The organism is Acidimicrobiales bacterium, from assembly GCA_040219515.1.
GTDB lineage: Bacteria > Actinomycetota > Acidimicrobiia > Acidimicrobiales > Aldehydirespiratoraceae > JAJRXC01.
Window position 1 is genome coordinate 56,390 of the sequence record JAVJSI010000005.1, and the last position, 228,058, is coordinate 284,447.

Annotated in this window: 229 protein-coding genes and 1 pseudogene (2 of these 230 cut by a window edge); 130 read left to right on the top strand and 100 right to left on the bottom strand. The window is 68.3% G+C overall.

Annotation, left to right across the window (positions count from 1 at the left end; genetic code table 11):
- Positions 1-1,151, top strand: partial view of a DUF4397 domain-containing protein gene (locus RIB98_02800; GenBank protein ID MEQ8839882.1) — the 3' portion only. The gene continues 658 nt to the left of window position 1, outside the view; only the last 1,151 of its 1,809 coding nucleotides appear in the window; its start codon lies beyond the left edge, outside the window; it ends in the stop codon at positions 1,149-1,151.
- Between the two features lie 81 nt (positions 1,152-1,232).
- Here RIB98_02800 and RIB98_02805 read toward each other — a convergent pair whose 3' ends face one another.
- Positions 1,233-2,072 (bottom strand): enoyl-CoA hydratase/isomerase family protein, encoded by an 840-nt coding sequence (locus RIB98_02805; protein ID MEQ8839883.1) that lies wholly within the window; start codon positions 2,070-2,072, stop codon positions 1,233-1,235.
- A 97-nt stretch (positions 2,073-2,169) separates the two neighbouring features.
- Between RIB98_02805 and RIB98_02810 the strand changes: the two genes are divergently transcribed.
- The 6 genes from RIB98_02810 (at position 2,170) to RIB98_02835 (ending at position 9,232) form a co-directional block, all read left to right on the top strand.
- The gene (locus tag RIB98_02810) at positions 2,170-3,864 is read left to right on the top strand and encodes a DEAD/DEAH box helicase (protein ID MEQ8839884.1); all 1,695 of its coding nucleotides are present in this window, start codon (positions 2,170-2,172) and stop codon (positions 3,862-3,864) included.
- Between the two features lie 212 nt (positions 3,865-4,076).
- Complete coding sequence (locus RIB98_02815; protein ID MEQ8839885.1) at positions 4,077-4,334, top strand: hypothetical protein; 258 nt, start codon at positions 4,077-4,079, stop codon at positions 4,332-4,334.
- A gap of 67 nt (positions 4,335-4,401) precedes the next feature.
- Positions 4,402-5,163 carry an SDR family NAD(P)-dependent oxidoreductase gene (locus RIB98_02820; protein ID MEQ8839886.1) on the top strand — a complete coding sequence of 254 codons (762 nt, stop codon included), beginning with the start codon at positions 4,402-4,404 and terminating at the stop codon, positions 5,161-5,163.
- Entirely contained in the window at positions 5,151-6,293 is a 1,143-nt protein-coding gene (gene galK, locus RIB98_02825) for a galactokinase (protein MEQ8839887.1), read from the top strand. The genes RIB98_02820 and galK overlap by 13 nt, the downstream gene beginning before the upstream one ends.
- Positions 6,290-7,621 carry an alpha-glucosidase/alpha-galactosidase gene (locus RIB98_02830; protein ID MEQ8839888.1) on the top strand — a complete coding sequence of 444 codons (1,332 nt, stop codon included), beginning with the start codon at positions 6,290-6,292 and terminating at the stop codon, positions 7,619-7,621. The genes galK and RIB98_02830 overlap by 4 nt, the downstream gene beginning before the upstream one ends.
- Positions 7,622-7,669: 48 nt before the next feature.
- Positions 7,670-9,232 (top strand): acyl-CoA synthetase, encoded by a 1,563-nt coding sequence (locus tag RIB98_02835; GenBank protein ID MEQ8839889.1) that lies wholly within the window; start codon positions 7,670-7,672, stop codon positions 9,230-9,232.
- A gap of 105 nt (positions 9,233-9,337) precedes the next feature.
- On the opposite strand, the gene RIB98_02840 is transcribed toward RIB98_02835, so the two are convergent.
- The 3 genes from RIB98_02840 to RIB98_02850 are packed head-to-tail and all read right to left on the bottom strand — an operon-like array spanning position 9,338 to position 12,564.
- Positions 9,338-9,655 carry a hypothetical protein gene (locus RIB98_02840; protein ID MEQ8839890.1) on the bottom strand — a complete coding sequence of 106 codons (318 nt, stop codon included), beginning with the start codon at positions 9,653-9,655 and terminating at the stop codon, positions 9,338-9,340.
- On the bottom strand, positions 9,652-11,205 hold the full coding sequence (locus RIB98_02845; GenBank protein MEQ8839891.1) for an S-layer homology domain-containing protein: 1,554 nt from the start codon (positions 11,203-11,205) through the stop codon (positions 9,652-9,654). The genes RIB98_02840 and RIB98_02845 overlap by 4 nt, the downstream gene beginning before the upstream one ends.
- 39 nt (positions 11,206-11,244) lie before the next feature.
- A complete protein-coding gene (locus RIB98_02850) occupies positions 11,245-12,564 on the bottom strand; it encodes a cytochrome P450 (GenBank protein ID MEQ8839892.1) in 1,320 nt (439 codons plus the stop codon).
- 62 nt (positions 12,565-12,626) lie between these two features.
- Here RIB98_02850 and RIB98_02855 point away from each other — a divergent pair, with 62 nt between their 5' ends.
- Positions 12,627-13,172, top strand: coding sequence for a MarR family transcriptional regulator (locus tag RIB98_02855; GenBank protein MEQ8839893.1), 546 nt, complete (start codon positions 12,627-12,629; stop codon positions 13,170-13,172).
- A gap of 24 nt (positions 13,173-13,196) precedes the next feature.
- Here the strand turns inward: RIB98_02855 and RIB98_02860 are convergent, their stop codons facing one another.
- Entirely contained in the window at positions 13,197-16,778 is a 3,582-nt protein-coding gene (locus tag RIB98_02860; protein MEQ8839894.1) for a UvrD-helicase domain-containing protein, read from the bottom strand.
- The gene (locus RIB98_02865) at positions 16,775-20,002 is read right to left on the bottom strand and encodes a PD-(D/E)XK nuclease family protein (GenBank protein ID MEQ8839895.1); all 3,228 of its coding nucleotides are present in this window, start codon (positions 20,000-20,002) and stop codon (positions 16,775-16,777) included. The genes RIB98_02860 and RIB98_02865 overlap by 4 nt, the downstream gene beginning before the upstream one ends.
- Before the next feature lie 82 nt (positions 20,003-20,084).
- Here RIB98_02865 and RIB98_02870 point away from each other — a divergent pair, with 82 nt between their 5' ends.
- On the top strand, positions 20,085-21,311 hold the full coding sequence (locus RIB98_02870) for an MFS transporter (GenBank protein ID MEQ8839896.1): 1,227 nt from the start codon (positions 20,085-20,087) through the stop codon (positions 21,309-21,311).
- Positions 21,312-21,333: 22 nt separating this feature from the next.
- Here RIB98_02870 and RIB98_02875 read toward each other — a convergent pair whose 3' ends face one another.
- On the bottom strand, positions 21,334-23,925 hold the full coding sequence (locus RIB98_02875) for a penicillin acylase family protein (protein MEQ8839897.1): 2,592 nt from the start codon (positions 23,923-23,925) through the stop codon (positions 21,334-21,336).
- A 49-nt stretch (positions 23,926-23,974) separates the two neighbouring features.
- Between RIB98_02875 and RIB98_02880 the strand changes: the two genes are divergently transcribed.
- Complete coding sequence (locus RIB98_02880) at positions 23,975-24,367, top strand: hypothetical protein (protein MEQ8839898.1); 393 nt, start codon at positions 23,975-23,977, stop codon at positions 24,365-24,367.
- A 3-nt stretch (positions 24,368-24,370) separates the two neighbouring features.
- On the opposite strand, the gene RIB98_02885 is transcribed toward RIB98_02880, so the two are convergent.
- Positions 24,371-25,225, bottom strand: coding sequence for a DUF3097 family protein (locus tag RIB98_02885; protein ID MEQ8839899.1), 855 nt, complete (start codon positions 25,223-25,225; stop codon positions 24,371-24,373).
- Positions 25,226-25,354: 129 nt separating this feature from the next.
- Here RIB98_02885 and RIB98_02890 point away from each other — a divergent pair, with 129 nt between their 5' ends.
- The 19 genes from RIB98_02890 (at position 25,355) to RIB98_02980 (ending at position 48,962) form a co-directional block, all read left to right on the top strand.
- Entirely contained in the window at positions 25,355-27,412 is a 2,058-nt protein-coding gene (locus RIB98_02890) for an isochorismate synthase (GenBank protein MEQ8839900.1), read from the top strand.
- Positions 27,412-29,190, top strand: a complete 1,779-nt coding sequence (gene menD / locus RIB98_02895) for a 2-succinyl-5-enolpyruvyl-6-hydroxy-3-cyclohexene-1-carboxylic-acid synthase (protein ID MEQ8839901.1) — start codon at positions 27,412-27,414, stop codon at positions 29,188-29,190. Before RIB98_02890 ends, menD begins: the two co-directional genes overlap by 1 nt.
- Positions 29,190-31,091: a 2-succinyl-6-hydroxy-2,4-cyclohexadiene-1-carboxylate synthase gene (menH, locus tag RIB98_02900; protein ID MEQ8839902.1), complete on the top strand. Its 1,902-nt coding sequence runs from the start codon at positions 29,190-29,192 to the stop codon at positions 31,089-31,091. Before menD ends, menH begins: the two co-directional genes overlap by 1 nt.
- Before the next feature lie 9 nt (positions 31,092-31,100).
- Positions 31,101-31,706, top strand: a complete 606-nt coding sequence (locus RIB98_02905; protein MEQ8839903.1) for a histidine phosphatase family protein — start codon at positions 31,101-31,103, stop codon at positions 31,704-31,706.
- 6 nt (positions 31,707-31,712) lie between these two features.
- Positions 31,713-32,669: an alcohol dehydrogenase catalytic domain-containing protein gene (locus tag RIB98_02910; GenBank protein ID MEQ8839904.1), complete on the top strand. Its 957-nt coding sequence runs from the start codon at positions 31,713-31,715 to the stop codon at positions 32,667-32,669.
- A 39-nt stretch (positions 32,670-32,708) separates the two neighbouring features.
- A complete protein-coding gene (locus tag RIB98_02915) occupies positions 32,709-33,344 on the top strand; it encodes a histidine phosphatase family protein (protein ID MEQ8839905.1) in 636 nt (211 codons plus the stop codon).
- A gap of 19 nt (positions 33,345-33,363) precedes the next feature.
- Entirely contained in the window at positions 33,364-33,960 is a 597-nt protein-coding gene (locus tag RIB98_02920; GenBank protein MEQ8839906.1) for a hypothetical protein, read from the top strand.
- A gap of 32 nt (positions 33,961-33,992) precedes the next feature.
- Positions 33,993-34,802 carry an alpha/beta hydrolase gene (locus RIB98_02925; protein ID MEQ8839907.1) on the top strand — a complete coding sequence of 270 codons (810 nt, stop codon included), beginning with the start codon at positions 33,993-33,995 and terminating at the stop codon, positions 34,800-34,802.
- The gene (locus RIB98_02930) at positions 34,799-37,402 is read left to right on the top strand and encodes a SpoIIE family protein phosphatase (protein ID MEQ8839908.1); all 2,604 of its coding nucleotides are present in this window, start codon (positions 34,799-34,801) and stop codon (positions 37,400-37,402) included. Before RIB98_02925 ends, RIB98_02930 begins: the two co-directional genes overlap by 4 nt.
- 34 nt (positions 37,403-37,436) lie before the next feature.
- A complete protein-coding gene (locus RIB98_02935) occupies positions 37,437-38,114 on the top strand; it encodes a pentapeptide repeat-containing protein (protein MEQ8839909.1) in 678 nt (225 codons plus the stop codon).
- A gap of 9 nt (positions 38,115-38,123) precedes the next feature.
- Positions 38,124-38,615 carry a VOC family protein gene (locus tag RIB98_02940; GenBank protein ID MEQ8839910.1) on the top strand — a complete coding sequence of 164 codons (492 nt, stop codon included), beginning with the start codon at positions 38,124-38,126 and terminating at the stop codon, positions 38,613-38,615.
- A 43-nt stretch (positions 38,616-38,658) separates the two neighbouring features.
- On the top strand, positions 38,659-39,504 hold the full coding sequence (locus RIB98_02945; protein MEQ8839911.1) for an NTP transferase domain-containing protein: 846 nt from the start codon (positions 38,659-38,661) through the stop codon (positions 39,502-39,504).
- Between the two features lie 83 nt (positions 39,505-39,587).
- Positions 39,588-40,973 (top strand): VWA domain-containing protein, encoded by a 1,386-nt coding sequence (locus RIB98_02950; GenBank protein ID MEQ8839912.1) that lies wholly within the window; start codon positions 39,588-39,590, stop codon positions 40,971-40,973.
- Between the two features lie 215 nt (positions 40,974-41,188).
- Positions 41,189-42,610 (top strand): OB-fold domain-containing protein, encoded by a 1,422-nt coding sequence (locus RIB98_02955; protein ID MEQ8839913.1) that lies wholly within the window; start codon positions 41,189-41,191, stop codon positions 42,608-42,610.
- Positions 42,610-43,803 carry an acetyl-CoA acetyltransferase gene (locus RIB98_02960; GenBank protein MEQ8839914.1) on the top strand — a complete coding sequence of 398 codons (1,194 nt, stop codon included), beginning with the start codon at positions 42,610-42,612 and terminating at the stop codon, positions 43,801-43,803. The genes RIB98_02955 and RIB98_02960 overlap by 1 nt, the downstream gene beginning before the upstream one ends.
- 92 nt (positions 43,804-43,895) lie before the next feature.
- On the top strand, positions 43,896-44,813 hold the full coding sequence (locus RIB98_02965; protein MEQ8839915.1) for an ABC transporter ATP-binding protein: 918 nt from the start codon (positions 43,896-43,898) through the stop codon (positions 44,811-44,813).
- A complete protein-coding gene (locus RIB98_02970; protein MEQ8839916.1) occupies positions 44,810-45,601 on the top strand; it encodes a hypothetical protein in 792 nt (263 codons plus the stop codon). The genes RIB98_02965 and RIB98_02970 overlap by 4 nt, the downstream gene beginning before the upstream one ends.
- An 85-nt stretch (positions 45,602-45,686) precedes the next feature.
- Complete coding sequence (locus tag RIB98_02975) at positions 45,687-48,071, top strand: CoA transferase (GenBank protein ID MEQ8839917.1); 2,385 nt, start codon at positions 45,687-45,689, stop codon at positions 48,069-48,071.
- Positions 48,072-48,962, top strand: coding sequence for an alpha/beta hydrolase (locus tag RIB98_02980; protein MEQ8839918.1), 891 nt, complete (start codon positions 48,072-48,074; stop codon positions 48,960-48,962).
- A 51-nt stretch (positions 48,963-49,013) separates the two neighbouring features.
- Here RIB98_02980 and RIB98_02985 read toward each other — a convergent pair whose 3' ends face one another.
- The gene (locus RIB98_02985) at positions 49,014-50,006 is read right to left on the bottom strand and encodes a DUF6174 domain-containing protein (protein MEQ8839919.1); all 993 of its coding nucleotides are present in this window, start codon (positions 50,004-50,006) and stop codon (positions 49,014-49,016) included.
- A 126-nt stretch (positions 50,007-50,132) separates the two neighbouring features.
- Positions 50,133-51,437, bottom strand: a complete 1,305-nt coding sequence (locus RIB98_02990) for an inositol-3-phosphate synthase (protein MEQ8839920.1) — start codon at positions 51,435-51,437, stop codon at positions 50,133-50,135.
- A gap of 69 nt (positions 51,438-51,506) precedes the next feature.
- Here RIB98_02990 and RIB98_02995 point away from each other — a divergent pair, with 69 nt between their 5' ends.
- The 8 genes from RIB98_02995 (at position 51,507) to RIB98_03030 (ending at position 58,794) form a co-directional block, all read left to right on the top strand.
- Positions 51,507-52,370: a LysR family transcriptional regulator gene (locus RIB98_02995; GenBank protein MEQ8839921.1), complete on the top strand. Its 864-nt coding sequence runs from the start codon at positions 51,507-51,509 to the stop codon at positions 52,368-52,370.
- A 45-nt stretch (positions 52,371-52,415) separates the two neighbouring features.
- Positions 52,416-52,886: a MaoC family dehydratase gene (locus RIB98_03000; GenBank protein MEQ8839922.1), complete on the top strand. Its 471-nt coding sequence runs from the start codon at positions 52,416-52,418 to the stop codon at positions 52,884-52,886.
- 38 nt (positions 52,887-52,924) lie between these two features.
- Positions 52,925-53,728, top strand: a complete 804-nt coding sequence (locus RIB98_03005) for a hypothetical protein (protein MEQ8839923.1) — start codon at positions 52,925-52,927, stop codon at positions 53,726-53,728.
- Entirely contained in the window at positions 53,725-55,281 is a 1,557-nt protein-coding gene (locus RIB98_03010) for an alpha/beta hydrolase (GenBank protein MEQ8839924.1), read from the top strand. Before RIB98_03005 ends, RIB98_03010 begins: the two co-directional genes overlap by 4 nt.
- Before the next feature lie 20 nt (positions 55,282-55,301).
- Complete coding sequence (locus tag RIB98_03015; GenBank protein ID MEQ8839925.1) at positions 55,302-56,090, top strand: SDR family oxidoreductase; 789 nt, start codon at positions 55,302-55,304, stop codon at positions 56,088-56,090.
- A gap of 2 nt (positions 56,091-56,092) precedes the next feature.
- Positions 56,093-56,686, top strand: coding sequence for an NUDIX hydrolase (locus tag RIB98_03020; protein ID MEQ8839926.1), 594 nt, complete (start codon positions 56,093-56,095; stop codon positions 56,684-56,686).
- A gap of 255 nt (positions 56,687-56,941) precedes the next feature.
- Positions 56,942-57,616 carry an MIP/aquaporin family protein gene (locus RIB98_03025; GenBank protein ID MEQ8839927.1) on the top strand — a complete coding sequence of 225 codons (675 nt, stop codon included), beginning with the start codon at positions 56,942-56,944 and terminating at the stop codon, positions 57,614-57,616.
- Positions 57,613-58,794, top strand: a complete 1,182-nt coding sequence (locus RIB98_03030; GenBank protein MEQ8839928.1) for an amidohydrolase family protein — start codon at positions 57,613-57,615, stop codon at positions 58,792-58,794. The genes RIB98_03025 and RIB98_03030 overlap by 4 nt, the downstream gene beginning before the upstream one ends.
- A 120-nt stretch (positions 58,795-58,914) precedes the next feature.
- On the opposite strand, the gene RIB98_03035 is transcribed toward RIB98_03030, so the two are convergent.
- Both RIB98_03035 and RIB98_03040 read right to left on the bottom strand, forming a co-directional pair.
- Positions 58,915-60,132, bottom strand: a complete 1,218-nt coding sequence (locus tag RIB98_03035; protein MEQ8839929.1) for a M20 family metallopeptidase — start codon at positions 60,130-60,132, stop codon at positions 58,915-58,917.
- Between the two features lie 64 nt (positions 60,133-60,196).
- Positions 60,197-61,144, bottom strand: coding sequence for a sensor domain-containing diguanylate cyclase (locus RIB98_03040; protein ID MEQ8839930.1), 948 nt, complete (start codon positions 61,142-61,144; stop codon positions 60,197-60,199).
- Positions 61,145-61,218: 74 nt separating this feature from the next.
- On the opposite strand from RIB98_03040, the gene RIB98_03045 reads away from it, so the two are divergent.
- On the top strand, positions 61,219-61,872 hold the full coding sequence (locus RIB98_03045) for a histidine phosphatase family protein (protein ID MEQ8839931.1): 654 nt from the start codon (positions 61,219-61,221) through the stop codon (positions 61,870-61,872).
- Between the two features lie 12 nt (positions 61,873-61,884).
- On the opposite strand, the gene RIB98_03050 is transcribed toward RIB98_03045, so the two are convergent.
- On the bottom strand, positions 61,885-62,817 hold the full coding sequence (locus RIB98_03050) for a Gmad2 immunoglobulin-like domain-containing protein (GenBank protein ID MEQ8839932.1): 933 nt from the start codon (positions 62,815-62,817) through the stop codon (positions 61,885-61,887).
- Between the two features lie 225 nt (positions 62,818-63,042).
- Between RIB98_03050 and RIB98_03055 the strand changes: the two genes are divergently transcribed.
- Positions 63,043-64,221: an amidohydrolase family protein gene (locus RIB98_03055; GenBank protein ID MEQ8839933.1), complete on the top strand. Its 1,179-nt coding sequence runs from the start codon at positions 63,043-63,045 to the stop codon at positions 64,219-64,221.
- A 28-nt stretch (positions 64,222-64,249) separates the two neighbouring features.
- Here the strand turns inward: RIB98_03055 and RIB98_03060 are convergent, their stop codons facing one another.
- The 6 genes from RIB98_03060 to RIB98_03085 form a co-directional block, all read right to left on the bottom strand.
- Positions 64,250-65,140, bottom strand: a complete 891-nt coding sequence (locus RIB98_03060; protein ID MEQ8839934.1) for a dihydrodipicolinate synthase family protein — start codon at positions 65,138-65,140, stop codon at positions 64,250-64,252.
- A gap of 53 nt (positions 65,141-65,193) precedes the next feature.
- The gene (gene phnE / locus RIB98_03065; GenBank protein MEQ8839935.1) at positions 65,194-66,090 is read right to left on the bottom strand and encodes a phosphonate ABC transporter, permease protein PhnE; all 897 of its coding nucleotides are present in this window, start codon (positions 66,088-66,090) and stop codon (positions 65,194-65,196) included.
- A complete protein-coding gene (gene phnE, locus RIB98_03070; GenBank protein ID MEQ8839936.1) occupies positions 66,090-66,896 on the bottom strand; it encodes a phosphonate ABC transporter, permease protein PhnE in 807 nt (268 codons plus the stop codon). The genes phnE (RIB98_03065) and phnE (RIB98_03070) overlap by 1 nt, the downstream gene beginning before the upstream one ends.
- Positions 66,893-67,666, bottom strand: a complete 774-nt coding sequence (phnC, locus tag RIB98_03075) for a phosphonate ABC transporter ATP-binding protein (GenBank protein MEQ8839937.1) — start codon at positions 67,664-67,666, stop codon at positions 66,893-66,895. Before phnC ends, phnE (RIB98_03070) begins: the two co-directional genes overlap by 4 nt.
- Positions 67,667-67,789: 123 nt before the next feature.
- Entirely contained in the window at positions 67,790-68,878 is a 1,089-nt protein-coding gene (locus RIB98_03080) for a phosphate/phosphite/phosphonate ABC transporter substrate-binding protein (GenBank protein MEQ8839938.1), read from the bottom strand.
- Positions 68,879-68,948: 70 nt separating this feature from the next.
- Positions 68,949-69,527 carry a hypothetical protein gene (locus tag RIB98_03085; protein MEQ8839939.1) on the bottom strand — a complete coding sequence of 193 codons (579 nt, stop codon included), beginning with the start codon at positions 69,525-69,527 and terminating at the stop codon, positions 68,949-68,951.
- A gap of 46 nt (positions 69,528-69,573) precedes the next feature.
- On the opposite strand from RIB98_03085, the gene RIB98_03090 reads away from it, so the two are divergent.
- The 6 genes from RIB98_03090 to RIB98_03115 are packed head-to-tail and all read left to right on the top strand — an operon-like array spanning position 69,574 to position 73,939.
- Positions 69,574-70,233 carry a hypothetical protein gene (locus RIB98_03090; protein MEQ8839940.1) on the top strand — a complete coding sequence of 220 codons (660 nt, stop codon included), beginning with the start codon at positions 69,574-69,576 and terminating at the stop codon, positions 70,231-70,233.
- 38 nt (positions 70,234-70,271) lie between these two features.
- Positions 70,272-70,679: a hypothetical protein gene (locus RIB98_03095; protein ID MEQ8839941.1), complete on the top strand. Its 408-nt coding sequence runs from the start codon at positions 70,272-70,274 to the stop codon at positions 70,677-70,679.
- Positions 70,676-71,296: a DNA-3-methyladenine glycosylase I gene (locus RIB98_03100; GenBank protein MEQ8839942.1), complete on the top strand. Its 621-nt coding sequence runs from the start codon at positions 70,676-70,678 to the stop codon at positions 71,294-71,296. The genes RIB98_03095 and RIB98_03100 overlap by 4 nt, the downstream gene beginning before the upstream one ends.
- A 52-nt stretch (positions 71,297-71,348) precedes the next feature.
- The gene (locus RIB98_03105) at positions 71,349-72,326 is read left to right on the top strand and encodes a hypothetical protein (GenBank protein ID MEQ8839943.1); all 978 of its coding nucleotides are present in this window, start codon (positions 71,349-71,351) and stop codon (positions 72,324-72,326) included.
- Positions 72,327-72,333: 7 nt separating this feature from the next.
- On the top strand, positions 72,334-73,035 hold the full coding sequence (locus RIB98_03110; protein ID MEQ8839944.1) for a hypothetical protein: 702 nt from the start codon (positions 72,334-72,336) through the stop codon (positions 73,033-73,035).
- A 19-nt stretch (positions 73,036-73,054) separates the two neighbouring features.
- Positions 73,055-73,939, top strand: coding sequence for a DMT family transporter (locus RIB98_03115; protein ID MEQ8839945.1), 885 nt, complete (start codon positions 73,055-73,057; stop codon positions 73,937-73,939).
- A gap of 1 nt (position 73,940) precedes the next feature.
- Here RIB98_03115 and RIB98_03120 read toward each other — a convergent pair whose 3' ends face one another.
- From RIB98_03120 to RIB98_03130, 3 genes are read right to left on the bottom strand one after another with little or no spacing between them, the layout of a single operon-like run.
- Positions 73,941-75,047 (bottom strand): hypothetical protein, encoded by a 1,107-nt coding sequence (locus RIB98_03120; protein MEQ8839946.1) that lies wholly within the window; start codon positions 75,045-75,047, stop codon positions 73,941-73,943.
- Positions 75,044-75,838, bottom strand: a complete 795-nt coding sequence (locus tag RIB98_03125) for an SDR family oxidoreductase (protein MEQ8839947.1) — start codon at positions 75,836-75,838, stop codon at positions 75,044-75,046. The genes RIB98_03120 and RIB98_03125 overlap by 4 nt, the downstream gene beginning before the upstream one ends.
- Positions 75,835-77,385, bottom strand: a complete 1,551-nt coding sequence (locus RIB98_03130; GenBank protein MEQ8839948.1) for a long-chain-fatty-acid--CoA ligase — start codon at positions 77,383-77,385, stop codon at positions 75,835-75,837. Before RIB98_03130 ends, RIB98_03125 begins: the two co-directional genes overlap by 4 nt.
- 87 nt (positions 77,386-77,472) lie before the next feature.
- Here RIB98_03130 and RIB98_03135 point away from each other — a divergent pair, with 87 nt between their 5' ends.
- The 6 genes from RIB98_03135 to RIB98_03160 all read left to right on the top strand — a co-directional run bounded on the left by RIB98_03135 (position 77,473) and on the right by RIB98_03160 (position 81,604).
- Entirely contained in the window at positions 77,473-78,126 is a 654-nt protein-coding gene (locus RIB98_03135) for an HAD family phosphatase (GenBank protein MEQ8839949.1), read from the top strand.
- 12 nt (positions 78,127-78,138) lie between these two features.
- Positions 78,139-78,906: an enoyl-CoA hydratase gene (locus RIB98_03140; GenBank protein MEQ8839950.1), complete on the top strand. Its 768-nt coding sequence runs from the start codon at positions 78,139-78,141 to the stop codon at positions 78,904-78,906.
- A gap of 73 nt (positions 78,907-78,979) precedes the next feature.
- A complete protein-coding gene (locus tag RIB98_03145; protein ID MEQ8839951.1) occupies positions 78,980-79,432 on the top strand; it encodes a glycine/sarcosine/betaine reductase selenoprotein B family protein in 453 nt (150 codons plus the stop codon).
- Between the two features lie 24 nt (positions 79,433-79,456).
- The gene (locus RIB98_03150; protein MEQ8839952.1) at positions 79,457-80,134 is read left to right on the top strand and encodes a hypothetical protein; all 678 of its coding nucleotides are present in this window, start codon (positions 79,457-79,459) and stop codon (positions 80,132-80,134) included.
- Positions 80,131-80,745, top strand: a complete 615-nt coding sequence (locus RIB98_03155) for a TetR/AcrR family transcriptional regulator (protein MEQ8839953.1) — start codon at positions 80,131-80,133, stop codon at positions 80,743-80,745. The genes RIB98_03150 and RIB98_03155 overlap by 4 nt, the downstream gene beginning before the upstream one ends.
- Before the next feature lie 28 nt (positions 80,746-80,773).
- Positions 80,774-81,604 (top strand): MBL fold metallo-hydrolase, encoded by an 831-nt coding sequence (locus RIB98_03160; protein ID MEQ8839954.1) that lies wholly within the window; start codon positions 80,774-80,776, stop codon positions 81,602-81,604.
- 16 nt (positions 81,605-81,620) lie between these two features.
- On the opposite strand, the gene RIB98_03165 is transcribed toward RIB98_03160, so the two are convergent.
- Positions 81,621-82,751 (bottom strand): acyl-CoA dehydrogenase family protein, encoded by a 1,131-nt coding sequence (locus tag RIB98_03165; GenBank protein ID MEQ8839955.1) that lies wholly within the window; start codon positions 82,749-82,751, stop codon positions 81,621-81,623.
- Between the two features lie 96 nt (positions 82,752-82,847).
- Between RIB98_03165 and RIB98_03170 the strand changes: the two genes are divergently transcribed.
- Positions 82,848-84,314 (top strand): OB-fold domain-containing protein, encoded by a 1,467-nt coding sequence (locus RIB98_03170; protein MEQ8839956.1) that lies wholly within the window; start codon positions 82,848-82,850, stop codon positions 84,312-84,314.
- Positions 84,315-84,388: 74 nt separating this feature from the next.
- Here the strand turns inward: RIB98_03170 and RIB98_03175 are convergent, their stop codons facing one another.
- From RIB98_03175 to RIB98_03195, 5 genes are read right to left on the bottom strand one after another with little or no spacing between them, the layout of a single operon-like run.
- Positions 84,389-85,018, bottom strand: coding sequence for an MBL fold metallo-hydrolase (locus RIB98_03175; GenBank protein ID MEQ8839957.1), 630 nt, complete (start codon positions 85,016-85,018; stop codon positions 84,389-84,391).
- Positions 85,019-85,020: 2 nt separating this feature from the next.
- On the bottom strand, positions 85,021-86,106 hold the full coding sequence (locus RIB98_03180; protein ID MEQ8839958.1) for an S-(hydroxymethyl)mycothiol dehydrogenase: 1,086 nt from the start codon (positions 86,104-86,106) through the stop codon (positions 85,021-85,023).
- Positions 86,107-86,157: 51 nt separating this feature from the next.
- On the bottom strand, positions 86,158-86,832 hold the full coding sequence (locus RIB98_03185) for a class I SAM-dependent methyltransferase (protein MEQ8839959.1): 675 nt from the start codon (positions 86,830-86,832) through the stop codon (positions 86,158-86,160).
- A gap of 24 nt (positions 86,833-86,856) precedes the next feature.
- Positions 86,857-87,687, bottom strand: coding sequence for a TylF/MycF/NovP-related O-methyltransferase (locus RIB98_03190; GenBank protein ID MEQ8839960.1), 831 nt, complete (start codon positions 87,685-87,687; stop codon positions 86,857-86,859).
- An 11-nt stretch (positions 87,688-87,698) separates the two neighbouring features.
- Complete coding sequence (locus RIB98_03195) at positions 87,699-88,229, bottom strand: GNAT family N-acetyltransferase (GenBank protein MEQ8839961.1); 531 nt, start codon at positions 88,227-88,229, stop codon at positions 87,699-87,701.
- A 41-nt stretch (positions 88,230-88,270) separates the two neighbouring features.
- On the opposite strand from RIB98_03195, the gene RIB98_03200 reads away from it, so the two are divergent.
- On the top strand, positions 88,271-89,092 hold the full coding sequence (locus RIB98_03200) for a thioesterase family protein (protein ID MEQ8839962.1): 822 nt from the start codon (positions 88,271-88,273) through the stop codon (positions 89,090-89,092).
- 102 nt (positions 89,093-89,194) lie between these two features.
- Positions 89,195-90,055 carry an LLM class F420-dependent oxidoreductase gene (locus tag RIB98_03205; GenBank protein ID MEQ8839963.1) on the top strand — a complete coding sequence of 287 codons (861 nt, stop codon included), beginning with the start codon at positions 89,195-89,197 and terminating at the stop codon, positions 90,053-90,055.
- Positions 90,056-90,061: 6 nt separating this feature from the next.
- Here the strand turns inward: RIB98_03205 and RIB98_03210 are convergent, their stop codons facing one another.
- The 5 genes from RIB98_03210 to RIB98_03230 all read right to left on the bottom strand — a co-directional run bounded on the left by RIB98_03210 (position 90,062) and on the right by RIB98_03230 (position 93,691).
- Positions 90,062-90,952, bottom strand: a complete 891-nt coding sequence (locus tag RIB98_03210; protein ID MEQ8839964.1) for an alpha/beta hydrolase — start codon at positions 90,950-90,952, stop codon at positions 90,062-90,064.
- 10 nt (positions 90,953-90,962) lie between these two features.
- Positions 90,963-92,144 carry an MFS transporter gene (locus RIB98_03215; GenBank protein MEQ8839965.1) on the bottom strand — a complete coding sequence of 394 codons (1,182 nt, stop codon included), beginning with the start codon at positions 92,142-92,144 and terminating at the stop codon, positions 90,963-90,965.
- Between the two features lie 17 nt (positions 92,145-92,161).
- Positions 92,162-93,088, bottom strand: a complete 927-nt coding sequence (gluQRS, locus tag RIB98_03220; protein ID MEQ8839966.1) for a tRNA glutamyl-Q(34) synthetase GluQRS — start codon at positions 93,086-93,088, stop codon at positions 92,162-92,164.
- 20 nt (positions 93,089-93,108) lie between these two features.
- Complete coding sequence (locus RIB98_03225; protein ID MEQ8839967.1) at positions 93,109-93,276, bottom strand: hypothetical protein; 168 nt, start codon at positions 93,274-93,276, stop codon at positions 93,109-93,111.
- Between the two features lie 196 nt (positions 93,277-93,472).
- Complete coding sequence (locus tag RIB98_03230) at positions 93,473-93,691, bottom strand: HAD hydrolase family protein (GenBank protein MEQ8839968.1); 219 nt, start codon at positions 93,689-93,691, stop codon at positions 93,473-93,475.
- A gap of 88 nt (positions 93,692-93,779) precedes the next feature.
- Here RIB98_03230 and RIB98_03235 point away from each other — a divergent pair, with 88 nt between their 5' ends.
- On the top strand, positions 93,780-96,113 hold the full coding sequence (locus tag RIB98_03235; protein ID MEQ8839969.1) for a CoA transferase: 2,334 nt from the start codon (positions 93,780-93,782) through the stop codon (positions 96,111-96,113).
- A 38-nt stretch (positions 96,114-96,151) separates the two neighbouring features.
- Entirely contained in the window at positions 96,152-96,883 is a 732-nt protein-coding gene (locus tag RIB98_03240) for a VIT1/CCC1 transporter family protein (GenBank protein ID MEQ8839970.1), read from the top strand.
- On the opposite strand, the gene RIB98_03245 is transcribed toward RIB98_03240, so the two are convergent.
- Positions 96,880-97,437, bottom strand: a complete 558-nt coding sequence (locus RIB98_03245; GenBank protein MEQ8839971.1) for a hypothetical protein — start codon at positions 97,435-97,437, stop codon at positions 96,880-96,882. The genes RIB98_03240 and RIB98_03245 overlap by 4 nt on opposite strands.
- A gap of 346 nt (positions 97,438-97,783) precedes the next feature.
- Here RIB98_03245 and RIB98_03250 point away from each other — a divergent pair, with 346 nt between their 5' ends.
- The 3 genes from RIB98_03250 to RIB98_03260 all read left to right on the top strand — a co-directional run bounded on the left by RIB98_03250 (position 97,784) and on the right by RIB98_03260 (position 100,231).
- On the top strand, positions 97,784-98,101 hold the full coding sequence (locus RIB98_03250; GenBank protein MEQ8839972.1) for a hypothetical protein: 318 nt from the start codon (positions 97,784-97,786) through the stop codon (positions 98,099-98,101).
- A 68-nt stretch (positions 98,102-98,169) separates the two neighbouring features.
- Positions 98,170-99,312: a CaiB/BaiF CoA-transferase family protein gene (locus tag RIB98_03255; protein MEQ8839973.1), complete on the top strand. Its 1,143-nt coding sequence runs from the start codon at positions 98,170-98,172 to the stop codon at positions 99,310-99,312.
- Positions 99,305-100,231 carry a PLP-dependent lyase/thiolase gene (locus RIB98_03260; protein MEQ8839974.1) on the top strand — a complete coding sequence of 309 codons (927 nt, stop codon included), beginning with the start codon at positions 99,305-99,307 and terminating at the stop codon, positions 100,229-100,231. Before RIB98_03255 ends, RIB98_03260 begins: the two co-directional genes overlap by 8 nt.
- Here the strand turns inward: RIB98_03260 and hrpB are convergent, their stop codons facing one another.
- Genes hrpB through RIB98_03285 form a run of 5 tightly spaced genes read right to left on the bottom strand, consistent with a single transcriptional unit; the run spans position 100,232 to position 108,432 of the window.
- The gene (gene hrpB / locus RIB98_03265; protein ID MEQ8839975.1) at positions 100,232-102,712 is read right to left on the bottom strand and encodes an ATP-dependent helicase HrpB; all 2,481 of its coding nucleotides are present in this window, start codon (positions 102,710-102,712) and stop codon (positions 100,232-100,234) included.
- A gap of 10 nt (positions 102,713-102,722) precedes the next feature.
- Positions 102,723-103,391, bottom strand: coding sequence for an alpha/beta fold hydrolase (locus RIB98_03270; GenBank protein ID MEQ8839976.1), 669 nt, complete (start codon positions 103,389-103,391; stop codon positions 102,723-102,725).
- Between the two features lie 11 nt (positions 103,392-103,402).
- Positions 103,403-104,173: an enoyl-CoA hydratase-related protein gene (locus RIB98_03275; GenBank protein ID MEQ8839977.1), complete on the bottom strand. Its 771-nt coding sequence runs from the start codon at positions 104,171-104,173 to the stop codon at positions 103,403-103,405.
- Positions 104,174-104,217: 44 nt separating this feature from the next.
- Positions 104,218-107,649, bottom strand: coding sequence for an EAL domain-containing protein (locus tag RIB98_03280; GenBank protein ID MEQ8839978.1), 3,432 nt, complete (start codon positions 107,647-107,649; stop codon positions 104,218-104,220).
- Between the two features lie 51 nt (positions 107,650-107,700).
- Entirely contained in the window at positions 107,701-108,432 is a 732-nt protein-coding gene (locus RIB98_03285; protein MEQ8839979.1) for a hypothetical protein, read from the bottom strand.
- A gap of 115 nt (positions 108,433-108,547) precedes the next feature.
- Here RIB98_03285 and RIB98_03290 point away from each other — a divergent pair, with 115 nt between their 5' ends.
- The 3 genes from RIB98_03290 to map are packed head-to-tail and all read left to right on the top strand — an operon-like array spanning position 108,548 to position 110,416.
- Positions 108,548-108,958: a hypothetical protein gene (locus RIB98_03290; protein ID MEQ8839980.1), complete on the top strand. Its 411-nt coding sequence runs from the start codon at positions 108,548-108,550 to the stop codon at positions 108,956-108,958.
- 41 nt (positions 108,959-108,999) lie between these two features.
- A complete protein-coding gene (locus RIB98_03295; protein MEQ8839981.1) occupies positions 109,000-109,455 on the top strand; it encodes a MaoC family dehydratase in 456 nt (151 codons plus the stop codon).
- Positions 109,456-109,471: 16 nt separating this feature from the next.
- On the top strand, positions 109,472-110,416 hold the full coding sequence (gene map, locus RIB98_03300) for a type I methionyl aminopeptidase (GenBank protein MEQ8839982.1): 945 nt from the start codon (positions 109,472-109,474) through the stop codon (positions 110,414-110,416).
- 25 nt (positions 110,417-110,441) lie between these two features.
- On the opposite strand, the gene RIB98_03305 is transcribed toward map, so the two are convergent.
- Together RIB98_03305 and RIB98_03310 are read right to left on the bottom strand one after the other, a co-directional pair.
- Positions 110,442-111,896: an RNB domain-containing ribonuclease gene (locus tag RIB98_03305; GenBank protein ID MEQ8839983.1), complete on the bottom strand. Its 1,455-nt coding sequence runs from the start codon at positions 111,894-111,896 to the stop codon at positions 110,442-110,444.
- Between the two features lie 22 nt (positions 111,897-111,918).
- Positions 111,919-113,424: a DUF3048 domain-containing protein gene (locus RIB98_03310; GenBank protein ID MEQ8839984.1), complete on the bottom strand. Its 1,506-nt coding sequence runs from the start codon at positions 113,422-113,424 to the stop codon at positions 111,919-111,921.
- A gap of 76 nt (positions 113,425-113,500) precedes the next feature.
- Between RIB98_03310 and RIB98_03315 the strand changes: the two genes are divergently transcribed.
- Positions 113,501-113,986, top strand: coding sequence for a hypothetical protein (locus RIB98_03315; protein ID MEQ8839985.1), 486 nt, complete (start codon positions 113,501-113,503; stop codon positions 113,984-113,986).
- Here RIB98_03315 and RIB98_03320 read toward each other — a convergent pair.
- The 7 genes from RIB98_03320 to RIB98_03350 all read right to left on the bottom strand — a co-directional run bounded on the left by RIB98_03320 (position 113,971) and on the right by RIB98_03350 (position 119,511).
- Positions 113,971-114,381 (bottom strand): hypothetical protein, encoded by a 411-nt coding sequence (locus RIB98_03320; protein ID MEQ8839986.1) that lies wholly within the window; start codon positions 114,379-114,381, stop codon positions 113,971-113,973. The two genes, RIB98_03315 and RIB98_03320, sit on opposite strands and share 16 nt — an antisense overlap.
- Positions 114,378-115,118 (bottom strand): hypothetical protein, encoded by a 741-nt coding sequence (locus RIB98_03325; protein MEQ8839987.1) that lies wholly within the window; start codon positions 115,116-115,118, stop codon positions 114,378-114,380. The genes RIB98_03320 and RIB98_03325 overlap by 4 nt, the downstream gene beginning before the upstream one ends.
- 2 nt (positions 115,119-115,120) lie before the next feature.
- Positions 115,121-116,050 carry a nucleoside hydrolase gene (locus RIB98_03330; GenBank protein ID MEQ8839988.1) on the bottom strand — a complete coding sequence of 310 codons (930 nt, stop codon included), beginning with the start codon at positions 116,048-116,050 and terminating at the stop codon, positions 115,121-115,123.
- 38 nt (positions 116,051-116,088) lie between these two features.
- On the bottom strand, positions 116,089-116,997 hold the full coding sequence (locus tag RIB98_03335) for a ribokinase (protein ID MEQ8839989.1): 909 nt from the start codon (positions 116,995-116,997) through the stop codon (positions 116,089-116,091).
- A gap of 10 nt (positions 116,998-117,007) precedes the next feature.
- Entirely contained in the window at positions 117,008-118,057 is a 1,050-nt protein-coding gene (locus RIB98_03340; protein ID MEQ8839990.1) for a phosphotransferase family protein, read from the bottom strand.
- An 11-nt stretch (positions 118,058-118,068) separates the two neighbouring features.
- A complete protein-coding gene (locus RIB98_03345) occupies positions 118,069-118,482 on the bottom strand; it encodes a cyclic nucleotide-binding domain-containing protein (GenBank protein MEQ8839991.1) in 414 nt (137 codons plus the stop codon).
- Positions 118,483-118,551: 69 nt separating this feature from the next.
- Positions 118,552-119,511 carry a cyclase family protein gene (locus RIB98_03350; GenBank protein ID MEQ8839992.1) on the bottom strand — a complete coding sequence of 320 codons (960 nt, stop codon included), beginning with the start codon at positions 119,509-119,511 and terminating at the stop codon, positions 118,552-118,554.
- A gap of 71 nt (positions 119,512-119,582) precedes the next feature.
- On the opposite strand from RIB98_03350, the gene RIB98_03355 reads away from it, so the two are divergent.
- Together RIB98_03355 and RIB98_03360 are read left to right on the top strand one after the other, a co-directional pair.
- On the top strand, positions 119,583-120,116 hold the full coding sequence (locus RIB98_03355) for an NfeD family protein (protein ID MEQ8839993.1): 534 nt from the start codon (positions 119,583-119,585) through the stop codon (positions 120,114-120,116).
- A gap of 64 nt (positions 120,117-120,180) precedes the next feature.
- Positions 120,181-121,527: an SPFH domain-containing protein gene (locus RIB98_03360; protein MEQ8839994.1), complete on the top strand. Its 1,347-nt coding sequence runs from the start codon at positions 120,181-120,183 to the stop codon at positions 121,525-121,527.
- Positions 121,528-121,533: 6 nt separating this feature from the next.
- Here RIB98_03360 and RIB98_03365 read toward each other — a convergent pair whose 3' ends face one another.
- Positions 121,534-122,181 carry a Crp/Fnr family transcriptional regulator gene (locus RIB98_03365; GenBank protein ID MEQ8839995.1) on the bottom strand — a complete coding sequence of 216 codons (648 nt, stop codon included), beginning with the start codon at positions 122,179-122,181 and terminating at the stop codon, positions 121,534-121,536.
- 73 nt (positions 122,182-122,254) lie between these two features.
- On the opposite strand from RIB98_03365, the gene RIB98_03370 reads away from it, so the two are divergent.
- Positions 122,255-122,854, top strand: a complete 600-nt coding sequence (locus RIB98_03370) for a TetR family transcriptional regulator (protein ID MEQ8839996.1) — start codon at positions 122,255-122,257, stop codon at positions 122,852-122,854.
- 2 nt (positions 122,855-122,856) lie between these two features.
- Here RIB98_03370 and RIB98_03375 read toward each other — a convergent pair whose 3' ends face one another.
- Entirely contained in the window at positions 122,857-125,028 is a 2,172-nt protein-coding gene (locus tag RIB98_03375; protein MEQ8839997.1) for an EAL domain-containing protein, read from the bottom strand.
- A 288-nt stretch (positions 125,029-125,316) separates the two neighbouring features.
- Between RIB98_03375 and RIB98_03380 the strand changes: the two genes are divergently transcribed.
- The 7 genes from RIB98_03380 to RIB98_03410 all read left to right on the top strand — a co-directional run bounded on the left by RIB98_03380 (position 125,317) and on the right by RIB98_03410 (position 133,054).
- The gene (locus RIB98_03380; protein MEQ8839998.1) at positions 125,317-126,255 is read left to right on the top strand and encodes an SDR family oxidoreductase; all 939 of its coding nucleotides are present in this window, start codon (positions 125,317-125,319) and stop codon (positions 126,253-126,255) included.
- A gap of 11 nt (positions 126,256-126,266) precedes the next feature.
- On the top strand, positions 126,267-127,040 hold the full coding sequence (locus RIB98_03385) for an SDR family oxidoreductase (GenBank protein ID MEQ8839999.1): 774 nt from the start codon (positions 126,267-126,269) through the stop codon (positions 127,038-127,040).
- 169 nt (positions 127,041-127,209) lie between these two features.
- Positions 127,210-128,976: an ABC transporter substrate-binding protein gene (locus RIB98_03390; protein MEQ8840000.1), complete on the top strand. Its 1,767-nt coding sequence runs from the start codon at positions 127,210-127,212 to the stop codon at positions 128,974-128,976.
- A 68-nt stretch (positions 128,977-129,044) separates the two neighbouring features.
- Positions 129,045-130,049: an ABC transporter permease gene (locus RIB98_03395; GenBank protein MEQ8840001.1), complete on the top strand. Its 1,005-nt coding sequence runs from the start codon at positions 129,045-129,047 to the stop codon at positions 130,047-130,049.
- 31 nt (positions 130,050-130,080) lie between these two features.
- Entirely contained in the window at positions 130,081-130,977 is an 897-nt protein-coding gene (locus RIB98_03400; protein ID MEQ8840002.1) for an ABC transporter permease, read from the top strand.
- An 8-nt stretch (positions 130,978-130,985) separates the two neighbouring features.
- Positions 130,986-132,050, top strand: a complete 1,065-nt coding sequence (locus tag RIB98_03405; GenBank protein ID MEQ8840003.1) for an ABC transporter ATP-binding protein — start codon at positions 130,986-130,988, stop codon at positions 132,048-132,050.
- Positions 132,050-133,054, top strand: coding sequence for an ATP-binding cassette domain-containing protein (locus RIB98_03410; GenBank protein ID MEQ8840004.1), 1,005 nt, complete (start codon positions 132,050-132,052; stop codon positions 133,052-133,054). Before RIB98_03405 ends, RIB98_03410 begins: the two co-directional genes overlap by 1 nt.
- A gap of 33 nt (positions 133,055-133,087) precedes the next feature.
- Here RIB98_03410 and RIB98_03415 read toward each other — a convergent pair whose 3' ends face one another.
- From RIB98_03415 to RIB98_03440, 6 genes are read right to left on the bottom strand one after another with little or no spacing between them, the layout of a single operon-like run.
- A complete protein-coding gene (locus RIB98_03415; protein ID MEQ8840005.1) occupies positions 133,088-134,083 on the bottom strand; it encodes an MBL fold metallo-hydrolase in 996 nt (331 codons plus the stop codon).
- Positions 134,083-134,664 (bottom strand): DUF4202 domain-containing protein, encoded by a 582-nt coding sequence (locus tag RIB98_03420; protein MEQ8840006.1) that lies wholly within the window; start codon positions 134,662-134,664, stop codon positions 134,083-134,085. Before RIB98_03420 ends, RIB98_03415 begins: the two co-directional genes overlap by 1 nt.
- A 13-nt stretch (positions 134,665-134,677) precedes the next feature.
- Positions 134,678-136,468, bottom strand: coding sequence for a nitrite/sulfite reductase (locus tag RIB98_03425; protein MEQ8840007.1), 1,791 nt, complete (start codon positions 136,466-136,468; stop codon positions 134,678-134,680).
- The gene (gene cobA, locus RIB98_03430) at positions 136,465-137,229 is read right to left on the bottom strand and encodes a uroporphyrinogen-III C-methyltransferase (protein MEQ8840008.1); all 765 of its coding nucleotides are present in this window, start codon (positions 137,227-137,229) and stop codon (positions 136,465-136,467) included. Before cobA ends, RIB98_03425 begins: the two co-directional genes overlap by 4 nt.
- The gene (locus tag RIB98_03435) at positions 137,226-137,861 is read right to left on the bottom strand and encodes a bifunctional precorrin-2 dehydrogenase/sirohydrochlorin ferrochelatase (GenBank protein MEQ8840009.1); all 636 of its coding nucleotides are present in this window, start codon (positions 137,859-137,861) and stop codon (positions 137,226-137,228) included. The genes cobA and RIB98_03435 overlap by 4 nt, the downstream gene beginning before the upstream one ends.
- Positions 137,858-138,553 carry a phosphoadenylyl-sulfate reductase gene (locus RIB98_03440; GenBank protein MEQ8840010.1) on the bottom strand — a complete coding sequence of 232 codons (696 nt, stop codon included), beginning with the start codon at positions 138,551-138,553 and terminating at the stop codon, positions 137,858-137,860. The genes RIB98_03435 and RIB98_03440 overlap by 4 nt, the downstream gene beginning before the upstream one ends.
- 140 nt (positions 138,554-138,693) lie before the next feature.
- Here RIB98_03440 and RIB98_03445 point away from each other — a divergent pair, with 140 nt between their 5' ends.
- Positions 138,694-138,954 carry a hypothetical protein gene (locus RIB98_03445; GenBank protein MEQ8840011.1) on the top strand — a complete coding sequence of 87 codons (261 nt, stop codon included), beginning with the start codon at positions 138,694-138,696 and terminating at the stop codon, positions 138,952-138,954.
- On the opposite strand, the gene RIB98_03450 is transcribed toward RIB98_03445, so the two are convergent.
- The gene (locus RIB98_03450) at positions 138,951-139,244 is read right to left on the bottom strand and encodes a hypothetical protein (protein MEQ8840012.1); all 294 of its coding nucleotides are present in this window, start codon (positions 139,242-139,244) and stop codon (positions 138,951-138,953) included. The two genes, RIB98_03445 and RIB98_03450, sit on opposite strands and share 4 nt — an antisense overlap.
- Positions 139,241-140,047 (bottom strand): SDR family oxidoreductase, encoded by an 807-nt coding sequence (locus RIB98_03455; protein MEQ8840013.1) that lies wholly within the window; start codon positions 140,045-140,047, stop codon positions 139,241-139,243. Before RIB98_03455 ends, RIB98_03450 begins: the two co-directional genes overlap by 4 nt.
- 109 nt (positions 140,048-140,156) lie before the next feature.
- Here RIB98_03455 and RIB98_03460 point away from each other — a divergent pair, with 109 nt between their 5' ends.
- From RIB98_03460 to RIB98_03475, 4 genes are read left to right on the top strand one after another with little or no spacing between them, the layout of a single operon-like run.
- Entirely contained in the window at positions 140,157-141,017 is an 861-nt protein-coding gene (locus tag RIB98_03460; protein ID MEQ8840014.1) for a CoA-transferase, read from the top strand.
- The gene (locus RIB98_03465) at positions 141,017-141,787 is read left to right on the top strand and encodes a CoA-transferase (GenBank protein ID MEQ8840015.1); all 771 of its coding nucleotides are present in this window, start codon (positions 141,017-141,019) and stop codon (positions 141,785-141,787) included. The genes RIB98_03460 and RIB98_03465 overlap by 1 nt, the downstream gene beginning before the upstream one ends.
- Entirely contained in the window at positions 141,787-142,932 is a 1,146-nt protein-coding gene (locus RIB98_03470; protein MEQ8840016.1) for an acyl-CoA dehydrogenase family protein, read from the top strand. The genes RIB98_03465 and RIB98_03470 overlap by 1 nt, the downstream gene beginning before the upstream one ends.
- Before the next feature lie 4 nt (positions 142,933-142,936).
- Positions 142,937-143,926, top strand: a complete 990-nt coding sequence (locus tag RIB98_03475; protein ID MEQ8840017.1) for an acyl-CoA dehydrogenase family protein — start codon at positions 142,937-142,939, stop codon at positions 143,924-143,926.
- A 28-nt stretch (positions 143,927-143,954) separates the two neighbouring features.
- On the opposite strand, the gene RIB98_03480 is transcribed toward RIB98_03475, so the two are convergent.
- Positions 143,955-144,143 carry a hypothetical protein gene (locus RIB98_03480; protein ID MEQ8840018.1) on the bottom strand — a complete coding sequence of 63 codons (189 nt, stop codon included), beginning with the start codon at positions 144,141-144,143 and terminating at the stop codon, positions 143,955-143,957.
- A gap of 123 nt (positions 144,144-144,266) precedes the next feature.
- Here RIB98_03480 and RIB98_03485 point away from each other — a divergent pair, with 123 nt between their 5' ends.
- A complete protein-coding gene (locus RIB98_03485; GenBank protein ID MEQ8840019.1) occupies positions 144,267-145,595 on the top strand; it encodes a hypothetical protein in 1,329 nt (442 codons plus the stop codon).
- A gap of 37 nt (positions 145,596-145,632) precedes the next feature.
- Here RIB98_03485 and RIB98_03490 read toward each other — a convergent pair whose 3' ends face one another.
- Complete coding sequence (locus RIB98_03490; protein MEQ8840020.1) at positions 145,633-146,523, bottom strand: S-layer homology domain-containing protein; 891 nt, start codon at positions 146,521-146,523, stop codon at positions 145,633-145,635.
- A gap of 254 nt (positions 146,524-146,777) precedes the next feature.
- Between RIB98_03490 and RIB98_03495 the strand changes: the two genes are divergently transcribed.
- From RIB98_03495 to murA, 6 genes are read left to right on the top strand one after another with little or no spacing between them, the layout of a single operon-like run.
- Positions 146,778-147,536, top strand: a complete 759-nt coding sequence (locus RIB98_03495; protein ID MEQ8840021.1) for a hypothetical protein — start codon at positions 146,778-146,780, stop codon at positions 147,534-147,536.
- Positions 147,533-148,105 (top strand): hotdog fold domain-containing protein, encoded by a 573-nt coding sequence (locus RIB98_03500; protein MEQ8840022.1) that lies wholly within the window; start codon positions 147,533-147,535, stop codon positions 148,103-148,105. The genes RIB98_03495 and RIB98_03500 overlap by 4 nt, the downstream gene beginning before the upstream one ends.
- Positions 148,098-148,667: a hypothetical protein gene (locus RIB98_03505; protein ID MEQ8840023.1), complete on the top strand. Its 570-nt coding sequence runs from the start codon at positions 148,098-148,100 to the stop codon at positions 148,665-148,667. Before RIB98_03500 ends, RIB98_03505 begins: the two co-directional genes overlap by 8 nt.
- Before the next feature lie 19 nt (positions 148,668-148,686).
- Positions 148,687-149,349 (top strand): AzlC family ABC transporter permease, encoded by a 663-nt coding sequence (locus RIB98_03510; GenBank protein ID MEQ8840024.1) that lies wholly within the window; start codon positions 148,687-148,689, stop codon positions 149,347-149,349.
- A complete protein-coding gene (locus RIB98_03515; GenBank protein ID MEQ8840025.1) occupies positions 149,346-149,672 on the top strand; it encodes an AzlD domain-containing protein in 327 nt (108 codons plus the stop codon). Before RIB98_03510 ends, RIB98_03515 begins: the two co-directional genes overlap by 4 nt.
- Before the next feature lie 4 nt (positions 149,673-149,676).
- Entirely contained in the window at positions 149,677-150,957 is a 1,281-nt protein-coding gene (gene murA / locus RIB98_03520) for a UDP-N-acetylglucosamine 1-carboxyvinyltransferase (GenBank protein MEQ8840026.1), read from the top strand.
- On the opposite strand, the gene RIB98_03525 is transcribed toward murA, so the two are convergent.
- Positions 150,958-151,107, bottom strand: coding sequence for a hypothetical protein (locus tag RIB98_03525; GenBank protein MEQ8840027.1), 150 nt, complete (start codon positions 151,105-151,107; stop codon positions 150,958-150,960).
- A 154-nt stretch (positions 151,108-151,261) separates the two neighbouring features.
- Between RIB98_03525 and RIB98_03530 the strand changes: the two genes are divergently transcribed.
- Complete coding sequence (locus RIB98_03530; GenBank protein MEQ8840028.1) at positions 151,262-151,522, top strand: NifU family protein; 261 nt, start codon at positions 151,262-151,264, stop codon at positions 151,520-151,522.
- A 16-nt stretch (positions 151,523-151,538) separates the two neighbouring features.
- Here the strand turns inward: RIB98_03530 and otsB are convergent, their stop codons facing one another.
- Positions 151,539-154,106, bottom strand: a complete 2,568-nt coding sequence (gene otsB, locus RIB98_03535) for a trehalose-phosphatase (protein ID MEQ8840029.1) — start codon at positions 154,104-154,106, stop codon at positions 151,539-151,541.
- A gap of 73 nt (positions 154,107-154,179) precedes the next feature.
- On the opposite strand from otsB, the gene RIB98_03540 reads away from it, so the two are divergent.
- Positions 154,180-155,046: a rhomboid family intramembrane serine protease gene (locus tag RIB98_03540; GenBank protein MEQ8840030.1), complete on the top strand. Its 867-nt coding sequence runs from the start codon at positions 154,180-154,182 to the stop codon at positions 155,044-155,046.
- Positions 155,047-155,065: 19 nt separating this feature from the next.
- Here RIB98_03540 and RIB98_03545 read toward each other — a convergent pair whose 3' ends face one another.
- Together RIB98_03545 and RIB98_03550 are read right to left on the bottom strand one after the other, a co-directional pair.
- Positions 155,066-155,512, bottom strand: coding sequence for an SRPBCC family protein (locus RIB98_03545; protein ID MEQ8840031.1), 447 nt, complete (start codon positions 155,510-155,512; stop codon positions 155,066-155,068).
- Between the two features lie 23 nt (positions 155,513-155,535).
- Positions 155,536-156,270: a class I SAM-dependent methyltransferase gene (locus tag RIB98_03550; protein ID MEQ8840032.1), complete on the bottom strand. Its 735-nt coding sequence runs from the start codon at positions 156,268-156,270 to the stop codon at positions 155,536-155,538.
- 48 nt (positions 156,271-156,318) lie between these two features.
- On the opposite strand from RIB98_03550, the gene RIB98_03555 reads away from it, so the two are divergent.
- A complete protein-coding gene (locus RIB98_03555; GenBank protein ID MEQ8840033.1) occupies positions 156,319-157,470 on the top strand; it encodes a cysteine desulfurase family protein in 1,152 nt (383 codons plus the stop codon).
- Between the two features lie 64 nt (positions 157,471-157,534).
- On the opposite strand, the gene RIB98_03560 is transcribed toward RIB98_03555, so the two are convergent.
- Positions 157,535-158,554, bottom strand: a complete 1,020-nt coding sequence (locus tag RIB98_03560) for a beta-ketoacyl-ACP synthase III (GenBank protein ID MEQ8840034.1) — start codon at positions 158,552-158,554, stop codon at positions 157,535-157,537.
- Between the two features lie 23 nt (positions 158,555-158,577).
- On the opposite strand from RIB98_03560, the gene mnmA reads away from it, so the two are divergent.
- Positions 158,578-159,651 carry a tRNA 2-thiouridine(34) synthase MnmA gene (gene mnmA / locus RIB98_03565; GenBank protein MEQ8840035.1) on the top strand — a complete coding sequence of 358 codons (1,074 nt, stop codon included), beginning with the start codon at positions 158,578-158,580 and terminating at the stop codon, positions 159,649-159,651.
- 27 nt (positions 159,652-159,678) lie between these two features.
- On the opposite strand, the gene RIB98_03570 is transcribed toward mnmA, so the two are convergent.
- Positions 159,679-160,569 carry a hypothetical protein gene (locus RIB98_03570; GenBank protein ID MEQ8840036.1) on the bottom strand — a complete coding sequence of 297 codons (891 nt, stop codon included), beginning with the start codon at positions 160,567-160,569 and terminating at the stop codon, positions 159,679-159,681.
- Positions 160,570-160,630: 61 nt separating this feature from the next.
- On the opposite strand from RIB98_03570, the gene ligA reads away from it, so the two are divergent.
- The 3 genes from ligA to RIB98_03585 all read left to right on the top strand — a co-directional run bounded on the left by ligA (position 160,631) and on the right by RIB98_03585 (position 163,618).
- Entirely contained in the window at positions 160,631-162,688 is a 2,058-nt protein-coding gene (ligA, locus tag RIB98_03575) for an NAD-dependent DNA ligase LigA (GenBank protein MEQ8840037.1), read from the top strand.
- 103 nt (positions 162,689-162,791) lie between these two features.
- The gene (locus tag RIB98_03580) at positions 162,792-162,977 is read left to right on the top strand and encodes a hypothetical protein (GenBank protein ID MEQ8840038.1); all 186 of its coding nucleotides are present in this window, start codon (positions 162,792-162,794) and stop codon (positions 162,975-162,977) included.
- Positions 162,974-163,618, top strand: a complete 645-nt coding sequence (locus RIB98_03585; GenBank protein MEQ8840039.1) for an HAD family phosphatase — start codon at positions 162,974-162,976, stop codon at positions 163,616-163,618. The genes RIB98_03580 and RIB98_03585 overlap by 4 nt, the downstream gene beginning before the upstream one ends.
- Here the strand turns inward: RIB98_03585 and RIB98_03590 are convergent.
- The gene (locus RIB98_03590) at positions 163,611-164,036 is read right to left on the bottom strand and encodes a hypothetical protein (GenBank protein MEQ8840040.1); all 426 of its coding nucleotides are present in this window, start codon (positions 164,034-164,036) and stop codon (positions 163,611-163,613) included. The genes RIB98_03585 and RIB98_03590 overlap by 8 nt on opposite strands.
- 85 nt (positions 164,037-164,121) lie before the next feature.
- Here RIB98_03590 and RIB98_03595 point away from each other — a divergent pair, with 85 nt between their 5' ends.
- Positions 164,122-165,978, top strand: coding sequence for a PASTA domain-containing protein (locus RIB98_03595; GenBank protein MEQ8840041.1), 1,857 nt, complete (start codon positions 164,122-164,124; stop codon positions 165,976-165,978).
- Positions 165,979-165,991: 13 nt separating this feature from the next.
- On the opposite strand, the gene RIB98_03600 is transcribed toward RIB98_03595, so the two are convergent.
- Positions 165,992-166,429: a hypothetical protein gene (locus tag RIB98_03600; GenBank protein MEQ8840042.1), complete on the bottom strand. Its 438-nt coding sequence runs from the start codon at positions 166,427-166,429 to the stop codon at positions 165,992-165,994.
- A 57-nt stretch (positions 166,430-166,486) separates the two neighbouring features.
- Here RIB98_03600 and gatC point away from each other — a divergent pair, with 57 nt between their 5' ends.
- Genes gatC through gatB form a run of 3 tightly spaced genes read left to right on the top strand, consistent with a single transcriptional unit; the run spans position 166,487 to position 169,697 of the window.
- Positions 166,487-166,789, top strand: coding sequence for an Asp-tRNA(Asn)/Glu-tRNA(Gln) amidotransferase subunit GatC (gene gatC, locus RIB98_03605; GenBank protein ID MEQ8840043.1), 303 nt, complete (start codon positions 166,487-166,489; stop codon positions 166,787-166,789).
- Positions 166,786-168,225, top strand: a complete 1,440-nt coding sequence (gene gatA, locus RIB98_03610; protein MEQ8840044.1) for an Asp-tRNA(Asn)/Glu-tRNA(Gln) amidotransferase subunit GatA — start codon at positions 166,786-166,788, stop codon at positions 168,223-168,225. The genes gatC and gatA overlap by 4 nt, the downstream gene beginning before the upstream one ends.
- The gene (gene gatB, locus RIB98_03615; GenBank protein MEQ8840045.1) at positions 168,222-169,697 is read left to right on the top strand and encodes an Asp-tRNA(Asn)/Glu-tRNA(Gln) amidotransferase subunit GatB; all 1,476 of its coding nucleotides are present in this window, start codon (positions 168,222-168,224) and stop codon (positions 169,695-169,697) included. Before gatA ends, gatB begins: the two co-directional genes overlap by 4 nt.
- A 14-nt stretch (positions 169,698-169,711) precedes the next feature.
- On the opposite strand, the gene RIB98_03620 is transcribed toward gatB, so the two are convergent.
- Positions 169,712-171,043 (bottom strand): MATE family efflux transporter, encoded by a 1,332-nt coding sequence (locus RIB98_03620; protein MEQ8840046.1) that lies wholly within the window; start codon positions 171,041-171,043, stop codon positions 169,712-169,714.
- 134 nt (positions 171,044-171,177) lie between these two features.
- On the opposite strand from RIB98_03620, the gene RIB98_03625 reads away from it, so the two are divergent.
- Positions 171,178-172,122 carry a hypothetical protein gene (locus tag RIB98_03625; protein MEQ8840047.1) on the top strand — a complete coding sequence of 315 codons (945 nt, stop codon included), beginning with the start codon at positions 171,178-171,180 and terminating at the stop codon, positions 172,120-172,122.
- On the top strand, positions 172,119-174,170 hold the full coding sequence (locus tag RIB98_03630) for an acyltransferase family protein (protein MEQ8840048.1): 2,052 nt from the start codon (positions 172,119-172,121) through the stop codon (positions 174,168-174,170). Before RIB98_03625 ends, RIB98_03630 begins: the two co-directional genes overlap by 4 nt.
- Positions 174,171-174,235: 65 nt before the next feature.
- Here RIB98_03630 and RIB98_03635 read toward each other — a convergent pair whose 3' ends face one another.
- Complete coding sequence (locus tag RIB98_03635; protein ID MEQ8840049.1) at positions 174,236-174,769, bottom strand: hypothetical protein; 534 nt, start codon at positions 174,767-174,769, stop codon at positions 174,236-174,238.
- Between the two features lie 209 nt (positions 174,770-174,978).
- Between RIB98_03635 and RIB98_03640 the strand changes: the two are divergent.
- From RIB98_03640 to ilvC, 3 genes and pseudogenes are all read left to right on the top strand, one after another.
- Positions 174,979-176,760, top strand: a pseudogene (locus RIB98_03640) (acetolactate synthase large subunit).
- Positions 176,757-177,245 carry an acetolactate synthase small subunit gene (ilvN, locus tag RIB98_03645; protein MEQ8840050.1) on the top strand — a complete coding sequence of 163 codons (489 nt, stop codon included), beginning with the start codon at positions 176,757-176,759 and terminating at the stop codon, positions 177,243-177,245. Before RIB98_03640 ends, ilvN begins: the two are co-directional and overlap by 4 nt.
- Before the next feature lie 77 nt (positions 177,246-177,322).
- Entirely contained in the window at positions 177,323-178,357 is a 1,035-nt protein-coding gene (ilvC, locus tag RIB98_03650; GenBank protein MEQ8840051.1) for a ketol-acid reductoisomerase, read from the top strand.
- A 101-nt stretch (positions 178,358-178,458) separates the two neighbouring features.
- On the opposite strand, the gene RIB98_03655 is transcribed toward ilvC, so the two are convergent.
- Positions 178,459-178,851: a hypothetical protein gene (locus tag RIB98_03655; protein MEQ8840052.1), complete on the bottom strand. Its 393-nt coding sequence runs from the start codon at positions 178,849-178,851 to the stop codon at positions 178,459-178,461.
- A gap of 63 nt (positions 178,852-178,914) precedes the next feature.
- Between RIB98_03655 and RIB98_03660 the strand changes: the two genes are divergently transcribed.
- Genes RIB98_03660 through RIB98_03675 form a run of 4 tightly spaced genes read left to right on the top strand, consistent with a single transcriptional unit; the run spans position 178,915 to position 182,447 of the window.
- Positions 178,915-179,526 (top strand): YbhB/YbcL family Raf kinase inhibitor-like protein, encoded by a 612-nt coding sequence (locus RIB98_03660; protein MEQ8840053.1) that lies wholly within the window; start codon positions 178,915-178,917, stop codon positions 179,524-179,526.
- Positions 179,527-179,538: 12 nt separating this feature from the next.
- Positions 179,539-180,441, top strand: a complete 903-nt coding sequence (locus RIB98_03665; protein ID MEQ8840054.1) for an ABC transporter ATP-binding protein — start codon at positions 179,539-179,541, stop codon at positions 180,439-180,441.
- Entirely contained in the window at positions 180,438-181,262 is an 825-nt protein-coding gene (locus tag RIB98_03670; GenBank protein ID MEQ8840055.1) for an ABC transporter permease, read from the top strand. The genes RIB98_03665 and RIB98_03670 overlap by 4 nt, the downstream gene beginning before the upstream one ends.
- Positions 181,263-181,304: 42 nt before the next feature.
- Positions 181,305-182,447, top strand: coding sequence for a hypothetical protein (locus tag RIB98_03675; GenBank protein ID MEQ8840056.1), 1,143 nt, complete (start codon positions 181,305-181,307; stop codon positions 182,445-182,447).
- Here the strand turns inward: RIB98_03675 and RIB98_03680 are convergent.
- The 7 genes from RIB98_03680 to cofC form a co-directional block, all read right to left on the bottom strand.
- A complete protein-coding gene (locus RIB98_03680; protein MEQ8840057.1) occupies positions 182,444-182,587 on the bottom strand; it encodes a hypothetical protein in 144 nt (47 codons plus the stop codon). The two genes, RIB98_03675 and RIB98_03680, sit on opposite strands and share 4 nt — an antisense overlap.
- A gap of 109 nt (positions 182,588-182,696) precedes the next feature.
- A complete protein-coding gene (locus RIB98_03685; GenBank protein MEQ8840058.1) occupies positions 182,697-183,416 on the bottom strand; it encodes a hypothetical protein in 720 nt (239 codons plus the stop codon).
- A 52-nt stretch (positions 183,417-183,468) separates the two neighbouring features.
- Positions 183,469-184,200 carry a hypothetical protein gene (locus RIB98_03690; protein ID MEQ8840059.1) on the bottom strand — a complete coding sequence of 244 codons (732 nt, stop codon included), beginning with the start codon at positions 184,198-184,200 and terminating at the stop codon, positions 183,469-183,471.
- The gene (locus RIB98_03695; protein ID MEQ8840060.1) at positions 184,197-184,505 is read right to left on the bottom strand and encodes a hypothetical protein; all 309 of its coding nucleotides are present in this window, start codon (positions 184,503-184,505) and stop codon (positions 184,197-184,199) included. The genes RIB98_03690 and RIB98_03695 overlap by 4 nt, the downstream gene beginning before the upstream one ends.
- Positions 184,502-185,158, bottom strand: coding sequence for an RNA polymerase sigma factor (locus RIB98_03700; GenBank protein ID MEQ8840061.1), 657 nt, complete (start codon positions 185,156-185,158; stop codon positions 184,502-184,504). The genes RIB98_03695 and RIB98_03700 overlap by 4 nt, the downstream gene beginning before the upstream one ends.
- Positions 185,159-185,399: 241 nt before the next feature.
- Positions 185,400-186,143, bottom strand: coding sequence for a PIG-L deacetylase family protein (locus tag RIB98_03705; GenBank protein MEQ8840062.1), 744 nt, complete (start codon positions 186,141-186,143; stop codon positions 185,400-185,402).
- Between the two features lies 1 nt (position 186,144).
- A complete protein-coding gene (gene cofC / locus RIB98_03710; GenBank protein ID MEQ8840063.1) occupies positions 186,145-186,717 on the bottom strand; it encodes a 2-phospho-L-lactate guanylyltransferase in 573 nt (190 codons plus the stop codon).
- Between the two features lie 56 nt (positions 186,718-186,773).
- Here cofC and RIB98_03715 point away from each other — a divergent pair, with 56 nt between their 5' ends.
- The gene (locus RIB98_03715; GenBank protein ID MEQ8840064.1) at positions 186,774-187,775 is read left to right on the top strand and encodes an NAD(P)H-dependent glycerol-3-phosphate dehydrogenase; all 1,002 of its coding nucleotides are present in this window, start codon (positions 186,774-186,776) and stop codon (positions 187,773-187,775) included.
- Positions 187,775-189,190, top strand: a complete 1,416-nt coding sequence (locus RIB98_03720; GenBank protein MEQ8840065.1) for a hypothetical protein — start codon at positions 187,775-187,777, stop codon at positions 189,188-189,190. The genes RIB98_03715 and RIB98_03720 overlap by 1 nt, the downstream gene beginning before the upstream one ends.
- A gap of 10 nt (positions 189,191-189,200) precedes the next feature.
- On the opposite strand, the gene RIB98_03725 is transcribed toward RIB98_03720, so the two are convergent.
- Positions 189,201-189,506, bottom strand: coding sequence for a hypothetical protein (locus RIB98_03725; protein ID MEQ8840066.1), 306 nt, complete (start codon positions 189,504-189,506; stop codon positions 189,201-189,203).
- A 44-nt stretch (positions 189,507-189,550) separates the two neighbouring features.
- Between RIB98_03725 and RIB98_03730 the strand changes: the two genes are divergently transcribed.
- The 4 genes from RIB98_03730 (at position 189,551) to RIB98_03745 (ending at position 191,503) form a co-directional block, all read left to right on the top strand.
- Positions 189,551-190,252 carry a ribonuclease HII gene (locus RIB98_03730; protein MEQ8840067.1) on the top strand — a complete coding sequence of 234 codons (702 nt, stop codon included), beginning with the start codon at positions 189,551-189,553 and terminating at the stop codon, positions 190,250-190,252.
- A 23-nt stretch (positions 190,253-190,275) separates the two neighbouring features.
- On the top strand, positions 190,276-190,638 hold the full coding sequence (locus RIB98_03735) for a hypothetical protein (GenBank protein MEQ8840068.1): 363 nt from the start codon (positions 190,276-190,278) through the stop codon (positions 190,636-190,638).
- A gap of 13 nt (positions 190,639-190,651) precedes the next feature.
- On the top strand, positions 190,652-190,981 hold the full coding sequence (locus RIB98_03740) for a hypothetical protein (GenBank protein ID MEQ8840069.1): 330 nt from the start codon (positions 190,652-190,654) through the stop codon (positions 190,979-190,981).
- A gap of 93 nt (positions 190,982-191,074) precedes the next feature.
- Entirely contained in the window at positions 191,075-191,503 is a 429-nt protein-coding gene (locus RIB98_03745) for a MarR family winged helix-turn-helix transcriptional regulator (protein MEQ8840070.1), read from the top strand.
- A 24-nt stretch (positions 191,504-191,527) separates the two neighbouring features.
- Here RIB98_03745 and RIB98_03750 read toward each other — a convergent pair whose 3' ends face one another.
- Positions 191,528-191,944 (bottom strand): hypothetical protein, encoded by a 417-nt coding sequence (locus tag RIB98_03750; GenBank protein ID MEQ8840071.1) that lies wholly within the window; start codon positions 191,942-191,944, stop codon positions 191,528-191,530.
- Positions 191,945-192,082: 138 nt separating this feature from the next.
- Between RIB98_03750 and RIB98_03755 the strand changes: the two genes are divergently transcribed.
- Together RIB98_03755 and RIB98_03760 are read left to right on the top strand one after the other, a co-directional pair.
- A complete protein-coding gene (locus RIB98_03755; protein ID MEQ8840072.1) occupies positions 192,083-192,601 on the top strand; it encodes an HTH domain-containing protein in 519 nt (172 codons plus the stop codon).
- Positions 192,602-192,636: 35 nt separating this feature from the next.
- Positions 192,637-193,260, top strand: a complete 624-nt coding sequence (locus tag RIB98_03760; GenBank protein ID MEQ8840073.1) for a hypothetical protein — start codon at positions 192,637-192,639, stop codon at positions 193,258-193,260.
- A gap of 27 nt (positions 193,261-193,287) precedes the next feature.
- Here RIB98_03760 and RIB98_03765 read toward each other — a convergent pair whose 3' ends face one another.
- The 3 genes from RIB98_03765 to RIB98_03775 are packed head-to-tail and all read right to left on the bottom strand — an operon-like array spanning position 193,288 to position 194,646.
- A complete protein-coding gene (locus tag RIB98_03765; protein MEQ8840074.1) occupies positions 193,288-193,815 on the bottom strand; it encodes an SRPBCC domain-containing protein in 528 nt (175 codons plus the stop codon).
- The gene (locus tag RIB98_03770) at positions 193,796-194,182 is read right to left on the bottom strand and encodes a metalloregulator ArsR/SmtB family transcription factor (protein MEQ8840075.1); all 387 of its coding nucleotides are present in this window, start codon (positions 194,180-194,182) and stop codon (positions 193,796-193,798) included. The genes RIB98_03765 and RIB98_03770 overlap by 20 nt, the downstream gene beginning before the upstream one ends.
- A 35-nt stretch (positions 194,183-194,217) precedes the next feature.
- Positions 194,218-194,646, bottom strand: a complete 429-nt coding sequence (locus tag RIB98_03775; protein MEQ8840076.1) for a cyclic nucleotide-binding domain-containing protein — start codon at positions 194,644-194,646, stop codon at positions 194,218-194,220.
- A gap of 130 nt (positions 194,647-194,776) precedes the next feature.
- Here RIB98_03775 and RIB98_03780 point away from each other — a divergent pair, with 130 nt between their 5' ends.
- Positions 194,777-195,199, top strand: coding sequence for a DUF1330 domain-containing protein (locus RIB98_03780; protein ID MEQ8840077.1), 423 nt, complete (start codon positions 194,777-194,779; stop codon positions 195,197-195,199).
- Here RIB98_03780 and RIB98_03785 read toward each other — a convergent pair.
- The gene (locus RIB98_03785; GenBank protein ID MEQ8840078.1) at positions 195,174-195,830 is read right to left on the bottom strand and encodes a TetR/AcrR family transcriptional regulator C-terminal domain-containing protein; all 657 of its coding nucleotides are present in this window, start codon (positions 195,828-195,830) and stop codon (positions 195,174-195,176) included. The two genes, RIB98_03780 and RIB98_03785, sit on opposite strands and share 26 nt — an antisense overlap.
- Positions 195,831-195,908: 78 nt before the next feature.
- Here RIB98_03785 and RIB98_03790 point away from each other — a divergent pair, with 78 nt between their 5' ends.
- On the top strand, positions 195,909-196,913 hold the full coding sequence (locus tag RIB98_03790; GenBank protein MEQ8840079.1) for an NAD(P)-dependent alcohol dehydrogenase: 1,005 nt from the start codon (positions 195,909-195,911) through the stop codon (positions 196,911-196,913).
- Positions 196,914-196,916: 3 nt separating this feature from the next.
- Here RIB98_03790 and RIB98_03795 read toward each other — a convergent pair whose 3' ends face one another.
- Together RIB98_03795 and RIB98_03800 are read right to left on the bottom strand one after the other, a co-directional pair.
- Positions 196,917-197,555, bottom strand: coding sequence for a TrmH family RNA methyltransferase (locus tag RIB98_03795; GenBank protein ID MEQ8840080.1), 639 nt, complete (start codon positions 197,553-197,555; stop codon positions 196,917-196,919).
- Positions 197,555-198,874: a M48 family metalloprotease gene (locus RIB98_03800; GenBank protein MEQ8840081.1), complete on the bottom strand. Its 1,320-nt coding sequence runs from the start codon at positions 198,872-198,874 to the stop codon at positions 197,555-197,557. The genes RIB98_03795 and RIB98_03800 overlap by 1 nt, the downstream gene beginning before the upstream one ends.
- 93 nt (positions 198,875-198,967) lie before the next feature.
- Between RIB98_03800 and RIB98_03805 the strand changes: the two genes are divergently transcribed.
- The 5 genes from RIB98_03805 (at position 198,968) to RIB98_03825 (ending at position 202,491) form a co-directional block, all read left to right on the top strand.
- A complete protein-coding gene (locus tag RIB98_03805) occupies positions 198,968-199,513 on the top strand; it encodes a hypothetical protein (protein MEQ8840082.1) in 546 nt (181 codons plus the stop codon).
- Positions 199,510-200,679, top strand: a complete 1,170-nt coding sequence (locus RIB98_03810) for an S-layer homology domain-containing protein (protein MEQ8840083.1) — start codon at positions 199,510-199,512, stop codon at positions 200,677-200,679. Before RIB98_03805 ends, RIB98_03810 begins: the two co-directional genes overlap by 4 nt.
- Positions 200,676-201,383, top strand: a complete 708-nt coding sequence (locus tag RIB98_03815; protein MEQ8840084.1) for a hypothetical protein — start codon at positions 200,676-200,678, stop codon at positions 201,381-201,383. Before RIB98_03810 ends, RIB98_03815 begins: the two co-directional genes overlap by 4 nt.
- Positions 201,384-201,457: 74 nt before the next feature.
- A complete protein-coding gene (locus RIB98_03820) occupies positions 201,458-202,039 on the top strand; it encodes a hypothetical protein (protein ID MEQ8840085.1) in 582 nt (193 codons plus the stop codon).
- Positions 202,036-202,491, top strand: coding sequence for a hypothetical protein (locus RIB98_03825; GenBank protein MEQ8840086.1), 456 nt, complete (start codon positions 202,036-202,038; stop codon positions 202,489-202,491). Before RIB98_03820 ends, RIB98_03825 begins: the two co-directional genes overlap by 4 nt.
- 81 nt (positions 202,492-202,572) lie before the next feature.
- On the opposite strand, the gene mutM is transcribed toward RIB98_03825, so the two are convergent.
- On the bottom strand, positions 202,573-203,397 hold the full coding sequence (mutM, locus tag RIB98_03830; GenBank protein MEQ8840087.1) for a bifunctional DNA-formamidopyrimidine glycosylase/DNA-(apurinic or apyrimidinic site) lyase: 825 nt from the start codon (positions 203,395-203,397) through the stop codon (positions 202,573-202,575).
- 25 nt (positions 203,398-203,422) lie between these two features.
- Here mutM and RIB98_03835 point away from each other — a divergent pair, with 25 nt between their 5' ends.
- Positions 203,423-204,571 (top strand): hypothetical protein, encoded by a 1,149-nt coding sequence (locus RIB98_03835; GenBank protein MEQ8840088.1) that lies wholly within the window; start codon positions 203,423-203,425, stop codon positions 204,569-204,571.
- Between the two features lie 12 nt (positions 204,572-204,583).
- On the opposite strand, the gene RIB98_03840 is transcribed toward RIB98_03835, so the two are convergent.
- Both RIB98_03840 and RIB98_03845 read right to left on the bottom strand, forming a co-directional pair.
- Positions 204,584-205,834 (bottom strand): DUF445 domain-containing protein, encoded by a 1,251-nt coding sequence (locus tag RIB98_03840; GenBank protein MEQ8840089.1) that lies wholly within the window; start codon positions 205,832-205,834, stop codon positions 204,584-204,586.
- 38 nt (positions 205,835-205,872) lie between these two features.
- A complete protein-coding gene (locus RIB98_03845; protein MEQ8840090.1) occupies positions 205,873-206,727 on the bottom strand; it encodes an NAD-dependent epimerase/dehydratase family protein in 855 nt (284 codons plus the stop codon).
- 88 nt (positions 206,728-206,815) lie between these two features.
- On the opposite strand from RIB98_03845, the gene RIB98_03850 reads away from it, so the two are divergent.
- Positions 206,816-209,236 carry a DNA topoisomerase (ATP-hydrolyzing) gene (locus RIB98_03850; GenBank protein MEQ8840091.1) on the top strand — a complete coding sequence of 807 codons (2,421 nt, stop codon included), beginning with the start codon at positions 206,816-206,818 and terminating at the stop codon, positions 209,234-209,236.
- A 51-nt stretch (positions 209,237-209,287) separates the two neighbouring features.
- On the opposite strand, the gene RIB98_03855 is transcribed toward RIB98_03850, so the two are convergent.
- Both RIB98_03855 and RIB98_03860 read right to left on the bottom strand, forming a co-directional pair.
- Positions 209,288-210,499: an aminotransferase class III-fold pyridoxal phosphate-dependent enzyme gene (locus RIB98_03855; protein MEQ8840092.1), complete on the bottom strand. Its 1,212-nt coding sequence runs from the start codon at positions 210,497-210,499 to the stop codon at positions 209,288-209,290.
- Positions 210,496-211,146, bottom strand: a complete 651-nt coding sequence (locus tag RIB98_03860; protein ID MEQ8840093.1) for a GNAT family N-acetyltransferase — start codon at positions 211,144-211,146, stop codon at positions 210,496-210,498. Before RIB98_03860 ends, RIB98_03855 begins: the two co-directional genes overlap by 4 nt.
- 14 nt (positions 211,147-211,160) lie before the next feature.
- On the opposite strand from RIB98_03860, the gene RIB98_03865 reads away from it, so the two are divergent.
- Complete coding sequence (locus RIB98_03865; protein MEQ8840094.1) at positions 211,161-212,549, top strand: FAD-dependent oxidoreductase; 1,389 nt, start codon at positions 211,161-211,163, stop codon at positions 212,547-212,549.
- A gap of 18 nt (positions 212,550-212,567) precedes the next feature.
- Here the strand turns inward: RIB98_03865 and speB are convergent, their stop codons facing one another.
- From speB to RIB98_03905, 8 genes are all read right to left on the bottom strand, one after another.
- On the bottom strand, positions 212,568-213,518 hold the full coding sequence (speB, locus tag RIB98_03870; protein ID MEQ8840095.1) for an agmatinase: 951 nt from the start codon (positions 213,516-213,518) through the stop codon (positions 212,568-212,570).
- A 12-nt stretch (positions 213,519-213,530) separates the two neighbouring features.
- Positions 213,531-214,652, bottom strand: a complete 1,122-nt coding sequence (locus RIB98_03875; GenBank protein ID MEQ8840096.1) for a spermidine/putrescine ABC transporter substrate-binding protein — start codon at positions 214,650-214,652, stop codon at positions 213,531-213,533.
- Positions 214,653-214,699: 47 nt separating this feature from the next.
- The gene (locus RIB98_03880; protein MEQ8840097.1) at positions 214,700-215,536 is read right to left on the bottom strand and encodes an ABC transporter permease; all 837 of its coding nucleotides are present in this window, start codon (positions 215,534-215,536) and stop codon (positions 214,700-214,702) included.
- Positions 215,533-216,462 (bottom strand): ABC transporter permease, encoded by a 930-nt coding sequence (locus RIB98_03885; protein ID MEQ8840098.1) that lies wholly within the window; start codon positions 216,460-216,462, stop codon positions 215,533-215,535. Before RIB98_03885 ends, RIB98_03880 begins: the two co-directional genes overlap by 4 nt.
- 1 nt (position 216,463) lies before the next feature.
- A complete protein-coding gene (locus tag RIB98_03890) occupies positions 216,464-217,534 on the bottom strand; it encodes an ABC transporter ATP-binding protein (protein ID MEQ8840099.1) in 1,071 nt (356 codons plus the stop codon).
- Positions 217,531-218,661 (bottom strand): C45 family peptidase, encoded by a 1,131-nt coding sequence (locus RIB98_03895; GenBank protein ID MEQ8840100.1) that lies wholly within the window; start codon positions 218,659-218,661, stop codon positions 217,531-217,533. The genes RIB98_03890 and RIB98_03895 overlap by 4 nt, the downstream gene beginning before the upstream one ends.
- 48 nt (positions 218,662-218,709) lie before the next feature.
- A complete protein-coding gene (locus RIB98_03900) occupies positions 218,710-218,952 on the bottom strand; it encodes a hypothetical protein (GenBank protein MEQ8840101.1) in 243 nt (80 codons plus the stop codon).
- Positions 218,953-219,018: 66 nt separating this feature from the next.
- A complete protein-coding gene (locus RIB98_03905) occupies positions 219,019-219,294 on the bottom strand; it encodes a hypothetical protein (protein ID MEQ8840102.1) in 276 nt (91 codons plus the stop codon).
- A 292-nt stretch (positions 219,295-219,586) separates the two neighbouring features.
- On the opposite strand from RIB98_03905, the gene RIB98_03910 reads away from it, so the two are divergent.
- The 7 genes from RIB98_03910 to RIB98_03940 all read left to right on the top strand — a co-directional run bounded on the left by RIB98_03910 (position 219,587) and on the right by RIB98_03940 (position 227,669).
- Positions 219,587-222,430, top strand: a complete 2,844-nt coding sequence (locus RIB98_03910) for a proton-conducting transporter membrane subunit (protein ID MEQ8840103.1) — start codon at positions 219,587-219,589, stop codon at positions 222,428-222,430.
- Positions 222,427-222,855: an NADH-quinone oxidoreductase subunit K gene (locus RIB98_03915; GenBank protein MEQ8840104.1), complete on the top strand. Its 429-nt coding sequence runs from the start codon at positions 222,427-222,429 to the stop codon at positions 222,853-222,855. The genes RIB98_03910 and RIB98_03915 overlap by 4 nt, the downstream gene beginning before the upstream one ends.
- Complete coding sequence (locus RIB98_03920; GenBank protein MEQ8840105.1) at positions 222,852-224,345, top strand: proton-conducting transporter membrane subunit; 1,494 nt, start codon at positions 222,852-222,854, stop codon at positions 224,343-224,345. The genes RIB98_03915 and RIB98_03920 overlap by 4 nt, the downstream gene beginning before the upstream one ends.
- The gene (locus tag RIB98_03925) at positions 224,342-224,875 is read left to right on the top strand and encodes a Na+/H+ antiporter subunit E (protein MEQ8840106.1); all 534 of its coding nucleotides are present in this window, start codon (positions 224,342-224,344) and stop codon (positions 224,873-224,875) included. Before RIB98_03920 ends, RIB98_03925 begins: the two co-directional genes overlap by 4 nt.
- Positions 224,872-225,141 carry a monovalent cation/H+ antiporter complex subunit F gene (locus RIB98_03930; GenBank protein ID MEQ8840107.1) on the top strand — a complete coding sequence of 90 codons (270 nt, stop codon included), beginning with the start codon at positions 224,872-224,874 and terminating at the stop codon, positions 225,139-225,141. Before RIB98_03925 ends, RIB98_03930 begins: the two co-directional genes overlap by 4 nt.
- 13 nt (positions 225,142-225,154) lie before the next feature.
- Positions 225,155-225,487 (top strand): monovalent cation/H(+) antiporter subunit G, encoded by a 333-nt coding sequence (mnhG, locus tag RIB98_03935; protein MEQ8840108.1) that lies wholly within the window; start codon positions 225,155-225,157, stop codon positions 225,485-225,487.
- A gap of 133 nt (positions 225,488-225,620) precedes the next feature.
- Entirely contained in the window at positions 225,621-227,669 is a 2,049-nt protein-coding gene (locus tag RIB98_03940) for an ATP-binding protein (protein MEQ8840109.1), read from the top strand.
- A gap of 5 nt (positions 227,670-227,674) precedes the next feature.
- Here the strand turns inward: RIB98_03940 and RIB98_03945 are convergent, their stop codons facing one another.
- Positions 227,675-228,058, bottom strand: the final stretch of a protein-coding gene (locus RIB98_03945) for a YhjD/YihY/BrkB family envelope integrity protein (protein MEQ8840110.1). It continues 960 nt past the right edge of the window; the window shows 384 of its 1,344 coding nt (coding positions 961-1,344); its start codon lies beyond the right edge, outside the window — the gene reads right to left on this strand; it ends in the stop codon at positions 227,675-227,677.

The following is a 228,058-nucleotide window of genomic DNA, read 5'->3' on the forward strand; positions in this document are numbered from 1 at the left end:
CGATCGGCGAGGGCACCATCGGGGCACCCTCGCAGATCAGTGTCGTGCACGGCGTGCCCGGCCTGACCGTCGACGTCTACGTGGGCGGCGTGCTCCTCCTCGAGGACTTCGCTCCCGCCACCGTCGCCGGACCGGTTCTTCTCCCGGCCGGTACCTATGACATCGAGGTCTTCGCCGCCGATGCCACCTACGAGGCCGGCATGGGTGCCATCTTCGTCGACGACGCAGTGGTCCCTGGCGGGGCCAACATCTCCGTCGTCGCCCACCTCGACGCCGCCGGCGCACCCACTGCGTCGATCTTCGTCAACGACACGTCGGCGATCGCCGACGGTGAGGCCCGCCTCGTCGTGCGCCACACCGCCCAGGCTCCCACCGTCGACGTCCTGACCGGCACGACGAAGTTGGCCGACAGCATCAGTAACGATCCGACCGCCGAATCGCAGCAGGTCGACGTCCCGGCCGGTACCTACCCGGTCACCGTGAACGCGGAGGACGACCCGACCCCGGCCGTTGATCTGGGTGACGTGAGCCTCGCCGAAGGCCAGGCGACCATCGTCTATGCCATCGGGGAGCTGGGCACGTCCTTCGCCGTCGCCGTCCAGTCGATCGTCGGCCTCGCGGCCGACGGTGCGTTCGACGACTCCGGCAGCACGGAGTTCTACAGCGACGACGTGCGGACGCTCCTGCAGCTCGGCATCACCACCGGTACCTCGCCGATCACGTACTCGCCCGACGACTGCGTGACCCGCGGTCAGATGGCGGCCTTCCTGGTCCGCACGCTGAACCTGCCGGCCTCGAGTGTCGACGCCTTCACCGACGACGACGGCACCCGCTTCGAGGACGACATCAACGCCCTCGCAGCATCGGCGATCACCACCGGTACGTCCGCCACGACGTACTCGCCGGACGACTGCGTCACCCGCGAGCAGATGGCGCTGTTCCTGGTCCGTGCGTTCAACGTGCCGGCCTCCGGAACCGACGCCTTCGGCGATGACGATGGCCTCACCGGCGAGCCGGCGATCAACGCTCTCGCCGCGGCCGACATCACCACCGGCACCTCGCCGACGATGTTCTCGCCGACCGACCTGGTGACCCGGGGCCAGATGGCGTCGTTCATCGCCCGATCGCTCGCTCTCGGCTCCCTCGGCTGACCCCGAGCGGCTCTATCCGCCCCCCAACGGAAGCGGCGTCACCCGATCGGGTGACGCCGCTTTCGGCGCGTCTGGTCCTGTTCAGTAGCCCTTCCATTCGGGGCTCCGGCGCTCCCGGAAGCTGGCGACGCCTTCCTCGGAGTCGGCGGTGTAGGTGTTGAGCTCCACCGCCAGTGCCTCGTTCTCCATCATCGTCTTTCGGTCGGTGTCGAGGCTCTGATTGACGAGCCACTTGGTGAACCCGAACGACCGGGTCGGTCCGGCGGCGAGGCGCTCGGCCCACTCCATGGCCGAGTCCATGAGGTCGGCCTGGGGCACGACCTTGTTGGCGAGGCCCCATTCGAGGGCTTTCTCGGCCGGCACGTCCTCGGCGAAGAGCATGAGTTCCATCGTGCGGCGTACGCCGATGATGCGGGGGAGCAGCCACGGGCCCAGCGCGTCGGGTACGAGACCGCGGCGGGCGAAGACCTCGACGAACTTGGCGTTGTCGGCGCAGATGACCAGGTCACAGGCCAGCGCCAGGTGCGCCCCCATGCCGGCGGCCGTGCCGTTGACGGCCGCGATCACGGGAACGTCGCAATCGAGCAGGGCCGGGAACAGGGTGTACTGCCCGTCCATCATCATGCGACGAGGGTCGCCGATCACCCGGTCGGGGATGTCCTCGGCCCGGTCGTTCTCGTAGACGTGGGAGAGGTCGGCGCCGGGGCAGAAGAGCTTCTCGCCCGAGGCGGTGAGAATCACGGCACGAGCCCGATGGTTCACGTTGAACTCGTTGAAGAGGTCACGGATCCGGTTGCGGCACGGCGGGTTGAGGGCGTTGCCCACGTGCGGCCGATCGATGGTGATCACCGCCACCTTTCCGTGGTACTCGAGGCGGATCTCCTCTTCGATGGAGCGGGGGGCATCTTCGGCGCTGGGCATCCGTCGAATCTACCGATGCGGGTGCGCCGCGGTCGCATCGCAGGTGGCTATCGTCGGCCGCCGTGTCATCCCCCGCGCCGGCCCCAGTGGGGGTCCCATGAACCGGAGCATCACGCTTCGCAAGTGGCAGCACTCGGCCATTCGCGACTTCCTCGACAAGGTCGCGAAGGAGAAGGACATCGAGGGCGGACACCGCGATTTCCTCGCCGTCGCCTGCCCCGGCGCAGGAAAGACGACCTTCGCGCTCACCGCCGTGCGGCACTGGTTGGCAGGGGAGCGGCGGCCCTTCGTCGTCGTGGTGCCCACCCGCCACCTGAAGACCCAATGGGCGACGGCCGCCGAGCGGTTCGGGTTCCACCTCGAGCCCGATTGGGAGGGCCGCGAGCCGACCGTGCCGAGCGACATGCACGGCATCATCGTCACCTACGCCCAAGTGGCCACCTCCTCGCGGCTGCTGCGCAAGCTGTCCGAGAACGGCATCGTGATACTCGACGAGATCCACCACGCCGGCGGCGACAAGACCTGGGGCGAGGGTGTCGAGATCGCGTTCGAGAACGCCGGGGCCCGCCTGCTGCTGTCGGGTACGCCCTTCCGGTCCGACGACGCGCCGATCCCGTTCGTCACCTACACGCTCGGCGATCATGGCGATGCGTTGGCCGACTACGAGTACGACTACGGCAATGCCCTGGTCGACGGTGGCGTCGTCCGCCCCGTCTTCTTTCCCCGCTTCGACGGGCTCATGGAGTGGATCGGGGCCGACGGGTCGCTGAAGGAGGCGAGCTTCGGCGACGACCTCGACCAGGAGGACCGCAGCGCCCGCCTCCGCACCGCCCTGAGCGTCGACGGCGACTGGCTCTCGACCGTGCTGGTGAAAGCCGACGAGCGGCTGCGCTCGATACGCCGCCAGACCCCCGACGCCGGCGGACTGGTGATCGCGATGGACCAGGAGCACGCACGCGGCATCGCCCGGCTCCTCGAGCGGTGGACGGGCGAGACGCCGGCGCTTGCCGTATCCGACGATCCCCGCGCCTCCGAGGTGATCGAGGAGTTCGCGCGCAGCGACGATGCCTGGGTGATCGCGGTCCGCATGATCTCCGAAGGCGTCGACATCCCGCGTCTGCGGGTCGCCGTCCATGCCACCACCACGATCACACCGCTGTTCTTCCGCCAGGCGGTCGGCCGGATCGCCCGGTGGACCCCGGGCCGCCAGTCACAGAAGGCGTACTACTTCGTTCCCGACGATCCCCGGCTGCGACACCACGCCGCCAACATCGCCGAGACCCGCCGCCACTCGATCGACAAGCGCATCGCCAACGACGTGCAGAAGGACACTGCGCTCGACGACCTCAGCCGCGCGGTCGAGATCGAGGAGCAACCGTCCCTCTTCCAGGCGTTGTCCTCCACGGCGATGGACACCGACGACGACTCGTCGTCGCTCTCGTCGTCGATCGACGACGGGACCGACCCGAACGAGGACGTGATCGTCGAGATGGACGAGCTGGCGGGACTTCCCATCGACCTGCCGCCGCCACCGGCCCTGCCCGGCCGCGGAACGGACCCGAGAGCGGCGCTGGGCGACCTGCGTTCGCGCCACGCCCGCAAGAAGGACCTGCGGCAGTGGAACGCCGACAAGGTCCTCGAACTCGTGCGCTCGACGGGTATGGACCATCGATCGGTCAATGCCGAACTGAACCGGCGCAGCCGCGTCGAGCGGGTCGCCGAGGCCGACGAGGTGTCGCTGCGGCGCCGCCTCGACACCGCAAACGCCTGGCTCGAGAGCCTCCGGCGGTAGCCGATCCACCCTCACCACGACCGTCCTGTACTGGATTGAGTCGTTCGGCTCACCGAATCGGCCCCTTTGCCCCTCATCAGTGGGAAGATTCGTCTGGCAACCTCAGTAGTGAGGCCCGAGACGCCGAACGGGTATGACCGGTGCCACACCGCAGCGGACACATTTTCACCGAATTCGGAAACAACAACCGGTAGGGAGACGTTGGCAACGACATGAGCGAGTTCGAGCTGGAAACCATCATCCGAGCCCTGCGTGATGACATCGTGGGCGACGTCTGCAGCCGATCGCGGGTGATCGACGCGCTGCTCGATCTCCGTCTCGACGCGACCCGTCGTGCCGATGTGGTCGAACTGGTCGATCAGTCGTTGTCGGCGGTGCCCGGCAAGAACATGGTGCCGGCCGACTGGTGGCGCGATCAGCTCGACATGTTCGAGCTCGTGGCCATCAACCCCGCCGAGCCGGTCGGCTGAATCAACCGAGACCGAAACCCCGGGCCGCTCTGGCCCGAAGGGTCGTGAACCTGGCAATCTCCGGGGCATGACTCGAAACGCGCCCTCGCCCACCACCGCCGTTGTCGTCACGGGGGGCGCCTCCGGCATCGGCCGGGCGTGCGCCGACGCCGTCGCCGCCGACGGGCGCCCGGTGGCGATCTGGGATCTCCAAGGTGATGCGGCGACCGGAGCGGCGGACGAGATCGCGTCCGAGCACGGTGTGGCCACGATCGGTCTGGGCATCGACGTCACCCGGACGGACCTGCTGGCCGGTGCTGCCGCCGACGCAGTCGCGGCCGTGGGTCCGTTGGGCGGATTCGTCCACGCCGCGGGGGTGGTCAGCGCGGACGTGATCGGTGCGCTCGATCACGACGCCTGGGACAGGGTCGTCGACGTGAACCTGACCGCCCACGCCATGCTCAGCCAGGCGCTGCTGCCCCACCTGCGGGAGGCCGGCCAGGGTTCGGCCATCGTCGGCATCTCCTCGATCGAAGGCATCATCGGCCACGCGTTCATCCCGGCCTACTGCGCGTCGAAGGCCGGACTGCTCGGACTGACGCGGTCGATGGCCGCCCAGCTGGCCCCTGACGGCATCCGGGTCAACGCGGTCTGCCCCGGCTACATCGACACACCGTTGCTCCCGCAGGGTGACGGGATGACCGAGGTGTACACGGCAGGACAGCCCATGGGCCGCCTCGGGCGGCCCGAGGAGGTTGCCACGGCGGTGCGTTTCCTCCTGTCCGACGAGGCCTCGTTCATCACCGGCACCCAGCTGGTGATCGACGGCGGCTCTACATGCGTGGACTGAACGCGTCGGCGCGGGCGACAGCAGCCCATCGTGCGCGGTGGGGGCCACCGACGCTGGTGGTTCGGGCCCCGGGGCGCGTCAACCTGATCGGCGAGCACACGGACTACAACGACGGTTTCGTGCTGCCGATGGCGCTTCCGTTCGACACCGTCATTGCCGTGAGCGCGGCGCCGGATGGTCGTTCGGTGTTGTCGTCGGAAGGCTTCGGCGACGCAGTCATCGGTGCGCCGGTGGGGTCGCCACCGTGGGCCGCGCACGTGCAGTCGATGGTCGACATCCTGGCATCCGACGGCGTGGCCGCGCCGCCGTGGCGGGGGACGGTGGCGAGCGACATTCCCGCCGGGGCGGGCCTGTCGTCGTCGGCGGCGATCGAGGTGGCGGTCGGCTGGGTGGTGGCCACGTTGGCCGGTCGCGAGGTCGATCCCGTTGCGGTCGCCCGCTACGGGCAAGAAGCCGAGAGCCGGTTGCTCGGCGCGCCGACGGGGTTGATGGATCAGCTGGCCTCGGCGGGGGCGGTCGCCGGGTCGGCCCAGCTCATCGACTGCCGTTCCTACGAGCGCCGGTCGGTGCGGCTCCCGAGCGATGCCGGCTTCGTGGTGATGGACACCTCGACCCGCCGCCGTCTCGCCGGCTCCGAGTTCGCGACCCGCATGGCGACGTGTCGGCGAGCCGCGGAGCTCCTCGGCGTGGCTGCGCTTCGCGATGCCACGGCCGACGACGTTGCGACGTTGCAGGGCGCGCACGACCTCGAGTGGCGTCGGGCGACGCACGTGGTGGCCGAGAACGAGCGTACGGTCGCCGCCGCAGCGGCCATGGACGCCGACGACGCCACGACCCTGGGCCGGTTGATGACCGAGAGCCATCGCAGTCTTCGAGATCTCTTCGAGGTCTCGAGTGAGGCGCTGGACGCGATCGTGGATGCGGCGTCGAGCGCACCCGGGTGCTTCGGTGCCCGCATGACGGGCGGCGGGTTCGCCGGTTGTGCCGTGGCGCTGGTCGCCGCCGACAGGGTCGATTCGTTCCGGGCCGAGGTCGCGGCGGGATTCGAGCAGGCCACCGGCAAGACGGCCACGATGTGGGTGTGTGACGCTGGTCCGGGTGCCGGCATCGAGTTCCAGGAGGCGCCATGACCAAGATCTGTTTCGTCGGTGCGGGCAGCACCGTGTTCGCCAAGAACCTGCTCGGCGACATCCTGTCCTTCCCCGAGCTGGCTTCGGCTACGATCGCCCTGCACGACATCGACGCCGACCGGCTCGCGACGTCGACACTCGTGGCGAGACGAATCGCGCAGACCCTCGACGTCGAACCCGTCATCGAGGCGACGACCGATCGGCGGCGCGCTCTCGCCGACGCCGACTACGTGATCACGATGTTCCAGGTGGGCGGCTACGAACCGGCCACGGTCACCGACTTCGAGATCCCCGGTCGGTACGGGCTGCGCCAGACCATCGCCGACACCCTGGGCATCGGTGGGATCATGCGGGGACTGCGCACCATTCCGGTCCTCCTCGACATCTGTCGCGACATGGAGGAGGTCAGTGGCGACGCGACGCTGCTCAACTACGTGAACCCGATGGCCATGCTGTGCTGGGCCGTCGACCGGGCGACCACGATCGACACCGTCGGCCTCTGCCACAGCGTGCAGGGGACCGCGGCCCAACTGGCCGACGACCTGGCGATCCCGATCGACGAGATCCGCTATCGATGCGCCGGCATCAACCACATGGCCTTCTATCTCGAGTTCGAGCGCGAGACGGCCGACGGCCGGATCGACCTCACGCCGGCCATCGCGGCGAGGGCGCAGGGCGAGATGCCGAAGCGCCACGGGTACCTGTCCGATGCGGTCCGCTACGAGATGTTCCGACGTCTCGGCTACTTCGTGACCGAGTCGAGCGAACACTTCGCCGAGTACGTGCCGTGGTTCATCAAGGACGGGCGGGACGACCTGCTCAACCGGTTCGGGGTGCCGCTCGACGAGTACCCCCGTCGCTGCGAGTACCAGATCGAGCGCTGGGAGACCGAACGGGCTCGGCTCGAGGACCCGTCGCAGCCGCTCGAGGTGCAACGCAGTCCCGAGTACGGCTCGGAGATCATCCACAGCATGGAGACGGGCACCCCCCGGGTGATCTACGGCAATGTCCCCAACCGGGGGCTGATCTCCAACCTGCCCGACGGCTGCTGCGTCGAGGTGCCCTGTCTGGTCGACGCCAACGGTGTGCAGCCGACGGTGGTCGGCGAGCTGCCGCCGCAGCTCGCGGCGATGATGCAGACGAACATCAACGTGCAGTCGCTGACCGTCGAAGCCGTGCTCACCGGCCGCCGAGACCATGTGGTCCACGCCGCGATGCTCGATCCGCACACCGCCGCGGAGCTCGACCTCGACCAGATCGAGTCGTTGGTCGACGAACTCATCACCGCCCACGGCGACCTCATCCCTCCGGCCCTTCGTCTCCCGTAGTCGGCGGCGGATTGGACCTCGGGGGGTCGGAACACGGATCATCTGCGCATGGCCAACACTGATGTCACCGGATTCTGGAAGATCGCGGAAGCCGATCCCGACCATCTCGCGATCGTCGACCCCGACCACAACCAGATGACCTACGGGGAGCTCTACGAGCTCACCAACAAGATCGTGCACGGCCTGCGGGCCCTCGGACTCGAGAAGGGCGATCAGGTCACCACCGTGCTGCCGAACTCGTTCGAGCAGGTGGCGATCTGTCTCGCTGCCTACCAGGGCGGCTTCTATCTGACGACCGTGAACTGGCACCTCGTCGGCCCGGAGATCTCCTACATCGTCAACGACTCCGAGACCAAGGCATTGATCGTCTCGGACCGGTTCGCGGACGAGGCCGTGCGGGTGCTCGAGGACTGCGTCACCCCCGAGGCCAACCGGTTCTCCGTCGGCGAGGTCGCGGGGTTCCGTGCGTTCGACGAGCTGATCGCGGGGCAGCCGACGACCCGCCCGGACGACCTGCAGACCGGCTCGTACATGTTCTACACATCCGGGACGACCGGACGGCCGAAGGGTGTTCGCCGCGGGCTCGTGGAAGGTCACCCCGATGAGACCGCCGCCACCGCCGGTGGGCTGTTCATGCTCTTCGGCACGATGCCGCACGACGACCATGTGCAGATCACCCAGGCGCCGACCTACCACACGGCGGTGAACAACTGGACCACGATGGCGCTGCACGTCGGCCACACCGTGGTGCTCATGGATCGCTGGACCCCCGAGGGCCTGCTCGAGCGGATCGAGCGCTACAAGGTCACCCACTCGCACATGGTGCCGACGATGTTCAACCGTCTCCTCCAGCTGCCCGACGAGGTGCGGCTCAAGTACGACGTGTCCTCGCTGCGGTCGATGGTCCACGCGGCGGCCCCGTGCCCGGTCGAGACGAAGCGCAAGATGATCGAGTGGTGGGGCGACACCATCTGGGAGTACTACGCCGCCACCGAGGGCGGCGGCACCTACGTGAGCGCGGCCGAGTGGTTGACCAAGCCCGGCACGGTCGGCAAGCCCTGGCCGGGCGCCGAGGTGATCGTCGTCGACGAGGACGGCAACGACCTGCCGACCTTCCAATCGGGCACCGTCTACATGAAGATGCCGGGCAACGCCTTCGAGTACAAGGGCGACAAGGACAAGACCGAGAAGTCCCGTTTGCGCGGGTTCTTCACCGTGGGCGACATCGGCTACCTCGACGACGACGGCTTCCTGTTCCTCAACGATCGGGCCAACGACATGATCATCGCCGGCGGCGTCAACATCTATCCGGCCGAGATCGAGGGTGCCCTCGTGCAGCACGAGGCCGTCGGCGATGTCGCCGTCTTCGGCATTCCCAACGAGGACACGGGGGAGGAGATCAAGGCGGTCATCGAGTTGCGCGAGGGCTGGGAGCCCACCGACGAGACCACCGAGACCATCATGGAGTGGCTGCGCGGCCAGGTCGCCAAGCAGAAGCTGCCCCGCTCGATCGACTACACGACCGAGATGCCCCGCGACCCCAACGGCAAGCTCTACAAGCGCCGCCTCAAGGACCCCTACTGGGAAGGCCGCGACGGCAACATCATCTGACCGTTGCACTTGGGGTCAGACCCCCGTTGCATTCGGAGTCTGCGCCCGCAGGAGGTCGGACAGCAGATGGGACGGGGGTCTGACCCCGGTGTCCCAACTGGGGGGCTATTCGGCGGTGGGGTCTGTTTCGTGGATCCAGGCGGACAGGGTCTCAGCTCGCACGCGGCGGTAGCCGGAGCCGAGGTGTGCATCGAGGTCGCGCCAGTGACGGTCGAGTCGATCCGAGGTGAGGACGGCGACGCTGATCACGGGTGCGTCGGGATCGAGCGTCAGGCCGGGTTGGCCCGCGGCCGGACCGAAGCCGATGGTGTACTCCCAGCCGGAGACGGTCGCCTCGGACCATTCGCCGGCGATCGACCGGACCAGCCAGTGCTCGGCGCCACCGGGGGCGAGTGGTCCCCAGAGCGCGAGACGTTCGATCATGCGCACACCCGTTGGCCGGCCAGCGGGGCGGCCTCGCCGCCGTTGATGCGGCGAAGTCGTTCGAGATCACCGACGGCCAGCGCCGCGCCGGCATCGGACCACGCCTGTCCTCGACCGGCCTGGATGCAGCGGACGTCGTCGACCTCGCGAGGTGCGGGTTCGCCGAGCGTGAGCTGCGCATTGACCTTCCTCGCGATTGCCTCGACCAGTGCGATCCCGCTCGTCTCGTCGGCGCTTCCTTCGGTCAGGATGGTCATCGCGAAGCTGCCACCGTCGGGGGTGCGGACGACGCCGGTGGTTCCGAGTCGCCAGCCTCGACCGCTCATCGGGTAGAAGCCGTTCTTGAGGGCGAACTCGTGGTCGGCCGGCAAGCCTGCGCTGACACCCCAGGACTGGGCGACCGACACCGTGCTCATCCACGCCCAGGCCTGCGCCACGTGGGCGTCATCGAGGGGACCGCCGCCGATCAGGAGCTGCTCCACGAGTCGGGTGCGGTCCGCCGCGGTCGACACCGTGGCGCCGTAGTGCGCGGTGTGGGAGGTGCCGGTCAGACCGAACCGTTGATCGAGGCGCTCCATTCCGGCCGCCCCGCCGAGGGCGACATACAGGTTCGAGGTCGGCGGCGAGTTGTGGCTGTAGTGCATCATCAGTTCGACACGCGCCGCGTCGTCGGCCGACACGGCGACACCGCGATCCTGCGCGTCGAGCAACACCCCGGCGAGCACCTGGGCCTTGATCACGCTGGCGGTGGTGATCGCCAGTCCCGGGTCGAGTTCGTAGGTGCAGTCGGTTCGGTGGTCGTGGACATGGGCGGTGACCGGGCGGCCGGCCGCGAGAGCGTCGATCTCGGCGATCGCGGCGGCGTTGAAGACGGCGGCGCAGGTGCCGGTCTCGACGAGGCAGTCGACGGGATCGGGCTCGGGGAGCCCGGTCGGCGGTGCGGGTTCGCTCTGCCAGCGCCAGAGGAACGTGACCAGCTCGCCTCTCGTGACCGGATCGTCGGGCGCGAACGTGGTGGCGGAGCGACCGGTGGTGAGGCCGACCGACCACAGCCAGGCGACGGGGTCACGTTGCCAATCGATGACCACGTCGACGAACCCGTGATCGGCGCCGACCACTGGGCTGCCCTCGAGTCGCCACAGGAAGGTGGCGATCATCGCCCGAGTGGCCGGCTCGTCCGGGCTGAACTCGGAGGGCGACGTGCCCGTGGTGATGCCCGTGGTCGCCATCCATGCCACCGGCACCTGCTGCCAGGTGGCGGTCACGTCGCTGAACCCGTGGACGGGCGCATCGGCTGTCGGGGCGATGAGACGTTGGAGCATGGCCGCAACCTCGGCCCGGGTGGCAGACCGGTCGGGGGCGAAGCAGGCGCTCGTCACGCCGTTCACGACACCGGAGGACCTCGCCCAGCCCACGGCCGAGGCATAGAAGCGACCCGGGTCGACGTCGGCGAATCGGGTGCCGGCGGTGTCGCCCTCGGTGGCTCCGGCGCTCGTCGAGGACGCGATGAGCGCCAGAGTGGCGACGAGGATCGTGGCGACGCGACGCATCGCCCGCCGACACTAGCGGCGCCGGGCCGGTCGCTCGCCCTACAGCAGCGCGGGGCTCGGGGTGAACGCGACCGGTAGGTGCTTGATGCCGTCGACCAGGTTCATCCGGAGCCGTTGGGCCGGGCCGGTGGGATGGATGTCGGGGCAGCGTTTCGCCAGCTCTTGGAAGATGATCTTGATCTCGAGCCGGGCCAGGTTGGCGCCGAGGCAGAAGTGGGCGCCGCCCGCACCGAAGGCCATGTGGTGGTTCGGGGTGCGGCCGATGTCGAACCGGTGCGCGTCGGGTCCGAACTCGGCCTCGTCGCGGTTGCCCGACGGGTACCAGAGAAGGACCTTGTCGCCGGCCTGGATCTCGACATCGCCGAGCATGGTGGTCTCGGTGGCGGTGCGGCGGAAGAAGTTGACCGGACTCGTGAAGCGCAGCACCTCGTCGACCATCGTGTCGGCCAGGTCCGGGTTGGCGAGCCAACGTTCCCACTGCTCGGGGTGATCGAAGAACGCCATCATTCCCTTGGAGATCGAGTTCCGCGTCGTCTCGTTGCCGGCGATGATCAACAAGGTGAAGAAGAGATCTCGTTCGATCTCGGACAGCTCGTGGCGGCTGCCGTCCTCCATCGTGACGACGGCCTCGGTCAGGCGCGTCCACAGATCGTCGCCCGGCTCGGACCGTTTGCGGTCGGTGAGCTGATGGGCGTACATCGCCATCTCGATCATGGCGGATTCGGAGTCGTTGAAGTCGCCCTCGCCGGGTTCTGCTTTGCGGGTCTGGTACTCCTCGTCGCTGCCGCCGACGGTGCGATTGCTCCAGTCGAGCAGCTTGTCGCGGTCTTCCTGGGGAACGCCGACGATCTCGGCGATGGCCATCAGCGGTAGTTCGGCGGCGATCGACGTGACGAAGTCGCACTCGCCGTTCGGGGTCACCGCGTCGAGCAGCGCAGTGGTGCGCAGGCGGAACGCATCCTCGAGTCGTCGTACCATCCGCGGGGTGAAGCCGCCGTTGACGAGCTTGCGATAGGTGGTGTGCTGCGGCGGATCCGTCATCACCATCTGGAGACCGGGTCCGCGCTGGGCGTCGAGATCCGTCAGTGCGATACCGCCGGCACCGTCGCGGCCGGGGCCGGTCTGGTGGCTGAACAGGGTGCCGCTGCGGTGGACCTGGGTGATGAGTTCGAAGGACGTCACGTTCCAGAACGGTTCGTTGCCGGCGGCCTCGGTCGCCTTGTTCTTCCACACGGGCGCGTGGGCCCGCAGATAGTCGAACCAGTCGTGGGGGCAGCGGTCGGCGAAGACGTCGAGATCGCTGAGGTCGATGTCGTCGGGGTCGACGGTGGACGCGGCGTCGGAGTTGGTGAGAGTCACGAACCGAAAATTAGCTTCCTGAGAAGGAATGTCAACCCGTCGGGACGTTAACCTGCGGAATCGTGACCAGAACTGCGCCGGATGACGACCAGCCCGAAGCGGAAGTGGGCACCGGATCGGACTCCACGCTCGGCCATCTCGAAGCGCTGGTCGACCCCAAACACTGGACGACGATCGAAGTACTGGTCTGGGTATTCCGTACGGGCCGCCAGATCGAGGCGTGGTTGGCCGACACCCTTGCCGCCGAGGGGCTCGACACGTCCGAGTTCGCGGCGCTGAATGCCCTCTGGATGAGCGGTGCCCCACATCGGCTCTCCGCCGGCGAGATCGCCGACAGTCTCGTCCAGACCAGCGGTGGGACGACGAAGACCATCCGGCGCCTGGAGGACCGAGGGCTCGTGCGACGCATCGCGGATCCCTCGGACGGGCGCCGCTCGCTCGTCGAACTGTCGGCCACCGGTCTCGAGACGGCTCGCAACGCCTTGGACCACGTGCTCGATGCGTTCGATCTCGACATCGGTGATCTCGACGCCGCCGAACGTTCGGAGCTGGGCGAGCGACTGGCGCGGATCAGCGGGGAACTCGGCGACCGGCTCCGTCGCCGCTGACGGCCGGTCGCGGCGCGACCGGCTTCAGTTCGAGTCGGCGGTGGCGATGACGGTCGATGTCTGCGCCAGCTCTGCGGCACGGGTGTGGACTTCCTCGATCGCCGAGCGGAGGTCGGGCAGTTCGGCTTCGGTGGCACCGTCCTCACGGAGGAAGGCGAAGGTCACCCGGCTGACGCTCTCGCCGGTGGCGGCCTCGACGGCGGCTGCGTAACTCGCCCCTTGCAGGCGGTAGCGCTCGAGCTTCTCGGCGATGGCCCCGTCGTGGTCCCCGACATGATCCGTCTTCCAGTCGACGATCACGAGACCGTCGTCGCTGCGGTAGAGGAGGTCGATGTAGCCCTCGATGAGGAAGTCGCCACGCTCGCCGAGTGGCGCAGCAACCCAGAGCTCGCGCCAGTGCTCGCGGGTGGCGGCCGCACCGGCGGCGTCGGTTGCCAGCCCGGATCGAGCGAGACGGGCCACGACCTCGGTGCGGTTCGTGACGCCCTCGGCCATCGCCTGGGCCCGCGCCGCGTCGTCGATCTCGCCGCCGCCGGCGAGGTCGACGACCTGGAGGACGCCGTGGACGGCCCGTCCGATCGCCGTGCCGTAGCGCCCCTTCTGCCACGGCGGGAGGTCGAGGTCACGGGGCCGTTTGTCGAGGCCGGGGTCGGCCGGGAGCAGTCCCGGCACCGGTCCCGGATCGGTCGGGTCCACACCCGGATCGTCCGGGTGGGCGGGCGTGGACGGTTGCCGATGCGCCGGTTCGGAGGTGGACTCGGCGGCGAGGGTGGTGGCGGCGATGACCGACCGGCGCCCGGCGGCGGCGAGGGCGGCCTGCCGCTCGGCGGCCCATTCGTCGCGGGGCGGCAGCGGTGCCGGGGAGGGGCGGGGGTTGGCCGGCACGCTGGCCGGTGGGGCTTCGTAGACGACGCCGGCCGTCGATGCCAGGCCGGGCCCGGCGACGACGCTGGCGCTCGTGGTGCGGGTGGTGTCGGCCAGCCGGTGGAGGCACACCACGAGATGGTCGCGGGCGCGGGTGGCCGCGACGTACATGAGTCGAAGTCGCTCGTGTTCGTCCATCTGTTCGTCGACGGGCTGCCATGCGTCGTAGCCCTCGGAGGTGACCTTGCTCGACAGACGCAGCACGGGATCGGCCGGTCGTCCCCCGGCGCCGGGCGGAAACGAGATCGACGGTCCCATCGGCGGTCGGGTGATCCGGGTGGTCATGCCGCCCAGCACCGTGATCGGGAACTCCAGGCCCTTGGCGCCGTGGATGGTCATGACGCGGACCGAGTCGTCGTCGGTCTCGGGGAGCACGGTCTCGCTCACGCGTGCGTTGTCGGCCCCTTGCAAGCGGGCCCACTCGAGATAGGCGCGCAGGTCGCGGCCGCCGGCATCGGTCCAGGCTCGCGCCTGGTCGACGACGAATCGGAGGCGCCGCCAGACATCGCGGGGAGCCCCGGTGGCGACGGCGGTTTCGAGCACCCCGCGCTCGCGCACGAGTCGGTCGAGTAGCTCTGCCGGGTTCGACCACAGGCGCGCCTCGTGCAGCGCGGCCAGGTGGGTGAGACCGTCGCCGACGGGGTGGCCGTCGGCGCCCGCCGGGCGGTCGTGGCGAAGCGAGAATCGTCCCCCGAGGCCGAGTCGCCAGTGGGCGAGATCGTCGTCGCCGCAGCCGTAGACGAACGACCGCAGGGCGGCCACGGTGGCCAGCTCGTCGGTGGGATCGGCCACTGCCCGCAGGGCCAGCATCAGCTCGCGCACTTCGCGAGTGGCATAGACGAGCGAGCTGGTCTCGGCCCGATAGGGGATGTGGAGACGGTCGAGGGCCCGTTCGAGGAAGGGCAGGCTCGTGCGAGCCGGGAGCAGGATGCACACATCGCTCGGCTCGGCGTCGCGCCAGCCACCGGCACCATCGTTGGCCCGATCGTCATGGACCTGCCACGGAGTGGTGCCGTGGAGGGCCGCCGCGACGGTGGCGGCGATGTCGCGCGTCTCGGCCTCGCGGAGGCCGTCGGCGTTGAGCTTGGTGCCGATCGCCTCGGCACCGAGGAGCGCGACGCCGGGGCCCGTCGGCGCCGCATCGCGGCGATGGGCGGTGAGCGCCGCGTACTCGGGCTGGCTGCCGGGGTCGGCCTGGATGAGCACGGAGAAGACGTCGTTGATCCACTCGATGACCGGGGAGACGGTGCGGAAGTTGACGGTGAGCCGAGGGCCATCGGGAAAGCGGTCTCGGGCGGCGAGGTAGACACCGATGTCGGCTCGCCGGAAGCGATAGATCGACTGCTTCGGGTCGCCCACCAGGAAGAGACGGCCCGGCTCGATGCCGAGCTCGGCCCACGCAGTCGGCTCGTCATCGTCGCGGGGTTCGCGGGCGGCGATGAGGGCAGCCAGCTCGATCTGGATCGGGTCGGTGTCCTGGAACTCGTCGAGCAGGAGCCGCACATAGCGTGTTCTCAGCGAGCGACGGACCTCGGCCCCGTGTTCGGGCGAGCGCAGGACACGCCGGGCGTGCACCAACAGGTCGTGGAACTCGAGCCGCCCGGTCGTCTGACGTTCGGTCGCCATCGTGACGACGAAATCGCCGAGCCGTCCGGCGAGGTGGGCCAGCGCGCCTCGGGTGACCACGGCGACGGCGGCATCGCAGTCCTTGGCGAGCTGCTTGATCGCGTCCTTCACCTCGGGAACGGGAAGGGCCCAGTTGGCGGCCTTGCCTCCGCCGCCCGGACCGATCTTCTCGCCGCTCGGTCCCTTCTCGCCCATGTTCGACGCGATGGCCATCTGATCGATCTCGTCGAGACCGGCCGCGAGCCTGGCGCGGCTCTCGTGGAGGAACGTGAACTTGCGGAGGAGGACGTCGTCGTCGGCCGTGCAATGGGCGCGCAGGGCGATGACGTCGTCGAAGCGGGTCAGCAACCCGCCGAGATCGAAGGTGGGTGGCTCGGGCGCGTCGCGGTCGAGCCGCTCGGCGACGAGGTCCCAGTTGTCGGTCATCTGCAGGGCGAGCTGGCGAAGCGCGTCGAGCCGGACTCCGGCAGCCTCGAGTGCGAGGATCGACCGGCCCATCGACGGGTCGTCGAGGAGCTCGTCGAGGAATTGGTGCCACTGGGCCTCGAACTCGACCTGCGAGCCGATTTCGTCGAGCACCTCGACACCGGGCGGCAGACCCGCCTCGACGGGGTGCTCGTTGAGGATTCGCTGGGCGAACGAGTGCAGGGTGCCAACCGCCGCGCCGTCGAGTTCGGCCAACGCCACGGTGGCGAGGGCGTGGGTGTCGGCCGCATCGGGGCCAGAGCCGGCCGCCGCGAGGCGGGCGGCATCCTCGAAGCGCTGGCGTATGCGGTCGCGCAGCTCGGCGGCCGCCTTCTCGGTGAAGGTGATGGCGGCGATCGATTCGATGCCGATCCGGTCGTGGAGGACGAGAGCCTCGACGCGGTCGACGAGCGCGCGCGTCTTGCCCGAGCCGGCGCCGGCCTCGACGAACAGCGTCGACGATCGCTCGGTGCGGATCCTCACCCGGTCGGCCTCGTCGGCCGGGGGTGCGTCGCCGGGCCCCGACGCGTCGGCGGCCGGCACAGGATCGGTGGGGCCGGCGAACAGATCGAGCTGGTCGTCGTTGCTCATGCGCGAGGCCCGTTGACGGTGGTGGCTTCGGCGCCGATGCTGGCCACCGAGACCCAGGGGGCGAGGCCGGGTTCGTCGTGAACGCGGGCGAAGTCGGCGTATTGGTGTGCGGTGCCCAGACCATCGGGCTCGCAGTAGTCACAGTCGACCCACATGCGCCATCCCGGTTCGGCCGGTGCCAGCGGGAAGACACCGGCGCTGATGCCGTCGATGATCTGCTCGACGACACCGAGCGCGACGGACGCGACCTCCTCGGTGACCGGGTAGCCCACGGTGTCGAAGCCGCCCCGGCTCGTGACGAACCAGTAGGACGCGTGCACGGCCGCGTCGGGCCGTTCGAGCGCCAGCTTGGCCGCAGCCGCGTAGAGCGCGAGCTGGAGGAATCGCCCCGCCGGAGTCGGGTTGTCGCTCGTGAGGTCCTGGTAGCCGCGGCTCCTGCCGGTCTTGTAGTCGATGACGATCAGGTCCCCGGAGTGGGTCTCGTCCACCCGGTCGATCGATCCCCGGACCTGCACCGTTCGGCCCGATGGGAGCGGAATCGTCACCGGCGGAGCGGGGTGGTGCGGCATGCCGAACGGCAGCTCGGTGCGCAGAGGTGTGCTGGCGTGGGCCACCCTCTGTGTGTGATCCATCACTGCGGCCACTTCGGCGAGGTCGCGGGTCATCACCTGGCGGTCTCGGTGCCAGTAGACGGCCCGGCCGACGAGTCCCTTGCCGGCGAGGCGCTCTGCTTCCTCGGCTGCGAGTGACAGCAGTCGTGCCTGAGCTTCGGGGGGCCAGGGCGCACCATTGGTGGGCGCGGTGCCGTTCGCGAGTGCTTCGGCGATCCACTGCTCGAGCGCGTGGTGGACGAGATTGCCGAAGGTGAGGGGCGAGATGCGGTACTCCTGCTCGGGGTCTTCGACCGGGCGCACCCCGAGGATGTGGCTGACGAAGTAGGCATGCGGACACTTCGACCAGGTCTCGAGACGGGTGGCCGACGTGACGTGGTGCGGGTCGACCGGGGTGGGCAGCGTGATCCCCCGGAGATCGGCGTCGCCGCCGTGTGGGGGCTCGGCGAGGTTGCCGTCGAAGCGGGTGAACGCGCGGGACCGGCGCCCGGTGATGAGGTCGACGCCACGGCGCAACTCGACGCGTTGATCGAGGACGGGCAGCGACCGGATGGCGTCCAGACCACGGGCGTCGGCGGTGTCGAGGAGGGACCGGACATCGTATTCCTGGGCATGGCCGGGGAACTCGGCGGCCCGCAGGCCTGCGATGAACGACGGCACCTCGGTGAACCATTCGCCGGTGAGGCGTGCGAGGTCGGCGGCGGCGGGGCGCAGACCGGCGCCGTCGTGGGCCTCGACCGCGTCGAGGAGCCAGCGCGACGGCGCTCGTTCGGCACTGCGGCGGAGATCACCGCGCGGGAAGGTCATGGTGACGTGTTGGGCGGTGGCCATCACGCTGAGCAGGGCCCGATGGTCGTCGGCGACCAGATCGGCGCGGGTGGGCAGGTCGCGGCCGTCGGGCTCGTCGACGAGAACGGCGCGCACGCGATCCGGCAGCAACGGGTCGTCGCGTCGGCGACCGGGGAACGAACCCTCGGCCATCCCGACGATGGTCACCACATCGAGCTCGAGGCCGAGCGCCGTGTGGGCCGGTCCCAGGAGGACGCCATTGCCGAAAGTGCCGTGTCGGCCGATGTCGTCGGCCAGTTGGAGTTCGAGGGCCCGGCGGAAGGCGGCGACCGACGGATTGGGGTCGACACCGTCGAGGTCGCCGAGGCGGTCGATGGCGGCGTCGATGCGCTGTCCGGCGGCCTGTTCGTCGGCCGGCCACTGCTCGCGAAGGGTCTCCCCGCCGACATAGTCGCGCACGAGCCGGCGACCCCATGCGGCCAGGCCCTTCCAGCTGGCGGCCCGCCCGCCCGGGTCGAGGTCGGTGGCGAGCTGCGCCATGAACCGGGCGAGTTCACTGGCCTGGTCGGCGTCGCGGCGGAAGCGCTCGGCTCGCCAGCTCTGCTCCTCGTCGCGCTCGGCCGTGGCCGCGTCGCGTTCGAGTTCCTCGACGAGGCGGCCGAGCCGCGTCGCCCACTGTTCTGATCCTGCGATCACGCCGGCGGCCCGGCCGGCCCGTTCCCACGCCGCGACGGGTGCGGGTCGATTGTCGACCCCCCGGATGGGCGCGCCGGCGAGCCACGCCGCGACGTCGCGGCGGCTGAAGTCGTGGTCGGGCAAGGCCAGGAGCGCGAGCAACGACCGGCCCAGCAGTGAGGAGTCGGCGGTGGCGACACTGGTGCCGAACCAGTCGATGCCCGCAGCATCGAAGGCGTCGCCGAGCAGCCGGGCGTAGGGGTCGCGGGTGCCGTAGAGCACGGCGCAGCGGCCGAGTGGGGTGCCACGGCGGGCCGCATCGACGACGGCCCGCACCGCGTGGCGGACCTCGTCGTCGGCATCGCTCAACGACAGCGCCCTGTCGGCCGTGGGTGGAGGCCCGGCAGTTTCCCGCGGCGTTGGCCATGCCACGCCGAGCGCCTCGACGCTGCCGCGGACCGGGGCGTCGGCTTCGTGGTTGCCGGTGAAGCCCGCGATGATGTGCAGCGCGGTGGTGTGGCCGAACGCCCGCAGCAGCCGGAGTTGACTGGTCGTGAGACTCTGGGGGAGGAACAGGACGGCCGGCCCGAGTTCGCCCACCACGGGATGGTCGGGTCGTTCGCTGATGGCATCGACGGCGGCGGCCACCAGATCCTGCTCGTTGCTGAAGGCGGACCGGAGCCGCTCGGCCACCGCGCGGTGGACCCGCACGACATCGGCGGCCCGCGGCGAGGTGCGGGCGACGGCGGCCAAGCCGCCTGGTCCCACCTCGGACAGCGCCTTGTGGGCTCGCACGAGCGAGCGCTCGGTGGCCGGGTGGGTGTGGACCCCGGCGAAGTGTCCGGGCTCCTCGGCCAGCACGGCCCGCACGGCGCCCGCGATGACCGGAGTGGAAACGGGACGTCGACCCGTGGCCGCGACCCGTGGGGCGCCGAGGAGCTCCGCTAGCCGATACGGCGTGAGGAAGGTGACGGCGGCGATGCCGCCCTGTCGTCCGACCGCGCGACGCGCGGCGATACCCACGTAGTTGGACGGCACCAGGACGGCGACCGGTGCCAGCGCCCGTCCACCCTTCAGTTCGGCAATGGACGTGGCCAACGCGGCGTGGGCCGGGCCGCCGGGTGGGGTCGTCGCAAGGGTGATCGCCATCGGAGGCGATGGTACGCAGAGCCTGTGACGCTCGCGCCCGCCCGTCGGGCGGTCCGTCGACGGCGGGCACTAGGTTCGCCCGGTGAAGTTGCTGACGGACACGGCGCCGCTGCGGGAGTCACGAGAGTTCCGGCTGTTGTTCATCGGCCGCACGATCTCCGTCGCCGGGTCGCAGTTCACTGTCGTGGCGGCGCCGGTGCAGGTCTTCGACATCACCGACTCGACACTGATGGTCGGGCTCCTCGCCCTTGCCCAGCTGCCGCCGTTGCTGTTCGCCTCTTTCCTGGGTGGCACCTTGGCCGACGCCTTCGACCGGCGCCGGATCCTCGTCGTCACCCAACTCCTGCTCGCGGTGACCTCGGTGGGACTCGCCCTCAACGCCATGCTCGATGAACCGCGGTTGTGGGTCGTGTTCGTGCTCACCTCGGTCATCGCTGCGCTCTCGGGGATCGACAGCCCCACCCGCACTGCGGTGGTGCCGACGCTGGTGACCGCCGAGCAACTGCCGTCGGCGCTCGCCCTCAACCAGCTCAGCTATCAGGTGGCGCTGGTCGTCGGGCCGGCGGTCGCAGGCCTGGTCGTCACCCAGAGCCTCGCCGCGGCCTACTGGGTCGACGTCGTCACCTTCAGCGCGGCGCTCACCGCGCTCGTGCTGATGCTCCCGATGGTGCCGGCCGGTGGTGGCACGCCGCCCGGTTGGCGATCGGCGGTGGCGGGTTGGCGCTACCTGCGGTCACAGTCGTCGGTCGAGGGCGCGTTCGTGATCGACCTCAACGCCATGGTCTTCGGTATGCCCCGCACGCTGTTTCCCGAGATGGCCGCTCGTGTGTTCAACGCGCCCGGCGCGGTCGGGTTGCTCTACGCGGCGCCGGCCGTCGGGGCGCTGCTCGGCGCGGCCACGTCCGGCTGGATCGGACGCGTCGACCGCCAGGGCAAGGGTGTGATGGCCGCGGTGCTGCTGTGGGGCGCCGCGGTTGCGGCGTTCGGCTTCTCGCCCTGGCTGTGGCCGGCGCTGGTCTTTCTCGCTCTCGCCGGGTGGGCCGACGTGATCTCCGCGGTGATGCGCAACACGATCATCATGCTCACGGTGCCCGACGAGCTCCGGGGTCGGCTCAGCGCGCTACACATCGCCAACGTCACCGGTGGCCCGCGCCTCGGTGATGTCGAGTCCGGTGGTGTGGCCGCGGCGACGAACGTGCGAGTCTCCGCGTGGAGTGGTGGACTCGCGTGCATGGTCGGCGTCGCTCTGGTCGCCCGGTCCTATCCGAGCCTGCGCGACTGGCGTCTCTCTGACCACTCCGGCATCTGAGTCCGCGACCCTCGTTCCGGGGTCAGCCGGCCTGGGCGAACTCGATGACCTGTTGGTAGGTCGGACGGTTGGTGCTGCGGAAGTCGTCGGGGATGAGGCCCGGGGCGAACGTCGTCCGTCGTCCTTCGCGGCGCCACGCGGCCGGGTCCTCGCCCAACTCGGCGGCCAGTTCGCCGGCCCGGGCATCGATGGCGGCCCAGAGATCGGCCGCGCAGGCGTCGAGATCACCGGCCCCGCAGTACGACACCTGGAACGGCCCTTCGACGTCCTGGCCCAGCAGGGTGCGAAGGTCCTTGTCGATCAGGCTCTCCTCGTCGATGCCCTGGAGGCTGATCTCGTCGTCGAACAGCGATTGGAGCACCGGCGCGAGGGCCGCGTTCTGCAGCGGGTCCCACAGCTCGGCGGCCAGAAGGGCGCCGGGCTCGTCGTAGTCGCCGTCCTCGTCGCCGTCGAGAAGCGGGGCGTCGTCGGCGATCCAGGCATCGAGGATGTCGACGATCTCGGCCGCAAGATCCGACGGCGCGTCTCCACCGGCGAGCACCTCGGACACCACTGCCCAGACCGGTGACGCCGTGTCCTCGGTGGCGGCCCGGTTCATGATCGAGACGACGTCGGCCAGCTCGGCTTCGTCGGGCCACTGGTCGAAGAGTTCGACTCGATGGTGCGAGCCGTAGAGGTTGTTGTCGCCGTGCATGAAGCCCGGAGCCGACTGGTTGTTCCAGTTCAGCAACCGGCCGTCGGGATGCGAATCGGCGTGGGGGTGTTCGTCCTGCTCGAGGAAGCCCTGCCACTCGTAGTCGCCGTTGCCGAGGGTGGGCAGGCGACGGTCGAGACCCTCGGCCCGGACGGGCAGGAGCCCCGAGGCGAAGTAGCCGACGCTCTCGCGGTTGGCGTAGCCCCAGTTGAACGTGAACCCGAACTGGTTCGCGACCTCGTAGAACGACTCCGGCGTGTCGGCCACACCCTCGGTCATCTCCTTGAGCGCGCCCAGGTTGAGCACGTCGCGGCCGAACGTGGAACGGGCCCGGGTGAGCGCCACGGGCTCGCCGTCGGACAGGGCGGTGCCGATCACGGGACCGTGGACGGACACCGGGTAGACGAGCGGTTCGCCGGCGAGCGTGCCGGCGTCGAAGATCTCGAACGGGATGCACTCGCCCTCGAACAGATACGAACCGGACTCGCGGGTCGGCGTCGACCCATCGGGTTCGCACAGCACTTCGGCGAAGACGTCGCGCACGTCCTGGTTGGCCGACGTGAGGCTCCACGCGTAGTCGGGCGTACGGCCGATCAGGAGGTACATCGCCAGGCCCGGCACCGCCGCGCCCTGGGCCTCGAAGTCGGGTCCCTTCAGATGAACCTGCATCACGATCTCGGGGTAGTAGTAGCCGAGCTGGGGACCCATGACGGCCAGCGTGTTGCCGGTGACCGACTCGTCGGGCTCGACGGTCAGCCAGTTCGACGCCTTGATCGCCGGCGGATCATCGACCGCATCCACCGATCCGGTGTTGGCTCCACCTTCGAAGCCGATGTTGGCGACGCCGGGCGCCGCTCCGGGCTGGGGGTCGCTCGGGTCCAGCGAGATGACCGAGCCCTCGTCGATGGCCACCGACCCGACGACGTCGCCGCCGGTGAAGGTGCCGTACTCGAAGCGCTCCTCGATGGTGGTGGGCGCTTCGGGATCGTCGGTCTGCATGAGGTCTTCCCACACGGCGCGACCCTCCTCGGCGCCCAGTCGGTTCTGGAGCTGCGAGAGGAACTCGGCGTTGCGGGCCTCGCCGCCACCGCCGGCGCCGAAGATGGAGCCGATGAACGCCGTCGTCGCGATGATGTCGTTGACGGTGTAGGGCTCGGTGTCGAGGTCGTTGGCCTCGATGTACGCATTGGCGCCGTCGACGTAGGCCTCGATGTCGGCGAGGATCTCGTCGCCCTCCTCGCCGTAGGTGTCGAGCAGGGTCTGCACCTGGTCGGTCACCAGCTGCTCGGCCGCTTCGCTGGGCACGAAGGGTGTGGCGCTCTGGACGAGCGCGAACGCGTCGATGCCGGGCACGTCGGCCACGGCGACGCGGGCGGGGCCACGGCCGAAGTCGAGGAGGATGCTGCGGTCGCGCACGCTCACCCAGCCCGCCCCGAACGAGACGTCGTCCCGTGTCTCGCCGGTGATGTGGGCGATGCCGAACTCGTCGTACTCGATCGTGAGCCCGTCGCGGCCGGTCTCCTCGACGGTGGTCGCGCCGATCGGGGCGAAGTCCTGGGGAAGATAGAACTCCTCGATGTCGGCGTCGGTGACGTCGCCGCGCAGCGGGGTGAGTCCGTCGTAGAGGGCGAGCTGGTCGAGCGAGTCGTCGGAGGTGGGAATGCCACCGAAGTTGCCGGGGGGAAGGATGTAGAACGCCCGGTCCTCGCCGATCGGGCCCGGATCCTCCGCGACCTCGGTGTCGGCGTCGTCGGGGGCTCCCTCGTCAGGGTCGCCGGCGTCGCCGGGAGCGGCGTTCGTGCCGGACTCGTCGGGAGCCTCGGCGGCGGGGTCGTCGTCGCCACAGGCGGCGGCCACGAGTGCGAGCACGACGGCGAGCGCGAGCAGGCGACGGCCGAGGTGAGATCTTGTTGCTGACATGTTTCCTCCAGGGGCGCGCGGAGCATAGGAGAGCAGCGACAATGACGCCATGCCGACGACGCACGTGCTGATCGTTGACGCGATGAACGTCAGGGGCTGCGTTCCCGACGGGTGGTGGCGTGACAAGGCCGGCGCGCTGAGGCATCTCGTTGCCGCAGTAGCGGCCCATCCGTGGGCCGAGGACGACTGGGTGGTGGTGATCGCCGATGGTCGGCCCGTGCCCGACCTGGCCGCCGGTACCCGGGGCCGCACCGAGTTGCGCTTCGCCGGCCACTCCGCTCGGGACGCGGCCGACGACGACATCGTGGCGCTCGCCCATCAGCTTGCCCTCGACGCCGAACCGGTGGTGGTGGTCACCTCCGACAAGGGCCTGATCGAGCGACTGCCCGACGGCGTGGACGTCGAGGGGGCCAGGGCCTTCCGACGCCGAATTGGATTCTGAACGTCAGCCCTCGGGTGGGGCGACGAAATCGATGAGTTCTTCGACGGCGCCGAGCATCTGCGGTTCGAGGTCCGTCCACGACTCGACCTTGCCGAGAAGTTGCTTCCAGAAGGCGCCGGGCGGTCCGGCGAAGCCGAGGGCGTCGATGATGCCCTCCTTCCACGGTTGGCCCCTGGGGACCTCGGGCCAGCGGTCGATGCCGATCACCTGCGGCTTCACCGCCTGCCACACGTCGACGAACGGGTGGCCGGTGATCAACACGTTGCGGTCGTTCACCTCGGCCGCGATGCGGCTCTCCTTCGAGCCCTCGACGAGATGGTCGAGCAGGATGCCGAGGCGGCGGTTGTCGCCGGGCCGGAACCCCCGCACCCGGTCGGCGAGATCGTCGGCGCCCTCGAGCTGCTCGACGACCACACCCTCGACCCGGAGGTCGGCACCCCACACCTTCTCGACGAGTTCGGCGTCGTGGATGCCCTCGACCCAGATGCGGCTCGCCCGGGCGACGCGGGCGGGCACCGCGCCGAGATCGATCGAACCCGATGCGGTGAGACCCGGCGCCGTCGCCGTCGGGGCGGGCGGGCGCAGCACGACGGGCACCCCCTTGCCGTCGATCGCGGCACGTACCGAACCGTCGACATAGCGGACGGTGTGGTCCTTGCCGTGCCGGTCGCGCAGCACGAGACGGGGCGGTGCGAACGACACGAGCGCGCCGACGATGCCGCTGCCCCGATCCTCGAGCACGAGGCCGCGGGTTGCCTCCAGCACGGGGCGGCGGCGTTTGCGGGCCGCCTGGCTGCCGGTGGGGTCGTCGAGATCGATCATCTCGAGTGGGCGGGGGCGATCGTCGGACGGTGCCATCGTCGAGACGATAGAGCACCGGCCCTCTCGGGAGGGTGAGCAGGCCCGAGTGTGAGAGCACTGACTCACGGAGTAAACACTCGCAAGATCCGACCGACGGGGGTAGCCTGCAGTCGAACAGGAGACAACGTGGTCGACGAACCCCAGCGATATCGCGTCGAGGATCTGGCCGAGGTCGTGGGCGTGGCGGTCGACACGGTGCGCTACTACCAGCGCCGCAAGCTGCTGGCACCACCGCAGAGGGAAGGCCGGGTCGCCTGGTACGACGACTCGCATCTCGCTCGGGTGATCGAGATCCGAGCCCTCGCCGATCGCGGTTTCACTCTCGCCCAGATCGGCGAACTCTCGACCGCCGATGCGGGCGGCCTGCTCGCCGACCTCGCCGCACAGCACGCCGCTGATCCCGATCTCGACCGGGTCGAGCTCGCCCGCCGTGCCGAGGTGCCCGAGTTCGTCGTCGACCTCGTGGTCGGCGCCGGCCTCCTCGTGCCCGTCAGCACGGGCGATGACGACAGTCCGCGTTTCCCGGCCGATGCCGTCGACATGCTGGTGGCCGCCCGCACGCTCGTCAGCGAGGGCGTGACAATCGAGGAGCTGACGGCGCTCGCCATGCGCCACGCCACCCATGTCGAAGACGTGATCGACGACGCCATCGAGGTGTTCAAGCGCCACAGTGATCGTCGCGGCGGCAACCGTGACGACCTGATCGGGCTCATGCACCGACTCGTGCCGGTGGCATCCGATCTCGTCGGTCGACACTTCGAGCGCACCCTGCGGGCCCGGGCTCTCGCCCGAATGGGCGACGACCCGGCCGATGCCGCCGCGCTGGGCGGCGGGCTCGTGGTGCTCGCTCGCCGACTCGATGTCCGCATCGACGCGGTGGCCGTGTTCGCCGCGTCCACCGAACACCACCGGGCGCTGTGGATCCGCCCCGAGCGAGGCCTGGCGTTCGTCGGACTCGGCGCGGTCGAGACGATCACCCCCGTCGGCGAGGGCCGGTTCTCGGCTGCCTCGGCGGCCCGGGCCGCGCTCGCCGCTCGCGTGCACCGCACCGGACCGGCCGACGCACCGGCGCCCATGCTCCTCGGGGGCTTCTCGTTCTCCTCGTCGGGGTGGACGGCAGCGTCGGTCGACGCCCCCCGCGGGCCAGACTGGACCGGCTACCCAGAGGCGAGTTGGATCCTCCCCGAGATCACGTTCATCGACCGCCCCGACGGGTCGTGGATCCTCGCGGCGACCCGGGTCGGCGGCGGCGTCGAGGAATCGGCGGCGATCGACGCCCTCGACGACAGGGTCGACGCCATAGCGGCCGAACTCCCGCCCGCGGTACCCGTCGACCTCGACATCCGCGACGGCGAGGTGAAGCTCGACGGGCCCACGGCCGAGCCCTATGCGGCGCTGGTCGGTGAGGCCGTGAAGTCGATCTCGTCGGGCGCGTTCGGCAAGGTCGTCGTGGCCCGCACCCACGAGGAGACCGACGTCGATTCGACCGCGGTGATCGCCCGGCTGAGGGCCCGCTATCCGAGCTGTGCGGTGTTCTCGTTCGCGGCCGGCGATCGCCAGTTCCTCGGGGCCAGTCCCGAACAGTTGGTAGCCCTCGACGGCCGCCAGGTGCACACCGCGGCGTTGGCCGGGACCACGGGCGTCGGGTGGGACGACAAGACCGACGCCGGCTTCGCGGCGGAGATGCTGGCCTCGGCCAAGATCCGGGCTGAGCACCAGTTCGTCGTCGACGACATCACCGACCGGCTCGCGGCTCTCGGCCTGGTCGGCGAGACCGCGGCAGAGCCCGAGGTCCTGCGCCTCGCCCGACTCCAACATCTGCGGACCTCCATCACGGCCCAGATCGAACGCCGAGCCGGGGGCGTCAGCGACATGGACGTGCTCCGGGTGGCCGGCGTGCTCCACCCGACCCCGGCGGTGGCGGGCACCCCGACGGCGGCTGCGGTCGACTGGCTCGAGTCCCGCGAAGCGTTCGACCGAGGTTGGTACGCCGCCCCCGTCGGCTGGTGCGATCTCGATGGCAACGGCGAACTGCGGGTGGCGTTGCGCTGCGCCCTGGTCGACGGCGACGGCACGGCCACGCTGTTCTCCGGCGCCGGCATCGTGGCCGACTCGGTCCCCGACGACGAACTGGCCGAGACCGGCGTCAAGCTCCGGGCCCTCCTCGACGTGATGGACCGCTGATGAACCCTGCCCCTGTTGACCCGGTCTACGACGTCATCGCCGCGTTCGCGGCGGGGTTGGTGGAGCACGGGGTGACCGACGTCGTCGTCAGCCCCGGCTCGCGTTCGACGCCGCTGTCGCTCACGCTCCACGCCCAACCCGCCCTGCGCACCTGGATCCAGATCGACGAGCGTTCGGCCGGCTTCTTCGCGGTGGGGCAGGCGAAGATGACCGGCCGCCCGTCGGTGCTCGTGTGCACCTCGGGCACGGCGGCCGCCAACTACCTCCCCGCTGTGGTCGAGGCGAATCGCGCCGGCGTGCCGCTGATCGTGTGCACCGCGGACCGGCCGCCCGAGTTGCGTGGTTGGGGGGCGGGTCAGACCATCGACCAGGTCGGCCTCTTCACCACCAACACCCGCTGGGCGGCCGACCTTCCGGTGGCCGGTGAGTGGTCGCCCGCGCCGGCGCGGCTCGTCGCCCATCGCGCCGTCGATGCCGCCACCGGCGCCCGGCCGGGCCCCGTGCATCTCAACTGGCCGCTGCGTGAGCCGCTCGAACCGATCGGTGGGGTGCCGGTGGTCGAGGCCGTCCCGGTGTCGACCGTGTCGGTTGCTGCCCCCGCTGCGGGACTCGAGATCGACAGCCGGTATGCGGCGGCGGCCAGGGTTGCGGTGGTCGTCGGGCCCGATGCCGCCACTTCGGTCGACGGGCAGCGCACGTTGGTGGACGCGATCAATCGCGTGGCGGCCCGACACGGCTGGGTCGTGATCGGCGAGCCGATCTCCGGCGTCCGTCGCAGCGCCGACCATGGTGCGGTGCGCGTCGCTCACGCCGATCAGCTGCTGAAGATCGACGAAATCGCGCAGGAACTGCGGCCGGATCTCGTGCTGCGGTTCGGCGGGAGCCCGACCACCAAGCCGGTGCGCCAATGGCTCGAACGCCACTCGGCGCCGCTGGTGCTCGTCGACGAAGGTCGCCGCTGGAACGACGCGTCGTTCACCCTGGCGACGCATCTCGGCGCCGACCCGCTCGCCGCGCTGGCGGCCCTCGACGAGGCGCTGTCGGCGTCGGCCGACCCGGCGTGGGCGGCGCGCTGGTCGGCCCTCGACACTGCGGCGGCGGGCGCCGTGACAGCGGTCGTCGAGGGCGGCGCTCTGCTCAGCGCGGCCGTCACCCGAACGCTCGCCGACACCTTGCCCGCCGGCACCCTCGTGATGACCTCGAACTCCATGCCGGTGCGCGACCTCGACGCGTTCGTCCCACTCACCGGCCCGGCCATCGACTTCGTGGGCAACCGGGGGGCCAGCGGCATCGACGGGATCACCTCGACCGCGCTCGGGCTGGCCAGCGCGGGCGACGCGCCGGTGGTGCTCTACACCGGCGACCTCGCCCTGCTCCACGACCTCGGTGCGCTCTTCGGCGCGAGGCGGGTCGGCGTGCACCTCACGGTCGTGTGCGTCGACAACGACGGCGGCGGCATCTTCTCGCTGCTCCCCATCGCCGGACGACCGGGGAGTCCTGCTGCCGAGGGCCCTGGTTTCGGCGGCAATGGTTTCGGCGCCGATGATTTCGAGACACTGTTCCGCACCCGCCACGGCCTCGACCTGGCTGCCTTCTCGGGCATCGGCGGGGTCACGGTCACCCGCACGTCCACCGCGGCCGAGCTGCGGACGGCGCTCGTCGTGGCCACGAGGTCGACCGAGCCGGGCGTCGACGTGGTGCTGGTCGAGGTCGACCGTGACGCCGACGTCGCGCAGCGGCGCGAGATCGGTGCCGCCGTACGCGCCGCCGTGCGCTGATGGCCGGGTCTCGCCGGCTCGCACTGGCCGACGGCGTCGAGCTGCGCGTGGAGCTCCACGGTGGAGGGGCACCGGTCGTGCTGCTCCACGGGTTCACCGGCGACGCCTCGACGATGGACGTGCTCGCGTCCCGGCTGGCGATCGACCGTCGCGTGATCGTCCCCGACCTGATCGGCCACGGTGGATCGACGGGGCCCCGGGGTGCCCACGGGGTCGACGAGATGGCCGGCCAGATCGTCGAGATGATGGCGGCGCTCGGGGAGCCTGCGCCGTTCGACCTGCTCGGCTACTCGATGGGTGGACGCGTCGCGCTCACCCTGGCGTGTCGGCACCCCGGCCAGGTCGCATCGCTCACCTTGATCGGTGCGTCGGCCGGGCTTGCGACCGAGGACGAGCGGGCCACTCGTCGCGAGGCCGACGAGAAGCTGGCCGCGACTCTGCAGCAGGACGGTCTCGACTCCTTCGTCGACGCGTGGATGGCCAACCCGCTCTTCGCCACCCAGACGAGGCTGGGGACCGACTTCCTCGCCGGGGCTCGGGCCCAACGGCTCCGCAACTCGAGCGCCGGCCTGGCCCGCAGCCTGCGGGCCGCGGGGACCGGCACGATGCGGCCGCTGCACGACCTACTGGCTCGCTGCCATGTGCCGACCGCGCTCGTGGTCGGCGCCGACGACGAGAAGTTCCGGGTCATCGCCGCCGACCTCGGGACCCGGCTGCCGGCAGCGACGGTGGCGGTCATCGACGACGCCGGTCATGCTGCCCATCTCGAACAACCCGACACCGTGGTCGAGGCCGTGCGGGAGGTCGTTGCCCGGGCCACGGTGCAGGTCATCCCGCTGTCGTTGCCGATGCGCGGCGCGCACGCCACCGGTCGGGGGACGGTCACCCGGCGCGACAGCATGCTGGTGCGTCTGCGAGCCGACAGCCTGACGGGGTGGGGAGAGGCATCGCCGCTGACCGGCTGGTCACCCGACGAGACGACGACGGTCGGCCAGCACCGGCCTGGCGTCCTCGACCTCGACGACACCCCCACGGCGTGGAACGCCACGACGAGGTGGCGCGACGCGCTCGAGGATGCACCGGCCGCGCGTGCGGCCGTTGTCGGTGCGGCACTCGATCTCGACGCCCGGCGGGCCGGTCGTCCGCTCCATCGCCATCTGGCGGCCTGGCACCCGCGGCTCGACGAGACAGCGGTGATCGACCGGCTGGCCGTCAACGCGCTCGTTTCCGACCCCGACCCCGCGGACGTGGCCGCAAGCGTGCGTCGCCATGTGGACGCCGGCTTCCGGACGATCAAGCTGAAGGTCGGGGCACTCGATCCGCAGGTCGACCGGGCTCGGGTGGCGGCAGCCCGTCGCGCGGGTGGTGAGGTCGCACTCCGCCTCGACGCCAACGGCGCGTGGGATCACGACACCGCCGTGGGCTTCCTTCGTGACGCCTCGACCCACGGGATCGAGCTGTGCGAGGAACCCGTGCGGGGGATCGAGGAGATCGTCGCGGTCGGCGAACAGAGCCCTGTCCCCGTGGCGGTCGACGAGTCGGTGCGCGACCTCGGCGATCTCGATGCGCTGATCTCGCGGGCGGCAGCGATCGCCGCACTGGTCGTGAAGCCGCAGGCGCTCGGCGGAGCCGATCGGGCGATCGACATGATCGTGGCCGCCCGCGCCGCGGGACTCGACGTGATCGTCACGTCGATGATCGACAGCGCCGTCGGCCTCGCCCACGCAGCCCACGTCGCCGCCGCCTGCGGGCTCGGTGCTGCCCACGGGTTGGGCACGGCATCGATGCTGGGCGCTGATGTCGCGACCGGTCTCCCGGTCGACGGCGGTCATCTCGCGCTCGGCGATCAACCCGGTCTCGGCATCGGTCTGGTTTCGCCGGTGATGGTCGACCCGTCGTAGCCTCACCGAGTGGATCTCTTCATCATCCGTCATGGCCGCCCCGACCGACACGTGGTCACCGACGGGAGCGGCGCCAACCCAGGGCTGTCCGAAACCGGCCTGCTCCAGGCGCAGCGAGTGGCTGAGTTCCTTGAGACCGAACGCATCGACCACATCGTCTCGTCATCGATGCGCCGGGCCGTCGAGACCGCCGTCCCCCTCGCCGACACGCTCGGCTACGAGATCGAACAGCTCGACGACATCAAGGAATCCGACCACTTGAGCGGGGTCTACATCCCGGCCGAGGAGATGTCGCCCGATGATCCCGACGCCGCCCACTTCTTCGAGGGCAACATCCACGACCACGTCTTCAGCGATGGCCTCGAGGCCTTCACCGAGCGGATCAGCCGTGGGTTCCAGCACATCATCGACACGAACAAGTCGAAGCGGGTGGCCGTGTTCTGTCACGGGATGTCGACGTCGGTGTTCCTGCGCACGATCCTCAATTTCGACGACCCGCTGTCGCTCACGCCCGACTACTGCGGCATCAGCCGGGTGCGGGCCGCGTCCAACGGCATCCGCACCGTGCGGTCGATCAACGAGACGCACCACGTCCGAGACCTGATCGAGTGGTGATCTGAGATGAAGTCGATACGGGTGATCGACGGCGTGCCGACCGTCGAGGAGGGTGAGTTCTCCCTTCGTGAGGGCGACGTGCGGGTGAAGGTGGCCGCCGTCGGAATCTGCGGCTCCGATCTGCATCTCCTCGCGGCCGGCTGGGCCGAAGGTCGGGTGCTCGGTCACGAGATCTCCGGCCACCTCGACGATGGGCGAGCGGTGGCGCTCGAACCGTTCCGATCCTGCGGCCACTGCCGGCCCTGCGCCGACGGCGACCGCCACTCCTGCGCCGAAGGGGCAGAGGTGATGGGCATCATGGCCGACGGCGGGATGACCCAGTTCATGAGCGTGCCGACGCAGGCGCTCGTGCCGCTGGCGGCCGGGGTCGACATCGGCCACGCGTCGCTGGTCGAGAACCTGGCGGTGGCCGTGCACGGGGTCAATCGGGCCCGGCTGGAGAGCCGCGACCGGGTGGCCGTCGTCGGGGCGGGTCCGATCGGTCTCTCCCTCGCCGCGGCGTTGCGCCGCTCGGGGTTCCCAGTCTCGATTGCGGCGCGTCACGAACACCAGCGTGTGGCCGCCGAACGCATCGGCGCCACCGTGATCGACGACCACACCACGTTTGCCGACGGGTTCGATGTCGTCTTCGACGCCGTTGGCAACACGGCCTCGATCCAGGAGAGCGTCCGGCGCGTCCGCCGCGCCGGACGGATCTGCATGGTCGGGTCGTTCTGGGATCCGGTGGCGATCGACATCGGCCTACTGATGCAGGAGGCCGAGCTCATCCCCGCGATGATGTACGGCCGCACGCCCACCGGTCGCGAGATCGACGGCGCTGCCGCACTCCTCGCCGAGATGCCCGACCTGGGTGACACGATGATCACCCATCGGTTCCCGATCGACGCAGCGGCCGAGGCCTTCGCCGTCGCCGACGACCGCGCATCCGGTGCGATCAAGGTCGTGTTCGAGCCCCACCGCTAGCCGGGAGCGAGCTGTCGATCCCCTTCTAGGGTGAGAGTCATGCGACTCATCCTGGTTCGACACGGCAATGCCCACGCGGGTCTCCATGGTGTGATCGCCGGCCCGAAGCACTGTCGCGGTCTCACCGACCTCGGCCGTGTCCAAGCGGCTCGGCTCGCCGATCACCTGGCCGCTCGCGACGGTGCCGGTGTCGACCGGCTCGTCGCCAGCGAGATTCCCCGCGCGGTGGAGACGGCCGAGATCCTCGCCCCTGCGCTCGGTATGGCGTCACCGGTACCGAGAGACTGCGACCTCTGCGAGGTCCACACCGGCGAGGCCGACGGACTCGAGTGGACCGAGCACGGTCGTATCCACGGGTCGTTCGACATGGCGGCCGAACCGGATCGACTGTTCGCCCCTGGTGGTGACAGCTGGACGAGCTTTCACGAGCGGGTCCGTGGGGTGATGGACCGCTTGGCCACCGACCACCCCGATTCGACCGTCATGGCGGTGTGCCACGCCGGGGTGATCGCCGCCTCTCTGAGCGTCATGCTCGCAGTGCAGCAGTCGCCGCTGGCTCGTGTTCTCCCGACCAACACCGGACTGACCGAATGGGAGCACGATCCCGCCGGCGGTCACTGGACGTTGCGCAGCTACAACACGACCACCCACCTGAACGGCGCCGACCCGGTTTAACCGGACCAGGCCGAGGATCGTGCATGATCCTCTGGTCGACGGGGTACAGCCGGGCATGGACGACGACGACTTCACGATCGAATCCGCACGAGAGGCTGCTGCCCGCGACGAGCTCGAACAGTGGGTGACCGCGTTCCTGCGCAGCCCCGGCAGTGACAACGCCGAGTTGGCTGACATCCTCTCGGGGGAGATGCAGTGCTGGACAGGGCCGGTGGAACTGCCGTTCGACGACCTCAATCGGCTCGCCGGGCCACCCGACCAACCGACGCTGGGGCGCCTCGACGAGGACGGCGTCGAGAAGGCCGAAGGGATGCAGGACAGCATCGAGGACGGCTGGTCGCCGGCGCCGTTGGTGGTGTCGATACGCGACGGACAGATGGTCGTCGAGGACGGAAACCACCGGATCGAGGGTCTGCGCCGGGCCGGCAACACGGCGTACTGGGCCGTGGTCGGGTTCGCCGACTCCGACGAGCGTGACCGTTTCGCCGCTCGATCAGAGGAGCGAACAATGTCCGAGAACACTCCCGACACGAAGGGTCCGGACGGTACCGAGTACGACGAGAAGGCAACGGAGGATGCCCACCGACGAATGACCGGCGGGTCGCAGGACACCTGACCGGATTCGCACCGGGGAGTATCGTTCCCCCGATGTCCGTCGTCACCAACAACGTGCAGTGCCTCGGCCCAGCCGACGCGATGCCGGTCCTCTTCGCACACGGATTCGGCTGCGGCCAGGAGATGTGGCGCGACGTCGTTCCGACGTTCGTCGACGACCATCGAGTGGTGCTCTTCGACCATGTCGGCTGTGGTGGCAGCGACCCGGGGGCGTTCGATCCTCAACGGCACCGATCGCTCGACGGTTATGCGGCCGATGTGGTCGACATCATCGACGAGTTGGCGTTGACCGGACTCGTCTTCGTGGGCCACTCCGTGAGCGGAATGATCGGTGTCCTCGCTGCGGCCCGACGGCCGGAGGAATTTGCCGCGCTGGTGCTGGTGAGTCCATCGCCGCGCTACATCGACGACGGCGACTACCGCGGCGGGTTCAGCGAATCCGACATCGAGGAGCTCCTCCAGTCACTCGACAACAACTATCTGGGCTGGGCACGGTCGATGGCCCCGACGATCATGGCCAACCCCGAGCGCCCCGAACTCGGCGAGGAGCTCGCTGACAGCTTCTGTCGCGTCGACCCCGGTATCGCCAAGGCGTTCGCACATGCGACATTTCGCGGCGACAATCGAGATGATCTCGCTGGTGTCCACGTGCCCACCCTGATCCTGCAATCCGCCCGGGACGCGATCGCTGCACCACATGTCGGCGAGTACGTCCACCAGCGCATCCCCGACAGCGAACTCGTCGTTCTCGACGTCAGCGGTCACTGTCCCAACCTGTCCGCTCCGCAGGTGACCTCGGCCGCAATCCGACGGTTCGTCGACGACCTCTCCGTACGCGCTTGACCGAGTCGTCCGACCGCATGGTCGCAGGTTCGCTCGGTTATCTCACCGCCGGGGTCGATGATCTGATCGACGATGTCAACACGACCTGCCTCGATTGGCTCGGCCTGTCGAGAGTCGAGGTCGTCGGACGGCGATCGATCCAGGATCTCCTGGCCCCGGGCGACCGGATCTACTACGACACCCACATCCGCCCGCTGCTGGAGATCACAGGTGAGGTGAAGGAGATCGCCGTCGAGCTGGTGGACGCCGATGGTGGCCGTCGTCCGGTGTTGATCAACGTCGCAGTACACGCCGATGCGACGGGAGGGCGGACTCGCACCGTCGTGGTGCTGATCGAGGCGACCGAGCGACGCCGCTATGAGCAGGAGCTCCTCCGCCAGCGCCAGGTGGCCGAGCGCGCTGCTGTCCGGGTCGGCGCGCTCTACGAAGTGGCATCCGGTCTCGCCGGCATCCTCACCGAGGCCGATGTGGCGCGGGTGGTGTCGGAACGCAGCGCCGCGAGTTTCGACGGGGCCGAGTGTTCGGTCTGGCTCTTCGATTCCGACCTGGGGGCGGTCACCCGTGCGGGCTCGGATGAAACGGCGACCACGGTCGAAATCGCCGATGTCGTTGAACGCGCGCCGGCGCTCGCGCAGCTCGCCAACGGCGAGGTGTTGGTGGTGGAGGACAGCCACGCGTCGATCGGCGAGTACCCGCTGATCGAACAGTGGATGCGCTCGGCCGGGCGCCGGTCCTTGGCGATCGCGCCGCTGCACGCCGACGGCCGTCTGATCGGCCTCCTCGGCTACGGGTTCGACGTGGTGCACGAGTTCGACGAACAGGATCGACAGGTCGCGCTCACCCTGGCGACCCAGACGAACCACGCCCTCGAACGGGCGCGGGGGTTCGGGGCCGAGGTGCAGAGCCGTGAGCGTCTCGAAGGTCTCCTGCGGTTCTCCACCCGCCTCTCCGGAGCGATGTCGGTCGACGAGGTACTCGACACGATCGACGAAGAGGGAGGCCGGCTCCTGCGAACGCGCCGGATCCGGGTCGTGCTACTCGACGAGGAACACCGCACGGTCCGGTACTTCGGTGGGGGACAACCGAGCCAGGACGTCGCGCTGGCGACGCAGTCGGTTGGCTGCGAGGTCGTGCGGACCGGCGAGGTCGTCTTCTGCACGAACGGAAGAGAGTTGCGGCGCCGCTTCCCCGAGAGTCCGCTACTCGCCGAAGGTCACGCTGGACGGGTCATCGGCGTTCCGCTGGCCCGCGATGGCGAGGTTTCTGGCGCGGTGGTGGTCGCGTTCTCGTCGCCGGGCGCCATCATCGACGCCGACCGGACGCTGGTTCGAGTATTCGCCGAGCAGGCTGATCAGGCCGTTCGGCGCGCCGTGCTCCACGACAACGAGGTGTCGGCTCGTCGCCGGGCCGATCAACTGCTCGCCCTGTCGTCGGCGGTGAACGCAGCGGTCACGACACGCGAGGTCGCCGGCGCCATCACCAGCCGCGGGATGCGAGCATTCGATGCCGCGTGGCTCGCGGTCTATGTCGCCGAAGGCGATGACAACGAACGCGACCGTTTCGAGCTGTTCGCCCACGGCGACGCAGGGGACGCGACGCCGGACTTTCCGGTGGAGATCTCCGCACACGAGGGGGTCGTGGCCGATCTCGCCGGCCGGCGCACCCCTCGCTACGCCTACGGCCGGCCGACCCCCGACCTCGATTGCGGTGCATTTCTGGAACTCCCCTGGAGTGCGCTTGGGTTCCTCCCGCTGACGATGTCGGACCGACTGGTCGGGTTGGTCGCCATCGGGTTCGAGGACACCACCGACCTGACCCCGGCCGCGCAGGTGGCGCTCGCCGGTCTGACCGCGGAGGCGAGCGCCGCGCTGGGCCGCGCGCGACGCTACGAGCTGCAACACGAGGTCGCCGTGACCCTCCAGGCCAGTCTCCTGGCGGGTGAGCTGCCGACGACACCGGGCTGGAGGATCTCGGTCGTTTATCGTCCCGGCAGCGAACACCTCATGGTGGGTGGCGACCTCTTCGACGTGACGGTCGCGGGTGACGGACGCACCGTGGTGATCGTTGGCGACGTCGTCGGTCACGGTCTCGATGCCGCCGCATCCATGGGTCAGCTCCGGAGCGCGGCTCGCGCGCTGGCGCTGGTGAGCGATGGCCCGCTCGAGGTTCTGCAGGGTCTCGACAAGTTCGCTCGGATCACGCCGGGCGTTCGCTGCTCGTCGCTCGTGTGTCTGTCGCTCACCCCCGACGGCGCAGGCACCCACGCCTCGGCCGGCCACCCCTACCCCGTGCTCTGCCACCCCGATGGTCGGAGTGAACTGCTGCTCGGGGGTCGTTCGGCGCTGCTGGGTGTGGGCCGCAACCCGGATTCCGAGGCAACATTCGAGGTTGAGCCCGGCGGACGTGTCGTCGTCTACACCGACGGTCTCGTCGAGCGGCCCGGTGAGCATCCCGACGACGGCTTCGCGCGGCTCCGTGGCCACTTGGAAGCGGAGTTCGGGCCGGGACAGAGCTGCGATGCGAGCGCCATCGCCCGGACGGTACTTGGCCGCACTCAACCGCGCGACGATGCCGTGGTGGTCTGCGTCGCCCGAATCTGACCGGGGGCCGAGCATCGCCTCTACGCTGCCGGCGATGCCATGGATCGAGGTCGATGAACCGTATGCCGAGCCGCCGCGCGCGGTCGGTCCACTGAGCGAACCCGGCGACGACGGCACGGTCGATCTGGACGAGCGTTGGGGCTCGATCCTCTCCGCCGAGTTGCGCGGCGGCATCGACATCAGCACGTGCGAGCAACTCGAGGTCCGCGGCTCGGTCTTCCGCGGCGTGAGCTTTCGGGCGCAGCCAGGAGTCGAACTCGATGTGACGGCGTCGCGTTTCGTCGAATGCGACCTCACCGCCCTGCGCTTCGCGAAGCTGACCAACACCGTGTTCGAGGGCTGCAAGCTCTCGGGCATCGATGTCAGCGGCGGACTCGCGCGTGACGTGGTGTTCGACCGTTCGCTGATGCAACTGAGCGTGCTTCGCATGGCCGAGCTCGAGCGCGTCGAGTTCCGCGACACCACGCTCGACGATGTCGATTGCTACGAGGCCGATCTTGCCCATGTCGCGGTGCCCGGTTCCGCGCTGCGCAGCGTCGAGCTCGACAAGGCACGGTTCCGTGCCGTCGATCTGCGAGGGGCGACCGAGCTCGACATCCGGTCGTGCCGCCACCTCGAGGGCTGCCTGCTGTCGCCGCCGCAGCTGGTGCCACTGGTGCATCTCTTCGCCGAGGCCGCCGGTGTCTCTGTGGCGAAGGAGCCCGAGCAATAGCCTGAGCGCATGAGCGACACCACGGCCGACCGCACCGACGAGTGGGCAAGGCTTCGCGCCGAACACCTCCGGGCGAAATCCGAGCGACCACCGTCGACCGCCCGGGGTGTGCACCACGTCGCCCTTCTCTGCACAGACGTCGAGCGGACGATCGCGTTCTACCAGGACATCCTCGGCTTCCCGCTGACCGAGCTGTTCGAGAACCGTGACTACGAGGGCTCGACCCACTTCTTCTTCGACATCGGCAACGGCAACGCGCTGGCGTTCTTCGACTTCCCGAAGCTGGGGCTCGTCGACTACGCCGAGGTGCTCGGCGGGCTGCACCATCTGGCGATCTCGGTGGCCCCGGACAACTGGGTCGAACAGAAGGCCGCGCTCGAGGCTGCCGGCGTCGAGATCCACATCGTGGAGTCGTCGATGTACTTCCGCGACCCCGACGGGGCGAGGATCGAGCTGATCAACGATCCGCTCGGGGAGATGTACGGCGATCCCGTGATGTAGCCGATCCCCTGATGTAGCTGACCCTCCTTCTACCCTTGGCGCCGTGTCTGATTCCGCTCCTCTCTCGTTGGTCGTGATGGCGGCCGGCCTCGGCTCGAGGTTCGGGGGCACCAAGCAGCTCGCCGAAGTCGGCCCCGACGGCGAAGCGTTCCTCGACTTCTCCATCATCGATGCCGTCGCGGCCGGCGTCACCAAGATCGTGTTGATCGTGCGCTCCGACATCGAGGACGACGTCCGCCGCCACGTCGCCCGACGCCACGGCCATCTCGACGTCGCCTTCGTCCGCCAGGACGAGCACGGTCCCGCTCGGGCCAAGCCGTGGGGGACCGGCCATGCGGTACTCACCGCCGCCCCCGAGGTGCCGGGGCCGTTCATCGTGTGCAACGCCGACGACTACTACGGCCGGTCCACCTATGGGGCCGTCGCGCCGTTGGCTGCCGCGCTGCCCGACGACCGGGCGCTGCTGGCCGGGTTCAGGATGGCCCACACGCTGCCGGCTCGCGGCGAGGTCAGCCGGGGAGTGTGCGAGGTCGACGACGATCGGTTGACGTCGTTGGTCGAGACCCACGGCATCGGACGGCGCTCCGACGGTTCGATCACCGCCACCGACCCGGCGGGTGTGCTGGCTGAGGACACCGTCTCGTCGATGAACTTCTGGGGGTTTCCGCCGCGGCTCTTCGCCGACCTCGAGCGGGGATTCGATGCGTTCCTCGCCGCGCACGGTCACGAGGAGAAAGCCGAGTTCCTGCTCCCGACCGTGGTCCACGACCTCATGGCCGCGGGGGAGCTGACCGTGGGCGTCGTGCCCACCGCCGAGTCCTGGGTGGGCGTCACCAATCCCGACGATCTGGCCATCGCCCGGGCCCGGATCGCCGAGCTTCGGGCATGACTCGCCCCGAAGTCGGGAACCAGGCGGGCCCGAGGATCGTCGGAAGAAGCATGTCCCCTTCACGTTCCCTTCGGATCTGCTCATTGGTCCTCACCGCAGTGCTGCTCGCCACTGCCTGCGGCGAGGCGGGCGACACCGACACCGCATCGAGTGACCCGACCGTCGCCACCTCAGTGGTGCCGAGTGGCGATCGTGGTTGGCTCGAGGGCGACGACCTCGAATGGTTCGACTCCTCCGGTGGCCTGGATGAGAGCGGCGACGACATGGCGATGGACATGGACATGGCCACCGAGGCATCCGACGGCGACAGCGAGTTCCGCGAGATCGGGCCGATCGATCCTCGGCCCGACGACTCGCCGCTACAGGCCGGTTCGATCGACGATGGCGATGACGTGGCCGCCTACCTCGAGTACCGGGCCGGCGTGCTCGACTCGGGTCTCCGCGTGCGGCCCCTCGACGTGACCGACTCGACGGTCTTCACGGTGACGGGCAGCAACGGCCTGCCCGTGCTCGACGCGGCCGTCGAGTTCTGGGACCCGGCGGCCGACCGGGCGACCGGTACCCCCTTGGTCACGCTGCGCACCACCGCCGACGGCTCGGTGCGCTTCGCCCCTGCCGCGATGGCGGCCGACGCCGCCGAACTCGCCGTCGTCGTCCGAGTCGGCGATGTCGCCACGGATGTCGCCTACGAGCGGGGAGTGACCTCGGTCGATGTCTCGGTCGAGGCGCCCGGCGGTGTCGACGGTTCGGTCCCGCTCGACGTGCACTTCGTGATCGACGCCACCGGCTCGATGGGCGACGAGATCTCCCGGCTGCGCGACAACATGACGTCGATCGCCAACCAGATCGCCGCACTGCCGAGTGCGCCCGACGTGCGTTTCGGCATGACCGTCTATCGCGATGTCGGCGATCTGTTCGTCACCCGCACGTTCGACCTCACCGACGATCTCTCCTCGTTCCTCGATGCGCTGGCCGATGTCCAGGCCGAGGGCGGCGGCGACTATCCCGAAGCGCTCGACGAGGCCCTCGCCGACGCCCTCGAGAAGCCCGAGTGGCGTCGGGACGGTGCCGTCGAGCTGATGTTCGTCATCGCCGATGCGCCGAACCAGGTCGAGCGCGACGTGCAGACGCCCGCCACCGCCACGGCCGTCGCGGCTGCCGAAGCGGGCGTCAAGATCTTCCCGGTGGCCGCCAGTGGCACCGACGACCAGGCCGAGTACGTGATGCGAGAGCTGGCCTTCGTGACCGGTGGGCGCTTCGTCTTCCTGTCCTACGGCGTGGCCGGCGCCGGCACCGCTACGGGGCCCAGCTCCGACATCAGCGCCGACGACTACGACGAACTGCCGCTCGATGCGCTGGTCGTCCGGCTGGTCCAGGACGAGCTCGAGGCCCTCACCGGCGACGAGCAGCTCCCGCCGGAGACCACGACCACGAGCCTGCCGGTCACCACGACGACCTTCGAGCAGTAGGGACAGAACGGTTTCGCCGTCTGTCTCCAGATCGACCGGCTCTTTCGCTGACAACGAATGGTGACAACTGTCCCAGGATTGCGCTTCCGCCGCGTGGTCGGTTTCCTCGCCGACGCGCAGGACCTCCCGACGATCCTCGGCGATACCGGGCGGCCTTCGGCGCGAACGAGCCCAGCCGATAACGTCTGACGGTCCGTCAGATTTTCAGGAGATTCATGCGCGGCATCATCGCCAGCGGGGGTTACATCCCCCATCGTCGTCTCGACCGCAGTGAGATCAGTGCCTTCTTCGGCAAGGGTGGCGGCAAGGGCACTCGCTCCGTCGCCGGGTTCGACGAGGACACCACCACGATGGGCGCCGAGGCCGCCCGCAACGCGTTGCGTGACGCCGGCGACGTCACCGTCGACTCGGTCTGGTTCTCCACCTCCACGCCCGCCTATCTCGAGAAGACCAACGCCGCGGCCATCCATGCCGCGCTGCGGCTCGAGCCGTCGGTATCGGCCCTCGACCTCGGGGGTGCCCTCCGCTCGGGCATCGGTGCGCTGCGCACGGCGCTCCAGGGCGGCGGCACGTCGCTGGTCATCAGCGCCGACATCCGCGACGGCATGGCCACCTCGGCCGACGAGGCGAGCGGTGGCGACGGCGCGGCTGCGCTGATCGTGGGCGACGAGTCCGCCGGTCCGGTCATTGCCGAATACGTGGGTGCGGGCATTGCCACCGACGAGTTCCTCGAGCGCTGGCGGGTGCCCGGGGCCGAACGGTCGCGGGTGTGGGAGGAGCGGTTCGGCGAGGTCACCTACGCCCCGCTGATGAAGCAGGCGTTCGACGCCGCGCTCGCCGACGCCGGTGTCGACGCCGGCGACATCGACCACCTCGCGGTGGCCGGCATGCACGCCCGGGCGATCAAGCGGGGCGGCAAGGCGTTCGGCGCGGCCACCGAGAAGATGGTCGACGATCTGTCTTCGTCGGTCGGCAACACCGGCACCGCCCACCCCGCGCTGCTCCTCACCGCCACGCTCGAGCAGGCGGAGCCCGGTCAGCTGATCGCCGTGGTGATGCTGGCCGACGGGGTCGAGGTCGTCATCCTGCGCACCACCGACGCCATCGCCGACTATCGCTCGACCGCTCCCGTTGCGGCGCAGGCCGCGGCCGGTGCGCCGGTGAGCTACGGCAAATTCCTCTCGTGGCGGGGCATGGTGGCGGTCGAGCCGCCCAACCGTCCCGCCCCCAACCGGCCGTCGGCCAGCGCCGCCCATCGGCGTGAGGACTGGAAGTTCGGCTTCGTCGGCACCCGCGATCGCAGCAGCGGCATGATCCACCTCCCTCCGGCCCGGGTCTCGCAGAAGGGTGGCGCGGTCGACGACATGGAGCCGGTCGCCATGGCCGACACGCAGGGCACCATCGCCGCGTTCACGATCGACAAGCTCGTCTACTCGCCGAGCCCGCCGGTGGTCTTCGCCGTCGTCGACTTCGACGGCGGCGGGCGAGCCCCGCTCGAGATGACCGACGTCGACCCCGACGAGGTCGAGGTCGGCGGTCGCGTCGAACCCACGTTCCGTCGTCTCTTCACCAGCGACGAGATCCACAACTATTTCTGGAAAGTCCGGCCGGTCAGGGCCGGAGAAAGCGAAGTCTGATGGGTTCACACGGCATCAAGGACCAGGTCGCCATCATCGGCATGGGCTGCACGCCCTTCCTCGAGCACTGGGACAAGTCGCTCGACGACCTCATCATCGACGCGGCCCAGTCCACCTACGCGTCGGCCGGCATCGCCCAGGAAGACATCGACGCGTTCTGGTTCGGCACTTCCCAGTCGGCCGCCTCTGGGCTCGCCATGGCCGGGCCCCTGAAGATCCAGGGCAAGCCGGTCACCCGCGTCGAGAACTATTGCGCCACTGGCTCCGAGGCGATGCGCAACGCGGCCTACGCAGTGGCATCGGGCGCCTACGACGTGGTGATGGCGCTCGGCGCCGAGAAGGTGAAGGACGGCGGCTACCAAGGGCTCAACGCGTTCCCCATCCCCACCGACGGGACGCAGCGCACCCTCACCGCGGCGGCCATGTTCAGCCTGATCCTGCCGTCGTACTCCGAGAAGTACGGGGTCGATCCGGAGCGGCTGCGCTACACAGTGGCGAAGATCGCCGAGAAGAACCACTACAACGGGGCCCGCAATCCGCTGGCCCAGTTCCGGCGCGAGACCTCCGCCGAGCAGATCTGCCAGATGGCTGCGGTGGCCGGCGAACTCTCGGTGTTCGACTGCGCCGGGGTGGCCGACGGCGCCGCCGCGGTGATCATGTGCCGGGCCGAGGATGCCCACAAGTACTGCCCGAACCCGCTCTACATCAAAGCGCTGTCGTTCGTCGCCGGCACCGGCGCGGGCTCGCTCGATCCCGACTACGACTACACGACGCTTCACGAGAGCAAGTGGGCCGCGGATGACGCCTACTCCCAGGCCGGCGTGACCGACCCGAAATCCCAGATCGCCATGGCCGAGGTGCACGACTGCTTCACCCCGACCGAACTCGTCCTCATGGAGGACCTCGGGTTCTCCGATCCCGGCGGTGCGTGGCAAGACGTGCTCGACGGCGCCTTCCAGCTCGACGGACGGCTGCCGGTCAACACCGACGGCGGTCTCAAGTCGTTCGGCCACCCGGTCGGGGCGTCCGGCCTGCGCATGCTCTACGAGGTCTGGCTCCAGATGCGGGGCGAAGCCCCCGAGGATCGGCGCATCCCCGAGACCGACCGCAAGCTCGCACTCACCCACAATCTCGGCGGCTACCCCGGCGAGATGGTGAGCTTCGTCGGCATCTACGGCCCCGAACCGGGCTGAGGCCTGCGGGCCGGGACGTTGGTCCCGTGGACACCTCCGAGACGCCCGGTAGAAACTGAGGACCGACTCCCGGACACAGGTGAAGGAGACAGGTGATCGGTTCCGGCGCGACGACACCTGTGATCGAGACGCACGCGCTGACGAAGCGCTTCGGATCTCTCACTGCGGTCGACCATGTCGACCTCCGGGTCGAGGTCGGAGAGGTGTTCGGGTTCCTCGGACCAAATGGGGCGGGGAAATCGACGCTGATCCGTCTCGTGCTCGATCTGATCAGGCCCACCAGCGGCTCGGTGCGGGTCTTCGGTCTCGACTCGCGAGATGATGCCGCCCGGATCCATCGTCGGATCGGTCTCGCACCCTCCGAACCGGCGTTGCCACGTGATCTCACCGCCGAGCGCTACCTGGCCTTTCGCGACGATCTCCGTGGGATCGACACCAGAGCCCGCCGAGCCGAGCTGGCCGACCGGCTCGGCGCCGATCTCCGCCGACGCATCGGTGAGATGTCCACGGGTAACCAGCAGAAGGTCGCCCTCATACAAGCCCTGGCCCACGAGCCGGAGCTCATCGTGCTCGACGAACCGAGCCGCGGTCTCGACCCCCTGGTCCAACACGCGTTGCACGAGATCCTGCGGGCGAGTGCGGAGTCAGGGGCGACGGTGTTCCTTTCCTCGCACAGCCTCGCCGAGGTCGACCGCACCGCAGATCGGGTCGGAATCATTCGCGACGGACACCTCGTCACGGTGGAGGCGCTTGCCGAGGTCAAGGCCAAGGTGGCGCACACCGTCGAACTCGAGCTCACCGGACCGGCCGAAGAGGATTGGTTCGACTACGTCGACAACATCGACGAGGTGCACGTGTCGGGAACCCACGTCACCGCACGCGTGCGAGGCTCGGTCGATGCGTTCCTGCGCGTTGCGATCGACCGCAGCGGGGTTCGCCGCGTACGTAGTTCCGAGGGCGACCTCGAGGACGTGTTCCTCGGGTTCTATCGATCGGAGGCCGACGAGTGACCGTTGCGCTTGTCATCGCCCGCCGATTTCTCACCGAACGGCGACTCCTGGTCGGAGGTGTCGCGCTCGGCGCTGCGGTGAGCCTTGCGCTGCAGATCGGCATGTACCCGAGCCTCCGCGACAGTCTCGGTGAGATGACCGAGGCGCTCCCCGAGGCGTTCACGCAACTCGTGGGAAGTGAGGAGTTCGCCTCCCCGGAGGGATTCCTGCAGGCCGAGGCCTACGGCACGATCGGTCCGATCCTCGTGATCCTCGTGGCGATCTCCATGGCCTCGTCGGGCCTTCCCGGCGCCGAGTCCTCGGGCCGAATGGCGATGCTGGCCACCTCGTCCGCCACACGCCGTTCGATCGCGCTGGGTGTCTGGCTCTCGTTGCTGGGCGCGATCAGCGTCGTCGTAGGGGTCTATTGGGTCACGACGGTCGTCGGGTCAGCGGCGGGTGGACTTGAGATCGGGGTGGGCCGGTTGACGGCTGCGGCGGTTTCGCTCTGGCTTCTCGGCGCCGCGGTCGGGGCGCTCGCATTCGGTGCGGGTTGCGTGACCGGGCGGCGCGGCCCGACCGTCGGTGGCTCGGCCACCGTCGCCGTGGCCAGCTTTCTCGTCTACGGCCTCTTCCCGCTGTCGGATCGGCTGGCTCCGGCCCGGCGTTTGTCCCTCTGGTTTCCCTACGCCGACCACGAACCGTTGGTGGGCGGGTTCGATCCGGCCCACGCCTCGACGTTGGCCGCGATCGCGGCGCTCGGCGCTGTCGTGGGGGTGTGGGCGTTCGAACGGCGAGACCTCGGATGAATGCGGTCCCATACCCTCGCGTCGTGTAGGTCCGAGCCCGGAGGGCGATCTACGATCCTGGACGAACTGAGCAACAGGGGGACCCGTGCCGCGTCGACCACTCGTCGGAATCCGAGTCGTAGATCTCACAATCGAACGAGGTGAACTCTGCGGGCGACTCCTGAGCGACCTCGGCGCCGAGGTCATCCGGGTCGAGCCGCTCGGTGGTTCGCCCTCGCGTGCGATGGCGCCGCTCGATGGTGACCACTCGTTGTTCTGGACGTTTCGCAATGCCGGAAAGCTCGGCGTCGAGCTCGATCTCGAAGCCGACTCCGGCCGCGATCAGCTCCACGAACTGCTCGCCCACAGCGATGTCGTGCTGGTCTGCGACGAGCCCGGCACCAAGGACGGCACCGGTCTCGATGCCGCGGAGCTCGCCGAACGTCACCCTCACCTGATCGTCACGAGCCTCACCGCCTACGGCCGCACCGGTCCCTACGCCGGTCGCGACGTGCCCGATGCAGTGATCGAGGCCACCGGGGGCATGGCCTTCAAGGCGGGCACCCACGAGGGCGGCCCGATCCTGCCGCCTGGCCTCATCGGCGACGACACGGCGAGCCTCATCGGCGCGTGGGCGGTGCTGTGCGCGCTGTGGCAGAGGGAGGACTCCGGTGCCGGCCAGCTGATCGATCTGTCGGTCAACGAATCGCTGGCCCAGATCACCGATTGGTCGTTGTCGAACTGGAGCCGCGCCGCTGACGCCGGTTCTCCGTCGCTCGAGATGCGGGCCGGCCCTGGCCCCGTCTACACGATCATCCCCTGCGCCGACGGCTACGTGCGTCTCGTGGTGCTGAGTACCCGTCAGTGGCACGCCATCCGGGCGTGGCTCGGCGAGCCGGAGTACCTCCAGGACCCCGATCTCGACGGATTCGTCGGACGCATGATGATCGCCGACGCAGTGCTCAACCCGCTCTACTGCGAGCTTTGGGCCGAGATGTCGATGCTCGACGTCTGTGAGGAAGCGCAGCGCCGCGGCATCGTCTGCACGCCGATCCTCAAGCCCAACGAGGTGCTCGACAACCCCCACCTCGCCAGTCGTCACACGTTCGACGAGGTCGAGCTCGACGACGGGCGCACCATGAAGCTGCCGTCGGGATGGTTCGAATTCGACGGCGAGCGCGTGGGTCCCACCGGTCCGCCGCCGCACGTCGGTCAACACAACGACGAGGTCTTCGCGAACCTCGGCGATGCGCGTCCGGCTCCGGCCGCTCCGCTCGACCCTGCGCCGCCACTGGCGGGGATGAAGGTGATGGACTTCGGACACGGCGGGGTCGGCGTGGAGACCGGCCGGATGTTCGGCGAGTACGGCGCCGACGTGGTGAAGATCGAGAGCCGCACCTATCCCGACTTCATCCGAGTCGTCCTCGGCGGCGAGATGTCGCCCTCGTTCGCCTCGTCGAGTCGGAGCAAGCGGTCGCTGGGCGTCAACGCCAAGACCGATCGCGGCATCGAGTTGCTGCGCCAGATGGCTCGCGACGCCGATGTCGTCATCGAGAACAACTCCACCGGCACCATGACCGCGATGGGACTCGGCTACGAGGTGATGAAGGGCGAGAACCCCGACATCGTGATGATGTCGAGCCAGCTCATGGGTTCTCAGGGCCGCTGGGCCGACTGGCTGGGCTACGGACCCAACACCCAGGTGACCGGGGGAATGACCCACCTGTGGAGCTACGAGAACGACCCGGAGCCGGCCGGCAGTCAATCGATCTTCCCCGACCACTTCGCGGGTCGCACCGGGGCCGTGGCCGCGCTCGCCAACGTGCTCGGAAATCGCCGCAACGGTGGCGGCGGCACCCATGTCGAGGTGTGCCAGGTCGAACAGGTCGTCGGGGTGATGGGAGATCTCCTCGCCAAGGAATCGCTCGACCCCGGTTCGGTCGTCCCCCGGGGCAACCATTCCGATCACGGCACGCCGTGGGGGCTGTTCCCGACCGCGGGCGACGACAAGTGGGTTGCCGTGTGCGTGCGCAGCGATGCCGAATGGGCGGCGCTGGTGGAGGTCATGGGTTCGCCCGACTGGGCCGATCCCGCCATGTCGACCGCCGACCGTCGCGCCGCCGAGAACGACATCGAAGCCAAGATCGCGGAGTGGACCGCGACGATGACGAACGACGCGGTCACCGAGGCATGTCTGGCCGCCGGTGTTCCCGCCGGGCCGATGCTGACGGGCGCGACCCAGTCGGTCGATCCACACCTCGAGGCGCGCGGCTATCTGGTCAAGCTCCAGCAGCCGCCGATCGGCGGCATGATCTTCGAGGGCGGGGGATTCCACGCCAGTGCGATGATCGGCCCCGACATCTTCCCGGCGCCCGGGCTCGGACAGCACACCCGTGAGATCGCCGCGGACTGGTTCGGGCTGCCCGATGACGAGATCGAGTCGTTGGTGGCCGACGGCGTGCTCGAGACCGATCCGCCCCACGGCGCCTGAGTGCGCCGGCGTGTCGCCCTCGCCGTTCTGCTACTCGCAGTGCTCACCTCGGCGTGTGCGACCGACGGTGGGAGCGGCAACAGCGATGACGCTGCGAACGACCGCACGCAGGATGCCGTGACACGGCGGGTCGCCTACGACAACGACCCGCTCCAGTTCGGCGACCTCACCGTGCCGGCGGGAGAAGGTCCCTTCGCCGTCGTGGTGTTCATCCACGGCGGCTTCTGGCGCAACGGTTTCGGCCTCGACCTGGCCGAACCGCAGGCCGCGGATGCCGCTGATCGGGGCTATGCAACCTGGAACGTCGAGTACCGCCGAGTCGGTGATACCGGTGGTGCGTACCCGGGAACGCTGCTCGACATCGCCTCTGCCATTGATCATCTCGCCGTGCTGGCCGACGAACATCCGCTCGACCTCGATCGGGTTGCGATCGTCGGCCACAGTGCCGGCGGGCATCTCGCCCTGTGGGCCGGTCAGCGAGCGCAGTTGCCGTCGGGGGTGCCCGGCGCCGACCCGGCGGTCGTGCCGTTGATGGTCGTCGGCCAGGCTCCGGTGGCCGACTTGGCCGGCAACCTGGACCTCGGTGGTGGTGCGGTCGTGGGCTTCATGGGCACCACGCCGGCGGCTGATCCGGCCGCGTACGACATCGCCGATCCGGCGCGGCTCCTGCCGGTCGTGGCGCCGCAGCTGATCGTGCAGGGCAGCGACGACACGATCGTGCCCCCCGACCGTGCCGAGGCCTACGTCGCCCTCGCCGAGTCCTCCTCGGAGCCGGGAAGGGTCGAGCTGGAGTCGTTCGCCGGCGCCGACCACTTCGATGTCATCGACCCCGCCCACCCCAGCTGGCAAGCCGTCCTCGCCCACCTCCCCCCACCCCAACCCCCAAATTGAGGCGAGTTCACCACCGCTGCGGTGGTGAACTCACACCAAGTTCGTTGGGGATCAGCCGGCGAAGCAGCCCCAGGCGGGGTTGGTGAGCGCAATGTCGTCGAGGGTGAGATCGGCGGGTGAGATGTCGTCGAGGGCGTTCACCCCCTCGGTGGTCGTCTTGGCGATGGTGCCGGAGAGGGTCGCAGTCACCTCGGTGCCGCCGCACGAGGCGACATCGGCGAGGTCGGTGTCGACGGTGACGGTGCCGTCGACGATCGTCCATGTGTCGGTGACGGCCGGGGTCGGCTCGTCGGGCTCGAAGACATCGTCACACCAGTTGGCAAAGAGGTCGGTTCCTGCCGTGATCGTCGCGGACCAGTCCTCGGTGATCGCCAGATCGATCGGAGCCGACAGATCGGGTCCGTCGGCCGCGCTGCCGGTCCACGAGATGACGAGGGCCAGGCTCTGGTCGGCGTTCCCCTTGGCGAACAGGTAGCCACAGCCGTAGTCGTCGACCAGTGCCGCCGCGGTGGGCACGACGGCCGACGCGTCGGGGTCGTACGGGGTCAGCGAGGTCACCTCCACGCCGTGTTCCTCGTCAGCGATCATCTCGTCGACGTCGACCCAGTAGCGCACCACCGCGCCGGTCTCGTCATCGAAGTCGAGGTCGAGGGTGTGGTAGCCGTCGGCGATCGCGGCGTCGATCTCGTCGAAGAGCGTCTCCATGGAACGCGGGCCGGGGTCGTAGAACGATTCTTCGCCGACGGGCTCGTGTCCGACGACGTCACCGTCGACCACCGTGTTGACCCAGTTGGTCTCGGGGCAGAAGCACAGTTCCGACGTGGCGAGTCGATACGACGTCAGCCCGTTGGCGGCCCACCGGTCGCGGGCGGCGGCGAGTGAACCCTCGGGCGTGTCGAGATCGACCGGCGCCGCCGTGGTCGTGGTCGTGGTCGTGGTCGTTGTGCCGTCGCCGGGTGCGCCGGCCTCGGTCGGGCTCGCATCGTCACCGCAGGCCGCGGCGAGCAGCATCACTGAAAGGAGGCAGGGAAGGATTCGTCTCATGCCCATTTCGACGTTCCATCGCCGACCCGAGTTCCCCACCCATCCCAAATTGAGGCGAGTTGACCACCGCAACGGTGGTGAACTCGCCTCAATTTGCAAGGGGATCTGCAAGGGGAAGCGCTCGGGTCAGCCGGCTTCGGAGTGGGTGACGGCGGGTTCGCCCATCCACTCGCGCAGGGTGTTCTTGAGCTTGGTCTGCTGGATGAACAGGTCCTGCTCGGCGGGCACACCGTCGACGGCCGACTGCGGTGCCTTCAGGTAGAACGACAGCCATTCCTGCACGCCGGACTCACCGGCGCGGTGGGCGAGGTCCATGAACAGCGCGAGGTCGAGGACGATCGGGGCGGCGAGGATCGAGTCACGACACAGGAAGTCGATCTTGATCTGCATCGGGTAGCCCATCCATCCGAAGATGTCGATGGCGTCCCAGCCCTCCTTGTTGTCACCACGCGGCGGGTAGTAGTTGATGCGCACGACGTGGTCGATGTTGCCGTAGAGGTCGGGGTAGACCTCGGGTTCCAGGATCTTGTGGAGCACGCCGAGCTTCGACTCCTCCTTGGTCTTGAAGTTCTCCGGGGCGTCGAGGACCTCGCCGTCGCGGTTGCCGAGGATGTTGGTGGAGTACCAGCCGCGCAGACCGAGCATGCGGGCCTTGAGGCCGGGGGCGATGAGGGTCTTCATCAGCGTCTGGCCGGTCTTGAAGTCACGACCGGCGATCGGCACGCCGTTGCGGTGGGCGAGCTCGATCATGCAGCGGAGGTCGGTCGACAGGTTCGGTGCACCGTTGGCGAACGGCACGTTCGACTGGAGCGCGGCGTAGACGTAGATCTGGCTGGGGGAGATGTTCTCGTCGTTGGCCTTGAGCCCCGCTTCGAACGACTCGATCGTGTCGTGGACGGCGCTCGGCTCCTGGAACGCCTCGGTCGAACCGCACCACACCATCACCATGCGGTCGCAGTCGTTCTCGGTGCGGAAGGACTCGATGTCGGCGATCAGCGCCTCGGCCTGGTCCCACATGTTGGTCTCGCTCTTGACCCGGGTGCCGTCGAGGCGGCTGACCCACTTCTGGTCGAAGACGGCGTCCATGGCGACGATGCCCTCCATCTCACTGGAGATCGGGGCGAGGTCCTTCTCCTCGAGGACGCCGCAGGTGCGGGCGGCCTCGAGGGCGTTGGCCGAGATCGGATCCCAGCCGCCGAAGACGATGTCGTCGAGCGACGCGAGGGGAGCGAAGTCCTTGATCAGGGGGTTGTTGCCCTCGTCGCGGGTGCCGAGCCGGATGTGGGCCATCTGGCTGACCGACCCGAGAGGCGGTTGACCGTTCTGACGGGCGGCGAGCACGCCGGCGATGAAGGTGGAGGCCACGGCGCCCATGCCGGGTGTGAGCACACCGAGCTTGCCGGTGGCGGGGGAGATGTCTCGTGCAGTCATGGCCCGATGATAAGTAGACATTCATCATCGGATCAGACAGTGAAGCAAGTCTGAACTATCGTGCACGGGGTGCGTACCGCCCTACCCGACCTCAGCATCCGTCAACTCGAGTACCTGGTGGCGGTGGCCGATGGTGACAACTGGGCGGCGGCGGCGGCCGAGGTCGGCGTGAGTCCATCGGCCCTCTCCCAGGGCCTGGCCGAGCTCGAGCGACGCGTGGGCGTACCGCTCTTCGATCGCGACGGTCGCCGCCGGGTCGTGCGTCCCGGCGCGGCGGAGGTCCTCTCCCACGCCCGCCAGGTGGTGGCGCTCACCGCCGATCTCGCGAGCTGGGCCGACCGCACCCGTGCCGGCGGTTCGGGGCGACTTCGGGTGGGCATGATCGACGCCGCCGCGGTCGGTCACTTCAGCCCGCAGCTGCGGGCGTTTCGCGCCGCGCATCCCGACCTCGAACTCCTGCTGACCGTCGGGCCGTCAGGTCAGATCCTCGATGACCTCGAGTCGGGTCGCATCGACATCGGCGTCTGTGTCGAACCCGATCGGTCTCGGCGTGGCCTCGATGTGGTCCCGCTGCTCACGGAGGACATCGCCGTCTACTCACCCGACGGGCGTCGGCCCCGCCGTCCCGAGACATGGGGTCCGTGGGTCGTGTTCCCCGAGGGCTCGCACACCCGTGAGCTGATCCTGGCTGCCCTCCGAGAGCTCGGCGCGCCGATCGAGATCGTCGCCGAGTCACATCAGCCGGACGTGCTGCGGGCCATGGTCGGCCTCGGGCTCGGGTGGACGGTGCTGCCCGTGATCCAGGCCGAGCAGGGCACCGATGCCCTGGTCAACGGTCGGGTGATCGGCAGCCGCGATCTCGTGGTCGTCACCCGCTCGGGCGCACCGGCCGACCCTGCGGCTCAACTGTTGCTGGCGGCCCTGGCCGCATAGAGTCCGGTCGTTCCCAGTGAGACGGACCAGGTTCGGAGAGACACAGTGAGCAACGCAGCGAAGGCCTTCGAGGCGCTCAAGGCCCACGAAGGCGAGGACGAGGGCCACGGCGACTGGTTCGAGATCACGCAGGATCAGATCAACCAGTTCGCCGATGTCACCCACGACCACCAGTTCATCCACATCGATCCCGATGCGGCGGCACCGCTGTTCGGCGGCACGATCGCCCACGGGTTCCTCACGCTGTCGATGCTCGTGCACCTCACCGAGTCGATCGAGCAGGATCTCCCGCCGCTCGCCGGCATCATGATGGGCATCAACTACGGATTCGACAAGGTGCGCTTCCTCAACCCGGTGAACTCGGGTAAGCGGGTGCGGGCCCACAGCGTGATCAGCAAGGTCGAACTCAAGGGTGCGGCGATCAACAGCACCCGCACGATCACCGTCGAGATCGACGGCGTCGAGAAGCCGGCCCTGATGGCCGAGTGGATCGGCCGCCTGGTCTTCGACAGCTGACAACGACGCACACGACAGCAGAAACAGGACAGGCAACGATGAACGATTACCCGATTCGCGTCGGCTCGATGCTCTTCACCATGGTGGACCCCGAGAAGGGCCACGAGGTGGAGTACAACCGTTGGTACGAGCGCGACCACTTCTATGCCGGTTGCATGATCGGCCCACAGCTCTTCGCCGGCAAGCGGTGGGTGGCCACGAAGGAGCTGAAGGATCTCCGGTTCCCCCGGGGCGACACCGCAATGGCCGCACCGGTCGAGAAGGGCTCCTACCTCGCCATCTACTGGGTGCTCGAGGGCAAGCACGACGAGCACTTCCAGTGGGCCCGTGATCAGGTGGTGTGGCTCTATGCGAACGGCCGCGGCTTCCCCAACCGACACCACGCCCACACGGTGCTGCTCGAGAAGCCGTCGTCGCACTATCGCGACGCCGACCCGGTGCCGATCGAGCTGGCCCTCGACCACCCCTACAAGGGACTCGCCGTGCTCACGGTCGACCCGGCCGAGGGCGTCTCCGACGAGCAGCTCAAGGCGTATCTGTCCGAAACGGCGCTGCCCGCGCTCATGAACGGATCCGGAGTGGCCAGTCTTGCGTCATGGCACTACCAGCCCACCGGTTCGGGCGACACCGACGGCGCACCGATGGATCTCGGCGTGCCCGCCGGCCCGGTCGAGCGCAACGTGCAGCTCTTCTTCCTCGACGAGGAGCCGACTGCGGTCTGGGATCGGTTCCACGCCTACGCCGACGCGCTGGCCGAGAGTGGGATGGGCACCGTGACCTTCGCCGCGCCGTTCCTGCCGACGATCGTGGGAACCGACACCTACACCGACCAGCTCTGGTGAACGCGCGGGTCGCCGCCCTGTTCGTGGCGGCGACCCTGCTCGCGTCGGCCTGCGGCGACGCCGAGAGCTCACCGCCGTTGTTGGTCACGACCACGACGTCAACCCCAACGACGCCCCCCGAGTCGACGACGCCCCCGGTCGCCGGCGGGTCGGTGCGACCGGTGGAGCAGGTCGACTGTCCGGCTGCACTCGAACGCAGCAACGGGGGCGCGCTGGCGTGTGGCATCGTCACGGTGCCGATCGACCGCGACGACCCGTCACTCGGCGCCACCTCGATCACCGTGGCCACCCTGGCGGGGACCGACGAAGAGACCACGACGCCGCTCGCGGTGCTGCAGGGAGGCCCCGGTGGCGCCAGCACGGGCCTGGGCGCCTGGCTCCCGCAGCAGGCGTTCACCCAGGTGTTCGTAGACCAGCGGGGAACCGGCTTCGCGGGGCCGGACTTCGACTGCCCTGAGGTCGACGAGGCAATCCTCGCGACCCTGACGGTCGACTCCCTGACGGCGATCGACGTTGCGGATGCGGCCTACGACGAGTGTGCGCGCCGCCTCGGTGACGACGTCGTTCTCGCCCACACCGACAGCGTCGCCCACGCGGCCGATGTGGTCGACGTGATGGCCTCCCTCGGCTACGCCGAATGGGTGGTCTACGGCGTGAGCTACGGGTCGACGATAGGGCTCGAGGTACTCCGGAGTGGCCCGCCGGGTCTCGTCGGCGCCGTGCTCGACGGGGTGTATCCGACCGACCTGGACACCGATGCCGGTGTGGTGACGTCGGCCGAGCGCGCGGTGGACCAGATCGACGCGGCGTGCGCAGCGGACCCGTCGTGTGCCGCGTTCGTCGCTCCGGATGGCTTCCGCGACGTCCTCGAACGGGTGATGGCCGATCTGGCCGTCTCGCCGATGAGCATCCCGGTGGGCACCGACGAGATCGGTGCCGCGACCACGGACGGCGAGATCGAAGTGGTGCTCGACGGCGCCCGCGTCGCCGAGCTCTCGTTCCTGCTGATGTACCACGAGTCGCTCCTGCGATTCCTGCCGGCCGTCGTCAACGACCTCGACCAACGCAACGAGGCTGCGGCCGATTGGCTGGTCCGGACCGGCGCTCGCCAGATCGTCTCGTCACAGGCGGCCAATGACGAGGGCACCTACTTCGGCGTGCAATGCCACGATCGCCTTCCGTTCACCGACGGACCCGGAGACGATCTCCCGGCATTCGGCGCAGCGGTGGCTGCGGTCTCGCTCGCACGCCTCTGCGCGGGCTGGGACCGCGAACCGGCGCCGCCGTCGGCGGACGACGCCGTCCGCAGTGCAACACCGACGCTGTTGCTCTCGGGTGAGTTCGACCCGATCACGCCTCCGGCCTACGCGACGGATGTCGCACGCGGGCTCGGTCGATCGATCGAGGTGGTGCAGGGCGGACGAGGCCACGGCATCTGGTACGGCAGCGACTGCATCGCGAGCATCGTCGAACGGTTCACCGCCGACCCCGATGCCGTGCTCGACACGGCGTGTGCCGACACGCCCGTCGAGATCGAATGGGCAGCGCCCTGAGGGCATGGCAGGATCGCCCCATGATTCTCGACGGCAAGACGGTAATGGTCATCGGTGTGGGGCCCGGGCTCGGCTACTCCTGTGCCGCAGCTGCCTTTCGCGACGGCGCGAACGTGGTGATCGTGGCACGCAACGAGGAACGCCTCATCGCCGCCGCCGACGCACTCGACCCGAGCGGCGACCGCGTGGCGGCCGCCTCGGCCGACATCATGGACCAGGCTTCGCTCGAGGCCGCGGTCGCTGTGGCGACCGACCGGTTCGGCGGGCTCGATGCCGTCATCAACGTCGCCGCGCTCGACACCGCACACGCCCCGTTCACCGAACTGGACGACTCCACGCTGCTAAAGAACCTCGAAGTCAACGTGCTCGGCGCTGTGCATGTGGTGCGCGCCGTCACGCCGGCGTTCGAGGCGCGAGGGGGTGGCTCGGTGGTGCTGATCGGCTCGCAAGCGTCGCTCAAACCCGTCGATCTCATGCCCCAGTCGGCCTACGCGTCGGCGAAGTCGGCGCTGCTCGCGATGGCCCGCGACATGGCCGCCGAGCTCGGTCCGCGGGGCATCCGGGTCAACACGGTCATCCCGACGTGGATGTGGGGACCCAACGTGAAGATGTACTGCGAGTGGCAGGCCGGCGAGCGCGGCTGCACCGCCGAGGACATCCGCGACGAGATCGCGCAGGGAATGGCCCTTCGCAAGATGCCGACCGACGCGGACGTCGCCGAAAGCGCAGTGTTCTTCGCGAGCGATCGAGCCAGCATGATCACCGGTCAGCGGCTGCTGGTGAACGCCGGCGAGTTCTACGACACGTGAGTGTGCCGGTCGTTCCGGCGGCCTCGGTGCTGATCGTCGACGACCGTCCCGACCTCCACGTGGTGATCGGTCGGCGGCGCCCCGGGTCGATCTTCGTCGGCGGTCTCATCGTGTTTCCGGGCGGTGGGGTCGACCCCGAAGATCGCAACTCGGCAGCGCGTCGGCGGGTTCCCGCCGGCGTGGTGCCGGAACTGGGCCGCAAGGAAGGGGCGGCGTTTCTCCACGCCGCCATTCGGGAGACGCAGGAGGAGGTCGGCCTCGACATCGCCGGTCCGCACCCGGTCGAGCCCGGCGACTTCCCCCATGTCGGTCACTGGATCACGCCTGTGGAAGCCCCCCGCCGGTACGACACGCACTTCTTTCTGGCCCGCCATCGCGGTGGCGCGGTGGTCGCGGACCAGGAAGAACTCACCGACGCCTGGTGGGAACGGCCGGCCGACGCCCTGCGAAAGATCGACGGCGGCGAGCTCGAAGCGATTCTTCCGACCATCGAATTCCTGCGGTCATTGTCGGCATATCGCAACGTGAGCGACGCATTCGCCGGTGCCGCTTGTGGAGAACGACGGGACCATACGAACGGCTGGACCAGCTTCTGATATCGGCTATCCGGAGGGTTTTCCCCAGAAGTTTGCCGTTGTGTTGCAATTCGTTTGCCGAGCATTGGGAAATTCTGCAGGTCATGCAGTAAGGTCGCCGTGGGTTGGATGTCGAACGGATGCAGGGCCGAACGACATCGATCCGGGAGCGCGAGCTCCCGTCCCCCTCCAGGGAAACTGGGGCCCGGTCGACGGCACACGCCGACCGGGCCCGAGCCTTTTTGTCGCCCCCCAGACTCGAGGAACGGCCACCGGATGTCCACTGACGCGAGCAGCGCCGATCGGGGCCGCCGATACCTCGCCGAGTTCATCGGGACGGCGTTCCTGCTCATCGGCGTGATCGGCTCCGGCATCATGGCGCAGAACCTCATCGAGACCGATGTCGGCATGCAACTACTGGCCAACGCGGCAGCGACCGTCGGCGTGCTCTACGCGATCATCTTGATGTTCGGGCCGGTGAGCGGCGGCCACTTCAACCCGGCGGTCACGATCGCCGATGCATGGCTCGGCAACCGGGCGTGGTCCGACGTCGGCCCCTACGCCGTTGCGCAGATTGCCGGCGGCGCGCTCGGCACTGTGCTCGCCAATCTGATGTTCGATCTCCCGGCCGTCGATCTCAGTCACCAGGACAGGGGCGCGGCGCACCTGTGGCTCGGTGAGGTGGTCGCCACGTTCGGACTCGTGCTGCTGATCTTCGCGCTCGTGCGGACCGGCCGCGCACACTTGGCTGCGGGGGCGGTCGCGGCCTACATCGGCGGGGCCTACTGGTTCACCTCGTCGACGTCGTTCGCCAACCCGGCCGTGAGCGTCACCCGCACACTGTCCGACACCTTCGCCGGGATCGAACCGGCATCGGCACCGATGTTCATCGTGATGCAGCTGCTCGGAATGGCCTTGGCGGTGGCGGCAGTGCGAGTCTTGTACCCGTGACTGCCACCGAGACCAGCCCCGACCTCTTCGAGCGCTTCGAGGTCATCGACGTCGACACCCACGTGACCGAACCTCCCGACGTGTGGACCGCTCGCACGCCGACCGCGATGCACGATCGCGTGCCCCACATCGAACGCATCGACGGCAACGACGTCTGGATGTGCGACGGCGAACGGATGGGACACCCCGGCTACTACTCGATGGCCGGATTCGACGGGATCATGCCGCTGAAGGTCCCCGCGACCTTCGACGAGATCGATCCGGCGATGTACGACCCTCATGCCCGCCTGAAGTTCATGGACGAGCAGGGCATCCGGGCGCAGGTGCTCTACCCGAACGTCGGCGGCTTCGGCAATGCCTACTTCATGAAGCTGGGTGACCCCGATGTGGTTCGTGCCTGTGTGCGGGCGTTCAACGACTGGATCACCGATTTCACCTCGGCGGACCCGAACCGCCTGATCGGCGTCACCGCCGTACCGTTCTGGGACATGGACTTCGCCCTCGAGGAGATCGAGCGAGGCATCGAGGCCGGACACCGGGCCATCAACTTCTGCAATCAGCCCCAGGACCACGGCATCGCCCCGCTGGCGTCGACGCACTGGGATCCGATCTGGACGGCTGCGCAGGAGGCGGGCATCTCGGTGAGCTTCCACGTCGGCGGCGGCTCGATGGGCACGCAGTTCCAGGACACCGCCGACATGGGCTGGATGACCAACTTCGCCAAGGTGTCGTCGCTCATCTTCCTCGACAACATGCGCTGCATCGCCGACCTGCTCTTCGGCGGAGTGTGTCACCGCTTCCCCGACCTGAAGCTCGTCTCGGTCGAGTCGGGTGCGGGCTGGATCCCGGGGGCCATGGAGTCGTTCGACTGGCAGTGGCAGAACGGCGGCGTGCGCCGTGAGCACCCCGAATACGATCTGCTGCCGTCGGAGTACTTCCGTCGCCAGATCTACGGCTGTTTCTGGTTCGAGCAGGAGGCGGCCCGGTTCGCGATCGATCGGTTCCCCGACAACATCATGTTCGAGACCGACTATCCGCACCCGACCTGCCAGCATCCCGGACCGGCCACTCCCGCCCAGTTCCCCCGCGACTACGCGACCGGCGCCTTCTCGTCACTCGACGACACCGTCCTGCAAAAGGTCTTCCACGACACCGCCGCATCCCTCTACGGCCTCTAACCGTTGCCTCCGGGACTTCGGCGCAGCCGACCTCTGAGCAACGCGTCGCGTTGCCGGTGTCAAGACCCCCGTTGCGGTTCGACGGCGGCCGATGAGCCAACTGCAACGGGGGTCTGACCCCTATTGCAACGGGCGGGCGAGGGCGGCGAGGGCGGTGGCGGCGTGGATGGCGATGCCGTTCGCCATGGCCGGTTCGTGCAGCAGCATCTTGTTGCTGTGGCAGGCCGGCGCTTCGAGGGCATTGTCGATGTGATCGGGGCAGACGCCGAGAAGGCTCATTGCCCCGGGGACCTTCTCGAGCAGATAGCTGAAGTCCTCGGCCCCCATGACCGGAAACGGCAGCTCGAGGAAGCGCCGCTCGCCGAGCACCGACCCGGTGACGTCCTTGACGAGATCGACCGCCCTGGCATCGTTCACGGTGACCGGGTAGCCCAGGGTGATGTTCACCTCGGCGGTGGCGTTGAACGTGGCCGCCACACTGTGGGCGACGCGATCGAGGGCGAGATGGACCTGATCACGGGTATGGGGCGCCATGCTCCGGATCGTGCCGGCGAGGTGGGCCTTCTCCGGAATCACGTTGGTCGTGGTGCCCGCCTCGATCTGGGTGACCGTCACTATGGCCGGTTCGAAGGCATGGATCTCACGGGTGACCATGGTCTGGATGGCGGTGACGATGTGGGCCGCGATGGTGACCGGATCGGTGGTGAAGTGCGGGGTCGACGCGTGGCCGCCGGCGCCGTTGACCGTGATGCGGAACTCGTCGGCCGCGGCCATGATGGCCCCGGCGCGACCGGCGATGAAGCCGCTGGGGCAGTTCGGCGTGATGTGCAGCGCGTAGGCCTCGTCCACTCCGTCGAGCACGCCTTCCTCGATCATCATCGCCGCGCCGCCCATGCCCTCCTCGCCGGGCTGGAACATGAACCGCACTGTCCCCGCGAATTCCTCGCGTCGAGCGACCAGCAGTCGGGCAGCGCCGACGAGCATCGCCGTGTGGGCGTCGTGCCCGCACGCGTGGGCGCGTCCGTCGATCTGGCTCTTGAACTCGAGCTCGGTGTCCTCGGTCATCGGAAGGGCATCGGTGTCGGCTCGCAGGAGCACGGTTGGTCCGTCGGTCGCTCCGTGCAGGTCAGCCCACAGCGATGTGATCGCCCCGTCGCCCCGGTGGACGTCGAGCGGCAGGTCGGCGAGGGCGTCGCCGACTCGCCCGATGGTGATCGGATTCGCGATACCGAGCTCCGGCTCGCGATGGATCGCCCGCCGGAGGTCGATCACGGCGCCCAAGCCGGACGCGGCGTCCTCTCGAATCGCCGCACCCGCCAACTCATCGATCATCGCCATCCTCCGAGCCTAGGTCAGCGGGAAGTACTGCACCGGCGAAGTACGGCACCGGCGGAGTGAGGGATCAGGCCGGCTTGCGCAGGTACATGGCCCGATCGGCTCGCTCGACGCAATGTTCGAAAGACTCGCCCTTGCGCCGCTCGACCCAGCCGATGCTCAATGACACGGGTGGCGCGGACCGATGCAGTCGATTGTGTTCGGCAATCGCATCGGCAACTCGATCCAATGGCGCGTCGATGTCGGCCGCGGAGGCGCCCTTGAGCAGGGCCGCGAACTCGTCGCCCCCGACACGGGCCACGATGTCGGCCTCCCGGAGCTGGTCGCGAAGGAGGCTCGCGGCGTTGCGAAGCGCCTCATCGCCGGCTGCGTGGCCGTCGGTGTCGTTGAGCGACTTGAGATTGTCGACATCGGCGTACAGGAACACCACCGGTTCGTCGAGTCGGTCGGCGAGGTCGAGGAGGTAGCGACCGGCGGTGTCGAAGCCACGACGATTGTGGATGCCGGTCAACGTGTCCGTGACGGCAACGACGGCCTGGGCGATCTCCCGGTTGATGATCGCAGCGAGATCGCCGAGCGCTTCGAAGTCGGCGGCGTCGGCAGTACGGGGCTCGTCGTCGATCACACACAGCGTGCCGAGTCGGTGTCCGTCGGGCGTGTGCACGGGCGCACCCGCATAGAAGCGAATCGACGGATCGGCGGTGACGAGAGGGTTGTCGCGGAACCGGGGATCGTCGAGAGCGTTCTCGACGTAGAAGACGTCGTCGTCGCCGGCGATCGCGTGGGCGCAGAATGCCTGGTCTCTCGGGGTCTCCGTACGGGTGGTGCCCTGATGGGACTTGAACCACTGCCGTTCGGAGTCGACCAGGCTGACCAGAGCGACCTTGGTGTGGAAGAGCCGCTGGGCGAGCCGGGTGACCTCGTCGAAAGCCGGGTCGGGTCCGGAGTCGAGGAGACCGAGCGCGTACAGGGCTCCGACGCGGCGGCGCTCGCTCGGGAGAGTCGGGGCAGACATACCGCAACCATCGGCTGAAATCGGCCGGCAATGAGGGTGCGGCCGGTCCGTCCGCCGCTGATACCGTCCCGCTCATGGAGCTGATCATCGTTCGCCACGGCCGTCCCGAGACGGCGATCGACGTCGACGGCATCGCCGACCCGGGCCTCGACGACATGGGCAGATGGCAGGCCGAGCGGGTGTCGGACTGGCTTCGACACGAGTCCATCGACGCCGTGGTGACGAGTCCCAAGGCGCGGGCGATCGAGACCGTGCAGCCCTTGATGGCGAGTCTCGGCCATGAGCACGAGCTGATCGACGACCTCGACGAGGTCGACCGCTTCTCGTCGAGCTATTTCCCGACCGAGGTCATCCACACCGAGGGCGGCGCCTACTGGGACAAGATCATGGCCCAGGACTGGGAAGCCCTGGGCTGGGACGATCCGGCCACCTTCAAAGCCCGCGTCGAGTCGGCCTGGGCCGATCTCCTGGCCAACCCTCGCGGCGAACGGGTGGTGGTGGCATGCCACGGCGGCGTGATCCGCGTCATTCTCGGTGCGGTCGCGGGTCCGGGGGTGGGTTACTTTCCGCTCAGCGTCGACTACGCGTCGATCTCCCGGATCGAGGTCGATGCGACCGGCAAGCAGCGCTTCGTCAGCCTGAACGAGACCGGACACTTCGACGCCGACCGGATCGGCGTGCGCGGTGTGATGAACGACGGTCAGCGCGTTGCCGACGCGTTCCACTGAGCACCGGTGGGTCTACTCCGGCCCCTCGGACCAACGGAGCGGCACCTCCACCAGGTTGGTCTGGCGTCCGTCGACGGGGGAGTCCTCCCACAAGATCAACGACGCGAGCCCCCCACGACCGATCTCGGCATCGGCGACACTGGCGATCGTGAAGCTGAACGTGCCCCAGGTGCCGTTGCCGGCCGAGGCAGTCGTGAAGCCCTCGTCGAGGATCTCGCCCTCCGGGTCGGTGATCGCCCAGCGAACGGTTGCCTCGAAGGTGTTGGCCTCGCCCGAGACGACCAGTTCGTCGCCGAGCGTGGCGCCGGGCACGGGGGCCTCGACGAGGATCGGCGGCCGGGCCTCGGAAATGTCGTCTCGGCCCAGGCCTCGTCCATCGGGTCCGTCCACGTCGATGCCGTGGGAGCCGATCACGTCACGATCGTTTCCGTCGATCGAGAATCGGACGGTGTCGATTTCGTCGAACGCGGTGAGCGTGAACACCACCTGGGCGACCCGGAGCGTGTCGGAGAATGCCCCGGAGGGCTCCTCGAAGGCGGCGCCGAGATCGGCGGTGGCGACCCCGTCGGCGACAGTGACGCCGTTGAGTTCGGTTGACACGGGTATCGCCGACGAGAAACCGATCTCGACCTCGAACTCGCTCGGGCCGGCGAGCAGCGCGGCGAGCGCCTCGTCGGGGCGGCCGGCCTCATCCGCTGGTCGCCCCGTCGCGACCAGCGCGTCGACGACGCCGCCGGCCGACGGTTCGGTCACGGCGGCCACGAAGTAGAGCGAGCTCGGCATGGCGACCACGACGTCCGGAGTGTCCGGAGTGTCCGGAGTGTCCGGGCCGGGCACCGGGGTCGTCGTCGTGGTGACGGGGTCATCGTCGGTGGCTTCGGACGTCGCCACGTCGTCGCCACACGCAGCGAGGAGAAGAATGAGGACCGCGCCGAGCGCGAGCATGCGAGGCGTTCGAGAGTGGGGTCGAGACATGGCAGGCTCCGGTCGGTGGGGTGTGGCCCCCGCCGGCGAGGCAGGGGTTCGCGGTCATTCTCTCCTCGATCGTGCCGACGTGTCGGTCTTCCGTCGACGGTCTTTGGTCCCGTCGTCCTGATCCCGAGCGAGCGCGCCGCCGGGGCTCGGTTCGCCCGTTTCGTGTTGGGCAGGCGACGGTCGTAGAGTCGAGTCATGGCTGCTCTCGACTACAAGGCGTTCGACGCCGACAACCACTACTACGAGGCGGAGGACGCGTTCATCCGCCATGTCGACCCGAAGATGCACAAGCGGTGCATGCAATGGGCCGAGGTCAACGGTCGCAAGCGACTGCTCGTGGGCGGCAAGATCAACCGCTTCATCCCCAACCCGACGTTCGATCCCGTGGCCCGGCCCGGCTGTCTCGACGACTACTTCCGCGGCAAGGTCGCCAGGGACAACATCGTCGAGGCATTCGGCGAGCTCGTGCCGATTCCCGACGAGTACCGCGACCGTGACAAGCGCCTCGAGGTGATGGACCGCCAGAACCTCGAGTCGTGCTTCATGTTCCCGACCCTGGGTGTCGGCATGGAGTCGTCGCTCGAACACGATGTCGAGGCGATGCTCACCGCATTCGACGGGTTCAACAAGTGGCTCGACGAGGACTGGGGCCTCAACTACAAGGACCGCATCTTCACCGCCGGCTACATCACCCTCGCCGATGTCGACTGGGCACTCGACCAACTCGACTGGATGATCGAGCGCGACGTTCGCGTCGTCAACATGCGGCCGTCGTCGGTGCCCGACGGCAACGGCGGCCGCCGCTCCCTCGGCCATCCGGCCCACGATCCGTTCTGGAAGAAGATGAACCAGTACGGCATCACCCTCGCCATGCATTCCGGCGACGCCGGCTACGAGTTCCTCAGCGACTACTGGGGCATGACCGACGAGTTCGAGGCGTTCCGTCAGAACGCGTTCAAGTCGCTTCTGACCTACTCGCCGATCAGCGACGCGCTGGCCTCGCTGATCGCCGAGAACGTGCTCAGCGAGCACACCAACATCCGGGTCGCCACGATCGAGACCGGCTCGGAGTGGGTGCAGCCGCTGGTCAAGAAGTTCGAGAAGACCTACAAGCAGCAGAAGCACATGTTCGCCGAGGACCCGATGGACGTCTTCCGCCGTCAGGTCTGGGTGTCGCCGTACTACGAGGACGACCTCGTCGACCTCCGCGACAAGATCGGTGCCGACCACATGCTGTTCGGATCCGACTGGCCCCACGCCGAGGGTCTCCCGGAACCGACCGACTTCATCGACGACCTCCACGAGTTCAACTCCGAGGAGACCGAGAAGATCATGCGCACCAACGGCCTGGCCCTGACCCAGCGAGCCGTCTGAATCCGTCGAGGGTGGCGCGGCCAGCGCGTCACCCCTCGGTGTTCTCGATCCCCAGCTCTCGGAGAACCTCGGCGATCTCGGCGTGTTCGGCGTCGCCGAGCGCCTGGAACGGCGGGCGCATGTTCATGCTGTCGCAGCCGAGCAGGCTCATGGCCGCTTTGGTCGAACGAGGCGTCATGTGCCTGCCGGCAAGAACGATGTTGAGTCGTAGGACCCGCGTCAGCGCCGCGGCCATCGCGTCGAGGTCGCCGGCCGCGAAGGCGGCGGGGATCGCCGCGCAGGTGCGCGGAATGATGTTCTGCTCGAAACTGACACCGCCCACCGCGCCCAGGGACAGCGCAAGCGGTAGCTGGGCGGTCAGCCCCACGTAGACGGCGATGGCCGACGCATCGACTCGTTGCATGAGGTCGACGAGCGGCCCGGGGTTGGCGTCGGTCCAGTTCACCGCGACCACCTGCGAATGGCGGGTGACGAGGTCCGCCATCAACGCGGCGTCGATTGCGTAGGCCACCATCATCACCTCGTTGCTCAACACGACCGGTCCGGTGACCTCCGCGAGGACATCGTCGTAGAAACGGGAGATCTCGCCGGCCGTCGGGGTGACCGTGACCGGTCCGCCGAGCGGCGGGTGGATCTGCACGGCTGACACGCCGAGGTCGTGGGCCTCGTTGGCGAGTTCGATGACGGTGCCGGTGGCGCTGAGGCCGAGCCCGGCCGCGACGACGGGGACGGTGCCGCCGGCGGTCGTCACTGCGAGCCGGTACATCCGTCGTAGCTCGTCCCTGGTGAGCATGCGGCCCTCGCCGGTGCCGTAGCTGCCGACGATGATGCCGACGCCGGCATCCCTGAGGATCTCCGATTGACGGGTGAATGCCGCTTCATCGAGGTCTCCGGCGCCGTCGAATGGCGAAACGATCATGGCGAAGCTTCGGGTGTCGCGGTACATGTGGGGCCTTTCGGGCGGACGGTTGGTCAGTGCTGCGGCCGAGACGGACGCCCGGCGGGTCGACCTACGAGATCACCGAACAGCACGCTGAGTCGAGACGGGTCGTCGCCTCGTCCACCGGAGATGATGCGGCGTCGGATCGACGAGGAGACGGTGTCGATGGACACGACGACGGCGATCGTCATGATGAGAACGGCGCCGACCTCGGGGAAGTTGCGGAAGTTGAGCTGGGCGACGAGCTCGGAGCCCACCCCGCCGGCGCCGATCACGCCGAGTACGGCGGATGCGCGCACATTGATCTCGAAGCGGAAGAGCCAATAGCTGGTGATCTGCGGCATCACCTGGGGAAGGACCCCCCAGCGGACCTTGGAGATCCATGTGCCGCCGGCCGCCTCGACGGCCTCGACGGGGCCGTGGTTGGCCGACTCGATCTCCTCGCTGGAGAGCTTGCCGAGGGTGCCGATCGAATGGAGTCCGATCGCAAGGGCGCCGGCCCATGGTCCGAGCCCGGCCACGGCGATCAGCACCATCGCCACGATCAATTCCGGGATGGCGCGGATGGCGTTGAAGAGTTGACGGATCGGGTGGCGGACGACGGCGGGCGAGATGTTGTTCGACGCGAGGAACGCCAGTGGTAGCGAGAGCGTCGCCGCGATGACCGTGCCAACCCACGCGATGTACACCGATTCGAGCACCTTGCCGATCACGCCCCGATCGATCTCCGTGGCGAAGTCGGGAGGCCACATGAGCCGCACGATCTCCCAGGCGTCGCCCGGCGCGGTGCGGAGTCGTTCCGCCGAGGCCCCGAGCCCGGAGAATCCCCAGACGAAGGCGAGGACGATGGCGACGAACAGGCCGAGGCGGGCGAGGCGGGGCCCGGACGGTCGGGCCGGACGCGTCGGACGCTCGAGGGTGGCCGTCATCAGACGAGCCTCCGGCGCAGGGCCACGCTGATCTGTTCGATGACGAACACGACGACGAAGACGAGGACGAGGATGCCGAGCAGCCGGTCGAAGTTGAAGGAGCTGCGCTGCACCTCGACCACCCGGCCGACGCCGCCGGCGCCGACGAGCCCGAGCACGATCGAGGCTCGGATGTTGAGTTCGAACACGTAGAGCGAATACGCCACGTAGGAGGGGAGGACGGTCGGGAGCACACCGGTGCGCACGGCCGGCACATGACGGGCACCGGCCGCCCGCGCCGCCTCGAGCGGGCCGGGGTCGGCCCCGTCGACGGTCTCGGAGAACAGCTTGACGATCACCGCGAACGAGAAGATCGAGAGCGCCCAGGCGCCGGCGAAGGCGCCGATGCCCACCGCGGTGACGAGGATCTTTGCCCAGAACAGGTCGGGCACCGCCCGCACGACGTTCATCACGATGCGGCTGACCCAGTAGGTCGGCGCGTTGGGGGTCGTGAGCCGGCTCATGGCGAATGCGGCCGGGAGTGCGAGGCCACAGCCGATCACGGTGGCGACAATGGCAATCTGGAACGTCTCGATCAATGGGTCGATCACGTTGGCTCGGTCGAGGACCCACTCCCATGGAATCGGCCAGAACTTCTCCCACAGCGGGTTCGTCCACACGTCGATGAAGGTCGACCAGCGAAAGCCGACCTGGCGGGCCGCGAACACGGTCCAGCCGATGATCGCAGCCGCGCCCAGGTAGACGAAGGGGTGGCGCCGCGGTGTGGCCGGCCGTTGGCTCGTCGAGGGTGCTGTCGGAACGCTCACGCGTCGTTGTCGGCGAGGATGTCGCCGGCGGTGATGGAACGGCCGTAGATCTCGCGGAAGGTGTCGTCGTCGACGTCGGCGATGTTGCCGTCGAAGACGAGCTCGCCGGCACGAAGGCCGATGAGTCGCCGACCGTACTCCTGGGCGAGATCGAGGTAGTGGAGGTTGATCAGCGTGGTGATGCCGAGCTCGGTGTTGATCCGGGCGAGATCGCCCATCACCTGGCGACTGGTGACCGGGTCGAGGGCCGCAACCGGTTCGTCGGCGAGCATGAGCGTTGGCTGCTGGGCGAGCGCCCGGGCGATGCCGACGCGTTGTTGCTGGCCGCCGGAGAGGTTCGAGGCTCGGACATAGGCCTTCTCGACGATGCCGACCCGTTCGAGGGCCTCGAGAGCGATCTCGCGCTCGGCGGCCGGCCACAGGCCGAGGGTGGAACGCCAGGCCGGCACGTTGCTGAGCCGCCCCATGAGCACATTGTTGAGGACGGTGGTGCGCTCGGCGAGGTTGAAGGTCTGGAAGATCATGCCGATGCGTGATCGGACGTCGCGCAGCGCGGCTCCGGTGGCGCCGACGACCTCGATGCCGTCGATCTTGGCCGATCCGGCCGTGGCGGGGACCAGCCCGTTGAGCACCCTCAGCAGGGTGGACTTTCCCGCGCCGGAGAGTCCGACGACCACGACGAACTCACCGTTCTCGATGGTGAGGTCGATGTTGCGCAGGGCCTTGACTCCACCCCGGTAGGTGACGGAGACGTCGTGGAGTTCGATCATGTCGGAGCCTGCCTGGGCGGTGGGTTGACGGTGTCTGGGGGCGGAAGCGACACCGGCTGCGACCGCCGAAGCGGACCGCAGCCGGTGACCTTCACGTACTGACGGACGATGCCGCCGAAGGGGTCACTCGGGCGGTTCGGTGATGCCGAGCGCCGTTGCGGCCTCACGGACGATGTCGAAGTCGGCGTCGTTTGCCGGCGCGATGTCGGTCCAGCTGTAGATCTCGTCGAACACCGCTTCGCCCTCGTCGGTGGCGAGGTAGTCCTCGATCGCCGTGTAGATGGCGTCCTTCAGCGACTCCGGAAGGTCGGTGCGAACGGCGACCACGTCGTTGGGGATCTCGTCGGTGATCGAGAAGACGATGACCTTCTCACCCACGTCGGGGCTCACGTCCTCGATGGTGCTGCGGGCGTCATCGAAGGACAGGCCGAAGTCGGCGCTGCCGTCGTAGACCGCGGTGACGGCGGCGTCGTGGCCGCCGGTGAAGACCGGGGTGATGCCCGTGGCGGGGTCGATGCCGAGGTTGGTCAGCTCGAGGGCCGGGAACAGGTAGCCCGAAGTCGAGGTCTCCGTGGTGAAGGCCACGGTGCCGCCTTCGACGACCGAGAGGTCGGCGATGCAGCTCCAGCCGGGGCCGATCTCGTCGCCATTCTCGTTGACCTTGCCGGCCTGCGGGCCGTCGTCACCGAACTCGACGCCGACCTGCAGTGCCACGGCTTCGAGGGCCGGAACCTGGACGATCTCGCCGTCGACGTTCTCGAGTGCGGTGCCCTCGTTGAGGGTGCCTTCCTCACAGATCGAAGAGTCGTTGGTGAACCACTGGCCGTGGTACGTGGCCGACCCGAAGCGCACGGACTGGATCAGGGGCTCGATGTTGCCGAACTGGTCCTTGCCCAGCGTGTAGCCGAACGGGCCGAAGGCGCCGAGGTCGGTCTGGTCGGTGCCCATCGAGGTGACGAGACCGGTGTAGTCGGTGGTGACCACGCCTTCGACCTCGATACCGAGTGCGTCCTCCAGCACCGTGATGAACGGATCGATGTTGTCCTGCAGCGTCGCCTGATCCTGGCTGGGAACGAAGCCGAAGGTGATCTTCTCGGGCCAGTCCGCCGTGTCGCCGTCGGCCGTGTCGCCCGCGTCGTCGTCGCCGCACGCAGCGGCGAAGAGTGCGAAACCGAGTAGCAGCGCAAGGATGCGCATCAGGTTCTTGTGCATGTCGTCCCTCCAGGGATTTGTGTTCGAAACAAGGTAGTCAGTCCCACCGCCTCGTGCGCCGCCGGCCACGCTACGGGAGTGTGAACTCTGCGACCGCGGCGGTGAAGTCGTCCCAGTCGTGGACGTCGACCGCTGCGGCGTGGGCCCGATTCCACGGCCGGACATAGCGGCAGACGAGGGCGTCCGGATGCGACGCAGCGAGCGCCTCGAGGTTGTGGTCGGCGTCGTCGAGGTACACGTCGCAGGCGACCTGGGTCTTGTCGTCGAGGATGTGGATCTCGGTCGACGGCACCCGATGGCGGGCCAGCCAGTCATAGGTGTCGTGCACCGAGAAGTAGGGCTTCGTCGTCAGGATCACCAGATGATGGCCCGCACGCCGGAGAGCATCGAGTGCGTCGATCGCACCGTCATATGGCTCGAGTCCGTGGAAGATGCTGCGGCCCTCCGCACAGGTCTCGGCCCATCGCCAGAACTCCGACATGCTCGCGAAGTGGCTGAGAACGGTGGGCGCATCCCACTCGACGACATCGGCGGCGGTGAGGTCCCGAGCGAGGAGTTCGGGGAAATCCCGGTTGTAGCGGGTGGTCCAACCATGGTTGAAGTCCGCCACCACGCCGTCGAGATCGATACCCAGTCGCAATCTGCCCATCGGGCCACTGTGCCATCTCCAGCCCGTGATGTGGCACGCTCGGGGGATGGCGAAGCCCTTTGTCTTCGGTGTCGACCTCGACGGCGTGGTCGCCGATTACACCGCCGGGTTCCGCGAGGTCGTTGCTGCCGACCGGGGCGTCGACCCCTCCTCGCTCCCCGAGGATCGCTCGTGGGACTTTCGCGAATGGGGTCTGAGTGGCGACGACTTCAACCGCCTGCATCAGCACGCAGTGACCGAGGTCCGCATGCTCGCCACACTGCCGGCCTTCGAGGGCGCCGCCGACGCGCTGTGGCGGCTCTCCGATGCCGGCATCTGGATCCGTATCGTCACGCATCGCCTCTACGTGAACTGGGGTCACGCGGCGGCGGTCGCCGACACCGTGTCCTGGCTCGACACGAATCGCGTGCCGTATCGCGACATCTGCTTCCTGGGCGCGAAACCCGAGATCGAAGCCGACTGCTACATCGACGACGCGCCCCACAATGTCGAGCAGCTACGCGCCGCAGGCAACGACGTGATCGTGTTCGACCAGTTCTACAACCGGGAGTTCGACGGGCTCCGTGCTCGCGACTGGCGCGAGGTCGAGGCGATCGTGATCGAGCTCGCCGCGGCCAAGGCCGGTGCGGTCGAGGTGCAGTTGCCCGGCATCGAGTCCGGTGCCGATCGCCTCGGGCGTCGCCTGGGTCCGGTCGACGACGACTGACATGGGCCGGTTACCGGTGGATGCGCGACGATGACCTCGTGAACGACTTCGACCTCGACACGATTCGGATCTCGCTCCACATCCTGGCGGCGTGCGTGTGGGTGGGTGGGCAGGTGGTCATGGCCGCGCTCCTGCCATTGCTGCGCTCCCTGGGTCCGGACGTGCCGCGACAGGTGGCCAACCGGTTCGGTCGGGTGGCCTGGCCGTTCTTCGCCCTGGCCGTCGTGACCGGCGTCTGGAACCTCCTGGAGATCGACGTGGGCGACCGGTCCACGGCGTACCACGTCACGCTGGCGATCAAGCTCTTCGTGGTGGCGGCGACCGGTTCGGCCGCTGCGGTGCATTCGCTCACCTCCTCACCGGCGATGCGCGGCATCACCGGGGCCGTCGGCCTCGTCGGCTCGCTCGCCGCCGTTGTCTTCGGCGTGATGCTGGTGTGGGGGTGAGCGATCGGCTGCAGATCGGCGATGACGGCATCGCCCGTTGTTGGTGGCCCGGCTCGGCCGACGACTATGTCGCCTACCACGATCACGAATGGGGCCGCCCCGTGATCGATGACACCCGCCTGTTCGAGAAGATCTGTCTCGAGGGCTTCCAGTCCGGTCTGTCGTGGATCACGATCCTGCGGAAGCGGGAGAATTTCCGCGCTGCGTTCGCGGGCTTCGATCCGAGGTCGGTGGCGGCTTTCGGTGAGGCCGATGTCGCGCGACTGCTCGACGACGCGGGAATCGTGCGTCACCAGGGAAAGATCCGATCGGCCGTCAACAACGCCGCCCGGGCGCTCGAGTTGACGGACGAGTGTGGCTCGCTGGCCGCGTACTTCTGGAGCTGGGAGCCGACGGGGATCGAAGGCGATCGAGTCCCCGGGGCGCCGGTGCCGGCGACCACGCCGACGTCGACGGCCATCGCCAAGGATCTCAAGAAGCGGGGTTGGTCGTTCGTGGGGCCCACGACCGTCTACGCCTTCATGCAGGCGATGGGGCTGGTCAACGACCATGTCGAGGGGTGTCATGCCCGCACCGAGTGTGCCGCAGCCCGTCGGGAGCTGGTCCGCCCGGGCTGATCGGGTCGCCACATGATGGCGACGGCTGGGGTGGTTGGTACTCTCGGCGACTGTGCTGGAATCAGATCTCGTCTTCAACCTGGTGTGGACCGGCGGGGTCTACCGGCATCTCCGCTATTTCGTCTTCAGCCTTCTCGATCAGACGACGTGCCGTTACCGGTTCATCGCCAACAACTGCACACCCGGATCGGTGGAGGAGATGCGGCGCTTCGCCGATGCCAGCGATCGGATCGTGGAGACCGTCGTCCTCGACGTCGAGCGCATGGTGCCCCACGGCACTGCGCTCGATCCGATCTTCGACACTCGCGACGACGGTGACCTGTTCTGCTTCATCGACGTGGACATCAAGGCGACTCATCCGTTCCTCGGCGACTTCCTGCGCGCGATGTCGACCACGGACGTCGTGACCTCGGGGGTCGAGGTCTGGACCGATGTCAACACCCTCGGCGCCGACGAGCACGGCGTCGGCGGCCGTCACTTCTACGCCCACGACGGTTTCGTGTTCGGCAGCCCGCACATGGCGATGTACCGCAAGGACGTCGTACGGGCGACCTTCGAGAAGTGGGGAATCCGTTTCCATGTCGGCGGCCAATCCGAGATGTCGCCTGCGGCCTGGGAGCTGCTGGCGGACACGGGTCGCGCCTTCATGGCCTACGACACCGCGAAGGTGCTCAACATCCTGCTGCAGGCCGACGGCCACTCGCTCGTGCACCAGGAGCACGATGCGCTCCTGCACATCGGCGGACTGTCGCACTACCTGGCGCCCCCACAGGTCGACTTCGCGCTCGATGCCACCGACGGCACGTTCGAGGGGGAACCGCTGTGGACGAGGTACGGCGGCGTCGAGTTACGCGCCGCAGTCGCCCGGTTCACGGCGCGGACGCTGGAGGAGCTCGCAGCCGGCCGCCCCGCGCCCGAGGTGCCCGACGGACTCGACCCGTCGACGAGAGCAAAGGTCGAACGGGTCCGTACCGAGATGGCGACGATGGTCGCCGACGCCGGACCGTGGTTGGCCTTGACCGGTGAGTGAAGGTCCGGTGAGCAGAGGACCAGTGGGCGGGCGTCCGTACTTCTTCGTCCATGTGATGAAGACGGCCGGGATGACCTTCAACCATCACATCAAGAACAACTTTCCAAGAGACACGATCTATCCGGGGGCCGACGACCTGACCGGTGTCGACTACTGGGTGGTCGATCGCCTGCGGGCGGCGGTGGCCGAGCGAGCCGACGAGATCCGACTCTGGCACGGTCACTTCCCCTACTTCGTCACCGACCTCCTGCCGAATGCGATCACCCTGTCGGTGTTGCGCGAGCCGGTGGCCCGGATCGTCTCGTTGCTCGACCAGCACCGGCGTCAGAACGCACCGGAGCTCGATCTCGAGGAGATCTACGACGATCCGCTGGTGTTCCGGCGGACGGTGCTCGATCACCAGACGAAGATCTTCTCGATGACCGAGGACGACGAGATCAACGCCTGGACCCAGCACATCGACGTCGACGACCGCCGGTTCGAGATGGCGAAGGCGCGGCTCGGCGAGGTCGACCTGCTCGGCTTCCAGGAGGATTTCGACTCGTTCCTGGCCACTCTGCGCGACCGCTGGGGCTGGACCATCCAGCCGGTCGAGAGGGTGAACACCGCCGACGAACGGCCGGTCGTGTCCGACGCGTTCCGGCGCCGGATCATCGAGGACAACGCCTACGACATGGCGTTCTACGAATTCGCGCGGTCGAATTTCTGACCACCGCTAGCGTGCGGTGGTGACCACCATCGAACCCCGCGTCGCCGAGGTGCCGTTCGCCCCGAGCGACTGGGGATTCATGCTCGGCGCGGCGTCGATCTGGGGCGGATCGTTCCTCTTCATGGCGATCGGCCTCGATGCCTTCGAGCCCGGCGTGGTCACGTTCCTGCGGGTCGGCTTCGGCGCGCTCGCCCTGCTCATGTTCCCGGGTTCCCGTCGGCCGATTCCGCGCGACGATCTCCCCCGGGTTGCGCTGCTCGGCGTCACGTGGATGGCGTTCCCACTGACGATGTTCCCGATCGCCCAGCAGTGGATCGACTCGTCGGTGGCCGGGATGCTGAATGCGGCCATGCCGCTGCTCACGGTCCTGATCTCGTGGTCGCTGTTCCACACCCCCACGGGACCTCGTCGGCTGGCCGGCGTCGGTGTCGGTCTGGTCGGCATCCTGCTGATCGGCGTGCCGGAAGCCACGACGGCGGGAACCAACGCGATCGGGGTCGGCCTCGTCGTGCTGGCCGTCACCTCCTACGGCATCGCGGTCAACATCGCCGGACCGCTCCAGAAACGCCACGGCTCCTTGCCGGTGATAGTGCGGGCGCTGGGCGTGGCGACCGTTCTCACCCTTCCCTACGGGCTCGTCGGCGTGCCCGATTCGACCTTTGCGTGGGACTCGCTCGTCGCCTGCGTGCTCGTCGGCGCCGGCGGCACCGGTGTGGCCTTCGTGTTCGCGGCGAACCTGACCGGCAGCGTCGGTCCCGTCCGGTCGTCGCTGATCACCTATGTCGTGCCCGTCGTGTCGATCGCGCTGGGGGTGATCTTCCGCGACGAGACGGTGACGATCGCGGCGGTCATCGGCACCGCGGTCGTGCTGTCGGGCGCGTTCTTGTCGAGCCGGGCGGAGTGATTCAGATCCTGGTGTCGGCGCGCTCGTAGCTCGTGCCGGGGCCCGAATAGGAGAGGCCGTATCCCGGCGGCGAGGTCCACTCGAGGTCGGGCGGCGCCGCCGTGGCTTCCTTCCACCAACTGATCAGTCGGTCCTCGTTCTCGTAGTCGAACGGGTCTTCCATGATGCGCTCGACGATGTCGCCGGGAGGATGGGGGTTCTCGGCGAGCCAGCGGGCGGTGCGGGCCACCGCCTCGCGAGCCGGGACGACATCTCGGTACCCCAACACATGGCGAAGAGAGCTCGTGTCGAAGGCCCGATGGTGTGTGCTCGGTTGCATCATCAGCGGGCGGGCCGGCACCGCGATCTCGGGGGGCATGGACACGATCTCCCACTCGTGGTCGAGTGCCGTCGCGCAGATCTCGACGACCTGGCGGACGGTGAGGATCTCGTCGTCGGCCGCATGGAAGATGCGCCCGGCTGCGGCCGCCGGCTGGTCGACGGCGAGGTGGATCGCGTGGGCGAGGTTCTCCGTGTAGCCGAAGCTGTGGGCCGAATGACCGCCGTCGGCGAGGATGATGTGCGGGCGGCGGTCGAGGATGCGCTTCACGATCAGCCACTCACGGGGCGCGAGTTGACGAGGCCCGTAGACGTAGGGGTAGCGGAAGTGGGTGGCCGTGGGGTGGTGCTCGAACACGTACTGCTCGGTGCGGGCGATGCGGTAGGACTTGCCGTCCTCGGCTTCGGTCGAGGTCGGCGCCGTCTCGGGCGTGGGCAGGGGCAACCCGGGCGGGACGTGGGCCCACGGGTCGAAGTAGCCGCGCAGCGCCGGCCCACCGCCGACGGAGACGAAATGGCCGACGCGGCCCTCGAGCACCTCGGCGATCGTGCGGAGCCGGCCGTAGGTGACGACGGCGACGTCCCAGTCCTGGCCACCGATCGCGCCGACGAGGGCGTCGTGGTCGCGGACATCGCAATGGATGTGGGGGAGGTGCATGACCTCGTCGATCTCGTGCTCGCCGGTGTGGCAGATCGTGACGTCGTGGCCGCGTGCCTCGAGTCCGGCGACGATCGGTGGGCCCGTCGGGCCCGTGCCGCCGATGACGAGGGTCCTGGTCGCCGGACTCACGTGGGCATCACGTTGCCGCCGTCGACGCAGATCACCTGACCGTTGACCATGGCGCTCTCGTCGCTGGCGAGGAACACCACCGGTCCACACATGTCCTCGGCCTGGCTGTTGCGCTTCGTGGCCGACATCTCGGCGAAGACCTGGTCGAAGCCGCCGGGCACCTGCTTGTCGGTGGCCGGTGTCATCACGAGTCCGGGGGCGATGGTGTTGGCGGTGACGCCGTATTTGCCGAGTTCTCCTGCGAGCTGGCGGGTGAGCCCCAGCACCGCGAACTTGGTCTGTTGGTAAGAATACGAGCCCAGGGACCATGCCTCGGGATCGCCTGGCGCTCCCATCGCGCCAAGGGGGAGATACCCGGCGATCGAGCCGATGTTGATGATGCGGCCGCGTCCCTTCCGCACCATGGTGGGAGCGAAGGCGCGACACATCAGCCATTGGCCGATCACGTTCACGTCGTAGACGTGGCGGAGGTAGTCGACGCTGTTGTCGCCCAGGTCGAGTTCGCCGTAGAGGGCGGCATTGTTGACCAGCGTGTCGACGGTGCCGAAGGCATCGAGGACGGCGTCGCGGCAGTCATCGACCGATGTTTCGTCGGCGATGTCGCAGTGCACGAAGATCGCGTCGTCGCCGAGCGCGTCGGCGACCTCGGTGCCCTGCTCCCGCCCGATGTCGACCACCGCGACCTTGGCGCCTTCGTCGACGAAACGTCGGCAGTAGGCCTCGCCGATTCCACCCCCGCCGCCGGTGATCACTGCGACATGGCCTTCGAGCCGGCGAGATGTGTCGTTCACTGGGTGGAGACTCCTTCGTACTGTTCGCGCAGGACGCGCTTGAGCACTTTGCCAGTCGGATTGCGAGGAATCACATCGGCGAACTCGACCAGCTTCGGCAGCTTGAAGCGGGCGAGCTTGCCGTCGCAGTACTCGAGCACCTGCTGAGCGGTGAGCGACTCGTCGGACCGCACCACGATCGCGAGCGGCGACTCGCCCCACTTCTCGCTGGGGACGCCGATCACCGCAGCCTCGGTGACGCCGTCCATCGACATCAGCACGTTCTCGATCTCGGCCGGATACACGTTCTCGCCACCCGAGATGATCATGTCCTTGACCCGGTCCTGGATGTAGACGAAGCCGTCGCCGTCCATCACCGCGATGTCGCCGGTGCGCAGCCACCCCTCCGGCGTGATCGACTCGGCGGTGGCCTCGGGCCGATTCCAGTAGCCCACCATCATGTGCGGACCCCGGAGCCAGACCTCGCCGGCCTCGTCGGCGTCGCAGACCTCGCCCTTCTCGTCGACCACCTTCACCTCGGTGTGGAAGAACGCCTTGCCGGTGGAGCCGGCCCGAACAAGCGCGTCGTCGGGGGAGATGAGGCAGCCGGGTCCGCAGGTCTCGGTGAGCCCGTAGACCTGATGGATCTCGATGTCCATCGCCGCGTAGGTCTCGATGAGCGAGACCGGCACCGGCGCGGCCCCCGACATCACCCAACGGAGCTTCGAGATGTCGTGCGCTTCCTTGTCGTAGGTGAGCAGCATGAAGTTGAGCATCGCGGGCACGGCGAGGGTGACGGTGATCTTCTCGTCGCGGAACACCTCCCAGATCTTCACCGGATCGAACTCGGCCATGATCACCGCGCTGCCGCCCTTGTGGAAGGTGGCGAGCATCGGGTTGAGGGCGCCGACATGGAAGAGCGGCAGACAGATCAGGTAGCGGTCGCCGTAGCGCACGTCGGCGGTGGCGTTGCCGGTGATGACCGACCAGATCGCCGTCTTGTGGGAGTGCATGACGCCCTTGGGCAGACCCGTGGTGCCCGAGGTGTACATGATGAACAACAGGTCGTCGTCGCAGGCCACCACATCGGGCTCGTCGGTCGACGCCCCGGCGAGCATGTCCGCGTAGCCATCGGCGAAGGCGGGCCGATCGGCGGCATCGCCCACGTGGATCCACTTGGTGACCTGGGTGCCGTCGGTACCGCGGGATTCGAGTTCGGTCACCAGCTCGTTGAACGCGGTGCCGAACACGAGGGTCGTGGCGCCGGCGTCGGTGAGGATGAACGACAATTCGTCGGCGACGAGTCGCCAGTTGAGGGCGACGATCACGCCGCCCACCTTGGCGACACCGAAGAACGTCTCGACGAACTCGGGGCCGTTCATGAGCAGCGTGGCCACGCGGTCGCCCTGTTCGAGACCGGCATCGGTCATTCCGTTGGCGACGCGATTGCAGCGTTCGTTCAGTTCGACATAGTTCAGCCGCGTGCCGCTGGCGACGTCGACGACGGCATCGACCCCCGGCGACAGTTGCGCGCGCTTCGTGATGAACAGGCCGATGTTGTTCTTCATGGGTGGTCTCCAGGCATGGATGGGGATCGGGTCGAACCGGATTCGCGGAGGCGAAGGAACGATGATCGTACGTCCTAGAGTTCGGATGTGCCGACCGACACAGTCGTTGATCACCCCGCACCGCTCGAAACGGTGGTCTTCGACCTGGGGAATGTCCTGGTCGAGTGGGACCGGCGGCTGCTGTACCGGCAGTTGATCAGCGATCCGGCCGAGCTCGACGAGTTTCTCGACACGGTCCTGACACTCGAGGTGAACGCCGACCTCGACCGCGGCGTACCGCTCGGCGAGGTCACGGGAGCGCTGGCCGATCGCCACCCCGATCGCCGGGAACTCATCGAGGCGTTTCGCGACCGATGGGCGGAGACACTCGGCCCGGTCCTGGCCGGATCCGTGGCCATCCTCGAGGAGCTCCGGGCCCGACCGTTGGCCCTTCTCGCCCTCAGTAACTGGGGTCATGACACGTTCGCGATGGCCGAGGAACGACTGCCGTTCCTGCGCCACTTCGACGGCGTGGTCATCAGTGGTCGGGAGGGAGTGGTGAAGCCCGATCCGAAGATCTTCGAGCTGCTGTGTGCCCGACACGGGGTCGTCCCCGAGACGGCCGTGTTCATCGACGACAGCCCTGCGAACATCGCGGCGGCGGCCCGACTCGGCTTCCACACTGTCCTGTTCACGTCGCCGGACCAGTGCCGGCGTGACCTGATCGCGCTCGGCCTCGACCTCTCGCCCGTGACCCCGTAGCCTCCGACGACCATGGACGACGTGTTGCACATCGAGGTCGCCGACGAGGTTGCGCTGGTCGTGATGAATCGACCCCGAGTGCGCAACGCACTGAACTCGCTGCTGCTCGGCGGCCTACGGGCGTCGCTTCGCTCGCTCGACGAGCGAGAGGATGTCCGGGCGATCGTGCTCACCGGGGCCGATCCCGCCTTCTGCGCGGGCCTCGACCTCGAGGAGTTGGCCGGGGGCGGCCGGATCACCTCGGGCTCCGACGACGGGCATCCCTTCCCACCCGACATGACCACGCCGATCATCGGCGCGGTCAACGGGCCGGCGGTGACGGGCGGTCTCGAGATCGCGCTGGCCTGCGACTTCCTCGTGGCGTCGGACCGTGCGTCCTTCGCCGACACCCACGCCCGGGTGGGGATCCTTCCGGGCTGGGGGCTCTCGGTGGAGTTGCCGCGGGCCATCGGGGTCCGCCGGGCCCGACAGATGAGCTTCACCGGCAACTACGTCCCGGCCGAGCAGGCGCGCGAATGGGGATTGGTCAACGAGGTCGTGCCCCACGCCGAGCTCCTCGATCGGGCCACCGCGCTCGGCCGCGACATGGCAACGGTCCCGGCGCCGGCGTCGGCCGCCATGAAGCGCCTCTACTGGGCCACCCACTCGGTCGCCGTCGGTGACGGATTGTTGGTGGAGGCCGAGGTGAGCAAGCGCTGGTCCGCGTCGGGTGGGTTCGACCCCGAGCGCCTGGCCGAAACCCGTGCTGACATCCAGGCGCGGGGTTCCGCCCAGCAGTGACGAGCGGTCAAACTTGTGTCAGACGGACTGTCATATGTAAGGTCTGGGCGTTGAGCTGCTGAGAGGGAGACCGATGTCCGCCGACGCTCCGATGCGTGCCCATGCGTCCACCCTGCCGGCGCCCGAATTCACATCACCGGCCTTCGTCACGCCAGTGCCGCTGGCCGAGGCGACCGTGGCGATCGTGACCTCGGCTGCGCTGCACCGTGCCGATGACGATCCGTTCGCCCAGGGTGACACCAGCTATCGCCGGATCCCCCGCGAGGCCCGTGATCTGGTGCTCGGCCACTGGAGTCCGAACTTCGACCGGGCCGGCTTCACCGCTGACCTCAACGTGGTGTATCCCATCGACCGGCTGGAGGAGCTCGCGGCCGAAGGGGTCATCGGCGCAGTGGCCGCGACCCACTACTCGTTCGCCGGCAATCAGCCCGACGACGTCGCCACGATCATCCACGACTCCGGACCGGCGGCGGCCGCCGAACTGAAAGCGGCCGGGGTCGATGTCGTCCTGCTCACACCCGTTTGACCGCTCTGCACGCGCACCGTGTGTGTGCTCGCCCATCTCATCGAAGCGGCCGGTATCGCCACGGTGACCCTGGCCTCGATGCGCCCGGTCGCCGAGAAGATCGCGCCGCCGCGCGCGTTCCACGGCGAGTTCCCGTTGGGCCGGCCGCTGGGCGTGCCCGGCGACGCCGAGTTCCAACACGACGTGCTGGCCCGGGCTTTCGCCCTCCTGGACGCACCCTCGGGCCCGGTCATCGAGAGCCATCCGACGGTGATCGAGGACAGCACCGACGCCATCGCGTGTCAGCTCCCGCCCGCCTTCGACGCCGATGCATCGCCGGCGGTGGCCGAGGCCCGTGGTATTCGCAAGGCCTACGACCGCGTCGTCGAGCGGCGGGGCGCAACCTCGGTCGGACGTTCGATCGATGCCGACACGGTCCCCGCGGCCCTGGCCGCGCTCGAACGCATCATCGCCGGGACCGCCCTCAAGGAGGCCGAGCTGCCGGGGAAGAACACGGTCGGGGTCTGCCACGACATCCGCACCTACTACGAGGAGACGGCGGTCGAGCTGGTCAACGGTCCCATCGGCAGTGGCCGGGCGGTCGAGAACTGGTTCTTCGAGTCGACGGAGGCCGGCAAGGTCGTCCTGGCCGCGCGCGCGGCGCTGTCAGAGCAGGGGGCCCCGTTCCACTATTGGTTCTACATGGCTCCCGGACATCGATGAGCGCCCAGCCGCTGCCGAGCATCGACGGCCGCCGGGCGCGGCGCGACCAGAACCGCGACCGTGTGGTCGACGCGCTGCTCGAGATCTATCGCGAGGGCGACCTCCAGCCCGGTGTCGAACAGGTGGCGGAACGTTCCGGCGTGTCGCATCGCAGCGTGTTCCGCTACTTCGAGGATCTCGACGAGCTCTATCGCGTCGCTGTCGAACGCCAGTTCAGCTCGATCTTCGATCGTCTCGTGATCAGCGCGATCGGCGAGGGACCGCTCATCGAACGGGTCGACGCGATCATCGAGAACCGGCAGGAGATCTATGAGGTCTCCGAACAGGTCTCCCGTGTCGGTCACATGCTCGCGCCGGTGGAGCCGATCATCGCCGAACACCATCGTGAGATGGCGAGGCGGGCGGTCAGCCAGGTCGGACAGCAGTTCGCGCCCGAGCTCACTCCGCTCGACGCCGAGTCCCGGGCATCGGTGAAAGAGGCGCTCGCCGTCGCCCTCTCGATCGACTCGATCGACTATCTGCGCCATGTGCGGATGTTGAGCCGCTACGAGTCGTCGGCCGCCATTCGGGCGACACTGCTCGGGTTGCTCGACCGCACCGCACCCGCCTGACCCGCCCATGACTGACCGGGAGAATTCCATGGAGATCGTCCTTCTCGGCACCGGCTCGCCGATACCCGATGCGAACCGGGCCGGGCCGGCGACGCTGCTGAAGGCCGGCGAGGGTGGGCTCGAGCACGTGCTCGTCGACGCAGGCCGTGGTTGTGTGATGCGGATGGCGGCCGCCGGATCGATGCCGGTGCTGCTCCAGGGCGTGTTGATCACCCATCTTCACAGCGACCATCTGACCGACCTGAACGACGTCATCACGACCCACTGGGTCATGACCCAACAGCCCACGCCGCTGCGGATCTGGGGCCCGCCGGGCATCGCAGCCTATGTGGAGCACACGATGAGGGCCCTGGCCCCCGACGTCGGCTATCGGCTCGCCCACCACGAGGACCTCGACTGGGAGCCGTTCCTCGAGATCACCGAGCTCTCACCCGGCGACCGTTTCACCGTCGGATCGATGGCGGTCTCGGCGCACCGGACGATGCATGCGCCCGTCGAACCGACCATCGGGTATCGCGTCGAACGCGAGGGAAAGGTGGTGGCCCTGGCCGGCGACACCATCCCGTGCGACGGTCTCGACGAGATGACGGCGAGCGCCGATGTCTACGTGCAGACCGTGATCCGTGAAGACCTCGTGGCGCTGGTCCCCAGCGCCCGCCTCCAGGACATCCTCGACTACCACTCGAGTGTGCGCCAGGCGGCTGAGACGGCCACCCGCAACGGTGTCGGCACGCTGCTGATGACGCACTACGTCCCTACGCCGACGCCCGAGCAGTACGACGAGTGGGTCGCGATCGCGGCCGAGTACTTCGACGGCGAGATCGTCATGGGCGACGATCTCACCTCGGTCACGGTCTGACCGTCCGCCGGGCCCCTCAGCAGTCGACGGCCGCCTCGGGCGCGGCGCCCAGCATGCCCTCCGCGAACGCGAACGTGTGGGCCGGACTGACCATCGCGTGCTGGCTGCCGGCGTGGATGTCGCGGAACGCCCGCTGGAACGCGCCGTCGCGCAGCGCGGTTGTGCCGATGTGGCGGTAGAGCTTCTGCAACGACTCGGTGGCCTGCTGGGTGAACCACGAGGTGGCCTGGAGCGCCTCGCCCACGAGCGTCTGGTCGGGCGCACCGTCGAGCGCCGACGCTTCGGCCTTGGCGAAGCTCGATCGAATCCAGAGGTCGCCGGCTCGGAAGAGGCTCTCGGCCTCGGCCAGGTCGTACTGGAACCTCGGGTCCTCGGCCAGCCCGGTCTTGCCGGTCATGCGTTGCTTGGTCTTGGCGATCACTGCGGCCTCGTCGATGGCGCGTCGCACGACGCCGAGAGCCCATCCCGCGTGGCCGATCTCGGTCAGGTGGAGAATGCCCAGGTCGAACTGCTTGCCCCCACGATGGCGCGTGAACCCGAACATCGAGAACGTGCGGTCGGCGGGTACGTGGCTGTCGATCTTGTAGTCGTAGCTGGCCGTCGAGCGCAGGCCCATCACGTTCCAGTTGCCGACGATGTCGGCCTCGGACTTCGGCACCACTGCGAAGATGTAGTCGGGATCGCCCTCCTCGGGTGTGGTGAACGAGCCAGAGCCGGCCCAGTCGGCATGCTCGAGGCCGGAACCGAACGAGTAGTTGCCGGTGATGTCGAAGCCGTCGCCCTTCGGTACTGCGGTGCCGTTGGGGGCGAACTGCCCGGCGACGAGGGGGACGCCGTCGGCGAACATGACATCGGTGAACGAGTCGGGGCAGTACGAGCTGAAGTAGGCCGTGGCCGTGCTGCCGGCCATGACGACCCACCCGATGGAGCCGTCGGCCCGAGCGAGTTCGGTGAAGACGTCGAGGCTGTCGAGCGCGCTCAGTTCGGCCCCGCCGACCTCCTTCGCGACCAGGGCCCCGTAGAGGTTGGCCTCCTTGCAGACACGCACCGCCTCGTCGGTCATCGGGGACCCGGCGGCCTCGGCCTTCTCGCCTTCGGCGTCGAGCGTGCGGCGCAGATCTCGTGCGGCATCGAGCAGTTGGTTCATGCGTGATCTCCCTGGGGGTGCGAACACGAGAGTAGAACGCGTTCTCGTCACGGGCGAGTTCGGGGCTGATCGAACACCACGGGTAGGTTTCGCTCCATGAGCCTGGATCCTTCTCTGCCGGTACTGGTCGGTGTCGGTGCCGCGCACCAGCGCCTCGAGGAACCGGGTGCCGGTCTCGACACCACGGGGTTGATCGCGGCGGCGGTCGAGGCCGCGCTGGCCGACACGCAGTGCACCGCGGTCACTCGGGAGGTGGACTGGATCGGCGCCACACGAGGGCTGTCGGCGCTTCCCGATGCGGCGCAGCGGGTCGCCGATGCGCTCGGCGTCACCGCCTTCACCGTGGCCGCCGATGTGGGCATCCCGCAGCAGACCCTGATCAACCACGCACTCGAGGCGATCCGATCCGGCGCGGCCCAGGTCGCCGTGGTGTGCGGTGGCGAGACCAAGTACCGCGACGATGTCGCACGCCGCACCGGGATCGAGCTGGCCGGTCACGATCAGGCCGGCCTCGCTCCCGACCTCGACATGTCGCCTCAGGGGGAGATCGTCGCTCGGCCCGAGATCGAGATCGGCGCGGTCGCGCCGGTGCAGCAATATGCGTTGATCGACAACGCTCGTCGGGCCGCCGAGGGCTGGACGCTCGATGAGCATCGAGATGACATCGCGGCGATCTGGCACCGTTTCAACCAGGTGGCCGGTCGGAATCCCCACGCCGACTTCGGGGCGTCCCTGTCGCCGGCGCAGATCAGGGATCCGGGCCCGTCCAACCGGCCGATGGCGTTCCCCTACAACAAGTGGCACAACAGCCAGTGGGGTGTCGACCAGGCCTCGGCCATGGTCTTCTGCTCCGTGGCCACCGCCGACCGGCTCGGGGTCGATCCCGGTCGTCGCGTGTACCCCCACGTGGGGCTCGAGTCGTCGCTGTCACTGTCGCTCAGCCGGCGCACGGATCTCCACCGCTGGCCGGCGATGCGGGTGTTGGGCGAGGCGGCAGCCGCCCACATCGGTCGCCCGGTGTCGGCGATGGACTTCGTCGAGCTCTACAGCTGCTTCCCGGTGGCCGTGAGAATCCAACAGCACGAACTCGGTCTCGACCCCGCCGGTACGCCGACGCTCACCGGCGGCATGGCGTTCGCCGGTGGCCCGTTCAACAACTTCGTGTACCAGGCGACGGTCACCATGATCGAGAAGGTGCGCTCGGAGCCGGGCTCCTTCGGCGCGGTCACCGCCGTGAGTGGGCTGCTCACCAAGCCGGCCCTGGCCGTGTGGTCCACCGAGCCGCCGGGCGACGGACTCCTCGTGGCCGATCTCGTCGAGGAAGCAACGGCGGCGACGGCAGTGGCGCCGCTCGACGACAATCCCGACGGCGAGGGCACGGTGGTGACCTACACAGTGACCTACGCGGGCACTGAACCGTCTCGCGTCTGCGCCATCGTGGATCTCGATTCCGGCGAGCGTGCGGTCGCCGCGGTCGACGACGCCGACCTCGCGGCAAACGCGGTGCAAGAGGACCTGATCGGCACCCGGGCCCGGGTAGCCGGCCGGACACTCTCGATCTGACCGAGGTCGTCCGTTCTGGTGGACCATTTGTGTGCGTTCCGCACAAATGGTCCACCAGAACCAGCGCGGTAGCCCTAGTCGATGCCGAGTTCGGCGATGCGGTCGAGCACCCGGTCGCGTTCGTCGTCGATCACCGTGGTGTCGCCGTGGCCGGTGTGCACGACGGTGTCGCCGGGCAGGGTGAGCAGGTGGTCGCGAATCGAGCGAAGGATGGTCGGCTCGTCGGAGTAGCTGCGCCCGGTCGCACCCGGTCCGCCGCAGAAAAGGGTGTCGCCGCTGATCACGCGCCCCGCGGCGACGTCGTGGAAGCAGCAACAGCCGGGGGAGTGGCCGGGGGTGTGGACGACGCCCACCTCGTGGCCGCCGGCGGACAGCGTCGTGCCGGGGACCACCTCACCGTCGGGTGAGGAGTCGGGGTAGACGGCGTCCCAGAGCATCCGGTCGTCGGCGTGGAGCAGGATCGGCGCGTCGACCGCGTCGCGGAGGGCCTCGGCCGCGTTGATGTGGTCGTTGTGGCCGTGGGTCAGCACGATCGCGCTGACCGAGCGACCGTTGATCGCGTCCACGATCGGCTGATGGTCGTGGGCCGCGTCGAACACCATTACCTCGCGGTCGTCGCCGACCAGCCAGATGTTGTTCGTGACCTCCCATTCGCCCCCGTCGAGGGCAAAGATCCCGTCGGTGGTGACCAGTTCGATCGCCACGATCAGATCTCGACCACGGAGCGGAGGACTTCGCCGCGTTCCATCTTGTGGAAGGCCTCTTCCACGTCCTCGAGGGTGATCGTCTCGGACACGAAGCCGTCGAGATCCAGGCGGCCCTGCAGGTACAGGTCGATCAGCATCGGGAAGTCGCGGGAGGGCAGGCAGTCGCCGTACCAGCTCGACTTGAGGGCACCGCCGCGGCCGAACACCTCCTGGAAGGGGAGTTCGATCGTCATCTCGGGGGTCGGAACCCCGACGAGCACCACGGTGCCGGCGAGATCGCGGGCCTCGAAGCACTGCTGGTAGACCGACGGCAGGCCGATGGCGTCGATGGTGACGTCGGCGCCGAAGCCACCCGTGTACTCCCGGATCTTCTCGACGGCGTCCTCGTTGCCGGAGTTGATGGTGTGGGTGGCGCCGAAGCCCTTGGCCCATTCCAGCTTCCGGTCGTCGAGGTCGACGGCGATGATGGTCGACGCGCCGGCCAGCTTCGAGCCCGCGATGGCCGCGTCGCCCACGCCGCCACACCCGAACACAGCAACGCTGTCGCCCCGGCTCACGCCGCCGGTGTTGATGGCGGCGCCGATGCCCGCCATCACTCCACAGCCCAGGAGGCCGGCCGCAGCGGGCGACGCCGATGGGTCGACCTTGGTGCACTGGCCCGAGGCGACGAGGGTCTTCTCGGCGAACGCGCCGATGCCGAGAGCGGGGGAGAGTTGGGTGCCGTCCTCGAGCGTCATCTTCTGCTGGGCGTTGAACGTGCTGAAGCAGAGGTGCGGCGAACCCTTCCTGCAGGCCCGACAGGTTCCGCACACCGCGCGCCAGTTGAGGATCACGAAGTCACCGGGTTCGACCTCGGTGACACCCTCGCCGACCGACTCGACGATGCCGCTCGCCTCGTGACCGAGCAGAAACGGGAACTCGTCGTTGATGCCGCCCTCGCGATAGTGGAGGTCGGTGTGGCACACACCGCAGGCCTGGATGGCCACGACGGCCTCGCCCGGTCCCGGATCGGGGATCACGATGTTCTCGATGGTGACGGGTTCGCCCTTGGCCTTGGCCACCACGCCCTTCACTGTCTGTGCCATGTCGCTGCTCTTCCCTGAGGCTGTCGTCGAACGGCGTCAGGGTAACTCGCCTCAGCCGGCGACGAGTAGCGGCTCGACGCGATCCCAGGTGCCCGGCACCACGCCGAGCATCTCGTCGCGGCCCACGGCTTCGAGGTCGTCGAACCCGAGTCCCGCGAGCTCGTCGATGATGGCGTCGTAGTCGTCGTGGAGGATCGTGTTGCTCGGATCGAGTCCGCTCACGATGGCGAGTCCGGTTGGTTCGACGTCGACCGTCGTGACGGTGAGGTCGGGCCGGTGGCGACGCAGCGCCACGACGACCTTCCACACGTCGCCGGACCACACCACGGTACTGCGGTCGCGCGAGGCGGTCCTCGCGTCGATGGGCAGGCAGTCGTGGATCATGATGATGCCGTCGGGATGCGAGTGACGTTCGACGTTGGCGACGTCTCGCAGGGTCTGCTCGTGGAGGTGGAGGCCGTCGACGAACGCGAGGTCGATGGTTCCATCGAGGAGGGCGACCAGTTCGGGGTCGGCGAAGAACGCGTCGCTGGTGGCCGGAACGATCACTGTGTTGTCGGGCGGGTTCTCCACCTTCGGCTCGGGGTCGACACCGACTACGCGCGTGCCGGGCCGAACGAACGAGAGGCTGTGGCCTTCGTGCACGCCGATCTCGAGATAGCGCTCGGGCCTCACGATCTCGTGGGCCCGCCGGAGCAGTCCGTAGTAGGTGGAGATCTTGGTCATGTCAGTCCTCGGAGACGGCCGGCGTCAGGCACCGCGGCGCCAGTGCACGCCAGTCCAGTCGATCGGGACGATCTCGTCGGTGATGCCGTGGCGGTCGCGATAATCGGTGCAGGCCTGGCGGCACGGCTCCCAAGCGCCGTAGTCGTCGACGATCACGTAGCCGCCCACGCTCAGCTTCGGATAGAGCGCCTCGAGGGCGTCCATCGTGGACTCGTACATGTCGCCGTCGAGGCGCAGAACCGCGAGCTGATCGATCGGCGCGGTCGCAAGGGTGTCGCGGAACCAACCCTCGAGAAACTGCACCTGGTCGTCGAGTAGGCCGTAGCGATCGAAGTTGGCCCTCACCTGATCGGCCGACACCGCGAGCGCGGGCACGCCCGACAGGTCGTGGCCGACATCCTGGGGGAACGATTCGGCGTCGGGCGTCGGCAGGCCCTGGAAACTGTCGGCCACCCAGACCCGCCGGTTCCGGTCGCCCCAGGCTTCGAGCATTCCGCGCATCAGGATGGTCACGCCGCCGCGCCAGACGCCGGTCTCGATGAAGTCCCCGGGGACGCCGTCGGCCATGACCCGGTCGACACGGTGGCGGACGTCGGCCAGTCGTTGCCGCCCGACCATGGTCTCCGCCGCCGGAGGCCAGTCGTTGCCATCGAGACGCCTTGCCGCGTCACCGCCGCGACTCGTGAGGCGCCAGCCGTTGGCCCGCAGGGTCGAGCGGAGCGCGTCGGTGTCGCTCGGCCAGTCCCCGAGGTCGACGTCGTGGGTCTCCTCGTCGAGGAATAGTTCGCGGGTGAGACACCCCATCAGCAGGTCGACATAGCGGTCCCGGAGGGCGGTATCGGTGGTGGTGGCCATCGGCCGGAAGCCTATTGAGGGCGGGGGAGAACCCAGATGCCATGCGGTGCCGAGGGAAAGAAGGCGAGAGTCCTCTCCTCGAGCAGTGTGAACCCGAGCCGCTTCGCCACCGCCTGGGACGGTCGGTTGGTCGGGAGGATCACGCTGTAGAGGTGGTCATCGTCGTGGTTGGCGAAGGCCCACTCCACCGTGGCCCGGCCTGCCTCGGTGGCGTAGCCGCGACCCCAGTGGGCAGGATCGAACGTCCAACCACACTCCAGACCGGGCCAGTCGGCGCGCTGCGGCCGGTGGGTGCCCGCCCGGCCGATGAGCTCACCCGTGTCGCGTAATTCGACTGCCCACTGGCCCGAGTTGCGCAGCGCCCACTGGCCGCGCATCAGGGCCATCTCGGTCCATGCGTCGTCGGGGCTGTAGCTGTCGGGCTTGTGGAGCGACGCGCGTACGTCGGGCGCGGTGTGGATCGCGAAGTAGCGATCGAGGTCACCCTCCCCGAGCGGTCGCAGTACGAGGCGCTCGGTCTCGATGGTCGGGCAGGCGGGCATTTCGTCATCCTGACACGGCGGCGCGTACCCTCCGCAGGCATATGTCATGGCTTCTCGATGAACGCACCGAACTGGATTCGCTGGGTGGTGGCCGCTACCGCCGCCACATCGACGACGGCGAGTTCTGGGGCACGGGCAGTCCGTTCGGCGGCTACCTGATGGCGCTCGGCTTCCAGGCGATGTGCACCGAGGTCGACGACCCCACACGTCTGCCGCGGGTCTACTCGCACCAGTTCCTGCGGCGCGTACCCGTCGGGCCACTCGACTTCGCGGTCACCAGCGAACGCGTCGGCGCACTGGTGCATTCGGTCACGGCCCGCCTGTTCGTGGGAGACGACACGATCGGAGTGGCAACCGGTCTGTTCGCCGGTGATCGAGAGGGCCCGACCTACCTCGACGATCCGATGCCCGATGTCGCCCCACCGACCGAACCCGACGGCACCGAGGTGCCGGGATGGGCGACCAACGTCCATGGCCGGTTCGTGCCGCATCGCCGATTCGGCGACGACGGCGAGGTCGTGCCCAACGAGGACGGTGGGTGGCTTCGCCCGACCGAACCCGGCCCCTGGGATCATCGACTGGCGCTCATGGCAAGTGACGTCTGGCCTCCGCCGGTCATCCGGCGAGCCGATCGCATGTGCGCGACACCGAGCCTCCACCACGTCGTCCACTTCGGGCCCGACGTCGGCGGTACTGCGGATCAAGCCCTGCTCGTGCGGCACGTGGCCACACGCGGGCACGCCGGCCTCACCGACGAGGAGATCACCGTCTGGGCCGACGACGGCCGGCTTCAGCTGAAGGCACGCCAACTCCGGACCGTCATCGATCTCAGTCGCATCGACACGTCGTCGTTCACTCCCTGACTCGCACCGCCTGACACGGCTCCTGACTCTTTTCGTCGACGGGCTTTCCGCCGACGTGCGGTCGGGGCAGGATGGCGGTCACCGTTCGACGAGGAGTCAGAGATGAAGTTCGGAATCGGGTTCGCCAACACGGTCACGTTCGTCACCGGCGACGGCGCCGCCGAGCTCGGCCGAGCGGCGGAGGATGCCGGCTTCGACTCGCTCTGGACGGTCGAGCACATCGTCTACCCCGAGGGCTACGAGTCGACCTACCCGTATGCCCCCGACGGCAAGATGCCCGGAAGCGGTGACAGCCCGATACCCGACCCGCTGATCTGGCTCAGCTACGTGGCCGCGCACACGACATCGCTGAAGCTCGCGACGGGAATCTCGCTGCTTCCCGAACGGCACCCCGTCACCTACGCCAAGGAGGTGGCCACCCTCGACATGATGTCCGGAGGCCGAGTCATCCTCGGCGTCGGCATCGGTTGGTTGAGGGAGGAGTTCGATGCGCTCGACGTGCCGTGGGAAGGCCGTACCCGACGCACCGAGGAGTACGCCGAAGTGATGCGCGCCCTGTGGGACCGCGACGACGTCTCGTTCCACGGCGAGTTCATCGACTTCGACCACATCAGCTCGAACCCCAAGCCGGCGGACGGCCCCGTGCCGATCCACATCGGTGGCCACAGCACGGCAGCCGCGCAGCGGGCCGGTCGGATGGGCGACGGGTTCTTTCCGGCCAAGGGAAACATCGCCGAGCTCTTCGAGATCGCCCGTCAAACGGCGGCTGACGCCGGTCGCGACCCCGACGCGCTCGAGATGACCAGCTCCCACCCGGGCATCTTCGGCGACGACCCGGCGGCGGCCGTCGAGGAAGCGGCGAGTTGGGGCATGCACCGGATGATCATCCCCGGTTTCATGTTCATCGGCAGCCCGTCCGACAAGATGGCACCGTTCGCCGAGCTCATCTCCTCGACGAACTGAGACCGGTCAGTCCGGCGACCGCCGCAGCGGACGGCTGTGATCCCAGTCGGCGATCAGACTACGAAGTGCAGTGATCAGGATCAGCGGCACATCGAGCATCGGATGATGGCCCGCCGTCGGGAGTTCGATGACCGGGGCCACCCGCCCGAGCTGCTCGTACATGTAGTCGCCGATGTCGGGGGTGACGAGCCCGTGCTCGCAACGAAGAAGGGCGACACGGCAGGTGATCTGGGGGAGGTACTCGTCGGCATCGCCTCGACGGGGCACGAAGATCCTCGAGTCGAACTTCCAGCGCCAGAGCCCGTCGGGATCGTGGCGAAGCGAGTTGGACGCCACGTGCTCCATGACGTAGGGCAGGTAGACGTCCTGCTCCGGAATCGTTCGAAACCGTTCGATCGGACCGGTGGGGTCTTCGTACTCCCGTTCCTTCTGGAACAGGTCCGTGGCGCGGCCGACGTTGACCTCGGGATCGACCTCGACGACCGGTGAGTCGATGATGACGGCGCCGGCGAGCAACTCGGCGTGCCGAGCTGCAGTGGCCATGGTGACGAAACCGCCCATCGAGTGTCCGACCAGCAGCGGCGGACCCTGGAAGTCGGCATCGGCGATGACCGCGGCGACCTCGTCGCACCAGAGATCGAGGGAGTACTCGGAGCGTCGGTCGCTGTCACCGTGGCCCGACAGGTCGATGGCCGCGACGGAGTGTTCGCGGAGGAACGCCGGCGCGACATGGCTCCACCAGTGCGCGTGGGCCGCGCCGCCGTGGACGAAGACGATGCCGGGGCGGCCTCGCTCGCCCCACGACAGATAGTTGATGTCGGCTCCGTCGACGTCGACCGTGCGGGCCGTCGGCTGGGTGGAGATCGCCGTGGTGAACCACTCGGGGACGTCCGTCATGGTGCCGACGTTACCGTCGACCGCGGGGCCCGATGTCGTCGATCGTCGTGGTGACGAGCGCATCGCCGAGCAGGCGGCGGGCCGACAAGAGGGCAATCGCCGCGATGACGGCACTGAAGAGGAAGCCCGTGCCGAGATCCGCCCAGTCGCCGATGATGCCGATGATCGGACCGCCGAATCCGAAGGCCAGGTCGAAGAACATCGAGAAGCTGCCGATGGCCTGACTGCGTTCCTCGTCGGGAGCCCGGTCCACGACGAGGGCGAACAGGGCCGGGAAGAGGAAGGTCTGGGCGACGGCGAGGACCGCCGCGGCGACGTAGACCCCAGCGGGTTCCTGCCAGAGGAAGAGGATGACGAGTCCGGACACCCCGAACGAGAGAGAGATGCGGGTCGTGAGGAGCGGGCCGAGCCGATCGGGTAGACGGGCGGCGAACAGTCGGAGGGTGATGATGACGGCACCGAACACCACGAAGATCCGCTCGGTGTTCTCCATCCCGATGCGTTCGCCGTGGACGACGGCGAATGCGAGGAAGCCGGTGTAGCCGAGGAGTCCGGCGAACAACATCATCCCGGGCCGGATCGCAGCGGGATGGATGAGCCGGCGGAGCGGCGGAAACGGTGGCTTCGTCTGGGGGGGTCCAGGCGCCGAGAGGCCCACCGCAGCGGCCAGCGCCGCGAGGACGCCGGCGACGATGAAGACCCAGTCGGTGCCGTAGTCGTCGCGGATCCACCCGCCCAGCAGCGGCCCGACGAGCAGCGTGCCATAGATCGTCAGCGAGAAGTAGGAGGCGGCTTCGGCGCGCCGATCATCGGGCGTGAGGTCCTGTATCGAACTGGCGATGCCGACGAACACCGCGGCTTCGCCGATGCCGGTCACTGCCCGGATCGCGATGACCTCCGGGATCGTGTCGGCCAGTGCGGTCGTGGCGGTCGCCGCTGCGGCCAGGAGTGTGCCGGAGATGACGAGGGTCCGCCGCCCCATCCGGTCGCCCAACGGCCCGATGAACGGACGGATGAATGCGGCCGCGATACCGAACGAGCTGACGGCGAGACCGACTTCGAGATTACGACCGCCGAGTTCTTCCTCGACGAACAAAGGAAGGACGGGAATCGTCATGTTCAGACCGAGGAAGTACAACGACGCGGCGGCGCACAGCGCCAGGAAACGTGTCGTCAACAGTCGGGCATTCACCGGGGGATCCTGTCGGCTCAGTCTGCGAGCGACAACCTCGGTCCTCCGCCGTCGTATGCCGCCGGGGAGAGGGGGATCCGGTCGGCGTCGAACACTGTGACGAGATCACCGAGCGTCGGCGGTTCACCGGAGGCGCTGGTGGGTATCCCCAACGTCGTGGCGAATGCGGCAATGAGCCCGCCGTTCGAACCACCGGCGTCGTGCCAGGACGCCAATCCGGCTGAACCATCGCGCTTCGCCAGCCGTTCGCCCGACGTGTCGACCACGAGCGGCACGTGGGTCCAGACGGGTTCGCGGTAGCCGAGAAGCCGTTGTAGATAGGCGTGGCGTGGGGTGGAGTCGAGCAGGTCGTCACCACGCACGACCTGGCCCACGCCCTGGTGCTCGTCATCGACCACCACCACGAGATTGTAGGCAGGGGTGCCGTCGCCACGGCGAAGCACGATGTCGTCCATGGCCCGACGAACGCGTCCGTGGAGGGAGTCGACGATCTCGACCTCGGCCGAGTCGGTCCTGAGGCGGAGCGCCGGTTCTCGGCCCGACCGCTCGTGCACTGCGATCTCCCGTGCACTCAGATGACGACAGGTTCCCGGATACGAGCCGGGCACACCGTGGGGCGCCCGGGTGGCCTCTTGGATCTCGCGGCGCGAGCACCAGCAGCGGTAGGTCGACGAACGCCGGGTCAGGTCGGCGATCACCTCGGCGTACGCGTCGGTGCGGTCGGATTGGCGGAGTGGAGTGCCGTCGAACGTCACCCCGAGTGCGGCGAGGTCGGCGAGCTGCGACGACTCGTGACGAGGGTCGGCCGTGAGGTCGAGGTCCTCCCAGCGGAGAAGAAAGTCGCTCTGTGATGCTCGGGCGAAGAGCCACGCGGCCACCGCCGTTCGGAGGTTGCCGAGATGGAACGTACCCGTGGGACTCGGGGCGTAGCGGCCGGTTGGCATGCGTCGCATCGTGCCACGCGTCAGCGTGACAACAGGAGGTTCACCACCCGGGCGACACCGAACTCGACATTCGTGGCGGTGACCTCGTCGGGGACCAATGGGGCGAGCAGATTCACGAGCTCGACCTGGGTGACCGTCGGGTGGGCGAGAAACACCTTGCCGACGTCGTCGAAACGGTCGACGGGCATCGCCGAGGGTCGTCGACGTCTCCTCTCGTGGCTCGCGGGGCTGAGCTCGGCGAAACGCCCGGTCCACGCCATCCCGTCGGACAGCTCGAAACCCAGGCCGATGTCGCCGAGCCGCGTGACGCCCTCGACCAGCGCGGTCAGCGCGGTCAGCGCGGTGGACGGGAACGTGATCCGTTCCTCGACGAGGCTGGTGGATTCAGTCGGTGTCGCCGTTGGACCCGATGAACGCCTCGAGGCGCGCGCCCGTTCCCGTTGCGAGGGCGGCACCGCCGAACCAGCTCCGCCGGGTCGCGGCGACCACGATGATGCCGGCATCCACCGCCGCGTTGAGCGCGTCGACCGTCGGCGGTTCGGGTTCGTGGGTCGGGCCGAACATCGTGCCATCGAGGTCGGTGGCGATCAGGCGGAAATCCACCGCGCGGTTCTATCACCGGCCACTCCGGAGACCCGGAGGTATCGGACTCGGTTGGCGGCGGTCGACCCGAGCTGATGAAGTGATCCCCGTGACTCTCGCCGACGTACGCCTTGTCGACCTCTCACAGGGGATTGCCGGTGCCTACCTCGCACGGCTCTTCGCCGATGCCGGTGCCGACGTGATTCGTGTCGAGCCGGCGTCGGGTGCGGCGCTGCGCCTCCGGTCCGGTCGACCCCTGGCCGCAGGTGAGTCGGGGCCACTGTTCCGGTTCCTCGCCGCCGGGACGCGGTCGGTCGTGGGCGAGGTCGCCACCGACCCGCCGGCCGGCGACCCGATCGAGGACCTGCTCGCATCCGCCACCCTCGTTGTCGCCGACGCGGCGACGGCGCCCGAGGCCGTGAAGTCGATCGCTGCTCGTCATCCGCAGGTGGTCGTCGTCTCGATCAGGCCGTACGGACTCGACGGACCGTGGGCCGAGCGCACGCCCAACGAGTTCCTGATCCAGGCCGACTCGGGTTCGGTGTCCTGTCGGGGACATGTCACCCAGGTGCCGTTCGTGGCCGGAGGATCGGTCTTCGACTGGACGGCGGCCTCGTACGCGGCCCCGGCAGCGTTGGCCGCAGTGGTGCGCGCTCGAGCCTGCGGTGTGGGCGACGTCGTCGATGTCTCCATTGCCGAGGCGGCGTCCATCTCGGCATCGACGTTCGCCGATCTGGCGATGCAGATGGCGGGCCGTGACGAGCCGCCGCTGCGAAGCATCGAAGCGCCGTCGATCGAGCCGGCGTCCGACGGCTGGGTCGGCTTCAACACGAACACGCGTCAGCAGTTCCAGAACTTCTGTCTGATGATCGAGCGCCCGGACCTCATGGAATCGCATTGGGCCAATCTCCAGGCTCGCACGGCGGAGCTCGACGAGTGGAACGAGATCGTCGCGGCATGGACCACCCAGCACACCGTGGCGGAGATCGTCGACCTCGCGAGTGCGCTGCGGGTGCCGGTGGCGAGCGTGAACGACGGTCCCGGGGTACTTGCGGAGCCGCATCTACTCGCTCGGGATTTCTTCCCGGAGCAGTCCGGCGGGTTTGCCGCTCCCCGACCACCGAGGCTCGTGAACGGCGACCGCCCGCCGCTCCCCGGCCCGGCACCGGCAATCGGCGAACACACCGGTCGCGTGGAGACGGTCCATCGGCCCGAGCCGGGCGACGCCGACCCTTCGGCTCGTCCGCTCGAGGGTGTGCGGGTGCTCGATCTCACGAGTTGGTGGGCGGGACCGTCCTCCACCCAGGTGCTGGCCGCGCTCGGTGCCGACGTCATCCACGTCGAGTCTGTGACGCACCCTGACGGCATGCGCCTCACCGGCATGATGTTCGGGACGCAGGACTGGTGGGAGTGGGGTCACATGTTCGTGGCCGCGAACAGCGACAAGCGCGACCTCACCCTCGACCTGGGCTCGGCGACGGGCCGCGACCTCCTGCTCCGGCTGGTCGACTCGGCCGACGTGCTCGTCGAGAACTTCAGCCCGCGGGTCATGGAGCAGTTCGACCTCGGATGGGACGTGATCCATGAGCGCAATCCCCGTTGTGTCATGGTGCGCATGCCCGCCTTCGGACTCGATGGACCGTGGCGTGAGCGGGTCGGCTTCGCCCAGACCATGGAGCAGATGTCGGGTATGGCGTGGCTCACGGGTCATGTCGACGACCAGCCGCGGATCATGCGCGGTCCGTGTGATCCGATCGCCGGCATGCACGGAGCATTCGCGGCGATCCTGGCGTTGCGGGAACGTGAGACGACCGGTTCCGGGGTGTTCATCGAGTCGCCGATGGTCGAGGCGGCGATCAACTGCTCTGCGGAGATGATCGTCGAGTGGACGGCAAACGAGGTCGAGCTCGGTCGTATCGGCAACCGCAGTCGCTTTGCGGCGCCGCAGGGTGTCTATGCCGCGGCCGGCGATGAGCAGTGGCTGGCGATCTCGGTCGAGACGGATGCCGAGTGGGTCGCCCTCGCCGCGCTCGTGGGAGTGGACCCGGTCCGGTTCCCGACGGTGCTCGAGCGCCAGGAAGCCCACGACGACATCGATCGGATCATCGGCACATGGGCGGCGGCGAGATCGGCCGCCGATGCCGCCGCGGCGCTCGAGGAGGCCGGGGTGCCGGCGGTGGCCTGTCGCAACCACGGCATGCTGCGGTTCCATCCCCAGTTTCAGGCCCGAGAGTTCTACGAAGAGGTCACCCATCCGGCCGTGGGAACACACCTGATGCCGGGACAGCCGTTCCGGCTTCGTGGCATCGATCGTTGGATTCGTAGGGCGACACCGACCCTCGGACAACACAACTTCGAGATTCTCCGGGAGCTCGGTCTCGACGATGCTGCCATCGAATTTCTCGATGCCAACGGCGAGATCGGGACAGTTCCCGTCTTCTGACACTGCACGGTGCCCTCCAGTTTGCGACACTGCGGTACATGGAACTGTCAGCCTCGAGCGATGAGCACGATCACCACATGGTGCATCGGCACCGCGACGTGCAGGGCGGCGAGGCGCGAGCCGCAGTGTTCGGCGTCAGTGATGGCCTCGTCTCCAACGTCGCGTTGATCCTCGGGATCGCCGGTGCGAGCACCGACGGTTCGCTCGTGCGGTTGGCCGGAGTGAGCGGGCTCCTGGCCGGGGCGATCTCGATGGCGGCTGGTGAGTGGGTCTCGGTCCGAGCTCAGAACGAACTCATCGAGCGCGAACTGGCGATCGAACGGCGCTCGCTCGAGGAGAACCCGCAGGCGGAGACCCGTGAGCTCGCTGCGATCTATCGCGATCGCGGCCTGAAGCCGGAAACCGCCGACGAGTTGGCCGAGGAGATCATGGCCGACCCGGCCGTTGCGCTCGACGTGCACGCCCGAGAGGAGTTGGGTGTCGATCCGGACGGCGCCGGGAGTCCGCTCACCGTTGCCGGTGCGTCGTTCGGCGCGTTCGCGTTGGGCGCGTTCGTACCGCTTGCGCCCTGGCTCGTCACTGATGGCGCCGGTGCGGTGGTGGCGTCCGTGGTGCTGGGTGTGGTCGCGGCCGCCATCGTGGGATTCGCGATTGCGGCATTCACCGAGCGGTCCAAGATCCGGACGGCGTCGCGGCAGGTGTTGGTGGCCGTGGGTGCCTGCGCGGCGACCTATCTGATCGGTTCGGTCCTCGGCGTTTCGGTCGCCTAGTCGCCGTCGGTGGCCGAACCAGGCGCATCGGGATCGACTTCGAGGAAGGTGTTGAGCAGAGCCCAGTAGCCGGCAGCGAACGCCGTCCAAGTTTGCTCTTCGCCGTCGGGCCCAGTCTTCAACGTCACATCCGGCAGCTCGTCCTCATCGAACCGCATTCTGACAGTCGCCCCTTCGGCGAGCATCAGGCCTAGCCGGGCGATCAACTCGTAGCCATCTTCGGGCGAGGCGAACATCGCGACGCGAGGACGAACGCCGATGGCGAGAGCGATGCCTTTGACAAGCTCCGCCCCACGCAGCTCGGTCTCGAGATACTCCGTGTGTGTCGTTTCAGCGAGGATCTCCCGAGTGTCGGGTGGGGTCACCGAGTCTTTCGCAAGGCTGAGCGTGAAGCCGACCCAGCTGTAGAACAGCGGGTCGGCTGCGGCAATGGCGAGTACCTCGTTGGGCGCACGTCGCGCAACCTCGCGCATGGTGGGTAGAGGTAGCCAGTCGGCGGTAGCGGAAAGGACCTCAGCCGCCACTGAGTTGGCTGCGCCCAGGCCGGTGGCCATACGGCTGACACGAAGGAGGACGTCGACTTGGAAATCCTCTTGGCTCCTCCACAACCGTTCGTGCACGGAGGCTCTCGTGATTCGGATTCCTCTAGTGGTGTGTAGGTGATCAAAGACGCGTTGGTAGGTGATCGTTGTTGGCTCCACTCCGAGGCCGTGCTTCCGCACGAGGTCGAGGGCAGCTTCGATCACGAGTTCGCGGGTTTCGTCGCGGGTTCGGCGTTTCGACATCGGGGGTCGGCAGTCCTGGAGAAGTGGCTGTTGCGGAGGAACTGGACTGCGAGATAGATTTGCAACCCAGAGTCGCTACCTAGCGTAGCGACGCCGAGTTGCGAAGGGATGGATGATGGCAGGGAGTCGTGAACGAGCGTCCAAGGCGGAGATCGCCGGGGTGGTGGCCGACATCAACAATTGGTACCGGACGCAGATTAGCTCCGGGGCCGGGCCGAGATCGGCACGCATTGAAGAGATCAATGTCGGGGAGGTGTGGATGGAGTTCGACCTGGCGGACACCAAGCTGGAGGGCTACCTACTCGACCCGTTCGTACATGACCTCGGGCGCGGCCAGTGGATTCAAGGCTGGTCCGACGGATGGACCCTGTCGGTGGCCGTACCGTGCGCGAGCGCGCCGTTCGCATTGGGTTTCGTCCGGGCACTCGCGTAGCGCCCGGGCTGGAAACCCGATCCACCGGTGGTGTCGGGCTAGCGTCTGGCCAGTCGTGGAGGTGAGGCATGGTCGGGCCACTGGCTGGAGTACGGGTGATCGAGCTGGCGGGTCTCGGCGCGCTGCCGTTCGGCACCTTGAAGCTCGCCGACATGGGCGCCGAGGTGATCCGGGTCGATCGGTTGTCCGAGGTTCCCGACGTCAAGGAACCTGGCGGGTATTCGTCCTGGGACCGAGGACGACGGTCGGTCGCCGTCGACCTGAAGCATCCCGATGGCGTGGAGACCGTGCTGAGGCTCGCGGCAGGTGCCGACATCTTTCTCGAGGCCTTTCGGCCGGGGGTCGCTGAGCGACTCGGCGTCGGGCCCGATCATGTCATGGCACGAAACCCCGCCATGGTCTACGGACGCCTCACCGGCTGGGGACAGTCCGGTGCATTGGCCCACTCGGCGGGCCACTCGCTCAACTACGAGGCGATCACCGGCGTCATCCGGTCCATCGGCCCCGAGGGCGGTCCACCGGTGCCGCTGCTCCAACTCCTCGGTGACTTCGCCGGCGGTGGGCTGACGATGGCGTTCGGTGTCGTCTGCGCGCTGTGGGAGACCCGCCAGTCCGGCAAGGGCCAGGTGGTCGATGCTGCAATGACCGACGGTGTGGCGTCCCTCGCGAGTGTCTTCTACGGCATGCAGGCGAGTGGCATGCACACCACCGATCTCGGCACCAACCTGTTCGACGGCGGATCGCCGTTCTACGCCGTCTACGAGTGTGCCGACGGGGGCTACATGTCGATCGCTCCGATCGAGCCACACTTCTATGCGCTCATGCTCGAGACGATCGGTGTCGATCAGGCCACGCTCCCTGCGCAGTACGACCGCGACGGCTGGCCGGAGGTGAAGGCGACTCTTGCCGCCCGCTTCCTCGAGAAGTCTCGCGACGAATGGTGCGCGCTTCTCGAAGGCACCGACTGTTGCGCGGCGCCGGTGCTCACCTACGACGAGGCCCGTGTGTACCGACACCACCGCGATCGGGGCACATTCGTCGGCGAGCAGGGGACCGAGGTGAGGCCGGTGCCGATTCTCTCGCGCACACCGGGGGAGATCCGACCGTCGCCGGAATGGACCGGGGCCGACACCGACGACGTGCTCGCAGCATCGGGTTTCGACGCAGCCGAGATCGAGCAGCTCCGACGCAACGGAGCCATCGGTGGCTGAGGTCGATCTCGATCTCGACCGGGTGAGCCAAGCAGCCGCCGCGATTCCCGGGTGTTTCGTGCAGACGCCGCAGTATCGGAGCGAAGCGCTGAGCCGGCTGCTCGGGGTCGAGGTCGTGCTCAAGGTCGAGACAGCGAGCCCCACCGGCACGGTGGCGAGCCGGGGAGCCGAGTGGTGGTTCGAGAACCACCCGCACGTCCATCGCGTGGTCTGTGCCAGCGCAGACGATTTCGGCACCGCCATGGCCTTCGCGGGCCGTTCGCGCAACATCGACGTGGAGCTGTTCGGACCGATCGATGCTGACCCGGGCAAGGTCGAGACACTTCGCCACGCGGGCACCATCGTGCGGTTGGATGGACGCGACGCCGACGAGGCCCGTGCCGAGGCCCAGCGCTACTCGGCGGTGGTCGATGGCTTGTTCGTCGACGATGGTGGCCACATCGAGCTCGTGGAAGGAGCGGCCACGCTCGGCGCAGAACTCGAACAGTTGCCGGGCTCGTTGGACGCGGTCTTCGTCCCGATCGGTCGGGGAAGCCTTGCCCATGGGGTCGGTGCCTGGTGCCACCAACGGATGCCTCGGACCCGTGTTGTCGGCGTCGGCGCGGAGCGAGCTCCGGGCACGGTTCACAGTGTGCGAGAGGGTCGCCTCATGCCGTCGCCGGTCGTCCCTGGCGCTGCGTCGGAGATGTCGGTCTCCGCGCCGGCCGCGCCGTTCGTGGTCTCGCTCTCCGATGCGCTCGACGACACGACTCTGGTAAGTGATCGCCACCTCGAGCAGGCCGGCGCCGCGCTTCTTCGCTACGAGGGGATCAGGGTGTCAACGGACGGTGCCGCGTCGCTGGCGGCGGCTGCCCTGGCTGCGCCGGCGATCCCCGGTGCCTCCGTCGTGGTCCTCGTCACCGGTCGTTTGGTGGGCTGATCACTTCCGGCGCTTTGCCCGACTCGTCGGTCGTGCGGTCGTAGGATCCTCCGGCCACTCGTGCTTGGGATAGCGCCCGCGGAGTTCACGGCGTACCTCGCGGTAACCCTCGGCCCAGAACGAGGCGAGGTCCGTGGTGACCTGCACCGGCCGGTGAGCAGGCGAGAGAAGGTGCACGACGACGGGCACCTGACCGTCCATCACCGATGGGGTCGTCGACAGGCCGAACAACTCCTGAAGCCGCACCGCGAGAACAGGACCTGACTCCGGGCCGTAGTCGATGGGGATTCGTGAGCCCGAGGGGACTTCGAAGTGCGTCGGTGCGAGCCGCTCGACATCTCTGGTCTTGCGCCAGTCGAGCCGGTGATTCAGTGCGCCGCGTAGATCGATCATCGCCAGGTCGTCGCGACGTCTGGCGTTGCCCAGCGAAGGGCCGAGCCAGTCCTCGAGCCCGTCGAGCAGCGTTGCATCGTCGACCGCCGGCCACTCGTCGGGATCGTGACGGTGGAGGAAAGAGAGGCGTTGGCGCCACTTCGCCTCGGCTTCGTTCCACGCCAACAGTTCGAGGCCTTCTCGTCGGACCCCGGTGAGGAGTGCCTCCCGCAGTGCGTCCTTGTCGGGGTCCGCGTCAGGGTCGCGACGCAGGATCAGGGCACCCAGTCGCTCCTGGTGTTCGAATACGGCATCGCGTGCTCGGCGGTCCCACTCGCCCCGAACTCGTGATTCGAGTCGGTGGCCGTGCAGCGCGTCGAGATCGTCGCGGTCGATCGGGGCGGCGGTGAGGATCTGCGCGTCCGCCCCCAGACCGGCGGTCTCGGCGACGGCGAGCAGCGGTTCCCGGGCCAATCCGTCGCCGGGTGGGACGCCGGCCCCCGTCCCCGACGCGAGGAGGAAGCTCCCCACTTCATCTCGCCTCTGGGCGATGCGCTCGGGAAAGGCGAGCGATACCAGCGGGCCGACCATGTCGAGATCGGCCGGATCGTCGCCGGCGCCGAACTGGTTCCGCCATCGGCGGGCGATGTCGCGGGCCCGGCTGCGGCGTCCCGGGTCGACACCCGGGCCACCGGCGGCGAGCGCTTCGATCCGCAACCGGAGATCCACCGGTCGATCTCGTCCGGAAAGGAGATCGCGGTCGCTCAGTACGGCGGCGAGGTCGCACGCCGTTCCGGTCGCGTCGAGCGCTGCGGCCCGCAGGATCATGTGGGCAAGACGTGGTTCGGCCCCGATCTCGGCGATGGCCCGGCCATGGTCGGTGAGTCGGCCGTTGTCGTCGAGTGCACCGAGCGAGCTGAGCACGCCGCGGCCCGCAGCCAGAGCCGGCGCGGGGGGCGGGTCGATCCACGGAATCTCATGTTCGTCGACCGCTCCCCACGCCCCGATCTGGAGGGCGAGCGGGGTCAGGTCGCTGGTGAGTATCTCTGGCGGCTCGTCCTTGCGCCGCCGCACCTGATCGACCTCCGGCCAGAGTCGCACGCAGAGACCGGGTCCCTGACGGCCGGCGCGGCCGCGACGCTGGTCGGTGGCTGCCTGGCTTGCGGTGACCGTGCGCAGTCGACTCATTCCGCGGCCGAGGTCGTGTTCGGGTCGGCGCCGCCGGCCGGTGTCGACAACGATCGATACGCCATCGATCGTCACGCTGGTTTCGGCGATTGGTGTGGCCAGCACGATCTTCCGACGACCGGAGCGATCGCTGCGCAGGGCGCGGTCCTGCTCCCCGGGCGGCAGTGAGCCGTGAAGGGGGGTGAGTACGCAGGTGTCGGGCAATCGGGGCCGAAGCGCCCGGCCGGCCCGGTCGATGTCGGCTGCCCCGGCGAGAAACACGAGCACGTCACCGGCACGCTCCGAGAGCACCTCGAGGACTGCATCGGCGAGGTCGTCCTCGGCGCGGCGTCCGGGTGCGGGCACCCGGTAGCGGGTTTCGACGGGGTGCAACGGTGCGTCGACTGAGATGATCGCGTCGGTGGAGAGCCGACCGGCAAGACCGGCCGAGTCGAGGGTGGCCGACATGAGCACCACTCGGAGGTCGTCGCGAAGCGCGGCGGCCGTCTCACGCACGAACGCAAGGCCCGTGTCTGCGTGGATGCTCCGTTCGTGGAACTCGTCGAACACGACGGCACCGATGCCGCTCAGCCCGGGGTCATCGATCAGCATGCGGGTCAGGACGCCCTCGGTGACCACTTCGATCCGGGTGGCTGAGCTGACCCGGGTGTCGAAGCGGCTACGGAGGCCGACGACGTCCCCGACCGTGGTGCCGAGTTCCGCAGCGATGCGTTCCGCAGCGGCTCGGGCCGCGACACGGCGTGGCTCGAGCATCAGGACCTTGCCGTCACCGAGCCAGGCTGCGTCGAGCAGCGCCGGGGGAACGCGAGTGGTTTTGCCGGTGCCGGGAGGGGATTCGAGCACGAGGAACCGCTCGTCGTCGAGGAGCGCGATCAGGCGCGGGAGCGCACCGTCGATCGGCAGCGGTGCGCGACGATTCATGGGTTGCTGGTCAACTCCGGTCGAGGCCGGTCAGCGATCGAACCGCGGCGACGACAGCCTCGGGATGCGAGCGCATGAGGTAGTGGCGCGCATTGTCGACCGTGGTGCGAACGGCGTGAGGGAGCTTCTTCTCCATGTAGTCGTTCGCCCCGAGGTAGGCGCGGTCGCCGTCGCCGATGACCAACGCAATCGGCAGGGTGAGTTCCGTCAGACGGTCGATCATCATCGAATCGGTGTGAAAAGCGATCGACGCGGCGATCTCGGGGATCGCGTAGTCGGGCGCGCTCTCGCGAACTCTCGTATTCCAAGCCTCCCGCGCGTCGGGGTCGCGAAAGCCCGGGCCGGTCGCGACCAGAACCAACGCGGCGAGCTTTCCGGGGCGGGTGAGAGCGTGCGCCATGCCGAGATAGCCGCCGAGCGAGTGCCCGACGAGTACGACCGGACCGTCGAGGCCGGCGATGATCTCATCGAGGTCTCGGAGTACTGCCTCGCGGGTGTAGTCAGCCGGATCGGTGCTGCCCGGGGTGTCGCCGTGGCCGGGGAGATCGACAGCCACGCACGTGTGATCGTCGAGCAGCGCGATCGTCGGCGACCATACGTCGCCTGTGCTGTCGAGCCCGTGGACGAAGAGCACGGTCGGGCCCGTCCCGGTGGTTGTGGTGTGAAGGTCGGTTGGCATATGCGCTCCGGTCAGGTGCCGTCGAACTGGGGGTGACGCTTGTCGAGGAAGGCTTGCACACCCTCGCGGTAGTCGTTGCTGCTGTAGCAGGCCTGACGGGAGCTGGCGGCCGCGTCGGCGAGGACGGTGTTGCGGAGCGAATCCACCGACAGCTTGGTGGACCTGTGGGTCAATGGCGCGAGGCGGGAGATCTTCGTGGCGAGATTCGCGACGTGGTCGTCGAGCTGATCCTTCGGCAGCACCTCCTGGATCAGGCCGATCGCCAGCGCTTCGTCGGCGCCGATCACTCGAGCGCTGTAGAGCAGTAGCTTCGTCTGGGCCGGGCCGATGAGCTCCGTGAGCCGGGCGACGGCATCATGGGGATAGGCGAGCCCGAGCCGAGCCGGTGGTACCGCGAAGGTCGCGTCGTCGGCCGCGATCCTCACATCGGTGTGCAGCGCCATCGCAATCCCGCCGCCCATGCAGGGTCCATGGATCGCTGCCAGCACGGGAACCGGAATCGCCGCGAGGGCATCCCAGGCATCGTGCTCGACGTCGTCGAAGCTCTGGGCGTCGTCCCCCATTCGGCGGCTGGGGAACTCCGAGATGTCGGAGCCGGCACCGAACGCCTCGATGCCGGCACCGCGTAGCACGACGATCCTGACCCCGGCATCGGCGAAGAGTTCCTTGATCGCCGGCCGAACTGCCGCGTACATGTCAGCAGTCATGGCGTTGCGACGAGAGGGATTGTCGATGAGCATCGTGCCGACTGCGCCGGCCCGTTCTATTGCGATTCCTGCCATCTCCGCAGCCTCTCAGACCAGCGGCGGATCGTGTGGGTTCGCGGCTAGTGAGAGTGCCCCACGAGTGCTTCGCCCTCGAGTTCTCGGGCCAGCAGCTCGCCGATGACATCGGCGGGAGCCGGTCGTGCGAAGTAGTAACCCTGGCCGAGACGGCAACCGAGGGCGAGCAGTCGTCGATGTTGGTCGGGCACTTCGATGCCCTCGGCGACGGTCTCGGCGCCCATTCCCTGGGCGATCGAGAGCACCGTGGAGACGATCGCCGAATCGTCCTGGTTCTCGAGGCGAGCAACGAACGACTGGTCGATCTTCAAGATGTCGGCAGAGAACTCGTTCGCGTACTTCAGCGTGGCGTATCCGGTGCCGAAGTCGTCGATCGCCACGCGCAGACCCGCCGAGCGCAGGGCGTCGATCCGCTTGACGACGAGTTCGAAGTCGTTGATCAGCGCGGACTCCGTGAGCTCCAGCACCACCGCGCTTCGCTCCAAGCCGGCCTCATCCACGATCTCGAGCACTTCCGCGACAATGCCGTCTCGCTGGAGCTGGACCGGCGAGATGTTGACACTCGCGTAGATGTCATGGCCGATCGACCGCCAATGAGCGACCTGAGCCGCCGACTTCTGGAGGACAGACCGGCCGAGCGGCACGATGAGTCCGTTGCGCTCGGCGAGCGGGATGAAATCGCCCGGGTTGACCATGCCGCGAACGGGGTGGTTCCAACGCACCAGCGCTTCGACTCCGGCCGTACGCCCAGAACCCAGATCGAGAATGGGCTGGTAGTAGACCATGAGTTCGTCGTTGTCGATCGCTTGGCCGAGCGAGTTGGAGATCTCGAAGCGGGCGACGGTCTGGTCGGCCATCGCCGCTTCGAACATCGCCCATCGGCCCTTGCCCTTTGCCTTGGCCTCGTACATGGCGACGTCGGCAGCTCGCAGAAGATCCTCGGGGCTCTGCGATCGGTCATGGTCGATGGCGATGCCGACACTCACGCCGAGCCGGACCTCCTGGCCCATCAGCTCGACCGGGCGGGAGAGTTCCTCGACGATACGGTCGGCCACGAGCGTGACGTCGGCGTCGCTGTAGACATCGGTCAGCAGGACGGCGAACTCGTCGCCGCCAAAGCGGGCGGCTCGATCGTGGAGGCGCAGCCGGCCGAGAAGTCGGCTGGAGGTCTCCACGAGCACCTGGTCGCCGGCCGCGTGACCGAGCGAATCGTTGATGTTCTTGAAGTCGTCGATGTCGATGAAGAGCGCAGCGACCTTGCTGCCGGGTCGCCGCTCCGGTCCGAGGGCCAGTTGAAGCTGGTCGGTGAATTGCACGCGACTGCCGAGACCTGTGAGGTCATCGTGGAGCACCTGGTGACGAAGGTCGTTCTCGAGGCGCTTTCGATCCGTGATGTCGCGCATGTTGAGGACGAGGCCCTGCACGGACGGGTCGCTTCGGAGATCGGTGACGGTCACTTCGGCGGTGCGTTGTCCGCCGTCGGCGCGCTCGAGGACCACTTCGATCGTGCGACTGCCGGGAGTCGTAGCCATCAACACCGCACGAACGTCGTCGACGGCCGACGTCTGATCCGGTGGCAGGAGCTCGAGGAAGTTGCGGCCACGCAGTTGCTCGGGGCGGGCGTCGAGCAGGGCGGTCGCCGATGGGCTGATGTACGTGAACACACCGGCCTCGTCGAGTACTGCGATCACGTCCGAGCTGTTCTGCACGAGACCGCGGAACCACTGCTCACTGCGCTGAAGGCCGAGCTTGGCGGCTCGCTCCTCGTTCACGTCGCGCGCCGTCAGCACCACGCCGGCGACTTCCGGGTCGCCCGAGAAGTCGCGGGTGGTCACGTCGAACCAGCGGTACTTGCCTTCTGATGTGCGGAGCCGACACTCGATTGCGAGAGGAACTTCGTCAGCCTTCGACGGTGCGGCGATCGTGTTGCGGAGCGCTGCCGCTTCGTCAGGATGTGCAAGATCGACCGGGTCGGACGCGAGGAGGCTGGAAGCGGCAACACCGAGCACCCGTGTCATGTTCGGCGAGACGAACTGGACCAACCCGGCGTCGTCAATCACGAGAACGAGATCGGCAGACTGTTCAACGAGCGCAGTCAGACGCTGCTCCGCTCGACGCGCGAAGCGCGCTTCCGCCAAGCGGAGAGATGCCAGCGCTTGCGAGATCTGTGCACACATCGTCTGAAGCGCAAGGTTGAATGCGGTATCCAGGACCCCAGAGATCTCCACGACCATCTGGCCGAACTCGCCATGGTCGCCGAGCTCAAGATGTACGAAGTCCGGATGGTCCTGAGCGATCGCGAGATTGTCCCAGAGATCCGGCTCACCATGTTCTGGCGACAAGAGCTCGATCTGCGCATCACGAGATGGATCAAAGCGAACGACGAGCTGACGGGGAGCTCCTGCGATTCCTACCACAGCGGCGTACCTGGCGTTATCGCCAACGACCAGCCTGATTGTCTTCGATGCCGCTGCACCTATCTCACTGCCGGTTGATGCGTCCAGGAGTTCGCGCCCGGACTCCGAGAGAGCAGCGTCCATTCCGGCGACTCGCTCCTTGGCCCGAAACAGAAGCGAAATTCGGACCAGAGTTAGGAGGGCTAGGACGCCAGAACCGGTAACTAGCACGGGCAGGTCGGGAGCAGTGTCGCGGACGAGCGCAGCGAGGAGGGCAGCGGGGAGAGTGAGTAGCGCAGTGGCCAGCATCACTAGTCGCCCAGTTGTCAACCTTGGCGACGCATACATAGGAGTCTTGGCGATGTCGCCGGCCTCAGGATGTTGGATCGCCGCGGCAGCGAGAACGAAGGCTGCAGGCGATGCAACATATGAAAGGGTCAGTGCCCAGTCAGACCCGGTGGTGTTGAGAAGGAAGAAGAGATCGTTAAGAAGTATGAGAATTGTTGCGCCAGCGATCAGTCGCCAGGCGGTGTTCCGCACACCCGGGCCGACCGCGAGGCGGGCGACCATTCCGAGCAGCGCCAAGTCGAGGATGGTGTAGACGAAGTTGCCTGACCGGGCCCAGCCATCGATTGAGGAGTCTCGGATGTAGTCAGACAGGACGGCGGAGAACACGACGACCGATGCCGCAGCCGCCACGAGCAAACCGTCCAGCGCTGAGTCAGCATCTCGTCGCTTCGAGCGGTGATTCCAGAAGCTCCGAGCAGCAAGGATGATGCAGATGTAGCCGATCATGCCGGGCACCTCAGCAGGGCTGGGGTATGGCCCGTCGACATCACTGATGAGGCCGTGAATCAGGCGAGTTAGCGCAGAGACCAGCGCAAGCGAGCCCCCGGCGAGGATTAGTAGCCAAGGACCGCGTTGAAGTGAGTTATCTCGGCGGAGATGCCGCGCATACGTCAGGAGCAGATAGACACCTGCTAGGGCGCGGACGACGACTAGAGCGGCATCGCCCGCAAGCGTCGCGACTGCGACGCCCGCGAGTCCGACTGCCACAGTCGTGGTCCAGGCCTTTCCCATACCCCGTTTGGTCGGCCAACGGCACGCAAAACTGAGCGATGTTCGAGGGAGCTAGCGGTCGGAACCTGTGGCCTCAAGCCTGATCACGTTCGACCGGTGTTCCGGGACGGTCGACCGGAGGTCGATCGCAAAGTCATTGAGTCGGTCGAACGGAATCTCGCCAGAGAAGAATCGGAGTGCCTCGGGGTTCGAGGTCGTCAGAAGCTCGATGGTCCTTGGGAGGTACATAGACACTGGCGTGGATGGCGAACCAAGGTAGTCCGTTGTCTCGCCAAGCGGTTCAAACGGAAACTCGAACCAACGGCGCATGATGCGCAAGAGTCGGTTATCCATTACCGCCAGCATGTATGCGCGGTTTGTTCGGACGGACTCCTGCCACACGAGTCCGTAGAGGGCTGCAGAGATCGCCATGTTCTGAGCGCCGACCCGGGGGGTAGCGAGGGCTGATACCTCGACGCACCGTGTCGGGTCGAGATGGGCGAAGGTCTCAAGGGCTTCGTCGCTAGTCTCGGTCTCGTGGAACGCGGGAAATCCACGCACTGATGGCCGGATAATCCGGCACGTACCGACTATCTCATCGTTTGCGGTCGTGTCGTGGGCCGCAAAGTAGTCGCTGAACGGGACCCAACCGTCCTCGAAGTACCCCCTGTAGTCGAGATCGGCATCGGTGATGTAGCCGGCGTCTACATAGCACTCCGCGTGTAGACGACGAACGGCGTCCATCTCTCGCTCGTTCGTGACAGGCCTGACGTCGAGACCGGGAACGCTTAGAAGCATCGCCATGAGGATGTGACCCTAGCCCAGGAGGAGCTGCCGACCCAGAACCAGGCATCAACGGTCGGTGCCTGGGCCCAGTGTCTTTTCGTAGGCAGTGCTCAGATCCCGTAGTGTCGAGTCGATGCCGGACAACGAACGTGTTGGATTCTTGGGCCGAGCATGGATCGTTGGTGTCTTCGCCTATGCCGTATTTAGGGCGTTGCTGGTTTGGCCGACGCTGGGGGACTACGGGATCAACCCGTGGGCGTTCCTCGTGATCGACGTGGGCACGGCGTGGCCGTATGCGTACGGGCAGGTCCGGGTGGTCAACGAGGCGCGGGCGCAGAACTGGGGCGGCACGCAGTTGTGGGCGCTGATCGCGATGCTGTCCTTCATCGCTCCGTACGCCTACATCGCGGGTGCCGGCTCCGGCGAGATGCCGCTTCTCGCCTGGATCGTGATCGGTCTGCTCATGGTGTTCTTCGGCGTGGCGTCATTGATTCGAGTGCTTCGGCAGATCCGCAGCGCCGACCCGACATCGCTTCAGCCGTAGCGCCGTGGGCGGTGCAGCGGCACACCGCTAGCGTTGTCGGCATGACGACGGTCTTCTCCGCCCCCGATGAACTCCTCGACGCGGTCGGCCGCGACCTCGGGGCCAGCGAGTGGGTCAGTATCGATCAGGCTCGCATCGACCAGTTCGCCGAGGCCACCGGCGATCACCAGTGGATCCATGTCGACCCTGTCGCTGCCGCCGATGGGCCCTTCGGAGCAACGATCGCCCACGGCTACCTCACGCTGGCCCTCACCAACCAGTTCCTGCCAGAGATCATGCAGGTGAACGGTGTCTCGATGGGCGTGAACTACGGCGCGAACAAGGTCCGCTTCCCGCAACCGGTCACCGTCGACAGCCGTGTTCGCGGCACTGCGACGATCACCGAAGCCACCGAGATCGACGGTGGCGTCCAGGTCGTGGTCACCATCACGGTGGAAATCGACGGGCAGGCGAAGCCGGCGTGTGTCGTCGAGTCGGTCAGCCGGTTCCTCCGGTGAACGAAGGGCGGAACTGATGGCAAAGCGAAAGCGTCGCAACGGACCCGTCACCAAGGTCGGCCCGTCGCTGCCGCCGGTCACCGCCGGTCTGCAGAGCCCGATGCGGCGTGTGCCGGCGGAGATCGCCCGTCCGCCCTATGCGGTGTCGGGTGATCCCGGCCCCTCGGTCAGCCCTGTTGTCCGCACCGACGACGAGATCGCTGCGATGCGCAGGACGGGTTCCGTCGCGGCCGAGATCCTCCTCCGCGCCGGGGAACTCGTCCGGCCGGGAATCACGACCGACGAGATCGATCGGGTCGTTCACGACCTCAGCATCGACGCCGGCGGATATCCGAGCCCGCTGAACTATCGCGGCTACCCGAAGTCGGTGTGCACCTCGGTCAACGAGGTGATCTGCCACGGGATCCCCGATTCTCGACCCCTCGCCGACGGCGACATCATCAACATCGACGTCACGCTGTATCGCGACGGTGTGCACGGCGACACCTCGGCGACGTTCCTCGTTGGTGACGTCGACTCGCAGTCGATCGATCTGGTCCGGGTGACCCTCGAATCCCTCAACCTCGCCATCGACGCAGTCACCCCGGGGGGACCCGTACGCGACATCGGTCAGGCGATCGAGCGTCACGCGGCGAAGCACCGTCTCGGCGTCGTGCGCGATTTCATCGGCCACGGAGTTGGCACAGAGTTCCACACCAGTCTCCAGATCCCGCACTACTACGACCGTCGGCAGACGACCCCGCTCGAGGTCGGCACGACGTTCACGATCGAGCCGATGCTCACATTGGGCGATCCCGATGCGGCGATGTGGGACGACGGCTGGACCGCCGTGACGATCGATGGCACGCGCACCGCACAGTTCGAGCACACACTGCTGATGACCGAGGGCGGCGCCGAGCGTCTCACCGTCACGGCGGCAGGTGAGTGTGCCCACGACCGGTTCACCGCTGCCGCGGTCTGAGCGGCCTGGGAACGGGAGCCCGCAGTCACGCGCTGACCAGCGAGAAACCCACCGAGCGCTCGATCGGGTCGGCACGGTCGAGTCTCACCGTGACCTCTGACCCCAGCGTGAGTCCGGTGGCAGGGATTCGAGCCACGACCGCAGGGTCGGCCAGCTGGAGTCGACCGCGATTGCGTTCCGCGTCGACATCGGTGACGACCGCGCGAAACTCCTCGCCCACGCGGGGCTCGAGAACGACGGCCTCGACGTAGTCGACCACGGCGCTCTCGAGGTTCCGGTCTCGTTGACTGGCCGCGCCCATGAGGCCGGGCAACTCGTCGAGTGCCTCCACCGCCCATGTCGGCGGTTCGTGCATCGCGCAGTGGGCGAGCACGATCTCGTTCGCGAAACGATCGCACAGCCGACGCAGCGGCGCGGTGACATGGGCGTAGGTCGACGCGATCGCGGAGTGGAGGGGATCCGCAGGCACGTCGTGTCCCTCGAACGCGACGTAGCCGGCACCACGCAGACCTCTGGCGGCCTGGCTCAACAGCGCAGCCCGCGCCGGGGTGTCGGGCCGGAGCCGGCGCACGCGCTCGGCGTAGCCGACGTCGTCGGGCCACTCGACGCCCAGCGCACGGGCGGTTCGCCGGATCTGATCGATCGTCTCCGGCTCCGGTTCCGGAAGTGTGCGGAGGATGCCGACGCCGGCGTCGAGCATGATGTGGCTCGCCGCGATGCCGGTCAGGAGTGAGATCTGTGCATTCCAGTCCTCGACCACCAGGCTCACGTCGTATTCGAGCTGATATGCACCGTCATCGCCGCGAACGACTTCCTGGGCGGGCAGCGCAAGGCTCACCGCCCCGCGGCGTCGCTCCTGTTCGATGCGCTGTTCACCGATCGTCCGGAGCAGGGCGAGTGATGGGGAGGCGGCGCCACCGTCGATCATCGTCTGGGCATCGGCATAGGTGAGCTGCGCCGTGTTGATGACGCGAGCTCGCTCGAGATGAGCGTCAATGACCTCACCAGCGTCGTCCAGGTCGATCGTCCACAGCAGCGCTTGGCGTTCCTGGCCCGTGAGCAGGCTGCCGGCGTCCTCGTTGATGCTCTCGGGATGCAGCGACGTTCGCAGGTCGGGGCTGTAAAGCGTCACCCCGCGAGCGCGGGCTTCGAGGTCGACGAGGCCGCCCGGCGGAACGAGGGCCGCCACATCGGCAATCGCGTAGAAGACACGGTGCCCATTGCCGTGCGGCTCCGCCGCGAACGCTTGATCGAGGTCTCGTGAGCCCGGCGGGTCGATGGCCACGAAGGGGATGTCGGTGGCGTTTCTGACGGCGTTGCTGGCGCCCGGGGGGATCTGGGGCCCGGCGGCGCGTGACCGGTCGGCCGCGGCCACGACGTCGGGGCTGAACGCGGCCGGTACGTCCAGCTGGTCGCGGATACGGCGGAAACCAGCGACCACTGCGGGGTCGGGTGGGCAGTGAACGACACGACTCGGCACGGCCGGGACCCTACCGTTCGTCTCAGCGGGAGCTGGCCCGGCCGGGACGCGGCAGCTCGATCCAGATCTTTCCGGGAAGGATGCGAAGGTCCGTGCCGTCCGGAAGGGTGAAGTCGGTTTGATCGGCGATGGCGTTGCGGATCCATGACACGGGCATGAGTTGGCCGGCGGTGAGCACCCATGCCTCGCCGCTGCCGACCGTGACTGCCTCGGGCGACGACTGATCGGCGGGAGAGGGCCGATAGTCGACGAACTGCAATACGACGGTGGTGGGAGCCACGCGGACACCCTCGGTGTCGACGGTCGGTTCTCCGTCCTGCGTGCGGTCCCAGCCCGTGCCGTTCCACGCGTAGTCGACCGTCGAACTGCCGTAGTCGATCGAGACGCCCTCGACGGCGGTGGCGCCGTCGGGCAGCGACTCGCCCGTGCTTCGGAACGAGAAGATCGGGAGTGGCGTGCCGGCGTTCTCCAGATCGCGACCGAGGACCCACAGGTTGAACGCATTGGTGAAGAGGTTGTGCGGCGCCCGGCGTGCACTCTCGCGGTAGTAGGCCTCGTTGAACGCGTTGACACCCACGTCGACAAGCGTCGAGGTGGCGAGGGCGCCACGCGCCCCCCGGTTGCCGCCGGAGTTCGCGAAGAGCGGACCGTTCAGCTGGGCGAGAAGATCGAGGTCGCCGGTCCGCATCGAACGAACGGGTCCCACCACCTCGGCGCCCTGCGAATGGAAAATCGCCGCGAGACGGGTGAGGCCACCCTCGACCTCTTCGACGTAGACGATGTCCGCCTGGTTGATGCCGGCCTGGGGGCGAGCGGCGCGCACGTTGTCGATCTTCACCGCGAGTGCCGGACGGGTCGGATCGTCGAATGTCGTCTGTCCGGTGAGAACGGCACCCGCCTCCAGCTGGCGGAGCTCCTCGATCCGGATGATGAGGTCGGAGAGCTCGTCGGAGAGCTCCGTGCGTCGGGCCCCGGTCGTACGGATCTGCTCCTCGACGGCGGTGAGCAACTCGCCCGTGGCGCCGACCTGGTCTCGAGCGTTGGCGAGCTCGGTCGCGAGTTCCGTCAGGCGATCATCGATGACCGCGAGTCGACCCAGTGTGTCGTCGATCACCGACTCGTAGAGTGCCCGCCGCCGGCTGGGCTCGTCGTCGCCTTCGAGTGTGCGAACCTCATTGAGCATCTCGTTCTGTCGCGGATCGCCGCGCGTGAAGCCGAAGATCGCGATCTCCACGCGGGTCGACGCCGGCTCTTCACGGGTGAAGGCGGTCCACTCGATGTCGTCCGCGATGAGCTCGACGCCGATGCGCTGGTCGTTCTGCTGTTCTTCCAGCGAGCGACGCTCGAGGGCCAGCTGCTCGAGCTCGGCATCGATCTCGCCGATCTCGATCGTCAACTCGTCCCGGCGACTCTGGAGCTCGTCGAGTTGGCCAGGATCGATCTGCGCGTTCGCAGGGGGGACCGCGAGCATGGCGCCGGCCGCGGCGACGCACAGCGCGCCCAGGAGTGTTCGATGGTGTGGACGCATGAGTCGTGTTCCGCGGTAGTTCTACCGCTCCGCGGGCCCAACCGTACCGGCCGGACGTGGACAGGTACGGTCAGGTATGGCTGCCACCGCTGACGTCATGGAATTCACACGACGCGACGTGTCCCCGGTAGTCGCCCGGATGGAGGAATTGGCCGACCGGGGAGACGGCTGGATGAATCTCGGGCCGGGCCTGACGCCCGAGGAATTCGCTTCGCTTCCCGCGCAATCAACGGTGGGGAAGTGGGTGTCGGGGCGCGGGCCCGCGGTACCGATGGCGACCTGGACCCCGGCACCTCGACGGGGACGAGGTCGACTCGCCCAGATCGGGATCTCCCACGGCACCGGCCCGAATGCGCTCGCGAGACTCGAGTCCGATGGGGTCGTGCTGCCGGCGGACTGGCAGAAGAAGCAGGATCACGCGAAGCACGGCATCGTCGTCGAGCTGCCGGACTCCGCAGAGTCCGGCATAGTTCTCACGTGGTTGTTCCGGGCGATGGTCGTGCTGTCGCCTCGCGTCGCGGTGGGCGAGAACTGGATCGCGGAGTTCTACGGTTCGTCGTGATCGGTTGCGGGCTGGGTCCAGGCCCGGTCGAATGAGAGGCGTACGACGAGGTCAGGCTCGACACCGGGATGACCGTCGTGACACTGAAGGCCGAGATCGTCGCCGTGGTCATCGATCACGATCCGGGCGTCGCCCACCCACGCCTGGATGAGGTCGCTGTCTCGCCAGACATTCCAGATGCGCAGGTCGCCGGCATCGGTCGTGCGGACCTCGACCCGTTCCGGTGAGGTGTCGGTCCACAGCACGACATGGGAGGCCTCGACCGAGCCGACCCTCAGCGGGTGGTCGGCCTCGAGCGCGAGACCCTGGGGTCGCTGGGAGGTGTGCGACTCGCGTTCGACGGTGATGGTGGTGTCGGCGGCCACGCCGATGGTCATGTGTGTCACCGGGCTCATCCATCAGCCTCGAACGGGTCGACCGGCTCGCGACCCCAGCTCGCTCGGCCGCTCTTGGCGTCGACGACCGCCTTCTCGTCGAGCCCCGTGATGGGGTTTCGGCGGCGAGGTGCCTTTCCCGCGGCCAGCAGCGCTCGGTTGTCCTCACCCCATCCCCCGGAGATCGCGTGGTTCTTCCACACGCGGCCCCGCACCGTGCCCGACGCGGGTTCGTTGCCCTTCGCCGTGAGTGCAAGTGGGTCGTCGCCCACCGTCCACCCCACGGCTCGGGGCTCGGGCTCGTCGGGTCCGTCCTGCTCGGGCTCGACTGGTTCGTCGGTCTCGGGCCCGTCGGACTCGGGTTCGGTCATGTCGGTGTCGGCGTCGAGATCGATGCCCTCATCGTCGGAGTGGAGGCCGTCGACCTCACGCGATACGACGTCGACGGCACCCTCGCGCTCCTCCACGACGAGCGAGTCGTCGATCCGGCGGACCTCGGTCTCCTGGTCGCTCGTCCAGTTCAGGCGGAGACTCGATGCGCCATACGCGTCGCGTAGGGCGGCCCTCACCGAGGCATCCTCGTCCAGTCGACGGCGGGCTCGCTCGGCCTTTCGCGCCGCGCGGTCGAGGGGTTGCCGTTCGCCCCTCGGTCGGAAGTGGCCGCGGTTGGGATTTCCGAGCCAGTCGAGGGCGATCAGGAGAGCGACGAGAACGATCCACCCGACGATGAACGAGAAGATGATGCGGTCGGACGACATGGTCAGGTTGCAGGGAGCGAGATGATCGCGTCGACGATGAGGTCGATGACGGCCGGCGCGTCGACGGTGCGCAGGACCTTCACGGTGGGGTTCCCGGCCGCGTCGGCTCGGGTGTCGACCACGGTCATGCCCCGGGTGTGGACCCCTTCGAGTTCGATCTCGACATGGTTGTTCGTTCCGCCGAAGAGCTCGGGATGGGTGACCGCGATGACGGCGCTGGCATCGTGGATCGGCGCGCCCGCCCAACCGGACAGCTCACCGGCTCGATCGACGGCGTAGTCGAGCAGGTCGGCTGCCAGTCGGGCCGACGCGGTGTCGGCGGCCCGCATGGCGTCGCGTTCTGCCGATCCCATCAGGACCTGGTGGGTGACATCGAGACCGACCATTGTGATCGGGCCACCGTCGCGAAAGACGATGGCGGCCGCCTCGGGATCCGCCCAGATGTTGAACTCGGCCGTGGCCGTGACGTTTCCGCCGACCGCTGCGCCCCCCATGATCGTGATGCCGCTGAGTCGAGACGGCAGTGTCGGATCGGCCTGGAGCGCGAGCGCGATGTTGGTCAGCGGTCCGACGGGCACCAGGTGGAGCCCGCTGACGGAGCGGGCCATGTCGAGAATGAACGCAACGGCGTCATCGGAATCGACGGTCCGGGTGACATCGGGGATCACGACAGAGCCGAGGCCGGTCGGGCCATGGACGTGGGAGGCGTCCATCGGTTCGTTCACCAGTGGCTTTGCCGCGCCGCGGTGGATGGGAACTTCGATCCCCGCGACCTGGGCCACGGCCAACGCGTTGTGGGTGGTGTGGTCGAGCCCCACGTTTCCGTTGACCGTGGTGATGCCGACCAGGTCGGCCAGTTTCGACGCGGTCAGCAGCGCGATCGCGTCGTCGAGTCCCGGGTCGCAGTCGATGAGCATCGGCACGGAGGACATCTCGGAAAGGGTACGTCGTGAGGGGCGGTCGGCGACCGTCAGCCCAACAGCGCGTCGACTTCGGCTGCGGTCGGGAGCGATGGTTGGGCGCCCGGTCGAAGGGTGGTGACGGCACCCACGCGGACGGCCCAGCGCACGGCATCGAACACGTCGAGGCCGCGGACGAGTGCATCGGCCATGGCGCCACAGAACGAGTCGCCGGCTCCAGTCGTGTCCACGGGGCGGACGCTCGGCGCGGGGATGTGTTCGCTCCGGTCGGCGGTGACCACGAGAGCACCCTCGCCCCCAAGGGTGACGACCACTGTCGGGGAGGGAAGTCGGCGCGCCAGGTCGGCGGCGATGCCGGCGTCGACCGAACCGTCGAAGCCGGTGAGCGTCGCGAGTTCGGTCTGATTCGGAACGAGGATGTCGACCGCCTCGAGCAGGGCCGACGGCAACGGCTCGGGTGGGGCGGGGGCGGGGTTCAAGATGACGGTGCCGCCCGCAGCGATCGCCGCCGCAGTGACGGCTTCGACCGGGATCTCGAGTTGAAGGAGCACGACGGTTGCCGCGCTGACGAGCGGGCCGGCGGCGGCGACATCATTCGCGTTCACCCGGGCGTTGGCGCCGGGACTCACGACGATGGCGTTGTCGCCATCGGCATTCACGGCGATCAGCGCAACCCCGTTCGGTGTGTCGGGGGTGTCGAGAAGCGCGCTGGTGTCGACGCCGTCGAGGTCGAGCGCCCCCCGAAGAATGGTGCCACCGTCGTCGGTTCCCACCCGGCCGACCATCGCCACGCGGCGGCCGAGACGGGCCGCGGCCACGGCTTGATTCGCACCCTTGCCGCCGGGGATACGGCGGAGGTCGCCGCCCAGGACGGTCTCGCCCACGAGCGGCACGCTGGCCACGTCGACGACGAGGTCGAGGTTGGCGCTTCCGACGACGGTGATCTCGGGGGTGTCCAGGAGAGGCTCCTCAGTCGAGCGCGTTCACGAGGGAGTGCGCGTGGTCGAGCATGACATCGACGCGGTCGGCGATGATCGACGGCGGGCCGATCTGCGCCATGCCACCCTGGCTGCCGCGGAGGCGCCGGGCGTAGACACCCTCGACGATGCACGCCTGCTTCCACCACGAGAACGCCTCGTAGAACGGATAGTCCGAGAGGTCGAACCCGGTGGCGGTCTCGTAGCGGGCGATGACCTCGTCCCGGCGGGGGAAGTGCGACGAGGAGGTCGGCGGATCGGTCAGCCAGGTGATGTCGTCGCCCGGTTCGGCCCAGTACTGCATCGACCAGGCGAAGTCGGCGATCGGGTCGCCGGTGGTGCACAGTTCCCAGTCGAGCACCGCGGCCAACGACAGGTCCGCACCGAGGACGACGTTGTCGAAGCGATAGTCGCCATGGGCCAGCGCGGGTCGGGCTCGCTCGGCCGGCGTTCGGGCGGTGAGCACAGTGTGGAGTTCGTGGATGAGCGGGACCGGGCGGGCGTCGGCCCGTTCGATCTGGGTCTTCCACCGCTTGAGCTGGCGGGTCACATAGGCGTCGTGACGGCCGAGATCGGCGAGTCCGACGGCGGTGAGGTCGAGTGTGTGGAACGCCACCTGGCCGTCGACCAGCGCGGCGGTCGCACGGGCGGCGTCGGCCTCGTCGAACGCACCGCCGTCGGCGGCGGTGCGCAGGATGGTGCCGTCGACGAACTCCATCACGTAGAAGGCCGCGCCGGTGACGGATGCGTCATCGCACCGGGCGACGCAACCGGGGACCGGGACGACCCCGGCGTCGGACAGCGCCGACATGATGCGCCACTCGCGGTCGGTGTCGTGAGCCGTCTCGAGCGCGGTGCCCTCGGGGGGTCGACGCAGGGCGAACTCCCGGCCCGCCGCGTCGCGCACGCGATACGTCAGGTTGGAGCCTCCCGCTGCGATGAGCGAGAACTCGAAGGGACCGTGTGCTTCGCTGACGTGTGCGTCGAGCCAGCGGCTCACCGACCCGGGGTCGAGACCGCGAACCTCGGCGGATTGCGGCACCGGCGACCGTCCTAGCGGACGACGCCTTCTTCGAGCTCGTGCAGGCGCTTCACCGCACCGACGAGAATCTTCTTCGCGAGCTTGGAGCTCTCATCGAGCATCGAGCTGAACTCTCGTCGGTTGAGCGCCTCGACGGTCATGTCGGTGTCGGCGGTGACGGTGGCCGTCCGGGGCACCCCGGCGATCACGGCGAGTTCGCCGAAGAAGTCGCCGGGCTTGTAGCGGGCGATCACCCGACCGTTGCGGCGGACCGTGGCCTCGCCTTCGGCGATGATCATGAACTCGCGGCCGGGCTGGCCCTGCACCGTGAGATCACGGCCGGCTTTCACCGTGATGGGAGTCATGAAGGACGCAACCTTCTTGAGTTCCTTCTTGGTGAGCTCCGAGAAGAGTTCGATCTCGGCGAGCTGCTCTACGAGTGCCATGGCAACCTCCAGACAGGCCCTTTGCCTGCATTCGTCACGGGTCTTCCTATCACTTCCTCCCTGTGCGGGTCAGAAAACGGCCACGGGAACGACCGGTGCGCCCGTGGCGCCGACCACCGGTTCGGGGCTCGCGCTCAGCAGGAATGTGTGGCGCCCGTACTCGCGACAAACCGCGGCCAGCTCCTCGAGTTGCCAGTTCTGACCCTGGGTGAATCCCATGTCGACCACGGCCAGACAGTGCACGGCAAGGACGTTGTCCCAGTCCGGCGGAGGGAACACCTCGAACATGTAGGTGTCGGTTGCGGCGGCGGCGATGTCGTTGCGGTGGAACCACCGCACGGCGTCGATGCCGGGGCCCGGGCTGTCGGCCGTGCCGGCCTCACCCATCGTGTAGGCCTGCGCGCTGCCGTTCAGATAGAGCTGAATGCGTCCCGTGCGGATGAGGACGATGTCGCCTGCAGCGATGTCGACGCCGGCCCACTCGGCGGCCGCGTCGAGGTCGGCCCCGGTGACCTCGTGGTTGTCGGGGAGACGGTCGAGCCCCTTCGATCCGGGTATGTCGAGCAGGACTCCGCGTCCGACCAGCGCGCGCACGTGCTCGATGCCGAGGACCTCGGCACCACCTCGCGCGGTGATGGTCGACGCGGGAATGTCGTTGTACAGCCGGTGGCCGTAGCTCACATGGGCGAGACCATCCCAGTGGGTGCCGGCCTGGAGGCCCATCGTGACCATGTCGTCACTGAAGTGGGGAACCATCGCATCGCCGTCGGGGTCACCGAGGTCCGGGTGGTCGATCGTGCCCATCACGTGCACAGGGTTGATGCGGGTCGGGATCTGGCCGATCTGCACCCCGTCGTGCTTCAGGTCGATCGCCAGCGAGATGGCGCGGCCATGTTCGACCGTGGCTGCGGCCGCGGCGATCGCGTCGGGCGTGATGAGGTTGAGGGTGCCGATGCGATCGTCGGCACCCCAGCGGCCCCAGTTGCGAACTTCGGCGGACACTTCGTGGAAGAAGGCGTTGAACGACATGGCCGGGAGCGTAAACCAGCTCACCGCCGTCCCGCAGACTCGAATCCGTACTACCTTCGAGGGGGAACGAAATGAGTGCGCTGTACCTCTTCTTCCTCGCCGTCGGGGCGCCGCTACTCCTCTGGATGACGTTTGTCGGCGATGCCGATGGCGGCGACGGCTTCAGCCTCGACATGGACGGCGACGGCGACATGACGGTCGTGCCGCTGTCCGCGGTTGCGGCGTTCATGACGACCTTCGGCGGCATCGGCATGATCGGGCAGCTGACCGGCTCGGGTTTCGTCGCGACGCTGGTTCTCGCCCTCGTCCTCTCGCTCGGTGTGGGCTACGCGGCCCACCGTCTCTTCAAGTGGATCAAAGCCCCCGGCGCGTCGAGCCAGGTGACCGACGCCGAGCTCGAAGGCAAGATCGCGCGGGTCTCGCTTCCGATCACCGACGACCATCGCGGAAGGATCGTCCTCGACATGGCCGGCGCCCGAGAACAGATGACGGCCGCGCCGGCGGATGGATCGTCGATGGCTGTCGGTGAACCAGTCGTGATCGTGCGGATCGAGCGGGGGGTCGCGCTCGTGGCCCCCATGATCCCGGATCTCTCACTCGAATGAGAAATAGTTCGCGGCGGCATGTGCTGCCTCGCAGATGCGTCCTCGACGCAGAAGGAACCAAGACATGGGATTAATCATCGGCGCAGGTCTTCTGGTCGTATTCGTTCTGTTGGCGATCATCTCGATAGCAAGTTCGGTCCTGGTTATCTGCCCCCCGAACCGCGTCGCGATCATCACCGGACGCAAGCGCACACTCTCCGACGGTCGGACGGTCGGCTACCGCATCATCAAGGGCGGCCGCGCCTACAAGATGCCCATCTTCGAGCAGGTGGCGTGGATGGACCTCAACACGATCCCGCTCGAGGTGTCGGTGACCAACGCTTACTCGAAGGGCACCATCCCGCTGAACGTCCAGGGCATCGCCAACGTCAAGATCTCGAGCAAGGAAGGTGTGCTCGAGAATGCGGCCGAGCGTTTTCTCAACGTGCCCAACGCCCAGATCGGTCAGATCGCGAAGGAGACCCTCGAGGCGAACCTCCGCGGTGTTCTGGCCACGCTCTCGCCGGAAGAGGTCAACGAGGATCGGCTCCTCTTCTCGCAGAAGCTCATCGACGAAGCCGACGATGACATCAAGACGTTGGGTCTCGATCTCGACGTGATGAAGATCCAGAACGTCACCGACGACAACCTCTATCTCGAGTCGGTCGGTCGGCGACTCACCGCTGAGGTGGTGAAGGAGGCGCGGGTCGCCGAGGCGAATCGGCAGTCCGAGTCCGAGCAGGCGGAGGCCAACGCCCGTCAGCTGGCCCAGATCGCCACCGTGCAGGCCGAACGCAAGATCGTCGAGGAGCAGAACATGTTGCGGGTGCGCACCGCAGAACTCGACGCGATCGCTCGCGCGAAGGAAGAGGAGGCGTCGGTGGCCGGCGACATCGCCCGCGCCACAGCCGAGCAGGACCTCGAGCAGCAACGCATCGAGCTGGAGCGTCGTCGCCTCGAGGCCAACGTGGTCACGCCGGCCCGCGCGAACCTCGAGGCCAAGCAGCTCAATGCCCAGGCCGAGGCGGCGAAGATCGTCGAGGACGGCAAGGCACAGGTCGAGGTGTTCCGTCGCTTGACCGAGCAATACCAGGCGGCCGGTGAAGACGGTCAGCGCATCTTCGTGCTCAACATGCTGCCGGACCTCGTGGACAAGATCGTGTCCACCGTCAACGGCATCACCATCGACCGTGTCGCCGTGGTCGACGGCGGTGGGAACGGCAACGGCAACGGTGGGATCCCTGCCTTCGTCTCGCAGCTGCCGGGGGCCGTGGTCAGCCTCACCGAACAGATCGAGGCCGCGACCGGCGTCGACATCCTCGGGAGCATGCGCGATGCCACCAAGTTCGACGACTCCGCCGACCAGGACGACGACGCCGATCATGGTGACTCCGAACTCCCGCCGCCGCCCCCGGCGCCGGACGGGGAGTAGGCCGGCTCAACGAGCGAGGCGTTCGAGGAGTGCCCGGTCGAGTACTTCCACTCGCCCCCGGCCCACCAGGATTGCGCCCGCCGTTTCCGCAGCCTTGAGCGGACGGTTCGCGGTTTGTCGACGGGTGCCGGCCATCGCGGCGATGTCTTCCTGACGTACCCGGACGACCACCGGCTCGACGCCGTTGTCGAAGACGTCGGCGAGGCGGAGCAGCACACGAAGGACGCGTGTCTCGACGGGGGTGAACAGGACTTCCATCAGCTGCGCCATGGTTTCGGCGAGGCGTGCCGCGAGGATCTCGAGGAGTCGCCGGTCGACCCCGGCGTCGGCCCGCCGGAGATCGTCGAGTCGCGCTTGTGTGAGCGACAGCGTCTCGGTCGGTTCGAGGGCTGTGACCCGGGCGGTGCGGAGGCCATCACCGACGATGGCGAGCTCACCGAGTACCTCGCCGGGGCCCCGCACGGCCAATGCCGCGACGTCGCCGCGAACGGTGGAGACCTCGATCAGGACGCGCCCCTTCTCGATCACGTGGAACGTGTCGCCGGTCTCGCCTTCGTGGAATATCGGCTCGTCCTTGCCGTAGCGGCGGCGCAGCATCTGCTGCCGCCACGCCGGCGCCGCGTCGCCGAGCTCGTCGAGAAATCCCGTGGGCATGGTTGCGAGGGTACCGGTTGGGTCCCGCGGCGGATTTCGCGATCGCTGGTGGTGTCCGCCAGACTTTCGGGCCATGTCTTCGTCGACCGACGCCTCGACCCCGCAGCGACGGGCCGATGGAAAGGCGGCGCGGCGCGGGCGAGTCGTCGAGGCGGCGATGCACCTGGCGGCCGAGGGCGGCTACGAGGCGGTCCAGATGCGAGAGGTGGCCGAACAGGCCAACGTCTCGCTCGGGACGATCTACCGCTACTTCGCAGGCAAGGACGATCTGCTGCTCGCCGGTCTCGCAGGATGGGTCAGCGTGCTGCGGCGTCGTATCGAACGGGACGGTCACGTCGACGGAAGCGCGGCTGATCGTCTTGCCGACGTGCTCGGGCAGGCGGCGAACGCAGCCGAGGGCGCGCCCGTGTTGATGGGTGCGCTCATCACGGCGCTGACCACCACCGATCCGGCCGCGGCGCAGTACAAGTTCCGGGTCGACTCAGAGGTGATGGAGATGATCGTGGACGCCATCGGCGACGAGCCGGGGGTCGACGCGGCCGGCGTCGCCCGGGTCGTGGGCCACGTGTGGCTGTCCGCGATCAGCCGTTGGGTCGGCGGGCTGACCGATGCCGGGAGCGTCGAAGCGGAGCTCCGTCACACCGTGCTCATGCTGCTCGGTGACCGACGCTGAGTTCAGTTGTCGTCGAGCGCGTGATCGAAGGCCGCGGCTTCGCGCGGTTCGGAGAACAGGAAGCCGAGCGCCTGGTCGCAATCGAGCTCGCGGAGCACCGCCAACTGATCCTCTGACTCGACGCCCTCCGCGATCACGATCAGTCCGAGCGCATGGGCGAGATCGATGATCGCCGCGACGATCGTGGCGGCCGCGTGATCGGAGGCGAGCCCGGACACGAACGAGCGGTCGATCTTCAGCACATCGAGGGGCAGCCGTTGGAGGTAGGCGAACTGTGACCAGCCGGTGCCGAAGTCGTCGATGCCGAGGCTGATGCCGATGCGCCGGAGCTGGTCCAGCTGCTCGGTCGCTGCTTGGGCGTCGTCCATGAGCGCGGACTCGGTGATCTCGAGGCAGATCTCGTCGGTGGAGATCCCGGCCTCGGCCACGGTGCGCTGGACGAACGGCACGAGATCGGGATCGCCGAGCTGGCGGGCCGACAGGTTGACCCAGATGCGCACGGGTTCCTGGTCGGGCGTGCGATGGACGCGCCACAGCGAGGCCTGACGGCAGGCCTCGGCGATGACCCATCGACCGATGTCGACGATGATGCCCGTCTCCTCGGCCAGCGGGATGAACTCGCCGGGCGGAATGAGTCGCCCGTCGGGCCGTTGCCAACGCACGAGCGCTTCGAACCCGACGATACGCCCGGACTCGAGGTCGAGTTCGGGCTGGTAGTGGAGGCGGAGTTCCTGGTTGTCGACGGCGCGCCGCAACGCCTCTTCGGTGTCGATGCGCTCCAGAGCGAGCGACTGGTCGGTCTCGTCGTGGATCGCGAACCGGTTGCGACCCTCGTGCTTCGCCTCGTATCGCGCGATGTCGGCGTTCTCGATGATCTGATTCGGTTCGGCCGACCCGATGGAGGTGGCGATGCCGATCGACGCGCCGATCGCGATCTCGCGACCCTCGAGCACGAACGGCTGGGCGAAGGCGTCGAGGATGCGACGGGCCACGGCAGTGGCACCGCGAGCGCCGTCGGTGCCGGCGCACAGCATGACGAACTCGTCGCCGCCGATCCGGGCGAGCGTGTCGCCGGGACGGACGATGGCGGTGAGACGCTCGGCGACCTTGGTGAGCGCGGTGTCGCCCACCGGATGGCCGAGGGTGTCGTTGATGGTCTTGAAACCGTCGAGATCGATGAACAGCACGCCGATCGGTTGGTGCGACCGTTCGCTCGCGGCCAGTGCGTGGGTCATCCGGTCGATGAGCAGCGCGCGATTGGGGAGTCCGGTGAGTTCGTCGTGAAACGCCTGCTTGATCAGGCTCTGCTCGGTTTCTCGCTGTTCGGTGATGTCACGGCTCGACGACTGCAACTGCCGGACCGTGCCGTCGGGGGCGAGGATCGGGGTGATCGCGGTTTCGAACCAGCGGAACGATCCGTTGCGGTGGCGGAGTCGATGGCGGAAGCGGATGGGGTCGGAGCCGCGTCGGCCGGCGTCGTGGATGGCCTGCACGAGCGCGTCCCGGGTGGCGGTGTGTGAAATGTCGACGGGGTGGCTTCCGAGCAGCGATGCAGGGTCGAGGTCGAGGAGGCGGCGGCACGAGGGCGACACGTAGGTGAATGTTCCTGCCGGGTCGTGGAGACACACGAGGTCGGACGTGTGCTCGGCGACGGCCCGGAAGATGTCCTCGGCCGCAGCGAGGGCCTGCGTGGTCGCGGCGATCAGGGCGTCGGTCTCGCGGCTGTCGGCCAGGCCCCGGAGCTCGACGAGCAGTACGGCGACCGCTCGACGGTCGTCGATGATCGGCGTGAGGGAGACCCGTCCCGGCCGGGGCGCCACGCCACCGATGTCGATGGTGCGCTGTCCGGCCCGACCTTCGGCGCCCGCTTCGACCAGCGGGGCGAGGGTGGACGACGGATCGTCGATCGCCCACAGGGGCGCGGCCCAGAGCGCTCGACCGCGAACGGAGGCACGATCGATACCGAGACGGTCGACCTGGGTGTTGGTGTCGAGAACGGTGCCGTCGAGGTCGACCAGCAACGCGGGGCTGCCCAGCCGATCGAGCTCGGTGCGGGCCTCGATGGCTCTGGTCAGATCGATTGTTTCCGGGTCTGTCGTCCGAGCCAAACGCGCGAGCACGTCGGCGCGGGATCGGTCGCCGGTCACGGTCGCGGCTTCGCGCTCGTGGTTCACGCCCTTGCTCCTGCGTCGGTGGGTACTCCAGCCCAGCGAAAATCTATGTCGCCCCGGTGCGATGTACGCGGATACCCGTGACGCGCGGTGTTCGATTCCCCCACGCGCGGTGACAATCCCCACGGATTCGGTCGCAACTGCAACGGGGGTCAGACCCCCGTTGCAGTTTGGCGTTGCCGCTGACTTACGAGTCGGTGGGAGAGGGTGACTAGGGTCGGCGGCTGCGGCCCGGCTCTGGGCCACTCGTTTCAGCGAACACACACTCGACGAACACAGGAGCGGACGGCTGTGGCCGGATTCCTCGAAGGCAAGAACATCGCAATCACCGGTGGCGGCGCGGGCATCGGCAAGGCCATCGCCCTCGCGGCAGCCGCCGAGGGCGCCAACATCGTCGTCGCCGACTACGGCGTCTCGATGGACGGCAGCGATCCCTCCAGCGAGGTGGCCGACGCCGCGGTGGCCGAGATCGAAGCCGCCGGCGGCAAGGCCGTCGCCGTGGCCGGCGACATCAGTGAGTTCGATGTCGGCGAGGCCGTCGTCGCCGCCGCGGTCGACAACTGGGGCTCCATCGACGGCGTCGTCTGCCCGGCCGGCGTGCTGCGCGAGCGGATGCTCTTCAACATGAGCGAAGACGAGTGGGACCATGTCGTCGCGGTGCACCTCAAGGGGCACTTCAACGTCTACCGGGCCGCCTTCGCCCGCATGCGCAAGCAGGACACCGGCGGTTCGCTCGTCGGCTTCACGTCCGGCGCGTTCACGGCGTCGACCGCGCAGCCGAACTACTCGGCGGCCAAGGGTGGCATCGTCAGCCTCACCCGCTCGGCGGCCATGACCGCGGCCAGCATCAAGCTCCGCGGCGGTCCGTCGATCAATGCCAACTGCATCGCCCCCGTGGCCAAGACCCGCATGAGCGAGAACGTGCCGTTCGAGATCGAGACCGGCGAGCCCGAGGACATCGCACCGATGGCCATCTACCTGATGAGCGACGCCGGTCGCGAGATCAACGCCCAGATCTACACGGTGGTCGGTCGACGGATCTCCGTCTGGAACCAGCCCCAGGAGCTGCGCACGATGTGGGCCGGTGGCGATCAGTGGTCTCCCGAGGAGATCGCCCAGATGCTGCCGAGCACCGTCGGGCAGGAGCCGAATCCCTTCATCGCCGATCTCGAGCGGCGCATGGCCGACATGGCCGCCAAAGAGAGCGCTGCGCAAGAGAAGAAGAGCTGAGGGTGCCGTCGGTGCCGCAGGAGCCGGAGGGTCGCAACCTCCTCACCGGGAAGCGCGTCGTCGTCACCGCGGCGGCGGGCACCGGCATCGGCTCGGCCGTGGCCAAGCGCGCCCTGCTCGAGGGCGCGGCGGTGCTCATCTCCGACATCCACGAACGCCGACTCGGCGAGACGGCAGACCGTCTGGCCGAGGAGACGGGTCGCCGGCCCCACACCCAGATCTGCAACGTGACGGTGGAGGACGACGTCCAGGGACTCGTCGCCGCGGCCATCGCCGCTCTGGGCGGCATCGACGTGATGATGAACAACGCCGGCCTGGGTGGTTCGGTGCGCCTCGTCGACATGACCGACGAGCAATGGAGTGCCGTGTTGGGTGTGACGCTCGACGGCACGATGCGGTGCACCCGAGCCGTGCTGCGTCACATGATCGACGCGGGCATCGAGGGCGCGATCGTGAACAACGCGTCGGTCGTCGGCTGGCGCGCCCAGGACGAGCAGTGTCACTACGCAGCGGCCAAGGCCGGCGTGATGGCGCTCACCCGGTGCTCGGCGATCGAGGCGGCCGAGCACGGCATCCGCGTCAACGCGGTGGCACCGAGCATCGCCATGCACGCGTTTCTGGCCAAGGTCAGCGACGAAAACCTGCTCGACCAGTTGTCCGAGCGCGAAGCTTTCGGCCGCGCCGCCGAGCCATGGGAAGTGGCGAACGTGATGGTCTTTCTCGCCAGCGACCTCGCCAGCTACATGACCGGCGAGGTCCTCTCGGTCAGCAGCCAGCACCCCTGATCGACCCCTGATCGGCCCGTCCGGCGTTCCCGTCACCGGAACAAGACCGAAATCCGCTTGAAGTTCGCGTGGCGAAAGCTTGCGTGTTACGCGTTGACTGGACCACAGTGCTAGACCTTGTGGCGCGAGTCACACGACCGCCGATGGTTCTCTCCTGGAGGAGTCACCCATGTTCACTCGTTCCTCACGCTCGAGGCTGGCACGGCTGTTCGCCCTGCTCCTCGCGTTTTCGCTGTTTGCCGCGGCCTGCGGCGACGACGGCGGAACCGACGCCACCGACACCGACGCCGATGCTGACGACGACGGCGACACGACCGGCGACGACGACGGCGAGGCACCCGGCACCTCCGCGCCGGAGGAAGGCGAAGGCGAGGACGAACAGCGTGAGGAGAACCCGGGAGTGGTCGGCGGCACGTTGACCGTCTCGGTCGAGGCCCCGTCCGACGGTCTCAACCCGACCTCGAACAACTTCGCCACGTCGGCGTACATCATGGGCTACCAGATCTACGACCCCATGTTCTATGTCGACACCGAGGGCAACTGGTTCCCGTGGTTGGCCGAGTCGGCCGAGCCCGTCGGCGACGGTTCCTCCTGGCTGATCAAGGTGCGCGAGGGCGTCACCTTCCACGACGGCACGCCCTTCAACGCCGCGGCCGTTGCTGCTGCGTTCGACGCGACGCTCAACGACCCGCTGATCTCGCTGGCCGTGGTGCCCAGCTACCCGGAAACGGATCGCTACGAGCTGATCGACGAGTACACCATCCAGTTCAACCTGATTCGTCCGAGCCAGCACTTCCCCGTGAACCTCACCAGCCAGCTCGGATTCATCCCGTCGCCCGACTATCTCGTCGCCGCCGCCGAGAACCCCGAGCTCGATCAGATGCCGATCGGCACCGGTCCGTTCAAGGTGGAGGAACGCGAGCCGGGTGTCCGAACCCTCCTCGTGCGCAACGACGACTACTGGCAGGGCACCGACGACATCTATCTCGATGCCATCGAAGTGCTGCCGATCACCGACACCGTGATCGCGGCAGAGCGTGTCGCTCGTGGTGAGATCGACCTGATCGTCACCAGCAACCCCGAGGCCCAGCTCACGCTCGAGGCCTCGCCGGGTATCGAGACGGCGTCCAACGTGCTCGGCGCGGAAGACGACATCATGATGAACACCTCGCGGCCGCCGTTCGACGACATCCGGGTCCGCCAGGCGCTCACCTACGCGACCGATCGCCAGGGGTACTTCGACATCATCGCCCAGGGCACCAAGCCTCTGGCCGACAGCATGTTCCACCCCGACACCAAGTGGCACAATCCCGACATCGTGCAGGAGGGCAACACGCCCGAGCTGGCGGCCCCGCTGATCGTCGAATACTGCGCCGAGAACCCGGTGAACGAGGCCGGCGACCCGATGTGCACCAACGGCAAGGTCAACATGGAGCTCCAGTACTCCGGCCCGTCGGTCACGCAGACGCTGATCATGGACCTCTTCATCAACGGCTGGGAGGACTATTTCAACGTCACCCGCCAGGAGCTGCTCCAGACCGATCACATCACCGAGGTCGCCTTCGGTCTCTACGACGTGGTCACGTGGCGTCAGTTCGGGGCGATCGAGCCCGACAACGAGGTCGTCTGGCTCGAGTGCGCCACGGCTGGTGCGGGCATCGCCCTCAACTGGGTACGTGTCTGTGACGAGGACCGCGACACCCATCTCTTCGCCCAGCGGGCCACCCTCGACGAAGACGAGCGAATCGCAGCCTGGCAGGAGATCGCTCAGAACGTGCACGACTCCTACGCCTACGTCTTCCTGACGCATTCTCGCTGGGTCCTCGGCTACAGCGAGAACGTCAAGAACCTCTGCGGCACCACGGGCCCCGACGGCGACAGCGTGACCTGCAACGCCGACGGCTCGATCTTCCTGCACAACGCGTGGATCGAATAGTCCGGTCCGTTTCCTGATCGAGTGAGGAGCAACGAGGATCCGTTGATGCACAACGAGAGTGGTGAGTGATGCGTGGATTCGTTCTACGTCGCGTGCTGCAACTGATCCTCGTGCTCCTCGCGGTCACGTTCGCGACCTTTGCGTCGCTCAATGTCATCGGCGATCCGCTCGAGAACCTGGTCGGCCCGATCATCGCGGGCACCGACTGTGACGCCGTCGATCGCGGGGAGATTCCCGACGCCAGCTCGACGGGCGGAGGGCGCACGGATTGCGAGATCATCCGCGAGGCCGAAGCGGAGTACAACCTCGACAAGTCGATCCCGGTTCGCTACGGCATCTGGGCCGGCGAGATGGTGCGTGGCGACTTCGGCCGATCGCTGACCACCGGCGTCGAGACGAAGCAGCTCGTCCAGGACCGGCTCCCGCAGACGCTGAAACTGGTCGCCTACGCCCAGGTCATCGCCCTCGGCATTGCCATTCCCTGGGGCGTGTCGACGGCTCGCCGAGCGAACCGGGGATTCGACCGGGCGAGCACCATCGGCTCGTTCGGGCTGCTGTCGATCCCGAACTTCGCGCTCGGTGTGATCCTGCTGTGGCTCTTCGCCCTGAAGTGGCAGTTCTTCCCGGCCGGCTACGACGACGACAGTTGGAGCCAGGAACTCAAGTCGCTCACGCTTCCGGCGCTCACCCTGGGCCTGGGTCTCGCCGCCACCTATCAGCGGCTGCTGCGGACCGACCTGATCACGACCCTGCAGGACGATTTCGTGCACATGGCCCGCGCCAAGGGCATGCCGACGAACTGGATCATGTACCGCCACGCGTTGCGACCGTCGATGTTCTCGGTGGTCACCGTGTTCGGCGTGAACACCGGCGCCCTCATCGGCGGCTCGTTGGTGATCGAACAGATCTTCTTCATTCCTGGCATCGGGAGCGCCGTCGTCGAAGCCGTCCTGCGCCAGGATCAACCCGTCGTCGTCGTGCTGGTGGCCCTGATCGCGGTGGCCTTCGTGATCGTGAACTTCTTCGTCGACCTCTTCTACGGATGGCTCGACCCCAGGGTGCGTGCCGGATGACGACCACCCCCCGACCCACAGCGAGGACCCGGTGACCGACAGCATCCAGGCCACGGCCGAAGCGATCCTCGAGGATCCACTTCCGTCCGACGCCGTGAAGAAAACACTGGGCTGGGGTTTCTGGCTCGCGCTCGGCTGGCTCGGCGTGCTGATCGTGGTGGCCCTCCTCGCCCCCTACCTCCCGATCGACGATCCGACCGAGTTCGGCGCGGGACCAGTGAACGAGGGTCCCTCGTGGGCCCATTGGTTCGGCACCGACAAGGCCGGTCGAGACGTCTTCGCGCGGGCGGTGTGGGGAGCGCGCATCTCGCTCGTCGTCGGCTTCTTCGCCATCTTCTTCGGGTTGGTGGTGGGCGGATCGCTCGGCATGATCGCCGGCTACCTTCGGGGTCGGGTCGATCAGTTCATCAGCTTCCTGTTCTTCACCGTGCTGTCCTTCCCCGCACTGGTGCTGGCGATCCTGATCGTCACCTCGACCGAGCAGAGCCTGAGGTCGGTGTCGATCACGCTCGGCGTCCTTGCGGTGGCCCCCGTCGGTCGGCTGGCGCGAGCGCAGACCCTCGTGTTCGCCGAGCGCGAGTTCGTCCACGCCTCGCGGGTGATCGGGGCCAAGAACGGCCGCATCATCGTGCGCGAGCTTCTTCCCAACGTGTTGATCCCGATGGGAGCGCTCGGCCTGCTCGGCATGGGTCTCGCCATCGTGGCCGAAGGCGGTCTTGCCTTCCTCGGCCTGTCGGTGCAGGGCGAGGACGCCGGCGCAATCAGCTGGGGCAAGCTCATCAACGAGTCACGTAGCATCCGCGATCTGCAGAACATCCCCCATGTGGCGTTCTCGATCATCATCGTGATGTTCCTCACCATCCTCGCGTTGAATTTCGCCGGCGACCGGGTGCGCGAGTACACCGACGTGCGAGAAACGGCCTTCTAGGAGCCTCGATGTCGGAACCACAACTCATCGTTCGCGATCTCACTGTCCGCTTCCCGACCACCCGGGGGGTCGTGCAGGCGCTCAACGGTGTCGACATCGAACTCGAGAAGGGTCAGATGGTCGGCATCGTCGGCGAGTCGGGCTCGGGCAAGTCCGTCACGGCCAAGACGCTCATGAACCTTCTGCCGCGCACGGCGCAGGTCGAAGGCGACGTGATTTTCGAGGGCAAGGACGTGCGCGAGCTTGCGAGAAAAGGCCAGGACCACTTCTGGGGCGTCGAGATGACCATGGTGTTCCAGGACCCCATGACCTCGCTCAACCCCGTGAAGCGCTGCGGCGAACAGATCGCCGAGACCCTTCGCTACCACTTGGGCACGAGCAAGAAGGACGCCCTTGCCGAGGCCGAGGACCTGCTCGGCCAGGTCGGCGTACCCGAGCCCTCCAAGCGGGTGCACCAGTACCCTCACGAACTCTCGGGTGGTCTTCGTCAGCGGGTCGTGATCGCCATGGCGCTCGCGTGTCAGCCCAAGCTGCTGATCGCCGACGAGCCCACCACGGCGGTCGACGTCACGGTGCAGCGGCGCCTGCTCAACCTGCTCGATCGACTTCGCGAGGAGCGGGGCATGTCGATGATCCTGATCACCCACGACCTCGGTGTGGCCCGCGGTCGCTGCGACGACGTCGCCGTGATGTACGCCGGCCGCATCGTCGAACGATCGGCCACCGAGACGCTCTTCGGCGATTCTCGCCACCCCTACACCGATGCGCTGTTGCGGACCATCCCGCGGGTCGACCAGCCGAGCCACACCCGCCTCGAACCGATCCCCGGGCGCCCGCCGGAGATGATCAACCCACCGGAGCAATGCTCCTATGCCCCGCGATGCCGGTTCGCTCAGGCGGACTGTCTTGAGGCCGTACCCCCGTTGCAGGGTGTGAAGGGCATGCACGAGTACGCCTGTTTCCACCCGGCCAACACCGATCGTGGACGAGAAGCTCTCGCCGCGAACGTGGCGGCCGGAGAGACCGCCGCCGGTCTGCCGATCGCCGGCTACGCCGGCGGAGGAGCGGTCTGATGGCCGGCACCGGACACGCGCCCCTGCGCGACGACCCGAACGTGATCATCAGCGTCAAGGACCTCGTCGTGGAGTTCCCCGTGGGGCGCGGCGCGGTCGTTCACGCGGTGAGCGGCATCTCGTTCGATGTGGCCGAGCGCGAGACGCTCGGCATCGTAGGCGAGTCGGGCTGTGGCAAGTCCACCGTCGCCAAGTCGATCATCCGTCTCAACGACATCAAGAGCGGCAGTGTCGACTACCAGGGTCACAATCTCGCCGATCTCGAAGGAGAGTCGCTGCGCCAGATCCGGCCCGACCTCCAGATGATCTTCCAGGACCCGATCTCGTCGCTCAACCCGCGTCGCAAGATCCGCGACGTCATCTCCGAGGGGCTCGCCGTCTGGGGCGACAAGGAGGGCTCCTGGTCGCAGGACCGCATCGAGGAGCTGATGATGGCGGTCGGCATCGACCCCAAGTTCGGCGATCGCCGTCCGCACCAGTTCTCCGGTGGCCAGTGCCAGCGCATCGGCATCGCCCGGGCCCTGGCCCTCGACCCCAAGGTGCTCATCTGCGACGAGCCGGTGTCGGCCCTCGACGTGTCGGTCCAGGCGCAGGTGCTCAACCTGCTCGAGGACATGAAGCAGCGCTACGGGCTCACGTTGCTCTTCATCAGCCACGACCTGTCCGTGGTCAAGAACGTGTCCGATCGCATCATCGTGATGTATCTGGGCAAGGCGTGCGAGATCGGCAACGCCGACGAGCTCTACGAGCACCCCCGTCATCCCTACACACGGGCCCTGCTGGCATCGATCCCCGAGCCGGCCGCCACCGTCGACCCGAGCGACGGCGACATCGACGGCGAGCTGCCGTCGCCGATCACCCCGCCGGCCGGTTGCCGCTTCAACACCCGTTGCCAGCACGCCACCGACATCTGCTTCACCGACGAGCCGGAGATGCAGCAGGTGGGTGACCGCGACCACTATTTCGCCTGTCACCACCCGGTCGAGGTCGCGGTCGGCCTGTAGGTCGGGAGTACCGCCCTGCCTGCGAGCCGCGGCTCACGCGAGTTCCCAGGTTGTCGTGGTGGCGAGCGCCGACTCGGAGTCGATCACCTGACGGGCCCGACCGCTCTCCCGGAGGGCGATCAGGTGGGAGATGACCGAACGAGCCGCGGGGCGCCAGAGCTCGCGGGCGACCGTGTCGTAGAGCGCCGCCACGAGTTCGCGTACCGACTGCGGACCGACCGCGAGCCGGTCGAGAATCTGCTGCTCGCGGGCGAGGCGGTGTTCGAGCAGTGAACGGACATAGGGCGCCGGATCGGTGATCGGGGCGCCATGTGTCGGGTAGAGCGTCTCGTCGTCTCGGTCGAGCAGCAGCTGTAGCGACGTGAGGTAGGCGCCGAGGTCCCCATCCGGAGGAGGGATGATGGTGGTGGACCAGCCCATCACGTGGTCGCCGGAGAGAACGGCCTTCTCCTCGGCCAACGCGAAACAGAGATGGTTCGAGATGTGGCCCGGTGTGTGGAGCGCCTCGACGGTCCATCCCGGACCCTCCACGACGTCACCGTGGGTGAGGCGATGGTCGGGAGCGAAGTCGACGTCGGGTCGGTGCTTCTCGTGGTCTGCTAGGGCCTTCGCCTGTTCCTCCTCGGTCGGCTCCGTGCGTTCCTCACCCGTGTCCCAGTCGTGGTCGGGGTCGACGTCGTCGTCGGTCTCGCTCGTGGCGCTCTCGGGGTGGGGTCCGAAGCCGAGCACCGGCGCGCCCGTCTCCGCGGCGAGCCGAGCGGCGGCCGGGGAGTGGTCGCCGTGGGTGTGGGTGATCAGGATCTGGCGGACCCGTTCGCCGGCGAGAGCGGTGACGAGTTCGGCGACATGGCGCTCGTCTCGGGGCCCCGGGTCGACCACGGCGACGTCGCCTCGACCGATCACGTAGGTGCCGGTGCCGTGGAAGGTGAACTTGGAGGGGTTGTTGCAGACGATGCGCCGCAGCAGGGGCGACACGTCGACGAGTTCACCGTGGCGGGGCGCGAAGTCGGTGTCGAACCGGGGAGCCATCAGCCGAGCCGGGCAGCGGCTCGCGCGACGATGGCGGCCGACCGTTCGTCGAGGTCGATGGTCTGGGCCGCGGCGATGCCGTCGGCACTCATCTTGCGCAGCGTCTTCGCGACGACCTCGACCATCTTCTCGTCGTCGGCCAGCTTGTCGGCGGTGGAGAGGAACTGCGTCTCGATGAAGGTGAGGCAGACCGCGTCCTCGAAAGTCTGCACCTCGGGGTCGGAGCCGAGACCCTTCTTCTGGACGATCTCCACCGCACGGGCGAGTGCCTGCGGGTCCACCTCGTCGGACAGCAACGAGGTCAGCCGCGCGGCATGACGCTTCTTCTGTTCTCTCCGCCATCGGAGATACCCGCTGCGGCCTTCGTCGAATTCGGAGCGGGGGAGTTCCCAGCGGCCGATGTGGTGACCCCGGGCCGCGATCTGGAGCGCAGGCGACGCGTCGGGATCGAGACCGAGGACCCAGTGATGGGCCCGCTCGCCCTGGAACCGGGCCAGAGGTCGATCATCGAAGCGGTTGGGATCGTCGGCGTTGTACCCGTCGATTCGTTCGAGTGACTGCGTCAGCTGATCGGCATGCACAGGTGCACGCTACTCAGGTGGCGCACTCCGATTCGCCGATCTCGCTCACGTAGGGACCGGTTTCGTCGAAGTCGACGTAGAAGTCGGCGTTCTCCTCGTAGGCGGGGAACTCGTCGAGATCCTTCATGCCCTTGCCGACCTCGGCGGCGCCGCCGGAACGTTCGAGCCAGCCCCGGAAGGATTCGCCGGCCGTGCGCTCGTCGTTGAAGCGCCGTACGACACGAACCGCGGCCTGGGCCGCAGCCTTGGCCGGCAGGCGCAGCGCCTTCTCGCCGAAGTGCATCTGCTCCTGACCGACATAGCCGCCGAGCAGCATCTGGTAGCCGGGAGCGGAGCGGCCGTTGGCCCGGCGTTCGGCGCCGAAGAACCCGATGTCGGAGGCGTGGTGCTGGCCACACGAGTTGGTGCAGCCGGAGATGTTGATGCGGAGGCCCCCGATCGTGCCGAGGCCTTCCGCGTCGAGAGCGTCGCCGATGGCCTTGGCGAGGCCGCGGCTCTGGGTGACGGCCAGGTTGCAGGTGTCGGCGCCGGGGCAGGCGACCACGTCGCGGACGAGTTCCGCTCCGGCTTCGGCCATGCCGATCGCGACGAGCCGTTCGTAGAGCACCGGCAGGTCGGATTCGTCGAGACCGCGGATGATGAGGTTCTGACGGTTGGTGAGGCGGATGTCGGCGTCGAACTCGCGCTGGATGGCGGCGATCCCGCGGAACTGTTCGGCCGTGATGTCGCCCAACTGGGCCCACGCGTAGGCAGAGACCTGGCCGCTGGCGATGCCACGGACCACGTTGGCCTGGAACCAGCGGTCGTAGGCCGAGGCGCCGCCGAGGCTGACCGGTGTGCCCTGACCGATCTCGGTGACGGCAGCTCCGTTACCCACACCGGCCGGCGCGTCGCCATTGAGAACGACCTCCGGAGGAAGACCACCCGGGTACGAGGAGGAGGCGAGCAGGAACTTGCGGGAGTGGAGGATGCGGCGCTGGACCTCTTCGAACCCGAGGTTCTCCACGACCCACTTCATCCGGGCCCGCAGCTTGTTGTCGCGATTGCCGGTCTGCTCGAACGTCCGGAGGATCGCTTCGAGCGTGGGGAGCAGCTCTTCCTTGGGGGTGAAGTCCTCGAGCGCCATCGCGGGGAACGGCGTGGTGCCGAGCCCGCCGGCGATGAAGACACGGAAACCCGCCTCGACCGTGCCGTCGTCGAGGGTGCGGGTGGTGGCGATCACGCCGGCGTCGTTGAACATCGCCTGACCGCAGTCGGTCTCGCAGCCCGAGAAGTTGATCTTGAACTTGCGGGGCAGGCGCTGACCGATCGGGTTGCGCACGAAGTGCTGGTAGGCGGCTTCGGCCCACGGCGTGATGTCGAGGTGCTCGTGGGGGCACGCGCCGGCGAGGTGGCAGCCCTGGACGTTGCGGACCGTGTCGCCGCATGCCTCACGAGTGGTGAGGCCGACCGACGCCAGGTGCTGCATGACGTCGGGGATCTGGTCCAGCTGGACGTAGTGGAACTGGAGGTTCTGCCGGGTCGTGATGTGGCCCCACCCGCGGCTGTAGCGCTCGACCAGGTTGGCGATCATCTCGAACTGCGAGGGGGTCATCGAGCCGTAGGGCACCTTGACGCGCACCATCTGGTTGGTGCCGCCCTGACGCTGTCCGTAGATGCCGTTGGTGAGCCGGAACACACGGAAGACGTCTTCGCTGACCTCCCCGGTCTCGTAGCCGGCGAGCACCTCGCGGAACTTGTCGACGTCGGCCTGGATGGCCGGATCGATCTCGGTGGTCTCGATGGCGGGGTCGAGGATCGTCATCGGACGGGTCCTTCCTTCGTGAGTACGGGGCCGAGGGCGGAGGTGAGGTCGGCGTCGAGCACGGACTGGGCGGCGACACCGCCGACAACCAGGGTGGACGGGTTGACCACCGTCAGCTCGGGGAGACCTTCAAGGGTAGTGCGCTGTACGTGCTGGTCCGCGGTGGTTGCGGCGTGCACGGCGGCCACCGGAGTGGCGGGGTCCATGCCGCCGGCGATCAGGCGCTCGCTGATGACGGCGGTGCGGCTGGCCCCCATGAGGATGACCAGGGTGGTGCCCGTGCGGGCCAGCGCGTCCCAGTCGAGCCAACGGTCGGCGTGGGGATCCTGGTGGGCGGTGACGACGGTGAAGCCGCTGCTGATGCCGCGCATGGTGACGGGGATGCCGGCCGCGGCCGGCGCCGCGATGGCCGAGGTGATGCCCGGGACCTCGTGGACGGCGATGCCGGCGGCTCGCAGTTCGAGCGCCTCTTCGCCACCGCGACCGAACACGAAGGGGTCGCCGCCCTTGAGGCGCACGACACAGCCGAAACGTCGACCGCGATCGACGAGAATGTCGTTGATGCGGGCTTGGGCATCGGCGGGAGCGCCGGGGTGCTTGCCGACGTCGACGAGCTCTGCCCACGGCGGCGCGATCTCGAGGATGCGGGGGTCGACCAGGCGGTCGAACACGACCACATCGGCCCGTTCGAGCAGACGAACGGCCTTGACGGTGAGGAGATCGGGATCACCGGGACCGGCGCCGACGAGGTGCACCGTCATGACGCCACCTCGGTGGTCAGCCCCAGGTATTCCCGGAGTACGGCGCGAGCGTCCTCGATGCGTCCGGCCCGCACGAGGCCGAGCAGATCGGCATCGAGGGCGTCGTCCCATCCGTCGACCTCGGAGGTGCCGAACGCGGCGCGGGCTTCGGCCCGGGTCTCCGAGAGGAGGTCGAGGAGCTGGTCGTAGCCGCCCGAGAGCTCGCGTTCGTAGCGACGGCGGAGCCAGCGGGCCAGGCCCGGGCTGCGGCCGTTGGTGGAGATGGCGACCTGGAGGTCGCCGTGGCGGGCCACCGCGGGCAGCGTGAACGAGCAGTTGGCCGGATCGTCGGCGGAGTTGACGAACACCCCCGCGGTGTCGCCGTCGGACGCCACGAGGGCGTTGACGTCGTGGTCGTCGGTGGCCGTGATCGCGAGCCGGTAGGACGCGACCTCGCCGCGCTGGTACCGACGCTGGAACCAGCGCACGTCGGGGTCGTCGGTGATCTCGCGAACGGCCTTCGGTGCGACGACCGTGACCGAGGCGCCGGCCCGCAGGAGTCCGGCCACTTTGCGGGCGGCGACGGCGCCACCGCCCACGACGAGGACGGGCCGACCGTCGAGTTCGAGGTTGACGGCGTAGGAGGTGTTCATTGGTGGAGCCCGCACTCGGTCTTGGCGGTACCCACCCAACGGCCCGCACGCGGATCGCCGGCATCGGCCGGCGCCGTGCACGGCCAGCAGCCGATCGACGGGTAGCCCTCGTACGTGAGCGGGTTGACCAGCACGTCGTGCTCGAGCATGTAGCGCTGGATGTCGTCGGCGGACCAGCCGGCCAGCGGATTGATCTTCACGAGCCCGCGAAGGTCGAGGTCGACGATGGGGACGTCGGCTCGTTGCGGACTGTCGTCGCGGCGAAGGCCCGACATCCAGGCGTCGGCGTTGGCGACGAGGTGACGTTCGAGCGGGGCGACCTTGCGGCTGCCGCAGCACGTGTCGGTGCCGTGATTCCAGACATCGGCCGCGGTGGGGGCGGGGCGCAGCACCGTGAGGTTCAGGGCGTACCGGGCCATCGCCTTGCGCACCGTGGCGAGTGTCTCCGCGAAATGGAAGCCGGTGTCGATGAAGACGACCTCGATGTCGGGCTCGACGGCCACGGCGAGATCGATCAGCAACGTGTCGGCGAAGGATGCGCTCAGGTTCAGGCGGGCGCCGAACTCCTCGACGGCCCAGGCGATGACATCGCCGGGATGGCTGCCCTCGAACCGGGCGCTCATCGCGGCGGCGTCGGCAGCGCTCCAACGAGCGGCGGTGCGGAGAGCGACAGGCGTGTCTACGAGCGTCATCGGGGCCAATCCAGTTAATTCTGATCAGTACAGTCGGGATTACGATTCTCACCCTAAGGGCGGCCCCGAAGTGAATACACCTAATTCCGATCATTTTTGTCAGGTATTAGTCCGGACATTCAGGGGCTAGAAAACAGCTCATGAAGCGTTCGATCGACGATCACCCCGCAACCCCCGAGGACATCCCGCCCGGGTGGGAGGACGACCTCGCACCGGTGTCCTGGGCGATCCAGATCAGCGACGACTACGACGACGCCACGCCCCGGGTGGTCCTGACCGTCGAAGAGGTCGGGCGCCCGGCCGAAGGACTCATGACCCACCTCCGACCGGATCTCGCCCGCCGTCTGCGCCTTGCGATCCGCGACGCGCTCGTGGAGATCGGCGAGGACCCGGGCCGCTAGTCAGGGGGACGGGTCACCGTGCGGCGGTCGCCGTCTCGCACCGCGAGGCCGACCTTCACGAGGATGAAGCCCACCCCACTGGCCAGTACCACGAGCGTCAGGAGTTGGGCGTAGCCACCACGGTCGCCAGGATTCTCGGGTGCGGGACCGGCATCGGCACACCCGATGATCGTGCGGCAGGCGTCGGGAATGTCGTCGTCCTGGCCGGCGGCGGGGTCGGCGAACGAGAGCGCCACGATCAGGCACAACATCGCCGCGCCGAGGCCTCGCCCGATCCGCGTGGCCCTCATGATCGCTGTGTCACTTCGCCGGTGGAGGCGCCGAGGTAGCTCGGCTTGTCGCCGCCGCCGTGGACGGGGATCGTGCACCCACTGACCCAGCGAGCGAGCGGGGAGGCGCAGAAGAGCACGACGTCGGCGATCTCCTCGGGCACGCCCATGCGGCCGAGGGCGAGGGTGTCGCCCACCGCGGCGATGCCGGCGTCATCGCCGTAGAAGAGATGCGCTTCCTCGGTCACGATGAGGCCGACGACGGGCGCGATCACCCGGATCTTCGGGCCCCATTCGACGGCGAGCGTCTCCGTGGCGTTGATGAGCCCGGCCTTCGCCGCGCCGTAGGCCACGCCCGCGGGGTTCGCTCGGGTGCCGGAGACCGAGGCGATGTTGATGATCACGCCGCCGTCGTCCTGCGCCTGCATCTGGTCGTGGACCGCTTGGGCGAACGCGATCGGGGCGAGCAGGTTGAGGGCCACGATCTTCTCGTTGAATCGGGGCGAGACGGAGGCACTCTCGGCCGGCGGTGCGCCGCCGGCGTTGTTGACGAGCACATCGACCCGTCCGGTGGCCTCGACGGTGGCAGCCACGACGGCGGCCACCTGGTCGGGTTCGCGGACATCGCAGGGCACGAAGGTGGCGGTACGGCCGTCGGCGTGGACAGCAGAATCCGGTTCACGCCGAGCGCAGACCACGACGTCGGCCCCCTGCTCGAGGAATCGTTCGGCGATGACCCGGCCGAGACCCTTCGTGCCACCGGTCACGATGACGGTACGTCCGGTCATGTCGAGCGGGTCGGTGGGGGTGTTGGCATCGGACATCTGCGAAACCCTACCCGCGCGTGTTCGCACGACCCGTAGCCGTCGCCTACCGTCATGGCGGTTTCTGACGCAGTATCAGATGACGCGTGAGCCGATGATGAGGAGCAATGTGCCCGACAAACGAATGACCGAGGACGAGGTCGTCGGTGAACTCGAGAGCGGGATGACCATCGGCATCGCCGGCTGGGGATCTCGACGCAAGCCGATGTCGTTGGTGCGAGCGATCCTTCGCAGCGATCTGACCGACCTGCACATCGTCTCCTACGGCGGACCCGACGTCGGCATCCTCACTGCCTCGGGCAAGGCCACGAAGGTCACCTACGGCTTCGTGTCACTCGACTCGATCCCGCTCGAGCCGCACTTCCGGGCCGCCCGTCAGGCGGGCACACTCGAGGACTTCATGGAGCTCGACGAGGGCGCGTTCTATCTCGGTCTCATGGCGGCAGCCCACCGGGTGCCCTTCTACCCGACCCGGGCCGGGCTCGGTACCGCGATGCTGTCCGAGAATCCGTCGCTCAAGACCGTCACGTCGCCCTACGCCGATGGCGAGGAACTGGTGGCGATCCCGGCCTTCGAGATGGACGCGGTGCTGCTCCACATGAACCGCGCCGACGCCAAGGGCAACGGCCAGTTCCTCGGCCCCGACCTCTACTTCGACGACCTGTTCGCCATGGCGGGCAAGAAGACCTACATGTCGGCCGAGAAGATCATCCCCACCGAGAAGTTCCTCGAGGAGGGTCCGGTCCACACGTTGCGGATTCCCCGGGTCCACGTCGATGGCGTGGTCGAGGCGCCGATGGGGGCCCACTTCACCGAGTGCCCGCCCGACTACGGCCGCGACGAGGCGTTCCAGAGAGAATACGCGGCCACCGCGAAGGACCCCGACGCCTGGGCCCGGTTCCGTACCGACTGGCTCGAGCTCGAATCGCACGAGGCCTACCGAGCCAAACTCCAGGAAAGGGGCGACTGATGTCCGAAGCCACGACGAGTGACGTCACGCTCGACGAGATCTGCATCGTCGCCATCGCCGAAGCCTTCCGGGGCGACGGCGAGGTGCTGTGCAACCCGATGGGTCCCGTGCCCGTCATCGCCGGCCGGCTGGCGCGAGCCACGTTCGAGCCCGACCTGATGCTGACCGACACCATCGCCTATGCGATCGAGGGGAACCTTCCCTTCGGCGGTGATTCGAGCGACGCGGTGATCGAGTCCTACATGCCGTTCCGTTCGATCTTCGATCAGGTGTGGTCGGGCAAGCGTCACGTCGTGATGGGGGCGAGTCAGATCGACCGCCACGGCAACCAGAACTTCGCGGCGATCGGTGAGTACCGCAAGCCCAAGGCGCAGCTGCTCGGCATGCGCGGCGCCCCGGGCAACCTCATCAACCACGCCACGACGTACTGGGTCCCGAACCAGGCCCGTGCGTTCAGCGAAACCGTCGACGTCGTGTCCGGACCCGGCTACGACCGCATCGCCGAGCTCCCCGAAGCGAGCCGGGCCCACTTCGAGATCCGCCGGGTCGTCACTGATCTCGGCGCCTACGACTTCGAATCCGACGACCGCACGATGCGAGTTCGCTCCCTGCACCCGGGCGTCACGCTCGAGCAGGCCCAGGAGGCATCGCCGTTCGAACTGACCGTCACCGGCGATGTGCCCGAGTCGCGACTCCCGACCGATGACGAGTTGGCCCTCATCCGCGACGTGTTCGACCCCGAAGGCGTGCGCAAGAGCGAGTTCCGCTGATGGACCTGGAGCTCGCCCCTCGCTATGTGGCGTTCCGCGAGGAGTGTCGATCGTGGCTCGACGCCTACAACCCCGGCCGCATCGAGTCGATGGACACCGCGGCGGGCTTCGAGGCGCATCGCGAGTGGGAACGGGTCCTCTTCGAGGGTGGCTGGTCGGTGCCGGGGTGGCCGGTGGCCTACGGCGGGCGCGACTGCGACCTGATCGAGTGGCTCATCTACGAGGAGGAATACTGGCTCTCCGGTGTTCCCGGCCGGGTCAGCGCCAACGGCGTGAGCCTGCTGGCGCCCACGATCTTCAACTTCGGTACGCAGGAACAGCAGGACGAGTTCCTGCCCAAGATGGCCAGCGGCGAACACATCTGGGCCCAGGGCTGGAGTGAGCCCGAAGCAGGCAGCGATCTCGCCGGCATCAAGACCAAGGCCATCCGCGATGGCGACCACTATGTGCTCAACGGCCAGAAGACGTGGTGCTCGCGTGGTGCCTTCGCCGACTGGATCTTCTGCATCGTGCGCACCGATCCCGATGCCGAGCGTCACGCCGGCCTCACCTACCTCCTCGTGCCGGCCGATGCGCCGGGCATGGAACGTCGCCCCATCGGGCGACTCGACGGCGAACCCGGCTTCGCCGAGCTGTTCTTCGACGACTGCCGTGTCTCGGTCGACAATGTTCTCGGCGAGGAGGGCCAGGGCTGGGCCGTGGCCATGGCGGCCGCCGGCTCCGAACGCGGCCTCAACCTCCGCAGCCCGGGCCGCTTCATGGCGGCCGCCGAACGGCTGACCGCAATGGTCCGCGCCATGAAGGCCGAGGGCCGTGAGATCGATCCTCGTCTGCGTGACGAGGTCACCGATGCGTGGACGCGGGCGCAGGCCTATCGCTGGCAGACCTACATGATCGCGGCGAAGCTCATGGACGGCGCCGAGATCGGTTCGGAGGCGAGCCTCATGAAGGTCTTCTGGTCCGAGATGGACCTGGAACTCCATGCCACCGCGCTGCGCCTCCTGGGCGAGAACGGCGAGGTCACCAGCCACAACGACTGGCTCGACGGCTACGTCTTCGCACTGTCCGGCCCGATCTACGCGGGCACCAACGAGATCCAGCGCAACATCATCGCCGAGCGGGTGCTCGGTCTGCCCCGGAGGTAAGGCGATGCGATTCTCGTTCACCGACGAACAGGACATGTTCCGCGACACGGTACGCGACCTCTTCGGCGATCTCTGCCCGCCCGACGCCGTGCGGGCCAGTTGGGACAACGACGATGGTCGGGTCCCTGGCTTGTGGTCGGCGCTGGCCGACATGGGTGTCCTCTCGGTCCTCGCGCCCGAGGCCGCCGGTGGGCTCGGGATGGACGAGGTCGATTTCGTCCGAATCCTCGAAGAAGCCGGCTACGCCGGCGTGCCCGACCCGCTGATGGAACATGCGGCGGTCGCCGTTCCTGCGTTGGCCGAAGCCGATTCTCCGCATCTGGCCGGTGCGCTGAGCGGCGAGACCACCTGCACAGTGGCGCTGGCCGGTGCCTCCTATGCCGTCGGTGCGGCGGGCGCGGACCTGCTGATCGCCGATCGCGACGGCGCGTTGGTGGCGGCGACCGCCTGGACGGCCGACGACACGACGTCGATCGATCAGTCGCGCCGGCTGGCCAGGGTCTCCGAGATCGTGTCGGCCGACGACCTCGTCGGCGCCGATCCCGAGATCGCATTCGATCGCGCCGCGTTGGGCACCGCGGCGCAGTGCGTCGGAGTCGCCCGCCGCCTGCTCGACGCCACTGTCGAATACGTCGGCGAGCGCTACCAGTTCGGCAAGCCCGTGGGCAGCTACCAGGCCGTGAAGCACCATCTCGCCGATGTCCGGCTCGGGATCGAGTTCGCGGCGCCGCTCGTGTACCGGGCCGCCTGGTCGGTGGCCCATCCCGAGTCGCACGACGCGCCCACCCGTGGACGAGACGTGTCGATGGCGAAGGCCGCGGCGTCCGATGCCGTCGACGAGGCCTGCCGCGCCGCACTCCAGTGCCACGGCGCGATCGGCTACACGTTCGAATACGACCTGCAGCTCTGGCTCAAGCGGGGCTGGGCGCTGGCCTCGGCCCACGGCGACACTCGCTGGCACCGCGACCGGGTGGCCGACGCCATCGGCATCTGATCAAACAGTCCTGATCAAACAGTCCTGATCAAACTGTGACGAGGGTCCGGTGCGATTCGCTCGCCTTGTTGGCGTAGCCGTTCGCCGTCTTCACGAGGTGGGAGCCACGTCGTGACTCGCAGTCGTCGCAGGTGACCCGGTAGCGGCCGAGGCGACCAGGTCGGGCCTGGCCCTCGAGATCGCCGCACAGATTGCAGCAGTGGTGGTCGGTGCTCATCATTTCTCCCTGATGACTCTCCAAGGGAGATCGGCAGGGTGACGGCATCGATGAATGGGCCGGTCGGACCCACTTCCCGCCGACATGAGCCGTTCGGCCCACGAGGTGTGATAGCTCCTGGGCATGCGCTGGTCGTGTTCCTTCCTCCTGGTGATCGTTCTCGCAGCATCCTGCGGTGGTGACGATGCCACCGGCCCCGACGCCGACGACTCCGACTCGTCGGCGTCCGACGTCGGCGTCGGATCGACGAGTACCACCACCCTGCGGCCGCCCCCGCCCACCGACCCACCCGAGCGACCCGATCCGACGATCGGTGACCTGGTCATTCCTTGTCAGCCGGCCGATGCGGTCGAGCTTCCCGCGCGCCCCGGGGTCACCGATGACGTGATCGTCATCGGGACCGGTTCGGACCGCGGCGGCATCGGGACCCCCGAGGCCGGTGTGGGCATCATCGAGATGATCGAGGCGCTCGTCGACCTGTGCAACGCGAACGGTGGTATCGACGGTCGGGACCTGCGGGTCGAGGAGTACGACGCGGCGGCGTTCGAGGCCGAGGACCGGGTCGAAGAGGCGTGTGCCGAGGTCGTGGCCCTGGTCGGTCAACAGTTCCTCCAGGAGGTGGAGACCGCCTTGACGGCCAACGCGTGTGGTCTCCCGCTGTTCAGCGCCGGGACGAACCTGGTGCCGACCTCGCCATTCGGACTCCAGGCCCAGTTCGCGGCGTTGTTCGCCGATCCCGAGAGCGCCGGCACGGTCGTCCTCGTGGGGCCCGACACGCCGCTGGCCTCGCTCGAGCGGGCCAGCCGGCGCCAGGCCATCGAGTTGTCGGGTGAGCTTCTCACCGTCGTGGGCGAGGTCGCCTATCCGATCGATTCGGTGCCGGACTGGTCGCGCATCGCGGGCGAGGCTCGTGCGCTCGGTGGGGGCCAGGTGCACCTCGACGGCGGCTGTGCCCAGGCCGTTCTCCCGTTCGTCGACGTCGCCGACGCAGCGGGGTGGCAGCCGATCGTGGTCGCCACGGCTGCGGCCTACGACCCGGCGTGTCTGGCCACGCCCCAGCCCGATCGCCTGCTCATCGAAATTCCGTTCCTTCCCTACGAGGACGGCGCTGCGGCACCGGCCACGGCTGCCCACGGCGAGTTGCTGGATCAGGTCGGCGCACCGCGGACGGGCGCCGGGCTGTTGGCCGCCACCGAGTTCTGGCGGTGGGCCACGGCGGCCGGCGAGTGTCTGGCCGACACTGATCCGACCTGCTTCGCAACCGCCCGCGCGGCCCAGGACGATTGGACGGCAGGTGGGCTTCATCCGGCCATCGCCGCCGATGGCACATCCGACGGTTGTGCGGTGGTGCTCGGCGTGGGCGACGGCGAGTTCGTGCGTCGGCTCCCCTCGGAGCCGGGTACCTACGACTGTGCGCCGGAGCGCAGCATCCGTCTTCCGCCGATCGCCTGACCTCCGGCCGGAGGTCGGCGACCCAGGAAAGGGCGGGCTAGAGGAAGACGCGGCTGAGGTCGGCGATGCGGCTGGGGGTGAGGCACTCCGTGCCGATCGTGGCCGCGGCGACGATGAGTTCGAACGAGGCCGTCTCCTGGTCGCTGACCACCGCGAGGAGGTAGTCGAGCTCGAAGGTGGTCAGCCAGGGCACGGCACATGCCGCTTCTCTGGCCGTGAGGCCGGCCACCTGGAGAGCGAGGCGAGTCTCTCGTGTGCAGGTCACCGAGGCGGGCGCCGGGTCGACGTCGGTCGGACCGACGAAACGGAAGAGGAATGCCGCGGCCTGGGCCCGGCTCACGGGGCCATCGGGGTCGAACGTCGTCGAGCTGGTGCCCGTGGTGATGCCTTCGTCGGCCATCCAGGCGATGGCGTCGCGCTGATAGGCGCGGGTCACGTCGGTGAACGACACGCCGGTGGAGGACGACGCGGTGGTGGGCGTGGGCGACCCGGCGTAGCGCCACAGGAGCACGGCGAAGTCGCCGCGGGTGATGGACTGTCGAGGCGCGAACTGGTCGGATGACACACCCGTGGTCAGCCCCGTGCTGTAGAGCCAACCCACCGGGGCCTGCTGGTAGTCGGCGACGACGTCGCCGAACGGATGCGGGTCGCTCGACGGCTCGTTGCCGAGGCTTGCGTCGAGCCGGTGGAGGAAGGTGGCCACCTGGCCGCGGCTGACGTCGAGGGACGGGCCGAAGCAGCCGGCTTCGATGCCGGTGGTGATGCCGGCATCGACCATCCAGGCGACGGCGTCGGCGTAGTAGGTGTCGGTCTCGACATCACCGAAGCCGGTGGCGGCGTTGGCGGTGCCGGTCGAGATCGCCGTGAGCGAGATGACGGCGGCCAGGAAGGCCGAGAGCAATGATCGGGTGCGCGGATTTCGTCGCATGGTGATGAGTCGTCCTTGATCGAAGGTTGGGGGGGGTCGAGTGGTTGCGGTTCGCTGCCTCGACCCTGACCGGCAGGCTTGCGGTCTCGGGGAAGCAACGAACGTGGACACATGTCGATGTGGTTACGGAATGGTAACCAGACGCGTCGGTCTGCGGCTGGTCACGTGACGCACGTCATTGCCGGTGACGGCGGTCACACCGGAGCGGGCCGTGAGATGCAGCGGCCGTGGCTCGGTCGCCTACGCTTCCCGGGGTGCCCCCGTCCCAGTCCGTCGCAACCGAGCCCTGGATCGCGATCGTGATGGCGATGGAAGCCGAGGCCGGTCTGGTGCGGGCGGCGCTCGGCGCCGAACCGATCTCGCTGCCCGGATGGGCGAGCGCCCTCCCGCCTCGACTCTCGGTGGCGCCGGCCGGCGTCGGTCATCCGAACGTCGTTCTGGCCGTCAACGGCGACGACCCGATCACCGGCGTTCCCTGCATCGGCACCACTGCTGCGGCACTCACGACGCACGTCCTGCTCAACGCCGAGGCGGTACCGAGGCCCGAACTCGTCCTCACGGTCGGTACGGCCGGCGGGTGGCGGCGCCACGACACCTCGGTCGGCGACACCTTCTTCGCCTGGCCGCATTTCTCCTGCCACGACCGCCGGATCGACCTCCCGGGTTTCCAGGCATTCGGCGATGGCGACCTCGCGGCTGCGGACCTGCGTTCGCATGCCGAGGAACTCGGGTGTCGGTTGGGCGTCGTCACCACCGGCGACAGTCTCGACGAGTCGCCGACCGACCGGGCCCGCATCCTGGCCAACAACGGCGTCGCCAAGGACATGGAAGCCGCCGCGGTCGCATGGGTCTGTCACCTCCACGGGGTGCCGGTCGGTGGCGTGAAGACCATCACGGACCTCGTCGACGACGAGGCCTCCACGGCCGAGCAGTTCATGGCCAATCTCGAGGTCGCCTCCGCTGCACTCACCCGCACCACGATGGCGCTGCTGGCCCGACTGGTTCGACGATGAGCAACGACCTCGCTGCCGCGATCCGCGAACTCGGCCGGGCGGCGTATGCCGTCGAGACGTCTGCGGAACAGCAGGCCGAGGCCATCTCCACCATCGAGTCCATCGTCGCCCGACTGGCGGACGCGACCCCCCGCGTCGCCCGGCGGGGCCGTGAGCACTCGACGTTCTCGGGGAGCCAGAACCCGATCGCTCCCCCGATGCGCATCCGAACCGGCGAACTGGCCGACGGGCGGCCGGCCCTCTTCGGCGCGGTGCAGATCGACTGGCTCCGAGAGGGCCCGCCACGTGCCGTGCACGGGGGAGTGCTCGCCGGGTTGTTCGATGAACTCCTCGGTGGCGCGCAGCGGTTGAACGGCGGCGCCGCGGGCATGACCGGACGGCTAACGGTGCGGTATCGCCGCCCCACGCCACTCGACGAGAACCTCGAGCTGCGGGCCTGGATCCACGACGAACGCCGCCGTCGGGTCACCGTTCGTGGCGAGTGTGTCGTGCACGGCACCGATGCGGTCACGGCCGAGGCCGAGGCCGTGTTCCTTCGCCCCAAGGCGCCGCGGCGCGCCGATGGCTGAGCGCCCGCCGCCGGTCGAGGCGCCCCGGCCCCCCGACGATCCGGGCCGGCCACTCGTCTATTTCCTGTGCACCGGCAACGCCGCTCGCTCGGTGATGGGGTCGGCGATGCTGCGCATGAAGCTCGGGCCCGAGCCCTCGATCTCGGTCGAGAGCGGGGGTACCCATGTGCTGCCCGGTCAGGTGATGAGTGTGCGGACTCGGACGGCCCTGGAGCGTCACGGCATCCGCGACCCGTTCCACCGCAGCCGACAACTGACCACGGCCGACATCGAGCGAGCATCGGTCATCGTTGCCATGGAGCCCGATCACCTCCGGTGGATACGCCGGTTCCATCCGGAGGCGGCGCCGATCACCGGCAGCCTCAAGCGGGTGGTGCGCGACCTCGGCACAACGGCCGAGGGTTCGCTCGACGAACGGGTGGCTCGGCTCGAACTGGCCGCCGTCGAGTTCGAGGTCTGGGAGGAAGTCATCGATCCGGGCGGGGGAGAGCAACCCGTGTTCGACGCTGCGGCCGACGAACTCGCCGACCTGGTCGACTCGCTTCACCGCTTGCTCGTCTGATCTCCATGGCGCCACGACCATGACGCCGCATCGCCGCGAGGGCCTGCTGCTGGCGATCGCCGTGGGCGTGGTCGCCGTCACATTCGGCGTGCTGGCCGACGCCGCCGGCTTGACCCTGCCGCAGATCATCGTGATGTCCAGCCTGGTCTTCACCGGTGCGTCGCAGTTCGCCGCCGTCTCGGTCGTCGATGGCGGCGGCACGGGGGCCGCGGCGGTGGGTTCGGCCATGCTGTTGGCCGCTCGCAACGCCCTCTACGGCCCGCTGGTGGCGCGGCTCTTGCCCCGCGGTCGGGTGCTGAGGGGGATCGGCACCCACCTTGTGATCGACGAGACCGCGGCCATGGCGAGCGTGCAGGACAACGACGCCGACGCGGCCGATGCCTTCTGGTGGACGGCGATCTGGCTCTGGTCGTTGTGGAACGTCGGGTCCGTGGCCGGCGCGCTGATCGGTTCGGTGATCGGCGAACCCGAGACATGGGGCCTCGATGCGGCATTTCCGGCCGCGTTCCTGTCGCTCCTGGTGCCGCACCTGCGACGAATCCCCGGGAGGGTCGCCGCGATGGTCGGCGCTGCGCTCGCCGTCGCCATGGTGCCGATCACGCCGGCCGGAGTGCCGTTGTTGGTCGGTGCGCTGGGGATCCTGCCCGCCTTCGCAGTCGCTCGTCGGATCGAGGCCCGATGAGTTGGGAGGCGATCCTCGTGCTGGTGGCCGGTTCCTACGGTGCCAAGCTCTTCGGCACCGTCGTTCTCGCCCGCGTCGGCGGAACCGACGGAGCCGTCGACGGGCGACTCGCATGGTTTCCGGCGATGGTGGCGCTCATCCCACCGGCGTTGTTCGCGGCCCTGATCGCCGTCCAGACCTTGGATCACGGGGGCACGCTCCGCCTCGACGCCCGGGTCGTCGGGGTGGCCGCAGGGGCGGTGGCGGTGTGGCGCAAGCTGCCGTTCGTCGTCGTCGTGCTCTTGGCGATGGCCGTCACGGCGGCAATTCGCTGGCAGACTTGATCGGATGCCTCCGTCGACGAATGCCGAGCCGAATCTCATCGTCCGTGGCGGTCGTCCCCTCGAGGGAACGATCCGGGTCGGCGGGGCCAAGAACAGCGCGTTGAAGCTCATGGCGGCCACGCTTCTCGCTGAAGGCACCTACCGGCTCGCGAACGTCCCGCGCATCACCGATGTGGGACTGATGTCCGAGCTGCTGCGGGCCACCGGTGCGCTCGTGGGCTGGGACGAGACCGGCGACGAACCGGTGCTGGTCATCGACGTGCCGGCGGTCATCACGCCGGTGGCGCCCTACGAGCTGGTCGAGCAGTTCCGGGCGTCCATCGTGGTGCTGGGCCCGATGCTGGCCCGCTGCGGGGAGGCCCGCGTGGCTCTTCCCGGCGGTGACGACTTCGGGCCCCGCCCGATCGACATGCACGTGCGGGGGCTGGCCGAACTCGGCGCCGAGTTCGAGACCCGCCACGGCTACATCCACGCCGCCGCGCCCAACCTGCTCGGCGCCCGTGTGCTGCTCGAGTTCCCGAGCGTCGGCGCCACCGAGAACCTGCTGATGGCATCGGTGCGGGCCAAGGGCACGACCGTCATCGACAACGCGGCCCGCGAACCGGAGATCGCCGACCTCTGTGAGCTGCTCAACAAGATGGGCGCCCGCATCGAGGGTTCGGGCACATCGACCCTCACGATCGACGGCGTCGAGGAACTCCACAGCGCCGACCACACCGTCATCCCCGACCGCATCGAGGCGGCCACCTACCTCGCCGCGCTCGGCATCGCCGGCGGCGAGGTCACCGTGGCGGGCGCCCGCCACGCCCACATGGTGATGCTGTGCCAGAAGCTCGGCGAGATGGGGATGCGCATCTCACCCGACGCCGAGGGCATCTGGGCCTTCGCCGGCAAGCGTCTCCGCTCCAGCGATTGTTCGACACTTCCCTATCCGGGACTCGCCACCGACTTCAAGCCGTTCCTGGTGGCGCTGCTGGCGACCGCCGACGGCGTGGGCATCGTCACCGAAAACCTCTTCTCCGGTCGCTTCCGCTACGTCGACGAGTTGCGACGGATGGGCGCCGACATCCGCACCGACAGCCATCATGCGGTCGTGCGCGGGGTCGAGCGCCTGTCGGGGGCACCGGTCAAGTCCCACGACATCCGGGCCGGCGCGGCGCTGGTCATCGCCGGTCTGGCGGCCGAGGGTGAGACGATCGTCTCCGAAGCCCACCATGTGGCCCGTGGCTACGACGACATCGCCGGGAAGCTCCGCGGCATCGGCGCCGACGTCCGCCTCGAGTAGTCAGTCCGGGCCCGGACCCACCCGTTCGGCCTGGGCGAGCGCCCGCCGCCGGGCGACGGCGAGCAACCCGGCGAAGATGATGATGGGCCCGCCCACCATGAGGATCTCGTCCCAGCCGCCCTGGTGGGCCAGGATGCTGATCGGGTGCATGACCCAAGGCTATTGCGGTACTGCGTTCGAGAGGACAGTGCGCTCGAGATGCCACCGGGCTGGAAGCGAAGGCAGAACCGGGGAATACCGGCCCGAGGTCGTGGTTGGAACGGTGTGCTGCCACACTGAAGTCGTCCGAGCCGGGAGAGCCGTCGTGCGTGAACAGGTCGAAAAGGTCATCACCGCCATTCGGCCGGCCATTCAGGCCGACGAGGGCGACATCGCGCTGATCGACGTCGACGAGGCCACGGGCCTGGTCACTGTCGAGCTGATGGGGGCCTGCGTCACCTGTCCCGCGTCGACGCAGACGCTCAAGGCCGGCATCGAGCGCATCATGAAGGACCGCGTCGAGGGTGTCACCGAGGTCGTCGAGATCAACGCCCTCGGCATGAGCGAGAGCCCCGTCTCGCTCTAGACCGCTCCGGATCGCGCTAGAGAATACGAGCGGTGCCCGGATCGGCCAGGTTGCAGGCGTTGTTGATGAGCCCGAGGTGTGAATACGCCTGCGGATGATTGCCGAGACCGCGGCCGGTGCGGGGATCTACCTCCTCGGGGATCAGCCCGGTCTGGCCGGCGAGCTCCAGATAACGGTCGAAGAGGTGATGGGCCTCGTCGAGATCGCCGGTGAGGATCTTGGCGTCGATCAGCCAGCTCGTCATGAGGTTGAATCCGCCCTCCTCGCCGGGCAGGCCGTCCTCGTGCTTGTAGCGATACACCGTGTCGCCGTCGCGCAGCCAGGTCTCGACGGCGCCCACCGTCGACGCGAAGCGGGGATCGTCGGCCTCGACGAGACCGAACAGGCCCACCGCCAGCACCGACGCGTCGATGTCGGTGCCGTCGTAGGCCGTGGTGAAGTAGCCCACCTCCTCGTTCCATCCGTTGGTGAGAACGTCCTTCTCGATGCGTTGGCGAAGTTCGTACCATTCGGGTCGTTCCCGGCCGAAGACGTTCTCGGAGATACGGATGGCGCGATCGACGGTCACCCAACACATCACCTTCGAGTTGGTGTGGTGACGGGGAGCCGAACGCACTTCCCAGATTCCCTGGTCGGGCTCGGTCCAGCGCTGGTCGACCGCGGCGACGAGGTCCTCGACCAGCCGCCAGTGCTTCGTCGACAGGGGTGCGTCGATCTCGCCCAGCTGATGGATGAGGCCGATCACGGGGCCGAACACGTCGAGCTGTACCTGATGGTCGGCGGCGTTGCCGACCCGCACCGGTCGGGAGCCGGCGTAACCCGACAGCTCCTCGATCGATGCCTCCGGCGGGAGGCGCTGACCGTTGACGGTGTAGAGCGGTGAGAGCCGTTCCGGTCCGACGTCGCTGGTCTCGATGACCCGGAGAAGCCAGTCGAGCAGGTCCATCGCTTCGTTGATCGAGCCCAGGCGCACGAGCGCAGCGGCCGACAACGAGGCATCGCGGATCCAGCAGTAGCGGTAGTCCCACTGGCGGACGCCGCCGATGAACTCCGGGAGGCTGGTGGTCGCTGCGGCGAGTATCGCCCCGGTCGGGCCGTAGCAGAGGGCCTTCAGCGTGAGCGCGGAGCGACGCACCATCTCCGGAGCGATCGGTGGCAGCTCGAGCCGGTCGGACCAGTTCCTCCAGTAGGCGGCCGTACTCGCCCGGCGGGCCGTCTCGTCGGTGCGGTCGGGCCGGAGCGTGCCGGTGCCGCAGCGGAGCTCGAGCGTGATCGGCCCGGCGTCGAGATCGACGAGCGCGGTGGCCGTCTGGTGCATGCCGTGGACGTCGATGTCCCAACTGATGCCGGGCGCCCGCAGCACCACGAGGTCGTGCGCGTTCACGACCTCGAGTCCGCCGTCGCGAACCTCGAGCTGGGTGGAGAACCGGCCGAAGTCGAGGCGGGGCGCGAACTCGATGATCGCCTGGCCGGAACCCTCGATCGTGCGGATCAGATCGGTACGACCGGAGAGGCGGTCGGGGCGCCCGTCGGAACAGTCGAGATAGTCGGTGACGGTCATCGTGTCCCAGGTCGTCTGCAACACCAACGAGTCGTCGACATAGGCCTGGGTCGGGGTGTCGGCGACCTCCGCCGGCCGCACCGAGAAGTGGCCGGCGGACGGACCGCCGAGCAACTCGGCGAAGATGGCGGCCGAGTCGATGCGGGGCACGCACAGCCAGGTGATGCGGGCGTCGGGGGTGACCAGAGCGGCGGTGCGCTGATCGGAGAGGAGCGAATGGTCCTGGATGGCCGTCAGCCCGGCCCCGGCCAACCACTCGGACCGCCGGGTGCACAGGGCGGCGAGCAACACCGCGACCTGGTCGGGTGACTCGACGCGGAACGGCGCGATCGTGTCACCGTCGCCGACCTTCACGCCGATGTCGGGCCCGGCGAGGGTGGCGAACGCGTCCTCGTCGGTGATGTCGTCGCCCAGGAACAGCACGGCAGTGGCACCGACGGTGCCCCGCACGGTGGTGAGGGCCCTGCCCTTGTCGGTCGGTACGAGGAGCAGTTCGCAGACCATCTTGCCGTGGCGCACCGTGAGGTCGCCGATACCGCCGGCGATGTCGGCGAGCGCGGCGAGGACGTTGTCGACCGCGGCCGGGTCGACGTTGCGATAGTGCACGGCGACCGAGGCGGGCTTCTTCTCGATCGACATGCCCTCGTAGGCCGCCACGATGGGCTCGAGCTGTTCGACCAGCGTCTTGCGGATGTGGCGCAGGTTCGGGTCGAGGTCGAGCGCGAAGTCGATGTCGAACTCGCTGCCGTGGGAACCGACGAGGTGGATCTCGGCCGGAAGCCGAGACAGGGCGGCGAGGTCACGCAGCGAACGCCCGGAGATCACCGCCACGTCGGTCTGCGGCAACGCCGCCAGGCTCCGCAGCGCCACGCTGGTTTCGCGCAGCGGGAGAGCTTTCATCGGGTCGGACACGATGGGGGCGATCGTGCCGTCGTAGTCGCAGGCAACGAGCAGGTTGGGGGCCTGGGCCAACCGATCGAGTCGTTCGTCGAGTCTGGGGTTCGCCAGGAAGTCTGCGTTCACAGGGGTTGACGCTACTTCGCGGCTCGGCACCCGCGGTCAGTAGGCCCGGAAGGGACCGATACCGTGGACGAGAGTGAGCGAGACACCGAGCCAATCACCGAGCGAGCCCACGGTCACCACCTGCTATCGACACTCGGACCATCGCGCCGGTGTGGTCTGCCAGCGTTGCGACCGCCCGATCTGCTCGCAGTGCATGCACCAGGCGTCGGTGGGGTTCCACTGCCCAGAGTGCGTGAAGAGCGGGAAGCAGCAGGTCTTCAAGGGCCCGGCGACGTTCGATCCGCTGGTGACGAAGGCGCTCATCGCCATGAACGCGCTGGCCTTCCTCTGGTCGTCCGCGGAGTCCGGCTCGATCTCGCGTATCGGTGGCTCGGTCCTTCGTGACTTCGGGCTCTTCGGCGGCAACGGGTTCACCATCGGGGTGGCCGACGGTGAGGCCTACCGCATCCTCACGTCGGGCTTTCTCCACAGCGGCCTCATCCACATCGGCTTCAACATGTACGCGCTGTGGATCCTCGGGCCACAACTCGAACGGGCGCTCGATCGACACCGATTCATCGCGCTGTACCTGACAGCGCTGGTCGGTGGTGCCGCCGGTGTCATGTTGTTGGATCCCGACGCTTTCACGGTGGGCGCATCGGGAGCGGTCTTCGGATTGTTCGGCGCGGTCGCCGTCATCCAGCGCGCGGCGGGCATCAACATCTGGGCGAGCGGGATCGGTCAGATCCTCGGGCTGAACCTGCTGCTGACGTTCGCCATCCCCCGGATCTCCGTCGGTGGCCATGTCGGCGGCCTCATCGCCGGCGCCGTCGTCGGTGCGATCTATGTCGGGCTGGCCCGGACGGGCAAATCCCCGTGGATCGGCACGGCCGCCGTCGTCGCCCTGGGCGTCGTGCTGTCCCTTGCCTCGGTCTACGTGGCGAGCAACCCGGTCTTCTAGAACCCGGCCGTCCGACGGATCAGAATCTGGCGGCCAGCAGCTTCAGGTTGCGGCGCCAGATCAGCTTGAGGATCTGTCCACCCACGAGACCGCCGATGGGGCCACCCATCCACCACGGGAACGTCAGCTCCTCCTCCCACGAGAACCGTGTGCTGTCGCTGCCGACGGGCGTGAGAGTGAATCGGCCGCGGCCCTCGACGAGCCCGACGTGGCGAACACCCATGACCGACTCGGGTTCCCACTCGGTGATCTCCATGCGGTCGGTGAGTCGCAGCGGGCCGACCTTGGTCGCGCAGTCGAACGCGGCACCGATCCCACTCGTTTCGTCGGTCGTGAAGGTGATCGATTCGGCGTCGTGCATCCATTGCACGTGTCTGTCGATGTGGCGGACGTCGTCCCACACCTCGGCTGGCGATGCCGCGATGTCGACGGCGACACGGATTCGAGCGGGGGGTAGGAGAGCCACCCCCTGAGGCTAACGGCGTTGGGTCAGCGGAGGCGGTACACGCTGACGTGGGTGTCGGCGTTCTCGTCGAAGGGCGCACCGGTCCAGTCGGCGTGGCGTCGTTCCCGCGCGAACCCGGCACCGAGAAAGAGGGCGTCGAGCTGGTCCGGGGATTGATAGTGCAGCATCCATGGACGCATCACGATTCCGGCCGCGGAGATGTCGATGTGCTGGCCGCGGATGTGCTGGGCGGCCGCATCGTGGGACGAGACGCTGAGCACGGCCCGATCGTTGGTGACCTCCCGTACCGACACGCCGCCGTCGGTGAGGCCGTTGTCGGGTGGCACGAATCCTTCGATGGCCACACAGCCGCCCGGACGCAGGACGGTGGCGAGCGCAGCGGCACAGCGCTGTTGAGCGGACGAGTCGGTGAGGTTGAAGAACGTGTTGAACGCAGCGAACGCCACCGAGAAGTGTGCAGGGGCCACGGGCGGCGCCGCCATGTCGGCGAGCACGGCCTGAACCGAGCCGGCCCCCGGCTTGGCGGCCAGTCTCGCCAGCATGGCCGGACTGGCGTCGACCCCGACGACCTCGAGACCGGCGGCCGCGATGGGGATGGCGAGACGGCCCGTGCCCACCCCCAACTCGAGGACCGGACCGCCGGCGGCGAGGGCGACGACACCGTTGACCGTGGCCTCGACGTCGCTCACGTCGCCGTACCACTCGTCGTAGACGTCGGCGAAGCTCTCGCCGTAGGTCTCGGGTCCGTAGCCGTCCATTGCCGAGCAGTCTGCCCGGCTCGTGAGCGGGTCCCTAGGCTTGGAGTCATGGAACGCGAGATCTATCTCGATCATGCGGCGAGCACGCCGCTGCGGCCCGAGGCCCGGGAGGCATGGCTCGACGCGATCGACGCCCATCACGCGAACCCGACCGGCTCCCACAAGGCCGCTCGTCACGCCCGGCGAGCCCTCGACGACGCCCGTGATGTCGTCGCCGCCGCACTCGATCGGCCGTCGGCCGAGGTGATCTTCACCAGTGGGGGAAGCGAGGCCGACAATCTCGCCATTCGGGGTGTGTTGTCCGCCCGCGGGGGAACGGCGGTGTGTTCGGCAGGGGAACACCACGCCGTACTCGAACCGGTGGAGCACGCCGGCGGGGTCACGGTGCCGCTCGACGAGACCGGTCGAGTCGCACCCGAGGTCTTGGCCGCGATTCTCCGCGACCACGACGACGTCTCGATCGTGTCGCTCATCGCGGTCAACAACGAGACCGGGGCGGTCAACGACCTCCCGGCCCTCGCGGCCGTCGTGCGCGAGACGGCGCCCCACGCGCTGATCCACACCGATGCCGTTCAAGCCGTCAGCTGGATCGATCTCGCCGCAGCGACGGCCGACGTCGATCTCGTGTCGATCACCGGCCACAAGTTGGGTGGCCCGGTCGGCACCGGGGCGCTCTTCGTGCGCAACGGGATCTCGCTCGAGGCGCAGATTCTGGGTGGCGGCCAGGAACGCGGCCGACGGGCGGGCACCCCCGACGTGGCCGGTGCGGCGGCCTTCGCCGCCGCGATCGCCGTCACCGTCGACGACCGCGTCGCCGAGGTCGCCCGGCTCGGTGCGCTTCGCGATCGTCTGCTCGCCGGGCTGCTCGACCAGCTGGGGGCCGTCGTCCGCCCCACCGTGGCGGTCGAGGGGGACTACGACCGGGTGGCGGCCGGCGCGGCCCACGTGATGCTGGCCGGCATCGAGGCCGAGGCCCTGCTGTTCATGCTCGACACCAAGGGCCTTCGAGCCTCGGCGGCGTCATCGTGTTCGAGCGGCGCCCAGGACCCTTCCCACGTCCTGGCGGCGATGGGCATCGACCGAGAGCTCGCCCAGGGGTCGCTTCGGTTGTCGCTCGGTCACACCACCACCGATGCCGACATCGATGCCGCTCTCGAGATCATCCCCCCCGCCGTCCGCCACCTCCAGGCCCACCCCTGACCGTTCTGTGAGCTTGAAAGGCGCCCCGGTGGCCATTCGAGCTCACAGAAGCGGGACCGGGGTGCTACCAGCGGACGAGCGAGCTGGCCCAGGTGAAGCCGGCGCCGAAGGCGGCGATGCAGACGAGCATGCCGGGTTCGAGCTTGCCGGCCTTGAGGGCCTCGTCGAGCCCGATCGGGATGGTGGCTGCGGTGGTGTTGCCGAACCGCTGGATCGTGTTGAAGACCTTGTCGTCGTCCTCGATGCCGAGCTGCTTCGCGGCGAAGTAGTTGATGCGCATGTTGGCCTGGTGGAAGATCCACAGGTCGACGTCGTCGACGGTGAAACCGTTGGCGTCGAGCGCCTCGGTCGCCACTTCGGGCATACGAGTGACGGCGTGCTTGAACACGGTCTTGCCGTTCATCTTCGGCCACTGGGCACCCCGCTCCATCCAGTCGCCGCTGAAGCGATCGGGGAAGTAGGTCATCGACGGCCCCTCGATCCACAGCTCCTTGGCGTAGGTGCCATCGGCGTGGAGGTGCGATGAATATATGTGGGCTTGCGTCGTCGGGTCGTCGACCTCGGTGGCCTGGAGCACCGCGGCGCCGGCGCCGTCACCGAACAGTACCGACACGTCGCGGCCGGCGTCGGAGATGTCCATGCCCTTGGAATGGATCTCGGCACCGACGAGCAGGACGGTCTCGGCCATGCCGCCACGGATGAACATGTCGGCCTGGGCCATGCCGTAGACGAAGCCGCTGCACTGCTGGCGCACTTCGATGGCGGGGATGCCCGGACATCCCAGCTTCTCCTGGAGGAAGCAGGCGGTGCCGGGGAACTCGTGATCGGGGCTCAGCGTGGCGAAGAGGATCATGTCGAGATCGCCGGGCGTGACACCGGCGGCGGCCATCGCCTTGTTGGCCGCCTCCAGTCCGAGGTCGGACGTCGTGGTGCTGTCGGCATCGACCCAGTGGCGTTCTTCGATGCCCGACCGGCTCTGGATCCACTCGTCGGAGGTGTCCATCCACTGCGTCAGGTCGTCGTTCTTCACGACGCGATCGGGAACGAACGAGCCAACTCCGAGGATGCGGGTGCGTCGAGTCATGCGGGAGAACTTACGCTGAACATGTGAGTTCCGACCGCATGGACGATTCCGGGGTTACGCCAGCCGGTCCGGTGATGGTGATGATGTCCGGTGGTGTCGATTCCTCCGTCGCCGCGGCCCTGCTCCAACAGGCCGGCCACGAGGTCGTGGGGGTCACCATGAAGCTCTGGGGCGGGCCGAGCGACACCGGCTGCTGTGCGGTGAGCGACGTCGACGACGCCCGCCGCGTGGCGGACCGCCTGGGCATCGAACACCACGTCTTCAACTTCGGCGACGACTTCGAACGAGATGTCGTCGGGCCCTACGTGGCCGATCATGCTGCCGGCCGCACGCCGAATCCTTGCATCGAGTGCAATCGGCACCTGAAGTTCGACCGGCTGTTCCGCCGCGCCGACGCGTTGGGGTTCGCCACGGTCGCCACCGGGCACCACGCCCGCGTCGTCGCCACCCCTGACGGGCCGCGTCTCGGGAGGGGTGCCGACGCGGCGAAGGACCAGTCCTACGTGCTGCACGTGCTCGACCAGTCGGTGCTGTCGCGGCTGATCCTTCCGCTCGGTGGGATGACCAAGGCCGACGTGCGCCGGATCGCCGCCGACCTCGACCTCCGCACCGCCCACAAGCCCGAGAGCCAGGACGTCTGCTTCATCACCAACGAGCGCGGGCGCAAGGCATTCCTCGGCGACCGCATTCCGCTCAAGCCGGCGACGGTGGTCGACCGGGACGGTGCGACCGTCGGTGAAGTCGACTCGGTCGAGCTCGTCACCATCGGCCAGCGGAAGCGGCTCGGTCTGGCCGGCGGCACCGACCCGCGCTACGTGATCGACGTCGATGCGGCGGGCGGAACCGTCACCGTCGGCGAGAAGGCCGACCTCGACACGTCGGCCACACCGCTCGAGTCGTGGGCCTGGACGGGCGCACCGATCGACGGCGAGCTCGAACTCCAGTGCAGCGCGCACGGCGCGGTGGCGACCGGACTCGTGCACGCCGACCGGGTCGAGTGGGCTGCGCCCCATCGCCGCGTCGCACCCGGCCAGAGCGTGGTCGCCTACTGCGACGGGCTCGTGGTCGGCGGCGGCCTCGCCACCCGCGTGGCCTGACGTCGTTGGTGCGCCCTCGGGCGTCGGTCAGACGATGCGGAGGCCGCGTGACTGCGCCAGCGCCATCACGGCGGCCGGTCGGCTCGGCGCGATCAGCAGCGCCCGGATCTCGCGCTCCTCGGTGTCGTTGCGCCCCGCCACCATGGGCAACGTGGCCGGCGCGCCGAGCTTGAGTTCGAGCGCGAGACCGAGTGCCGCGCTGGTCATGTCCTCGGCCGTGGTGTCGGCCGGCGCCGGCGCCAGCCCGGCGATCTCGCGAGCCTGGAAGAGCACCGGCTCCCGCATGACGGTGAGATCGTGGACGACGAACCCGTTGGGCACGAAGACCACGAATCGGTTGGCGAGCTGGTGGAGGGCCCGGGCGGCGAAGTAGGCGATCGGCCATCCGACGACGACGGCGACCGCACCGACGACCCAGCGGCGGTCGGCCAGCAGGAGCGGTCCGATGGTGAGGCCGACCACGACCGCGGCCCATGTCGGAGCGAGCAGCCCCAGCAGCACGGGGCCGGGGGCACGGAGCGCGAACCGGCGTTCGTCGCCGTAGCTCGCCCCGTCGATGAAGCGGTCGGCGAAGGTCGGCGCCAGGACGAGGGCAGCGGCGAGGGCGGCACCGGCCACGCCGACGGCGGCCGCGCCGCTGTCGTCGGTCTCGAGCGCAGCCCACAACGCAGCCGGCAGCGCGGCGCAGGCGCCGATTCGGCCCACGGTCAAGGTGATGGGCCGCGGCAGCGCGAGTGCCACCAGTATCACCAGCCAGCCGATCCAGAGCGCCCAGGAGGACGCCGAGCGGAAGAGTTCCCGGGACGGGTCGAGTGCGTCGCCGACCAGTGGCCCGAGGGTGAAGGGCTGCACGACCCACATCGCGAGGGCAAGCCATGCGTTGACCTTCCCGGGCTCCCTTCGCAACTGATCGATCATCGCCGCAACGCTCCCACACGGCCCAGCCTGCTGCCCACCCGCGTTGGTAGGGTCACGGCCGATGGTTGTCGAGAATCCCGCCGAGAAGGTCGCTGCGCTTCGCGAGGTGATCAACCGCCACGCCGAGGCCTACTACGAGCACGACACGCACGAGATTCCCGACGCGGAGTACGACCGGTTGTTGCGGGAGCTCATCGACCTCGAGACCGCACACCCGGAGCTGTTGACAGCCGACTCGCCGTCGCAGCGCATCGGCGGCGCGATCAGCACCGCGTTCGCGCCGGTCGTGCACCAGGCCCGCATGATGTCGCTGCACAACGCCTTCGACCTCGACGAGCTCGTCAGTTGGAGCGAGCGGGTCGAACGCCGCCTCGAGGGCAACGCGGTGCCCGCCTATTCGGTCGAGCTCAAGTTCGACGGCCTCGCCATCTCGCTGCGCTACGAGAACGGCGTGCTCGTCCAGGGCGCCACCCGGGGCGACGGCGCGGTGGGCGAGGACGTCACCCACAACGTCCGCACCATCGACGACATCCCCGAAACGCTGCCCGAGGGCGCGCCGGCGCTGCTCGAGGTGAGGGGCGAGGTCTACATGCGCCTCTCGAGCTTCGCCGCGCTCAACGCCCGCCAAGTGGCCGACGCCGAGGCCACCGGCAAGCAACCGAAGCTCTACGTCAATCCCCGCAACACCGCCGCCGGCTCGTTGCGCCAGATCGACGCCGCCACGACCGCCCAGCGGCAACTCTCGTTCTTCAGCTATCAGCTCGGCGTGACCGAGGGCGCCCCCGATCTCCCCACCCACACCGCCACGCTCGACTGGTTGGGATCGCTGGGATTCCCGGTCAACGAACACACCGTCACCTGTGCGACGATCGACGAGGTCGGCCGGCGGGTGGACGAACTCAACAACCGTCGGCACGATCTCGACTACGAGTTCGACGGCGTGGTGGTCAAGGTCGACGACCTCCGCCTGCAGGCCGAACTCGGCGCCGACGCCAAGGCACCGCGATGGGCGATCGCCTACAAGCTGCCGCCCGAGGAACGCACCACGAGACTGCTCGACATCGAGGTCTCCATCGGCCCGAGCGGGCAGGCCACACCCTTCGCGGTGCTGGATCCGGTGTTCGTCGGCGGCGTCACCGTGGGCACGGCCACCCTGCACAACCAGGATCAGGTGGCGGCCAAGGACGTGCGCCCCGGCGACATGGTCATCGTGCGCCGAGCCGGCGACGTCATCCCCGAGGTCGTGGGGCCCGTGCTGTCCGAGCGCGATCCGACGTCGAAGCCGTGGACGTTCCCCACCGACTGTCCGGTGTGCGGCGAGCCGTTGTTGCGTCCCGAGGGTGTCGCCGCCACCCATTGCGTCAACTTCCACTGCGCTCGCCAGGTTCGGGGCCGTATCGAGCACTGGGCCGGCCGCACGGCCATGGACATCGAGTTCCTCGGCGAGAAGAACGTCGATCGTTTCGTGAGCGCCGGCCTGCTCGACGACGTGGCCGACCTCTACTCGCTCGACTTCGACGCCATCCTGGCCATGGAGGGCTTCAAGGAGAAGTCGGTCGAGAACCTGCGCAAGGCGATCGAGATCTCCAAGGAGAAGCCGCTGGGCAACCTGCTCTTCGGGCTCCGCATCCCCGAGATCGGCCAGGTCAACGCCCAGACCCTGGCCGCCGCCTTCGGCACGATGGACCGCATCGTCGACGCGAGCATCGAGGAGATCGCCGCGGTCGACGGGTTCGGCACGGTGATCGCCGAGGCGGTCCACGCGTGGTTCGCCCAGGACGGGGCGCGTGACCTCGTCGCCCGGCTCGCCGCGGCCGGGCTCACGATGGAAGCGGCCGCCATCGACGACTCGTTGGAGAAGACACTCACGGGACAGACCGTGGTGGTGAGCGGCACCCTCGACGGCTTCACCCGGGACGGGGCGAAGGAGGCGATCGTGGCTCGCGGAGGAAAGTCGCCGGGCAGCGTCTCGAAGAAAACGCTGGCCCTCGTGGTCGGCGGCGATCCCGGCGCGTCGAAGGTGACCAAGGCGGAAGAGGCCGGTGTGCCGGTCATCGACGAAGCTGCCTTCGTGACACTGCTCGAAACCGGACGACTGCCGGAAGGACTCGGCGAATGACCTACACGACTGCGGTCAAGCAGTTCAGCGATGCCTGCAACGACGGCCACAACCCCACCACGCCACAGCTGATGGACCCCGCGGCCGTGGCCTTGGTCATGGCATGAACCTCGACCGGGTCTTCGCGATCGTGCACGGCGCGAACATGCAGAAGGTGGTCGACGGTCGGGTGATCCGACGCGACGACGGCAAGATCCTCAAGCCCGACGGCTGGCGCGACCCCGGTCCGCGGTTGCTCGACGAGATGCGGCGACAGGGCCGCGAGGGAAGCTGGGAGAACGCCGAATGATCGAAGCCGTGTGTTGGGACGTGGGCGGGGTGTTCTCGGGTCGACCGGTCGACGCCATCGCCGACGTGGCCGCCGAGTACGACATCGACGCCGACGCGGTGTTCGCCGCGATCTTCGGGCCGTACCATCTCGACGGCGATCACTCATGGCACCGCCTCGAACGCGGTGAGATGGCGTTGTCCGATGCCTGGGGTGACGTCGAGGCGGCCATTGCCGAGTTCGGTGTCGAACTCAGCCTCGCCGACTTCTTCCGCCGTTTCGGCAACGACCCACACGACCGCGCGGTGGTCACCGAGACCGTGCGTGACCTGCACGGACAGGGCATCGCCATGGGCATCATCACGAACAACGTCAAGGAGTTCTCCGACTCGGCGACCGGTGGCTGGCGATCCATCGTGCCGATCGAGCTCATGTCCGTCGTGATCGACTCGTCCGCGGTGGGTCTGCGCAAGCCGGACCCCGCCATCTACCACCACACGCTGTCGGAACTCGGCGTCGCGCCGGGCAATGCCGTGTTCCTCGACGACATGGCGGCCAACGTGGACGCGGCGGTCGCCATCGGCATGCACGGCATCGTGGTCGAGGCCGATCCCGCCCCGGCGATGACGGAGTTGCGAGCGCTGGTCGAGCGTCTCAGCTGACGGTGAACGCCCACTCCACGTCGTAGAGTTCGCCGGGTTCCCGGATGTCCTCGATCACGACACGCACACAGTTGTCGTCCGGCGACAAGAATGCCACCGGCTTGCCCTCGTCGGGCTGGTACACGTAGAGGTTCACGCCATCGGTCGGGCGGACGAAATCGACCAACTCGACCGGCGACGCGCAGCCGGCGTCGGGGGAGATCGCGAACGAGCGCACCACGAAGCCCGGCTCGAGATCGATGGACACCTGCTGTTGCTGAAGTACCTCATCGCCCCGTTCGGGGGTCAGGGCCTCGACGCCGGGAATACGAAGCGCGGCATCGGGCGGGTCCGTCCGGCCGATGAGGCCCGCGCCGACGAACATGCCGATGCCCGCGATCATCAGTGCGAAGAAGATCAGGTATTGCCGACGACCCATTCCCTGATCCTGCCAGATCGCGGTGGCATATCACGGGCCGGGGGGAGACACCGTCGGCGCGCAGCGTGCTTGTACGTTGTCTGCGATGCCCATCCACGACTCCGACGCCGAGATCGGTCGCGTACTCGGCGGCCGCTACCGCATCATCGCCCCGATCGGGGTGGGGGCGTCCGCGCGGGTGTTCCTGGCCGACGACATCACCCTTCGGCGACGGGTGGCCGTGAAGGTGTTGCACGAGGCGTTGGCCGGCGATGACGCCTTCCTGCGTCGGTTCCGCGCCGAGGCCCAGTCGGCCGCGTCGCTCAACCATCCCCACGTTCTCGGCGTCTATGACTGGGGCCATGACGAGGTGCCCTACCTCGTGAGCGAGTATCTGGGTGGCGGCAGCCTGCAGTCGATGCTCGACGCGGGCAAGGAACTCACCATCTCGCAGGGTCTGCTCGTCGGGCTCGAAGCGGCCCGCGGCCTCGAGTACGCCCACGCCGAAGGTCTCGTGCATCGCGACATCAAGCCGGCCAACCTGCTCTTCGGCGAGGGCGGTCGGCTCCGTATCGCCGACTTCGGGTTGGCCCGGGCGCTGGCCGAGGCCGGCTGGACCGAACCCGACGGGTCGATGGTCGGCACCGCCCGCTACGCGGCACCCGAGCAGGCCCGGGGCGAACGGGTCGGGCCGCCGGCCGACGTCTATGCACTGGCTCTGCTGGTCAACGAGGCCGTGAGCGGCGAACTGCCGTTCACCGCCGACACCACCATCGGCACGCTCATGGCCCGGGCAGAGACCCCGTTCGAGCCGCATCCCGATCTCGGACCACTCGGTGCGACCCTACGCAGGGCCGGCGCTCTCGACCCTGCCGAGCGCCCCACGGCCGGTGAGTTCGTCCGCGGCTTCATGGCCGCGGCCGAGGACCTGCCGCGGCCAGGGGTGCTGCCGCTGGTCGGCCCGGTGGTCGACGACGACGGCGGTGGCGGCGACCGCACCCAACTGGTTCCCGAGCTGCCCGATCCGGGTGTGTCGGGCCCCGGTGTCGCGGCGCCGGCCGAAGAGGACGAGTCCGGGCTCCGTTGGCCGTGGCTCGCGCTCGCGGTGCTGGTCCTGCTCGCGGGCACCGTGGGCGCGGTGATCGCGTTCCAGAACAGCCGTGCGATCACCCACGAAGTGCCCGAACTCGTCGGTGGCACGGCGGAAGAGGCGGCCGCGATCGCGATCGAGAACGACTGGGTGCTCGTCCAGCAGGACATCCGCCTCGACGGGACCACCGCGGGTGAGGTGCTCGAAACCGATCCCGTCGCCGGCACCGATCTCGAGGAGGGCGAGTTCTTCGAGATCACCGTGTCGCTCGGCGAGGAGTTGATCTTCGTGCCCAACCTGGTCGGTCAGTCCGAGGACGACGCCGCGGCGCGGCTCGAAGCGGCGAATCTGGTGGTCGGTGACGTCACCTACGAGGAGAGCGAGTCCATCCCGGCCGGCAACGTCATCCGGGTACTGCTCGAGCCGGGCCAGACCGAGGCCGAACCCGGCGAGGCGATCGATCTGGTCGTGTCGGAAGGGCCGATGTCGCGCTCGGTGCCCGAGGTCCCCGAATCCGGCCTGCTCGAGGATGCGCGCACCGCGTTGCTCAACCTGCGCCTGGTGCCGGCGGAACAGACCGAGTTCTCCGCCGACGTGCCCGAGGACCAGGTGATCCGGTTCGAACCGTCGTCGGGAGCCGTCGCCGAGGTCGATGAGGTCGTGACGATCTTCATCTCACTCGGCCCCGAACCGGTCGAGGTCCCGCTGCTGGCGGGCGCCGGCTTCGCCGAAGCCGAACAGGAGCTCCGAGCACTCGGATTCGAGGTCGAGGTCGAGGGCAACACCGCGTTGCCGGTGCTGTTCACGTCGCCGCGGGCGGGCGAGTCGCACCTGCCCGGCACGACGATCACGGTCTACACCGAAGAGCCCTGACCTTCCGGCGACGTCAGTTGCCGGCGGTGACCGCGTCGATCCGGGCGATGATCTCGCGGGCCAGGTCGAAGGTTTCGGAATCCTCGTCGGGCGGCGCGGCCATCCCGGCGAGGCCGAGGATCTTCGACGAATCGCCGGTGAGCTTCACCTGGCCTCCGAGCAGCGCGCCCAGCACCGCCTGGGGGTCGCGTTCGACGAACATCTGGCGGGCCAGGGCATAGGGGAGTTCGAGGGCGAAGTCGCCGTCGGCGAGATGCCCCTCGTCGAGCGAGAGGGCGCCGCCGCTGGTGTCGATGTGGCCGAGGACCGTGGTCTCGGCGAACGGGGCGTCGGTGACCGTGACGTTGGCCCGCACGGTGACCGTGGTGGTGCTCACCTGGTCGCGGTACTCGTCGCGAATCGCGGCGACCGCGGCGATCCACTCGGGACTGAGGAAGGGGTAGGCGCTCACGACCGGCACCATAACCGGCCGCAGCGTCGGCGCTTCGGCTGCGTATCCTTCACGCCCATGTCCGAACGCATCACTCGAGACGACGTCGAGCACGTCGCTCGACTGGCCCGACTCGACCTCAGTGCCGACGAGATCGAGCTCTTCACCGGCCAACTCGCCGACATCCTCGAACACGCGGCCGACATCGAGGCGCTCGACGTCGGCGACATTCCCGCGACGTCGCATCCGCTGCCGATCGTCAACGTGTTCCGCGCCGACGTCGTCGTCCCCTCGGTCGACCGCGACGACGTGCTGGCCCAGGCCCCGGCCGCAGAGTCGGGCCAGTTCCGGGTGCCACCCGTGCTGGGGGAGGAGCCGTGAGCGCGCTCGAGATCGCCGCGGCCGTGCGCTCGGGCGAGCGCGCCGCCGTCGACGTGCTCGACGAACACCTGGCCCGTATCGGCGCCGGCGAGGACGAGATCCACGCGTTCAACCTGGTCACGGCGGACGAGGCGAGGGCCCAGGCCGAGGCGGTCGACGCGGCAGTGGCGGCGGGCGACGACCCGGGCCCGCTGGCCGGCGTGCCGCTGGCGCTCAAGGACAACATGTGCACGAGGGGCATCCCCACGACATGTTCTTCGAAGATCCTCGACGGGTGGCATCCGCCCTACGACGCCACCGTGGTCACCCGCCTGTGGGAGGCCGGTGCGGTCATGGTCGGCAAGACCAACCTCGACGAGTTCGCCATGGGATCATCGACCGAGAACTCGGCGTTCGGGCCGACCCGCAACCCGCTCGACCTGTCCAGGGTGCCCGGTGGTTCCAGCGGTGGTTCGGCCGCCTCGGTCGCGGCCGGCTTCGCCTCGGTCGCCATCGGCAGCGACACCGGCGGTTCGATTCGACAGCCCGCCGCCTTCTGCGGCGTGGTCGGCATGAAGCCCACCTATGGCGCGGTCAGTCGCTACGGCCTGATCGCCTTCGCCTCGTCGCTCGACCAGATCGGTCCCTTCGCGGCCGATGTCGCCGATGCCGCGGCGATGTTCGACGTGATCGCCGGACACGACCCGCTCGACTCCACGTCGATCGCCGAGTACCGGCCGGCGGCGACGGCGTCACTCGGTCGCGGTGTCTCCGGGTTGCGGGTCGGCGTCGTCCGGGAGCTCTGCGGCGGCGCGGGTTCGATGCCGGGGTTGTCCGCCGACGTCGTCGCCCGTACCGACGAAGCCGTCGACGTGCTCCGAGGCGCCGGGGCGATCATCGAGGAGGTCTCGGTGCCATCGTGCACCCTCGGCCTCAGCGCCTACTACCTGGTCGCGCCGGCCGAGGCGTCGAGCAATCTCGCTCGCTACGACGGTGTCCGCTACGGCCTGCGGGTCGACGCCCCGACCACCGGCGAGATGAACACGGCCAGCCGCACGGCCGGCTTCGGTCCCGAGGTGAAGCGGCGCATCATGCTCGGCACCTACGCCCTGTCGGCCGGCTACTACGACGCGTTCTACGGCAAGGCCCTGAAGGTCCGCACGATGATGATGCGCGAGTTCGCCGCCGCCTACGACGAGGTCGACGTGTTGATCACGCCCACTGCGCCCACCACGGCGTTTCCCCTCGGGGAGCGCACCGCCGACCCGATGGCGATGTACGTCAACGACGTCTGCACGATTCCGTCGAATCTCATCGGGCAACCCGCCATCTCGGTGCCCTTCGGCGTGGGCGACGACGGTCTGCCCGTCGGTGTGCAGGTGATGGCGCCGGCGCTCGGTGATGCGCTCACCTTCCAGGTCGGGGCCGTGCTCGAGGCCGCCGGAGGTGCCCGATGACCGACTTCTTCGCCGCCGCAGCCGAGGCCGACACCCCGATCGAGCCGGCGCTGCCCGACGGCTGGGAGCTGATCGTGGGCCTCGAGGTCCACGTGGAGCTCGACACCGCCACCAAGCTGTTCTGCGGATGTGCCAATCAGTTCGGATCCGAGCCCAACACCAACGTCTGCCCGACCTGCCTCGGGCTTCCCGGATCGCTGCCGGTGATGAACGGTCGGGCCGTCGAACTGGCGATGATCCTCGGCCGGGCCCTCGGCTGCGACGTCAACCGGTCGGTCATGGCCCGGAAGAACTACTTCTATCCGGACATGCCCAAGGACTTCCAGACCACCCAGTACGACCAGCCGACGAACTCCGACGGCCGCATCGTGCTCGGCGACGGATTCGTCGTCGGCATCGAGCGGGCCCACATCGAGGAGGACACCGGCAAGTCGACCCACATCGGCGGTGGCGGACGCATCAGTGACGCCGTCTACTCGCTCGTCGACTACAACCGCGCCGGCGTGCCGTTGGTCGAGATCGTCAGCCGCCCGGACATCCGCACCATCGAGCATGCCAAGTCCTGTGTCGAGGAACTGCGGGGGATCCTGCTCGCCACCGGCGTGTCCGACGCGCGGATGGAAGAGGGCTCGATGCGGGTCGACGCCAACGTGTCGGTGCGACCCCACGGTTCGGACGAACTGCGGACCCGCTGCGAGATCAAGAACATCAACTCGGTGCGGTCGCTCGGCCGGGCGATCGAGTTCGAGGCGGCCCGCCACGTCGACCTGTGGACCAATGGCGACGCGCCCGCCCAGGAGACCCGCCACTGGGACGAGGAGGGCGGCCGCACTCGGTCCGGCCGCTCGAAGGAGGACGCCGACGACTATCGCTACTTCCAGGAGCCCGACCTGGTGCCGCTCGAACCGACGGCGGCCACCATCGCCGCGATCGACGCAGCGATGCCGCCTCTGCCGTCGGCCCGTCGAGCGGCACTCACCGAGGCGACCGGCGCCGACGCGGCCACCGTCGGGCTGCTCGTCGAGCGGGGCCAGGACGCGTTGGCCCGGGATGCCATCGCCGCCGGCGCCGATGCCGACAAGGTCGTCACCCGCCTGGTCAACGATCTCGCCGTCGACGACTGGTCGCGCGTCACCGCCGACTCGCTCACCGCGTTGATCGCCATGGAGTCCTCCGGCGACCTGACCGCCACCCAGGCGAAGCAGGTGCTCGGCGATCTCGCCGACAAGGGTGGCGACCCGGCCGCCCATGCAGCCGCCCGCGGCTTCGAGGCGATGGACACCGGCGAGTTGGAGACCCTCGTCGACCAGCTCATCGCCGACCACCCCGACGAATGGTCACGTTTCGCGGGCGGTGACGACGGCGAACGCAAGAAGATGCAGGGCTTCTTCACCGGTCAGATCATGAAGGCCACACAGGGCCAGGCCGACGGCAAGGCCGTGGTCCAGCTCCTCGCCCGCAAGCGCGCCTGACCCACCGGCGTTGGTCAGCGGCGGGTCGCGCCGGTCACCATCCAGGCGTCACCCCTGAAGCGGGCGAGCAGGGTGACGGCGCGTGTGATGATCCAGGCGTGGAGGGCCAACCACAGCCAGCCGATGCCGGCATCGAGACGCAGCACCAGCAGCGCACCGCTGATCAGGACCAGCGCCGCGGCACCCATCGCCCAGGCGAGATAGCGCAGGTCGCCGGCCCCGATGAGCACGCCGTCGAGGGCGAAGACCACGCCCGCGATCGGCTGGGAGATGGCGACGTGGATGAGTAGGAAGGTCGCGAGCCCCACGACGACGTCGTCGTCGGAGAACACGTGGGGAAGGATCGGCGAGGTCGCCAGGACCACTGCGCCGAGGCCGACGCCGGCCGCGACGCCCGACTGCGTCATCCGTCGACCAAGGTCTCGGGCCCGCCCGCGGCGGCCGGCGCCGAGTTCGCGGCCGATCATGGCTTGGGCGGCGATCGCGATGGCATCGAGGGTGAGGGCCATGAGATTCCAGATCTCGAATGCGATCTGGTGCGCGGCGAGGTCGTCGGTGCCGATCCGAGCGGCCGCCGCGAGGGTGACGGTCAGGCTCCCGCGCAGCGCCGCCGTCCGGAGGAACAGGTCGAATCCGTCGCCCGCCAGGGCACGGATCATGGCCGGGTCCGGACGAAGGTTCACGTCGTGATCCGCCACCGCGTTGCGGATCCAGCCCACGAACACGGCCGCTGCCACCCACTGGGCGATGACCGTGGTGAGTGCCGACGCGCCGATGCCCTGGTCGAACCCGTAGATCAGCACGAGTTCGAGCACCAGGTTCAGCAGGGCGGTGCCGAGGGCGACATAGAACGGTCGCGACGTGTCCTGGAGACCGCGAAGGTAACCGACGCCGGCGAGGCTGATGAGCATGGCGGGCACGCCGAACATCGAGATACGCAGGTAGATCTCGGCGTTGGTGGCGACCTCGCCCTTGCCGCCGAGTAGTCCGATCAGGGCCGGACCGAAGGTGAGGCCGGCCGCGAGGAGGGCCACGCCGACCAGACCGGCCAGCCACAACGACTGCACGGCCTGGTGGGCGGCCCGCCGGTGTTCGCCCGCCCCCAACAGGCGGGCCACCGCCGACGTGGTGCCGTAGGCAAGGAAGATGAAAACGGCGTGACCGATGAGCAGCAGGGAGGACGCGATGGCCAGCCCACCGAGTTGGGGGGTGCCGAGATGTCCGACCACCGCCGTGTCGGCGAGGATGTAGAGCGGCTCGGCGATCAGCGCACCCAGTGCCGGGAACGCGAGGCGTAGTATCTCCCGGTCGTCGCCGGTCCACTGGAGACGGCGGGGGGAGTCCATGGGGTCGCAGGCTATTGCTTCGTCGCATCACGCCGTCTGGTCGATAGCGACGCGGCGGCCACTAGCGTCCTGTCGACCCTCGTGAACCCAATCGACTTCCCGAAATCGCCGATCCCGTGACCGATTCGACAGCTGTGACCGCGAACCCGCACGGCCCTCGTCGGCGCCGTCTACTCACCGGACTCCTGGTCGCGTCGCTCGTGCTCAACATCGGGTTGGGACTGCTGTGGTCGATCGATCGCGACAGCGATGGGGCCGACGATGTGGTGACCGCCGACCAGGCGACGAGTACGACCATGGCGTCGACCACGACAACCCTCAGTGCGACGACCACGACCACGACGACCTCCACTACGACCCTGCCGCCCGAGGTCGGACCGGTCCGGATCCTGGTCGTCGGCGATTCGGTGGCATCACAGATCGGGTGGGCGCTCCAGGGCTGGAGCGAGGAGCATCCCGGCGAGGTGGTCGTGTTCAACGAGGCCCACATCGGCTGCGGTGTGGTCCGCTACGGGTTCAAGCGGGTGGACGGCCTGGACGGACCCGTGGGCGACATCTGCTCGAACTGGAACGACCCGGTGGCGCTGCATCTCGCCGCCGAGACCGAGATCGTGTCGTGGCCGAGCGCCATCGAGCTGTTCGAACCCGACATCGTGCTGGCCACCGTTTCCTCGTGGGATGCGACCGATCGGATCGTGCCCGACGTGGTCGATGACTGGTCGGCGATCGGCGATCCGCGCTACGACGCGTACGTACTCAACGAGTACACGGAGGCGGCGTCGGTCCTGGCTGCGAGCGGCGCCGATGTCTACTGGCTCCCGTCGCCCTATCTCGCCAAGGATCTGCTGCCCATCGACCACGTCGAGCGCATCGATGGGCTCAACGCGCTGGCCACCACGGCCATGCGGCTGGTCGACGCGTCGTCCGATGCCGACATCGAACAAGTCGACTATCCCGGCTGGCTCGGTGAGGTCGGCGCGGCGCGCGACCGGGAGCTCCGGGACGACGGCGTGCACCTGTCGATCCGGGGACAGGCCGAGATCGCGCCATGGTTGATCGAGGAGATCGGTCTGTCATGACCGCGGTCACCCGGCCCAGGTTCGGCTACATCCCGACCTTCGATGGCATGCGGGGCTTCTGGGTGCTCATGGGCCCGCTCCTCTACCACGCCCGCCCACAGTCGATTCCGGGCGGCCCCGAGATCGTCCCGGGCGGCATCCTCAGCCTGGATCTCTTCTTCGTGTTGTCCAGCTATCTGATCGTGAGCATCGCGCTGCGGGAATGGGACGGCACCGGCCAGATAGATCTGGTGGCCTACGGTGGGCGTCGGGTCCGGCGGCTCTTCCCGGCGCTGTTTCTCGCCCTCGGCTTCCTCAGCATCTATCTCGCGATCGTCGACGATCCCGAAATCATCGACCGCTGGACCGGCGCCATCGTGTCGGCGCTCACCTACAGCGCCAACTGGCACGAGATCGCCGCCGACGTCTCCTACTTCGAGCAGTTCGGCTCGCCGTCACCGCTCAAGCACGTGTGGTCGTTCGCGATCGAGGAGCAGTTCTACCTCTTCGCACCGCTGTTCCTGATCGCCGGGCTGCGATGGGGCGGGCGGCGCGGGCGGGAGATCCTCCTCGGGCTGTCGGTCGTCGGTGCGCTCGCCTCGGCCTGGTGGATGTCGCGGGTCCACGTCGAGGGCGAGGACCCGTCGCGCGCCTACTACGGCACCGACACCCGCGCCCAGGCGCTCTTCGTCGGCATCGCGATCGCCTTGGCCGTCCACCTCTACGGCTCCCCTCGCACCAAATGGGGTACGAGGATCGCCGCACTGACGGCATACCCGGCGACGGCCTGGCACCTGTGGGCGGTGCTGAACATCAGCGAACGCGATGCATGGCTGTTCGAAGACGGCGGATTCCTGCTCGTTGCCGTCGTCGCCGGCGTGTCGATGTTCGGCCTGTCGCAGGACGCGCCGTGGAGTCCGCTGCATCGGCTCTTCGCCTCGTCGCCGTTCCGCTATTCAGGGAAGATCTCCTACGGCCTGTACCTCTACCACTGGCCGATCTATCTCCTGCTCACCCCGGAGCGGGCCGGGACGTTGTTCGGCACCGATCGCGTCAGTGGCTGGCCGCTGTTGGGTGTTCACCTCACCATCACGGTGATCGTGTCGGCGCTGTCGTTCCACTTCATCGAGCAACCGTTCGTGAAACGGAAGTGGCCGTTCTCGCTGCGTCCGCTGTCGCCCGCGACCGGCTGGTTCGCCGGTGCCGTTGCCGTCGTCGTGATTCTCGGCGGACTGCTCGTCGCCCACACCCGACGGCCGCCGCTCGAGGTGGAACGGGTGGTGTTCGTCGAGACCGCCGACGGGTTGGGGGCGGCACCGGCCACGTCGGACCTCGACGGCGATGCTCCCGATCCCGGCGAGGCAGGGGAGGACGCGCTGCGCATCCTGACCGTGGGCGATTCGGTGATGGACCAGATCGGGGTTGCGCTCAGCGACTGGTCCATCGAGAACCCCGATGCCGGCATCGTCGTTTTCAACGAGGCCCACATCGGCTGCGGCACCGTCCGCGAGGGGCAGAAGCGGGTGCCCGAAGGACTCGAAGGCCCAGTGGGGGACATCTGTTCGGACTGGGCCGATCCCGTGGATCCCGCCGTGGTGACGGAGTACGACATCGTGTCGTGGCCCACGATCCTCGACGTGTTCCGGCCCGACGTGGTCGTCACCCATGTGAGTCCGTGGGACGTCACCGATCGGCTCGTGCCCGGACTCAACGCCGACGACTGGACGCACATCGGCGAGCCCGTGTTCGATGCCTATGCGAGGAGTGAGTACGGCGAGGCGATCGAGCTGTTGACATCGACCGGCGCCGAACTCTTCGTGCTCGAGGGCGCTCCGCTGAACCGGGAGATCACACCGCAGAACGACCCGGCCCGGATCGAGGCGCTCAACGCGCTGGTCTCGTCGCTGGCCGCCGAGACGGATGATGCCGTGACGATGGTCGACTATCCCGGCTTCGTCGGCCCGGTCGGCAGTGATCAGGAACGCAGCCGCCGCGACGACGGGGTCCACCTCAGCGACCCCGGCCTCGACGAACTCATCCCCTGGCTCCTCGCCCAGATCACCCCCTAGTTGCAGCGCTGAGGTCAGACCCCCGTCCTATCTGGGACAGGTGTCTGACACCTTTGGGACGGGGGTCAGGGGGTCCAGGCCTGGGTGCGGGCGTTGAACTCGCGGGCCGCGGGGGTCATCCACTCGACGCGGCCGGCGCGGGCGGCGCTGGACGACACCTCCAGGAGATCGTCGTCGACCGGCAGCCGGTGCTCGGAAGGGATCGTGTGGGGCGGCCGGGGGGCCAGCGCGAGCCGTGGGAGTCGTGCGAGTACGGCGTCTCGCTCGGCGGCGTCGTCGCCGTACCAGGAGGGATCGTTGACCTGGACCCACTTGTCGGCGCCCATCACCACCACGTCGTAGTCGTCGGCGATGTCAACGATCAATTGGGCGTGGGTGACGACGAGCCCGAGCCCGTCGACGTCGGCGATGGAGGCCTGAATGACCGCGACTCGCTGGTCGAAGCTCGGCACGTCGACCCGGTCCTTGCCGAGCGGCACCGCCGACACGGCCAGGTCGACCCGGGCCAGGTCGTGGACCCGCAAGGCGGCGAGAGCGATCTCGATGTGCGCGAGCGTGGGCGGATTGAACGATCCGGGATACACACCGAGGCCTTTCACGACATCCACGTTGTCATGTGGGTGAGAAGTGGTCATACTCGTGCTCGTGAACACCGCGATCGCCCTCGACCTCGTAGTAGGCATCGGCTAGCGCACGTTCGCGAACGGAATTCTTTCCACAAACGTGCGCCTCGACCTCCCAGAAAGGGAGGTCGTTTCGTTTTTTCGGCCCATACTTCTCTGTCCGTTTCCGGGCACCGCAATCCACTGAGACACACACCATGAGCGACAACCAGAAGATGTCCGGCGGCGAGGCCCTGGTCAAGAGCCTCGAACACGAAGGCGTCGAGGTGATGTTCGGCCTTCCGGGCGGAGCGATCCTTCCCGTCTACGACCCCATCATCGACAGTTCGATCCGTCACATCCTCGTGCGCCACGAACAGGGCGCCGGTCACATGGCCGAGGGCTACGCCCACGCCACGGGCGAACCCGGCGTTGCGATGGTCACGTCGGGTCCGGCCGCCACCAACGTGGTCACGCCGCTCGCCGACGCATTCCTCGACTCGGTGCCGATGGTCTGCATCACCGGCCAGGTGCCCTACGCCGCGATCGGCACCGATGCGTTCCAGGAATGCGACACCACCGGCATCACCATGGCGGTCACGAAGCACAACTTCCTGGTCACCGAGGCGCAGGACATCCCCCGCATCATCCACGAGGCGTTCCACATCGCCACGACGGGCCGTCCCGGACCGGTGCTCGTCGACATCCCCAAGGACATCGTCGACCCCACCAATCCTCGATCGGCGATGAACTGGTACCAGGCCGCCGATGCCGACATGGAGCTGCCCGGCTACCACCCCGAGACCGAAGGTGACCGCGAACTGATCCGCCAAGCGGCCGAGATGATCCGCGACGCCGAGCGTCCGGTCCTCTACGTCGGTGGCGGCATCCTCAAGGCCCGTGCGGCGGACGCCCTGAAGCAACTGGCCGAGATGGTCCAGATTCCCGTCGTCACCACGCTGATGGCCCGTGGTGCGTTCCCCGACAGCCACGAACTGTGCCTCGGCATGCCCGGCATGCACGGCAACTACACGGCGATCACCGCCATGCAGGAGTCAGATCTGCTGATCTCGCTCGGCGCCCGATTCGACGACCGTGTCACCGGCAAGCTCGACGGCTTCGCCCCCACGGCGAAGATCATCCATGTCGACATCGACCCGGCCGAGCTCGGCAAGGTCCGCCAGTACAACATCGGCATCCAGGGCGACTGTCGTCTCGTCATCGAGGGAATGATCACCGCCATGCGCGAGCTCGGCGGCACCGCAGTGCAGACCGACCGCACCGCCTGGCGTTCGACCGTGTCGGGCTGGCAGGAGAAGTTCCCCCTCACCTACGAGCAGTCGGCGCCGGGCGAGAAGCTCAAGCCGCAATACGTCATCGAGGAGCTGCGCGACCACAACCCGAGCGACACCATCGTCGCCTCCGGCGTGGGCCAGCACCAGATGTACACGAGCCAGTGGTGGAAGTTCGATCATCCCTACACCTGGATCAACTCCGGTGGGCTCGGCACGATGGGCTTCTCCATCCCTGCGGCCATCGGCGCCAAGGTCGGCATGCCCGATCGCCGGGTGTGGGCCGTCGACGGTGATGGTTGTTTCCAGATGACGGCGCAGGAGCTCGTCACCGCGTCGGTCGAGAACATCCCGATCAAGGTCGCGCTGCTCAACAACTCCTACCTCGGCATGGTCCGTCAGTGGCAGGAGATGTTCTACGAGGAGCGCTACTCCGAGGTCTACCTCCAGGAGCGGGTGCCCGACTACGTGAAGTGGGCCGAGTCGATGGGCTGCCACGCCATCCGGGTCGAAGCGCCCGAGGAGGTCACTCCCGCCATCGAGAAGGCCAACGAGATCAACGACCGGCCGGTCGTGGTCGAGTTCGTCACCGATGCCCGTGAGAACGTGTTCCCCATGGTCCCCTCCGGTGCCACCAACTCGCAGCTGCTCGTCGACCCGAGTCAGCAGCACATGTTGGACGGTGGTGCGTCGTGAACGCCGATCGTTTCCACACCATCGTCACCACCGTCGAGAACAAGCCCGGTGTGCTCGCTCGAGTCGCCGGCCTGTTCTCCCGTCGGGGCTTCAACATCGAATCGCTCGCCGTGGCGCCCACCGACGACGACCGCTTCAGCCGCATCACGTTCACCGTCGATGTCGAGTCCGCACCGCTCGAACAGGTCGTCAAGCAGCTCAACAAGCTCATCAATGTGGTCGACATCCGCGAGCTGGCGCCCGAGGACGCCGTCTCTCGCGAGCTGATGCTCGTCACGGTGTCGGCCGCGTCGTCACACCGCAAGGAGCTGATGGAGCTGGTCGAGGAATGGCGGGCCTTCGTGCTCGCCGAGAACGTCGAGCAGATCATGCTGTCGTTCTCCGCCCGTACATCCCGCCTCGACGAGTTCGAGGAATGCCTGCGCCCATTCGGCATCGCCGAGCTCCAGCGCACCGGTCGAGTTGCGCTCCCCGCGCTCGACTGAGACCCCGACCCACCTACTCAGTCTCTCCCACCCCGTTTCACCCACCCAGTCTCACCGACAGAAAAGAAGGTTCCGCCGTGGCGAACATCTACTACGAAAAGGACGTCGACCGTTCCGCGATCGCCGACCGCAAGGTCGCGATCCTCGGCTACGGCTCGCAGGGGCACGCCCACGCCCTCAACCTGAAGGAGTCCGGCATCGACGTGCGCGTCGGTCTCCGCGAGGGCTCCGGCTCGGTCGCCAAGGCCGAGGCCGCGGGACTGCGGGTGCTCTCGATCGCCGATGCCACCGCCGAGGCCGATGTGGTCATGATGCTCATGCCCGACACCGAGATGGCGGAGATCTACGAGGCCCACGTGGCGCCGAACCTGAACGAGGGCGACGCCCTCTTCTTCGCCCACGGCTTCAACATCCGCTTCGATCTGATCACCCCCGCCGCGAACCTCGACGTCTGCATGGTCGCGCCCAAGGGCCCCGGCCACCTCGTGCGCCGTACCTACACCGAGGGTGGTGGTGTGCCCGCACTGATCGCCGTCGAGCAGGATCCGACCGGTGGCGCCAAGGCGCTCGCCCTCGCGTATGCCGACGCCATCGGCGGTGCCCGTGCCGGCGTCATCGAGACCACCTTCACCGAGGAGACCGAGACCGATCTCTTCGGCGAGCAGGCCGTGCTGTGTGGCGGCACCACCCGCCTCGTGCAGTCCGGCTTCGAGACGCTGATCGAGGCCGGCTACCAGCCCGAGGTCGCCTACTTCGAGTGTCTCCACGAGCTCAAGCTCATCGTCGACCTCATGTACGAAGAGGGCATCGCGGGTATGCGTTACAGCGTGTCCGACACCGCCGAGTGGGGCGATCTCACCTCGGGCCCCCGTGTCGTCGACGACAATGTGAAGGCCACCATGAAGCAGGTCCTCACCGAGATCCAGGACGGCACCTTCGCCGCCAACTGGGTGGCCGAGAGCCGCGCCGGTCGCGAGAGGTTCCATGCGCTCGAGAAGGCCGGCCACGATCACCCGATCGAGAAGGTCGGCAAGGAGCTCCGTTCGATGATGCCGTGGATCTCCGCCGGCAAGCAGAGCGTGGCCGAGACCTCCGGCGGCCAGGGCATGTAGGCCCGGGCCTTTACGACTTCCGCAACTCGAGGCGAGTTGACCACCGTCGAGGTGGTCAACTCGCCTCAGTTTCGTTTTGGGACGGATCTAGGGAAACGGGTCTAAGGGAAGAGCGCTCGGAGGATCCAGATGAGGAGGATGGTGGCGGTGATGGCGACGGGGCCGATGACGGCGATGCCCACGGCCCAGGTGGTGCGGCGGATCCAGGGCGGACGGTCGACGAATCGCCGTTGAAAGAACGCAGCGTCGAGCGAGTCGGCCTCGGCGTCGGGCGGGAGGTCGTCGGTGAGGACTCTGCGGGCATGATCGGCGATCTCGTCGAGGACGACCAGGTGGAACGTCGGCTCGGTCACGAGATGCGGGGCGACCGAATGGGCCGGATCGCCGATCACCACCGACTCGAGTCCGGCATCGGCGAGGCGGGCGTGACCGACATCGGCGTCGAATCGTGAGCCGTATTCGGCAACGACGGATCTCCCCGGCAACGGACGCATGTCACAGAGTGTCCCACCGTCCGGCTCGGAACCGACACGCACCCCTTGGCTAGGCTGGCGAGCATGGAATTGACCGTGGACGGCATCACCGACGGCGAGCGGATTCCGGTCCGCCTGGCCTTTTGCGCAGGTGACGAGATGGGCGACAACGTGAGCCCTGCGTTGCAGTGGACGGGGGTGCCGGCCGGTACCCGTTCGATCGCGATCACCTGTGTCGATCCCGATGCGCCGAGCGACGCCACCGACGTCAACCAGGAGGGGCGCACGGTGCCCGCCGATCTCCCCCGGGCCGACTTCGCCCACTGGCTGCTGGTCGACCTCCCGGCCGCCACCACCGAGCTGGCCGAGGCCGCCGAGGGCACCGGCATCGTCCCCCACGGCAAGCCCGTCGCCGGCGGAGCGCTCGGTGGCGTTCGCGGGGCCAACGACTTCACCTCGTGGTTCGAGGGCGACGCCGAGATGGAGGGCGTCTACGGCGGCTACGACGGCCCCTGCCCACCATGGAACGACTCGATCGTGCATCACTATACGTACACGGTCCATGCGCTCGACGTGCCCTCGCTGGGCCTCGCTCCCGGGTTCCGTCTGGCCGACTTCGAGGCTGCGATCGACGGTCACGTGGTCGCCTCGGCCGCGGTCACCGGCCTGTACTCCCTGAATCCCGCGGTCGGCTGAGCGGTGCCGGCCGTGATCGAGGTCCGTGACCTCGTCAAGACCTACGGCACCACGCGCGCCGTCGACGGGCTGAGTTTCACCGTCGACGAGGGTGAGGTGTTCGCCATCCTCGGGCCCAACGGCGCGGGCAAGTCGACGACCGTGGAGATTCTCGAAGGTCATCGCCCCCGCACCTCGGGGTCCGTGTCGGTCCTGGGGGTCGACCCGGCCACGGCGGGTGCGGGCTTTCGTGACCGGCTCGGGGTGGTGCTCCAGAGCGCCGGAGTGGATCGGGAGCTGACCGTGCGGGAGGTACTGCGGTTCTACCGTGAGGCCTACTCGCGGCCTCGCGACATCGACGACGTCATCGCGCTGGTCGAACTCGAGGAGAAGGCCGACGAACGCGTCGGTTCGCTGTCCGGTGGCCAACAGCGGCGGGTCGATCTCGCCCTCGGTCTCATCGGCGATCCGGATCTCATCTTCCTCGACGAACCCACCACCGGGTTCGACCCGGCGGCGAGGCGCCGCAGCTGGGACCTGATCACCAATCTGACGTCGCTGGGCCGGACGATCGTGCTCACCACCCACTATCTCGACGAGGCCGAACACCTGGCCGACCGCGTGGCCGTGCTGGCCGGCGGAAAGATCGTCGCCACCGGCACCCCCACCGAGCTGCGCGAGAGTCTCGGAGAAGGCACCCGCATCAGCTTTCTCCTGCCGGCCGTCGACGAGCCGCTCAACAGCCTGCTCGACCCGTTGTCGGGAACGAGTCGTGGGCGCGATCGCCGTATCGAGATCACCACCACCGCCCCGACCGCCGATCTGGCGCACATCACCGCCTGGGCCCGGGACCGCGGTCTCGAACTCGCCGGGCTCCAAGTGAACTCCACCGAACTCGAGGACGTCTACCTGCGACTCGTGGGCGAGGACGCATGACCCGCAATCTCCGCCTGCTCTGGTTCCAGATCCGTGCGCAGAATCGGTTCTTCTGGCGCGTGCCGATCGGCGCCTTCTTCACCCTTGCGCTGCCGATCATCATGCTGCTGTTGTTCGTGGCGTTGTTCGGCAACGACATCGACGATGCACGAGAGACCGGCGACATCACTGCGGCCCAGTTCTACACGCCGGCGCTCGCAGTGTTCGCGGTGGGCTCGGCGACCTACACGAACATCGCCATCAACCTCTCGACGCGCCGCGAGGACGGCATCCTCCGCCGGGTTCGCAGCACACCGCTGTCGCCGGCGATCTATCTCGCCGGCGCCATCGGCTCGGCGGTCTGGATCGCCCTCGTGTCGATGACGATCATGGTCGGGATCGGCGTGCTGGCCTTCTCGGTGAACCTCGAGCTGGCCAAACTGCCGGCCATGCTGTTGGCCTTCGTGGTCGGCTCGGCGACATTCGCCACGCTCGGGGTGGCCCTCGCCGGCTTCGCCAAGTCGGCATCGTCGGCGTCGGCGCTGGCCAACGCCACGATCCTGCCCATGGCGTTCATCTCGAACATCTTCATCGACCTCGGGTCGGACCCGCCGAGGTACCTGCGTGTCGCGGCCGACATCTTCCCGCTCAAGCACTTCGGCTCGACCTTCTCCGAGGCGATGAACCCCTGGTCCGAGGTGCCCGCCATCGAATGGGACCGGCTCGGCGTACTGCTGCTCTGGTTGGTCCTGGGCGGGATCGTCGCCCGTGCGAAGTTCGGTTGGGAACCCTCGGTCGGCGGCTCGACCAGCCGCACCCGTCGACGCCGCAACCCCGCCTGAGTCGGTTGGCGCCGATGCGGCGGAGCTGAGAACCTGCGGGGCATGCTCACCAAGTTCGACGACTACCCGATCCATCAGACGCCCGACCCGATCGCGCATCCGGCGAGCAGCGACAAGGACGTCTACGAGCGCTACTGGTTCAACGGGTACTCCACCGCCGGCGACATGTACCTCGGCATCGGCACCGCGTACTACCCCCATCTCGGCATCCAGGATTGCGGCATCTCGGTCGTGCACGAAGGCCACCAGTACGCGTTCCACGCCTCGGCCCGGGCCACGCCTGAGCCGAGCGAGCTGCGGGTCGGCCCGTTCAACGTCGACATCCTCGAGCCGATGCGCACCCTTCGGGTCACGCTCGACGCCAACGAAACCGACTTCGCGTGCGACCTGCTCTGGGAGGGTCGCACCGGCAACGTCGAGGAGCCTCGGCACAGCTTCGGGGGCGGCGGCATCCGCAAGGGCATGGACACCACCCGCTTCACGCAGCTCGGCCACTGGAGCGGCTGGATCGAATTCGGCGGCAAGCGGCTCGACCTGAAGAGGGAGGACACCTGGGGCACCAAGGATCGCTCCTGGGGGATTCGTCCGCTGATCGGCGGCGACACCCGTGGCGCGCCGCAGCCGCCTCGTGCCGGAGGGGGACTGTTCTTCCTCTGGGCGCCGATCAATTTCGACGACATGTGCCTGCACTACCAGCTCTTCGAGGACTGGAAGGGCCGCCCGCTCTTCAACGTGGGCGCGGCGCTGCCGGTCTACGACTCGCCCGACCAGATCCCCGGTGTCGAGGACGAGGCGGCCGATCACATGCGCAACCTCGAGCATCAGCTGACGTTCAAGGACGGCAGCCGGATGGTGAAGGCGGCAACGATATCGATGACATCGATCGACTCGGGCGAACTGCACGAGGTGCGGCTGGAGCCGATCTTCACCTATCGGATGAAGGGCATCGGCTACATGCACCCCAAGTGGGTCCACGGCCAGTGGCACGGCGAACTCGCGATGGAGAGCGAATCATGGGCGCTCGCCGACGTCGACGAGACGGTCTACGAGAATCAGCACGTCCAGCACCTCGTCCGGGCGTACTACGGCGACCGTGTCGGTATCGGCGTGCTCGAACAGGTGATGCTCGGCCCGTACAAGCCCTACAACCTCGAGGGCGCGTTCGATGCGCCCCGCTACGACTAGATCCCGTCGGGCAGCGGTTCGCTGACGATCCAGCGGGCGAACGGGCCTGAAGCGAACTCGATCACGCAGCCCGGGCCCTTGCCGCGCACGGCGACCATCGACGTGCCCTCGCGGGTGCGCCAGGTGCCGAGCTTGATCACACCGGGCCATGCGGTGCCGGGGGCGCGCAGTCCGTGAACCTCGGTGATGGCGTGGTCGACGGCCCGGGACGCGGTGACCGAGGACAGTGGCGCGCGGACGTCGCCGGCTTCAGTTCGTCGGGTAATCGGGACTGGTCGTGGTGGGCGGGGTGGTCACGACCGGGTAGGTGGGGCCGGCCCGCAGGAAGTCGCGGATCGGCGCCGAGCCCTCGATCTGGGTACCGCTGACGGCGTCGAGATCGATGACCGGGGGAATCGTCGAAACGTCGACGACATAGGCGAACAACTGCACCTCGGTGGGTCCTTCGAGGATGTCGATGGGCGTCTGGGTGCCGTCGCCGTGTTCGATCGTGAGGCTGATCACGTCGGGCGCCACTCGTCCCCAGAGGAAACCGATGGTCTTCTCGCCGTCGACGGTGCCGACATCGACGCTCAGCCCCGTCTCCATGTCGTCGAGGCCACCGTCGGGCTCGAGGCAGTCGGCGATGCCCGAACCGGCGCTCGCCGCGACATCGGGGTCGTCGTGGGTGAGGGTCGCCTCGAAGCACAGCGATGTGTCGGTGGCGGTGAGTGTCCACTCCGACGTGAGGCCCTCGGTCGTGGTGACCGTGCCTTCGGCGATGACACCACCGACGGGCTCGGTCGGTTCGGAGGTGGTGGTGGCTGAGGTGGTGGTCGGCGCGGTCGTGGTGGCGTCGTCGACCGCAGCCGAGGTGGTGGTCGTGTCGTCGGTGGTCTCGTCGTCGGTGTCGCCATCGGAGCCGCAGGCGGCAACGATCAACGCGCACGCGAGCATGAGGGCGAGTCGGCGGTGGAGGGTTGTCAGCACCCGAACACGATACGCGTCCGGCACCGAATCGCGGGTACACCGAACGCGGTTGTCACGAATCCTGGCGGGTGATGCCGATGACGCTCTCGAGCAGTGATGAGTAGGGGACGAGCACCCGGCGGCCCTCCACGGTCTCGACCTCGGCCTTCACCCCGTGAAGACCGACGATCGTGCCGGTGACGACCTCGCTGTCGATTGCATCGCCCACGTGGAGCACTCGGCGCAACGCACGGCTCGCCGCGACCTCGGACGCGACCGGACCCGATCCCGAGTGGGCCACGAGCGCCGCGGTGAGGGCCAGCCCGAAGAACACCGCGGCTGCAGCCAGCGTGAGGATCTGGGTCTCGATGCCGAGCTGGTTGGCGGCGATCAGGCCACCCATGAACAGCAGGGCGCCTCGCACGATCGGCGGGACCCGGTGGCGAACACCGGCCGAGACGTGACCGAGCGAGCGCTCGAGGGCAGCGACGACGATCGTCGCCGCGATGTTGGCGACGATGAGCACGATGGCGGCGGAGAGCGCACGCGGCACGTAGTCGATGAAGTCGTTGGGCAGGTCGTCCACCGCGGTGTCGTCGAGGAAACCGAGCGCGGTGATCAGGCCGGCGATCACGGCGACTGCGAAGAAGAGGCTGGCGATCGCGCCGGCGGCGCCACGGAGCGCGTCCGGTCGTCTCTCGCGGTTCAGGAGCAACCGGACGAGACGGGCGAGGAGACTGCCGACGACCAGGCCGGCGGCCACGGCGATCGCGGCTGCGATCCAGTTCGGGTCGGTCTCGTTCATCGGTCGTCCTCCATCAGCAGATTGCGCACCGTAGCCAACGGCACTCCCATCAGTTCCAGGAGGATCTGGAGATCCTCGCGGGCCTGCATGCGATTGGTCATGCGGGCCCCCAACCGTTGGACGAGATCGTCGGGCGCCTGGAGTGATTGCGACAGCGCTCGGGAGAGTTCCGGCACGGGCGCGGCCAACTCCTCGAGGCGGTTCGCACATCGTGCGCACTCGACGACATGCGCGTCGACGCGCTCGGATCCGCCGCCGTCGAGCCAGGTCTTCAGGCGACGGCCCGAGGGGTGGCGGAGCTTCACGGCTGCCACTCCTCGAGGGCGACAGCCAGGAGCCGTCGGGCTCGCAGCAACCGGGTCTTCACGGTGGGCAGCGCCACATCGAGGACTTCGGCGATCTCCTGGTAGGAGAGCCCCTCGACCTCGCGCAGCACCACGACCGATCGGCCGAGATCGTCGAGCTGGTCCAGGGCGTCGGTGAACGCGTCGAGCGCGACGGCGGATTCGACGCGGAGCTCGACCGCAGCGTCCGGCGACGTCGGCACCTCGGGCATCTCGGCCGGGTCGACGGTGACATCTCTTTGACGCCGCAAGGCCGAGATCGCGGTGTTGTGCGTGATGCGGAGCAGCCAGTTCTTGAGCGGCGCGTCGCTGCGGAACGACGGCAGGGCCTGCCACGCCTTCAGGAGCGCCTCCTGGGCGACGTCCTCGGCTTGGTCGTGATTGCGGGTGACCGAGAGGGCCACGCGATAGACGGCGTCGGCGTGCCGTCGAGTCAGCGCAGCCAGCGCCTCGGCCGGTGGCATCTCGAGCAGGTCGGCGTCGGGCCGCGACGACGAGTCGGGGGCGGCCGGCGGCCCAGCCGACCCGGATGACGAGGTCGACGACGGGAGCGAGCTCGCGAGAGCGAGCAAATCCTCCCACCAGGGAGTCCGCGGATGTAGCGCCGTGGTCACGACGTTCCCGACGCACGGGACGAGTGAAATGTCGCGCGAAACCGGTCGAGGGAAGCCTCGCGACCGATCCCGCGAGCCAAGAGTCACGAACGTGAAGGACAAGGAACCCATGTTCCCAGAGAACGTCGGCAGCGGCACCACCCAACCCGCCACGGTGCCGGCCAGCCGGGGGGCGCATTCTTCGGGATGTGTCCCCCCGGCGATTTCTTGCGCCTCCCGCTTCGGCCTGCTTCGACCCGGTTCAGCTCGCCGGATCGAGCAGCCGGAACGCCTCTGCCAGGCCCACACCGGCGCGCCGCCCGTGCACGGATGCTGCGGCCCGGGTGCGGGCGCGGAAATCGCCAGCCTGCGTGCCGTCGTCGTTGGCGTCGATGACCATCGTGGTCTCGAACTGACTCTCGTGGGCCAGCAGCGCCTGGACCTTGGCTTCGAGGTGACCATCGGCGATGGTCTCGACGAGATTCGGTTCCTCGGATTCGAACAGCAGCAGGTGCGCCGGTCGGTGGTGGGCGATGCCGTGCTCGCGGTGATAGTGCGGGTCGCGGGCGGCGACCACGGCATCGACGGTGAGGAAGCCGGCGGCCCGGTGATCGGGGTGCATCCGCCAACGTCGCCAGGGGTCGTGGCCGAGCACGACCTCGGGCGTCAGCTCGCGGACGATTCGGGCGACCGCGCTGCGCAGATCGACGCCACGATCGACCGCGGGGCCGAGCTCGCCGTCCTCCACGCCGAGGAAGCGCACCTCGCCGGTGAGCCCGAGCCGCTGGGCGGCTGCGCGTTGTTCGTGTTGACGGCGGATGATCAGAGCATCGGTGTCGGCCTCGACGTCCCAGGTGCCCTTGCGGCCGTCGGTGCACACGAGCAGGTGGCATCGAGCACCCGCTGCCGTCCACTTGGCGAGGGTGGCGCCGCACCCGAACTCGATGTCGTCGGGGTGGGCGGCGATGGCCAGCGCACTGGCCGGTGTGGGCAGATCGACTCTCATCTCAGTCGCTCCAGTCGGCGGGAAGGTCGTCGGGATCGTCGATGTCCCAGGCCAGGGATTCGTCGTCGACGACGTGAAGCGGAAGTCCGAGGCGTTCGGCCTCGGCACAGTGCAGGGCGAACGATCCAGGACCGTAGGCGAACACGAAACCGGCCTCGGTGGGGACACACATCACGTTCGATCCGTCGCGAGCGCGATCGGGGGCGATGCACACCCCGGGCTGGTCGACCACGGTGAGATCGCGGGCCGCGGGAAGGTCGGCGTGGGCGATGAGGGCGCGTGTGAACCCGACGCGGGCGGCATGGGCGACCGCAGCGGTGACCGACGGGTTCAACCCTTTCTCGCCGACGGTCAGCACCCCGACCCGCAGTTCGTGGGCCCAGTCGACGACGCCGGTGTCGTCGGTCACGATGCGCACGGGCAGCTCGCCGGCCGCCTCGGCCACCCGGGCGGCCATCCGCATGGTCAACGCCCGACGTTCCTCGGGTGACAGCACCCCGGCGAGGCGCGACTTGCCGTCGTCGAACGACCTGATGGGGATCAGGACGACGGTGTCGGTCGTCGGTGCAGGCATGCCGCTCGACTCTACGGCCCGGCGGCTGCGCCGACGTCAGGTCTAGGGTGACGGCCATGGACATGAACGTTGCGGTGGTCGGGGCCGGATCCTGGGGTACGACGGTGGCGCACCTCTGCGCCCACAACGAGCCGACGATGCTGCACAGCCGCCGCGACGACGTCGCCGCGGCGATCAACGAACACCACGAGAACCCCCGCTACCTCGAGGGATTCCGCCTCCATCCCGACCTACGGGCCTCGACCGATCTCGCCGAGGTCGTCCGCCGGGCCGACGTGCTGGTGATGGGCGTGCCCTCGGCCGGATTTCGCGAGACGGTGATCGAGCTGCGGCCGTACCTCCGCCCGTGGGTGCCGGTCGTGTCCCTCTCGAAGGGGCTCGAGCTGTCCACCCGCAAGCGCATGACCGAGGTGGCCGCCGAGGAGCTGCCCGGGCATCCGGTGGGGGTGCTCACCGGTCCGAACCTCGCCAAGGAGATCCTGGCCGGCAACGCGGCGGCGGCGGTGGTGGCATTCACCGATCTGGCGATCGCCCAGAAGCTGCAGGGCGTCTTCTCGTCCTCGCTGTTTCGCGTCTACACGAACACCGACGTCGTGGGCAGCGAGATCGCCGGTGCGCTCAAGAACGTGATCGCGCTGGCTGCAGGCATGGCCGACGGACTCGGTACCGGCGACAACACGCGGGCGGCGGTGATGACGCGTGGCCTTGCGGAGCTCACCCGCCTCGGGGTGGCGATGGGCGGCGATCCGGCGACGTTCGCCGGGCTCGCGGGTATGGGCGATCTGCTCGCCACCTGCATGAGTCCGCAGAGTCGCAACCGCTATGTGGGCGAACAACTTGGCCGTGGCCGTTCCCTCGATGAGATCATCGAGGAGATGAACCAGGTCGCCGAGGGTGTGAAGTCCGCCGGAATCGTGCTCGAACTCGCGGCCGAGTACGGCGTCGAGATGCCGATTGCCACCGAGATGAAGGCGTGCGTCACCGAGGGCCGCAGTGCCACCGACGCCTATCGCGGGCTGGTTGCTCGTCAGGCCGCCCAAGAGACCGACCCCGACTGATGAAGCGCTGGTTGCAGGACCGGCTCGGCCGGTCCGACGGGAGAGCCGTTCACGCGCTCGTCGGCGCGGTCATCGGAGACCTCGAGGGCCCGACGGCCGTCGTCGACGACCACGGACGAGTCGGGTCCGTCGACGGTTCCTGGTGGGTCGAGTGGGGCGTCGGTTCCGGTGACCGTTGGCGGATCGCCCATGACGAGGTCGCAGTGCGACAGAGCCGAGTGGCCGACGCGCCGGTGTACGAAACGTGGATGCGGGTTCCTTCGGGCGACGTCGTCCTGCGGGTGGCTTCGGCCAACGACGGGCTCGGCCGGGTGATCCTGCTCGACTTCGAGAACAGTTCGGCCGACGCGGTGGCCATCGCGGTTGCCGGCCGCGTGGCCGGCCCGGCCACGCTGGTCGCCGATGCCGATGGTGTCTCGATCGACGGCATCGAGTGGATCAGGGCCGAGCGTCCGGCCGGTGGTGTGCTGACGACCCAGGGCGACCCGTGGCCGGCGATCGTCGCGGAGCCCGATGCGGCCAGAAGCGAGGTGATCGGACCGGACACGGCCGGGGCCGTGGTGTTGGCGTTGCCACACCGCCAACGCGCGCAGGTGCAGGTGCTCGTCGACGGCGACTTCCCGACCCGGGCCGTCACCCCCGACGAGATCGCGTCGGGGTGGCGGACCCTCACCGCCAATGCGCTCGCCATCACCGTGCCCGACGCCGATCTCGGCGAGGCGTGGGACCGCATCCTGCCCGACCTGGTGGTGCAGGCCGGTTCGGCCGACCCCCGAGCCGCCGCCGAGGTCGCCGTCGCGCTCGACGTCGCCGGTCTCCACGACGAGGCCGACCGAGCCCGCGCCACGGTGGTCGATGCGGCCGAACAGGGAGCGATGAAGGGAACCGACGCCGTTGCCGCGCTGCGGGCGTTGGCCTCCCGAGATCTGCTGGCCGGCAAGGAGTCCGGCCTCGCCACCCTCGCCGGTCCGCTGGCCGCACTCGCCGCCGACTCGATCGACCCGGCCACCCTCGACCTGGTCGCACGGGCCCTCGACGGCGTGGCCCCCGACGCGGCGGACGATGCCCGTGCGGCGGTCTCGCGAGCTGCGGGCTCGTACACGACCGTCAACCCCGCCGCGAGCGCGGCGGGGAAGGTCCTCGGCATGGTCGTCGACGCGGGTCAGGCCTCGACGGTCGACGTGCTGCCGATGGTTCCGGAGTCCTGGATGGGGCAATCGATCGACGTGCGGTCGTGCGGGACGGCCAACGGACGTGTGTCGTTCAGTGTGCGCTGGCACGGCGCCCGCCCGGCCCTGTTGTGGGAACGCCTGGGTGGCAGCGATGCCGTGGAGCTGCGATGTTCCGGCCTCGACCCGACCTGGTCGACGCTGGAGCGTTCGGGCGAGGCGCTGTTGGCCGAACCGCCGACGTAGCGCGTTCGCGTCAGCGGTCGGTCCAGGCCATGACGAGGGCCATCAGCGCGACCACCCGACCGGCCTTGTCGCCGCCGATCGCCTGACGGCCGCCCAGCGCGCCGATCGAGCCCGACGAGCCGATCGACAGGATCGAACCGCTGGAGCCCACCGACAGGATCGAGCCGGCCGAGCCGATCGACAGCACCGAACCGACCGACCCGAGAGACCCCGCGGAGAACGCCGACATCGCCGACCACGCCGAGGCCACAGATCCGGCGCTACGGAACGAGAACACCGAGGCAGAGGACTTCTTCGAGCGGTGGCTGACGATCATGGCGGCACCGTAGTCCATCGGCCCGATCGGCTACCGTCCGACCGATGGTCTCCACCGCGCCACAGCTGCGCAAGTCGATCAGGGGCAAGGCGCCAGGGGTACGACTCGAGCGCGAGCTCTGGGCCGACGGCTGCGAGTTCGTCGCCGGGATCGACGAGGTGGGCCGCGGTTCGTGGGCCGGGCCGCTGACCCTCGCCGCAGTGGTGGTGCCTCGTGAGAAGAAGCTCTACAAGGTGCGCGACTCGAAGATGCTCACCGAGAACGAACGCGAGCTGATGCACGACCGCATCGTCGACTGGGCCGATCATGTCGCAGTCGCCCACGCCACCCAGCAGGAGTGCGACGAACTCGGCATGTCGGCCGCCCAGAAGCTCGCCGCGCAGCGAGCGCTGGGCTCGATCGGCGCGCCGATCGGTCATGTGCTGGTCGATGGCAACTGGGATTTCGTGGAGACCCATCCGACCACCACGATCGTGAAGGGCGATGCCATCAGCATCTCGATCGCGGCGGCCTCGATCGTTGCGAAGGTGACGCGCGACCGGATGATGCGCGAATGGCACGACGACCACCCGGCCTACGGGTTCGCCGACAACAAGGGCTACCCGTGTCCGCGACACAAGGCGGCGCTGGCGGCCTACGGGCCGAGCGCCATCCACCGTCGTCGGTGGGCGTTCATGGACGACCTCCGGTGGACGGCACTGCCGCGGATCGTCGACGACGAGGAAGCCCAGCTCGGCCTGTTCTGACACGCGGTCGTAGCCTCGCCGTCATGCGCATTCGGATCCCGATTCTCGGCTTTCTGGTGTGGACCGTTTTCGTCTGGGTCGGCCGTATCCGCAACATCGTGTCCGATGACGATCTCTCCGGCGGAGCGATGGCGTGGCGACTCGGCGCCGCAGTCCTGTTCGTCATGCTGGCTCTGGCCGTATTCGTCGTCGGCCGTCAGGGGGAGCGGATCTCGGTGGCCCTCCTGGGCGTGCTCGTGGTGTGGACGATCGGCTGGTGGTCGATCCGCGGCGTCGGCATCCTGCTCGACGGCAATCACGAGATCGGATTCAAGGTCGTGCACACGGTGCTCATGATTGTGTCGATCGGCCTGGCGATGTGGGCCTGGGCGCGCCGCGACGGGTAACGTGCTCCTCGTTATGGGTCAGCCGGTCACGTTCCTCTCCACAACCTCCCCGAAGCCGGGCATCCTGCGCTTCGAACTCAACCGCAGCCTCACCGGCATGGGTCACGAGCGCTACAAGGACGGTGACGAGATCCTCGGGGACCGTCCGCCCGACGTGCTCGCCCGTCGCATCTTCGAGAGCGGCGACGTGGCCGCGGTCCACATCTACGGTTCGATGGTGACCGTCACCCTCGCGTCGACCGAGAGCGGCGACCTCGAGACCATCCTGAGCGGGCTCTACACCTACTACGTCCCCGGCGTCGAGATCCCCAGCGATGAAGAACTCATCGCCATGGTCGAGTAAGCGGCCTGGAAAACGTCCCCGCGGGGACGTCTGGACTTTGGTTTCAGCGGCGCAGCGCACGGCGCAAGGACCGACAGCTCCGACCTGTCGTTCGTGCAGTTCGAGATCCTCGGCAGGTTGATGCGGGCTCCGCAGAACCGTCTCCGCATGACCGACCTGGCCGACGGCATCGTGCTGAGTCGGAGCGGACTGACCTACCAGGTCGGAAAGCTCGAGAGCTCGGGGCGCGTCACCCGCTCGGCGTCGCAAAGTGATGATCGCAGCACGGTGGTCGATCTCACCACGGCCGGCGAGCAGTTGTTTCTCCGGCTACTGCCAGGCCATGTCGAGATCGTCCGCACCCTCTTGTTCGATGCGATTCCCGAGCCGGACATCGAAGCCCTCGGCCGAGGGGTGGGCCAGGTACGTGACCACACCCGCGACCGTCCTCCTCGATCCGCCATCGCCGAACGCGACAGCGGTCCGCCGAGAGCCGTCATCACCTCGAGGTCGGCGTCCCCGCGGGACGCTTTCTGCTTTTGATGGTTCGTCGGTCCTCGTGCCCGATCACCGGGCCCGCATGCGGTTGTTGCGGGCGTTGTGTTCGATCTCGGCGAGACCGAGGTGTTCGAGGACGGGCGGCACGTAGTTGCCGAAGCGGCCGCGGTACCCCTTGCGAAGTCCGTACCAGCCCTTCACCGGATTGTCGGCGGCACGGGCCCACGCCTCGACGGTGTCGGGCTTCGCTTCCTTCTGCTCGTCGGCGTTGCCGAGCAACATCCAGTCGCCGTGGTCGACGAGCATCGCGTGGAGGTCGTCGATGCATCGGAGCTGGTAGCTCAGCGTGGTGGACCCGACGCGAATCATCAGCGCCGGTGGATCGGCGGTTTCGTCTCGCCAAGCGTCGAACTCGGACTTGCCGGGCGGCGTGGTGAGGATCCAAGGATCCTCGGGAGTTCCGTTTCCCTCGATGTGCTCAGTCATCTGCTTCGCTCCCTCGTCGTGGGCGACGGTCACTCATCGACCGCCGTGACTGCAGCATGACCGTGGCTTCATGACACCATATGTCATGAATTCGCGGCGAGATCGAGAAACCCCGCAGGCGGAGTCGGGAGAGCGATCATGCGCGCCGGACGCCTCCTGAACCTGTTGCTGCTGTTGCAGAACGGGAAGCGGTACACGGCGGCCGAGCTGGCCGACCGGCTGGGGGTCGCCGAGCGGACGGTGCTGCGCGATGTCGAGGCCCTGTCGCAGGCGGGCGTGCCGGTCTACGGCACCCGAGGCCCCGGTGGAGGCTTCGAGCTGCTGGAAACGTTCGAGCAGACCGTGCCGCCCCTGCCGCCGGGATTGACACCGGGAACCGGGCGCATTCGCCGGGTGCGGGTTCGGATCGCCCCGCCGGCGCTGCAGCTCGCGCTGATGGCCGGCCGCCCCGAAGGATGGCGTCGCCGCCCCGCCACGAAGGCGCCCGCCGATCGCCCCGATTGGATCGAAGGCTCGTTCCGCTTCGATTCCCACGAGGCCGCCGTCAGGGAGCTCGTCGCGCTCGGCCCCGACGTCGAAGTGCTGCTCCCGAACGAACTCCGGGAGTCGATGGCCACCATCGGCCGTCGCATCGCCGACCTCCATCGGCGTCGCTGAACCGTGTGGCGAGCGCACGGGGTTAGCGTCGTGTGGTGCTCGAGAGGACCCGTCAGCTCTGGGAGAAACAGCGGCAGAGTGTCGGCGACCGGCAGGGCCTGTTCGGTGTCGTCGCTGATGCCATCGACGCGTCGACCGTTCTCTATGCGGGTTCCTACGTCGACCTCACGCCATCACTTCTCTGGCCGTCGGTCACCTCTGTCGATACCGATCGTCGGGCCGCCCGATTCTTCGCCGACACCGAGGGAATCACGGAGCTCCTCGACGAGATGCGCCCCGGCGCCGGTCGACACAGCGTGCGCTTCATCCACGACGATTACTCCAACGACCTGGACCTCGGCGAGAACTCCGTCGACCTTCTGATCTCGCTCTACGCCGGCTTCGTCTCCGAACACTGCACCCGCTATCTGCGGCCCGGTGGATTCCTGCTCGTGAACCCCAGTCACGGTGACGCGGCAATGGCCTCGATCGATGACCGGTACCAGATCCACGGCGCGGTTCTCGAGAATCGAGGTGACTTCACGCTGCAGACCCGTGATCTCGACGAACACCTCGTCCCGAGGAAGGACGTCGAGATCACCGTCGAGTCGCTCCACGGACTCGGTCGGGGGGTCCCGTACACGACACCCGCATTCGCCTACCTCTTCCGCCGGGTCTGAGCTCGGCGTTGGTGGGCACGAGCGGCGTCACCAGCCTTGTTCATCGGCGTAGTCGGCGCTCGTGCGCTTGGGGAGGGCGAAGCTGAAGAGGCGCATCGCCCCGTAGGTCAAGCGGGTCTTGAGTGGAATCGTGCCGCTCTCCACTTCGGACTTCACGAGACCGAGGATCTCGGTCCAGGTCTTGACCGTCTTCTCGGCGGTGCGGTGCTCGTCGGTCCAGCCGCTGTGGGTCAGCGTGACACGGCAGCCGCTGCCTTCCTCGGCCAGATCCCAAGCGACGGTGGTCTCGGGGTCGGGGTCGATCGTCATGATGTAGGTGTGCACGAATCGTGTCGGCGGTGTCACCTCGATCACTTCGCCGACGACGAACACCCGCTTGTGGTCGGGGCTCGCGTAGCGCAGCCGGCTCCCCGGCGTGAGATCGCCCGACAGCACCGTGTTGTACAGCGGTCGCTGCACCCCGGCGGTCTTGGTGATTTCGTCCCAGACCTGCTGGATCGGCGCGTCGATGAAGATCGAGACGACCCTTTCGTTCTCAACCGGTGTCTCGCTCATGCAGCTCTCCCGTTTCCTCTTGGTGGTCGTCACGGGCGTCGGCCAACGATTCGAGGGTGGTCTTCAAGTCGATCATCGCCGTGGCCAGGGTTCGGTGGTGGCGGCTGATCCAACGGTCGCTGATCTGTTGGATCGGGACCGTGTTCAGATGGTTGAATCGCTGTCGCCCCTGTTTGCGCGCGACGACGAGGTCGCACTTCTCGAGCACGCCGAGATGCTGCATGATCGCGAAACGGGAGAGATCGGAGAACTCGTCGGCGAGCTCGCCGGTCGTGACGGGGCCGTCGACGAGCAGGTCGAGGATCCGGCGACGTGTCGGGTTGGCGAGCGCCTTCCACACTGCGTCGAGGTCCTCACCGCCACTCATGTGACATTCATATCACATGAGTGGCGAGAGATCGGCTACCGAGCGGCCGGAATGCGGTCGAGAGCGGTGCGCCAGACCTGGGCATTGAGGGCCGGGCAGGCGGCGAGGAGCGTGGCGAGCTCACGCCGGTTCATCGCGTAGACCGACGTGCCGGATTCCGCCACGACCGTGGCATTGCACGGACGGCCGGTGAGAATCCCCACCTCGCCGGCCAGGTCACCGGCGCCGAGATCGGCGACATGTGCGCCATCGCGTTCGACGCGCATCGTGCCGTCGATGACGACGAGGCACTGGCGGCCCAGGCCGGATTGCTGAATGACGCTCCTGGTCTCCTTGAGGGTCACCATCGTGCCGACCTGGTCGAGTCGGCGGAGTTCGTCGGCGGGCACGGTGTCCGACAACGGGGTTCCTTGGAGCGGACCGGGGCTTCGCTTCTTCCTGGCGAACGGGTGCGTGGTCGTCATGTCGGGCCTCCTGGCTCGATACCTCTCCTGCGATTCTCGCCAACCCGTGTTTCCGGAGGAGGTCGCGGCGACGGCGACAATGAGAACGACAGCTGAACCGTTGACGCCGTGGCTGACTAGTGTCCGGCTCATGCCCTCGATCGATCCCACGCCCGACCAACTCGAGGACTTCGCGTCCCGTGTCGACACCGTGGAGGGGCCGATCCGGATGATCAACCTCCTCCGGTTCCGTGAGGTCGCCGACTATGGCGACCTGCCGGATCCCGGCGAGAACGGGCCGAGCACCGGGGCCGAGGCCTACGGGCGCTACGGCGCCATCGCCATCGCCGAGGTCGCCGCCGTGGGTGGACACCAGTTCGAGGCCGGCACCGCGCACATGACCCTGATCGGTCCCGACGACGAGCAGTGGGACCTCGTGGCGATCATCGAGTATCCGAGCCCGGCCGCGTTCCTCGAGATGATCGCCAAGCCCAGCTACCAGGCCGGCATCCACCACCGGACGGCCGGCCTGGCCGACACCCGGCTCATCATGACGACATCCCTGATGCGTTGAGGCGCACCAGGCCGTCCAGGATGAGGTCGAGCACGAGTTCGAAACTGCTCTCGGCGTGGCCGTCGAGGTGCACGTTGACGTGGTCGATGGTGTGGGGGAACGCCTCGGGGTTGAGCGACCCGACGAAGTCGCGGGCCGCGGCCTCGGGGTCGTCGCCGTACTGTTGATCGAGTGTCATCGCCTGCTCTTGTAGCGTGTAGCCGAGGACGTGGTTGTTGACGGCATGGAAGCCGTGGTGCGCCAGGTCGGGGGCGAGGGCACTCGCGGCCAGCAAACGCAGCAGCGTTTCCATCTGGGTGGTACGGGCCGGTCCCGGCATGTGGCGGTTCCAGAGCCCGGGGGCCCAGGGGTGACGCACCAGGGCGACCCGGAACTCGAGTGCGAGTTCTCGCACGGCCGTCATCGGGGCGGTCTCGGGGTCCGTGTCGGCGATCTCGCCGGCGACGGCATCCACCATCAGGCCGAGCAACTCGTCCTTGCTGGCCACGTGATTGTAGAGCGACATGACCTTGAAGCCCAGGGATTCGGCCAGCCGTCGCATCGTGATCGCCCCGATGCCGTCCGCGTCGGCGAGCCGCACCGCTTCCGTCACGATGGTCGACCGATCGAGCGGAGTTCTTCGAGTCCTCACCCTTGACACTGTAGGACGTACGCCGTACGTTGCCGAAACGTACGCTGTACGTCCCACCCGAACGAACCGAGTTCCACCATGCCCGAACCCGCGCGTCCCTCGACCATGCGAGCCGTCGTCGCTCGCCGCTACGGCACCGCCGAGGTGGTCGAGATCGACGACATCGCAGTGCCGACGCCCGGGCCGACCGACGTGCTCATCGAGGTGGCGGCCTCGTCGCTCAACGCCCTCGACTGGCACTTCCTCACCGGTACGCCGTATCTCATCCGACCGACGTCGGGCCTACGTCGTCCCACCGGACGAGTCACCCCCGGGGCCGATGTGTGCGGCACGGTCGTCGCGATCGGTGAGAAGGTCGACAAGTACGCGGTTGGCGATGTCGTGTTCGGCGAGTGCGAGGGCGGCGGCTGCGCTCCCTATCTCGTCACCGGGGAGGACAACGTGGTGCTCGTGCCGGACGGCGTTTCGACGAAGGCGGTCGCGGCCACGCCGGTGGCCGGGCTGACCGCGCTGCAGGGTCTGCGGACCGAAGCGGACCTCCGGCCGGGCGAGGAGGTGCTGATCAACGGCGCCGCCGGCGGCGTCGGCACGTTCGCCGTGCAGATCGCGAAGGCGATGGACGCACGCGTCACGGCGGTGTGCAGCGCCCGCAACGTCGACATGGTCCGCTCCCTCGGCGCCGACACCGTGGTCGCCTACGACGAGGAGGATTTCGTTCCCGGTGGGCCACGGTTCGACGTGATGCTCGACAACGTGGGCAACCGGAGCCCGATCGAGTGTCGGTCGGTGCTGAAGGCCGACGGGCGCTATGTGGCCATCAGCGGCCCGAAGGAGAACCGTTGGTTCGGACCCGTCGGTCACATCGCTCGTGCGTGGTTCACCTTTCGCCGTTCGAGTCAGTCGTTCCATCAGTTCACCGCCTCACCGAACCACGACGACCTCACGTTCCTCGGTGAGCTCCTGGCCGACGGCCGCCTCGAGCCCGAGATCGACCGGGTGATCGGACTGGACGATGTGGCGGCCGGCCTCGCCGAGATCGGCACCGGCCACACCCGGGCGAAGATCGTCGTGACCCTGACCTGACACTCAGGCGGGCGCGGCCCAGCGACGGATCCAGGCGTGCATGGCGATGCCGGCGGCGACACCGGCGTTCATCGAGCGGGTGGACCCGAATTGGGCGATCGAGCAGACCGTCGACGACGCGGCGTGGGCGGCGGGGGAGAGGCCCGGGCCCTCCTGGCCGAAGAGCAGCACGCAGCGCTCGGGGAGCTCCGTCGCCTCGATCGGCACCGAGCCGGGAAGGTTGTCGATGCCGACCACTGGAAGTCCGGCCCCCCGGGCCCACGATGCGAACTCCTCGACCGTGTGGTGATGGCGTACGTGTTGGTAGACGTCGGTCATCATCGCGCCGCGCTTGTTCCATTTCCGGCGGCCCACGATGTGGACCTCGGCGGCCAGGAACGCATTGGCGGTGCGCACCACCGTGCCGATGTTGCGATCGTGCTCCCAGTTCTCGATGGCCACGTGGAAACCGTGGCGGCGCGAGTCCAGATCGGCGACGATCGCTTCGACGGTCCAGTAGCGGTACTCGTCGCCGACGTTGCGGCGGTCGCCCTCGGCCAACAGTTGCGGGTCGAACCTCGGGTCGTCGGGCCAGGGCTCGGGATGGGGGCCGACGCCAACGGTGGGCTCGGCGGACTCGCCGGCCACGCCGCGATCGCCCATCAGGGCTTGTGGCGCCGCGGGGGACGGGCGAGGCGACTACGCCGGGCGCCCGTCGGCGTGACCTTGTTGTGATCGGGAATGTGGTGGCGGTGTTCGGTCCACTGACGGCCGTCCCAGTAGCGGAGCGCCCCGTCATCGACCTCGGGGTCGTGGTACCACCCGGCCCGGGCGTTGTCGGGGTGTTCGTCGTCGGGAGCCACTTCGCCCATACCGGGGAACAGCGCTGCCAGGTCGACGGTGTCGAGCGCGCTTCCTCCCGAGGACAGTCCGGCGGTGATGCCCGCGGCGGCAGCCTGGGGATGCGAGCGGTCGTCCTGCATGGTCCGTAGCGACTCGGCGATGGCGGGATCGGGACCCTCGTATTCGGGCAGCCCCTCCATGCCGCGCAGGATGTTGATGCGGTCGCTGAGCGGCGGGTGGGTGCTGAACATGTCGTTGAACCGGCGGCCCCGGGCGTTGGTCTCGTGGTCGTCGGGCGACTCGATCCAGAGGTGTGACGTGGCGTGTGACGTGCGAGCGACGACCGTGATGTCGGCGTCGAGCTTCTCGAGCGCCCGGCGCAGTCCCGCCGGGTAACGGGTGATCTCCACGGCAGTGGCGTCGGCCAACGACTCCCGGGAACGGCTCACGGCAGCGCGGAGCAGCGCAGCGGCCAACGGCGCGAGGACGGCGACCGCGACCATCCCGATGATGATCAGCGGGTTGGCACCGCCCTGGTTGTCGTTGCTGCGGCGGCGATGCGAGGCCCCACCGCCGGTGAGCGCGCCGAAGTAGAGCATGCGCCAGAAGATGTCGGCGATCAGCGCGATCGCCCCGGCGGTGGCCACGGCCACGGTCATCACCAGGATGTCGCCGTTGCGGATGTGGGCGATCTCGTGGGCGATCACACCTTCGAGTTCCTGACGATTCATCTTGTCCATCAGGCCCGTGGTGACGGCGACGACGGCATTGTCGACGTTGCGGCCGGTGGCGAAGGCGTTGGGCGAGGGATCGTGGACGACGAAGACCCTGGGCTGCGGGATGCCGGCGGCGAGCGACACCTCGGCAACCAGGTTGTTGAGTTGGGAGAACTCCGACGGGTCGGCCTCGACGGCCCGAGTCGAGCGCAGTGCCAGCGTGTCGCTCTTGAAATAGGAGGCGAACGTGAAGCCGAACGACACCACCACACCGAGGATCACCCCGACGATGCCGCCGCCCAGGGCCAGCGAGATCACGGCGCCGACGACGGCGAGCAGGACGAAGAAGGCGAACATCAGCAACCAGGTACGGCGCCGATTGCTCGCGATCAGGTCGTAGAAGTCGGGACGTTCGCCAGCCATGGGGGCAACGGTACCGTCGCCCGCCGGAGCGACGGCGCCGGGAGGGCGCCCGGTCCGACGCGACCCGTCACCCTCGCGTTACGTTCAACCCCGATGGACGTCCTCGTCGCACTGCATGCCGCTGCCGCGTTGTTGCTGCTCGTGGCCGGGCTCGCGAAGATCGTTCGTCCTGCGCCGACGACCGAGTTGTTGTCCACCCTGGGTCTGCCCGACATCGCGGCGCTCGCCGTTGCGATCGGCGTGGCCGAGTCGGTGATCGGCATCGCCGCCCTTGTGATCGGGGGACCGGTCACCGCCGCCGCCACCGGTGTGCTCTACGCCGGCTTCGTCGTCGTCGTGTGGCGAGCACTGGCCGCCGGCGCCACCTCGTGCGGGTGCTTCGGGCGAGTCGATGCCCCTCCCTCGTGGATCCATGTCGTCGGCAACGTCGGCCTTGCCGCCGTGTCGTTCGTCGCGATGGGCGGCGACACACCGATCGAATTGATGGACGGCCAACCGGCCGGTGGCGCCGGATTCGTGCTCCTCGTCGGGGTGCTCGCCGGTCTCGCCCTCGTCATGTTCACGGCCCTTCCCGAGGCGATCGGCGCCCGTCGAGGCGCCGCCGCGGCCGCCCAGTTCCACATCGAGGACGGCGCGTGAGCCGCCGCGTCGTCCAGACGCTCAGCCGCGTCATCGAGCAGCGCTCGTCGCGACGCGGGTTCCTGTCGCGCTCGGCCATGGGGGCGACGGCGCTGGCGGTGGCTCCCGCCGCGTACGCACTCCGACCGACCACTGCGCATGCGGCCATCTGCTCGTGCTCCGGTTCGTCGTGCGAATGCGGGTCCTCGTGCTGCGACGGCTACACCGACTTCTGCTGCCAGTCGACCGGCGAGAACCTGTGCCCACCGGGCACGATCGTCGCCGGATGGTGGAAGGCCCATGGCAGCGGCTTCTGCGACGTCGACGGCAAGGCGCGGCCGCGCTACTACCTCGATTGCAATCTTCCGTGTGATCCCGGCTGTGGGTGCGGCGGCGCCGGGGTCTGCGCGTCCTCCTGTACGTCGGCGAACTGTCGTTGCCTCGAAGGCTGCGGCAGTCGTTCCGTCGAGTGCACCCGCTTCCGCTACGGGCAGTGCAACCAGGACGTGGCCTGCGTCGGCCCGATCGCGTGCCGCATCGTGACGTGCGTGGTCCCGTGGCAATGGGACCCGAGTTGCGACGACACGCCGGCCACCGACAACTCGACCCGTTTCCACGACCGCGCCTGTCTTCACGACGGGTTCACCGACATCGCGCCGAAGGCGTACTACACCGAAGCCGTCGAGTGGGCCATCGAGAACGGCATCGCCACCGGCTACAGCAGCGACATCTTCGGGCCCGGCGAACTCGCGCCCCGCTCGCACATGGCCACGTTCCTGTGGCGCTACGTCGGCAAGCCCGCGGTCGAGTCGTCCGGGCCGTTCTCCGACGTCGCCGACGGCACCTTCTACACCGACGCAGTGGCGTGGATGGCTGCCGAGGGCATCACCACCGGCGCCGCACCGGGTCGGTTCGTACCCGATCAGTTCGTCACCCGAGGCGAAGCCATCACCTTCCTCTGGCGCTTCGCCGGCCAACCGGAGGCAGGTTTCGAGATCCCGTTCGCCGATGTCCCCGCCAACGCCTTCTATCGTCCGGCGGTGGCGTGGGCGGTCGAGAACGAGTTGACCACCGGCCTCACCCCGACCCTGTTCGGCGGGGCGTTCTGGATCGGCCGGGCCCAGGTGCTCACCTTCCTTCACCGCTACGACCAACGCATCGGCCTGCCGGTCGAAGAGCCGGCATGATCGTCCTCGTCATCGTGCAGACCGTCGCCATTGCGATGCTCGCCGTCATCGTGTTCGGGCTCCTGCGCACCCACGCCGAGATCCTGCGGGCCCTCGACCGGGCCGGCGTGCCGCTCGAGGACGCAGCGGGGGCGTCGCCGGTCGGCCCCGTGGCCGTCGCCTCCCCCACCACCCGAGGTGACGCGGTCGACATCGTCGGCACGGTGCCCGGTGGCGGTCCGGTGAAGGTGGCGATCGCCGGCGAGCATCACACGCTCCTGGCCTTCCTCTCGTCGGGATGTCGAACCTGTCAGGCGTTCTGGACCGAGTTCGCCTCGCCCACGATCGATCTCCCCGGCACGGCCACCCGGCTCGTCATCGTGGGGCAGGACCCTGCCCACGACTCCGAGAGCAAGCTGGCCGAACTCGCCCCGACGGGGGTGCGCACCGTGTGCTCGTCGGATGCCTGGACCGCCTACGGCGTGCCGGGTTCCCCCTACTTCGCTCTGGTCGACGGCCGTAGCGCGAGGGTCGTCGGCTCGGGAACCGCAACCGGGTGGGAGCAGGTCCGTGGCCTGCTCCAGCAGGCGCTGGGCGACGACGCTCTGGGCGAGACCGCCGCCGGCTCGGTCGATGCGGCGCTGAACGCGTCGGGGATCGGCCCGGGTCATCCCAGCCTCTACCCCGACGCCGCCGGGCCCGAGACGCCGGACCCGCCACAGTGAGTCCCTTCGCGCTCGCGTTCGTGGTCGCCGTGGCGGCTGCTGTGCGCGCTGCGTGGTCGCCTTGAGGCACGTCGATGCTCACGAGCATCACCCCGCTCGGCGAGCGGGGCAGAGGCAATCGATTCTGGTTGACGAGGACGTGGCTGCTCATCGGGCATGTCGTCGGCGGCCTCGCGCTCGGCCTCGTGATGTCGGCCGGCCGCGCCGTCGTCGCCTGGGTCGGTCGCCCCTCCGACGGCACCGCCCTCGTCATCATCGCGGTCGCCGCTGCTGTCGCCGTGTCGGGTGACGTCATCGGTCTCACGGTCCCCGGTCGTCGACAGGTCGACGAGCGATGGCTCACCGCCTACCGCGGTTGGGTCTACGGCCTCGGGTTCGGCGTACAACTGGGGTTCGGCCTCGTCACGGTGGTGAACACGCTGCTGCTCGGTGTCGTCCTCGTGGCCGGAGTTCTGCTCGGCCCGGTGCAGGCGATCGGCCTGGGGGTCGTCTACGGGACGACTCGCGGGATCGGCGCCACGGTCAACGGCGGGGTTCGCAGCGTCGAGGACCTCCGTCGCCTCCACCGCGGACTCGACCAGCGCGAGCGGGCCGTCCGCCTGACGGTGCTCGCCTCGGTCGTCCTCGTGACCCTCGGTGCGGTGGCGACATCGTGAGCGATCATCGACTCTCGACCAACGGCATCGACGTGCTCGTGCGCGAAGGCTGGGAAGTGGAGTTCAGCGAACTCCAGGCCCGGCCCGGCGCACCGGCCCGCTCGCTCGTGCACCTCGCCAACTTCGCACTGCCGGCCGCGCGGGGCGACTACGGGTCCGGCGCCGTCGAGATGATGGACGGGGGTGCCGTGCTCGTCATCGTCATGGAGTTCGACTCCGACTCGGCGGGCACGGCCATGTTCTCGGGGACCCGGGTGCCGAGCGACCTTCGTGTCGACGACTTCTCGGCGGCGGCCTTGCAGCGCCGACTCAGCGGTCAGGCCGGCGCCCAGCGGTTCTTCCGCGTCGGCGGTCGCGCCTTCGGGTTGTACGTCGTGCTCGGTTCCGGTCGCCAGGCCGGCCTGCTCGTGCGCGAGGTCAACAAGAGCCTCGCCGGCATCACCATCAGCTGAGCGTGCTCGGGCGGAGGGACAGGTGTCTGACACCGTCGGGACAGGCGGGACAGGTGTCTGACACCGTTGGGACGGGCAGCTCTATTTCGACTGGCACTGGGGACACCAGGTGGTGGTTCGGGCATCGAGCTCTCGCTTGCGCAACACGGTGCCGCAGCGTTCGCAGGGCTCGCCGCTGCGTCCGTAGCAGTGAAGTGTGTGCTGGTTGGACCCCTGGGCGCCGGCGGAGTCGACATAGTCGCGCAGCGTCGTCCCTCCGTGATCGAGCCCCGATTGCAGTGCGGCTCGCACGGCCTCGACCAGGCGATCGGCCCGCGCCCTGCTCAATCGACGGGTGGCCGGGTTGATCCCGGCCGTCCAGAGCGCCTCGTCGGCGTAGATGTTGCCCACACCGGCCACCGCCCGCTGGCCGAGCAACAGCGTCTTGAGGTGGCGGTTGCTGCGCTTCACGAACGCCGCGAGATCTCGACCGTTGAACGCCTCGTCGAACGGCTCGGGACCGAGCGCGGCCAGGGTGGGGATGGCGGTGTGGTCGCCGCGGGCGACGACATGGACACGGCCGAAGCGGCGGGCGTCGTGGAACGTCAGGGTGCGGCCGTCGTCGAGTCGCCACCAGGCCCGGAGGTGCGGGTGGTCGAGGTCGGGATCGGGTTCGACGGCCAGACGCCCGGTCATCCCGAGATGGATGATCAGCTCACGCGGCGCGTCGGCCGCATCGACGAGGTCGACGAGGTCGAGGATGAGGTACTTCCCGCGACGGCGGGTACCGCCCACCTCGTGGCCGAGTGCCTCGAGGGCCGGGGTGAACTTGGCCGACCAGTGGCTGCCGCCGTCGACGAGCTCGGCCCCCGTCACGAGCGGCGCCAGCTGCCGTCGAATGGTCTCGACCTCGGGTAGCTCGGGCACCGACGGACTCTAGACTCGCGGCGCCGTGACCGACCTCCCCGCCTCACCGTTCGACGATCTGACCGCGTCCGCCACCGTGCTCGACGGGCTGGTCGAGGTCGTCCGGGAACAGGCTGAAGAGATCGCGGCACTCGACGCAGGCCGGGCCGAGGCCTGGGCGAGTGACGTGTTGGCCCTTGCGGCCGAGACCGATCATCAGCAGGCCCTGGTGGCGGCCCTTGCCTCGGCCGACGACGAACAGGCGGCGACGACGTTGACAGCCCTACGCGGCCTGCTCGACGACGTGCCGTCGCCGAGGTGGACGGGTGAGCCGCCCGCATGGGCCGACGCGATAGGAACGAGCCGGTGCGAAGGTGCGTGGGCCCTCACCATCGGTGGCGCCTCGTCGATCGCGTTCCGCTTCGTGGACGCCGACGACGAACGCCACGTGATCACCGTCGACGTCGTGCCCGGCCCGCCGGAGACCATCGGGGAAGTGATGGTCGGCCCGGGCGACCTGCTCACCGTGCTGCACGAGGACGACGCCGGAATCGACAGCGAGGTGGGCGGACCGACCCAGCTGGCGGCGCGGGTCATCGCCGCATTGACGGCGACCGAACGACCCCCCGAGTCAGCGGTCGTCAACGGGCGCCTGCTCCTTCGGCGCATGGGCCTGCTGGTGGACGTCGGCGACATCGCACCACCGGTGTTCGTGGCCGAGGATCTCCCGGAGAAACCCGAACGCGACCCGCAGGACGATGCCTATGCCCTCGGGGTGCTCGTTCGTGCCCTCGGGCCGGCCCAGGCCCAGGCCCAGGCCGAGGCCGAGGCCGGGGCCGCAGCCGATGCCGTCATCGAAGTGGCGGCGATGGCGGCGCCGACCGACCTCGGTCCCCTGAGTCCGGCCGAACGAGATGCGGTGCTGACGCTGGAGTGGGCCGACTGGCTCGGTGCCGTGATCGGACTGGTGCGTCGCGGTCCCGGCGCAACGGTGGACGGTGCGGCGTTGGTGGACTGCATCAATCGCTGTCCCGAGGTCGACACGACCATCCCCAAGGGCGATCGAGCCCGGATCGAGTGGGCCTTCGACGTGGTCATCGCGCCATGGGACGAACTCGGGATCACCGAGGACGGGACCCTCACGCCGCTCGGAATCGAGGCATTGCCGGCCGCCCTGCATCGGGCCTGGGGCTGATCCTGCCGAGTCCTACCCGGCCAACAGCTCTCCGACGGCATGGATCGTGATGCCGGCCAAGCCGCCGACGATGGTGCCGTTGATCCGGATGAACTGGAGGTCGCGTCCGACCTGGAGCTCCACCTTGCGGGCCGTGGTCTCACCGTCCCAGCGCTCGGTCGTGGCGGCGATCACGTCGCTCACCTCGCGGCGGTAGTTGTCCACGAGATAGCCCACTGCCCGTGCGAGCCAATCGTCCACCTTGCGCTGGAGCGCCGGTTCCTCGACCAGCCGCGCACCGAACCGCTGGAGTCCCTCGGCGGTCTGCGAGCGAAGCGGGCTGTCGGGATCGTCGGCCGCTGCGACCAGGCTCGCCTTGGCGCCGACCCACAGCGAGTCCACCCACGCCCTGAATTCGGGATGGTCGAGCAGTTCCTGCTTGAGCCGTTCGCCGTTGGCGATCATGGCCGGGTCGTCCTCGAGGCGGTCGGCGAACTCGCCCAACCGGTTGGCAACCGTGCGGCGAAGCGCGTGGTCAGGGTCGGCACGGACGTCGCTGAGGAAGCGGCGCAGGACCTCGTGGATCTTGTCGTAGACCCGGTCGTCCAGCGACTCGGGAACCCACCACGGCGACTCCTCGTAGATCCGTCGTCGGAACGTCTCCTCGTTGTCGCCCAGGAGGTTGTGCAGACCATCGATGACGGCGTCGAGAAGCTCGGTGTGGTGACCCCCTTGCACCGAGGCCTCGATGGCCTTGCTCAACAGCGAGGATGCGGGTGCTGCGGCGATCCGACCCTGCACGATCGACTCGAGGCCCCGTTGCACCTCGTCGTCGTCGAGGATTTCCAGCGCCCCCTCGATCACCTCGCCCAGGGCTCGACTCGCCCGCTCGGAGTTGGCCGGATCCGAGAGCCAGGAGCCGATCCGGTGCCCGGCCCGGGCCTGGGCGAGCCGCTCGGCCAGGACCTCTTCGGTCAGGAAGTTCGTCTCGACGAAGTCGCCGAGGCTGCGACCGAGCGCGTCCTTGCGATTCGGGATGATGGCCGTGTGGGGGATGGGCAGCCGGAGCGGGTGCCGGAACAGCGCGGTCACGGCGAACCAGTCGGCCAGAGCGCCGACCATCGCGGCCTCGGCGAACGCCCGGACGTAGCCGACGACGCCATCGCCCCCGTCGATCGTGGTGATCACGTAGACCACCGCGGCGGCGGCCAGCAGTCCGAGGGCCACTCCCTTCATCCGACGCAGCTCGAGCCGGCGCGTCTGATCGGTCTCGGCCGGGTCCATTCGGCGACGCTAGCGGGCGCTCTCGCCGGGTCACCGGGTCACCCGAGCAGCGAGGCGTAGCCCTCCCGGTAGGTCGGATACTCGGGTTGCCAGCCCAGGCTGCGGAGGGCGGAGTTGCGGCAGCGTTTGCCGGTCACCGCAGCGACGTCGACGGTCGACGGCTCGGGGGCGCCGAGGCGCTCGACCAGGAAGCGGATCACGTCGTCTCGGGGTGCGGGTTCGTCGTCGACGGCGATGAGCGTGTCGGGCGGGGCGGCGTGGGTGGCGGCGACGAGCAGGGCGGCGACCACGTCGTCTCGATGGACACGATTGGTCCATCGCACCGTGCCATCTCGGGCGATCGGCGCGTCGCCGGCCCGCACCCGATCCTGGAGCCCGTTGCGGCCGGGCCCGTAGATCCCGGCGGGGCGCAGCACGACCGTGGGCACTGCCGCTCGCAGCGCCCGCTCGCCCGCCAGCACCACGGCGGCGGTGTCACGGGTCGGTTCGGTGGGGGACTGCTCGTCGACCCACGAGCCGTCGTCGGTGCCGTGGACCCCGGTGGTGGACGTGAGCACCGCCCGGCCCGGTGCCGCCGGAAGCGCCTCGAGAATGCGGCGAGGCCCGTCGAGATAGGCCAGCCGGTAGGCCGCCTCGTCGCGCCCGGGAGGCGCCGTCGTGAACACCACGAGATCGGCGGGCGGAAGGCCCTCGAGCGAAGGAGGCTCGGCCAGGTCCCCCACCCACGAGTCGGCCCCGGACACTCCCTTGCCCGAGCGGTTCAGGGTGGTCACCGACGCGCCGGCATCGACGAGACGGGTGGCGAGCGCGAGCCCGAGATCACCGGCGCCGACGATGAGGGTTCGCTCGGGAGCGTCCGGCAGGGAAGGGGCGGGCAGCGGGGAGGAGGACACGACAAGACCGTAGCGAGTGGCCCCGCGGTGTCACTCCCCGCCACTACGGTCGGGAGCCACTCGCCGAACCTGGACCCCCGGAGTCAACGTGCCCCGACAGCTCGAATTCGAGCCCAACTACGCCCGCGAAGTCATCGACGTGCCCGTCGCCGACGAGATGAGCGAATCGTTCCTCGCCTACTCGCTCTCCGTCATCACTTCGCGGGCCATCCCCGACGTGCGCGACGGCCTCAAGCCGGTGCAGCGCCGCATCCTCTGGTCGATGCTGCAGATGGGCATCCGGCCCAACACGCCGTACCGCAAGTCGGCCCGCATCGTGGGCGACACGATGGGCCGCTACCACCCCCATGGTGACGCGGCCATCTACGACACCCTCACCCGCATGGGCCAGGACTTCTCCCGGATGGTCCCCTTCATCGACCCACAGGGCAACTTCGGTTCGCTCGACGACCCTCCGGCGGCGGCCCGCTACACCGAGTGCCGCCTGTCCGATGCGGCCATGGACATGGTGGCCGAACTCGACGAGGACACCGTCGACTTCCGCCCGACCTACGACGGCGAGGGCGAAGAGCCCGTCGTGCTTCCGGCCGCCATGCCGAGCATCATCGTCAACGGCACCAGCGGCATCGCCGTGGGAATGGCCACCAATATGGCGCCCCACAATCTGCGCGAGGTCGAGCAGGCGATCCGATTGGTGATGACACAACGCCGGCCGAAGCCCACCGTCGACGAGATCATGGCCGTGCTGCCGGGGCCGGACTTCCCCTCGGGCGGCATCGTGGTCGACGACGGCCTCCGCGACGCCTACGAGACCGGTCGGGGTTCGTTCCGCATCCGGGCCAAGGCCCACGTCGAGCAGGTCACCAGGTCGCGCCAGGCGATCGTGGTCACCGAACTGCCCTACCTCGTCGGGCCCGAGCGGGTCCTCGGCAAGGTCCAGGAGCTGGCCAACAACGGCAAGCTGGTGGGCATCACCGGCATCGCCGATCTCAGCGACATGAACGGTCTGCGCATCCAGATCGACGTGAAGCCCGCGGTCAACCCACAAGCGGTGTTGCAGGAGCTCTACCGGCTCACCCCGCTCGAGGAGACCTTCGGCGTCAACAACGTGGTGCTGGTCGACGGTGTGCCCACCACGTTGGGCATCTACGATCTCTGCCGCTACTACATCGAGCACCGTCTCGAGGTCATCGTCCGCCGCACCGAGTACCGGCTCGCCAAGGCGCAGGATCGCCTCCACATCCTCGACGGCCTGCTGATCGCGCTCGATGCGATCGACGAGGTGGTCCAGATCATCCGCAGCTCGCAGGACGCGGCCGAGGCGCGACAGCGGTTGATCGAGCGGTTCTCGCTCAGCGACATCCAGGCCGCCCACATCCTCGACATGCCGCTGCGGCGACTCACGGCGCTGGCCAAGCTCGAGCTCGAGGAAGAGGCCGCCGGCCTGCGCAGCGACATCGAGGACTACAACAAGATCCTCGGGTCCGAGCAGCGTCGCCGCACCCTCGTGCTCAACGAGTTGGCCGAGCTGGTCGAACGCCACGGTGTCGATCGCCGTGCGGAGATCGTGGCGATCGACGACATCCCGGTTTTCGAGAAGCCCACCGAGAGCGACGCCACGTTCGATCCCGACGCCGACGAGCCGTGCGTGATCACCCTGTCCACCTCTGGCAATCTCGGCCGGGTCCCCGTCGACGGTGCCAAGAAGGGCGTCACCGGACGCCACGACCTGCTCACCGCGCAGGTCGTGTCGTCGACCGGCTCGCCCATCGCTGCGGTCACCACCGAGGGACGGGTGTTCATCGTGCGCGGCGCCGAGGTCGCCGACGGCGACGGCCGCACCCGCGGCGGTCCCGCTCACCAACTCCTGGGGCTCAACAAGGGCGAGGAAGTGCTCGACCTCGTGGTGAGCGACGGCGACCCACTCGTGCTGGTCACCGCCAATGGCGTGGCCAAGCGCGTCACCGTCGACGAGGTGATGGGCACCAAGAGCGGCAAGACCGTCATCGGCCTCAAGGGCACTGATCGTGTGGTTGCCGCGTTCCGGGCCGCCGAGGGCGCCGACATGGCCATCGTGGCGTCGGACGCCCAGGTGTTGCGGATCCCGGTCGACAGTGTCAGCACCCAGGGCAGGGGTGCCGGCGGCGTGGCCGGAATGAAGCTCAAGGACGATGCGTCGGTGGTCGGCGCCGGCGCGCTGCTGGGCGACGGTGCGGCGATCATCGTCACCGACGCATCGGGACTGAAGGCGACGCCCTACGAGGAGCTGCCCACCAAGGGCCGCGGCGGCCTGGGCGTGCGGTTGGCCAGGGTGGCCGACGGTGAGCGCGTCACCCTCGCCTGGTTCGGGGCGATGCCGGTCGACCTGCTCGCTCAGATGGCCGACGACGACGACCCGAGGAAGACCGATCCCAACCCGGTGCCGCTCGACCCCGAGCCGTCGGGCCGTGATCTCGTGCCCGCCCGCACCGAGCGCCAGATCCTGGTGCTCGCGCCCAGCCGCTGGTAGGCGCCGGGAATTCCCTCGGGCGAGAGTCGGGAACTGTCCCGATGTCCGCGCTCAGCCGGCGGCGGTGGCGAGGGCGTCGATGCAGCGGTCGATGTCCGCGTCGTCGATCACTAGCGGTGGGCAGTAGATGATCGAGTCGACGACACCGCGAACGATCACCCCGGCCTCGACCATGGCATCACGGACGGGCAGCGCATCGGCCTCGTCGGGCAGGCGGGCCGCCCACACTCCGGCGGTGCCGCGATAGTCGTGGAGCACGCCATCGCTCACCAGTGCGTCGAAGCCGGCGGAGAAACGGTCGCCGATGTGGCGCGCCCGGGCGACCAACCCTTCCCGCTCGATGATGTCGATGTTGGCGAGGGCCGCCGCGCACGCCGCCGGGTGACCGGAGTAGGTGTAGCCGTGGCGCAGGATGAAGGCCGGGTCCGACTCGAGCACGGCGCAGACCCGGCGAGAACAGATCACCCCACCGATGGGTTGGTAGCCGCTGCTGACGCCCTTGGCGAAGGTGATCAGATCCGGGGTGACGCCGTAGGTCTGACTTGCGAACCACTCGCCGGTGCGCCCGAATCCGGTGATCACCTCGTCGAAAACCAGCAGTGCGCCGTGGTCGTCGCACAGCTTCCGTAGGCCCTGGAGGTAGCCGTCGGTGGGTGGATACACGCCGCCGGCACCCTGGAGCGGCTCACAGATGACCGCAGCGATGTGATCACCGTGATCGGCGAAGAGGCGGGCGGCCGACTCGATGTCATCGCCGTCCATCTGTTCGAAGTGCGGGACGAGGTCGCCCCAGCCGGCCCGGTTCGGAGCGATGCCCTGGGCGGTGGTGCCGCCGAAGTTCACGCCGTGGTACCCGCGCTCCCGGCGCACGATGATCTGGCGATCGGTCGATTCCTGGAGCTGAGCAGTGGCACGCGAGATCTTCAGAGCGGTGTCGACCGCTTCGGATCCTGAGCAGCAGAGGAACACCCGCCCGTCGATGAGCGGCGAGAGCGACCGGATCCGGTCGGCGACCGCCTCGGCCGGTCCGTTGGTCCACGGGTCGAACGTGTTGTAGGCCGACATCTCGCGCATCTGGTTGGAGATGGCGTCGATGATCTCGGCCCGGCCGTGGCCGACCTGGCAGTACCAGAGCGACGCCATCGCATCGATGTACTCCTTGCCTGCGTCGTCCCAGACGCGCACCCCGTCGGCCCGAACGAGCTTTCGGAAGGATTCGGCCGCCGGTTTGGCGAACGAATGGAGTAGGGCAGGGGTGGTCATTGGCGCTCCTCGGATCCACTGAAGTCGGGATTGTGCCAGACGATGAACGACGCCCAGCCGTCGACGGCCGGGTCGTCGAGATAGTTCTCGAGCACCCCGGGTGCCTCGAACCCGTTGCCGAGCTGGAAGCTGAGGGTGCGGTCGTAGAGCTCGCCGGCCACGACCTTCTCGACATAGGTCGCCGCGCTCATCTCGTGCTTGTGGTCGGCGTAGCCCGGGATGACACCACCGGCGATGATGCCGCGCAGGCCGAGATCGCGGCAGACCTGCTTGCGCAGGTCGTAGAGGCGGGCGCCGATGCCGCGACGGCGATGATCGGGATCGACCGTGATGGTCGTGCCGTAGTACCACTCGCCCTCGGGGTCGTGGCCGGAGCCCTGGTCGTGGGGGAGCAGCTCCTCGAACGTGTGCTGATAGTGGTCGAGATCGAACTGGACCCGCACGCCGTAGCCGGCGCCGACCGGCGTGTCGCCATCGAGCACGACGAAGCAGCCTTCGGGGAAGTCCGCCGCCAGCTCGCGGATCGACGGTGCGTCGTAGAGGTCGGCGGGATCGATCGTGGGGAAGCACCGCAGCTCGATCGCCTCGAGTTCGTCGGCCCATTTCGCATCGAGCGGTACGTAGGCCAACTCACCGTTGTCGTTCACGCACAGATCGTATGATGACTTCGACCATGGTGCCCGAATACTCCGACCTGTCGCTCTGGCTCTCCGATCCGGAACTCGACCTCACCCCTCGGGCCGCGCTCGACGGTGACACCGAGGTCGACGTGGCCATCGTCGGCGGCGGGTTCACCGGCCTGTGGACGGCCTACTACCTGACCGAACGCGACCCCACGCTGCGGGTGCTGGTGGTCGAGCGCGAGGTGTGCGGGTTCGGTGCCTCCGGCCGCAACGGCGGTTGGTGCGTGGGTGACCTCCCGGCCGGTGTCCACACCTATGCCGCCCGGACGAGCCACGACGAGGCCATGCGCCAGGCTCGTGCCCTGTTCGCCACCGTCGACGAGGTCGGCCGGGTCGCGGCGGCCGAGAGCATCGACTGCGGCTACGCGAAGGGCGGTGTGATCCGCTGGGCTCGCAACACCCCCCAGGCCACGCGCCAGGCGGACGAGATCCGAGCGGCGCGGGAGGAAGGCTTCACCGAGGACGAGATCCGCCTGCTGACGGCCGACGAAGCCCGTGAGTACGGTGCGGCGAGCGATGTGCGCTCGGGCATCTTCTTCGACGCCTGTGCGGCCCTCGATCCGGCCCGCCTGGTGCGGGGCCTGGCGACGGTGGTCGAGGCGCGCGGCGTGCGCATCGTCGAGCACACCGCGGCCACGGCGGTCGGTCCCGGTGCGGTCACCACCGACCGGGGCACGGTGAAGGCGGCCACCGTCATCCGAGCCACCGAGGCCTACACCCGCGATCTCGAGGGCGAGCGGCGCACGCTCGTCCCCATCTACTCGCTCATGATCGCCACCGAGCCGCTCGACGAGCACACCCTCGACGAGATCGGACTCGCCGGCCGCCCCACCTTCGCCGACGATCGCTACATGGTCGTCTACGGTCAGCGCACCGCCGATGGGCGTGTCGCCTTCGGCGGGCGGGGTGTGCCCTACGCGTTCGGCTCGGGTATCGACCCGGAGATCGAGAAGGACAAGGCTGCCCACGACCTGATCCACCGCACCCTCGTGGAGATCTTCCCCCAGCTGCGCGACGCGGCGATCACCCACGAGTGGGGCGGCGTCCTGGCCGCCCCCCGCAACTGGACCCCGTCGCTCTGGCTCGACCGGGCCAGCGGGTTCGGCACCGCCGGCGGCTATGTAGGCGAGGGTGTTGCCGCGGCCAACCTGGCCGGACGCACGATGGCCGACCTGATCACCGACACCGAATCGGATCTCGTCTCCATGCCGTGGGTCGGTATCCGGTCCCGCAAGTGGGAGCCGGAGCCGTTGCGCTGGCTCGGTATCCGCGGCACCCGTGCGGTCATGGACCGGGCCGATGCCCACGAGTACGCGAAGGAAACCGAGTCCAAGGCCGGACGAATCGCCCACCAGCTCCTGCGCTGACGACGACCCGGCCTGGTGTCAGCGCCGGGCTTCGGCCAGCAGACAGAGCATGTCGTGACCGATCGTGGCGGCGGCCAGCGCGGTGATCTCGGCGTGGTCGTAGGCAGGAGCGACCTCGACGACATCGAAGCCGCGAAGCTCCAGTCCTCCGAGCGATCGAAGGATCTGGAGGGCCTCGGCGGTGGACAGCCCACCGGGAACGGGCGTGCCGGTGCCGGGCGCGAACGCCGGATCGAGGCAGTCGATGTCGAAGGTGAGATACGCGGGATGGTCGCCCACGACCCGCCGGATCTCGGCCACCGTCGCCGCGGGTCCGTGCTGGTGGATCCACGGCGCATCGAGGATCGTGAAGCCGTGGGTGTGGTCGTTGTGGGTGCGAATGCCGATCTGTACCGATCGGGATGGGTCGATGAGTCCCTCGTTCGCGGCGCGCAGGAACATCGAACCGTGATCGAGGCGCTCGCCGTCGTCGTCCCAGGTGTCGCTGTGGGCATCGAAGTGGACGAGGGCGAGCGGCCCGTGCACCTTGGCGTGAGCCCGCAGCAGGGGATAGGTGACGAAGTGATCGCCGCCGATGGTGAGCATCGTCGTACCCGTTGCGAGGATCGCGTCGGCGTGGGCTTCGATCACCTCGACGGCGTGGTGTTGATAGCCGAAGTCGAACTGGCAGTCGCCGTAGTCGACAACCTCGAGCAGGCTGAACGGATCGAACCCCCACGGAAACGCGTCGAGCTCGGCGACCATCGAGGAGGCGGCCCGGACCGCTCTGGGCCCGAGCCGCGCTCCTGATCGATTGCTGGTCGCCGAGTCGAACGGAATTCCCGACACCGCCACGTCGACCCCGGTGAGGTCGCGTGAATAGCGGCGTCGGAGAAAGGACAGCGCACCGCCGTAGACCATCTCTGGCCACTTGGCGTCGCCAGGATCGCCCCGGAAGGCGAAGTCACCCTCGGGCGGTGTGCCGTCCATCCTCGACTCCGCTCAGCCGACCGCCTCGATGAAGGCATCCGAGAAGTTGATCTCGAAGTCGCCGGTGTCGGAGATGAACTCGAGCTGGCTCGTGTCTTCCGGGTAGACGATCGGATCCTCGAGCACCTCGGCGTCGATGAACGGTTGGGCGGCCTCGTTCGGGCTGGCGTAGTAGTTCCAGTTCGTGAGGGCGGCACCGTTCTCGGCGTCGAGGAGGAAGTTCATGAAGGCGTGCGCGGTGCACGGGTGGGGTGCATCGACGACGACGGCCATGTTGTCGACCCAGCGGGTGCCACCTTCTTCGGGCACGAAGTAGGTGTACTGGTCAGGATTGTCGGCCCCGCCGAACTGCGTGAGGAAGTTGCCCGAGAAGCCGTGGGCGAGTGCGGAATTGCCGCTCACGAGGAGTTCGTCGTACTGGTCGGAGTCGAAGGCAGCGATGCTGCCGGCGGCCTCGGACACCAGTGCCTTGGCCTCGGCGAGTTCCTCGTCGCTCGTGGTGTTGAGCGAGTAGCCGAGGTACTTCAGCGCGGCACCGAGCGTCTCCCGGGGGTCGTTGAGGAGGGTGAACGCACCGTTCAGGCCGTATTGCTCACGAAGGGCCGGATCGAACACGAGCCCCCATGTCTGGGGGACGTCGTCGCCGGTGACCGCGAGATCGACGCCGAAGCCGGTGGTGCCCCACTGGTAGGGCGCCGAGTAGGTCGCGTCAGGGTCGAACGGCAGGCCGGAAGCGAACTCGGGCAGGAGGTTGGCGAGATTCGGGACGGCGTCCTTCTGGATCGCCATCAGGTCGCCCGATTCGATCAGGATCGAGACCATGTAGTCGGACGGCACGATGAGGTCGTAGCCGCTGTTGCCGGCCGAGATGATCGGCTGCATCGCTTCGTTGGAGTCGTAGGTGTCCTCGACGACGCTCACGCCGAACTCCTCCTCGAAGGCGGTGACGAGGTCAGGGTCGAGGTACTCGGCCCAGTTGTAGAGGGCGAGGTCGCCGTCGACCTCGCCCACCTCGCAGGTCGTGCCGCCGCCGTCACCGCCGTCGGCGCCGTCGGAGTCGTCGCCGCATGCGGCGGCGACGAGGGTCAGACTCACGAGTCCGGCGAGGAGCCGAAGCAGAGTTCTCGGGTTCATTTTGTTCTCCTTTGTCCGGCGGGGGAGCCGTTGTGGTTGGGTCGAGATCAGCTCCCGCTGGTGCGCACGCGGTCGGCGAGCAGCGAGAGGAGGACGAGGATGATGGAGGCCACCAGCATCACGACCGAAACGGCGTTGATGAGGGGGGTGACGCCCTTGCGGATCAGACTGAAGACATAGACGGGCAGCGTGGTCGATCCCGGGCCGGCGACGAACTGGGTGATGACGACGTCGTCGAGCGAGAGGGTGAGGGCCAGCAGCGCGCCGCCGACGATGCCCGGCATGATCTGCGGGAGGGTGATGTGGCGGAACGTCTTCCACCGTGACGCGTAGAGGTCGAGGGCGGCCTCCTCGAGCACCTGACTCATCCCCGCGAGTCGCGCTCGCACCACCACCGACACGAAGCTGATGTTGAAGGCGATGTGGCTGAGTGTCACCGTGCCCACGCCCTTGCGGAAACTCGTACCGAACATGTCGTTCACGAGATCGATCCCCTGGGCGAAGAAGAGCAGCATCATCACGGCCATGGTGACATCGGGGATGATGATCGGCAGGTAGAGCACCGCGTCGAATACGCGCTGGCCGCGGAATCGAAAGCGCTCGAGCGCCAGAGCCGCGAGTGTTCCGAGGACCACCGAGACGATCGTCGACACGATCGCGACCCTGACCGATACCCAGAGTGCGTCCTGCACTTCGTCGTTGGCGGCGAAGTCCCGGTACCACCCGAGTGTGAACCCGCCCCAACGTCCGACGAGTCGGTCGTCGCTGAACGAGAAGAGGGTGAGGATCGCGATCGGTGCGTAGAAGAAAACGAAGACGAGAACTGCGTTGATCGTCAGCGCGAATCGGGTGACCCCACGCGGGCGGGCGGTGGTCGCGGTCACAGGTTCTTCCCGCCGCTACGGAAGTACACGAGCGTCGCGCTGAGCATCACCATCATCGACACGACCGAGAGTGCCGCACCCAACGGCCAGTTCCGGGCGGTGAGGAACTGCACGACGATGTAGGAACCGAGGAGGACCGACTTGCCGCCGCCGAGGATGGCCGGGGTGACGTAGGCCCCCAGCGACGGCACGAACACGAGGATCGAGCCGGCGATGATGCCCGGCATCGAGAGCGGGATGAGCACCTTGCGCAGGGTCTGGAACCCGGATGCGTACAGATCCCGGCTCGCCTCCACGAGACTCAGGTCGATGCGCTCGATCGATGCGTAGAGCGGGAGGATCATGAATGGAAGGAAGCCGTAGACCAGGCCGACGACCACCGCCCGCTGGGTGAAGAGCAGGTCGATCTCGCCGAGACCGATCGCCGAGGTCGTGTCGGTGAGCACCCCGTCGTTCTCGAAGATGAGCCGCCAGGCGTAGTTGCGGACCAGGAAGTTGGTCCAGAACGGGATCATCACGAAGACGAGCATGAGGTTGCGCACCCGGGGCGACCGGGTGGCCAGGAAGTAGGCGAAGGGGTACGCGACGACGAGGCAGATGACGGTCGTGATCACGGCGAGCGCGACACTGCGATAGAGGATCGTCCGGACGATCGGGTCGGTCAGTCGCTCGTAGGAATCGAAATTCCAGCCGCTGAGGTCGGTGCCGCCGGTGCGGTTCCTGGTGGCGAACGAGTAGACGACGACGATGCCGAACGGCACGACGAAGAACAGGAACAGATAGAGGAAGGCAGGTGCCGCGAGCAGCGCACCCCGACGAGAATCGGCGCGCGCCGCGGCCCGCTCGAATGCCGGCGTCGCCTCGGGCGCGGTCGGGATGTCGTCGAGAGCCGGGCCCGGCGGCGGGGGCTCGTCGACGAGTGTCATGTCAGTCGCGCACCACGGAGATCGAGCCGGGTTCCCACGAGACACTCACCGGGGTGCCGATCCGGGGGACCTCGACACTCCCCCGGTTCTCGCTGCGGACCTCGAGCGACATCCAGTCGAGGGTGACGGTCGAGACGAGCGCGTTGCCCAGGTAGGTGACCTGCTCGAGGAGCCCATCGAGGCTCGGCTGCCCGACCGGGGCGTCGCCGGCATTGTGCAGAGTGGCCCGTTCCGGGCGGAGACTGACGGCCACCGCGTCGCCCACCGCGAGGTGGGAGACATCGATCGGCACGCGGGCGCCGTTGGCGAGACACACGAGATCCCGACCTTCGACGGTGCCGTCGAGCAGGTTGGTCTGACCGATGAAGTCGGCCACGAATCGGCTGGTCGGCCGCTCGTAGATCTCCTCGGGGGACCCGACCTGAAGGAGTCGGCCGTCGTGCATGACGCCGATGCGGTCGCTCATCGTGAGCGCCTCCTCCTGGTCGTGGGTCACGAAGACGAACGTGATGCCGACCTCGCGTTGAAGCTGCTTCAGCTCCCGCTGCATCTCCTGTCGCAGTTTGAGATCGAGCGCGCCGAGTGGCTCGTCGAGCAGGAGGACCTTCGGGCTGTTGACCAACGCCCGGGCCAGGGCCACCCGCTGCTGCTGCCCGCCCGAGATCTGATCGGGCCGTCGCTTCTCCATGCCGTCCATGTGGACGAGCCGGATGGCTTCCGCGACGCGGTCGGCGATCTCCGACTTCGCCACCTTCTTCATCTTCAGCCCGAACGCCACGTTCTGCTCGAGTGTCATGTGCGGAAAGAGCGCGTAGGACTGGAAGACGGTGTTGACCGGCCGCTTGTTGGGCGGCAGCGTGCCGACCTCGTCGCCGAAGATCTTGAGGCTGCCCTCGGTCGGGAACTCGAGGCCGGCGATCATCCGCAGCGTGGTGGTCTTGCCGCAGCCGGACGGGCCGAGCAGGGCGAAGAACTCGCCATCGGCGATCTCGAGATCGACGGCGTCCACCGCGATGACGTCGCCGAACCGCTTGGTGATGCCGCCCAGCGTGACTGCCGCTGCCCCGGTCACGAGGCGACCGCGACGAAGTCGATGCGCTGGTAGTCGTTGTCGCGGGGGAGACCCCAGCAGGCCCAGAACTCGCGGGTCCGCGGGCGCATGATCGTGGCGCCGCTCGACTCGATGTGTGAGGGTGCCGCCGAGATCTGACACACGTCGCCGGCGGTGAGGGCGATGAGATCGTCGATCGTGATGTCGTCGCCCGCCAGCGCGGCATCGGCGGTGTCGAGTCGGAAGCGGGAGCTCGCCTGGAGCGCGTCGGCCCGCACACCCTCCACCGCCACCGTCTCGGGCGTGGTCGTGTGGTTGGTGTGCGTGAGGGCGGTGCCGCGCAGCGCGGTGACCGGGCGCACGGTGGGCATGGCCTCGATGTTGTAGCCGTCGCCGTCGGCGTCGAAGGTCATGAAATTGTGGCCGCCGGCGAGATCGGCACCGAGGATGACATCGCGGGCTGCAGCCGCGGTTTCCTGTTGCAGGGCGGCCCGCACGACCGAGGGCCAGGTGACGCCGATGCCGCCGTCGGCCGCGGTGAGGTTGTTGATGCCGACGCAGACACCGAGTTCGTTCATGCCGATCTGGCCGAGGCAGCCGGTGGTGGTGAACACGAGGGCCGCCGGCGCGTCGGTGGGCCGGGTGCGAAGGAGGACGACGTAGTCGGTGGCCGAGTCGTGCATGTCCCAGGTCTGCCCGAAGAACCCGGCGCCGTCGGCCCGTTCGTCGGGGACGATGAACGCCGTGCAGTCGTCCTCCATCACGGACGGCGGATGGGCGCCGCCGAGGTTGGCTCGCACGGTGTCGACGAAATCGGTGAAACCGCCGACCACGATCGCCTCGGCCGGGCTGATGCCGGCGCCCTCGGCCATCGCCATCATCTCCTCGTGCAGCGACGCGGAGAACGATTCGTGGGCTGGAAGGCACGCGTCCGCGAGCTCGAGCACCGTGGCGCGGTCGACGGGACCGCCGCTCCAGGTGCCCGACATCACCAGTCGGACGCGCTCGTCGGCGTAGCGGCGGATCTCGTCGGCATACGCGGTGCCATGCGCGTGACCCATTGCGGCAGGTGACCCGACGACGTCGAGCACCCGAATCGGCGGACGCTTCAAGGATCCCTCCAGAGCCTGAGGGCCACATTCAAGCACGCCGGCACACCCGGCTCCAGCGGTTGTTCAGTTGTGAGGCAGGAACCGCTAGCCCAGGGTGGGGAGGGTGTCGAGGATGCGCTGCCGGTCGTCGTCGCCGAAGCCGAAGAAGAGTTCACCGAACGAGGTGAGATCGGCGGGGGCGAGCAACATCTGGCTGTTGATCCGCACCCCGAAGGTGGACCACGTGTCGAACGACGGATCCCAGACCATGTCAGGGGTCTCGACGCCGGTGGTGGCCACGAACTCTTCGGCGTGGTCGAAGTCGTCCTGGGCGCCGACGCCGATCACCTGGATCTCGTCGGCGTGGTCTCGAGCGAACTGCTCGACGACGGGAGCCTCCCGTCGGCACGTCGGTCAATGGGGCGCCCAGAACCACAACAACACCGGTCGGTCACCGGTGGCTGCGTCGGCGATGGTCGTGGGCTCGCCGGTGTCGACATCGAGCACCTCGACGAGGAGCACGTCGTCGCCGACGGCGGTGTCGGGGACATCGGGCTCGCCGTGCTCGGCGTCGGTGCCGGTATCGGCGGTCGCCGAGGTGTCGGTGGTGGCGTCGGAACCGCACGCGGTCGCCGCGAACGTCAGGAGGACGAACGACGCGGTGGCAGCGACACGCAAGGGGGATTTCACGATCTTCACCGTACCGATCGCGCGATGCTTGTGTGGGTGCGGGAACCACGAATGGTTCGCATGGGCAGCGGTCCTCTCGTCGACGTGTACGGGTCCAACGACGGCGGGGACGATTCGGTTCCCAATCGGATGGCTCCCAATAGGTACAATTGAATAGGTGCATTCCGAGATGGTTGTTGTTGGGTCACGGTAGAGTGTCGGCCGTGGACAACTCCGACGGTCGCGACCCTAGGATCAGACGATCGTTTCCCCGGCCGACCCTCCGGCTGCACCGAGAGCCCCCTCTGACTAGATGATCTCGATCCTCCTCGTCCACGTCGCAGTAGGGGTTCTCGCGGTCGCGTTCGGACCTCGTCTACGCGCTCGCGTGTTCTGGATCACGATCCTCGCGCCGGCGGCCACGGTCGGGTGGATCGCAACGAATGCCGCGGATGTCCACGACGGCTCGCCGGTCGTGCAGGACCAGCCCTGGGTGCCCGGCCTCGGACTCGACCTTCGATTCGTCGTCGACGAGTTCGCGCTGCTGATGCTGGGCATCGTCAGTGGTGTCGGTGTGCTGGTGATGGCCTACGCGAGCCAGTACTTCGACGACGAAGAGGGCCTCGGTCGCTTCGCGGCCCTGCTGACCATCTTCGCCGGCGCCATGACCGGCCTGGTGAGCGCCGACAGCCTCATCCTCATCTTCGTCTTCTGGGAACTCACCTCCGTCACGTCCTACGGCCTGATCGGGTTCAAGGACACCAAGTCGGCAGCACGCAGCGCCGCCCAACAGGCGCTGATCATCACCGGGGCCGGCGGTCTGGTGCTGCTCGCCGGCCTGATCATGCTCACGATCAGCACCGGCTCCACGACGCTGTCGGGTCTCGCCGACGCGACGATCGGTGGCGGCCTCGCCTCCTGGGCTGCCGTCTTCATCCTGATCGGTTGCTTCACGAAATCCGCACAGGTTCCCTTCCACGGGTGGCTCCCCGGCGCGATGTCCGCCCCGACCCCCGTGTCGGCCTACCTGCACTCCGCCACCATGGTGAAGGCCGGCGTGTTCCTGGTCGCCCGACTCTCACCGCACCTGTACGAGCTCCCTCCATGGCGGCCGATGACATTGATCGTGGGTCTGGCCACGATGAGTTGGGGTGGCTACCGGGCGCTGCGCCAGACCGACCTGAAGCTGCTGCTCGCCTACGGCACGGTCAGCCAGCTCGGCATGCTCATCGCGGTGTTCGGCGCGGGCACTCCGAAGCTGTTGTTCGCCGGGACCGCGCTGCTCGCCGCCCATGCGGTCTTCAAGGCGAGCCTCTTCATGGTCGTCGGCATCGTCGATCACAGCACCCACACCAGGGAGATCTCCGAGCTGAGCGGTCTGCGCTCGGCCATGCCCCTCGTGGCCATCACGTCAGTGGTCGGGGGCGCCTCGATGGCCGGCATCATCGGGCTCGCCGGCTTCCTGGCCAAGGAGGCGGCGATCGTCGGCCTGCTCGACGCCCAGATCGTCGGCATCGGCCTCGCCACGGTCGTCTTCGTCGGTGCATCCGCGCTGACCGGCGCCTACACACTGCGGTTCCTGTGGGGGGCGTTCACCGACAAGGTCGGCGTCGAGACCCCGATCCATCGACCCGGCGCCGCGCTCGTGGCCCCGGCCGCGCTGCTCATGATCCCGACGCTCGTGCTCGGCATCGCCGACGGGTGGGCCACCCGCCTCGTGCGCCCGGCCGCCGCTGCCCTCGAGCAGAAGGCCGAGGTGTACGAGCTCGTGCTCTGGCCCGGCTGGAAGACGGCGTTCGCCCTGTCGATCGTCGCCGTCGCCGGCGGCGTGGCCCTGTTCGCGATCCGAGGATTGGTCGAAGCGGCGCAGGCCAGGCTCGGTCGCAGTCACGACGCCGCGGACCTGTTCCAGGTCGGGCTCCGGGAGGTGCTGGCCGGGGCAACCCGTTTCGTCGGGGTCATCCAGCCCGGCTCCCTGCCGGTCTACCTGGCCGTCATCCTCCTCGCGGTCATCACCCTGCCGTTGGTCACGGTGCTCGGTGATGTCCGCATGCCGACCGATCGCGTGTTCGCGGAGTCGCCACTGCAGTTCGCGGTCATCGCGGCCACGATGCTCGCCGCCGGGCTCCTCGCGTTGGCCGAGCGCCGTTTCGCCGCCGTGCTGCTGCTCGGCGCCGTCGGCCTCGGCTCCGCGTCGTTGTTCGTGATCCAGGGCGCGCCTGATCTGGCGTTGACCCAGCTCCTGGTCGAGACCGTGTCCGTCGCCATCTACGTGTTCGTGCTGCGCCATCTTCCCGCCCGGTTCAAGGCGCCGCCGATCTCGGGCGCGAACGGACTGCGGGCGCTCGTTGCCGCCGGCGTCGGCGTCACCGTCTTCCTGCTCACCATCACCGCCGTCGCCGACCGCGACGCCGAGCCGGTCGACACGCAGCTCACGGCCCTCAGCTATCCCGAGGCGGACGGTTCGAACATCGTCAACGTCACCCTGGTCGACTTTCGCGGGTTCGACACGGTCGGCGAGGCCCTCGTCCTCGTCGTGGCCGCTCTGGGTGTCGTCTCGCTCGTCCGCTCGGGCGGTCCGGTCGTGACCGCCGCGACCGGAGGATGGCGCCGTCGACGAGGCTCGGCGACCGTGACATCCGACCTCGCGATCCCCGAGACTGCGGAGCGGCCCGCTCGGCTTGTTCTCGGCCTGCCCAGCGTGGTGCTCGACACCACGCTGAACGCCATCTTCCACACGATCATCGTGTTCTCGCTGTATCTCCACTTCGCCGGCCACAATCAGCCGGGCGGTGGCTTCATCGCCGGCCTCGTGGCCGGGGCCGGACTCGTCCTGCGGGTCATCACCGGCCGCGAGACGCTGCGCAGCCGCCTGTCGGTCCCGTCCGTGTATCTCCTGGGTGCCGGTGTCGTCCTCGTCACCGGCACCGCCCTGACCAGCATGCTCCTCGGCAATGCCCTGCTCGAGCACCACACGTGGGAACTCGATCTTCCTCTCCTGGGCACGGCGAAGACGACATCGGCGCTGGTGTTCGACACCGGCATCTATCTCGTCGTCGTCGGCGTCGTCGCGACGCTCATCGAAGTGCTGGTCGGCGAGCGCGACGATGATGCGGACCCCGTGCACGACAGCGGTGCAGCCGAGGTGGGCGCATGAGCATCGTGATGGCGGTTCTCGTCGGCTGGCTCTTCGCCATCGGCACCTATCTCATCCTCCAGCGAGCACTCACGCGCATCGTGCTCGGATTCGGTCTCCTCAGCCACGGCGCGATCCTGTTGTTGATCACCGTGGGCGGACGGGCCGGTCGTCCGCCGCTGGTCGGCAAGGGTGACGACGGTGCCGGCATCGCCGCCCCGCTACCCCAGGCCTTCGCGCTGACCGCGATCGTGATCGGTTTCGGCATGACCTCGTTCCTGCTCGCGCTCGCCTATCGCAGCTGGACGGGTACGAACGACGACGAAGTCCAGGACGACGTCGAAGACCGTCGAATCGCCCTCATGACCGACGAAGAGGGCCACTTCCGCGACCCGGAACAGAGCGACGACGAGCCGTGGGACGAATGGGACGAGGCGCACCCGTGAACCTCGTCGTTCTTCCGGTCGTCCTCCCGTTGTTCGCAGCCGGTCTCGCGCTGCTGTCGATGCGCTCGCTCACGCTGCAGCGTGTGGTGGCGCTGGGCGCCAACCTGGCCGCCCTGGGCGCAGCGATCGCGTTGCTGGTCGCGGTCGAGTCCGACGGCATCCAGGCCCAGACACTCGGTGGCTGGCCCGCGGGCGTCGGCATCACGCTCGTCGCCGACCTCGCCGCCGCGATGTTCCTCGTGGTCAGCCTCGTCGTCATCGCGACGGTCCAGGTCTTCGCGATCGGGCAGGGGGCCGACGAAGCGCGCCCCCGGATCGGTCAGCCGGTCTACCTCGTGCTCTCCGCCGGCGTGTCGCTCTCGTTTCTCACCGGCGATCTGTTCAACCTGTTCGTCGCCTTCGAGGTCATGCTGATCGCCAGCTACGTGTTGCTGACCATGGGCGCCGGCGCGGCCCAAGTTCGAGCAGGCATGACCTACGTGGTGATCAACGTGCTGGCCTCGACGTTGCTGTTGTCGACGGTCGGGCTGATCTACGGCGCCACCGGCACCGTGAACATGGCCGAACTGGTCACCCGCTACCCCGAGCTCCCGCAGTCCACGCAGACCGCGCTCGGCATCCTGCTGATCTCGGTGTTCGCCATCAAGGCTGCGCTCTTCCCCTTCTTCTTCTGGCTCCCCGACAGCTACCCGACGGCCCCCGTCGCCGTCACCGCGGTCTTCGCCGGGCTGCTGACCAAGGTCGGCATCTACACCCTCATCCGGGCCACCACGATCCTCGATCTCGACAGTGCCCGTTGGGTACTCGTGATGGCGGCGACGCTCACCATGGTCGTGGGTGTGGTCGGCGCCATCGTGCAGAGCGACATCAAGCGGATTCTGAGCTTCCACATCATCAGCCAGGTCGGCTACATGGTCATGGGTCTCGCCATCGGCACGGTGGCCGGACTCACCGGCGCCGTCCTCTACGTGGTCCATCACATCCCGGTGAAGACGGCACTGTTTCTGGTGGGCGGGCTGGTCGAGGACTCCACGGGGTCCGGGCGACTCCATCGGCTGGGCGGTCTCGTGCGGCGGGCTCCCATCCTCGCGATCCTGTTCACCCTGCCCGCCCTGAGCCTCGCCGGTATGCCGCCCTTCTCCGGGTTCCTGGCCAAGCTCGCCGTGATCACGGCGGGTCTCGAGGCCGAGGAGTACATGATGGTCACCGCTGCACTGGTGGCCTCGCTGCTCACGATCTTCTCGATGTCGAAGATCTGGGCCGGGGTCTTCTGGGGAACCGCCGACGACCCGACGCCCGCGCTGGCCGACGCCGAAGCCGACGACCGCCGGCTGCCGATCGACCCCGTCACGACCGCGGCCACCGCGGCGCTTGTCCTGGCCACCCTGGTCGTGCCGGTGTTCGGCGGTGCGGTCTACGACCTCGCGGAGCGGGCGGCCGTGCAGCTGCTGGACTCGCGCGACTACGTCGAGGCGGTGCGGAACTCGTGAGGCCCCGCATCGTCCTCGTCGGGTGGCTTGTGGTCGCGTGGGTGGCACTGTGGCGCGATGTCTCGATCGCGAACACCGTGTCGGGCGTGCTCGTCGGGAGCATCGTCGTATGGTGGTTCCCGCCGGCCGCCGAAGGTGGCCTGCACATCCGGCCGCTCGCCCTCTTGAGGTTCATCGGGAGCTCGGCGATCTCGATACTGCGGGCCAACCTGGTGGTCGCATGGGAAGTGCTGACGCCGAGCAATCGGATCAACGAGGGCGTCGTCGCGGTCGAGCTGGCTTCCAACAACCCGGTCGTCATCACGCACGTCACCCACGCGATCATCCTCGCGCCGGGCACGATGGTCATCGACATCGACAAGGGCTCCGACGACCGGCCGACCGTTCTCTTCATCCACGTTCTGCATCTCCGCAGCGTCGAGGAGGTGCGCGAGGACGTGCTCCAGCTCGAGACACTCGCCTTGGCCGCGGTCTCCGGCCGCGCCGATGCCGAACCGCCGACCACGACAGACGAGGGAGAGGCCCGATGACCGAGGTGCTCGAGTACGCAGCGTTGGCCATGATCGGACTGGCCGGGATCCTCGCGCTGCTCAGGACCGGTCGCGGCGGTTCGCTTCCCGACAAGGTCCTCGGCGCCGACACCCTCCTGCTGGTGTTGGCGGCCGGTGTTGCGGCCGATGCCGGGATCCGCCGCGACGCCACCTTCCTCGATGCGCTCGTCGTCGTGACCGTGTTGGGCTTCGTGGCCACGATCACGGTGGCCCGATACATCGAACGACGAGGAGCGCGGGTGTGACCGGGAGGAACCCATGGATGTGATCTCTGCTGCGCTCATGGCCGTCGGTGCGGCCTTCGTACTCCTGGCCGGCGTCGGCCTGCACCGCTTCGACGACGTCTTCGCCCGGATGCACGCGGCGGGCAAGGCTTCGACGCTCGGTCTCCTGCTGATCCTGTTCGGAGCGACCTTCCGTCTGACCGAGTCGGGCGAGGTGCTCAAGCTCGGTCTCGTCGCCGTGTTGGCCGTCATCACCATTCCCGCCGGGGTGCATCTGATCGCGCGGGCGGCTTGGCGAGCCGGTACCGAGCTGGCGGAGGCGACGACGTTCGACGACGCATCGCAACGCCGCCTCGACGAGTTCTGACCGCCCGCCGGCGGGGAGGCACAGCATCGCCCGCCGGCGGGGAGGCACGGCATCGCCCGCCGGCGGGGAGGCACAGCACCGCCCGCCGGCGGGGAGGCACAGCACTGTCAGTGGGGGGCGCTACGGTCGGGCCGTGGTCACCAAGAAGTCCAGTGGATACGACGCCGATGCCATTCAGACCCTCGAGGGTCTCGAAGCGGTGCGCAAGCGGCCGGGCATGTACATCGGGGGCACGGGGTCCGAGGGGCTCATGCACCTGGTGTGGGAACTGATCGACAACGCGGTCGACGAGGCGGCGGGTGGTTTCGCCGACAAGGTCGACGTCACCCTCCATCGGGACAAGTCGATCGAGGTCAGCGACAACGGGCGAGGCATCCCGATCGACCTCCACACGAAGCGCAAGGTCTCGGCCCTCGAGGTGGTCTTCACCGAACTCCACGCGGGCGGCAAGTTCGGCGGCGGGGCCTACACCTCCTCGGGCGGGCTCCACGGCGTCGGCGCCTCGGTGGTCAATGCGCTCGCCGCCAAACTTGTCGCCGAGGTCGATCGCGACGGGGCCACCCACGTGCTCGGTTTCCAGGAACGCATCGCCGGTCAGTTCACCGGCTCGAAGTTCAAGGCCGGCCACACCCTCGAGAAGATCAAGAAGGTCTCGAAGAACAAGACCGGCACCCGGGTGCGGTTCTGGCCCGACTTCGACATCTTCGATCCCGAGGCGGTCATCGACGTCGAGGAGATCTGCGCGCGCGCCACGCAGGCGTGTTTCCTCGTTCCCGGCATGAAGGTGACCGTCACCGACAAGCGCACCGGCGGACGGGCCGAACCCTTCTCGTTCGTGTCGCGCGGCGGGTTGGCCGACCTGGTCGATCATCTCGCCATCGGTGAGAACGTGAGCCAGGTCATCACGTGCAACGGCATCGACACGTTCACCGAGAAGGTGCCGGTCAACGGAAAGATGACCGATGTCGAACGCGAGTGTGAGGTCGATGTCGCACTGCGATGGGTGAAGGGCTACGACTCCGAGGTCGTCACCTTCGTCAACACGATTCCCACGAGCCAGGGCGGCACCCACCGTGCCGGGTTCGACAAGGCGCTCACCCGTGTGGTCAACAACGTCGTCCTGAAGGACAGCCGCCGGCTGGCGAAGCTGGCCAAGCAGGACAAGCACAAGGCCACGAAGGACGATGTTCAGGAGGGTCTCGTCGCGGCGGTCAAGGTGACGTTCCCCGAGCCGCAGTTCCGGGGTCAGACCAAGCAGGAACTGGGCACGCCGGCCATCGAGGGCATCGTCTCCCGGGTGGTCTACGAGCAGCTCAAGGAGTGGTTCGAGCCCGGTGGTGGGCCACGCACCCACGTGAAGGCCATCGCCGACAAGTTGGCCACGGCGATCCAGAACCGGGTCGAGTCCAAAACGCTGCTGGAGAACAAGCGCAAGGCGGCCAGTCTGGGGTCCACCGGCATGCCGGAGAAGCTCGCCGACTGTCGGGTGCACGGCATCGACAGCGAGCTGATCCTCGTCGAGGGCGACTCCGCGGCCGGCCCGGCCAAGCGGGGCCGCGACTCCGAGACGATGGCGATCCTGCCGTTGCGGGGCAAGGTCGTCAACGCGGCCAAGGCCAGCCAGAAGCAGGTGCTCGACAACGCCGAGGCGCAGGCGCTGTTCACCTCGATGGGGGCCGGCGCCGGCAAGGAGTTCAATCTGGCCGATGCGCGTTATGGCCGCATCGTGATCCTGTGCGACGCCGATGTCGATGGCAGCCACATCCGCTGTCTGCTGCTCACGCTCATCCATCGCTACATGCAACCGATGCTGGCCGAGGGTCGGGTCTTCGCCGCCCAGCCGCCGCTGTTCACCACGAAGATCGGTGATGAGGTCTACCGGGTCTACTCCGACGAGGAGAAGGAGGCGGTCACCGACGAGCTGTGCAAGGGCAAGCGCAAGCGCGAGAACGTCAAGTGGCAGCGCTTCAAGGGCCTCGGCGAGATGAACGTCGACGAACTGCGCCATTGTGCGCTCGATCCGGCCACCCGCACGCTGCGCCGGCTCACGATGGACGATGCCCAGGAAGCCGAGGACGCCGCCCGCATGTTCGACGTGTTGATGGGCAACGACGTCAGCGTCCGGCGCGACTTCCTGGTGAAGAACTCCGCCCTCGTCGACTCGGCGACGCTCGACATCTGAGCGGGTCAGTCGGCAGTGAGATGTGATTTTAGACGGCCGAACCCACGGCTCAGCCGGGCGCCGACCGACGTGTCGCCGGGCCGGAAGCCGAGCTGATCGGCCAAGTCGGCCGAATCGAAGATCTCGTCGATCTGGACGATGAACCCGTCTTCGAGGCGGAGATGGAGAACCACAGCGAGATCGACTTCGCGCTCGTTGGCATCGACGCCACACCACGGCGACCCGGTGAACGTGCCGGTGAGGCGATGGCGAACGGTTGCGTCGTCCTCGGTGGCATGCACCGATTCCGTGATCAGTGCGAGATCGGGGATCGCCGCGAACATCTCGTCGAGGTGGTTTCTCAGCTGGTCGGGAACGGCGAGGTCGCCGAAGAGGGGATGACGGTGGAC

Bases quoted from the DNA above. Each gene is read 5' to 3' on its own strand.
- RIB98_03580 (MEQ8840038.1), top strand. From the start codon at position 162,792: ATGAACCTCGACCGGGTCTTCGCGATCGTGCACGGCGCGAACATGCAG.
- RIB98_03675 (MEQ8840056.1), top strand. From the start codon at position 181,305: ATGCTCACCAAGTTCGACGACTACCCGATCCATCAGACGCCCGACCCG.
- RIB98_03025 (MEQ8839927.1), top strand. From the start codon at position 56,942: ATGTCCACTGACGCGAGCAGCGCCGATCGGGGCCGCCGATACCTCGCC.
- RIB98_03765 (MEQ8840074.1), bottom strand. From the start codon at position 193,815: ATGAGCGAGACACCGGTTGAGAACGAAAGGGTCGTCTCGATCTTCATC.
- gatC (MEQ8840043.1), top strand. From the start codon at position 166,487: ATGTCCGAACGCATCACTCGAGACGACGTCGAGCACGTCGCTCGACTG.
- hrpB (MEQ8839975.1), bottom strand. From the start codon at position 102,712: ATGAATCGTCGCGCACCGCTGCCGATCGACGGTGCGCTCCCGCGCCTG.
- RIB98_02815 (MEQ8839885.1), top strand. From the start codon at position 4,077: ATGAGCGAGTTCGAGCTGGAAACCATCATCCGAGCCCTGCGTGATGAC.
- RIB98_02925 (MEQ8839907.1), top strand. From the start codon at position 33,993: ATGTCCGTCGTCACCAACAACGTGCAGTGCCTCGGCCCAGCCGACGCG.
- RIB98_03280 (MEQ8839978.1), bottom strand. From the start codon at position 107,649: ATGGGAAAGGCCTGGACCACGACTGTGGCAGTCGGACTCGCGGGCGTC.
- RIB98_03180 (MEQ8839958.1), bottom strand. From the start codon at position 86,106: ATGGCACAGACAGTGAAGGGCGTGGTGGCCAAGGCCAAGGGCGAACCC.
- RIB98_03915 (MEQ8840104.1), top strand. From the start codon at position 222,427: ATGAGCATCGTGATGGCGGTTCTCGTCGGCTGGCTCTTCGCCATCGGC.
- RIB98_03585 (MEQ8840039.1), top strand. From the start codon at position 162,974: ATGATCGAAGCCGTGTGTTGGGACGTGGGCGGGGTGTTCTCGGGTCGA.
- RIB98_03145 (MEQ8839951.1), top strand. From the start codon at position 78,980: ATGTCCGCCGACGCTCCGATGCGTGCCCATGCGTCCACCCTGCCGGCG.
- RIB98_02990 (MEQ8839920.1), bottom strand. From the start codon at position 51,437: ATGACTGCACGAGACATCTCCCCCGCCACCGGCAAGCTCGGTGTGCTC.
- RIB98_03475 (MEQ8840017.1), top strand. From the start codon at position 142,937: ATGCGATTCTCGTTCACCGACGAACAGGACATGTTCCGCGACACGGTA.
- RIB98_03290 (MEQ8839980.1), top strand. From the start codon at position 108,548: ATGCCGGACAACGAACGTGTTGGATTCTTGGGCCGAGCATGGATCGTT.
- murA (MEQ8840026.1), top strand. From the start codon at position 149,677: ATGCCTCCGTCGACGAATGCCGAGCCGAATCTCATCGTCCGTGGCGGT.
- RIB98_02955 (MEQ8839913.1), top strand. From the start codon at position 41,189: ATGCGCGGCATCATCGCCAGCGGGGGTTACATCCCCCATCGTCGTCTC.
- RIB98_03490 (MEQ8840020.1), bottom strand. From the start codon at position 146,523: ATGCGACGAAATCCGCGCACCCGATCATTGCTCTCGGCCTTCCTGGCC.
- menD (MEQ8839901.1), top strand. From the start codon at position 27,412: ATGAACCCTGCCCCTGTTGACCCGGTCTACGACGTCATCGCCGCGTTC.
- RIB98_02860 (MEQ8839894.1), bottom strand. From the start codon at position 16,778: ATGAGCAACGACGACCAGCTCGATCTGTTCGCCGGCCCCACCGATCCT.
- RIB98_02840 (MEQ8839890.1), bottom strand. From the start codon at position 9,655: ATGATCGAACGTCTCGCGCTCTGGGGACCACTCGCCCCCGGTGGCGCC.
- RIB98_03795 (MEQ8840080.1), bottom strand. From the start codon at position 197,555: ATGGGCGATCGCGGCGTGGCCGGCGAGTCCGCCGAGCCCACCGTTGGC.
- RIB98_03270 (MEQ8839976.1), bottom strand. From the start codon at position 103,391: ATGCCAACCGACCTTCACACCACAACCACCGGGACGGGCCCGACCGTG.
- RIB98_03310 (MEQ8839984.1), bottom strand. From the start codon at position 113,424: ATGCGTCCACACCATCGAACACTCCTGGGCGCGCTGTGCGTCGCCGCG.
- RIB98_03060 (MEQ8839934.1), bottom strand. From the start codon at position 65,140: ATGATCGTTTCGCCATTCGACGGCGCCGGAGACCTCGATGAAGCGGCA.
- RIB98_03240 (MEQ8839970.1), top strand. From the start codon at position 96,152: ATGGAACTGTCAGCCTCGAGCGATGAGCACGATCACCACATGGTGCAT.
- RIB98_03620 (MEQ8840046.1), bottom strand. From the start codon at position 171,043: ATGGACTCCCCCCGCCGTCTCCAGTGGACCGGCGACGACCGGGAGATA.
- RIB98_03315 (MEQ8839985.1), top strand. From the start codon at position 113,501: ATGGCTGCCACCGCTGACGTCATGGAATTCACACGACGCGACGTGTCC.
- RIB98_03015 (MEQ8839925.1), top strand. From the start codon at position 55,302: ATGATTCTCGACGGCAAGACGGTAATGGTCATCGGTGTGGGGCCCGGG.
- RIB98_03090 (MEQ8839940.1), top strand. From the start codon at position 69,574: ATGGCGAAGCCCTTTGTCTTCGGTGTCGACCTCGACGGCGTGGTCGCC.
- RIB98_02885 (MEQ8839899.1), bottom strand. From the start codon at position 25,225: ATGGCACCGTCCGACGATCGCCCCCGCCCACTCGAGATGATCGATCTC.
- RIB98_03275 (MEQ8839977.1), bottom strand. From the start codon at position 104,173: ATGGCAGGAATCGCAATAGAACGGGCCGGCGCAGTCGGCACGATGCTC.
- phnC (MEQ8839937.1), bottom strand. From the start codon at position 67,666: ATGATCGAACTCCACGACGTCTCCGTCACCTACCGGGGTGGAGTCAAG.
- RIB98_03410 (MEQ8840004.1), top strand. From the start codon at position 132,050: ATGGCCGGCACCGGACACGCGCCCCTGCGCGACGACCCGAACGTGATC.
- RIB98_03185 (MEQ8839959.1), bottom strand. From the start codon at position 86,832: ATGACCAAGATCTCCACCTACTACGGACTGCTCCGGCGGGCCCACGAG.
- RIB98_03735 (MEQ8840068.1), top strand. From the start codon at position 190,276: ATGCGCATTCGGATCCCGATTCTCGGCTTTCTGGTGTGGACCGTTTTC.
- RIB98_03865 (MEQ8840094.1), top strand. From the start codon at position 211,161: ATGACTTCGACCATGGTGCCCGAATACTCCGACCTGTCGCTCTGGCTC.
- RIB98_03505 (MEQ8840023.1), top strand. From the start codon at position 148,098: ATGGCTGAGCGCCCGCCGCCGGTCGAGGCGCCCCGGCCCCCCGACGAT.
- RIB98_03320 (MEQ8839986.1), bottom strand. From the start codon at position 114,381: ATGAGCCCGGTGACACACATGACCATCGGCGTGGCCGCCGACACCACC.
- RIB98_03930 (MEQ8840107.1), top strand. From the start codon at position 224,872: ATGACCGAGGTGCTCGAGTACGCAGCGTTGGCCATGATCGGACTGGCC.
- RIB98_03720 (MEQ8840065.1), top strand. From the start codon at position 187,775: ATGAAGCGCTGGTTGCAGGACCGGCTCGGCCGGTCCGACGGGAGAGCC.
- RIB98_03555 (MEQ8840033.1), top strand. From the start codon at position 156,319: ATGGAACGCGAGATCTATCTCGATCATGCGGCGAGCACGCCGCTGCGG.
- RIB98_03885 (MEQ8840098.1), bottom strand. From the start codon at position 216,462: ATGACACTCGTCGACGAGCCCCCGCCGCCGGGCCCGGCTCTCGACGAC.
- RIB98_03190 (MEQ8839960.1), bottom strand. From the start codon at position 87,687: ATGGCCACCACCACCGATACCGCCCTCCGGGACCGCTATGTCGACCTG.
- RIB98_03370 (MEQ8839996.1), top strand. From the start codon at position 122,255: ATGTCTTCGTCGACCGACGCCTCGACCCCGCAGCGACGGGCCGATGGA.
- RIB98_03725 (MEQ8840066.1), bottom strand. From the start codon at position 189,506: ATGATCGTCAGCCACCGCTCGAAGAAGTCCTCTGCCTCGGTGTTCTCG.
- RIB98_03200 (MEQ8839962.1), top strand. From the start codon at position 88,271: ATGTCATGGCTTCTCGATGAACGCACCGAACTGGATTCGCTGGGTGGT.
- RIB98_03085 (MEQ8839939.1), bottom strand. From the start codon at position 69,527: ATGGGCAGATTGCGACTGGGTATCGATCTCGACGGCGTGGTGGCGGAC.
- phnE (MEQ8839935.1), bottom strand. From the start codon at position 66,090: ATGACGGCCACCCTCGAGCGTCCGACGCGTCCGGCCCGACCGTCCGGG.
- RIB98_03820 (MEQ8840085.1), top strand. From the start codon at position 201,458: ATGCTCACGAGCATCACCCCGCTCGGCGAGCGGGGCAGAGGCAATCGA.
- RIB98_03770 (MEQ8840075.1), bottom strand. From the start codon at position 194,182: ATGAGTGGCGGTGAGGACCTCGACGCAGTGTGGAAGGCGCTCGCCAAC.
- RIB98_03455 (MEQ8840013.1), bottom strand. From the start codon at position 140,047: ATGTCCGATGCCAACACCCCCACCGACCCGCTCGACATGACCGGACGT.
- cofC (MEQ8840063.1), bottom strand. From the start codon at position 186,717: ATGCCTGCACCGACGACCGACACCGTCGTCCTGATCCCCATCAGGTCG.
- RIB98_03595 (MEQ8840041.1), top strand. From the start codon at position 164,122: ATGCCCATCCACGACTCCGACGCCGAGATCGGTCGCGTACTCGGCGGC.
- RIB98_03730 (MEQ8840067.1), top strand. From the start codon at position 189,551: ATGGTCTCCACCGCGCCACAGCTGCGCAAGTCGATCAGGGGCAAGGCG.
- RIB98_02875 (MEQ8839897.1), bottom strand. From the start codon at position 23,925: ATGTCAGCAACAAGATCTCACCTCGGCCGTCGCCTGCTCGCGCTCGCC.
- RIB98_03055 (MEQ8839933.1), top strand. From the start codon at position 63,043: ATGGCTGCTCTCGACTACAAGGCGTTCGACGCCGACAACCACTACTAC.
- RIB98_03415 (MEQ8840005.1), bottom strand. From the start codon at position 134,083: ATGGCTCCCCGGTTCGACACCGACTTCGCGCCCCGCCACGGTGAACTC.
- RIB98_03875 (MEQ8840096.1), bottom strand. From the start codon at position 214,652: ATGAACCCGAGAACTCTGCTTCGGCTCCTCGCCGGACTCGTGAGTCTG.
- RIB98_03740 (MEQ8840069.1), top strand. From the start codon at position 190,652: ATGGGTCAGCCGGTCACGTTCCTCTCCACAACCTCCCCGAAGCCGGGC.
- RIB98_03470 (MEQ8840016.1), top strand. From the start codon at position 141,787: ATGGACCTGGAGCTCGCCCCTCGCTATGTGGCGTTCCGCGAGGAGTGT.
- RIB98_02915 (MEQ8839905.1), top strand. From the start codon at position 32,709: ATGCGACTCATCCTGGTTCGACACGGCAATGCCCACGCGGGTCTCCAT.
- RIB98_03780 (MEQ8840077.1), top strand. From the start codon at position 194,777: ATGCCCTCGATCGATCCCACGCCCGACCAACTCGAGGACTTCGCGTCC.
- RIB98_03690 (MEQ8840059.1), bottom strand. From the start codon at position 184,200: ATGAACGAGACCGACCCGAACTGGATCGCAGCCGCGATCGCCGTGGCC.
- RIB98_02845 (MEQ8839891.1), bottom strand. From the start codon at position 11,205: ATGCGTCGCGTCGCCACGATCCTCGTCGCCACTCTGGCGCTCATCGCG.
- RIB98_02810 (MEQ8839884.1), top strand. From the start codon at position 2,170: ATGAACCGGAGCATCACGCTTCGCAAGTGGCAGCACTCGGCCATTCGC.
- RIB98_03390 (MEQ8840000.1), top strand. From the start codon at position 127,210: ATGTTCACTCGTTCCTCACGCTCGAGGCTGGCACGGCTGTTCGCCCTG.
- RIB98_03050 (MEQ8839932.1), bottom strand. From the start codon at position 62,817: ATGCTCGCGCTCGGCGCGGTCCTCATTCTTCTCCTCGCTGCGTGTGGC.
- RIB98_03165 (MEQ8839955.1), bottom strand. From the start codon at position 82,751: ATGAACCAACTGCTCGATGCCGCACGAGATCTGCGCCGCACGCTCGAC.
- cobA (MEQ8840008.1), bottom strand. From the start codon at position 137,229: ATGACGGTGCACCTCGTCGGCGCCGGTCCCGGTGATCCCGATCTCCTC.
- RIB98_03790 (MEQ8840079.1), top strand. From the start codon at position 195,909: ATGCCCGAACCCGCGCGTCCCTCGACCATGCGAGCCGTCGTCGCTCGC.
- RIB98_03670 (MEQ8840055.1), top strand. From the start codon at position 180,438: ATGACCCGCAATCTCCGCCTGCTCTGGTTCCAGATCCGTGCGCAGAAT.
- RIB98_03045 (MEQ8839931.1), top strand. From the start codon at position 61,219: ATGGAGCTGATCATCGTTCGCCACGGCCGTCCCGAGACGGCGATCGAC.
- mnhG (MEQ8840108.1), top strand. From the start codon at position 225,155: ATGGATGTGATCTCTGCTGCGCTCATGGCCGTCGGTGCGGCCTTCGTA.
- RIB98_03525 (MEQ8840027.1), bottom strand. From the start codon at position 151,107: ATGCACCCGATCAGCATCCTGGCCCACCAGGGCGGCTGGGACGAGATC.
- RIB98_03590 (MEQ8840040.1), bottom strand. From the start codon at position 164,036: ATGGGTCGTCGGCAATACCTGATCTTCTTCGCACTGATGATCGCGGGC.
- RIB98_03715 (MEQ8840064.1), top strand. From the start codon at position 186,774: ATGGACATGAACGTTGCGGTGGTCGGGGCCGGATCCTGGGGTACGACG.
- RIB98_02880 (MEQ8839898.1), top strand. From the start codon at position 23,975: ATGCCGACGACGCACGTGCTGATCGTTGACGCGATGAACGTCAGGGGC.
- RIB98_03225 (MEQ8839967.1), bottom strand. From the start codon at position 93,276: ATGCCCGTCGACCGTTTCGACGACGTCGGCAAGGTGTTTCTCGCCCAC.
- gatB (MEQ8840045.1), top strand. From the start codon at position 168,222: ATGACCGACTTCTTCGCCGCCGCAGCCGAGGCCGACACCCCGATCGAG.
- RIB98_03285 (MEQ8839979.1), bottom strand. From the start codon at position 108,432: ATGGCGATGCTTCTAAGCGTTCCCGGTCTCGACGTCAGGCCTGTCACG.
- RIB98_03755 (MEQ8840072.1), top strand. From the start codon at position 192,083: ATGCGCGCCGGACGCCTCCTGAACCTGTTGCTGCTGTTGCAGAACGGG.
- ligA (MEQ8840037.1), top strand. From the start codon at position 160,631: ATGGTTGTCGAGAATCCCGCCGAGAAGGTCGCTGCGCTTCGCGAGGTG.
- galK (MEQ8839887.1), top strand. From the start codon at position 5,151: ATGCGTGGACTGAACGCGTCGGCGCGGGCGACAGCAGCCCATCGTGCG.
- RIB98_03365 (MEQ8839995.1), bottom strand. From the start codon at position 122,181: ATGCCCACGGGATTTCTCGACGAGCTCGGCGACGCGGCGCCGGCGTGG.
- RIB98_03480 (MEQ8840018.1), bottom strand. From the start codon at position 144,143: ATGAGCACCGACCACCACTGCTGCAATCTGTGCGGCGATCTCGAGGGC.
- RIB98_02940 (MEQ8839910.1), top strand. From the start codon at position 38,124: ATGAGCGACACCACGGCCGACCGCACCGACGAGTGGGCAAGGCTTCGC.
- RIB98_02985 (MEQ8839919.1), bottom strand. From the start codon at position 50,006: ATGAGACGAATCCTTCCCTGCCTCCTTTCAGTGATGCTGCTCGCCGCG.
- RIB98_03815 (MEQ8840084.1), top strand. From the start codon at position 200,676: ATGATCGTCCTCGTCATCGTGCAGACCGTCGCCATTGCGATGCTCGCC.
- RIB98_03450 (MEQ8840012.1), bottom strand. From the start codon at position 139,244: ATGAGGGCCACGCGGATCGGGCGAGGCCTCGGCGCGGCGATGTTGTGC.
- RIB98_03435 (MEQ8840009.1), bottom strand. From the start codon at position 137,861: ATGAACACCTCCTACGCCGTCAACCTCGAACTCGACGGTCGGCCCGTC.
- RIB98_03080 (MEQ8839938.1), bottom strand. From the start codon at position 68,878: ATGCACAAGAACCTGATGCGCATCCTTGCGCTGCTACTCGGTTTCGCA.
- RIB98_03465 (MEQ8840015.1), top strand. From the start codon at position 141,017: ATGTCCGAAGCCACGACGAGTGACGTCACGCTCGACGAGATCTGCATC.
- RIB98_03510 (MEQ8840024.1), top strand. From the start codon at position 148,687: ATGACGCCGCATCGCCGCGAGGGCCTGCTGCTGGCGATCGCCGTGGGC.
- RIB98_03140 (MEQ8839950.1), top strand. From the start codon at position 78,139: ATGGACGACGTGTTGCACATCGAGGTCGCCGACGAGGTTGCGCTGGTC.
- RIB98_03440 (MEQ8840010.1), bottom strand. From the start codon at position 138,553: ATGACGCTCGTAGACACGCCTGTCGCTCTCCGCACCGCCGCTCGTTGG.
- RIB98_03210 (MEQ8839964.1), bottom strand. From the start codon at position 90,952: ATGACGGACGTCCCCGAGTGGTTCACCACGGCGATCTCCACCCAGCCG.
- RIB98_03255 (MEQ8839973.1), top strand. From the start codon at position 98,170: ATGGTCGGGCCACTGGCTGGAGTACGGGTGATCGAGCTGGCGGGTCTC.
- RIB98_03160 (MEQ8839954.1), top strand. From the start codon at position 80,774: ATGGAGATCGTCCTTCTCGGCACCGGCTCGCCGATACCCGATGCGAAC.
- RIB98_03705 (MEQ8840062.1), bottom strand. From the start codon at position 186,143: ATGAGAGTCGATCTGCCCACACCGGCCAGTGCGCTGGCCATCGCCGCC.
- RIB98_02865 (MEQ8839895.1), bottom strand. From the start codon at position 20,002: ATGGCGATCACCCTTGCGACGACCCCACCCGGCGGCCCGGCCCACGCC.
- RIB98_02910 (MEQ8839904.1), top strand. From the start codon at position 31,713: ATGAAGTCGATACGGGTGATCGACGGCGTGCCGACCGTCGAGGAGGGT.
- RIB98_03425 (MEQ8840007.1), bottom strand. From the start codon at position 136,468: ATGACGATCCTCGACCCCGCCATCGAGACCACCGAGATCGATCCGGCC.
- RIB98_03750 (MEQ8840071.1), bottom strand. From the start codon at position 191,944: ATGACTGAGCACATCGAGGGAAACGGAACTCCCGAGGATCCTTGGATC.
- RIB98_03350 (MEQ8839992.1), bottom strand. From the start codon at position 119,511: ATGTCGTTCAACGCCTTCTTCCACGAAGTGTCCGCCGAAGTTCGCAAC.
- RIB98_02960 (MEQ8839914.1), top strand. From the start codon at position 42,610: ATGGGTTCACACGGCATCAAGGACCAGGTCGCCATCATCGGCATGGGC.
- RIB98_03155 (MEQ8839953.1), top strand. From the start codon at position 80,131: ATGAGCGCCCAGCCGCTGCCGAGCATCGACGGCCGCCGGGCGCGGCGC.
- RIB98_03910 (MEQ8840103.1), top strand. From the start codon at position 219,587: ATGATCTCGATCCTCCTCGTCCACGTCGCAGTAGGGGTTCTCGCGGTC.
- RIB98_03800 (MEQ8840081.1), bottom strand. From the start codon at position 198,874: ATGGCTGGCGAACGTCCCGACTTCTACGACCTGATCGCGAGCAATCGG.
- RIB98_03840 (MEQ8840089.1), bottom strand. From the start codon at position 205,834: ATGGACCCGGCCGAGACCGATCAGACGCGCCGGCTCGAGCTGCGTCGG.
- RIB98_03560 (MEQ8840034.1), bottom strand. From the start codon at position 158,554: ATGACTCGACGCACCCGCATCCTCGGAGTTGGCTCGTTCGTTCCCGAT.
- map (MEQ8839982.1), top strand. From the start codon at position 109,472: ATGGCAAAGCGAAAGCGTCGCAACGGACCCGTCACCAAGGTCGGCCCG.
- RIB98_03405 (MEQ8840003.1), top strand. From the start codon at position 130,986: ATGTCGGAACCACAACTCATCGTTCGCGATCTCACTGTCCGCTTCCCG.
- RIB98_03195 (MEQ8839961.1), bottom strand. From the start codon at position 88,229: ATGCCCGCCTGCCCGACCATCGAGACCGAGCGCCTCGTACTGCGACCG.
- RIB98_03395 (MEQ8840001.1), top strand. From the start codon at position 129,045: ATGCGTGGATTCGTTCTACGTCGCGTGCTGCAACTGATCCTCGTGCTC.
- RIB98_03485 (MEQ8840019.1), top strand. From the start codon at position 144,267: ATGCGCTGGTCGTGTTCCTTCCTCCTGGTGATCGTTCTCGCAGCATCC.
- RIB98_03360 (MEQ8839994.1), top strand. From the start codon at position 120,181: ATGGGATTAATCATCGGCGCAGGTCTTCTGGTCGTATTCGTTCTGTTG.
- RIB98_03205 (MEQ8839963.1), top strand. From the start codon at position 89,195: ATGAAGTTCGGAATCGGGTTCGCCAACACGGTCACGTTCGTCACCGGC.
- RIB98_02820 (MEQ8839886.1), top strand. From the start codon at position 4,402: ATGACTCGAAACGCGCCCTCGCCCACCACCGCCGTTGTCGTCACGGGG.
- RIB98_03295 (MEQ8839981.1), top strand. From the start codon at position 109,000: ATGACGACGGTCTTCTCCGCCCCCGATGAACTCCTCGACGCGGTCGGC.
- RIB98_03655 (MEQ8840052.1), bottom strand. From the start codon at position 178,851: ATGCGTCCGTTGCCGGGGAGATCCGTCGTTGCCGAATACGGCTCACGA.
- RIB98_03500 (MEQ8840022.1), top strand. From the start codon at position 147,533: ATGAGCAACGACCTCGCTGCCGCGATCCGCGAACTCGGCCGGGCGGCG.
- RIB98_03005 (MEQ8839923.1), top strand. From the start codon at position 52,925: ATGAACGATTACCCGATTCGCGTCGGCTCGATGCTCTTCACCATGGTG.
- RIB98_02805 (MEQ8839883.1), bottom strand. From the start codon at position 2,072: ATGCCCAGCGCCGAAGATGCCCCCCGCTCCATCGAAGAGGAGATCCGC.
- RIB98_03345 (MEQ8839991.1), bottom strand. From the start codon at position 118,482: ATGGCACTCGTAGAGCAGCTCGCCGAGATCGAACTCTTCTCGGAGCTC.
- RIB98_03245 (MEQ8839971.1), bottom strand. From the start codon at position 97,437: ATGGCCACCGGCCTGGGCGCAGCCAACTCAGTGGCGGCTGAGGTCCTT.
- RIB98_02935 (MEQ8839909.1), top strand. From the start codon at position 37,437: ATGCCATGGATCGAGGTCGATGAACCGTATGCCGAGCCGCCGCGCGCG.
- RIB98_03855 (MEQ8840092.1), bottom strand. From the start codon at position 210,499: ATGACCACCCCTGCCCTACTCCATTCGTTCGCCAAACCGGCGGCCGAA.
- RIB98_03805 (MEQ8840082.1), top strand. From the start codon at position 198,968: ATGGACGTCCTCGTCGCACTGCATGCCGCTGCCGCGTTGTTGCTGCTC.
- RIB98_03515 (MEQ8840025.1), top strand. From the start codon at position 149,346: ATGAGTTGGGAGGCGATCCTCGTGCTGGTGGCCGGTTCCTACGGTGCC.
- RIB98_03630 (MEQ8840048.1), top strand. From the start codon at position 172,119: ATGACCGCGGTCACCCGGCCCAGGTTCGGCTACATCCCGACCTTCGAT.
- menH (MEQ8839902.1), top strand. From the start codon at position 29,190: ATGGCCGGGTCTCGCCGGCTCGCACTGGCCGACGGCGTCGAGCTGCGC.
- RIB98_03445 (MEQ8840011.1), top strand. From the start codon at position 138,694: ATGAAGCGTTCGATCGACGATCACCCCGCAACCCCCGAGGACATCCCG.
- gluQRS (MEQ8839966.1), bottom strand. From the start codon at position 93,088: ATGCCAACCGGCCGCTACGCCCCGAGTCCCACGGGTACGTTCCATCTC.
- RIB98_03130 (MEQ8839948.1), bottom strand. From the start codon at position 77,385: ATGAAGAACAACATCGGCCTGTTCATCACGAAGCGCGCGCAACTGTCG.
- speB (MEQ8840095.1), bottom strand. From the start codon at position 213,518: ATGGACGGCACACCGCCCGAGGGTGACTTCGCCTTCCGGGGCGATCCT.
- RIB98_02830 (MEQ8839888.1), top strand. From the start codon at position 6,290: ATGACCAAGATCTGTTTCGTCGGTGCGGGCAGCACCGTGTTCGCCAAG.
- RIB98_03550 (MEQ8840032.1), bottom strand. From the start codon at position 156,270: ATGGACGGCTACGGACCCGAGACCTACGGCGAGAGCTTCGCCGACGTC.
- RIB98_03035 (MEQ8839929.1), bottom strand. From the start codon at position 60,132: ATGGCGATGATCGATGAGTTGGCGGGTGCGGCGATTCGAGAGGACGCC.
- RIB98_03040 (MEQ8839930.1), bottom strand. From the start codon at position 61,144: ATGTCTGCCCCGACTCTCCCGAGCGAGCGCCGCCGCGTCGGAGCCCTG.
- RIB98_03330 (MEQ8839988.1), bottom strand. From the start codon at position 116,050: ATGTCCTCCGTGCCGATGCTCATCGACTGCGACCCGGGACTCGACGAC.
- RIB98_03170 (MEQ8839956.1), top strand. From the start codon at position 82,848: ATGAGCCTGGATCCTTCTCTGCCGGTACTGGTCGGTGTCGGTGCCGCG.
- RIB98_03660 (MEQ8840053.1), top strand. From the start codon at position 178,915: ATGGAATTGACCGTGGACGGCATCACCGACGGCGAGCGGATTCCGGTC.
- RIB98_03325 (MEQ8839987.1), bottom strand. From the start codon at position 115,118: ATGTCGTCCGACCGCATCATCTTCTCGTTCATCGTCGGGTGGATCGTT.
- RIB98_03250 (MEQ8839972.1), top strand. From the start codon at position 97,784: ATGGCAGGGAGTCGTGAACGAGCGTCCAAGGCGGAGATCGCCGGGGTG.
- RIB98_02835 (MEQ8839889.1), top strand. From the start codon at position 7,670: ATGGCCAACACTGATGTCACCGGATTCTGGAAGATCGCGGAAGCCGAT.
- RIB98_03355 (MEQ8839993.1), top strand. From the start codon at position 119,583: ATGAGTGCGCTGTACCTCTTCTTCCTCGCCGTCGGGGCGCCGCTACTC.
- RIB98_03775 (MEQ8840076.1), bottom strand. From the start codon at position 194,646: ATGACGACCACGCACCCGTTCGCCAGGAAGAAGCGAAGCCCCGGTCCG.
- RIB98_03570 (MEQ8840036.1), bottom strand. From the start codon at position 160,569: ATGATCGATCAGTTGCGAAGGGAGCCCGGGAAGGTCAACGCATGGCTT.